Here is a 226,242-nt window from a genome sequence, read left to right on the forward strand (position 1 = left end):
TCCGCAAGGCGCCGCCCCTGGCCTTCCCGCCGGGTTCGGGCCAGACCTACAGCAACTCCGCGTACGTCACGCTCGGCGCGATCGTCGAGGCGGTCTCGGGCCAGCCCTTCCACCGGTACGTCCGCGAGAACGTCTTCGAGGCGGCCGGGATGACCGACTCCGACTACTACACCCGCCCCGAGTGGCAGTCCGACGCGCGGCTGGCCCACCCGCACGCGCTCCAGCCCTCGGGCGAGCGCCGCGACACCGTGGACAACCAGCTCTTCGTCGGCAGCCCCGCAGGTGGCTCCTTCTCCTCGGGGCCCGACATGGTCGCCCTCGCCGAGGCCCTGCTGGGGGGCCGGCTCCTCTCGCTGCCCTTCGCGGAACTGGTCCTCAGCGGGAAGCACCCCCTGGGGAGGGACGAGCCGGGGACGTGCGTCTTCCAGGCGTACGGGCCGCTCACCACCCTCGTCGACGGCCATCGCGTCCTCAGCCACTCCGGTGGCTCCCGCGGCGCCGAGGTCGGCGGGGTCTCGTGCCTGTTCGAGACCTACCCCGACCTCGGCTGGACGCTGGTCCTCCTCGGCAACTACGACGACATGGAGTACGGGCCGCTCTCCACCCTGGTGCGGGAGGCCGTCATCGGCGCCGCCTTCTGACGGGCCGTGTCCTGACCGGCCGCGTCCTGACCGACCGTGGCTCGAAACCGGCCGCGCTCGCCCGGGCGTGGCACAGGGGGGCGCCGGCGCCGCGCGGCGAGCCGCCGTCAGGGACGGCCGGCGACGTGCGCCCGGATCGCCCCGACGGCGGCGCCGCGCGCCCAGTCCCCGAAGTCGTGCGGCTGCACGACGAGCCTGACCGGCTCCGGGTCCCGCCGCCGGTCGGCCATGCCGCGGTCGAGGTCCCCGCGGGCCAGCCCGACGACGCCCACGGCCTCACCCGCGACGATCACCGTCTTCACGGTCGTGCAGGTCGTGAGGTTCGCGATCAGCGCGCCGAGCGCCCACGCCGTCTGCCCGACGACCCGCGAGCACACGGGATCGCCGGCCGCGGCCAGCCGCAGCACCTCCTCGTGGTTGGGGAAGCGACGCAGGCCCTGCGCCGCCGCCATCAGCACCGACCGGGTCGGCAGGTACGCGCCGGCGCAGCCCCGGTGGCCCGACGGGCACAGCGGGCCGCCCGGGTCGAGGATCTGGTGCCCGAACTCCCCGAGGTCCGCCTCCGTCACCCGCACGGCGCGGCCGTGGACGAAGAGGGCGTACCCGATGCCCTCGCCGATCGTGACCACCGCGAAGTCCGAGAGCCCCCGCGCCTCCCCGAACCACTGGTGCGCGTACGCGAGGGCGGTGACGTCGTTCCTCACCACGCAGGGCACGCCGAGCCGCGCGGCCATCAGGCGGCGCACCGGCACCCGTCTCCAGCCCAGCAGGCCCGAGTCGAGGAACTCGCCCTCGTCCACCCGCGTCGGCGCGTGCTCGTCCCCGCCGAGCGTGATCCCGGCCGAGACCGGCCGCTCGCCGTCCCCGACCAGCTCGTCCGCCAGGCGCCCGGCCCGCTCCACCACCTCCTCGGGCGTCAGGTCGGGGAGCGGGGCGCTTCCCCGCGCCAGGACGTCGGCCCGCAGGTTGGTGAGGACGGCGTACACGCGGTCCGAGGTGAGCTTGATCCCGACGAAGCGCAGCCCGTCGACCACGACCCTCAGCGGGCGGGTGGGGCGGCCGTTCACCGGGTCGTAGGCGACGTCCTGCTCCACGACGACGCCGGAGGCCACCAGCGGCTTCGTCAGCCGGCTCAGGCTGCCCACGGACAGGCCGAGTCGCCGGGCGAGGGTGGTCCTGGACAGCGGGCCGTGGATCACGAGCTCGCGCAGGATCGGCCGGGCCGGACGGGGCACCGACCGCCACGCCTCGGCAGCCGACCGGTGACCCGTCCGACGGTCCGCCCCGCTCACGACCGGGGAGGACGGCGCGCAACCACGTCCAACCGCCCGCCCAGCCGGATCACGCGGGCGGTCGCCGCCGGCCCCGACCGCGGACTGGTCACGTGCAGCACGCCGCGGCCCGCGTCCCACTCCAGCGTCCACGCGGCGGCCCCGGTGCCGGGCCCGGGAAAGACGACCTCCGCGGTCGCCTCGACGTTCCGCAGGTGCGGCACGGGCACGGCGAGCGTGGGGTCGGCCCCGGGCAGGCGCCACAGCGTCACCAGGCACCCCCCGCCGGACGCCGGCGACCGAAGCCCCGTCGCCACCCACGGACCCGGGGGCCCGGCCAGGCCCAGGGGCCAGAACGGCTCCGCCGCCGCGATCTCCTCCCGCAGCTCCCGGTGCACCGCCACCGCGTGCCGCACGAGCGCCAGCTGCCGGGGCGTCATGCGGTCGAGGTGGCCGGAGAGGTAGAGCCGGCCCAGGATGCCCGTGGCCAGGGTGAACGCCGCCTCCTCCACCGTCATCTCGGGCTGCGCGTACGCCCAGTGCCCGGCCTGCTCCGGCAGGACGGAGGCGGGGGCCGCGGCGGCGATCGGCGGACAGAGCAGCGGGTTCTGCTGGTCGGAGGTCGACTGGAGGTGGAGCCGCGCGAGCATCGCGTAGTCCATCCGCATCCCGCCCGAGGCGCAGTTCTCGACCAGCAGGCCCGGGTGGCGGTCCAACAGGGCGTCCAGCCAGTCGAGGTGGGCGCGGTTGTGCTCCAGCAGCCCCTCGCCGGGAGAGGTGCCGCCCCGGTCCGTGCCGGGGCCGGGCATGATGTTGTAGTCGAACTTGAAGTAGCCGACGCCGAACTCGGCGACCAGCCGGTCGACGACGCCGTCGAGGTGGGCGCGGGCCGCCGGGTGGCGCAGGTCCAGGTGGTGGCGGCCGTGCTCCACGACGCGCGCGCCGAAGCGCTGGAAGAACGCCGCGTCGGGCAGGCGCCGCGCCACGGGCGAGCGCAGCCCCACCACCTCGGGCTCCAGCCACAGGCCGGGCACCATCCCCCGCGCGCGGACGCGGTCGAGCACCTCGCCGAGACCGCCGGGGAAGCGGCTCGCCGAGGGCAGCCACTCGCCCACGGCGTCCCACCATCCGCCGTCCTCGGCGTACCAGCCGGCGTCGACGCAGAAGTACTCCGCGCCCGCCTCGGCCGCCGCGTCGACCAGCGGCAGCAGCGCCTCGGTCGTGGGGTCGCCCATGAGCGTGTTCATGTAGTCGTTGAAGACCACGGGAAGGGGGCCGGCCCGGTCGGCGCGCAGCGCCCGCCGCTGCCGGGTGAGGGCCGCGAACGCCTCGTCGACGCCGCCGGCGGCGACCGCCAGCGACACGGGCACGGTGGTGAAGCCGCGCTCGGCGGTGACGGCCGTGCTCCACTGGTGCTCGGCGTCGGTCGGCCCGAGCAGCGCCAGGTACGCGCCGTCCCGCCGCTCGCCGACCTCCCAGTGCCAGGCGCCGTTGTGCTCGATCTGCCAGGCCAGCGCCCAGGAGTCGTCGCGGGCCACGAGCGCGCCGGTCGGCAGCCGTTCGCCGGTCGACCACGAGCTGCGCGAGGTGACGGCGAGCCGGCCGCGGGAGGCGTGGGAGTGGGCCGCGGCGTCGATGTCGACGAGCCCGGCCTCGCGCAGCGGCGTCCGCCGCCACCGGGACTCGGCCACCCAGTCGGAGTCCGCGCACACCACGTCGAACGGCCGGCCGGCGTCGGCGAGGAAGGCGCCCGTGGCCACGGAGGTGACGGCCTCAAGCCGCACCGGACCCTGGCCGGCCGCCAGGGCGACCTCGGTCCAGACCCGGACGGCGGGGACGTCGTGGGCGGCCTGGAAGACCGTGGTGACCGTCAGCCCGGTGGCCGCGTCGCGCTGCTCCAGCCGCAGCCGCGCGAGCGCCCCGTCCGTCGTCTCCGTGTGCCGCAGGTACCGCAGCCGCGCGCCGACGGTGGTGTCGGCGTACCGGTGACTGCCGGGGAACCTCCCGTGCCCCAGCGCCTGCACCTCGACCAGCGGGGCGCCGGCCCTGTCCGTCCCGTCCGCCCCGTCCGTCGGGGGCGGCGCGGTGAGAGGCCGCAGGGACAGCAGCGAGGCCGGGCGGTCCCCGCCGACGCCGAGCAGGAGGAGGACCCCGCCCGCCCGCCACGCGAGCCGGGTCCGCCCGGCCGGTGGGACGTCGGCGGGCGCGTCCGCGGGGGCCTTGGGAACGGCGGGTTCCCCGGCGGGGGGAGGCCCGGTGGGTGTCGGTTCGGCGGTCACGTGAGGAGTTCCCTTCGTCGACGACGGTGGCGGGGGCGGGCTCACCCGGCGGGGACGGCCACGCTGGTGCGCCAGCCGTCGCCGCTGAGCTCGGCACGCACCCGCCGCGTGCCGGTCGTCCCGGCCGCGCCGGGCGTCACCTCGAAGGCGACCGTGGCGCGTTCGCCGTCGTGGACCGGCCGCGTACGGTGGCTGTCCGGGGTCGCGCTCCACCCCTTGGGCAGGTCGAGCCTGAGCGTGCCGGCCGGGACCGTCCGGCCGGCGGCGGTGACGGTGATCTCGACGGTGAACGCCCGGCCCGCCTCGGTCTCCGACTCCGGGGGCCGGGTGAGCGCCATCCGCACCTGCGAGGTGACCTCGTAGCGCTGCCCGGCCCGCGCCCGCAGGGTCACGAGGTCCCCCTCGCGCTGGACGTCGACCGGGCGACCCGTCGTCACCTCCCGCACCGCGAACAGGCCCCGGAAGATCTCGCCGCGCACCCGCAGCGGCCCCGAGCGCCCCGCGCGCAGCACGGCGCTGACCGTCGCGCCGTCCCGCCACGCGAGGTCCACCGTGACGTCGCCGCGGGCGCGCAGGCCGCTGACCGAGCCGGTGGACCACCGTCCGGGCAGGGCGGGCAGCAGCCACACCGCGTCGCCGTGGCTCTGGAGCAGCATCTCGGCGACGCCGGCCGTGGCGCCGAAGTTCCCGTCGATCTGGAACGGCGGGTGGGTGTCCCACAGGTTGGGCAGGGTGCTGTGGCGCAGCTGCTCCGCCAGCATGGTGTGCGCGTGGTCGCCGTCCAGCAGCCGGGCCCAGAAGTTGATCTTCCACGCCTTGCTCCAGCCGGTGCCGCCGTCGCCGCGCGCGGTCAGGGAGACCCGGGCCGCCTCGGTGTGCTCCGCGTCCCGCCCGGGAACGATCTGCCGGCCCGGGTGGAGTGCGAACAGGTGCGAGACGTGCCGGTGGTCGTTCTCCGGGTCGTCCCAGTCCTCCTTCCACTCCTGGAGCTGTCCGAAGGAGCCGACGCGCAGGCCCGGGTCCAGCCGGGCCAGGGTCTCGCGCAGCTCGTCGACGAAGGGACCCTCGTCGCCGAGCGTGGTGGCGGCGGCAGCGGTGTTGGTCAGCAGGTCCCACACGATCTGCTGGGAGATCGACGCGCCCGCGGAGAAGTCGCCGTGCTCGGGGGAGTAGCTCGGCGAGACGACCAGCAGCCCGTCCCTCGGGTCGGTGACCAGCTCGTCGATCCAGAACCGCGACAGCGCGCGCATCATCGGGTACGCGCGCTCCCGCAGGAAGCGCTCGTCCCCGTTGAACAGGTAGTGCTCGTAGAAGTGCTGGGCCAGCCAGGCGCCCGCCTCCGGCATCCAGAACGCGGTGGGCCAGTCGTGCACGCCGGTGAAGCCGAACGGGGTGGTCTCGTTGTGCACCGCCCAGCCCCGGTTGCCGAACATCTCCCGCGCGGTGACCTCGCCGGGTGGCGCGAGGGACTCCACGTAGTCCAGCAGCGGCTCGACGGTCTCGGCGAGGTTGGTGGTCTCGGCCGGCCAGTAGTTCATCTGGAGGTTGATGTTGACGTGGTAGTCGGCGCTCCACGGCGGGGCGGTGGAGTCGTTCCACACGCCCTGGAGGTTGGCCGGCAGCGAGCCGGGGCGGGAGGAGGCGATCAGCAGGTACCGGCCGTACTGGAAGGACAGGACCTCCAACGCGCGGCACGCCGCCGCGTCGGCGTGTCCGTCCTGGTAGGCGGCGAGCAGCTCGTCGGTGGGCAGGCCCGGGTCCCGCTGCCCGAGGTCGATTCCGACCCGGTCGAACAGCGCCCGGTGGTCGGCCGTGTGGGCCGCCAGCAGCCGGTCGAAGCCCCGCCCGGCCGCCCGGGTCACCCGCGCGGTGACCGCGCCGTGCGGGTCCACGCCCGTGCGGTAGGTGGGGTACAGCGGGGCGTAGTCGGTGCCGGCGGCCAGGACGAGCGTCACCGCGTCGGCGTCGGTCACGGTGACCGACCCGTCCGCGTGGTCGGTGCGGCTGCCGCCCTCGTGGATCACCTGGAGTTGCGCCTCGTAGCGCATGCCGTTGTCGTCGAGCGCGCCGGCCAGGGTGATCCGCCCGCCGCGCGCGGTCACGCGCCGGCTGCGGTTGTCCTCGGTGGTGAGGGAGACGGTGCAGCCGATCCGGCCGGGACGGTCGGCGGCCAGACGGGTGACGGCGACGCCGTCCGGGGCGGAGACGAAGTGCGCGCGCTCGTGGGTCACCCCGTCCGCGGTGTAGCACACACCCGCCACGGCCTGGCCGATGTCGAGCCAGCGGCGGTAGTCGCCCACGCCCGTGGGCGGCCGCGTCAGCTCGACCCAGACGTCGCCGAAGGGCTGGTAGGCGCCGTAGTGCGTCTTGGGCTGGCCGAGCTTCCCGGCGACCCACTCGGGGTCGGCCCGCAGCTCGTCCTCGATCCGCCGCTGGACCTCCTCGACGGCGCCGGGCCTGGGAGAGGCCCAGTTCCCGAAGTCGTAGCCCTCGGCGCCGGGGCCGCCGGTCCACAGGGTCTTCTCGTTGAACCGCAGCCGTTCCCTGGCGACGCCGCCGAAGACGCCGACCCCGAGCGCGCCGTTGCCGATGGGCAGGGACCGCGACTCCCAGTCGTCCGCCGGCTCGTCGTACCACAGGGTCGGCCCCGGCTCCGGCCCAGGCTCCGGCGCGCCGCCCGACGACGCCTCGCCGCTCGCCGTCCCGGCCGTCACGGACGCCAGGCCGAACGCGGCGGCGCCCGTCGCCCCCGCCACGAACACGCGCCGAGGGACGCCCTCCCCGGTCGCCTTCCCGGTCCCCTGTCCGGTCGTCGTCTCGGTCTTCTCAGTCGCCACGGGGCTCTCCTCTCGGCACGCGCGCGGGCCCGCCCGCGACGCCACGGCACGGCCGGTGCCGTTCGACGGTCATCCGCGCAGTCCTCCGCTGATCATGTCCAGTCGCCAGTAGCGCTGGAGGAAGAGGAGGAGCGCGATGAGGGGAAGGATGGAGACGGCGGTGCCGGTGATGGCGACGCCGTAGAGCGAGGGCTCGCCCGAGCCCTTGGACAGGACCGTGTAGAGGCCGAGGTTGATCGGGTAGCGGCTCTCGTCGGACAGCATGATGAAGGGCAGGAGGAGGTTGTTCCAGGCTCCGACGAACTGGAGCATGAAGATGGTGACCATGCCGGGGAACATCATCGGCAGCCCGATGGTGGTGAAGATCCGCAGCTCGCCGGCTCCGTCGATGCGGGCCGACTCGATGATGGCGGCGGGCACCGAGGCGTCGGCGTAGATGCGGGCGAGGTAGATCGCGAACGGCGAGATGAGTCCGGGCAGGAGCACCGACCAGTGGCTGCCGACCATGCCGATCTCGGACATGAGGAGGTACTGCGGGATCGCCAGCGTCATGCCGGGCAGCAGCACGCCGGCCAGGATCACGTAGAACAGCGCGTCGCGTCCGGGGAAGGCGTAGCGGGAGAACGCGTAGCCGGCCGCGGTGGAGACGAGGGTGCACAGGAGTGATCCGACGCCGGCGTAGAGCAGGCTGTTGAGTGCCCACTGCCCGTACAGGCCGTCGTTGTGCGCGAACAGCTCCCGCAGGTTGTCCAGCAGGCTGGTGCCGGGCTGGAAGGTGAAGGTGGAGAACAGCTCCGCGCGCGACTTGGTGGCGGCGACGACGATCCAGGCGACGGGCACCAGGCAGTAGAAGGCGCCCAGGAGAAGGAGCGCGGTGGGGAGGATCTTCGCGCGCTGGTGGGCCTGCCGCGCGGTGCGCCGGTCCTCGGGCCGCGCGTGGCGCGTCGGCGTCGCCGGGCGCGCGGCGCCGTGCCCGGCCCCCGGCGCGGTCGTGGGTGTCGTCACTGGAAGCCTCCGAACGCGCGGCGCTGGGCGACCCTGAGGACCAGGAGGGAGACCAGGAACGTCCCGACGGCCAGGACCACGGAGCCGGCCGCGGCCAGGGGCAGGTCGTCCTGGATGAAGCCGCTGCGGTAGATGTGCATCAGCGGCACCCAGGTCTGGGAGATCTCGTTGGTCATCGGCTTGAGCGTGGTGGGTTCGCCGTAGACCTGGAGCGTGCCGACGAGGGAGAACAGGCCGGTGAGGATGAGGGCGGGGACGACGAGGGGGACCTTGATCCGCCAGGCCAGCTGCCACTCGGTGCAGCCGTCGATGCGTGCGGCGTCGTAGACCTCCGCGGGGATGGAGCGCAGGGAGGTGTAGATGATGAGCATGTTGAACCCGACGCCGCCCCAGATCGCGATGTTGGCCAGGGAGGGGTAGATGTTCGCCCCCTCCAGGAAGGGGATCGCGTCCAGGCCGACCCGTTCGGTGAGGTAGCTGATGGGGCTGGTGGAGGGCAGATACATGAAGCCCCACAGCAGGGAGGCGATGACGCCGGGGACCGCGTAGGGCAGGAAGATCGCCGCCCTCGACAGGCGCCGCGCCCTCGCGCCCGCGTGGTCGAGCAGGAGCGCGAAGACCAGGGCGAGGCCGAGGGTGAGCGGGACGGCGAGCGCGCCGTAGGCGGCCAGCCGCTGGAAGCCGGCCCAGAACTCACCGTCCGTCAGGGTCTCGCGGTAGTTCGCGAGGCCGACGAACACCTCCTCCCGGCTGCCGAAGAGGCTGCCCTCGGAGACCCGCATGCCCCGCACGCTCAGGTAGAGCGCGTAGGCCACCGGGATCGCGAGGAAGGCGGCGAAGAGGACGAGCGCCGGGGCGACGAGGACGTAGGGGGCCAGGGAGCGGGGTGTGCGCCGGGCCGCGCGGCTCCCCGGCGGGCTGCTGGCCCGCTGGGTGACATCTCCTGCCATGACTACCTTCGTGCTGGAGGGCTGGAGCGGTGGAGGACGGGAGTGGGGGACGGGAGGGGTACGGAGCGGGGATGCGGCAGCGGTGGCGGGGCGGGGGTGCCCGGGGAGCCGCCCGTCAGTTGGTGACCTCGAACCCGTCGTCCCGCATGTCGTCGACCACGGAGCTCTGGGTCTCCCGCAGCGCGTCCGGAAGGGTCCCCTCGCCACGCAGGGCCTTGGAGGAGGCGTCCCGGAACTCCGACTGCGCGAGGTTGACGTTCGGACCCCACTGGACGTTGGGCAGGGTGCTGCTCGCGGCGCCGCCCGCGACCTCCCAGTAGTCCTCCTGCCCGCCCGCGAGCGGGGGCGGCGGCTGCTCGCTGGTCATCTCCTGGCCCGCGAGCGTCGCCGGGTACTCGCCGGCGGCGATCTGGAGTTCGAGGGCGGGCTCGGAGGTGTTCATCCAGGTGATGAACTCCACCGCCGCCTCGACCTCCCGGTCGTTGGTGACGGACAGGGCCGAGCCGCCCTGGAACGGCACCCGGCCCGGACCGTCGGCCTCCCAGTGCGGCAGCGGCGCGATGGCCCAGTCCCCGGCCTGCTCCTCCGCGATGCCGTGGATGACGCCCGGGCCCCACACGCCGGTGGGCCAGGAGAGGATCTCGCCGCGGTTGACCTGGGCGTTCCACTCGGGGGTGAGGAGCGGAGCGCCCTGGACCAGGTCGTCGTCGAGCAGGCCCTGCCAGTACTCGGCGACCTCCAGCGAGGACTCGTCGGCGATGCCGACGGTCCACTCGCCGTTCTCGACCTCCCACCACTGACCGCCCGCCTGCTGGGACATGCCGGCGAAGCCGCCGAACTCCTCGGAGGAGAGGGTCATCAGGTACGTGTCGGGGTCCTTGTCCCGCACCTCGGCGGCGACCTCGGCGAACTCCTCCCACGTGGTGGGGACCTCGATCCCCAGCTCCTCGAACCGGGCGCGGTTGTAGAGGAAGACCATGGGGCCGATGTCGATCGGGACGCCGTAGACGTGGCCGTCGAAGCTCGACAGGTTCCAGGTGGCCGGGCTGAACTGCTCCTGGAGCCCCTCGGCGTGGTCGTCGATCTCGACGAGGGTGTCCGACACGATCAGCGACGGGATCGTCTGGTACTCCACGCAGGCGACGTCCGGCGCGTTGCCGGCGCGGCTGGCCGTGAGCAGCCTGGTGGCCGTGTCGGTGCCGCCACCCACGTCGGTGTGGTTGACCTGGATGTCGTCGTGGGTGGCGTTGAACTCCTCCAGCTTCGTCGTCTCGCCCCAACACCAGTAGTCGAGGGTGACGACGCCGCCGTCGTCACCGCCGTCGTCGCCGCCACCGCCACAGGAGGCGAGGAGAGCCATCGCGCCCGTCAGCGCGCCCAGGCGTCCAAGGATGCGTCTGCGCATACGTGTGCTCCGTCCCACGAACTCCGTACCGAGAGGGAACCTGACCCTGGCTCACCGCGACCCCGGTTGATTGTGGCGCACAACCTACTCCCGTGGAATGACGAGTGTCTATGGTTGGTAACGAGCGAATTTGTGGGAGAAATTAGGGCAAATGGCGGCGCCAGTGAGGGGTGAGACCTTCGCATCGAACCTAAGTGAACACATGTTCGAACCTGAGGCTGCCGATGTTCGCGCTCGTCCGCGCGTCACGGACCGTCGCCGTCAACGGCCGCCGGGTGCGGCGGCGTTCGACCCCTCGGGCGCCCGTGTCCCGCCGCTCGCGAGCGAGCGTCGTGGTCGGAGCCGTCGGGCGCCGGCGGTCGAGGCGTGACGGCCGGTGCCGCGTCGGCTGCGCGAACTCCCGTACCCTTTCACTGAATTCCTGCCAGTGCCGTCGCATTCGCCACCGAAAGCCCTTAGCATGAGCGGCATGGTCGCAGTTCTCTATGATTTCGACGGCTTACTCGTCGACAGCGAAACGGCAGGTCTCGTCTCCTGGCGCGACATATACGAGGAGTTCGGCCACGAACTCGACATCGCCTGGTGGCTCGCCGAGTTGTCCGCGGGGCGCGGGCCGTGCATGCCCCGGGAGCAGCTCGCGGAGGCGGTGGGTGCGGCGATCGACTGGGAGGAGGTCGAGGCACGCCGCCTGCGGCGCCGCGACGAGCTGCTCGTTCTCCGGCCGGGCGCCGCGGATCACCTGGACGCCTGCGAACGGCTGGGCGTGCGCAAGGCGATCGTCTCCAACGCGCCCGACTGGTGGATCACCGAACGGTTGTCGGCCTGCGGTATCGACATCGCGCGATTCGACGCCGTCATGACGAAATCCGCCGGACTGGCGAAGAAACCGGCCCCCGACTCCTATCTCGCCGTGCTTGAGGAATTGGGTGTTCCGGCGGATTCCGCGGTGGCGTTCGAGGACAGTCCCATCGGTGTCAGGGCCGCCCAGGCGGCGGGAGTGGCGTGCGTCGCCATTCCGAATTTCGTCACCGCCAATTTCGACCTGGGGGAGGCGGACCTGGTGCTGCCCGCGTTGCACTCCCGCCCGCTGGAGGAGGTGCTCGACGCGCTCCGGCCCGCATGGCGGTCGGAGCCGTCACGGCAGCAGCACCAGACGGCCCGTCACGCCGGCCCGCAGCGCCGCCAGGGCCTCGTTGACCTGGGCCAGCGGGAACTCGGAGGCGATCACCGCTCGTAGGGTCCCGGCAGCGGCCATCTCCACCGCCTCGTGCGCCTCCGCGAGCGTCGCCCCCACCGAGCCGAGCACCCTCGCCTCCCGGGTGACCAGCGCGGCGACGTCGACGCTCGCGGGGGCCTCGGTGTAGCCGACGAGCACGACGCGCCCCCGCGGACGGAGCATCGCCACCGCCTGTCCCGGCGACGCCGCGTTGCCGACCGTGTCGACGACGGCGTCGCAGCCGTGGCCCCCGGTGGCCGCGAGCACCGCGTCGGTGGGGTCCACCTCGCCGGGGTCCACCGCCGCCACCGCGCCCAGCCGCAACGCCGCCTCCCGGCTGTCCTTCCGCGGGTCCACGACCGTCACCTCCGAGCCCGCGGCCACGGCGACCTGGACGCACGCCAGCCCCACCCCCCCGACGCCGACGACCGTCACGCGCTCCCCCGCGCGCAGGTCGGCCACCGCGCGCACGACGTGCACGGCGGTCGTCCCCGAGCAGCCCAGGACGGCGGCCTCCGCGAACCCCAGGGACGCCGGCAACGGCACGGCGCAGCGCGCGGGGACGGCGACGTACTCGGCGAAGCCGCCGTCGGCGTCGAAGCCCCACTTCGCCCGCTGCGTCCGGCAGAGGTTCTCCAGCCCCGTCCGACACCAGCGGCACCCGCCGCAGCCGTCGTAGTAGTAGACGAGCACCCGCTCGCCCGTGCCGACCACCTCGCCCGCGATCTCGTGGCCGAGGACGAGCGGCAGCGGCGGGTCGGCCGGCACGCCCTCGATCAGGTGCAGGTCGGTGTGGCACACGCCGGCCGCGCGCACCCGCACCAGCAGTTCTCCCGGACCGGGCCGCGGGACCGGCCGGGTCTCGATCCGCAGCGGCTTCCGTGGCGCGGGCAGCACCGCGGCCCGCATCACGGACGGTCCCTCACGCGTCGCCACGTCATCTGCCGCCACGTCGTGCGTCGCCACGTCGTGCGTCGTCGCGTCAGGCATCGGCGTCCCCCGGCCAGCGGGTGTCGAGGTTCCACGCGGCGTCGAAGACGTCCACCTGGTGCTGGACGCTGCGCAGGTAGAGCAGCTTCATGCGGGCCCGCCCGGCGTCGTCGGTGCGCGCCGCCTCGGACTCCATCATCTGGGAGTGCATGCTCGCCATCTTGTGCACGGCGCGGTGCACGTAGATGTCGGCCCACTTCTGGTAGGCGAGCGGGCCGTTGATGCGCACGTTCCTGAAGCGCTCGCCGATCACCTCGGTGAACATCGCGCAGGGCAGCAGTGCGGACGCGATGTCCCCGATGGTGCCCTCCAGGGCGGTCCGCACCAGGTGGTTGGCGTAGGCCTCACGCGCGGGGATGTACGCGCCGGCGTCGATCCGCAACGGCGTGTCGACGCCGAGCTCCGCGAGCAGCTTCTGCTTCTCCTCGATCTCGTTGAGCACCCACACGTCGTCGAGCACGGTGGTGGCGGCCTTGGTCCAGGCCGAGCCGGCTGGCGCCTTGGAGACGCCGATGGCCAGCGAGCGGTGCAGGTCCACGATGTAGGGGGCGTCGTTGACCTGGAAGGAGACGAACTTCTCGACGGGCAGCTCACCCGCCGCCATGGCCTCGATCCACGGGTGGTGGCGGTAGGCGTCCCAGACGGCGGCGGCGTTGCGACGACACTCCTCTACGAACGAGCCCATCAGTGATCCCTTCTCTCGGGTCGTTCTCGTCTTCTCTGTCGGTCGTTCTCGTGCTCTGTCGGCCCCGGTTGTCAGGGTCGGGTCGGTGCGTCGGGGGTGGGGGTGGCGCGGGCGGCCGCAGCGAGCAGAGCGCGACGGGAGAGCACGCGCACCAGGTGGCGGCGGTAGTTCGCGGTCGCGAGGACGTCGTCGGCCGTGGTGACCTGGTCGGCCGTCGCCTCGGCCGCCTCGGCCGCGCTCCGCTCGTCGACGGGCCGCCCGACGAGCACGTCGGCCACGCTCGTGAGTTCGGAGCCGTCGTGCCCGCGGACGAACGGCGCCAGCCGTACGCCACGGCACCGGCGGTCGGGGCCGAGGGTCAGACGCACGGCGACGCCGCCGAGGTGCGCGCCCACCTCGCGGCGACCGGCGCGCAGGAAGGCCCAGCCCTCTCCCGGGGCGCACCCGGGGAACCGCGCCTCGGTGACGAGTTCGCGGTGCAGCCGTGCGCGGCCACCGAACAGGTCTCGGGCGGCCAGGACGCGCCGCCGCTCGCGAGGCCCGCAGACGGTGAGAGTGACGTCGAGGAGGGAGCAGACGGGCGCGAGTTGGAGAGCGGGGTCTGCCTGGGTGAGCAGGCCGACGAGCGTGCCGCGGGCGCGTGTGGACGGAGTTCCGACCGTGGCGAGGGCGGCGGCGAGCATCCGGTGCGCGGGGTCCTCGCCGGCGGTGGTCAGCGCGTCGGCCTGCCGGACCATCGCGCCGGCGGTGAGAAGGGGGGTGCCGCCCTCCTCCCGCCGGAGTTCGGACATGCCGGGCAGGGCCGATATGTCGATGACGAGGTCGGACCGCCGTGTGCGCGCGGTCAGCGCCGGCACCAGGCTCAGGCCCCCCGCGAGAATGGCTGGATCGGAGCCGTCTTCGAGCGCGGTGAGCGCGTCGGGGATGTCGCGTGCGCGATGGTAGGAGAATGTCGCAGCGTGCACTGGGCAACTCCCGGAATGGTGGGTTGCGACGGGATTCCCTGAACCTGGTCACGACGGTCTGGGCAGGTTCCAGGGAGCCTCGGAGCCGAGGGCATACGTGAACTGGGTCCTGCGGGTTTCCGGTCTGCCGCTACGTCTTCGCGTTCACCGACGGCTCCTCCCGGGGTCTGACGGCATCCTGGGGAAGACGGCGTTCCAGGGTGTGGATTCCGAGAGTCGCCACCGCTGTGAGGAGGCCGAGGACCAGCCAGGGAAGGGTCCGGTCGACGCCGTGCAACGTCGTGAAGAATACGGGTGCGACAATACTTGCAAAGGTGAATCCGTACTGAAAGACAGCCAGATATCGGCCGCGGGTGTCCTCGGGAGCCGCGTCCGCCGCGAGGGCGTTGGAGATGGGAGCGTGAACGACCTCGGCCACCGCGTAGAAGAGGATGACCACGAACAGGTAGGGCACGAGCAGGCCCGCCGGCAGCTGCGTCGCGAGCGCGAAGCCCAGGCACCACACCACCCACGCGGCTCCCGCCAGGACCATGGCACGCACCCGGGAGAGGGGCTTCACCAGGCGGACCGCGAGGCCCTGTCCCGTCGCCAGCAGCACGGTGTTGGCGGCGAGGAGGGGGCCGACGAGCCAGTCGGGCGCCGGCAGGCCGTCCACCAGGTAGACGGGCAGGGCCACGCCGAGCCACACGCTGCACAGGCACAGCACGAAGTTGGAGACGATCAGCGCCTGGTAGGGGCGGTCCCGCAGCAGCGAGCCGTAGCCACCACGGCTCCCCTTCTCCTTCCTCGCCGTCCCCTTCTCGGCGTCCGTCCGCCCTCGGCTCGCCGGCACCCGCAGGAGCACCAGGGACGACAGCAGGAACGTGGCCGCGTTGGCCAGTGCGACCGCCTGGTACGCGGTCGAGGACTCGGCGATCAGCAGCGATCCCGTCAGCAGTGCCCCGAGGCCCGTGGCGGCGGCCTGGACCATCCCGAACAGCGCGAACCTCTCGTCCTTCCCGCCGTCTGGCCGGTCCCGCTCGGTGGGGAGCGCCGCCACCACGGTGAAGATCGAGGCCCAGAAGGTGCGCTGGCCGGCCGCGACGAGCATGACGACCAGGAGGATCGACAGGCGGTCGTCCGCCCAGAGGTAGAGGGAGTATCCGACCGCCTGCATGACCTGCGCGGCGATCACCACGTTGCGTGGGGAGAAGCGGTCGACGAGGGCTCCGACCAGGAGGGGCAACGGGAGCGTGACGAGCGCCGCGGTGCTGGCGAGGACGCCCACCGTACCCAGGGATAAGTCGGTTACACGTGTGAAGTAAAGCAAAGCGATGGGCGTGAAAAGTCCACTGCCCAGCATGTCGATGGCGAGCGCGAACAGCAGTGGCAGCATTCCTCGCGTGCGGGTTAAAGCATGCTTCAGAGTCATCGTACCCGCCGTGGTGAGATGTGCTTCCTCAAGAGGTCAGTTGATAACGGTAGCATGCCATCATCTCGCCTACAAGACCGCGTTGAGAGACTGTCGTCATTGCGCAAACGCGGTTCGCCGCGTCTTTATCCTTGACAGTCAAAGACTACGCGCTTAGCGTGAATCGGCGGTTGTGAGTGGGGGCGGTCTGTCGTCCCGAAACCGAGAATCATCGCCCGACAAGTTCGAATACACGGCCTCATCATCTCCCTGATGAACAGGGGTTGCGCATGGCTTCTCGTGAAGGCTTGTTACCCGTCGCGTGCACCGTGGACGGATTCAACTATTCCGGTTCAGTGCCCGCCAGGATGACGCTCGCCGAGTTTCTGACACTGCGTGGCCGCCCGGTGAACACCGGCTGTGGCACCGGCCAGTGTGGCAACTGCCTGGTGCGCCTGGACGGCGACGTGGTCAGGTCCTGCCTGGTGCTGGCCGTCCAGTGCGCCGGCGCCTCCGTCACCACCGCCGCCGGACCAGAGGAGGCCACGGCGGCGGCACGCGAGTGGATGCGTGCCTGCTCCGCCCTCCAGTGCGGCTTCTGCTCCCCCTCGTTCGTCACCACCCTCGCCGGGCTGTGGCCCGGGCGGCGCGCCGCCACCCCCCACACCGGGGAGAGCGCGCCGGAGGAGCCCGGGGACGTGCGGCGGCGCATCAGCGAGTCGCTGTGCCGCTGCACCGGCTACACCGGACTGGCCCGGGCCGCCGCGGGGGTGAGCACGGGCACGTTGGCACCCGCCCCGCCCGAGGGGGCCGTGGGCCGCGCCGAGGACGTGCGACTCCTGGCGGGGCGCGGCGCCTTCCTGTCCGGACTGAACCCGCCCGGCCTGCTGTGGGCGCGGGTGGTGCGCAGCACGCACCCGCACGCCGCGCTGCTGTCCGTCGAGACCAAGCAGGCCCTCGCCGTCCCCGGCGTGGTCGCCGTGTTCACCGCCACCGACCTCCCCGACGGCCTGCGCCGGCTCCACCCCGACCTCGGCCTGCCCGGCCCGTCCGAACCGCTGCTGGCCGCCGGCGTGGTCAGGTACGTGGGGCAGCCGGTCGCCCTCGTCCTCGCGAGCGGCGCGGCCGAGGCCGAGGACGGCGCCGAGGCGGTGACCGTCACCTACGATCCGCTGCCCGTGCTCGACGAACCCGGGTCGGACGCCGGGCCGTCACCGCGGGACGCGGAGCGCTGGCTGCCTCCGGAGTACCAGGACGTCAGCCCGGAGCCAGGCACCCCCGCCCCGGAGCCGGCCGTCACGCTGACGCGCGAGTTCCGCATCGCCCGGCAGACCGGCATGCCCATGGAACCCCGCGGCCTGCTGGCGCGGTGGGACGACACCTCCGGCGAGCTGACCGTGCACGGTTTCACCAAGCACCCCCGGGCCAACGCCGCGGCGGTGGCCCGGGCGTTGGGCCTTCGGCCGTCCCGGGTCCGCACCCCGCACCTGGACGTGGGCGGGTCGTTCGGCGTCAAGGGCGAGCTGTACCCGGAGGACCTGCTGGTGCCCTGGGCGGCCGTCCACCTCGGCCAGCCGGTGAAGTGGCTGGAGGATCGGCCCGAGCACCTGGTGGCCGCCAACCACTCCCGGGGCCAGACCTGGCGGGTGACGATGAGCGCTGACCGCACCGGCGCGCTGCTGGGCGCCGAGGTGAGCGTCGTGCAGGACGCCGGCGCGTACGTCCGCCCGCTGACCACCCTGGTGCCCCGGCTGGCCACCGCCATGTTCCCCGGCCCCTACCGGCTGCCGCGGTACCACGCCGAGGCGCGCACGGTGCTGACCAGCCGGACCCCCGTGGGCACGGTCCGCGCGCCCGGCCGCCTGGAGGCCAACTTCGTGCGGGAGCGGATGCTGGACATGCTCGCCGGGGCGCTGGACATCCCCCCGGCCGAGCTGCGCCGCCGCAACCTGCTCACCGGGGCGGACATGCCCCACGACGCGGGCACGATCAACGAGGGCCCCGTGCACTACGACACCGGCGACTTCCGACGCGCCTTCGACGACGCGCTCGCCCGCGCCGCCCAGACCGTCCCCACGGGCGGGGACGGCGGCGACGAGGGGGACGGCGACGGGCTGCGGCGTGGCTGGGCCGTGGTTCCGTTCGTGGAGAAGGCCGGGCTCGGCGGCCCGGAGACCGCCGTCGCGACGCTGTTACCCGACGGCCGGATCCGCGTCGACACCGCCGCCGCCCCCTCGGGCCAGGGCCACGAGACCACGCTCGCGGCGGTCGCCGCCGAGGTGCTCGCGGTGCCGCGGGACCGCGTGACGGTCCGCTTCGCCGAGGGGGAGGAGCCGGCCGCGGGCATCGGCACGTTCGCCAGTCGCTCCCTCACCCACACCGGCAACGCGGTGCACCGGGCGGCCCGGGCGCTGCGCGAGGCCGTGGTGGCGCGCGCCGCCGGGACCGAGACGGCCCCAACGGGCTGGCAGCTGGCGTACGGGCAGGTCAGGGACGCGGTGGGCCGGACCGTGACGACCCTGGCCCGGCTGGCGGCCACCGCGGGCCGGCCCCTGCGGGGGCGGGGTGACTACGACTCCGACGCGCACACCTACCCGTACGGGGCCGTGACGTGCGCGGTCGCCGTCGACCCCGAACTGTTCACGGTGCGTGTGGAACGGCTCGCGATCTCCTGCGACGCCGGGCGCGTCATCGACGAGGACGTCGTGCGCGGTCAGCTGATCGGCGGTCTCGTCCAGGGGGTGGGCGGGGCGCTGTGGGAGGAACTTCCCCACGCCGCCGACGGCACTCCGCTGGCACGCGACCTGGACGGCTACCTGGTGCCGACGGCGGCGGACGTGCCGGACGTGACGGTGAGGCTCCTGCCTCCCGCGCCACCCCGCCCCGGCCGCAGCCCCGACAACCCCCTGGGAGCCCGGGGCATCGGCGAGGCCGGCACGGCCGCCGCGGCCGCCGCCGTCGCCTCGGCGATCGGCGCCGCGCTGCCGGACCTCACGCACCACCTGACCGAGCTGCCCATGACCCCTGCCCGCCTCCTGGCCGCACAGTCCGCCGCGACCGCGGATTCCACCACGACCGCGGATTCCACCACGACCGCGGAGTCCGCAGCGGCCGCCGGGGCCGCCGGGGCCGCCGTGTCCGCCACCCGCACCCGTCCGTGAACGAGGGAGAGACCGTGACCACCAGCGTGTCCACCACCGACTCCGGTGTCGAACCCGTCCCCGAGCCGGCCCCCGTCGTCGTCCCCACGATGTCGCCCCCCGCCTTCGCCACCTTCGAGGACGCCTACCTGGCGCAGCTGCGCGAGACCTTCGACCGGCCCGAGTACCGCAACGCCCCGCGCGGGGCGAAGAGCTCCGAGCGGCTGGGGATCGCGTTCCGTGTGCGGGACCCGGTGCAGCGCCACGTGTCGCTGCGGTCGCGCCGCACGAACCTGGTGTTCAACTTCGCCGAGGCGCTGTGGTACCTCTCCGGATCCGACCGGCTGGACCAGATCGGCTACTACGCCCCCAGCATCGCCCGCTACTCCGCCGACGGTCAGCGCCTGGCCGGCACGGCGTACGGGCCGCGGATCTTCAACCACCTCGGCAGCGGCCTCGACCAGTGGTCCAGCGTCCTCGAGACCCTGGCCGGGGACACCGACAGCAAGCGGGCGGTCATCCAGATCTTCGACCCCCACGAGCTGCGCGTACCCGGCAACATCGACGTGGCCTGCACCCTGGCCCTGCAGTTCATGATCCGCGACGACGGGCTGTGCGGCGTCGGCTTCATGCGCGCGAACGACGCGTTCCGCGGCATCGTCAGCGACGTCTTCTCCTTCACCCTCCTGCTGGAGCTGATGGCACGCCAACTCGACGTGCCCGTGGCCGCCTACCACCACCACGTCGGCTCCCTCCACGTCTACGACACCGACCGCGCCTGGGCCGGCGAGGTGATCGCCGAGGCGGGCGCGCGCACCGAGCCGCCGTCGCGCTTCCCCGCCATGCCGGCGGGCGACAACTGGCCGCACGTCCACGAGGTGCTCGCCTGGGAGCGCCGGCTGCGGGAGAACTCCGCCCGGCTCTCCGCCGCCGACCTCGCCGCCCTGGACCTGCCGCCCTACTGGCGGCACGTCGTCGGCCTGTTCGAGGTCTACCGCCAGATCAAGCACCGCACGGACCGCGACGCCAGGGTCGTCGACGCGCTGCCGGACACCTTCCGCACCGCCCTCGTCTCCCGCTGGCCCGCTCTGGCCGGCTGACCCCCCTACGGACCCGTTTCCCCAGCCGCTCCGTCCCGGGGCTGTTGGACGACCACCCCACGAGTGAGGACCACATCGCCATGACCACCACGTCCACGACCACCCCCGCCAGTGTCTTCGTCGGAGGCCCCTTCTTCCGCCTGGTGGACCCGGCCACCGGCCTGATGCCCCAGGAGGAACAGGACAAGATCACCCGCATCATCGAACACTTCGAGAAGGGCGGCTCGACCGTCTACAACGCGCACCGGCGCGAGGCCTGGGGCGCCGAGTTCCTGAGCGCACCCGAGTGCACCCATCTGGACTACACCGAGATATCCCAGTCCGACCTCTTCGTCGCCTTCCCCGGCGTGCCGGTCTCGCCCGGCACGCACGTCGAGATCGGCTGGGCGAGCGCCCTGGGCAAGCCGATGGTGCTGTTCCTGGAGAAGGACGAGAAGCACACCTTCCTCGTCACGGGGCTGGAGACGGTCGCCAACGTCGAGTACGTCTGGTTCTCCAGCGTCGACGACATCTTCCGTCAGCTGCCGGACGCCGTGCAGCGCGTGATGAGCCGGAAGGGCCCCGCCGTCAGGCCGGACGCGCCGTGACCACAGGGACGGACGGGGACGCCGCCGCCGTGCCGGTCTGCCTGACCATCGGCTCCAGCGACTCCGGCGGCGGCGCCGGTATCCAGGGCGACGTCAAGGCGTACGCCGCGGTGGGCTGTTACGCCGCGACCGTCGTCGTCGGCGTCACGGCCCAGAACACGACGGGCATCAGCGACCGGTGGGCGGTGCCGGTTCCCATGGTCCTGGAGCAACTACGCGCGGTCCTGGAGGACTTCCCGGTCGCCGCCGCGAAGATCGGCACCACCTGGAGCGTCGAACTGCTCGAAGCGCTCGCACCTCCCCTGCGGGAGATGACGGCCGGCGGCACGCCGCTGGTCGTCGACCCGGTGATGGTGACGGCGGCCGGCTCGTGGCTCTCGGACAGCGGTCGGATCAGGGACTCGGTCATCGAGACGCTGTTCCCCCTCGCCACCGCCCTCACGCCCAACAGGCGCGAGGCGGAGCTGCTGGTCGGCGCCGCCCCCGGCACCACCTCGCGCGAGGAGCTGGCCGAGGCCCTGGTGGGCCTCGGCGCTCGGGCCGTGGTGATCACTGCGGGGACCGACGAGTCGGGTGACTGGTTCCACGACGGCCGGCGGCACACCCACATCCCCGGCCCGCGTCACGCGACCGGCGCCGAGCACGGCGCGGGCTGCGCCCACTCCTCGCTCCTCGCCGGCCTGCTGGCGCAGGGTTGGCCGCTGCTGGACGCCGCCGTCGAGGCTCACCGGCGGGCCGCGCGCAGTGTGCGCGGCGGCCACCTCGGCATCGGTCGCGCCGTCCACCCCGTCGACGCGCTGGGCCTGGCCGCCCACGCGGCGGCCCCGGCGGTACCCGACCACGGATGGACGACCGAAGGAGACGGCGGACGGGTGAGCGAACGGACGACGGAGGCGAGCCATGGCTGACCTGATCAGTGTCATCGTGCCGACGAGGGACCGGCCCACGGAGCTGGGGGCGGCGCTGGACAGCGTCGCCGCCCAGGACTGGCCCGACCTGGAGGTCATCGTCGTCAACGACGGCGGGGCCCCGCTGGAGCCGGTGGTGGCCGAGCACCGACGGTCGATGGACCTGCGGCTGCTGACCCTCACCGAGCCGCGCGGCGTGGCCGCCGCACGCAACGCCGCGTTCCCACGGGCACGCGGCGCGTACCTCGCGTTCCTCGACGACGACGACGTCTACCTCCCCGGGCACCTGAGCGCCGCGATGGAGGTGCTCGCCGGCGGCGCCGACGCCGTGTACGCCACGGCGGTCGTCAGCGACCGGCGCGTGGAGCGGGGGAGCGCCCGGGACGGCGACGGGCCGGAGTCGACCGCGCCCCACGCCTTCGACTTCCCCTTCGATCCCGACTTCCTCCGGGTGCTCAACGTCGTCCCGCCGACCAGCCTGGTGCTGAGAGCCTCCCCGGCCGTCCGGTTCGACCCCGACCTGCGCACCCACGAGGACTGGGACCTGTGGCTGCGCCTGGCCCGGGACCACGGCTACCGCTTCGAGCACCTCGACCGCCCCGGGGTCGTCTACCACCGGCTGCCCGCCCACGCGACCGCCCCCGACCCGGTGGCGGCCGGGACCCGGGCACTCACGATGTTCCACCAGGGATACCAGCGGATGCTCGCGCGGTGGGCGGTGCCGCCGGGGTCCCCGGCGGAGCTGTACCGGCGACACGTGCTGCGGACGTACGAGCTGGCGTTCGCCCGGTACGCCACGGGCCGGACGCTGGACAGCTACTGGTACGAGCGGCTCGTGCGGACGCTGTACGAGCGGTACACGAGGGGGGAGCGGCCGGAGGACCTGACACCGGAGCTCTCCGGGCTGCTGGAGGGGGCGCCCCGTGCGTGAGGACGAGGCACGGAAGGTCTACTCCCGGATGGCGCTGCTGCCGTTCTTCGCCGTCTTCATGCGCCCCACCGCGCTGTTCGACTGGAGCACGGACGAGGGTGAGCTGCTGATGCGCGAGCACCTGCGCTGGCAGCTGGCCCTGGAGGACGAGGGCAGGCTGCTGGCCGCCGGCCCGCTGAACTACGGAGAACCGCCCACCGAGGACGATCCGATCGTCAACGCGGGCAGCATGTTCATCCTCGCCGCCCGCTCGCGCGAGGAGGCCGAGGACATCGTCGCGCAGGACCCGTTCGTCCTCCGCGGCTGGCGTACCCACGCGATCCGCACCTGGCTGCTCAACGAGGGCGTGGCGCGCGAGGCGGCCCGGCCGGTGTCCGAGCGCTTCGGCAACCCCTTCCAGCCGCAGCCCCGCCCCCCCACGGGCGCGGCCGGGACGGGCGGGGCGGGCGCCAGATGAGAAGCCTCTACCTCACCGAGTACTGGCCCTGGCCGACCACCACCGGTGGCCGGCTGCGGGCCGCCGCGACCGTGCGGGCGCTCGCCGCCCTCGGCTCCGTGGACGTCGTCCACACCGACCGGGGCTGGCGCCACCCGGTGCCCGACGAGCCCAGTCCGCTGATGACGGAGTCCGTCTCCCTGCTGGCCGACGGGCACGCGGCCGACCGGGGCCACGACTACCCGGTCGAGCTGACCGAGATCGTCGGCGCCTACGACGCGGGGCTGCGCGGCTGGCTGCGCGACCGCGCGTACGACGTGGTGTGGTGCAACCGCATCAGCACCTGGATCCACCTGCGCGGACAGGCGCCGTTCCCCTGCGTCGTCGACATCGACGACCTCCAGGACCGGCTCGCCCACGGAGAGGACGCGTCGCGGCGCTGGAGACGGCTCCACCGGGCCGCGGCCGCCGAGGCGGACTGGCTCGTGGTCTGCAGCGACCTGGACCACGGCCGTCTGGGCGCGGCCAACAGCAGCGTCGTGCCCAACGTCTACCTCGGCGACGACCGGTCACCGGGAGGGCCGCCCGACGCGAAGGGGAGCGGCGAGCCGCCCCCCGACGAGCCGGGACCGGTCATCCTGCTCCAGGGGCTGTTCATCTACCCACCCAACGTGGACGCGGCCGAGCGTCTGGTCGGCGAGATCCTGCCCCGCGTGCAGCGGGAGTTCCCCACGGCCCGGGTGTGGCTGGTGGGGCTGGACTTCGGCACCCTCGACCGCCTCGCGCGTGAGGACGTGCGCGTCTTCGGCCTCGTCCCCGACGTCCGCCCGTACGTGCGCGCGGCGGACGTGGTGGCGGTCCCGCTGCGGCGGGGAAGCGGCACCCGGCTGAAGCTGCTGGAGTCCTTCGCCCTGGGAACGCCGGTGGTGAGCAGCACCCTGGGCGCCGAGGGCCTGGCCGCCCGTCACGACGAGCACCTGCTGATCGCCGACGAACCCGACGCGTTCGCCGAGGCCGTCGCCACCGTCCTGCGCAGCCCCGCGTCGCGTGACCGGCTGACGGCGAACGCCCGCGCCCTGGTGCGCGGGGACTACGGCTGGACGACGCTCGTGTCGAGCGTGGAGCACGCGGTCGGGCGGGCGCGTGAGGCCTTCGGGCGGCGGGGCGCGTAGGGGACAAGGAAGGACCGCCGTGGCCGAACGTCTCCTGGAACGTCCCACCTTCATCCTGTCCTCGGTGCGGTCAGGCTCCACCCTGCTGAGGGCCCTGGTCAACGCGCACTCCCAGCTGTGCTCGCCGCCCGAGCTGCACCTCGCCGCGATCAGGCTCGCCGAGCTGCGGTACGGGGCTCGGCGATCCATGGAAGCGGTCGGCCTGAGCGCGTCGGACCTCGAGAACCTGCTGTGGGACAGAGTCCTCCACCTCCACCTGGAACGCTCCGGAAAGAGGTACGTCGTCGACAAGACCCCCCAGAACGTCCTCGTGTGGCGCAGGATCAGAGCGTGCTGGCCGGACGCGCGGTTCGTCGTCCTGCTCCGCGACCCACGGGACATCGCCGTCTCCTGGTACCGGGCCGAACAGCGCTCCGGATTCCGGGACCCGGACACCTGGACCCTCGACGAGGCGGTCAAGGACGTGGTGCGGTACCTGGAGCCCCTGGAGGAGGCGCGGCACAGCCTCGACGCCCTCACCGTCCGGTACGAGGAGCTCACCGGGGAGCCCGAGTCGACCATGAGGTCGGTCTGCGCGTTCCTCGACGTCGCGTGGGAACCGCGGATGCTGCACTACGGGGACGGCGGGCCCGGCTCGTTCCTCCCCGGGCTGGGCGACTGGGGCGCCCGGATCGAGTCGGGGAGGATCCTGCCGCGCCGGACGCACAGCTGGGGGGAGTCGGCACCGCCGGAGTCCCTGCGCCACTACGCGGCCCTCTGGGGGTACGCGTGAGCCCTCCCTCACGGCCACCCGCCCTCGCGTGGTCACCGCGTCGGCGCGGCGTCCCCCTCCCCACCGGCGACGGTGCGGCGGCCGGCCGCGTCGCGGCGGGTCGCCCCCGCCCGGTCCAGCGCCTCCAGCAGCGGGATCGCCACCCGGCGTGAGGTGCCCAGCGCGCGGCAGGCCTCCCCGACCGTGAACGGCCGCGGGATCGCCCGCAGTCGGGCGAGGGCCCGCTCGGCCGCCCCGGCCGGCAGATGGACCTCGCCGTACCGTTCCAGCTCGCCGCGCCGCACCAGCAGGGCGAGGGTCTGGCCGGTCAGCCCCCACGCGGCGAGCTGGGGCCGGCTCGGCGCGCGGAACGGCGTGGCGCGCAGCGCGGACCGCAGCCGCGCGAGCGCCTCGGCCACGGCGGGCGGCAGCCGGTCCGCCTCCGCGCGGCGGTAGAGCAGGCCGCCCTCCACCGCCAGCTCCTCCACCGTCAGCGCCTCCCCGGCCGGGGCGGAGCCCGGACCGGCGACCAGGCCGGCGACCAGGCCGGCGTCCGGCAGGTCCAGCCGCTGCCGCGCGACGCCGAGCGGCAGCCCGGGGTCGGTGGGGTGGTCACGGGCGTACGCGGCCACCTCGGCGGCCAGTTCGCGCCGCAGCCGCCGCGCGTGGTCGGGGTCGAGCAGCCAGTCGCCGACGACCACCGCGCCGGGCGGTCCGCCCTCGGGCACCTCGACGCCCCTGGCCCGCAGCGTGTCCACGCGGGCGAGGCCGACGTCGCGCAGCACCGCGAGTGCGTCGGGCCCGGCCGGCATGGCCGCGAGGCGGCGCCCCCGTTCGGCGCCCGCGCCCCGCCGGGTCAGCTCCGGCGGCTCCACGTCCAGCACCACGGCGCCGGCCAGCAGCCGCGAGCCGGGGTCGCGCAGCAGCAGCCGGTCGCCGAGGTGCAGGTCCAGCGGCGTCCGCAGCCGCAGCCTGGCGGCCTCGGGACCCAGCCGGCGCAGCCGGGCGCTGGTCACGGCGGTCCCGCAGTGCACCAGCGGCTCGGCGGGCAGCCGTTGCCCGTCGGGGAGCGGCCGGGTCAGCCGGACGTCGACCAACCCGGTGCGCCACCAGCCGCCCGGCGTCACGAGGGCGTCGCCACGGCGGACGTCGGTGTGGGCGACGCGGCGCAGGTTGACCGCGACCCTGGCCGGCGCGGTCACGGCGTCGACCCGGCGGCCCAGGCACTGCAGGCCGCGCACCGCCGCCGGCCGGCCGTGGGGGGCGAGGTCGAGGGTGTCGCCGACGGTCAGGCGTCCGGCGGTCAGCGTGCCGGTGACGACGGTGCCGGCGCCCGCCACGCTGAAGGACCGGTCCAGCCACAGCCTGACCGGGGCGTCGGGGTCGGCCGCCGGGTGCGCGGCGGCCAGCGCGGCGAGCCGGCCGCGCAGGGCGTCGAGCCCGGCGCCGGTGCGGGCGCTGACGGCGAGCGCTCCGACCCCCTCCAGGCTGGTGCCCGCCAGCCGCTCCCGGGCGGCGGCGAGCGCGGGCGCGGGGTCGGCGAGGTCGGCGCGCGTGACGACCAGCAGCCCGGAGCGGACGCCGAACGCGTCGATGGCCTGAAGGTGCTCCTGCGACTGGGGCATCCAGCCCTCGTCGGCCGCCACCACCAGCAGCACCGTGGGCGCGGTGGCGACGCCGGCCAGCGCGGTGGCGAGGTACCGCTGGTGGCCCGGCACGTCCACGAAGGCCAGCGGTTCGCCGTCGGCCGGCGTCGTCCACACGAAGCCGAGGTCGATGGTCAGCCCGCGGCGCCGCTCCTCGGCGAGCCGGTCCGGATCGGTGCCGGTGAGCGCGCGCACCAGGGTGGACTTGCCGTGGTCGACGTGACCGGCCGTCGCGACGACGTGCACGTCAGGACCCCTGACGGTGGGCCGCCGCGACGGCCTTCGCCAACTCCTCGTCGGCCTCGGGCGGCACGGTGCGCAGATCCAGCAGCAGCCGCCCGCCGCGCACCCGGCCGACGACGGCGGGGCGGCCGGTGCGCAGCGCCGCCGCCAGGCGGGCGGCGACGCTGACGGCGGCGCTCGGCAGCACCGTCCCGGGCGCGCCGCCACCGCCGACGCGTGCCTCGCTGGGCGCGACGCGGGCGTCGACCCCCCGCGCGAGAAGCGCGCCGACGAGGGCCTCGGCCCGGTCGGTGAGCTCGGGCAGCGCGGCGCGAAGAGCCTGCTGAACGGGCGGCAGCGGCCCGCGGAGCGTCGCCTCCAACGCCGCCAGGGTGAGCTTGTCGACGCGCAGCGCGCGGGCGAGCGGGTGCCGCCGCAGCCGCTCGACCAGCTCGGCACGGCCCATCAGCAGGCCCGCCTGGGGGCCGCCGAGCAGCTTGTCCGCGCTCGCGGTGACGAGCGCGGCGCCGTCGGCGAGGGCGGTGGCGGCGTCCGGCTCGTCGGGAAGGAGCGGATGCGGGGAGAGCAGCCCGGAGCCGATGTCGTGGACCACCGGCACGCCGAGGGTGGCGAGCTCGCGGACGGGGACCGAGGAGACGAAGCCGGTGGTGGTGAAGTTCGAGGGGTGCACCTTCAGCAGGAACGCCGTGCGGTCGTCGCAGGCCGCGGCGTAGTCCGCGAGGTGGGTGCGGTTGGTGGTGCCGACCTCGCGGAGCCGGGCGCCGGTGGCCTCAAGCAGCTCCGGCAGCCGGAAGCCGTCGCCGATCTCGACCATCTCGCCGCGGCTGATGACGATCTCGCGGCCCTGGGCCAGCGCCGTCGCGGCCAGCACGAGCGCCGCCGCGTTGTTGTTGGTGACGTGCACGGCCTGCGCCGCGGGCACGGCCTCGGCCAGCGCCGCGAGGACGGCCTCGCCCCGCCGGCCACGGAGCCCGGTCGCCAGGTCGAACTCGACGTCCGTGGCGCCGGCGGCGGCGTGAAGCGCCTCCCGGGCGGCCGACGACAGGGGCGCCCGGCCCAGGTTGGTGTGGACGACGACGCCCGTCGCGTTGAGGACGGGCAGCAGCGAGGCGGCCGTGTGGGGGAGCGAGGCCACGGCCACGTCGGCCGCCTCCTCCGGCGCGATCGCACCCTGCCTGACCTGCCGGAGCGCCGCCGACACGGCGTCGCGCACCAGCCGCCGGCCGAGCCGGTCCGTGGCCGCGCGCAGGCGCGGATCGGCGAGCACGGAGTCGGTGCGCGGCACGCGCCGCCTGCCGTCTTCCAAGGAGAACTCCAGCGGAGGCGTACGGGAGTCGGCCTGGCTCCCGCCCGCCCCTGGCCTGGGGCGTCGGCGACAACCGGGGAGGCGCCGTCCCGGAGCACGAGGGCGCCGTGGCCGGCGGAGGCGTACGGGAATCGAACCCGCCCGGCCGGGGTCCCCGGCCACACCGGTGTTGAAGACCGGGAGGGCCACCAGGCACCTGTCCGCCTCCTTCGCGGAAGCGAGTGTAGAGGACGGCCGATCGACCTCGTGAGACCACGGCCGCGCCGCGCCAAGTCCCCTCGGGACCACTAGATTCGCCCCATGGACCAGCTCCGACTGACCCAGCTCGCCCACGGCGGCGGCTGCGCCTGCAAGATCCCGCCCGGCGAACTGGACGCCCTGGTGTCCCCCCTGTCCGCCCCGCACGGCCACGCTGCGGGTTTCGCGGGGGAGTTGCTGGTCGGTCTCGACGGCGGCGGTGACGACGCCGCCGTCGTCCGACTCGACGGCGAGCGCGCGGTCGTCACCACGGCCGACTTCTTCACGCCGGTGGTGGACGACCCCTACGACTGGGGGCGGATCGCGGCGGCCAACGCCCTCTCCGACGTCTACGCGATGGGCGGGGAGCCGCTGGCCGCCGTCAACCTGCTCGGCTGGCCGCGCGAGACGCTGCCGTACGAGCTGGCGGCCCGGGTGCTCAGCGGCGGTCGGGACGTGGCGCACGCGGCGGGCTGCCACGTCGGCGGCGGGCACAGCGTCACCGATCCGGAGCCCAAGTACGGGATGTCCGTCGTCGGCGTCGTGCACCCGGACCGGATGCTGCGGATGGACGCGGCGCGCCCGGGGCGGGCGCTGACCCTGACGAAGCCGCTGGGGACCGGCGTGCTCAACGCGCGCCACAAGGCGACCGGCACCGTCTTCCCCGAGGCCGTCGCGTCGATGGCGGCGCTCAACCGCGACGCCTCGCGCGCCGCGGTCGCGGCCGGGATCCGCGCGGCGACGGACGTGACCGGGTTCGGGCTGCTGGGCCACCTGTACAAGATGGCCCGCGCGGCGAAGGTCACCGTCGTGGTGGAGGCCGCCGCCGTGCCGTACCTGGCCGACGCCAGGGCGGCGCTCAGGGACGGCTTCGTCAGCGGCGGCACCCGGCGGAACCTGGAGTGGGTCACGCCGTTCGTCGACTTCGGCGCCGCGCCCGAGGAGGAGCGGCTGCTGCTGGCCGACGCGCAGACCTCGGGAGGGCTGCTGCTGGCCGGCGAGCTGCCGGGCTTTCCCGTGATCGGGGAGATCGTCGAGGCCGGTGCGTCGCCGGTCGTGGTGCGCTGACGGCGCACGCCCGCGGGACGCGCCGGCCGCCGCGGTCTAGGCGCGTCCAGCAGCACGGATGGCGTGTCACCCACGGCGCGCAACGCCCTTGCCACGCGGCCGCATTGACCGTACATTGACAAAATCGTTCGGCTCGACCACCCTCCGCACCCCGTCGCGACCGGAAGGAACCTCATGGCGTCGGCCGCCACCGTCGACCACCGCGCGCTCGACGGCGTCGCATACCGCCTCACGAGCGACCTCGACCTGGGACTGCCCTCCACCTCCGTCGCCGACGTCACCGTCGACGGCCACCTCGTCGAGTTCACCGCCGGCCCGGCCGCGTTGGGCGACGACATCGCCCAGACCCACGGCATCAGCGCGTTCGACACCGAACTCTCCTTCCGGGGCGGCACGGTCCGCACCGCGACGCAGCGCGTCTACGACCCGCAGACCAAACAGGTCGAACGCCCCACGCTGGTGGTCTGGCGCGGCGCCCACCACTCCCTGGTGACGAGGCTGTACCGGGTGACCACCCGGGACGTGCTCGGCATGCTGCGGACCCTGCGCCTGACCGAACGCGCCGACGGCCTGACCCTCGACCCCGACCGCGCAGCCGGCAGCGGGTTCGCCCGCCCCGCCAGCGTGATCAAGGAGGTCCCGGGCCTGGGCCTGCTGGAGATGACCGAGCCCACCAGGGAGACCACCGCCCAACTGCCGCCGTGGAAGGGCCTCGCCGTCCGCGGCGGCGAACTCTACCGCGACACCCTCTCCGACGGCCGTCCCTTCTTCGTGCTGTCGGCCCGCACCGTCTGGGCCACCGTCGTGCCGCTCGCCCACACCACGGTCGAGGAGGTCCCCGGCCTGGTGCGACGGCTCGACCTGAGCCGGGCGGAGTAGGACGGCCGTGGCGACCTTCTGCGCCTCCGCGGCCACCGGCGTCGTGCTCCTCACCCTCCTCGCCGGCTGCGCCTCCCACCTCACGCGGCCGGCCGCGCTGCCCGACGCGCTGCGCCGGCACGGCGTGCTGCCCCGGCGCGCCCTGACCGCCGTCGCCGCCGCCGTCACGGCGGCCGAGGGGCTGGCGGCCCTCGCCGGGACCGCGGCCCTGGTCACCGGCGGGCGCCCGGCGTTGGCCCTCGTCCTGGCCGGCGCGGCCGTCCTGTTCACCGCCTACGCGGGATACGCCCGGCACGTCGTGGCCACCGGCCGCGGCGGGCCCTGCGGCTGCTCCCGCGCCGAGGTGCCGATGAGCGACCTCGTGGCCGGCCGCGCCCTCGCGCTCGCGCTGCTGGCCCTGGCCGGCTCCGCGCTCGTGGCCGGCGGCGCCGCGCCGGCGGCCGGACCCGCCGAACGGGCCACCGTGCTGCTCGCCGCCCTCACCTTCAGCGCGTTGCTGTGGGTGCTCCCCCTCGCGATGAACGACCCGGCCGAAGGAGGCACCTCACCGTGGACTTCGTCACCAGCGCGCTGATCGCGAGCTGGGTCGCCATCTGCCTGCTGGCCCTGGTGGTCTCCGGACTGATCCGCCAGGTCCACCAGCTCTCCAAGGGCGCCGTCCGGCCGCCGCGGCGGGTCGGCATCCAGCCCGGCGCCCCCGCTCCCGGCGTCGCCGAGCTCGTGGGCGACCAGCGCGGCGCCGTCCTGCTCTTCCTCAGCGACGGGTGCCGCACCTGCCGCGACGTGCTGGCCGCAGCCAGCGACTGGGCGAGCGGGCGCTCCTTCGAGGGCCCCGTGCTGCTCGCGCTCTACGCGGGTCAGGTGCCCGAGGCGGCGCCCGGCGCCACGCTGCCGGCCGTCGGCCACCGCCCCGACCTCTTCGACAGCTACGACGCGATCGCCACGCCCTTCGTGGTGGCGGTCGGGGACGGCGGGCTGGTGCTGCGCTCCGAGCCGGTCGGCTCGCGCGGCGAGCTGCTGGAACTGCTCGACACCCTCTACCGCGGCCAGGTAAGGAGCGCGTCATGACCCCCCTCGACCAGGTTCCGACGCTGCGGCGCGCGGGCTCGGCCGCCGCCTTCGGGCCCGACCGGACGCGGCGCGGGAGCGCCTTCCCGACGCCGTCCCCCGGCGGTCGTTTCGTCCCGCCGCGTCGCCGCGTGCTCCAGGCCGCCACCGCCGTGGGCTTCGCCGCCCTCGGCGTCTTCTCCGCCGCCCGCGAGGCCTACGCCGACGGCTACGACATCTGGACCGGCACCTGCCCCACCTACGCCTCCGGCCACGACTGCTCCCCGGGCTGCGGCCCCAGCACCGTCTACGCCGAGTCCTGCGAGACGTCCGGCGCCAACCTCGGCTTCCACAAGAACGACGGGGTCACCTGGACGCTCCGCCCCAACCAGTGCTACTCCGGCACCTACGACGGCTGGCTGTGGCGCTACAGCGAGCCGTGCGGCGCCTGCGGCTGCGGCACCGAGCGGCGCTGCCACGACGGCTACCGCAGCACCAGCTCCGGCTGGGTGCGCTCCATCTGCCGCTACACCACCGAGTGCGGCTGCCCCGGCGCCGTCACCTGGCCGACCGTCGCCAACGGCGACCGGGGGCCGGACGTCGCCACGGTGCAACACCTCGTGACGCACTGGGGGTTCGCGACCGAGGCCGACGGCATCTTCGGGCCCGACACCGAGGCCCAGGTGACGGCGTTCCAGACCGACCGCGGCCTTCCCGGCGGCGGCGTCGTCGACGCCACCAGCTGGCCCGAGCTGGTCGTCACCGTCCGCCTCAACGACCGGAGCCACGCGGTGCGCGGCGCCCAGACACAGCTCAACAAGCACGGCTACGCGCTCACCGTGGACGGCGTCTTCGGCAACCTCACCCGGCAGGCCGTCACCCACTTCCAGGAGCTGCGCGAGATCACGGTCGACGGCATCGTCGGCCCCGTCTCCTGGCGCACCCTCACCGGAACCGCGTAGTGCCGGTGACCTCCCCGTCCGAGCCGGGCGCCGCGCCGACCTGGCGGCGCCGGCTGACGGACCCGCTGGTGCCGGTGCTGGCGCTGTCCGGGGTCGCGCTGCTGGCGGTCGTGTACGCGCCCCTGTTGACGTGGGCGATCACCGGCGGCCTGGCCGGGTACTCGCTCTCCGGCTCCGTTTGAACGCGCAACAGCGCGTTCGCGCTGGCCTCGCCAGGTTGGCGGGCGGTTCATCGACAGGCCCTGGTGCTGGGCGTCCTCACCGCGGGCCTGGTGCTCGGCGGTGCCCTCACGGCGACCGCGCTGTGGCTGTTGTCGGGCCTCGCCTCGGCCGTTCCCGAGACGGGGCGGCTCGGCCTGGTCGCGGCTCTCGCGCTGCTCGGCGCGCTGCGGGACGCCGACCTGGTGCGGGTCCCCCTGCCGCAGAACGCCCGGCAGATCCCGCAGGACGTGCTCCAGCGGAACCTGGTCCGCGGCACGCTCCAGTTCGGCTTCGAACTGGGCACCGGCGTCCGCACCTACGTCTCCGCCAGCGCGCCCTACGCGATGGCCGTCGCGGTGCTGCTGTGCGGCGGCTCGCCGGCCGCCGCGCTGCTGGCCGGCCTCGGGTTCGGCCTGGGGCGGGCGCTGACCCCGGTCATGCGGCTGACGGCCGGCGACTCGACCGCCTGGGACCGGCGGCTCGGGCGGCGCGAGCGGCTGATGGCGGTGTGCGCCTGCCTGGCCGTGGCGACGGCCTTCGCGCTGCTCGCGCTGCTCTCGGCGGACGCGCTGGGCTGACGCGCGGGCTGGTGCGTGCCCCGGGTCGCCCAGCGGGGCAGCGCGCACACGGCGAGGCGGGAAGGGGCTCCCGCGCCGCCGCCGCCGATGACGGCCGCCGGCGGAAGGTGTCCGTTCTGACGTCCCGTGAGGGCACGCGTCGTGCCCCGGTTCCGGCGTCACCGCCGACCCCGGGGCACGACCTGCCGCGCTAAGCGGTGCTCACTGGATGTTGACGTCGATGCAGGCGTAGAAGGCGTTCGGCGTGTCGGCGATGTTCCACACCGCGAGCACCGTCTGCCGGCCGGAGGCCTGGAGGTCGACGGTGTGCGACAGCGACGTCGGCGGCATGGCACCACCGTCGTCGAACTCCGCGACCTTCCGGCCGTTGACGTAGTACTGCCAGGTGCTGGTGGCGTGGTTGGCCTGCAGGATCCAGTGGAACTGCGTGGTGCGGCTGACCGGGGTCGCCACCCACGGCTTGCTGTTGTCGTTGAGGTCGGGGAACCGCGAGTTCCCGCCGTTGCACTGCATGCTGCCCTTGGGCGCCTCGACGCTCCACGGCTCGTACTTGATCTGACCGCAGTCGACGGTTCCCTCGTAGCACTGGGCCTGCCGACTCGGCGGAGAGTTGATGTAGCCGTGCGCGCTGGCGGTGTTCGCCGGCAGGGTGACCGCGATCAGCGGGGCCACCGCGGCGCCGATGACCAGGGCCAGCTTTCTCTTGGCGTGCATGGAGCACTCCTTCACGGAAGGGAAGCCGCCCGAACGTGGGGGTGGAAGGCGTCGGTGTGCTGCGTGCCGGCCGCCCTCGGGGCGACTTCGCTGGGTGGGGGGACTTTCAACAGGACGTCGCCATACGGTGGGTGCCGCAGCCGCCCCGTGAAGTTGCGACGGCTGTCGCCCGTACCGTCCTGTTCCGCATGCGTGACTCGGACCCTAGGGACGTGACGGGACACGGTCAAGACGAAACCCGGCCAGCCACGACCCGAACGAGGCCGCCGTCGGCGTTCGCGCGACCGTCGTGCGCGCGGATAGGGACGCGCGCGGCGGGGCAGATGACTCCTGTCCCGGCTCCATGTCATGAGCATGATTCGGCCGGCGACCGTCGCACCCGTCCCCCCACAGGAGGATCACCGTGACACTCAAGAACGCCGCACGGGCGTTGGTCACCACGCTGGTCGTGGCGCTGTCCTGGACCCTCACCCAGACCCCGGCGACGGCCACCGCCGCACCCGCCGAGACCGCCGCCGCCGTCGTCCTGACCTACGACGCCTCCGGCGCCGAGGAGTTCGTCGACGCCGTGGACAGCGGTGCCGCCGTCTGGAACGAGACCGTCGCCAACGTCCGCCTGGAGCCCGCCGCGCCGGGCGCCGGTGCCAACATCGAGATCGTCGCGGACGACGGCTGGCCGCGCGCCCTGACCACCAGCCTCGGCAACGGCATCGTCTGGATGGGCCGCCAGGCGGTGAACGAGGGCTACGACACCGTCCGCATCGCCGCCCACGAACTCGGCCACATCCTGGGCCTGCCCGACATCAAGCCCGGCCCGTGCAGCAGCCTGATGTCCGGCTCCACAGCCGGAACCGCCTGCACCAACCCCTACCCGAACGCCGCGGAACGGGCCGCCGTCGAGGACAACTTCGCGAGCGGCGCCGCCGCGTGGACCCACGGCCCCCGCCTGTACCGCGACTGACCTCACCCGCCCTCCCGCACGGAGCGCCTCACCCGCGCCCCGCGCGGGAGGGCGCCGCGTTCCTCGCACGGCACGGCACGGCACGGCACGGCACGGCATGGCACGGCACGGACAAGGACACGGACGAGGGGCAAGGACGAGGACCCGGGCCGTTTCGTGGTGTGCCACACGGGTGCCGACCGGCCGTCACCGGCCCACGGGGTCGCCCTCGGCCTCGTCGGTCCGCGTGCGGAGCGTCGCGTGGCCGCCGTGGTGGAGGGGCGTGTCCAGCGTCACGCGGCCCGCCTCGCCGCCCGTTCGGGCGTCGACGAGGTGAACCTCGCCGTGGCCGCCGCGGGTGACGGCGATCCAGTCCGCTCCTGGCGAGGCCGCCACCGCACGGCGTTGGACGCCCTCCCAGGGGGTGCCGCCGCGTCGGGGGGCGCCGTCCATGGCGGGGAGGGGGAGGCGGTGGGCGGTCGTGCCGTCGGCGTGCAGCAGGATCAGCTCGTCGCCGTCGGGGTGGATGCGGGTGAAGGCGGCGTGGTCCCGGGCGAGGGCCAGCCGGAAGACCAGCCCCGTACCGAGTTCGGTGAGGGTCGTGCGGCCCGTTTCCAGGTCGTGGCGCCACGCCTGGTTCGTCCACTCCGGCCACCGCTGCGGGTCCGTGGGGCCGCCCCGCAGCGTCGACCACAGCGTGCGCCGCCGCGGGTCGAGCCGCAGATACCACCCCCGGGCGGGCGAACCCCACGGGATCACCGGTTCCGGGACGAGCGCGTCGCCGTCCCGGCGCGCCGGACGCACCCCCTCGCCCGTGGCGGCGAACACCTGGCCCGAGTGCGGGGCGTGGGCGTCTCCGTGTCCGTCGTCCGGTAGCGGGAGGGAGGCGTGCGGCACGAGCGGCGGGCAGCCGGGCGGCGCGCCGAGCGCGTCGGCGAAACGGTGGACGGCCAGCGCGCCGGGTTCCCGGTGCCGCAGGACGACGAGAGGGTCCCCGCCGCCCAGTACGGTCACGCCCGGCTCGCCCACGCGGGTGCGCGTCCGGGCCGCGTCTCCCGTGGCGAGGTCGACGACCGTCAGCAGGTCCGACCACGGCCCGTCGTTCCTCCCCAGGCCCGTCGTGACGGCCACCCACCGGCCGGACGGGTCGACGGCGAGATGTTCGGCCGGCACGGCGACGGGAATCGTGGCCTCCACCAGGGCGTGGCCGAACGGGGCGAGCACCAGCAGTTCGCCCCTGCGGTCGTCGACGCAGGCGGTCCGCCCGCCCGGCAGCGCCAGGAACCCGGCGTGCTCGGAGAGGTGACGGCGGGTGAGGCGGCCCGTCTCGATGCCGTCCGGCACGGTCAGCACGTGGACGTGTCCCGCCACGTGGTCGGAGACGAGGAGCAGTGGGCCGGCAGTCGTCACGGGACCTCCACGGTCAACGGTGGTGACGGCGCCGCGCGCTCGGGCGCGGCCGGGATCGGCCGCGGTCGGCCGGGATCCCGGGGGGCGGCCGGCCGATGTCACCCGGATCACCACCCGCCAAGGGTATGAAAAGAAAACCATATTCATTATCATCAGCGCTGCGGTGCTCATCCGAACCCCGCGCCCCGCTGCGACAGGGAGAGAGTTCATGGAGAACGAGCAGGTCTTCCAGCCGATCGCCGACCCGGGCCAGCTGGCCCACGACTCGGCCTCCCACTCCAACGCGCTCGTCGAGAACCCCTTCGACGACACCGAGGAGTGACACGGGGTAACGCACGCCGTGGGCCCGCCCGTTGCCTTCCGGGCGGGCCCACGGCCCACGCCCTCGCCCACGGCCCTCACCGACAGGAGAACCGACGTGTCCCGTAGACAGCTCGCACCCGGAGTCGCGGTCGTCGCCGTGCCCGGGCGGGGCCTGGCCGTGCGTACGGCCGACGGGGAGTTCCTCGGCGTGCGGACGGGCGAGGCGGACCGGGACGCACTGCTCACCCGGCTCTCCGGCACGTCGGGCGAGCCCGACGCGGAGCTCGACCGCCTCTGCCGCGCCTTCGAGGACGCCGGCTACCTCACGGGGGAGCCACGGCCGACGGAGTGGCCCGCCGGGCGCCGTGACGTTTGGCTGGTGGGTGACGCCGCGCTGACCGAGCCGCTGGCCGCGTACCTGCGGGCCGAGGGCGCCACGCCGCGGCCGGCGGAACCCGACGCCGTGACGGACGGGCGGCGGCCCGCCGCCGTCGTGTGGTGTCTCGACGGGCCCGTGCCCGAAGGGCTGTGGGAGGCGGCCGACCGGCTGCCCGACCGCGGCGTCGCCTGGCTGCGCTGTCACCGCGAGGGCTGGCAGGCGTACGTGGAGCCCCTCGCGGCCGCCGCGGGTGACGTCACCTCGGCCCACGTCCGCGCGCGCCGGCTGGCCGCCACGCCCGCGCACCGGGAGCTGTCCGCGTACTGGAACGGCCCTCGTACGTCCGGCGCCCGCGTCCGTCTCACCGCCGCGGCGGCCGGATTGCTCGCCGCGCTGCTGGCGCACGACCTCACCCGGTGGGCCACCGACGCGCCCGACACCGGCGGGCTGCCCGCCCGGCGCCGTCTGCGCCGCGTCGACCTGCGCACGCTGACCGTCACCGAGCATCCCGTGCTGCCGGTCCCCGACGTCGCCCCGATGCCCGAGAGGGCCGGATGAGGCTGCTCACCGCGGCCGTCGAGGGCCTGGTCACCGACGTCCAGCTCCCGGACGGCGACGGCCCGTTCCCCGCCGTCCTCGTCCGTACGCCCTACGACAGGCGGCGGCACCGCGCCGAGCTGCGCGGCTGGGCCCGGCGCGGGTTCGCGTGCCTGGCCCAGGACGTGCGGGGGCGGCACGCCTCGGCGGGAGCGTGGCAGCCGTACGAGAACGAGGCCGCCGACGGGGCGGAGACCGCCCGCTGGATCCGGCGGCAGCCCTGGAGCGACGGGCGACTGGTGGCGGCGGGCGCCTCCTACGCCGGGCACTGCGCCCTCGCCCTCGCGCTGCGGGCGCCCGAGGGCGCCCGCCCCGACGCCGTCATCGCCGCCGTGCCCGCGCTGGGCGCCGCCGAGGTGGCTCGCGAGCCCTCGGGCGTGGAACGGTTGGCGGCCCGCGCCGGGTGGTGGGCGGCCCACGGCGACCGGCGGGACTCCGACGAGGAGGCGTTGGCGAAGGCCCTCGCCGCCGACCCGGAGCTGCTCGCCCACCTGCCGGTCAGCGACCTCCCCACACGGCTCGGGCGGGGGCTGCCCTCCTGGCCGGGGGTGTGGCGGCACCGCGAGCGCGGCCGGCTCACCTCGCGGGCGGGGCGCGCCGACACACCCCTGCTCGCCGTGGGCGGCCACCATGACCACTTCGCCGAGGACACGGTCGCGCTGTGGCGCGGCTGGGGCGGGCCCTCGGCGCGGCTGCTGATGGGCACCTGGGGTCACGGGCTCGTCGCCGAGCCCGGCCTCGACGCCGACCCGGCGCACCGGGTGAGCCTCGGCGACCTCTACGCGCGCTGGGCCCGCCTCGCCCTCGCCGGAGAGCTTCGGCACGGGCGCCACGGCGTGATCGCGCTGGGCGGCAGCCCCCTGTGGCTGCCTGCCGGCGCGGAGGGCGAGCCGCGCACGCTGGACGTCCTGCCGCTGCACGGCGCCTCGTTCACGGCGGATCCCGAACGCCCCGTGACCTCCGGGGAGTTGACCGTCCCCACCGACGGCACGCCCGACCGCTGCCTGCTCGTCACCGCGCCGCTGCCCCACCCGCTGGAGGTCGTCGGGCCCGCCGAGGTTCGGCTGGAGGCCAGGGCCGACACGCCGTGCGCCGACTGGTTCGCCCGGCTCGCCGCGATCACCCCGGAGGGCGCGGCCGAGCGGCTGGCCGTGGGCGTCGCCCGCCGCGCCGATCCGCCGGGGCGGGCCGCGGAGTTCACCGTGGCGCTCGGCCGCCTCGGGCGGCGGCTGCGCGCGGGCACCCGGCTCCGCCTGGAGATCGCCGGACACCACTTCCCGGCCCACGCCCGCAACCCCCACACCGGCGACGACCCGGTCACGGCCGCCCGCCTCCTCGCCTCCCGACGCGAGGTCGGCCCCGGGCGCGTGGCCCTGCGGCTCCCCGTGCTCCGGTCCCGCCCCACACCCACCGATCCGGTACAGGAGATCCTTCGATGACGGCGCTGCCGCCGGAAGCACTCGTCGACCCCGTCTGCGGCATCGTCCGTAGGGTCAGGCCCGTCGAGCACCCCACGGGCACCCCGCCCCGCTGCACCGCGCTCACCGCCGAGATATCCGACGCCCGCAGGCTCGGCCTGTGGCCCGCCGACCGGGTGTCGCTCGGCACCACGTTCGGCGACCCCGAGGCCGCCCGCACGGCCGCCGTAGCCGAGGGCGTCGAGCGGTACTGCGGCAACCGTGTGCCGCCTCCCGGACATCCCGCCGCGCCGCTGCGCGCCACGGCCGCCGAACTGGCCGGGAGGGGGCTGCGGCTGTACGGCCCCGACGAGGTGCCGGCCTACGCCCCCTGGCAGTACGCCCGCGAACGCTTCCCCTACCGTCCCCTCACCCCCGACACCCCGGCCCTGTGGACGCGCGGCCGGGAACGGCTTCCCGGCGGGGAGACGGCCGAGGTCTGGGCGCCTGTCGCGCTCACCCACCTCAACTGGCGCCAGGGCGAGCTGCGTGCCCTGCCCCGCACCCACCACCTCAACTACGCGGGCATCGCCACCGGGCAGGGCTTCGACGACGCGGTCGAGCGCGGCCTGCTGGAGACCGTCGAACGTGACGCGCTCGAACTGTGGTGGCACCTCGACGGCCCGACCCGCGGCATCGACCCGGCCAGCGTGCCCGGCCTCGCCGACGACCTCGCCGGGTCCCGGCTGGCGGTCTGGCTCGCCGAGACGCCCTCGGAGTTCGCCCCCTGCGTGGCCGCGCTCGTCCACGATCCCGAGCTCGGCATCCACGCCGCCGGCTTCGCCTGTCGGTACGACCCGGCCGAGGCCGCCCGCAAGGCCGTGCTGGAGGCCGTCCACACCTGGGTCTTCACCCAGGGCCTCACCGACCCCGACGGCTGGGTGTTCCAGGCCGTCGAGGCGGGACTGCTCGCCCGCGGCCTGTACCTGGACCACCGTGCCGACCGCCGCTACCTCGACGCGTGCGGTGAGCACTTCGCCCACGTGCGGGATCTGGGCGCGCACGTCCAGGTCTGGCTGGACGAGCGGATGGCGGCGCAGGCCCGGCGGTTCACCGAGCCCGCGCACGGGACCGTCCCCGTCGAGGCGGTCGAGCCCGGCAGCCGTCAGGCGCTGGAACGCGCGCTCCGCGACGGCGGCCACCGTGTCATGACGTTCGACCTCACCACCGAGGACGTGGCCGAGACGTCGCTGCGCGTCGCCCGGGTCCTCGTCTCCGGGCTCCTCCCCAACGCCCCGGCCGCCTTCGGCTACTTCGGCTGCCCGCGCCTGGCCGACGCCGCCGTGGCCCGTGGCTGGCGCACGAGGGCGCCGAGCGCGCCGGAGGACTTCACGCTGGCTCCTCCACCCCACATGTGAGGGCTGCCCCCGTGGACCTCCCCCCCGTGGACCTCGTCGCCGCCCTCGCCCGCGCCCGTTCCCGCGAGCAGCCCGGACCGGACACACCCGCCGGGCCCGCCGTCCGCGCGTGGCCGGGGCCGCCGCGCCACCTGCCGGAGGCGGGCCCGGGGGAGCTGGATCTGGGGCGGCTGCTGCGCCTCTCGCTGGCGGCCGCGGACCGTGCCGGACGGCTGCGGCCCACCCCGTCCGCCGGCGCGCTCCACCCGGTCGACGCCCAGCTCGTCGTGGGCGGCCGCTGCCCGCTGCCGCCCGGGCGCTACGGCTACGACCCGCTGCGCCACCGCGTGCACCGTCTCGGTCCCGAACCCGGTGCCGCGCTCCCCGGGGCGAGGATCGAGCTCTCCGTCACCCCGCGGCGCACGATCTCTCACTACGGTCACCGTGCCTGGCCGCTGATGCTGCTGGACACCGGGCACGCCGCCGCCGCGCTGTGGCTCGCGGCCCGCGCGCTGTCCGCGGGCCCACCGACGCTCCTGCTCGACGGAACCGACGACGAGCCCCTCGCGGCGCTGCACATCGCCCCGTCCGAGGGGACGCGCCGAGACGCGCAGGCCCCCACGCCCCGGGAGCTGCTGGCCCGCCGCAGCGCCCCGCCACCGCTGCGCGGCACCCCGCCCCGGGAGGAGCTGCGTGCGGTGCTCACCACCGCCACCGAGGCGGGCGCCGGCGAGCTCGCCTGGTGTGTCGCCGTCGGCGCCCCACGTCCCGAACTCGTCGAGCTGGCGCCCGACGGCACGCTGCGCCGCCTCGCCTCGGGCGAGGCCCGGCCCACGCTCGCCGCCTGGGCCGCGGGTCAGGCGTGGCTCGCCGACGCGGGAGCCGTCCTGCTCGGCTACGGCTGCCCGCGGGACGCGGAGGCACCGCGGATCCGCCGCGCCCACCTGCGCGCCGGCTTCGCCGTCGGACTGGCCCACGTCGCCGCCAGCCGACGCGGGGTGGCCGGCCGCCCCGTCGGATCCTGGCAGCAGGCCGACCTGGGCGCCGCGCTCGGCGGCGCGCCGGGCAGGGGCTGGATCGTTCACGGCCTGGCGCTCGGCACCATCCACTCCGCCCACTCCACCCACTCCGACCACTCCGCCCGGTCCGTCCAGTCCGAGGAGGAGACCTCGTGATCGTCCATCCGGAGCTGCGCCGCGCCGCCCGCCACGCGCGGCGGCCCCTGCTCGCGGCCACCCTCCTGCTCGCGGCCGTCACCCTCACCCACCTCGCGCAGGCCGTGCTGCTGGCCCTCGCCCTCGCCGACGTGGCCCGGGGCGACACGAGTCGCCTGCCTCCGCTCCTCGCCGCCGTGCTCGGCGTCGTCGCCGCCCGCGCCGGGCTCGGCTGCTGGCAGCGGCGCACGGCCGCCCGCGCCGGGGCGCGCGTCAGGGTGAGCCTGCGGGACGAACTCCTCGCCCACCTCGGGCGGCTCGGACCCGCGCACCTGACGGCCGCGCGCGCCGGGGCCGTGCGCACCACCCTCGTCGACGGGGTCGAGGGCGTCGACGCGTACGTCTCCCGCTACCTGCCGCAGCTCCTCGTCACCCTCGCCGCGCCGCCCCTCCTGCTCGCCGCCATGGCCGCCATCGAACCCGGCGCCCTCCTCGGTCTCGTCCCCGCCCTGCTGCTCGCCCTGCTCGGGCCACGCGCCTGGGACCGTCTCCTCGCCCGGCGCGGCACGGAGCACTGGGACACCTACGAAGGGCTCGGCGCCGACTACCTGGAGGCCCTCCAGGGGATGCCCGCCCTGCGCGCCGCGGGCGCCGTGGGACGCACCCGGGCGCGGCTGGAGAAGCGTTCGGCGGCGTTGCACCGGGCGACCGTCGCCAAGCTGCGCGTCTCCCTCGTCGACACCGGGCTGACCGACCTGGCCATCCAGGGCGGCACCGCGGCCGCCGCGCTGCTCGCCAGCTGGTCGGCCGCCACCGGATCCACCGCGGCGACCAGCACCTATCTGGTGCTGCTCCTGGCCTCCGAGTGCTTCCGCCCCGTGCGCGACCTGTCCCGCGAGTGGCACGCCGGACACCTGGGCGTGTCGGCCGCCGACGGCCTCGCCGCCCTCCGCACCCGCGAACCCACCGTCGCCGACGCGGGAACGGCACCGGCGCACTGGCCGAGGCCGCCCCGCATCCGCTTCGAGGACGTGGAGTTCGGCTACGGCGGTGCGGCGAAACCCGCGCTGAGCGGCGTCACCTTCACCGCCGAGGCGGGGCGCACCACCGCGATCGTCGGCCCGTCGGGCGCCGGGAAGTCCACGCTCATCGCCCTGCTCCTGCGCCACCACGAGCCACGGCGGGGCCGCGTCACGATCGACGGCCGCGACGTGGCCGCGTACACGCTCGACTCGCTGCGACGAGGCATCGCCGTCGTCTCCCAGGAGACCCACCTCTTCCACGCCACCATCGCCGACAACCTGCGCCTGGCCCGCCCGGACGCGGGCGACGACGACCTGGTCCGCGCGGCACGCGCCGCCGGCGTCCACGACGAGATCGCCGCCCTCCCCGACGGCTACGCCACCGTCCTCGGCGAGCGCGGCGCCACCCTCTCCGGCGGCCAGCGGCAGCGGCTCGCCCTCGCACGAGCCCTGCTGGCCGATGCTCCGGTGCTCGTCCTCGACGAGGCCACGAGCTCGGTCGACGTACGGCGCGAGGCGGACATCGTCGGCGCGCTGCTGGACGCCGCGGGAGGCCGGACCGTGCTGATGGTCGCCCACCGGCTCGCGGCCGTCCGGCACGCCGACCGGATCGTGGTGCTGGACGGCGGACGGGTGGACGCCCTGGGCGAGCACGACGCCCTCGTCGATGCCGGCGGCCTCTACGCCGAACTCGCCACGGCCGGGCGCGTCACGGCCGGCCACGCCGACGGCGCCCACGCCGCCGGCGCCCACGAGAAGGGACACCTCGCATGAGCACCACCGTCGACCACGGAGCCCGCACCGCCGCTTCCGTGCCGGCGCGAGGGTCGCTGCGCGCCCTCCTGCCGGCGCTCGCCGGACACCGGGCCATGGTGGCCCGCACCTGCGCCACCGCCCTCGTCGAGCAGGGTTCGCTGGTCGCGTTGGTCACGCTGGCCGCGCACACCGTCGGAACCGCCCTCATCGAGCACCGCGCCCCCGCCACCGGTACGGTCCTCGCCCTCGTCGTGCTCGCCCTGGTGCGCTCCCTGCTGACTTGGCGGGAGATGGACCTCTCGCACGATCTCGCCTACCGCGTGCTGGCCGAGCTGCGCGTGCGGACCTTCGACGGACTCGCCCGCGCCGCGCCCGCCCGGGTGGCCGGCAGACGAAGCGGCGACCTGGCCGCCACCGCGATGGCCGACGTGGAGGCCCTGGAGTTCTTCTACGCCCACACCACGGCCCAGCTCCTCGCGTCCGGCGCGGTCCTCACCGGCGGAGCCGCGGCACTGGCCACCGTGGAGCCGTGGCTGCTGGCGGCGGTGCTGCCGGTCGCCGCGCTGCTCGTCGCGGCCCCCTTCGCCGACGCGCGGGGTCGGGCGGCGCGCGGGGCCCGCACCCGGCAGGCCGCCGCGAGGCTGTCAGCCGACACCGTGGAGACCGTCGACGGGCTGCGCGACCTGCTCGCCTTCGGCGGGCTGACCACGCGCCGCCGCCGCCTCGCCGACCAGGGCCGGGAGGTGGGCGAGGCCCAGCGGACCGAGGCCACCTGGGAGGCGGTGGCCGCCGCCGTCCGCGACCTTCTGATCGTGCTCGCGCTCCTCGGCGTGGTCCTCGCCGCGGCCCAGTCGGTGACCTCCGGGCGCCTGCACGGCGCGTGGGCCCCGGCGGCGATGGCGCTGGCCCTGTCCGTGCTGGGCCCGGTCGCCGAGTCGGGCCGGGCGCTGAGCCAGGCCGTGGGTCTGCGCGCCGCCGCCGCCCGGGTCGACGCGGCCGTCAAGGCCCCCGCGCTCGCCCCGCCGCCCGCCGCGCCACGCCCGCTTCCACCGGGCCCGCTGGGCGTCCGGCTGCACCGGGTGAGCTTCGACTACGGGGGCCAGCCCGTGCTGGACGGCGTCGAGTTGACGGTTCCCGCGGGGCGCACCGTCGCCCTGGTCGGCGCCTCGGGCGCGGGGAAGTCGACCTGCGCCCACCTGCTGGCCCGTTTCTGGGATCCGGCCAAGGGCGCCGTCCAGCTGTTGCCCGACGACGGCGAGCCCGTCGACCTGCGCGATCTCTCCGACGCCGACCTCCGCGGCGCGGTCGCCGTGGTGGGCCAGGAGACCCCCCTCTTCTTCGGGACCCTCGCCGACAACCTGCGCCTCGCCGCTCCGGACGCGGACGACCGCCTCCTGGCCGAGACGGCGCACCTGTGCGGGGTCTCGGCCATCGCCCCGCTGGACACCCTCGTCGGCGAGCGCGGCGCCACCCTCTCCGGCGGCCAGCGCGCCCGGATCGCGCTCGCCCGCGCCCTGCTCGCCGAGCCGCGGGTCCTCGTCCTGGACGAGACCACCGCCCACCTGGACACCACCGGCGACGCCGAGCTCGCCGCCGTGCTCGGCACGAAGAACCTCACCACGATCGTCATCGCCCACCGCCCCGCCACCATCCGCCGCGCCGACCGCGTCGCCGTCCTCGAAGCGGGCCGCATCACGGAAGAGGGCACCTGGGAGGAGCTCACCGCCCGCTCCGACAGCGCGCTGGGCCGGGTGCTCGCCGTCACGGCGTCCTGAGCGCCGCCGGCCGTGTGGCCGCTGGCGTCGCGTCAGAACGCTTCGGGGTACAGGCCCGCGGCGATGTCCGCCACCGCGTCGACGTTGCCGAGCGTGCCGGGGTAGACGTCCGAGGCGGAGATCACGATGAGGCGGTCCTCGCGCACCGCGTCGAGCTCGGGGAAGGTACGCGTCAGGTAGTCGCGGGTGGCCTGCTCGTGTTCGGGGCTGTTGACGGCGAAGACGAGCGCGTCCGGATCGCGTTCGGCGAGCACCTCGGGGTTGATCTGGGCGGCGAAGAACTCGGCGAACGCGGCGTCGTCGGGACCGAAGACGTTCTCCCCACCCGCCCGCTGGATGATGTCGTACTCGATGCCGGCGCCGATCGCGGAGAGCGTGCTGCCCTCGACGTAGACCTGCGCGACCGTCACGGGCCGCTGGCCCGCGACGCGTTCGGCGACGTCGTCCAGCGTGGCCTGGGCGTCCTCGCCGAGGGTGGCGGCGGCGTCCGGCACGTCGAGGGCACGGCCGAGGGCGTCGAGGTCGGTGAACAGGTCCTCGACCGTGCCCGTCATGCGGCGGTCCTCGCAGCCTCCGGTGGCGATGTAGGCGGCCACGCCCGCGTCGTCGAGCTGCTCGACGCTGGCGAAGCCCTGCTCGGCGGTGAACTCGTAGGCGGTCGGCGCGACCACGAGGTCCGGTCCGGCCTCCAGCAGCACCTCCCGCGTCGGCGGTTCCTCCTCGCTGAGCACGGGGATGTCCTCGGCTTCCCGCCGCAGGTCCTCCGGCAGCGGCGCGGTGGCGGTCTGCGCCTGGCCGACCATCCGGTCTCCCACGCCCAGGCGCAGCAGCAGCTCCGTCTGGGAGGGACTCATGCCGACGATCGCCTGGGGGGTGTCGGAGAGTGCGACCTCCCGGCCGCAGTTGGTGAGAACGGTCCGCTGCCCGCCGCCGGTGCCCTCGCCGTCCGCCTCGGGCTCGGTGACGCCCGAGCCGCACGCGGTCAGGGCGAGCAGGCCCAGTCCGGCCAGGGCCGTGCCGGAGACGGCGAAGCGAGAGGGCAGGGGACGGTTCATGGCGCGTGCTCCTTTGCTGGGTGCCCGGGCGCCGCGTCGCGTGGCGAGGCAGCCGCCGAGGCGGATGAAGAGGCCGACGGGTCGGACGGGGCGGGCGGGAGCGGGGAGAAGGCGATCAGGGGCCGACCGGTCTCCGGGTGGCTGAGCCGGTGCGCCCGAACGCCGAAGACCTCGCCGATCAGCTCGGGCGTCAGCACCTCCTCGGGCGGACCGTGGGCGATGATCCGCCCCTCGCTCATCACGGCGACGACGTCGCAGTGGGCCGCCGCCAGGTTCAGGTCGTGCAGCGCCGCGAGCGTGGTCAGCCCCAGCTCGCCGACGATGCGCATGAGTTCGAGCTGGAAGGCGACGTCCAGGTGGTTGGTCGGCTCGTCCAGCACCAGCACCTGGCTTTCCTGCACCAGGGCGCGCGCCAGCAGCACCCGCTGCTTCTCGCCGCCGGACAGCCCGCCGAACGGCCGTCCCGCCAGCTCGGTGGCGCCGACGCGGGCCAGCGCACGGTCGGCGAGGTCCAGGTCGCGCGGGGAGTCTCCGCCGAAGCCGCGGTGGTGGGGCAGCCGGCCGAGGAGTACGACGTCGAGCACGTCGAGGTCGAAGTCGGCGGTGGTCTCCTGCGTCATCACCGCCACCTGCCGCGCCACGGTCCGCGGCGGCAGCCGCCACACGTCCTCACCCCCGACCGCGACCGTGCCCGCCTCGGGCCGGGTGACCCGGTAGAGGCTGCGCAGCAGCGTGGACTTGCCGCTGCCGTTGGGGCCGACCAGCCCCGCCACCTGGCCGGGCGCCACGCCGAACGTCGCGCCGTGCACGATGCGGGCCCCACCCAGCGCCACGGCGACGTCCCGGAAGTCCACCCTCATCGCAGCATCCCCGCCCTGGCGGCACGCCCCTGCCGTATCAGCCACAGGAAGCACGGGGCCCCCACGACGGCGGTGACGATGCCGATGGGTATCTCGGTGGGCTCGGCGACGGTTCGTGCCAGCACGTCGGCGACCATCAGGAACAGCGCGCCGCCCAGGACGGCGACGGGCAGCATCCGGCGGTGGTCGGCGCCGACCAGGATGCGGGCGGTGTGCGGGATGACCAGCCCGACGAAGCCGATGCCACCGCTGACGGCCACGACCGACCCGGTCAGCAGGGAGGCCGCGATCACCAGGTGACCACGCAGCCGGTTGACGTTGACGCCCAGGGCCGTGGCGCTCTCGTCACCGACCAGCAGGGCGTTCAGGGTTCGGGCCTTCGCCAGGGCGAACAGCGTCACGGTGGCGAGCGCGAGGGCCGGGACCGCGAGCTGGTCCATGGTGGCCGCGGACACGCTGCCCAGCAGAAAGAACAGGACGCTGAAGACGTTCTGCGCCTCGGTGGTGAGCGTCAGGTAGCTCGTCACCGCGCTGAGCAGCGAACCGAGCGCGACCCCCGCGAGGATCATGCGCGTCGGCGCCAGCACGCCGTGCTGCCGGGCCAGCAGGTAGACGGCGGCGGTGGCGCCGAGCGCGCCGAGGAACGCGGCGCCGCTGAGCGGCAGCCCGCCCACGGCGGACGAGCCCAGCGTGATCACGGCGACCGCGCCGACGCCGGCACCCGCCGAGACCCCCAACACGTACGGCTCGGCCAGCGGGTTGCGCACCGCCGCCTGCATCAGCGTCCCGGCCAGCGCCAGGCCGGCCCCGGCCAGACCGGCCAGCAGCGTGCGCGGCAGGCGGAACTGCCACACGGCCTGGTCCTGGAGCTGGGTGATCGAACCGTCGCTCATCCACGGCGCGCCAGGGACGAGGTGACCGATGACGACGCGCGCGGTGTCGGCCACCCCGACCTCGGCCGGGCCGGTGGCGCCGGAGACGACCACGGTGGCCAGGATGGCGAGCACGAGCGCGAGGTGGGTGCTCACCAGCACCCCCGTGGACCGGCGTCGCACCCGCTGCCGCGCGGCCTGTTCTGTGGCGGACAACGACGCTCCTCCGTGCGCTCTATGAAAACGGTTTTCGTAACCATAGTCATGAGACGGTGGGCAGGCAACGGATGGTGGACCGGTGTGAAGACGATCACTCGCGGCGGAAGGTCCGGGGAAAACCCGCGTGGCACCGCGTGGCACCGCGCGGCGTCGCCCGCGTCCGCCTCCCCGCCGAGCACGCCCCCCGCACGCCGGGCCAACTCTCCGGCGGCGAACGCCCATGGCGGCCGGGCGCCGGGCGGCCAGCCGGTGCCGGAACGCTCCTCTCGCTCACGCCGCTCGACTCAGTCCTCCGGCTTCAGCAGGCCGCGCTGGTAGGCGCGGACCAGGGGCCGGGGAACGCGGACGGTTCGGCCGTCGACGGTGACCGGCACGAGGTCGGGCGCCTGCGCCTTCCACCGGGCTCGCCGGTGGCGCGTGTTGCTGCGGGACATCCTGCGCTTGGGTACGGCCATCGTGGTCTCCGGTTCGGTGCGGGGGGTGGGGGTCAGCGCGGGTAGGGCGGCCGGGCCGTCTCGCGGGCGTTCTCGATGGCGGCGGCGGGCGGTCGCTGCTGCTGGACGGTGACACGGGTGACCCGGCGGCACGGGGATCCTCCGACGTGCGGAGGGCTTGCCCCGGTCGGAGACGAACGTCCGGTGGACCAGGTGAGGAACGCGAAACCGGCCGCCCGGTCCCGGAAGACGACCGGACCGTAGGCCGGAGGGATACCGGGCTTCGTCGTCAGCGCTCCTCGCGGAAGTCGACGTGGCGCCGGACGACGGGGTCGTACTTGCGCAGCACCATGCGGTCGGGGTCGTTGCGGCGGCTCTTGCGGGTGACGTACGTGTAGCCGGTGCCCGCGGTGGAGCGGAGTCTGATCACCGGGCGGAGGTCGTTGCGTGCCATGTCCGCTAGCATACGACAACGATTTTCATTAGCGTTAGTGGCTCGTCCTTCCGGAGGTGTTCCCCGTCGTGTCCGCCCGCTGTCAACTCACCGGAGCCGAACCACGCTTCGGCAAACGCGTCTCGCGCTCCCACCGCCGGACCTCGCGCCGGTTCAACCCCAACCTCCAGCACAGGCGCTACTGGCTGCCCGGCGAGGGCCGCCACATCCGCCTCGCCCTCAGCGTGCGCGCCATCAGGACCATCGACGCCATCGGCGTCGAGGCCGCCGTGGCCCGCATGCGCGCCCGAGGAGAGAAGATCTGATGGCCAAGAAGAGCAAGATCGCCAAGAACGACAGGCGGCGCGCCACCGTCGAGCGTTACGCCGCACGGCGCGCGGAGCTCAAGGAGATCATCCGCCGCCCGTCCTCCACCGACACCGAACGCCAGGCCGCCTACGCCGAACTGCGTCGTCAGCCCCGGGACGCCAGCGCAACCCGGCTGCGCAACCGCGACAGCGTGGACGGCCGCCCCCGCGGCCACCTGCGCAGGTTCGGCCTCTCCCGCGTCCGCTTCCGCGAGCAGGCCCACGCCGGCTACCTCCCGGGCGTCACCAAGTCCTCCTGGTGAACCGGACACGCCTGGCGCGCCGCCGGGGCGCCCGACCCAACGAAGCGGTCACGGACACCGGTGAAACCGTCACGGAACTCACCGCGGCCAGGGAGACCGGGGCGCCGCCGGCCGAACGCCGCAGCGGCCCGGGACCGAACCGGCGCGCCAGGTCGTCACGGGGCCGGAGCGCCTTCGGCCCGCTCAGCCAGCGCCAGTTCGGCGAGCATCGCGGACCTGCGTTCGTCCGAGGTGAACGCCGCCCGGATCGCGTCGCGGGTGAAGCCGGCGAGTTGCTCACCGCTGATGCCGAGATTGGCCGCCACGGCGTACTCCCGCTCGATCGTCGTGCTGAGCTGGACGGGGTTGTCCGTGGCCAGGGTGACGGCGACGCCCGCCTCGACCAGCCGCAGCAGCGGATGCTCCTCGGTCTCCGGCAGCACGCCGAAGTAGTCGTTGCACGTCAACGCGCACTCCAGCGTCACGCCCCGGTCAACCAGCAGCCGCAGCAACTCCGGGTCCGTCGCGGCGTGGATGCCGTGCCCGATCCTGGTCAGGCCGGGCATCCGGGCCGCGGCGGCGATGTTGGCCGTCGACACCTCCCCGGCGTGTGCCGTGATCCCGAGACCGGCCTCGGCGAAGCGCTCTGCCAGCCGGTACATGGGGGCCCAGTCCGCCTCGGTGTCGTAGGGCGCGTAGAGGAAGTCGATCCCCGCCAGCCCCTCGCCCTGGAGACGACCGAACGGGACCCGCAGCCGCGTCGCTCTGGTCCGGCCGAGGACAACCCGAGCGGCGCACAGTCGCCGTCACGACGCGCCGAGCTGGCGCTGGCCGGAAAGGAACGGGTGCTGCTGCGCGGCGTGGCCGGCTCGGGCAGGACGACGCCGGCGCAGTGGCTGACCGTCCTCCTCAGACGACCAGACGGGACCCGATCACACGGCCGATCAAGAGGAGCCGAACCGACTGCCGACCTGGTCCCCAGCAAACCTGTCACGAACAGTCCCGACTGCGATGGCTGTGGTCGTGCCGAGATGCGGCGGGGTCCGTGGCCAGGACTCGGGCGAGCCAGTCGGTGCGGGTTCGGCGGGCCGTGGCCGAGATGTGCGCCTGAGGGTACAGAGCGTCGAATCCGTGGAAGCCGCCTGCCCAGACGTGGAGTTCGGCCTGGCCGCCGGCCGCCCAGATGCGGGTGGCGTAGTCGGTGTCCTCGTCGCGGAAGACCTCGGCGGAGCCGGTGTCGATGTAGGTGGTCGGCAGGCCCGCGAGGTCGTCGGCCAAGGCGGGTGAGACGTGTGCGGGTACCTCGTCGTCGGCGAGGTCGCCGAGGAGGCAGCGCCATCCGAATCCGTTCATCTCGCGGGTCCAGACGCCGGGCCCGTTCGCGTACTGGAGGCTGGAGGTGGTGGCGTTGCGGTGGTCGAGCATGGGGCCGATCAGGACCTGGGCGGCGATCGTCGGGGTGCCGAGGTCGCGGGCCAGCAGGGTGACGCCGGCGGCGAGGCCGCCGCCCGCGCTGGCGCCCGCGACGATGATCCGGGAGAGGTCGATGCCCAGTTCGGCGGCGTGGTCGGCGATCCAGAGGAGTCCCTGGTAGCAGTCGTCGACCGGGATGGTGCCGGTGGCCTCGGGCGCGAGCCGGTAGTCGACGGAGACCACGACGGCGCCGAACTCGTCGAGCCACTCCAGCGGGATGTCGATCTGTGAGAAGCGGTCGCCCATGACCATCCCGCCGCCGTGTATCCAGTAGACGCAGGGCGCGGCGGTGGTGCGATCGGTGTTCGCGGGGCTGAGGACGGACAAGGGGATCGTGGTGCCGTCCGGGCTCGCGGCGGTGACCTCGCGCCGGTCGATCGCGCGACCTTCGAGGAGGGGGTCGACGGGCATCGAGGAGAAGGGGCGTACCTGCGCGAGCACGTCCGGGCTGAGCTGGGACATCAGCGGCATGTCGGCCAGGAGTTCCTGCAGTTCGGGGTCGAGGGCGGGTCGCGCTGTGGCCATGGTCGTTGCCTTTCGTGGGTGGTGGCGGGACGGTCGGGCGAGGAGGGGGTCGCCCCGGCGGGCGCCGGGGCGGAGGGGCTGGGGCGTGGGGCGTTCGGCGGGGGTTCAGAAGGCGGCTTTGCCGCGGACCGGGACGTAGTCGGTGTACTCGGATTCCTTGGCCAGCAGTCCGTCGATCTGCGCCACGATGGCCTGGGCGGCCTCGCCGGCGAAGATCCGGTGGTGGTCCTCCTCGCTGGTCCAGCCCTCGGTGACGTGGACGACGTCAGGGGCGGACGCGGAACGGGAGACGAGGTAGACGACGCAGTGTTCGCTCGCACCGGGACTGCCCTCGTCCAGGCCGGTCAGCAGCAGGTCGACCAGCCGATCGCCCATTCCGGGCCTGGCGGTCAGGGTGGCGTTGAAGCCGTACTTGGCAGTCATGGAGGCCTTCTTCTGCACTGGTGGAATGAGGTGATTCCATTCAACTGCGCTGACCTGAGGAAACGTTAGAACGATGCTCGCTGCTACTTGCACGATCCTCTCAGCCACGGGAGCCCGGATGACGAATGGTGCTGCAATGGACACATGTACCTCGAAGAGCTCCGCACCCTGCTGGCCCGGCATGCCCGCCCCGACTGGACCACGCCCATCGACGGTGTCCTGATCTCGAAGGTCGACCGGCCCGATCCGCCGGCGCCCTCCATGTCCGGCACGGTGCTCGCAGTCATCGCCCAGGGCGCCAAACGCCTCGCGCTGGGCGACCGGATCTACGAGTACGGCGCCGGGCAGTACCTGGTCGCATCCGTCGACCTGCCCGTCACCGGGCAGTTCACCCAGGCCGACCCCGGGCGGCCGGCCCTGGGATTCGGTCTCACGCTGGAACCGTCCGACGTCGCCGAACTGCTGCTGCAGGCCGGTCCCGGCGACGCCCCCCACGCCGGCACGGGCACGCCGCCGGGAATCGCCGTCAGCGACGCCCCGCCCGCGCTGCTCGACGCGGTGGTCCGGCTGCTGCGCATGCTCGACGAACCCCGCGACCGGGCCGTACTGGCCCCGCTGGTCAAACGCGAGATCCTGTGGCGCCTGATCACCGGCGAGCAGGGCGCGACGGTGCGCCAGTTCGGCCTCGCCGACAGCGGCCTCAGCCATGTCTCCCGGGCCGTGCGCTGGATCCGCGAGCACTACGCCGAGCCCTTCCGGGTCAAGGACGTGGCACGCCTGTCCGGCATGAGCGTCTCCGCGTTCTACCGCAACTTCCAGGCGGTGACCGCGATGAGTCCCATCCAGTTCCAGAAACAGATCCGGCTCCAGGAGGCCCGGCTGCTGCTCGCCACCCACCCGGGCGACGTCACCGGAGTCGGCCACCGCGTCGGCTACGACAACCCGTCGCAGTTCAGCCGCGAGTACCGCCGCCAGTTCGGCACACCCCCGAGCCGGGACGCGGCCCGCCTGCGGAACACCGCGGGCACTCCCGCAGGCGTTCTGCCCTGAGCTGGGTTGCACGTCGGAGCAGGATGGTGCAAGGAAAAGCGAGGATAGTTCTACTGTTCCCGCAGGTCAGAGCGATTCCATGGGATCACGAGTTCTTCCGCGGGGCAGGCAGACGCCTGTCCGTCCGCGGCTCCCACGACATCGCGAGGACCACCCCATGAAGACAGTCCTGATCACTGGCGCCTCATCCGGGTACGGGCGGGAGACCGCCCTGTACTTCCACTCGCAGGGGTGGAACGTCATCGCCACGATGCGCACGCCGCGTGCGGGCGTCCTGCCCGAGTCGGACCGGCTCCGCGTCGTCGAGCTCGACGTGACCAAGCCCGAGACCATCACCACTGCGTTCGAGGCGGCAGGGCCCGTCGATGTCCTGGTCAACAACGCGGGCGTCCCCTCGATCAGCGTGTTCGAGGGCACACCCATGGCCCGAGTGCGGGAAGTCTTCGAAACCAACACGTTCGGTGTGATGGCGACGACGCAGGCGGTGCTGCCACCGTTCCGCGAGCGCGGCTCCGGGGTGGTGGTCAACGTGACCTCCAGCGTGGTGCTGGGCCACATGCCGCTCTCGGCCGTCTACAAGGCGAGCAAGATGGCCATCGAGGGGTTCACCGCGTCCCTCGCGCTGGAGCTCGCACCCTTCGGTGTGCAGGCGAAGACGGTCGAACCGGGAGCCTGCCTGACGACGAACTTCGCGGCCAACGCGACGAAGGGCGCCTCGCTGGACGAGCTGGTCCCGGCGCCCTACGCGCCATGGGCGAAGAAGGCCATGGACGACTTCACGGGCCAGGACCTGTTCACCAAGGAGAGCGACGTCGCCGAGACGGTGTGGCGCGCCGTGCACGACACGACCGGCCAGCTGCGCTTCCCGGCCGGTCCCGACGCGGTCCGGCTCGCTCAGGCGAGGTGACCCTCAGCAGGCAGGTGACGCCGCGCTGATGCCACGAGTCGGCCACGCGCAGAGGCATCCGTACGGAACCTCTCCGGCTGACCGGTTCCCAGCGGCAGGGCCCAGCCCACGGGCCAGGTGACCAGCGATCCGGCGGGACGGCTTCAACGACCGCCAGACCGCCGCCCTCGTCAGAGCGGTCTGGCAGCCGTGCGGGACCCCGGCGCTGCGACGACGGACTCACCCACCACCGCCCACGACGCACCGCTGCGGACGTTCGTCGCGGCGACGGGCGTCCGCAGCGGCGAGGCTCTCGGCCAGAGGTGGTCCAACGTTCACTTCGACGAGGGCTACGTCGAGTTGGAACGGGTCGTCGCCGAGGAAGGCAACTCCTCCACCCTGCGCCGCCGCCTCACGCTCCCCGAGGGCTTCCGGATCCACGCCTGGCGGCCTCGCTCGTCACCAACGAGCTCGACCACGGCGACAACCCCGCCCAGGTCTCCGCCAAGGGCCCGCCACCACTCGCCCGGCTACACCATGGCCCGCCACGGCAAGCCGCGCGAGGAAGGTGCCCGGAAGCTCGCCGCCTCCAGCGCCGGCCGCGTCGGGTTGGACACGGCCACCCAAGAACAGGATCCCCTACGGGCTGGTCACGCCGCTGGTCACGGCGGACCCCTGACAACAGAAAAACCCCAGCTCAGCCGGGGTCTCTGTGAGTGTCCGAGGGGGGACTTGAACCCCCACGCCCTTAGTCGGGCACTAGCACCTCAAGCTAGCGCGTCTGCCATTCCGCCACCCGGACGAGGTGAGCGCGCGACCCGATGCGGCCGCTGCGGTGTGGGCAACGATAGCAAAGTCCCGGGCCTGGTGATCTCCCTTGGGGAGGGGCGGGGGGAGGGGGGAGGATGAGCGGGTGAGTACCAGCGCAGGAGGAGGCAGCGTGAGCCGGTCGGACACCAGCGGGGTGCGTGGCGAGGACGAGGTCGTCGGGATCTGCCGGGACCTGATCCGCATCGACACCAGCAACTACGGCGACGACTCGGGACCGGGCGAGCGCGCCGCCGCCGAGTACGTCGCGCAGCAGCTCGCGGAGGTCGGACTCGAACCGCGGATCTTCGAGTCCCGGCCGGGGCGGGCCTCCACCGTCGCGAGGATCGAGGGGGAGGACCCCTCGCGCCCCGCCCTGTTGATCCACGGACACCTCGACGTCGTCCCGGCCAACGCCGACGACTGGCGGCACCACCCGTTCTCCGGCGAGATCGCCGACGGCTGCGTCTGGGGCCGCGGCGCGGTGGACATGAAGGACATGGACGCGATGACGCTGGCCGTCGTCCGGGACCGGATGCGGTCGGGCCGCAGGCCGCCGCGCGACGTCGTCGTGGCCTTCCTCGCGGACGAGGAGGCCGGCGGCCTGCACGGCGCCCGGTACCTCGTGGACCACCATCCGGAGCTGTTCGAGGGCGTCACCGAGGCCATCAGCGAGGTCGGCGGCTTCTCGTTCACCGTCAACGAGAACCTGCGGCTCTACCTCGTCGAGACGGCCCAGAAGGGCATGCACTGGATGCGGCTCACCGTGGACGGCACCGCGGGACACGGCTCGATGACCAACGACGACAACGCCATCACCGAACTGTGCGAGGCGGTCGCCCGGCTGGGCCGGCACCGCTTCCCGGTCCGGGTCACCAAGACCGTCCGGGCCTTCCTCGACGAGCTCTCCGACGCCCTCGGCGTCGAGCTCGACCCGGAGAACATGGACGAGACGTTGGCGCGGCTCGGCGGCATCGCCAAGATCATCGGCGCCACGCTCCAGAACACCGCCGCCCCCACCCAGCTCGGCGCCGGATACAAGGTGAACGTCATCCCCGGCCAGGCGACGGCGCACGTCGACGGGCGCTTCCTGCCCGGCTACGAGGAGGAGTTCCTCGCCGACCTCGACCGGATCCTCGGCCCGCGCGTCCGGCGCGAGAACGTGCACCACGACAAGGCGTTGGAGACCACCTTCGACGGCGCGCTCGTGGCGGCCATGCAGACCGCGCTGCAGGCGGAGGACCCGGTGGCGCGTGCCGTCCCCTACATGCTCTCCGGCGGCACCGACGCCAAGTCCTTCGACGACCTGGGCATCCGTGGCTTCGGGTTCGCGCCGCTGAAGCTGCCCCCGGAGCTGGACTTCGCCGGCATGTTCCACGGGGTGGACGAGCGGGTGCCGGTGGACGGTCTGACCTTCGGCGTGCGGGTGCTCGACCGCTTCCTGGACGCGTGCTGACCGCCGCCGCGCGTCCCCCTGCGATCGTGTGTTCGTTCAGGTGGGGGTGTCGGATTCCCCAGAGTGGGTGAATGCCCTCGGCGATTCGTGCCCTTGGTACGGCCTCCTCGTTACAAGCAGTGCAGTTCCCAGCTGGGACCGCATTGTCACCAAGGAGGAAGAATGATCAAGAAGGTCGTCGCCGCAGCGACTGCCACCAGCGGTCTGGTGCTGGCGGGCGCCGGCGTCGCCGTCGCGGACTCCGGCGCCCAGGGAGCGGCCGCCAAGTCCCCCGGCGTCATCTCCGGCAACGTCATCCAGGTGCCCATCCACGTGCCCATCAACGTCTGCGGCAACACGATCAACATCATCGCCCTGCTGAACCCGGCCTTCGGTAACACCTGCATCAACGACTGATGCCGCGCCCGACTCCATGAGGGCGTGACGTCGGCGGCCCCGGGACGCGTGACGCGCGCCCGGGGCCCTCGGCTGTAGACGGGCGCGGGATGCCCTCATTCCCCCACCCCGCGACCCACGACGAACAAGGGTGAAAGACAACCATGCGTCAGCTCACGCGAAAGCGCCTGCTCTCCGTGGCCACCGCAGCCGGTGGCGTGTTGGCCGTGTCCGCCGGCGTGGCACACGCCGACTCCGACGCGGCGGGCCGTAGCGCGCAGTCGCCCGGTGTGCTCTCCGGCAACACCGTCCAGGTGCCGGTCCACGTGCCGGTCAACGCCTGCGGCAACACCGTCAACGTGGTCGGGGTCCTCAACCCCGCCTTCGGCAACACCTGCGTCAACGGGGGCGGCGGTCACGGCGACGGTCACGGTGGCGGCGGCCAGGACGGCGGCGGCCATGACGGCGGTGGCCAGGGTGGCGGTGGCCAGGGTGGCGGCCAGGGCGGCGGGAACCAGCACAGCGGTGGGGCGGAGGCCTCGGGCACCGCGCAGAACTCGCCGGGCGTCGGCTCGGGGAACCAGATCCAGGTTCCCGTCGACGTCCCCGTGAACGCGTGCGGGAACAACGTCTCCGTCGTCGGCGTCGGCAACGCCGCGTTCGGCAACGAGTGCGCCAACGGGCACGGTCGGCCCGACGGGCCGCCGGAGCACCCGGGCCCCGAGGAGCCCGGTCCCGAGGAGCCCGAGGAGCCGGGTCCGGAAGAGCCCGAGGAGCCGGGTCCCGAGGAGCCCGAGGAGCCCGGCCCCGAGGAGCCGGGCGAGCCGGGTGAGCCCGAGGAGCCCGGTTCGCCGGGTGACGAGGGCCCGTCGGACGAGCCGGAGGGCTCCGGCGACGGGCCGGGCGCCGAGGCCCCCGCCCCCGGCCACGAGCCCGCGGACACCGAGCCGTCCGAGGGCGCCCTGGCCGAGACCGGTGCGGGTACGGCGCTCGGCGCCGCGCTTCCGCTCGGCGCGGGCCTGTTGCTCGGCGGCGTTGTGCTCTACCGCCGCGCGCGGCTGGCACGCCTGGGCTGATCCGCCCCGGCGTTCCCCGACGAGTGGGTCCCGCGACGCGGGGCCCACTCGTTCACGTTCCGCCTCCCAGCGGTCTTCACGGCAGGCGTCATCCGTAGCCTTCTCGGCCGTCTTCTCAGCAGGCTTCGCGGGCGGTCCGTCACCGGGCGTTCACCAGGTGGCGCGCACCTGCCGGATGATCCGTCGTCTCAGCCGCACCCGACGGCTGCCGTCCGGGTACAGCCGTAGCTGGGCCAACTCCCAGTGTCCGTACTCGGCATGGTCGGTCAGGAGGCGGGTGGTCGCCGCACGAGAGACCCCCCGCGGCACGTACACATCGCGAAACTCGTATTCCGGCATCGAATCTATTGTGCGGCCAAGCCCAGGATGCCGATACCGTCTGCACCATGTCTGATGCTGTGCAGCCAGGCGCTGCCGAAGTCCGCGCCGCAGCCGAGGCGCTCAAGGGAGCGATCGACCGGCACCTCGCGGCCATCGAGCGACGGGCGTCGAAACCCGACGACGTCGCCGAGGCGGACGCCGAGGTGTTCTCCGCGTTCAACGAGATGGCCGCCGCGGGCGAGGCGTACGACGAGCTGCTGTACGACGTCTACGACGAGGTCACGCCCTTCGAGGTGCCCGAGACCGACGGTGCCGCCTACACGGGCCCGGAGGAGCCGGAGGCGCTGAGCGTCTTCATCCGCCGGGACTACGCGGTCGTCGATCCCCGGCGTCTCCTCGCCCAGGCCCGTCGCGTGGCCGAACTCGACCCGGAGGCCGTCGGCGGCGACGAGGACGACGTCCAGGACGCCGCCGGCCGCAGCATGCCGGCGGCCCTCGGGGTGCTCTTCGGCGAGTTCGAGCCCGACGAGATCGCCAGCCGCCACAAGGAGTTCGGCCTGGAGGAGGGCGACGCCACGCTGTGGATCGTGGCGGCCGAGGAGCCGGCGGAGCCGGGGGAGTGGCTGTCCTCTCCCTTCGAGGCCGTCGATCCCGAGCGCGTCGTCTGCCGCTTCGACATCAGCGAGGCGTTCGACGGCGAGGAAGCCGAGAACGTGCCCTGACGCCGCGCACGGGAGGGCCCACGTGCCCTCCCGGCGCCACGGGCGCGCCTCAGCCGCGCAGCAGCGTCCGCAGCCGGGTGGTCCTGGGCGAGGCGGCGGGTCCGGCCACCACGTCGGGGAGCACGGATCCCACTCCCTGCACCACCGAGAGGTGCCGCTGGCCCCGGCCGAAGGCCGTGTACACCCAGGAGCGGGTCAGCGCCGCCGCCGCGTCGCCCGGCAGCACCACCACGGCGGCGGGCCAGCGGCTTCCCGCCGCCTGGTGCGCCGTGACGGCCCAGCCGTGCCGCACGGTCTCCGCGACGCGCTCGCGCGCCACGACGAACGGCCCCTCCTCGCCGTCGAGCCACAGTCCCTCGGCGTCGGCCCGCGCCACCGTGGCCGCGTCGGCGCGGCCCGGCACGGGGGAGTGGACCACCCGGTCCCCGGGGTCGAAGCCGCCGAAGCGGCCCGGCCCGGGGTTCAGACGCTCCTTCAGCGCGGCGTTCAACGCCCGCGTGCCCGCCGCGCCGCCGTGTCCGACCGTGATCACCTGGATGCCCGCCCCCGTCTCACCGAAGGCGCGGGGGATCGACTCCGCCACGAGCTGCACGGTGCGGTGCACCGCCTCCGCGGCGTCCCGGACGGGGACGATCACGACCTCGCGGCCTGGCGCCTCCACCGGCCGCAGCCTGCCGACGCCCACATCGGCGACGAGGCGACCGACGACGCCCGGCTCCGTGGCGTCCGAGGCGAGATGCGGGCAGACGCCCGAGGCCAGCACGTCGGCCACGACCTGACCGGGGCCGGCGGCGCCCAGCAGCAGCGGATCGCCGCTGAGGACGAGCCGGGCTCCGTCGGGCAGCGCCTCGACGAGGGACGCGGCGTGCTCGGTGCCGAGCTGCGGAGCGTCCACCACGGCCAGGAGGTCGACGGCCAGCAGCCCGTCGGCGTCCCGTCCCGGTCCCTCCCGTCCCGTGAGCAGCCCCTCGACGGTGACCACCACGCCCCCGGCGGCCTCCTCGCGTGTGTCCTCGCTCCCGCCGCCGCCGCTCGCGGCGCCGGTCCGGGCCTCGGCCGCGTCGGGCAGCAGGGCGGCCAGCCGCCGCCGCCCGTCCGTCGTGTGCGCCGCGCCGTACGCCCGCAGGCCGAGGGCGCGCGCCGCGCCGACGAGGGCGGCGACCTCCGCGCGGGCGGCCTCGCCGCCCGTGTGGACGAGCAGGCCCGATCCGGCGGCGCCACGGATCAGCGCGGCGGCGGCCGGCGTGGGGGCCGCCCGCGCGGCGGCCTCCCACCGCGCGCCGGGGCCGCCCCCGGACCCGGCGGCCTCCTCTGCCTCACCCCGCTCGTCGAGGGACGCCTCGTCGAGGGACGAACCGAAGGTGCCCAGCAGCCGCGTCAGGCCGTCGGCGAGGCTCTCCTCGGCCAGCGCGTACCGGTCGAGCCCGAGCAGCGTGCCCTCCGCCGCCGTCTCCGCCGTCGCCGGATCCCCGGCCGCCTCGGCCTCGGCCCCGGCGTCGTCTTCGGCCTCGGGCCCGGTGTCCTCGAAGGCGAGCACCGCGCCGCGCTCCACGGCCGCGCGCACCGCCGCCTCCGGCTCGGGCACGCCGTGCGCCGCCAGCTCCGCGGCGACCGTCCCCGCCGCGACGGCCGTGTGCCCGGCGAGGGCCGCCCGCTCCAGCAGCCACACCACCAGCGCCCGGGACCTGCGCTCGTCGCCGGGGGAGCCCTCGGCGCCCAGCAGGGCCCGCGCGAAGTCGTCCGCCCGCGCCGGTCCGACCCCGGCCACCGCCAGCAGCTGCCAGGGGTCCGCGCGCAGCGCCTCCTCGGCCGCCTCGCCCAGCGTGGCGACGGCCGCCGACGCCAGCGCCTCGGGCACGCCGCCCTCGGCGAGCAGCTTGGCGACGGCCGCCACCGTCACGGGGTCCACGCTCGCCGCCGACACCGCGGCCGGTGAACCCCGCGAGACGACGGCGCGGGAGCGGGCCGGCTTCGCGGCCTCGGGGAAGAAGGACGCCGCCGCGCGCTCGCCACTCTCCACGGCGCGCACCGCGGCCCGCAGCTCCTCCGCGACGCTCCGCGGCCGGTCCGCGCCGCTCGTGGTGGACTGGGGGCGTGGGGAGGACGACGGGGACGACGGGGGGGTGGAGGCGGAGGGCTGGGGGGAGGGCAGGGAGGAGGAGGTCACAGCGCGCTCCAGTCGTGGTCGGGATAGCGGTGGACCGGGGCCGAGACGTCGTCCAGGGCCCGGCGAATCTCACCCGGAAGGCTAAGGTCCTCCACTGACAACGCCTCCCGCAGCTGCCGCCCGTCGCGCGAGCCGAGGATCGGCGCGACGACGCCCGGCCGGTCCCGCACCCACGCCAGCGCCACCTGCAACGGCGTCACGGCCAGGCCGTCCGCGGCTATCGCCACCGCCTCCACGATCCGCGCCGCGGGATCGTCGAGGTACGGCGCGACGAACGGCGCCAGCCGCTCGGAGTCCCCCCGCGAGCCGGCCGGCACGGCCCCGTCGCGGTACTTCCCGGTCAGCACCCCCCGCCCCAGCGGCGAGGACGGCAGCAGGCCGATCCCGAGGTCCGCCGCGGCCGGCAGCACCTCGCGCTCCACCCCCCGCTGCAACAGCGAGTACTCCATCTGGGTGCTGGCCAGCCGGGTGCGCGTGGCGGGTGCCGCCAGCTGCCAGGTGGCGGCCTTCGCCAGCTGCCAGCCGCAGAAGTTCGACACCCCCGCGTAGCGGGCGCGTCCGCTGGCCACCGCGATGTCCAGCGCCTGGAGCGTCTCCTCCAGCGGCGTCTCCGGGTCGAAGGCGTGAACCTGCCACAGGTCGACGTGGTCGGTGCCGAGGCGTTCGAGGGAGGCGTCGAGCGCGGCCAACAGGTGGCCGCGGGAGGTGTCGAAGCGCCGGTCGGGATCGGGCACGCTGCCGGCCTTGGTCGCGATCACCAGGTCGGCGCGGGGCACGAGGCCGCCCAGCAGCCGCCCCAGCAGGTACTCGGCGCCGCCGTCCGCGTAGACGTCCGCGGTGTCCACGAGGGTGCCGCCCGCTCCCCAGAAGGTCTTCAGCAGCTCGGCTGCCTCCTGCTCGCCCGTGTCCCTCGCCCAGGTGAGGGTGCCGAGGCCAAGCCGGGAAACGCGCAGGCCGGTCCGGCCCAGGTGCCTGAGATCCATGGGCGTTGAGCGTACTTGCGCCACGCGTTAGAGTCCTGGGGACATAGGAGTTACCCGTAGGTAGCTAATCGGATGGGAGCTGCGCGTGCGGCTGGGAGTCAACCTCGGCTACTGGGGAGCCGGAATGGACGCGGACAACCTGGAGGTGGCCCGCGAGGCGGAGCGCCTGGGGTACGAGGTCTGCTGGGCCGCGGAGGCGTACGGCTCCGACGTCCCCACGGTGCTGGCGTGGGTGGGGGCCCAGACGAGCCGCATCGACGTCGGCTCGGCCATCCTCCAGATCCCGGCCAGGGCCCCCGCCATGACCGCGATGACGGCCGCCACCCTCGACTCGCTGACCGGCGGACGCTTCCGCCTGGGCCTTGGCGTGTCCGGACCGCAGGTCTCCGAGGGCTGGTACGGCGTCAGGTTCGACCGCCCGCTCGCCCGCACCCGCGAGTACGTCGAGATCGTCCGCAAGGCGATGGCGCGCGAGCGCCTCACCCACGAGGGCGAGCACTGGACCCTGCCCCTGCCGGGCGGTCCCGGCAAGCCGATCAAGCTCACCGTGCACCCGGTCCGCGAACGCGTTCCCCTGTACATCGCCGCCATCGGCCCGAAGAACCTCACCCAGACCGGCGAGATCGCCGACGGCGCGCTGGTGGTCTTCTTCTCGCCCGAGCACGCCGAGGAGACGACCCTGAAGCCGCTGCGCGCCGGCCGCGCCCGCGTCGGGAAGGACCTGGCCGGCTTCGACCTCGTCCCCACCGTGCCGCTGGCCGTCGGCGACGACCTCGACGCCCTGGCCGACCACTTCCGGCCGTACACCGCGCTGTACGTCGGCGGCATGGGCAGCAGGGACCAGAACTTCTACAACCGGCTCGCCCAGCGCATGGGGTACGAGAAGGAGGCCGCCGAGATCCAGGAGCGGTACCTCGCGGGCGACCGGGAGGGCGCCGCCGCCGCGGTGCCGCACCGCCTGATCGACGCCACGACGCTCATCGGTTCGCCGGAGCGCATCGCCGACCGGATGCGCGCCTACGCCGACGCGGGCGCCACCACCCTCTCCCTCGCGCCCGCCGGCTGGGACCTCGACCAGCGGATCGCGGGCCTGCGCGTGGCGGCCGAGGCCCTGGACCGCGCCGGCCTCGCGTAGCGCGCCGCCCCACCCGGCCCGCCGCGGGCTCACGCCGCCGTGCGATGCCCCGTGTCCGGGATCCCGACCCGGGCGGCCCCGGCGGGACGTCGTGGGCGCGCCCTGGAGGCGCGCCCGTCACTCCCGGGGAGTCACGGAGCGGCGGCCGGGGGGCGCCGTCCGGACCCGGAGCGGTCTGGGGGAGTACGCCCTGCGACTCCCCCTGCCGCGTTGTCGTCGGTCGCCAGCCCGCAAGGCTGACTCGCTCCTCCGCCTTGCAATCGAAACCAACAGGACGCCGCTCCCTGACCCACCAGGGAGTGCGGGACAGCCTTTAGGCTGGGCCCATGCCCACCCTGCTGCTCCTGCGCCACGGCCGCACCACCGCGAACTCCTCCGGCCTGCTGGCGGGTCGCGCGCCCGGCGTCGGCCTGGACGAGTACGGCGCCGCGCAGGCCGCCGCCCTGCCGGCGCGGCTGGCCGGGATCCCGCTGGTGGCCGCCGTGCACAGCCCGCTCCAGCGCTGTGTGGAGACCCTCCAGCCGCTGCGGGCCGCCCGGCCCGAGCTGCCGGTCCACGCCGAGGAGCGGATCGTCGAGTGCGACTACGGCGCGTGGACCGGCCGCACGCTCGGCGAGCTCGCCGAGGAGCCGCTGATGGCGACGGTGCGGCAGCACCCCTCGGGCGTCGTCTTCCCCGGCGGCGAGTCGCTGCGCGCGGTGCAGGCCCGCGTGGTGGAGGCGGCACGGGAGTGGGACGCCAGGATCGCCAGGGACCACGGCGAGCGGGCCGTCTGGCTGATGTGCACCCACGGTGACAACATCAAGGCACTCGTGGCCGACGCCCTCGGCCTCCACCTCGACCTCTTCCAGCGCATCCTCCCGCACCCGGCGTCGATCACCGCCGTCCGCTACGGCGCGATCCCGATGCTGCTGCGCTTCGGCGACACGGGGGACCTCAGCGAGTTCGTGCCGCACAGCGAGGAGGCCACCGCGCGGCAGGAGACCACGGACAGCGAACAGGCGCCCGTGGGCGGCGGAGCCTGAGAGCGCCCGAGCACGCCGCCGCAGCGCGCACGGCGCCCGCGCAGTAGGGTGCCAGTGTTCCGGCCGCACGACCCACCGAGCCTCACACCCAGCAACTCCGACACGTTTCCACCGAATTCGACCGCTCGACCCTCGACCACCCATCCACTCACGAGTCCTACGGAGCAGTGCGTGTCCCGTCAGGTGTTCCTCTACGACCCTCCCGAACGCTTCGTCGCCGGGACCGTCGGACTGCCTGGCCGTCGTACTTTCTTCCTGCAGGCGTCGGCGGCGGGTCGCACCACCAGCGTCGCGCTGGAGAAGGCACAGGTGGCGGCGTTGGCCGAGCGCATCGAGGAGCTGCTGGACGAGGTGGTCCGCCGCTCCGGCGGGAACACCTCGGTCCCCGCCGTCGCCCCCTCGGAGCTCACCGACTCCGGCCCCCTCCAGACGCCCGTCGAGGAGGAGTTCCGGGTCGGCACCATGGCCCTGGCCTGGGACAGCGAGGGCGAGCGGATGATCGTCGAGGCCCAGGCCCTCGTGGAGCTGGAGGCCGAGTCCGAGGAGGAGTTCGCCGAGGCCGAGGAGCGCCTGCTGCGCGACGACGAGAACGGCCCGCCGATGCTGCGGGTGCGGCTGACCGGCACCATGGCCCGCGCCTTCGCCAAGCGCGCGATGGACGTCGTCAACGCCGGGCGGCCGCCGTGCCCGCTGTGCAGCCTGCCGCTCGACCCGGAGGGACACGTATGCCCGCGCCAGAACGGATACCGCCGCAGCAGGGCATGACCCCGGTGGACCGGGCGCCCGACGCCGCCGACCGTGTCACCGAGGTGCTGGCCCGCGGTGAGCTGGTCGTCCACGGCCGGCTCGCCGACGCCTCCAACGCCGTGCTCTACGCCACCGCCACCCTCGGCGACCGCCGCGTGCGCTGCGTCTACAAGCCCGTCGCGGGCGAGCGCCCGCTGTGGGACTTCCCCGACGGCACCCTCGCCCGCCGTGAGGTCGCCGCCTACGAGGTCTGCCGGGCGCTGGGCTGGCAGCTGGTGCCGCCCACGGTGCTGCGCGACGGGCCCTACGGCGAGGGCATGTGCCAGCTGTGGATCGGCCCGGGTCCCCACGTCCCGGACACGGACCCGGACACGGACGCCTCGGACACGGACGCCTCGAACGCGGACACGTCGGCCGCGGACGGCCGGGAAACCCGGGACGTGCGGGACACGGACGAGGAGCCGGGCGGTCCGGAGACGGAGGGGCCGGAGACGGACGAGGACGGCCACGGCGTCGGGGAACTCCTCGCCCTCGTCGACGCCGAGAGCCCCGAGCCCGGCTGGCGGGCCGTGGTGCGTGCCCAGGTCGACGACGGGCGGACCGCGCTGCTGGTCCACGCGGACGACGAGCGGCTGCGGCGCCTCGCCGCGCTGGACGCCGTCATCAACAACGCCGACCGCAAGGGCGGTCACCTGCTGCCGCTGCCGGATGGCCGGCTCTACGGCATCGACCACGGCGTGACGTTCCACACCGAGGACAAACTGCGCACCCTGCTGTGGGGCTGGGCGGGGGAGCCGATGCCCGAGCCCGTCCTCGCCGCGTTGCGCGGGCTGCTGGCGGAGCTGGCCGACGGCCGCCCGCTGCTGGTCCGGCTGCGCGAGCTGCTCAGCGAGGGGGAGTGCCAGGCGCTGCGCGCCCGGACGGCCACGCTGCTGCGCACCGGCAGGTACCCGCGGCCGGGCGGGGAGTGGCCGGCGATCCCCTGGCCGATCCTCTGAGGCCCCACGAGGGCGCCGCCAGGCACCGGGAGAACACCGAGGACCGCGAGGACCGCGAGGACCGTGAGACGCCGTGAGGCCGCCGCGGCGACGACGCCGGGGCTGGCGCACGGCACCGCGTGCCGGGACCCGTCTCGTGTGGGCGCCGCGGACCGACGCCCCGAGGCCCGTTCCCCCGTCAACCCGTTCGTGCCTTCCGTGGGCGGCCGGTTAGGCTGAACGCCATGCATGCCTGGCCCGCCACCACGGTTCCCACGCTGCCCGGTCGGGGTCGTGACCTCTCGGTTCACGACACCTCCACCGGCGGACGGGTGACCCTCACCCCGGGCCGGGTGGCCCGGTTGTACGTCTGCGGCATCACCCCGTACGACGCGACCCACCTGGGGCACGCCGCCACCTATACCGCCTTCGACCTCGTCCACCGGGTCTGGCTCGACGCCGGGCACGACGTGCACTACGTGCAGAACGTCACGGACGTCGACGACCCGCTGCTGGAGCGCGCCGCCGCCACCGGTATGGACTGGCGGGAGCTGGCCGAGCGCGAGACGGCCCTCTTCCGCGAGGACATGACCGCGTTGCGCGTCCTCCCACCCCGTCACTACCGGGGCGCCGTGGAGGCGATCCCCCTGGTCATCCCGCTCGTCGAGCGGCTGCGTTCGCTGGGCGCCGCCTACGAGCTCGACGGCGACGTCTACTTCTCCGTCGCCTCCGACGCCCACTTCGGCGGCGTCTCGCACCTCGACGCCGCCGCCATGCGGCTGCTGTCCGCCGAGCGCGGCGGCGACCCGGAGCGCGAGGGCAAGAAGAACCCGCTCGACCCCCTGATGTGGCGCGCCGAGCGGCCCGGAGAGCCCTCCTGGGACGGCGGCTCGCTCGGGCGGGGCCGCCCCGGTTGGCACATCGAGTGCGTCGCGATCGCGCTGGAGCACCTCGGCATGGGCTTCGACGTGCAGGGCGGCGGGTCCGACCTCGCCTTCCCGCACCACGAGATGGGTGCCTCGCACGCCCAGGCGCTGACGGGGGAGTTCCCGTTCGCCACGGCGTACGTGCACGCCGGTCTCGTCGCCTACGAGGGCGAGAAGATGTCGAAGTCCAAGGGGAACCTGGTCTTCGTCTCCCGGCTGCGCGAGGAGGGCGTGGACCCCGTCGCGATCCGGCTGGCGCTGCTCGCCCACCACTACCGCGCCGACTGGGAGTGGACCGACGAGGTGCTCCGGGAGGCCCTGCGCCGCCTCGACCGCTGGCGGGCGGCCGTCGTCCGCCCCGAGGGGCCGCCGGCCGACGGTGTGGTGGACGCGATCCGCGCGGCGCTCGCCGACGACCTCGACGCGCCGACGGCGCTCGCCGCCGTGGACCGCTGGGCCGAGACGCAGACGGCCACGGGCGGCGACGACGCGGGCGCCCCCGGCGTGGTCTCCCGGGCGGTGGACGCGCTGCTGGGCGTGGCCCTGTAGCACCAGCGGGCGCGGCGCCGCCACCGTCACCCGCCGGCGGCGCGGTGACCAGGACGACCACACGGCCGGGGAGCGCGGGATCCGCCCGCCGCTCCCCGGCCGTCGTCGAAAGCCCTTCTCAGCCGTCGTCCGCGTCGTCCGAGCCGCCCGGGTCCGGCGGGCCCTGCTCGCCCTCCGAGGCCGGAGGACGGCGGCGCGGCCGGGTGCGTCCGCTCCCGGGGTCCCGCAGGTACGAGCCGGGCCCGCTCCCGGAGGATCCCGGCTCTCCCGGGGGCGTGGAGCCGTCCCGGCGGCGCAGGTAGCGCTCGAACTCCTTCGCGATCGCCTCGCCGGACGCCTCCGGCAGCTCGGCGGTGTCCCTGACCTGCTCCAGCGACTGCACGTACTCGGCGACCTCGCTGTCCTCCGCGGCCAGCTGGTCGACCCCGAGCTGCCAGGCCCGTGCGTCCTCGGGCAGGTCGCCCAGCGGGATGCCGACACCCAGCAGGTCCTCCAGGGAGTTCAGCAGCGCGAGGGAGGCCTTGGGGTTGGGCGGCTGCGACACGTAGTGCGGCACCGCGGCCCACAGGCTGACCGCTGGCACGCCGGCGTGGGCGCAGGCCTCCTGCAGGATCCCGACGATCCCGGTCGGACCCTCGTACCGCGACTCCTCCAGGTCCAGCGTGCGGGCCAGCTCCTCGTCCGAGGTGACGCTCGTGACGGGCACCGGCCGGGTGTGCGGCGTGTCGCCGAGCAGCGCGCCGAGCACCACCACCAGCTCCACGCCCAGCTCGTGGGCGAAGCCGAGGATCTCGTTGCAGAACGAGCGCCACCGCATGCTCGGCTCGATGCCGCGCACCAGGACCAGGTCGCGGCGGCGGCCCGGCCCTCCCTCGGAGCCGACCCGCGCCACCGACAGCCGGGTGGTCGGCCAGGTGACGCGGCGGACGCCGCTGTCCAGCCACATGTGGGGCCGGTTGACCTGGAAGTCGTAGTAGTCCTCCGCGTCCAGTGCCGCGAAGACCTCGCCCTTCCACTCGCGCTCCAGGTGAGCGACCGCGGCGGAGGCGGCGTCACCGGCATCGTTCCAGCCTTCGAACGCGGCCACCATGACCGGGTCAACCAGCTCGGGAATCCCCTCGAGCTCGATCACCCAGTGCCTCCTTCCGGCCGGGTGCGGGCGTGGGGCCCGACCCGGCTGCCGACTGTGTTCCGTGCGGCCCCAGCCTACGGCGTCACCGTGCCCAGGCCGGAGTCCTCGTACGCATGCGGACGGCGAGTGGGCGGGTGGCGCGGCGGGTGGTGCGGCGAGCGGCACGCGGGAGCGCCGCTCCCACGGGGGTGAGGTCGTGTCACCCGCGGGAACGGCGCTCACGGCGGCACGCCGCCGGCCGCGGCGGGAAGCCGCCAGCCCGCCCGGCCGGGCCGCTAGCCCTCCTCGTCCTCCAGCCACCCCATGGTGCTCTGCACCGCCTTCAGCCACAGCTTGTACTCGCGGTCGCGCTCCTCGGCGTCCATCGCCGGGGTCCACTCCGCGTCGCGGCTCCAGTTGGCCCGCAGGTCCTCGATGTTCGACCAGAAACCGACGGCGAGGCCGGCCGCGTAGGCGGCGCCCAGGCAGGTGGTCTCGGCGACCAGGGGGCGGACCACGGGCGCGTCGAGGAAGTCCGAGATGTTCTGCATCAGCAGGTTGTTGGCGGTCATGCCGCCGTCCACCCGCAGCGAGGTGAGGTCGACCCCGGAGTCCTTCTTCATCGCGTCGACGATCTCGCGGGTCTGCCAGGCGGTGGCCTCCAGCACCGCGCGGGCCAGGTGCGCCTTGGTGACGTACCGGGTCAGGCCGGCGATCACGCCGCGGGCGTCGGAGCGCCAGTACGGGGCGAACAGGCCCGAGAAGGCGGGCACGAAGTACGCCCCGCCGTTGTCCTCGACCGAACGGGCCAGGTCCTCGATCTCGGCGGCGGCGCTGATCAGCCCCATCTGGTCGCGCATCCACTGCACGAGGGCGCCGGTGATGGCGATCGAGCCCTCCAGCGCGTAGACCGGGGCCTGGTCGCCGATGCGGTACCCGACGGTGGTGATCAGACCGGCGTAGGAGTTGATGGGCTCCGCGCCGGTGTTCATCAGCAGGAAGGTGCCCGTGCCGTAGGTGGACTTGGCCTCGCCGACCGAGAAGCAGGTCTGGCCGAAGAGCGCCGCCTGCTGGTCGCCGAGCGCGGAGGCGACGGGAACGCCGTCGAGCACGCCGCCCCGGGCGTGGCCGTAGATCTCCGCGGAGGAGCGGATCTCGGGCAGCACGGCGGCCGGCACGCCGATGGAGTTGAGGATACGTTCCTCCCACGCCAGCGTGCGCAGGTTCATCAGCAGCGTGCGGGAGGCGTTGGTGACGTCGGTGACGTGCACGCCGCCGTCGACGCCGCCGGTGAGGTTCCAGATGACCCAGGAGTCCATCGTGCCGAAGAGGATCTCGCCGCGTTCGGCGCGCTCGCGCAGGCCCTCGACGTTGTCCAGCAGCCAGCGGATCTTGGGTCCGGCGAAGTACGAGGCCAGCGGCAGGCCGGTCTCGCGGCGGAAGCGGTCCTGGCCGACGTTGCGGCCGAGTTCGCGGCAGAGGGCGTCGGTGCGGGTGTCCTGCCAGACGATGGCGTTGTGGACCGGCTCGCCGGTGGCCTTGTCCCACAGCAGCGTGGTCTCGCGCTGGTTGGTGATGCCGATCGCCTTGACCTGGTCCTTGGTGATGCCGCCCTTGCTCAGGGCGCCGGCGACGACCTCCTGGACGTTCGTCCAGATCTCCATGGCGTCGTGCTCGACCCAGCCGGGCCGGGGGAGGATCTGTTCGTGCTCCTTCTGGTCGACCGAGACGATGCGGCCGGCGTGGTCGAAGACGATGCAGCGGCTGGAGGTCGTGCCCTGGTCGATGGCCGCGATGTACTCGCGGGGGGCGGGGGACGTGTCGCTCATACGGCGGCTCCTGGTCGGAACGGGTGCGGCTTCGTGGTGGGACGGAGCGTCGGTCGTCAGTTGATGAGGTTGTGGATGCCGGCCGCGAGCGCGGCGCCGATCAGGGGCCCGACGACGGGGATCCAGGAGTAGCTCCAGTCGGAGCCGCCCTTGTTCGGCAGCGGCAGCAGCGCGTGGACGATGCGCGGGCCCAGGTCGCGGGCCGGGTTGATGGCGTAGCCGGTCGGGCCACCGAGCGAGAGGCCGATGCCGACGACGACCAGCGCCACCATCAGGCCACCGGTGCCGGAGACGGCGAGTCCCTCGTTGATGCCGATGGCCAGGACCAGCAGGACGAGGACTGCGGTGCCGATGATCTCGGTGGCGAGGTTCTGCACGGGGTTGCGGATCTCGGGGGCGGTGGAGAAGACGCCGAGGACCGGGCCGGGCGCGTCGGGGTCGGACGAGGGGCGCCCCTCCGGCACGATCGGCTCCTCCACGGCCGCCGGGCCCGGCGTGTCGGAGCCGCCGACGATCTCACGGTCCCGCAGGTGAGCCTCGAAGTGCCCGTAGTAGGCGAGCCACACCAGGGTGGCGCCGATCATGGCGCCGACCATCTGTCCGGCGACGTAGGTGGGGACGTCGTTCCACTCGCCGGTGTCGAGGGCGATGCCGAAGGTCACCGCGGGGTTGATGTGGGCTCCGGAGATGTGCGTGGAGGCGTAGACGCCGCAGAGCACGGCGAACCCCCACCCGAAGGTGATCGCGACCCAGCCGGCGCCGAAGGCCTTGGACTTCTTGAGCACGACGCCGGCGACGACGCCGCCGCCGAGCAGGATCAGGGTGGCGGTGCCGAGGAGCTCGCCGAAGAAGATGTCGGAGCTGGACACCCGATGACTCCTTTGTCCGTCGTCCAGAGATGTGCGGTCAAGCGGCCAGAACACCCGCACGATGTTCGGCAATGTCGACCGCTGACCGGCAGTTTTTCTCTGGGTAGGGCCGCCGTCAAGGGGGTGTGCGGCAGGCGGCGTCCTGGTTCTTTTTCCAGATTCTCCCCGAAATGTGCTAGAAGCGCCCGGCGCCGAGATCGCGTGACACGGAGCGGGCGCACTCCCGCACCGCCGCGATCAGTCGCGGCTGGAGCGCGCGGCCCGACCGCATCCGCTCCACCGCCCCGGTGATGCCCACCGCGCCCACCGCCACCCGCCGGCGGTCGAGGATCGGCGCGGCGATGGAGGCCACGCCGTCCCAGGTCTCGCCCTCGTCGCTCGCCCAGCCGCGGGAGCGGACCACCTCAAGCCCCCGGTCGAACTCGGCCGGATCGGTCACCGTCAGCTCGGTGATCGCCGCCATCCCGCCCTCGACCGCCTCGCGACGCGCCGCCGGGTCGTGGGCGGCCAGCGCCCGGCCCAGGGCGGTGCTGTGCAGCGGCTGCATCGCGCCGACCTCCAGCACCTGCCGGCTGTCGTCCGGGCGGAAGACGTGGTGGACGATCAGCACGCCCCGCCGGTGCAGCACGCCCAGGTACGCGCTCTCGCCGGTGGCCCGCGCCAGGTCGTCGGTCCAGACCAGGGCGCGCGAGCGCAGTTCGTGGACGTCGAGGTAGCTGTGGCCCAGGCGCAGCAGCTCGGCGCCGAGCTGGTACTTGCCCGAGGCCCCGTCCCGCTCCACGAGGCCCTGCTGCTGGAGGGTGCGCAGCAGGCCGTGGGCGGTCGCCTTGGCCAGGCCCGTGGCGGAGGCGATGTCGGACAGGCCCAGACGCCGTTCGCCGCCGGCGAGCAGCCGCAGCACCGCCGCGGCCCGTTCCAGCGACTGGATGGTCCGCGCCATCGCGCTGCCTTTCTGCCGGTGGACCTGTCTGCCCGTGGTGTGCCGCGTGTGCCGGGTGCGCGCCGCCCGCCCCCGTCCGGCACCGTCGTCCGGCACCGTCCCGCGACCGGGTGGGGTGGGGTGGTGGTGGGCCCGCGAGGACGGAGGCGTCGCGGACGCCCTGGTCATCGACAGTGCGTTCGACACTGCCGACTCCCGACGGGCCATGCCGACATCCTCGGGAAAGCCGGATACGAGTCTAAGGCCGGCACGGGGCCCGGCCCGGGCCCCGTTCGGGCCACGACCGGCCCCTTTCGGGCCACGGCCGGGCCGCGCCGATCCGCCGTTCGCCGAAAATCGCCGGGGCGCCACCGCCGGTGGCCGTTACGCTGGCTGGGTGCGCCCGCCCGCGGGGCGGCGCATAGCCGACAGCCGTCGCACCCAGGGAGAGCCCGCCCATGACCACGCCCAGCCCGTCGTCCGCCCTGTCCAGCCAGCAGCAACGCGCCACCGCACTGCGCGAGGCACTCGCCTCCCGGGTCGTGGTGGCGGACGGCGGAATGGGCACCATGCTCCAGGCCAGCGACCCCACGCTGGAGGACTTCCAGCAGCTGGAGGGCTGCAACGAGGTCCTCAGCGTCACCCGCCCCGACATCGTGGGCTCCGTCCACCGGGCCTACTTCGAGGCCGGCGTGGACTGCGTCGAGACGAACTCCTTCGGCGCCAACCTGAGCGCGCTCGCCGAGTACGAGATCGCCGACCGCGTCACCGAGCTCTCCCACGCCGCCGCCCACGTCGCCCGCCAGGTCGCCGACGAGTTCACCACCCGGGACGGCCGGCAGCGCTGGGTCCTCGGCTCCATGGGCCCCGGCACCAAGCTGCCGAGCCTGGGCCACGTCACCTTCGCCGCGCTCCGCGACGCCTACCAGCGCAACGCCGAGGGCCTGATCGAGGGTGGCGCCGACGCGCTGCTCGTCGAGACCAGCCAGGACCTCCTCCAGGCCAAGGCCGCCCTCATCGGCGCCCGCCGCGCCCAGACCGCCGCCGGCACCGAGCTGCCGCTGCTCCTCCAGGTGACCGTCGAGACCACCGGCACCATGCTGCTCGGCTCCGAGATCGGCGCGGCGCTCACGGCGCTGGAGCCGCTCGGCATCGACATGATCGGCCTCAACTGCGCCACGGGCCCCGCGGAGATGAGCGAGCACCTGCGCCACCTCGCCCGCCACGCCCGCGTCCCGCTCTCCTGCATGCCCAACGCGGGCCTGCCGGTGCTCGGCAGGGACGGCGCGCACTACCCGCTCACCCCGGGGGAGCTCGCCGACGCCCACGAGACGTTCGTCAGCGAGTTCGGCCTCTCCCTCGTCGGCGGCTGCTGCGGCACCACCCCCGAGCACCTGCGGCACGTCGTCGAGCGGACCCGCGACCTCGCCCCGGCGCCGCGTGACCCCCGCCCCGAGCCCGGCGCCGCCTCCCTCTACCAGGCCGTGCCGTTCCGCCAGGACACCGCCTACCTCGCGATCGGCGAGCGGACCAACGCCAACGGCTCGAAGAAGTTCCGCACCGCCATGCTGGACGGCCGCTGGGACGACTGCGTGGAGATGGCCCGCGAACAGATCCGGGAGGGCGCCCACCTGCTCGACCTGTGCGTGGACTACGTCGGCCGCGACGGCGTCGCCGACATGCGCGAGCTCGCCGGCCGCCTCGCCACCGCCTCCACGCTCCCGGTCGTGCTGGACTCCACCGAGCCGGCCGTGATCCAGGCCGGGCTGGAGGCCCTGGGCGGCCGCGCGGTGATCAACTCCGTCAACTACGAGGACGGCGACGGGCCCGACTCGCGCTTCGCCCAGGTCACGCGCCTGGCGGTCGAGCACGGCGCCGCGTTGATGGCCCTCACGATCGACGAGAACGGCCAGGCCCGCACCGCCGAGGACAAGGTCGCCATCGCCGAGCGGCTGATCGCCGACCTCACCGGCACCTGGGGCATCGCCGAGTCCGACATCATCATCGACTGCCTGACCTTCACGATCTGCACCGGCCAGGAGGAGTCCCGGCGCGACGGCCTCCACACCATCGAGGCCATCCGCGAGCTGAAGCGGCGCCACCCCCGGGTGCAGACCACGCTCGGCCTGTCCAACATCTCCTTCGGCCTGAGTCCCGCCGCCCGCCTCGTGCTGAACTCCGTCTTCCTCCACGAGTGCGTCCAGGCCGGCCTCGACTCCGCCATCGTCCACGCCGCGAAGATCCTCCCCGTCGCGCGCATCGCCCCCGAGCAGGTCGAGGTCGCCCTCGACCTGATCCACGACCGGCGCCGCCCCGGCTACGACCCGCTCCAGCGCTTCCTGGAGCTCTTCGAGGGCGTGGACGCCAGGTCCCTGAAGGCCGGCAAGACCCAGGAGCTGCTGGCGCTGCCGCTGGAGGAGCGCCTCAAGCGTCGCGTGATCGACGGCGAGCGCAACGGCCTGGAGGCCGACCTCGACGAGGCCCTCACCACCCGGCCCGCCCTCGACATCGTCAACGAGACGCTGCTGGACGGCATGAAGACCGTCGGCGAGCTCTTCGGCTCCGGACAGATGCAGCTGCCCTTCGTGCTCCAGTCGGCCGAGGTGATGAAGAGCGCCGTGGCCCACCTGGAGCCGCACATGGAGAAGTCCGACGACGAGGGCAAGGGCACGATCGTGCTGGCCACCGTCCGCGGCGACGTCCACGACATCGGCAAGAACCTCGTGGACATCATCCTCACCAACAACGGCTACACCGTCGTCAACCTCGGCATCAAGCAGCCCGTCTCCGCCATCCTCGACGCCGCCAGGGAGCACCGCGCCGACGTCATCGGCATGTCGGGCCTGCTGGTGAAGTCCACCGTGGTGATGAAGGAGAACCTGGAGGAGCTCAACCGGCGCGGCATGGCCGCCGACTTCCCCGTCATCCTCGGCGGCGCCGCCCTCACCCGGGCCTACGTCGAGCAGGACCTGCACGAGATCTACGAGGGCGAGGTGCGCTACGCCCGCGACGCCTTCGAGGGCCTGCGGCTGATGGACGCCCTCGTCGCCGTCAAGCGCGGCGTGCCCGGCGCCACCCTCCCCGAGCTGCGCCGCCGCCGCGTCTCCCGCCGCGAGGCGGCCGAGGCCACGCCCGAGCCGGCCGGGTCCGCCGCCGCGCCGGCCCGCTCCGACACCGCCACCGACGTGCCGATCCCCCGGGCGCCGTTCACCGGCACCCGGGTGGTCAGGGGTATCCCGCTCAAGGAGTACGCCGAGTGGTTGGACGAGGACGCCCTCTTCAAGGGCCAGTGGGGGCTGAGGGCCTCCCGTTCCGCCGACGGACCGAGCTACGAGGAGCTGGTCGAGACCGAGGGCCGGCCCCGGCTGCGCGGCTGGCTGGACCGCCTCCACACCGAGGGCCTGCTGGAGGCCGCCGTCGTCTACGGGTACTTCCCCTGCCACGCCGAGGGGGACGACCTCGTGATCCTCGACGAGGACGGCACCGAGCGCACCCGCTTCACCTTCCCCCGGCAGAGCCGGGGGCGGCGCCTGTGCCTGGCGGACTTCTTCCGGCCCGCCGCCAGCGGCGAGCGGGACGTCGTCGCCCTCCAGACCGTCACGGTCGGTCCCCGGGTCAGCGAGGCCACGGCGGAGCTGTTCGCCGCCGACGCCTACCGCGACTACCTGGAGCTCCACGGCCTGTCCGTGCAGCTCGCCGAGGCGCTCGCCGAGTACTGGCACGCCCGGGTCCGCGCCGAGCTCGGCATCGCCGGCGGCGACCCGCACGACCTGGCCGGCATGTTCCGCACCGAGTACCAGGGCTGCCGGTACTCGCTGGGATACCCGGCCTGTCCCGAGCTCGCCGACCGGGCCAGGATCGCGGAGCTGCTCGGGCCCGAGCGGATCGGGGTGTCGCTCTCGGAGGAGTTCCAGCTCCACCCCGAGCAGTCCACCGACGCGATCGTGCTGCACCACCCGGAGGCCTCGTACTTCAACGCTCGCTGACCCGCGTGTCGCACGCCGGGCGGGCGTGCGCCTACGGGCGTAGACTGGTCGGTCCGGTACAGGCCGGCCATCCCTCTCGGCGTGGGGGATGGCCGGCCTTCTGGCCCCTCACGGAGCCCTTTGGAGGTGCACGCGGATGGCGCGTTCCCTGCCTGTTCTCGACGCCGGTGTCCCGTCGGGGCCCGGACCCCAGGCCGTGCTGCTCGACATGGACGGCACGCTCGTGGACACCGAGGGTTTCTGGTGGGACGCGGAGGTGGAGGTCTTCGGACGCCTCGGACACCGCCTCGCGGAGAAGCACCGCCAGGTGGTGGTCGGTGGGCCCATGACGCGCAGCGCCGGGTACCTCATCGAGGTCACCGGCGCCGACCTCACCCTCGACCAGGCGCGCGACCTGCTGAACGCCGCCTTCCTGCGCCGCGTCGAACGGGGCGTGCCGCTGATGCCGGGGGCCCGGCGGCTGCTCACCGAGCTGGCCGCCCACCGGGTGCCCACCGCGCTGGTCTCGGCCTCCCACCGCGCCGTCATCGACCGCATGCTGCCCTCCCTGGGCGCCGACTCCTTCGCCGTCACCGTCGCCGGGGACGAGCTGCGCCGCACCAAGCCCCACCCCGACCCGTACCTGGCGGCAGCGGCCCGCCTCGGCGCGGACCCCCGGCGCTGCGTCGCCGTGGAGGACACCGCCACCGGCGTGGCGTCGGCCGAGGCGGCCGGCTGCCGGGTGGTCGCGGTGCCCTCCGTCGCCCCGATCCCGCCGGCCGCGGGGCGCACCGTGGTGCCGTCGCTGGCGGAGGTGGACGTCGCGTTCCTCCGCTCCCTGGTGGCCCTCCCGCGGACCGCCGTCCACGCGCCGGCCGGCGGCGCGGCGTGACGACTCTCACCTCCCCGGCGACCGCCCCCGGACCGGAGGCGTAACCTCCCGCGGTTAGTGTCGTGCTCGGCGCGCGGAACGGCACGTACGTGCACTGACCGCCGAAAACGTGGACGTGGTGATCACGAAGGGGACACGGGTGAGAAAGCACGTCGGGCGTGCGCGGCTCCCGCTCGTCGCGGGGCTTGGCGCCGCACTGCTGGCGAGCTCCCTCGCGGGATGCGGCTGGATGGGCGAGAGCGCCGGCGAGGGCCAGTCGGTGGTGATGGGCATGACGGACGACGTCCTCGCCGTCGACCCGGCCTCCGGCTACGACCCCGGCTCCTGGCTGGTCTTCAGCAACGTCTTCCAGTCCCTGCTCAGCTTCCCGCCCGGCGGCACCGAGCCGCGGCCCGAGGCGGCCGAGGAGTGCGGCTTCACCGACCGCGTCAGCCAGCGCTTCACCTGCACGCTCCGCACCGACCTGACGTTCAGCGACGGCGGCGAGCTCACCTCACGCGACGTGAAGTTCTCCTTCGAGCGCACCCTGCGCATCAACGACCCGGACGGGCCCGCGGTGCTGCTGTCCACCATCGACCGCATCGACACGCCGGACGACCACACGGTCACCTTCCACCTGAGCGAGCCCGACGCCACCTTCCCGCAGAAGATAGCCTCCGGCGCCGGCTCCATCGTGGACCACCGCAGCTACCCCGCCGACGCCCTGCGCACCGACGGACAGGTCGTCGGCTCCGGCGTCTACACGCTGGAGAGCCACGACGAGGACGAGGCCGTCTTCGCGGTCAACCCCGACTACCTCGGGCCCGCCGAGGTGCGCAACTCCGGCATGACGCTGCGCTTCTTCCACGGCGACCAGCGGGCCCTGAAGGACGCGGTGCTCGGCGGCGACGTCGACGTCGCCTACCGGGGACTCACGGCGCGGGACACGGCCGCGCTGGAGCTCTCCGGCGGCGGCGAGCGGGACCTGGAGGTGGTCGACGGCGCCAGTGCCGAGGTGCAGCACCTGGTCTTCAACATGGACGACCCCGTCGCGGGCAACCCGGCGGTGCGCGAGGCCGTCGCCCACCTCATCGACCGCGCCGCCCTCACCAGCGAGGTCTACCACCGCACCGTCGAGCCCCTCTACTCGATCGTCCCGGCCGGCATCGCAGGCCACACCACGGCGTTCTTCGACCGCTACGGCGACGACCCGCGGCCCGACCTCGCCAGGAGGGCGCTGCGCGAAGCCGGCATCACCGAACCGGTGGAACTCACCCTCTGGGCCACCCCGGTGCGCTTCGGCCCCGACACCGTCGCCGCCTTCGAGCACCTGGCCACCCAGCTCAACGACAGCGGCCTCTTCGACGCCACGGTGCGCAGCGTGGACGCGCAGCGCTTCGCCGAGGGCGTGGAGGCCGGCGAGTTCGGCGTGTACGTGCGCGGTTGGGTGCCGGACTACCCGGACCCGGACAACTTCACCGCGCCCTTCTTCGGCGACGGCAACGTGCTGGCCAACAACTACGACGCCGGCGCCATCACCGAGGAGCTGATCCCCCACACGGCGCGGCAGGCCGACCGGGCCAGGACCGTCGACGAGTTCGCGGAGATCCAGCGGATCGTGGCCGAGGAACTGCCGTTCATACCGCTCTGGCAGGGCCGGCAGTACGCGGTCGCGGCCGACGGCGTCGGCGGGCTGCAGTGGACCCTCGACGCCTCCACCGTCTTCCGCTTCTGGGAGATCAGCAAGAGCTGACGGCGCGCGGTGGAGCCCGCCGGCCCGCCGCTGCACCACCACCGGCCGCCGCCCGCCGCGCTATCCGCCAGGACGGACCAGGCCGCTCTCGTAGGCGAAGACGGCCGCCTGCACCCGGTCGCGCAGCTCCAGCTTGGTCAGCACGTGTCCCACGTGGGTCTTGACCGTGGTCTCGCTGACGAACAGGTCCGCCGCGATCTCGGCGTTCGACAGGCCGCGCGCCACCAGCCTGAGCACCTCCACCTCCCGCTCGGTGAGCGTGCGCAGCGCGTTCGGCACGGACTCCTCGCCCGAGGGCAGGCGGCCCGCGTACATGTCCAGGAGCCGGCGGGTGACACTCGGTGCGAGCATGGCCTCGCCCGCCGCCACCACCCGGATGGCCTGCACCAGCTCCTCCGCCGGCGCGTCCTTCAGCAGGAAGCCGCTGGCTCCCGCCCGGAGCGCCTCCACCACGTACTCGTCGAGGTCGAAGGTGGTCAGCACCAGCACCTTGGCGGGGCCGTCGTTCGCCGGCCCGCCGGTGATCTGCCGGGTGGCCTCCACGCCGTCCATCCGGGGCATCCGGATGTCCATCAGCACCACGTCCGGCTGCAACGCCCTGACCTGGTCCAGCGCCTGCAGGCCGTCACCGGCCTCCCCGACGACGGCCACGTCGTGCTCCGCCTCGAGGATCATGCGGAAGCCGGTGCGGAGCAGCGGCTGGTCGTCAACCAGCAGAACGCGGATCGCCATGGGAACACCCTTCGTCAGACGTTCTCATTGTCACCCGACGCGGCGGCCTCGCCGACCGCGTCCCCCGGCCGCGGCAACGGCAGCGAGAGCTGCGGCGAGAGGGGGTACGGCGGGGGAGTCCCGCCGAACTCGGGGCAGCGCGACTGGTGGTCGCACCAGCCGCACAGCCGGCTGCGGTTCGGCCGCCAGTCACCCGACTCCGTGGCCCGCGCGATGGCGTCCCACAGCGCGAGCAGCTTGCGCTCCACGCCGCGCAGGTCGGACTCGTCCGGGTCGTACGTCACCACCTCGCCACTGCCCAGGTACACCAGCTGCAGACGCCGGGGCACCACGCCGCGCAGGCGCCACAGCACCAGGGCGTAGAACTTCATCTGGAACAGCGCGCCACCGGCGAACGCCGGGCCCGGGGCCTTGCCCGTCTTGTAGTCCACGATCCGGATCTCACCCGTGGGGGCGACGTCCACCCGGTCGATGACGCCGCGCAGCCGCAGACCCGACTCCAGCCGCGTCTCCACGAACAGCTCGCGCTCGGCCGGATCCAGCCGCGTGGGGTCCTCCAGCGAGAACCAGCGCTCCACCAACTCCTCCGCCCCGGCGAGCCACTCCGCCAGCCGCTCCCCGGCGTCCCGCCCGTCCCCACCCGCCGCGCCGTCCCCGCCGTCCGCACGGGCCGCGTCGTCCCCGCCGTCCGTGGCCGAAGCGGCCTCGGCCGTCTCCTCGGGGAAGAGCGAGGCGAGCTCCGGCCGCCGGGCCAGCAGCCGCTGCCACTCCCGCGCCACCAACGCACGGGCCCGTCGCGCGTTACGCTCGGTGGCGGGCATGTCGAAGACCCGCTCCAACACGGCGTGCACCACCGTCCCACGGGTGGCGGCCGCGCTCGGAGCCTCGGGGAGCCTGTCGATCACCCGGAAGCGGTAGAGCAGGGGGCACTGCATGAAGTCGGCGGCCCTGGAGGGCGAGAGCGAGTGGGGACGCGCGGCGGTTGACCGTTCCATGGGCGGAACCCTACGGCGTGTCACTGACAGGTAGCCCCTTACCATCGATGGCGGCCCCGCACAGGGCCGAACAAGGCAGCGAGGGAGCCTGGTGGCAGATTCGGAACGGGACCGGACACCGCGCACCACGGGCAGGAGGGGCCCGGGCGGCGGCATCCTCATGGGGCGGGTGCTCGGGGTTCCTGTCTACGTCGCGCCCAGTTGGTTCCTGGTCGCCGCCCTCATCACCTGGTTCTTCGGCAACCAGCTGGACCGCGTGCTGCCCGAGCTCGGCAACGGTCGGTACCTGGTGTCCCTCTTCTTCGCCGTCGCCTTCTACGCCTCGGTGCTGGTCCACGAGCTCGCCCACACCCTCGCCGCCCTCCGCTTCGACCTTCCCGTGCGCCGCATCCAGCTCCAGTTCTTCGGCGGCGTCTCGGAGATCGAGAAGGAGTCACAGACCCCCGGGCGGGAGTTCGTCCTCGCCGGCGTCGGCCCGTTGCTCTCCCTGGTCCTCGCCGGCGTCTGCTACGGCGGCATGCTGCTGGTGGAGTCCGACACCGTCCCCGGCGTGCTCCTCGCCGGGCTGATGATCTCCAACCTGATCGTCGCCGTCTTCAACCTGCTGCCCGGCCTCCCCCTCGACGGCGGCCGGATGCTGCGCGCCGTGGTCTGGAAGGTCTCCGGTAGGCCCATGACGGGCACCGTCGCCGCGGCCTGGACCGGCAGGGCGCTGGCGATCGCCGTCCTCGTCGGCTTCCCGCTGGCCACCCACTCGGGCTCCCTCACCGACCGGGAGTCGTTCACCGGCGTCGCCTCGCTCACCGACGCCCTGCTCGCCGCCATCCTGGCCGCCATCATCTGGACCGGGGCGGGCAACAGCCTGCGCATGGCGCGGCTGCGGGAGCGGCTCCCGGCGCTCACCGCCCGCGCGCTGACCCGCAGGGCCGTGCCCGTCAGCGGCGAGACCCCGCTGTCGGAGGCGCTGCGCCAGGCCAACGAGGCGGGCGCCCGCGCCCTGGTCGTGGTGGACGACGAGGGCACCCCCACCGCCCTCGTCCGCGAGGCCGGCATCGCCGGCGTCCCCCAGCACCGCAGGCCGTGGATCGCGGTCGGCACCCTCGCCCAGGATCTCACCGAGGAGATGCGCGTCTCCGCCGAGCTGACCGGAGAGGGCCTGCTGGACCACCTGCGGGCCGCCCCCGCCACGGAGTACCTCGTCGTCGAGGAGACCGGCGAGATCTACGGCGTTCTCTCCACCAGCGACGTCGAACGCGCCTTCCTCAACGCCATGGCCCGCCCGGCCCAGGGGGCCACCACCCCCCTGGACTAGGCTTGGACCCATGTCCGAACCGACCGGTGCCGCCCGCCGTCGCGGGCCCTTCAGGGTCGGGGACCAGGTCCAGCTCACGGACCCCAAGGGCCGCCACTACACCTTCACGCTCGAAGAGGGCAAGAGCTTCCACACCCACAAGGGAGCCTTCCCCCACGACGAGCTGATCGGCGCCCCCGAGGGAACCGTCGTCCGCACCACCGGAAACGTCGCCTACCTGGCGCTGCGCCCCCTGCTCCCCGACTACGTCCTGTCCATGCCACGCGGAGCCGCCGTGGTCTACCCTAAGGACGCGGGGCAGATCCTGGCCATGGCCGACATCTTCCCCGGCGCCCGCGTCGTGGAGGCCGGTGTCGGCTCCGGCTCGCTCAGCACGTTCCTGCTGCGCGCCATCGGCGACCACGGCATGCTCCACTCCTACGAGCGGCGCGCCGACTTCGCCGACATCGCCCGCGAGAACGTCACGCGGTACTTCGGCGGCCCCCACCCGGCCTGGCAGCTGACGGTCGGGGACCTCCAGGACAACCTGACCGACGCCGACGTCGACCGCGTCATCCTCGACATGCTCGCCCCCTGGGAGTGCCTCGACGCCGTCGCCAAGTCCCTGGTGCCCGGCGGCCTGCTCTGCACCTACGTCGCCACCACCACCCAACTGGCCCGCACCGTCGAGTCCATCCGCGCCCACGGCAACTTCAACGAGCCCGCGGCCTGGGAGACGATGGTGCGCACCTGGCACGTCGAGGGCCTGGCCGTGCGCCCCGACCACCGCATGATCGGCCACACCGGCTTCCTCCTCACCGCCCGCCGTCTGGCCGACGGCGTGGAGCCGCCGCTGCGTCGCCGCAGGCCGGCGCCGGGCGCCTACGGCGAGGACTACACGGGGCCGGGCGGCGAGGGCGCGGGAGGCCGGGGCTGACACGCCGGTGAGCCGGGCGCGGGGGAGCCGGGGCGGGGGAACGGGGTGGCGTGCAGGAGCGGGGCGCCGCCGGGCCCCCGCCGTTCCCGTCGGGTGTGACGTGTGGCACTATGCCGGCACCGTCAGCGTGCGGACCGCGTCCCGGCTCCCCCACGGTCGTCTGCGGGCGTTCCGCCTCCCAGCCCTCGAGGAGTTCCCCGCGTGCAGACTCCGGCCGGCCCCGGCCTGCCCCACACCCAGACCCGCCCCGTCCACTGGGCCGTCACGGCCGCCGTGCTGGCAGCGGCCTGCGGCGCCGCCGCCCTGATCCAGCCCGCCGACGCCACGGCCACGCCGGAGCCCGCCGCGCCGGCGACCGACGCGCCCTCGGCCGACGCGCCGGTGGTCGAGGCGCCCTCGGCCTCGGCCGCGAGCTTTCCCCTGGACTGCGGCCCCTACGACGTGCTGGTCACCGCGGAGGAGAGCGCCGACATCGACGGGGACGGCCGCCCCGAGACGGTCGCCGCCGTCCGGTGTGACGCGGCGGGCGGCACGCCGCCCAGCGGGCTGTACGTGCTGGCGGCGGCCGAGGAGCGCGGCGGCGCCCCCCGGGTGGCCGAGACCCTGCTCGACCCGGCCGAACAGATGACGGTCGAGCTGCTCGAGGCGAGCTCGGGCACCATCACGGCCCGGCTGCTCGGATACTCCTCACCCGACGTGCCCCGCGCCCAGCCCGACCTGCACGCCGCCGTCACCTGGACCTGGCGCGACGGGCGGCTGCACCGGGACGCGGAGGTCCCCGTCACCGCCCACACCGTCTGACCGACCTCTCGGGAGCCCTCGGCCCGAGTCCTCAGCCCGGCCCGGCCCCCGGCGCGCGGCTACGCGGCGGCGTCGGGGCCGTACACCTCGGCGCCGTCCGCCACCCGGCGGACGTGGATGCACTCGCCGGGACACTCCTTCGCCGAGGCGACGACGTCGTTCAGCAGCGGCAGCGGCACGGGGGCCGCCGCGCCGGGGGCCGTCAGCAGCTCGGCCTCCTCGCCCGCCGGGACGGGGGGCTTCACGTACGCGAGCCCGTCGATGTCCAGCTCGAACACCTCCGGGGCGTACTGGGCGCAGATACCGTCCCCGGTGCAGAGGTCCTGGTCGATCCAGACCTCCATGTCCTCCACGACTTCGTGCTCCCCGGACATATGGCCTACCGTTCCTGGATGAGTGCCTCCCACGGGCGTTGACCGCAACGCACCGTGTTCTGACCGCGTACGACGATACGCCGCCCGCTTTCCCGCGAGGCAGGCTGGGTATTCCCTGGCGTGAGGGAGTGCGCAAGGGTGAAGATCGGACACACCCTGACCGTCTTTTTGATCTAGGGGTTTCGAACGACACCGGGCCAGGTAGGGTCTGGAAGCGTCCAGCTCCCCTTGGAGGAGGTGAGGACCGTGGCATCCCACGATGACGACAGCAACCGCGGCATCCGGCCCGGGAGGGGTTCCGACGAGCCCGCCCGGGAGATCGCCGATCTCGAGCAGGAGATCACCGTCCTGCGGCGAAAGCTGGCTGACTCTCCGCGGCACACTCGGATTCTCGAGGAGCGGATCGTCGAGCTGCAGACCAACCTCGCCGGCGTCTCCGCGCAGAACGAGCGCCTGGCGAACACCCTGCGTGAGGCGCGCGACCAGATCGTCGCCCTGAAGGAGGAGGTCGACCGCCTCGCGCAGCCGCCCTCGGGCTTCGGCGTCTTCCTGCGGGCGAACGACGACGACGGCACCGCCGACATCTTCACCGGCGGCCGCAAGCTGAGGGTCAACGTCAGCCCGAACATCGATCTCGGCGAGTTGCGGCGTGGCCAGGAGGTCATGCTCAACGAGGCGCTGAACGTGGTCGCCGCCATGGCGTTCGAGCGGGCGGGCGACATCGTCACGCTCAAGGAGGTCCTGGAGGACGGTGAGCGGGCGCTCGTCGTCGGTCACACCGACGAGGAGAAGGTCGTCCGCCTCGCCGAGCCGCTGCTGGACACCACGCTGCGTGCCGGTGACTCGCTGCTGATGGAGCCGCGCTCCGGGTACGTCTACGAGGTCGTGCCCAAGAGCGAGGTCGAGGAGCTCATCCTCGAGGACGTCCCCGACATCGACTACACCCAGATCGGCGGCCTCACCGGTCAGATCGAGCTGATCCGCGACGCCGTCGAGCTGCCCTACCTCTACCCCGACCTCTTCCGCGAGCACGAGCTGCGGCCGCCCAAGGGCGTCCTGCTCTACGGCCCGCCGGGATGCGGGAAGACGCTCATCGCCAAGGCCGTGGCGAACTCGCTGGCCAAGAAGGTCGCCGAGGTCACGGGCAAGCCCGCCGGCAAGAGCTTCTTCCTCAACATCAAGGGCCCCGAGCTGCTGAACAAGTACGTCGGCGAGACCGAGCGCCACATTCGCCTGGTCTTCCAGCGGGCCAGGGAGAAGGCGAGCGAGGGCACGCCCGTCATCGTCTTCTTCGACGAGATGGACTCCCTCTTCCGCACCCGTGGCTCCGGCGTCAGCTCCGACGTGGAGAACACGATCGTTCCCCAGCTGCTGTCGGAGATCGACGGCGTCGAGGGCCTGGAGAACGTCATCGTCATCGGTGCCTCGAACCGTGAGGACATGATCGACCCGGCCATCCTGCGCCCCGGCCGGCTCGACGTGAAGATCAAGATCGAGCGTCCGGACGCCGAGGCGGCCAGGGACATCTTCTCGAAGTACCTCACCCCGAGGCTGCCGCTCCACGCCGACGACCTCAACGAGCACAACGGCAGTGGCGAGGCCACCATCGCCGGGATGATCCAGACCGTCGTGGAGCAGATGTACGCCGAGACGGAGGAGAACCGCTTCCTCGAGGTGACCTACGCCAACGGCGACAAGGAAGTCCTGTACTTCAAGGACTTCAACTCCGGCGCGATGATCGAGAACATCGTGGACCGGGCGAAGAAGATGGCCATCAAGGACTTCCTCGACCACAACCAGAAGGGCCTTCGCGTCTCCCACCTGCTCGCCGCCTGCGTGGACGAGTTCAAGGAGAACGAGGACCTTCCGAACACCACCAACCCCGACGACTGGGCCCGCATCTCCGGAAAGAAGGGCGAGCGGATCGTCTTCATCCGCACCCTCGTCACCGGGAAGCAGGGCGCGGACACCGGCCGCTCCATCGACACGGTGGCCAACACCGGTCAGTACCTGTAAAACACCGGTCAGTACCTGTACGTCGTCAGTCCGTCAGACCGTCGCACGTGGCGTCCGGCTGCGGGGCACGCGAGGCGTGCGCCGCAGCCGGACGCTTTCCCGGAAGGAACCGGCAGTGATCTCCCCACCGCAGGCCGTGTCGCTTAGGCTCGTACACAGTGGCGGGGCCACGCGGTGCCACCGCCGGGTGAGGAGGGCCGCATGACAGTACGGCGCGTGATGGGCATCGAGACGGAGTATGGCGTCTCCGTGCCCGGCCACCCCAACGCCAACGCCATGCTCACCTCATCCCAGGTCGTCAACGCCTACGCGGCGGCGATGCACCGTGCCCGCCGGGCACGCTGGGACTTCGAGGAGGAGAACCCGCTACGCGACGCGCGTGGCTTCGACCTGGCCAGGGAGAACGCCGACGCCAGCCAGCTCACCGACGAGGACATCGGCCTGGCCAACGTCATCCTGACCAACGGCGCCCGGCTCTACGTCGACCACGCCCACCCCGAGTACAGCGCCCCCGAGGCCACCAACCCCCTGGACGCCCTGCTGTGGGACAAGGCGGGCGAGCGCATCATGGCCGAGGCCGCGCGCCGCGCGGCCGAGGTCCCCGGCGCCCAGCCGATCCACCTCTACAAGAACAACACGGACAACAAGGGCGCCTCCTACGGCACGCACGAGAACTACCTGATGAAGCGGGAGACGCCGTTCTCCGACATCGTGCGCCACCTGACGCCGTTCTTCGTCTCCCGCCAGGTGGTCTGCGGCGCCGGCCGGGTGGGCCTCGGCCAGGACGGCAGCGAGCACGGCTTCCAGCTCACGCAGCGCGCCGACTACTTCGAGGTCGAGGTCGGTCTGGAGACGACGCTGAAGCGGCCGATCATCAACACCCGGGACGAGCCGCACGCCGACGCCGAGAAGTACCGGCGGCTGCACGTGATCATCGGGGACGCCAACCTCGCGGAGGTCTCCACCTACCTCAAGCTCGGCACCACCGCCCTCGTGCTCTCCATGATCGAGGACGGCTTCATCGCCGTGGACCTGGCGGTGGACCAGCCCGTGCGCACGCTCCACCGGGTCAGCCACGACCCGAGCCTGCGCGAGCTGGTCACGCTCCGCAGCGGCCGGAAGCTGACCGCGGTGCAGCTCCAGATGGAGTACTGCGAGCTGGCGCGGAAGTACGTCGAGGAGCGCTGGGGAGCGGACGCCGACCCGCAGACCAGCGACGTCCTCAGCCGTTGGGAGGACGTGCTCGGCCGGCTGGAGAACGACCCGATGAGCCTGGCGGGCCAGCTGGACTGGGTCGCCAAGCGGGAGCTCATGGAGGGCTACCGCCGCAGGGACGGCCTGGGCTGGGACGCCGCCCGCCTCCACCTCGTGGACCTGCAGTACGCCGACGTGCGCCCCGACAAGGGCCTGTACAACCGTCTCGCGGCCCGGGGCCGGATGACGCGGCTGCTGAGCGAGGAGGACATCCTGCGGGCGCAGACGAGCCCTCCGGAGGACACGCGGGCCTACTTCAGGGGCCGCTGCCTGGACCAGTACGCCGACGACGTCGCCGCGGCCTCGTGGGACTCGGTCATCTTCGACCTGCCCGGACGCGACTCGCTGCAGCGGGTGCCGACGATGGACCCGCTGCGCGGCACCCGGGAGCACGTCAAGGATCTGCTGGATCGCTCCGCCACGGCCGAAGATCTGGTCAGAGCGCTGTCCGGCGGCTGAGCAATCTTTCCGCGGGGAACGGGAATCAATCAGGTGGCTTACGAACGTTGACCAGGGTGCAGGGCGCGCGGCTTCCCCGACGGGGGCGCCGGTGACCACCCCGAGGAAGTTCCCGACGACAAGCCCGACGAGAACCCGACGAAGAGCCGATGTCAGTCCCGGCTAGTAGGGTCTGATCTTGATACGCCGAGCCGAGCATGGGGTGAGGGAGATGGCGACCAAGGACACCAGCGGCGGCCAGCAGAAGGCGTCGCGGACCACGGAAGAGACCGACGAGCAGGCCCAGGACGTGGAGGTCTCCGAAGAGCTCAAGGAGCGGCAGGAGGCCCTCACCGACGACGTGGACTCCGTGCTGGACGAGATCGACGAGGTGCTCGAGTCGAACGCCGAGGACTTCGTGCGCAGCTTCGTGCAGAAGGGCGGCGAGTGAGTCCGGTCCGCCCATGTGGATCATGAGCGCCTGACGGGTAGGGTCCGTTGCGTACTCTGCTTCGGCCACGGCACAGCGGGCCGTTACACCTACCTGGAAGGAAACCTGTGGCACCCAACACCCACGGCACGGGCCGAATCCCGGCCGCCTTCCTGAGGCCGGGATCCTCCTCGTTCCTCGACTTCCTGGCCGACCACGCACCCGAGCAGCTCCCGGGCAACCGGACCCTGCCCCCGGTGGAGGGCGCGATCGAGGCGGTGCACGGCACCACCATCGTCGCGGTCGCCTTCCCCGGGGGCGCCGTGCTGGCCGGTGACCGACGGGCCACGATGGGTAACATGATCGCCCAGCGGGACGTGGAGAAGGTCTTCCCCGCCGACGACTACTCCGCCGTCGGTATCGCCGGCACCGCCGGGATCGCCGTGGAGCTGGTGAAGCTGTTCCAGCTGGAGCTGGAGCACTTCGAGAAGGTCGAGGGCGAGGTGCTCTCCCTGGAGGGCAAGGCCAACCGCCTGTCCACCATGATCCGCGGCAACCTGGGCATGGCCATGCAGGGTCTCGCCGTGGTCCCCCTCTTCGCCGGATACGACCTGGACCGTGGCAAGGGCAGGATCTTCTCCTACGACGTGACCGGCGGGCGCTCCGAGGAGCTGGGCTTCGCCGCGATCGGCTCGGGCTCGATCTTCGCTCGAGGCTCCCTGAAGAAGCTGCACCGGGAGGACCTCACCGAGCAGCAGGCCACCACCGTGGCCGTGCAGGCGCTCTACGACGCCGCCGACGACGACTCCGCCACCAGCGGCCCCGACCTGGTCCGCCGCATCTACCCCGTGGTCTCCGTGATCACGCAGGAGGGCTTCCGCCGGCTGACGGAGGACGAGGTCGGCGAGGTCGCCCAGGCGGTGTACGACGGGCGGCTGCGCCTGCCCAACGGCCCACAGGCCCCCGTTCTGTAGATTTCCGGGCCTGGCAAGAACTTTCGACGGACAGGAAGGGACGAGTAGCCGGTGACCACGCCGTTCTATGTCTCACCCCAGCAGGCCATGGCCGACCGCGCCGAGTACGCCCGCAAGGGCATCGCCCGGGGGCGCAGCCTGGTCGTGCTGCAGTACGCCGACGGCATCGTGTTCGTCGCCGAGAACCCCTCGCGCGCGCTGCACAAGGTCAGCGAGATCTACGACCGGATCGGGTTCGCGGCGACCGGCAAGTACAACGAGTACGAGAGCCTGCGGATCGGCGGCACCCGGTACGCGGACCTGCGCGGATACACCTACGACCGTGAGGACGTCACCGCGCGGGGGCTGGCCAACCTCTACGCCCAGACGCTGGGGAACATCTTCTCCAGCGCGGCGGAGAAGCCCTACGAGGTGGAGCTCCTCGTCGCCGAGGTGGGGGAGACCCCGGCGGAGGACGAGATCTACCGCCTGCCCCACGACGGCTCGATCATCGACGAGCACGGCTCCGTCGCCGTGGGCGGGAACTCCGACCAGATCGGCAGCTTCCTCAGCCAGCGCCACCGCGAGGGCATGAGCCTGGGGGAGGCGTTGCGGCTGGCCGTCGAGTCCCTCGGCCGCGACAGCAACGGCGGGGAGCCCCGCGAGCTCACCGCCGACCAGCTGGAGGTCGCGGTGCTGGACCGCACCCGCCCGCAGCAGCGCAAGTTCAAGCGCGTGCTGGGTCGCCAGCTCTCCCAGCTGATGGAGGAGGGCCGGGAGGGCGACGGCGGCGCGGAGGAGACCGGTTCGGACTCCGGCAGCGCCGCCGAGCCGGACGCGGCCGGGAAGGACGCCGCCGAGGACACGGGCGCGGGCAAGGGCAAGGGCAAGGGCAGGAACAAGGCCGACGGCGCGTCGTCGGACGAGTCCGCCGGGTGAGCTCGGCCCCGGCCGCGCCCGGGGCCGAAGCCTGACCCCGCTGCCCTGGTCGCGCGGAAAATGATCGAAACGCCGCCCTCGATCCCGGTTTCAGACCATGGCATCGGGCGTACTGTTCACTCATGGATCGCCGAATCTTCGGGCTGGAGAACGAGTACGGCGTCACCTGTACGTTCCGGGGACAGCGCCGGCTGTCACCGGACGAGGTGGCGCGGTACCTCTTCCGCCGCGTCGTGTCATGGGGTCGCAGCAGCAACGTGTTCCTGCGAAACGGCGCCCGCCTGTACCTGGACGTCGGCTCGCATCCCGAGTACGCCACTCCCGAGTGCGACAACGTCGTCGAGCTCATCACCCACGACAAGGCGGGTGAGCGCATCCTCGAGGGGCTGCTGGTGGACGCCGAGCGCCGCCTCCACGAGGAGGGCATCGCCGGCGACGTCTACCTCTTCAAGAACAACACCGACTCCGCCGGCAACTCCTACGGCTGCCACGAGAACTACCTGGTGGCACGCCACGGCGAGTTCTCCCGGCTGGCCGACGTCCTCATCCCGTTCCTCGTCACGCGGCAGCTGATCTGCGGCGCCGGCAAGGTGCTCCAGACCCCGCGCGGCGCCGTCTTCTGCGTCAGCCAGCGCGCCGAGCACATCTGGGAGGGCGTCAGCTCCGCGACCACGCGCTCCCGGCCCATCATCAACACCCGCGACGAGCCGCACGCCGACGCCGAGCGGTACCGGCGGCTCCACGTGATCGTTGGCGACTCCAACATGTCCGAGACGACCATGCTGCTGAAGGTCGGCGCCACCGACCTCGTGCTGCGCATGATCGAGGCGGGCACCGTGATGCGCGACCTGACGCTGGAGAACCCGATCCGCGCCATCCGGGAGGTCAGCCACGACATCACCGGCCAGCGCCGGGTGCGGCTGGCCACCGGCCGCGAGGCCTCGGCGCTGGAGATACAGCAGGAGTACTTCGACAAGGCGCTGGACTTCTGTGAGCGCCGCGGCATGCGCACGGGCCTGACCGAGCAGGTCCTGGAGCTGTGGGGGCGGGCGCTCGAGGCGATCCGCGCCCAGGAGCTGGACAAGATCAACACCGAGATCGACTGGGTCATGAAGTACCAGCTCATCGAGCGGTACCGGGCCCGTCACAAGCTGACCATGTCACACCCGCGGGTGGCTCAGATAGACCTCGCGTACCACGACATCCACCGTCGTCGCGGCCTGTACTACCTCCTGGAGCGCAAGGGCCAGGCGCAGCGGATCTGCAACGACCTGAAGATCTTCCAGGGCAAGTCCGTGCCCCCGCAGACCACCCGCGCCAGGCTGCGGGGCGACTTCATCCGGCGCGCCCAGGAGCAGCGGCGGGACTTCACCGTCGACTGGGTGCACCTCAAGCTCAACGACCAGGCGCAGCGCACCGTGCTGTGCAAGGACCCGTTCCGGTCGGTGGACGAGCGGGTGGAGAAACTGATCGCCGGCATGTGACGCCGTTCGGGGGCGATCCTTAACCGGCTCCGACCGGGAAGGCCGTAGGGTGGGGCGGGACCACGGGTCCCGCCGCCCGACCGTGCCTACCCCGAGTTGGACTGATGATCCCCACGAAACGACTGCGCCGCACCGTCGCGGCCCTGGCACTGCCCGCCGCTCTGCTGTTCACCGCCGCCTGCGGCTCCGACGACGGTGAGTCCTCCTCCGGCGGCTCCTCCGACTCAGCGCCGTCGGGCCCCGTGGCCACCGTCACCGGCCAGCCGGGGGAGCTCCCGGAGATCTCCGTCGGCAAGAACGCCACGGTCGGTGAGGAGACCGTCTCCCAGGTCCTCGCCGAGGGGGACGGCGACGAGGTGGTCGAGGGTGCCTTCATCCGGCTGGACGTCCTGGCCACGACCGTCGAGAGCGACACCGAGCTGCTGAACACCTGGCAGTCCACCTCCGCCGACACCGGCGAGGGCGAGGACGGCGGCGAGGACAGCGAGGGCGCGCTGCGTAAGCAGATCGTCACCCAGGCCGGTCAGGACTCCTACCTGCCGAAGGCGGTGACCGAACCGCTGATCGGCGAGCCGGTGGGGACCCGCCTCCAGGTCGAGGGCCGGGCCACCGAGCTCTTCGGCGACTCCGTCGCCCAGCAGTACGGCTTCTCCGACGAGGAGGGCGTGGTCTGGGTGCTCGACGTGGCCGGCACGGCCGACGTCGACCTCCAGGCCGAGGCGGAGGGGGAGCAGGCCGCCCCCGAGGAGGGCATGCCCGAGGTCGAGGCGGGCGGCAAGAAGCCCGCCACCATCACCGTCCCCGAGGGCCAGGAGCCGCCCGGCGAGCTCCAGGAGCAGGTGCTGATCGAGGGCGACGGCCACGAGGTCGAGGCGGGAGACGCCCTGGTCGTCCAGTACACGGGCGTGCTGTGGGACACCGGTGAGAAGTTCGACTCGTCCTGGGACCGCGACAGCGCCTCGGGATTCCAGATCGGCACGGGCTCCGTGGTCGAGGGCTGGGACCAGGGCCTGGTCGGCAAGCACGTCGGTGACCGGGTGCTGCTCGTGATCCCGTCCGACCTGGCCTACGGCGAGGAGGGCACCCAGGGCATCCCGGGCGGCTCCACCCTCGTCTTCGTCGTCGACATCCTCGCCGCCGACTGACCACCACCGCCCGCCCGACATCCCACCCGAAGGAGTCAAGGACGTGAACACCGAGAAGCCCGAGGTCGACTTCCCCGTCGGCCAGCCCCCGGCCGACCTCGAGGTCAAGGACCTCTGGGAGGGCGACGGCCCCGTCGCGCAGGCGGGCGCCGAGGTCGCCGTCCACTACGTCGGCGTCTCGTTCTCCACCGGCGAGGAGTTCGACGCCAGCTGGAACCGCGGCACCCCGCTCCGTTTCCAGCTGGGCGCCGGACAGGTCATCCCCGGCTGGGACCGCGGCGTGCAGGGCATGCGGGTCGGCGGCCGACGCCAGCTGACCATCCCTCCCCACCTCGCCTACGGTGACGCCGGGGCCGGCGGTGGCCGCATCAAGCCCGGAGAGACCCTGATCTTCGTCTGCGATCTGGTCGCCGCGTAATCGGCGCACCCCACATGGCGGTACGGTGGGCCCATCCCGCGCGGGGTGGGCCCACCCGCCGTTCCGCCGTGGCGACACGGGACCGGTGACGGGGAGGTCCACGACGCGTGCTGACAGGTGGTCTGACGCGACAGGAGAGGGGCGGCCCGCCGATGGCGATCGCCAAGGCCGAGCGGCTGATGAACCTGGCCCTGTGCCTGCTGGGCACCGGCCGCCCGCTGACCAAGCGGGAGCTGCGGTCCTCGATCGAGGCGTACCGCGAGGTCGGCGGCGAGGACGCCTTCAACCGCATGTTCGAGCGCGACAAGGACGACCTGCGTGAGCTCGGCATGGTCATAGAGACGGTCGAGAGCATCGACGGCGAGGTCGGGTACCACGCGCACCGCGACCACAACCAGCTGCCGCCCATCACGCTCGACGTCGAGGAGGCCGCCGCCCTCGGCCTGGCCGCCAGGGTGTGGCAGCAGGCCCGGCTCGCGGGCGCCGCGAGCGGCGCGCTCCAGAAGCTGCGGGCCGCGGGCATGCCCCTCGCCCCCCAGGAGCAGGACAGCTACGGCGCACTGGAGCCCCGCATCCCCGCGGGGGAGGCCGCCTTCGAGCCGCTGATGATCGCCTGCCGTGACCGTCGCCCGGTCACGTTCGACTACCGCAAGTCCAACGCCGCCCGCCCCGAGACGCGCCAGGTCGAGCCCTGGGCCCTGGAGTGCTGGCGTGGCCACTGGTACCTGGCGGGCTTCGACCGCGACCGCGGGGCGGAGCGGGTCTTCCGGCTCTCCCGGATCGTCGGCCGGGTCCGCTCGCGCGGGGCGCCGTTCACCGCCCCCGTTCCCGACCAGGTCGCGGTCCGCGAGAGCGTGGCCCGCTGGGCGGGCGAGGCGGCCACATCCCAGGCGCGGATCCGGCTGCGCAGCGGCTCGGGGTACCCGCTGCGGGCGCGCGCGAGTTCGGTGACGCCCCGGGACGCGGAGTGGGACGAGCTGGAGATCCCCTACGGCCACGGTCTGGACGCCTGGCTGGCCGAGTTGGGCCCGGACGTGATCGTGCTGGAGCCGGCCGAGCTCAGGGACGGGGTGCTGGACCGGCTGCGGGCCGTGGCCAAGGGCTGAGCCCGGCGTCGGGCAGCGTCGCCGGGCGCGGGCACGGCGCGGGCGATATCGAGGACAGCGGGAAACGAACGCGCGAGGACGCGGGAAGGAGGGTCCCAGGGACATGGCGACGACCGCCATCGACCGGACGCGGCGGATGCTCTCCCTGGTCACGTACCTGCGGGAGCGGCAGGGCGCCCGGGTGGACGAGGTGGCCAGGGCGTTCGGCGTCAGCGAGGAGGAGCTCATCTCCGACCTCGGCGTGCTGCCGATGTGCGGCACGAGCTTCCGCGGCGGCGACCTGCTCGACATCGACACCGACGGCGAGCACATCTGGTGGCACAACGCGAACGCCGTGGCCGACGGGACCGGCCAGCCGCTGCGGCTGGCCGCCGACGAGGCCACCGCGCTCCTCGTGGCCGCCCGAGCCGTCGCCACCCTGCCGGGGCTGCGCGACGACGACCGGGACGCGCTGCTGCGCGCCACCGCGAAGCTGGAGGCGGCCGCCGGCGAGAACGCCGTGGCCAGCGCCCGACTGAACGTCACCTTCGAGGCGGAGGGTGGCGTCTTCGCCGAGGTGAACCGCGCCATCAACGAGCGGCGCCGGCTGCTCATCCGCTACTACTCGCCCGGCCGTGACCAGCTCACCGACCGCGAGGTCGACCCGATCCGCCTGTTCACCGTCGGCCACACCTACGTCGAGGCGTGGTGCCGCAGGTCCGAGGCCCGACGGACCTTCCGGCTCGACCGGGTGGCGCGGATCGAGCTGCTCGACGTGCCGGCCGACCCGCCGCCCCTGGAGCCGCGCGACCTCAGCGAGGGGCTGGTGCAGCCCGCCCCCACGGACCCCGAGGTGGTGATCGAGGTCGGCCCCGGCGGCCGGTGGGTCGCCGAGTACTACCCGCACGAGGAGGCGCGGGAGCTGCCCGACGGCGGGCTGCGGATCACCTTGCGCACCTCGGACCCGGCCACCCTGCGCCGGTTGGCGTTGCGCCTGGGCGGCGACGGTCGGATCGTCGCCCCACGGGAGCTGGCCGACAGCGCCCGCGACGCCGCGCGGGCGGCGCTCGCCGAGTACGAGCGGGCTCCCGAACCGTGATGGCCTGGTCGATGGTCCACCTCGCGCTCGCCTTCGCCGGCGTCGCCGTCCTCGGCGTGCTCGCCGTCCGCGTCGCGATCGAGGTGCGACGGCTGGCACGGGCCGTCGCGGAGGGCACCGAGCGCGTCGCGCGGGCCGCCGACGACCTCGAACGGGCCGCCGGGCCGCTCGTGGCGCGCGGCGGCCGGCTGATCCGGACCGAAAGGCACCCTGGCGCAGGTCCAGGGTGACGGGGGAGACTACATGTACGCTCGGGCATTGATTTGCGTTCACCCTTGCGCGTTAAGATTGCCGGGCCTGCGGGACTTCGTCACACGTCCCGTCCGGCGCGGCCGGAAGGTCACCACCTCACAGAGATAGCGGACGGACATCATGGGCTCGATCTCTCCCTGGCACCTCCTGCTCGTCGCCATTGTCGTCATCGTGGTCTTCGGGTCGAAGCGTCTTCCTGACACCGCTCGGTCGCTTGGCAAGTCCATGCGCATTCTCAAGAGCGAGACGCAGGCCATGAAGAACGACGGGAAGTCGACCACCGACACCACCACGGCCAACAGCTCGGAGCAGCCTCCCGCCCCAAAGACGATCCAGGCGGCGCCCGGCGACGTCACCACCTCCCGTCCGGTCCAGGAGCCCAGGGACACCACCCAGGGCTGACCGGCCGTCGCGATACCAGGAGTGAAGTCCGGCGGCCGGAGCGGTTCCGGCTGCCCTACGAGATGAGGACGTGGGGTGCCCAGTACCGCGCGTGGCAAGAGGCAGAAGGACCCCGAGGGGAGGATGCCCCTCACCGAGCACCTGCGGGAGCTGCGTAACAGGCTCGCGGTGTCGGTGGGCGCGATCCTCGCCGTCACCATCGTGGGGTTGTTCTTCGCCAAGGACATCATGGACTTCCTCAGCGATCCGCTGCCGATCTGCCCCGAGGACAGCAACACGCTGAACGGCGAGCGCTGCGCGATGTTGACGCAGGACGGCCTCACCTCGCCGTTCGCCACGTACTTCAAGGTCTCGCTGCTGGTCGGCGTCATCGTCTCCTCGCCGATCTGGCTCCACCAGGCGTGGGCGTTCATCGCCCCCGGCCTTCACAAGAACGAGAAGAAGTACAGCCGCGCCGTCGTCGTGGTGGGCGTGCCGCTCTTCCTCACCGGCGCGTACTTCGCGTACTGGCTGCTGCCGCGGGCGATCCCGGTCCTCCTCGGCTTCTCCGCGGACGAGGCCCAGAACCTCGTCTCGATGGACAACATGCTGGACATCTCCGTCCGCCTGGCCCTCGCCTTCGGCCTCTCCTTCGAGCTGCCGCTGGTGCTGGTCCTGCTGAACCTCGGCGGGATCGTCAGCGGCAAGCGCATGATCAGCTGGTGGCGGTGGATGGTGGTCGGCATCGCCATCTTCGCCGCCGCGATCACCCCCACCGACATGATGTCGATGGTGGCGCTCCAGGTCCCCGTCACGGGCCTGTACTTCATCGCCTGCGGCATCGCGATGCTGAACGACCGCCGCAAGCGGCGCCGTGACCCCGACGCGGAGCTGGACGACGACGAGGCGTCCGAGCTGGACCTGACGCCCTCGACGATCGAGCCCACGGAGCGCGTGAGCGCCGGCAGGGGCGACGACGCGGGATACACCCCGCGCAACGGCTACGACGACGCCACCTGACGCCCGGTCGGACCCGGAAGCGGACCCGAGTGAGCAGTGACATAGCCCTGCTGGTCAACCCCACGGCAGGGAAGGGCCGCGGCGCCCGTGCCGCCCAGCCCGCCGCGAGCGTGCTGCGGGAGGCCGGCTGGACGGTGCGCTCGGTCGTCGGTGAGGACGCCCCCGACGCCCTGCGTCGCGCCCGTGTCGCCGTCGCCGAGGGGGTCGCCGCGCTGGTGGCCGTCGGTGGCGACGGGGTGGTCTCCCTGGCCCTGCGGGCGGTGGCCGGCAGTGACACGCCGCTCGGCGTCGTCGCCGTCGGCACCGGGAACGACATCGCCCGCTCCTGCGGCCTGCCGGTGCGCGATCCGCGCGCCGCGGCCGCGGCGGCGGCCGTAGCGCTGAAGGAGGGCGACGCCCGTGCGGTCGACCTCGGCCGGGTCAGCCTCGCGGAGGGCGAGGGGCCCGCGTGGTTCGGCGGCGTCCTGGCCTCCGGCTTCGACTCCCGGGTCAACGACCGGGGCAACCGGATGCGCTGGCCGCGCGGCCGTTTCCGGTACGACGTGGCGATGCTCGCGGAGCTGGCCTCCCTGCGGCCCATCCCCTTCCGCCTGCGGCTGGACGACGGCCCCTGGCAGGAGCTCCCCGCCACCCTCGTGGCCGTCGGGAACGGCCCGGACTACGGCGGTGGGATGCGGATCTGCGCGGGAGCCCGCCTCGACGACGGCCTGTTCGACGTCACCGTCGTCGGCCCCTGCTCGCGCACCGAGCTCGTGCGGGTCTTCCCCCGCGTCTACCGGGGGACCCACCTCACCCACCCCGCGGTGACGGTCCACCGCGTGGCGCGAGTGGAGCTCGACGCCCCCGACGTCACGGGTTACGCGGACGGCGAACGGCTCGGGCCACTGCCGCTCGCCGCCGAGTGCGTCCCCGCCGCGGCCCGCGTTCTCGCGGCCCGTCTGCCGGAGGGCGGCGGAGCGTAGCGGCGCACGCCAGGGGCCCGGCGGGCGGACACCGTCGGGCACGGAAAACCGGGGTGCTGTCAGTGTCGGCCGGTAGGCTCGTAGACACAATGACCGACGAGATGTCACCCGCCGAGCGCTTCGCCGCCGCCCGTCGGCGCGCCGCCGAGCAGGCCACCGCCCTCGCCCCGTTCCGGGCGCTGTACGACTTCGAGCTCGACGGCTTCCAGGTCGAGGCGTGCGAGGCCCTCGAACAGGGCTTCGGCGTCCTGGTCGCCGCCCCCACCGGGTCGGGCAAGACGATCGTGGGGGAGTTCGCCGTCCACCTGGCGCTCGAGCAGGGCCGCAAGTGCTTCTACACCACGCCGATCAAGGCCCTGTCGAACCAGAAGTACACCGACCTGGCCAAGCGGTACGGCCCCGACCGGGTCGGCCTCCTCACCGGTGACAACAGCGTCCACCCCGAGGCGCCGGTGGTCGTCATGACCACCGAGGTGCTGCGGAACATGCTCTACGCGGGTTCCTCCTCGCTGACCGGCCTCGGGTACGTGGTGATGGACGAGGTCCACTACCTCTCCGACCGCTTCCGGGGCGCGGTCTGGGAGGAGGTCATCATCCACCTCCCCGAGTCCGTGACCCTCGTGTCGCTCTCGGCCACCGTCTCCAACGCCGAGGAGTTCGGCGACTGGCTGGACGCCGTCCGCGGCGAGACCCGGGTGATCGTCTCCGAGCACCGGCCCGTGCCGCTGTGGCAGCACGTGATGGCCGGCCGGCGGCTGTACGACCTCTTCGAGGAGACCTCCGCCGCGGGCGATCCCGGCCAGGTCGCCCGCGAGGTCAGCCCCGAGCTGCTGCGGATCGCGCGCCTGGAGAACAGCCGCCCCTCGCCGCGCGAGCGCTTCCGCGCCGGCCGGGACCGGGACCGTCGCTTCACCGCCGAGCGGGAGCGCCAGCGCCGCCAGCGGGCCAGGCTCCACACGCCGAGCCGCCCGGAGGTCATCAGCCGGCTCGACGCCGCCGGCCTGCTGCCGGCGATCACGTTCATCTTCAGCCGCGCCGGGTGCGAGGCCGCCGTCCAGCAGTGTCTCCTCGCCGGCCTGCGGCTGAACGACCCCTCCGCCCGCGTCCAGGTGCGGGAGATCGTCGAGCGCCGGGTCGCCGGCATCCCCGACGCGGACCTGCACGTCCTCGGGTACTTCGAGTGGCTGGAGGGCCTCCAGCGGGGCATCGCCGCGCACCACGCCGGGATGCTGCCGACGTTCAAGGAGATCGTCGAGGAGCTCTTCGTCCGTGGCCTGGTGAAGGCGGTCTTCGCCACCGAGACGCTGGCGCTGGGGATCAACATGCCGGCCCGCTCCGTGGTGCTGGAGAAGCTCGTGAAGTGGAACGGCGAGCAGCACGCCGACATCACGCCCGGCGAGTACACCCAGCTCACCGGGCGCGCCGGCCGCCGCGGCATCGACGTGGAGGGCCACGCCGTGGTGCTGTGGCAGCGGGGCATGGACCCCGCCGCCCTCGCGGGGCTCGCCGGCGCCCGCACGTATCCGCTGCGCTCCTCGTTTCGCCCCTCGTACAACATGGCGGTCAACCTGGTCTCCCAGTTCGGCCGTCACCGCTCGCGAGAGCTGCTGGAGACGTCCTTCGCGCAGTTCCAGGCGGACCGTGCCGTCGTCGGGATCTCCCGCCAAGTCCAGCGCAACGAGACCGGCCTGGCCGGGTACCGCGAGGCGATGACCTGTCACCTCGGGGACTTCGAGGAGTACGCCCGGCTGCGCCGCGCGCTGAAGGACCGGGAGACGGAGCTGGCGCGGCAGGGCACCGCGCAGCGGCGCGCCGCCGCGACCATCGCGCTGGAGCGGCTGCGCCCGGGGGACATCATCCACGTGCCGAGCGGGAAGTTCGCCGGCCTCGCGCTGGTGCTGGACCCGGGCGTGGCCGACGGGCGCAGCGCGGGACCCCGCGGTCACGGCCACCACGACGGTCCCCGCCCGCTGGTCCTCACCGCCGAGCGCCAGGTCAAGCGGCTGGCCTCGATGGACTTCCCGGTGCCGGTCGAGCCGGTGGACCGGATGCGGATCCCGAAGTCGTTCAACCCACGCAGCCCCGCGTCGCGCCGCGACCTCGCCTCCGCGCTGCGCACCAGGGCGGCGGGCGGCGGCCGCTCGGCGCCGCCCGAGCCGCGCCGGCAGCACGGGCGGCGCGGGCAGTACAGCGGCGCCGCGGAGGACCCGGAGATAGCGCGGCTGCGGAGCGAGATCCGCGCCCACCCCTGCCACGGCTGCGACGAGCGGGAGGACCACGCCCGATGGGCCGAGCGGTACTACCGGCTGCGGCGTGACACCCGCCAGCTGGAGCGGCGCATCGAGGGCCGCACCAACACCATCGCCCGCACCTTCGACCAGGTCTGCGCCCTGCTGACCGAGCTGGACTACCTCCGGGGGGACGAGGTCACCCCGCACGGCCGGCGGCTGGCCCGGCTCTACGGCGAGCTCGACCTGCTGGCCAGCGAGTGCCTGCGGGACGGTGTCTGGGAGGGGCTCGGCCCGGCGGAGCTCGCCGCCTGCGCCTCGGCCCTGGTCTACGAGTCCCGGGTCGGGGACGACGCCCCGGCGCCCGAGCTCCCGGGGGGCAGGGCCCGGGAGGCGCTGGCGGACATGGTGCGCATCTGGGGGCGGCTGGACGACCTGGAGGGCCGCCACCGGGTGAGCCAGGCCACGGGCGTGGGCCAGCGCGAGCCGGACCTCGGCTTCGCGTGGGCGGCGTTCCGCTGGGCCCAGGGTGAGGGGCTCGACACGGTGCTGCGCGACGCGGAGATGCCCGCCGGCGACTTCGTCCGCTGGTGCAAGCAGGTCGTCGACGTGCTGGGCCAGATAGCCGCGGCCGCCCCTGAGGGGGGCACCGTCGCGCGGAACGCGCGGCGGGCCGTGGACAAGGTGCTGCGGGGTGTCGTGGCCTACAGCTCGGTCGGCTGATCGGGCGCCGCCGGCTCGGCGAGCACGGCGAGCAGGCGGCTTAGCGAGCCGCCCAGGCCCCAGCGCTCGTCCAGCGCCGCCAGGCCCTCGGGGTCGCGGGCGGTGCGCGGCAGCGTCGCGTCGTGCGGCGGCAGCGGGACGTCACGCGCCACCCGCACCACGCGGGGCGCCACGGCCAGGTACGGGCGTGCCTCGGTCAGCCGGGCGCGCTGGGCGGCGGTGAAGCCGGTGGCGGCGGCCACCGGGTCGTCCAGCGCCGCGAGGATTCCCGCGAGGTCGCCGTGGCGGTCCAGGAGTTTGGTCGCGGTCTTCTCGCCGATGCCGGGGACGCCCGGCAGGCCGTCGCTGGGGTCGCCGCGCAGCACGGCCATGTCGGCGTAGCCGGGGCCGTCCACGCCGTAGCGCGCGCGCAGGGCCGCGCCGTCGAAGGCCGTGAGGCTGCCCATGCCCTTGACCGGGTAGAGCACGCGTACGCCGCGCGCGTCGTCGACGAGCTGGAACAGGTCGCGGTCGCCGGTGACGATGTCGACCGGTCCGGTGGCCCGGGTGCTGAGGGTGCCGATGACGTCGTCGGCCTCGTAGTCGCGCGCGCCGCTCCTGACGATGCCGATCGCGTCGAGCACCCGCTCGATGACCGGCACCTGCGGGGAGAGCGTGTCGGGCACGACCTCGGCGTCGGGCCCCTCGGCGCTCTCCTCGGCGACGCGGTGGGCCTTGTACGACGGGATGAGCTCGACGCGCCAGGCCGGCCGCCAGTCCTCGTCCATGCAGGCGACCAGGGCGGTCGGCCGGTGGTCGGTCACCAGCCGGGCGATGAAGTCCAGCAGCCCGCGCACCGCGTTGACCGGGGTGCCGTCGGGGGCGCGCACCGACTCGGGGACGCCGAAGTAGGCGCGGAAGTACAGCGAGGCGGTGTCGAGCAGCATCAGGCGTGGCGTGGGAGTCGTCGTGGAAGTCACGGGAGCGATCATGCCGCAGCCGGGCCGGTACGAGGGGGTCGGGGAGCCACGCCGGGGTACCCCGGGGGCCTCGGGCACGTCGGTGAAAGATGCTTTGTTAAGCTAAACATTGACGTTTTCTTGATGCCTCTTTGACGCTTGCTTTACGTGATCATTCGCCCGAACACGTGACCGAGCCGTCCGGACGCCACGGAGGAGCCATGCACTCACTGACGCCCGCCCGACCCGGCACGCGAGGGTGATCGTGGGACACGCCGACACCCTGCTCGCCATGGGCGGTGCCTTCGTCGCCGCCGCCGTCCTCGCCCGCGTCGGCAGCCGCATCGGCCTGCCGACGATCCCGCTGTTCATCCTGGCCGGCATGCTGCTCGGCCCTCACACACCCGGGTACGTCCTGCTGGAGGACCCGCACGAGCTGGAGATGCTCTCGGCGCTCGGCCTCGTGCTCCTGCTGTTCTACCTCGGCCTCGAGTTCCACATGGACGACCTGAGGACCGGCGGCCGACGGATGGCCGTGGCCGGCTCCCTCTACCTCGTCCTCAACGTGGGCGCGGGTCTCGTCTTCGGACTCGCCGTGGGCTGGGGCACCTCCGAGGCGCTGGTTCTCGCGGGGGTCCTCGGCATCTCGTCCTCGGCGATCGTCACCAAGATCCTCGTGGACCTCGGCCGCATCGGGAACCCGGAGACCCGGCCGATCCTCGGCATCATCGTCGTCGAGGACATCTTCCTCGCCCTCTACCTCGCGGCCCTCCAGCCGGTGATCTCCGGCTCCGAGGACGTCGGCGGCACGGCCTGGCAGATCGCGAAGGCCTTCGGCTTCCTGCTGGTGCTCGCGCTCGCCGCGCGCTTCGGCATCAAGATCATCGGACGGCTCTTCGCCACCCGCGACGACGAGCTGCTGACCATCTCCTTCCTCGGCGCGGCGGTGCTGGTCGCCGGGATTGCGGAGCGGTTCGGCGTGGCCGACGCGATCGCCGCGTTCATGGTCGGCCTCATCCTGGGCAACACCGGCTCGGGCGACCGCATCCGGGAGCTGGTCCACCCGCTGCGGGACGCGTTCGCGGCGATCTTCTTCTTCGGCTTCGGCCTCTCGATCGACCCCGGCGACCTGCCGAGCGTGGTCTGGCCGGTGGTGATCGCGGTGGCGATCACGGTCGTCATGAACGTGGCGGCCGGCGTGGTCACCTCCCGCGTCTACGGCTTCGGGCCGCGCCCCACGGCGAACGTCGCCACCACGCTGCTGGCGCGCGGCGAGTTCGCGCTGATCCTCGCCACCATGGCGGCGGCGGCCGGTCTCGACGGGCGCCTGTCGCCGTTCATCGCCGGGTACGTGCTGGTCCTCGCCGTGGTGGCGCCGCTGGTCGCCGGCCGCTCGCACTGGCTGGCGCGCGTCCTGCCCGGTGGGCGCGCCGAGGTGGCGGCCGAGCGGGCCCAGCGCGGCGAGCGGCGCAAGCACGAGCCGACCGCCCCGACGGACAGCGGCAGAACGTGACGGGGGCGCGGGGAGCGCGCGCGGGCGGCGTCGTCTGAGCCGGCCCCGACGGGTGCCGGTCGACGGGGGCCGGTCGACGGGCGCCCTCGCCGGGAGGGCCGTCAGGCGGCGTCGCGCCCCGGCCCGCGCCGACGGGGGAGGCCCCCGCCCGCCGCGGCGGTCGTCAGGGCACGCATGACGCGCACGTCGTGCTCGGTGAGGCCGGCCTCCGGGTGCCACTGCACGCCCAGCACGAAGCCCGCCGCCCGCCGTGCCCCGGCCGCGCCGCACGCCTCGGCGAACTCGACGGCCTCGACCACGCCGTCGGCGGCGTGCGCCGAGGCCCGCAGGCCCTCGCCCAGGCGGTCCACCGTCTGGTGGTGGGCGGCACGCACCCGCACCGGCCCGGGCAGCGCCCACGCCAGCAGGGTGCCCGGCACCGGCGTCACCTCGTGGTCGACGAAGCTGCCCGGCGCGCCGGCGTGCCCGTCCACGTGCTGGCTCAACGTGCCGCCGAGCGCCACGTTGAGCAGCTGCATCCCCCGGCAGACGCCCAGCAGCGGCACGCCGCCGGCCAGGGCCGCCTCGAGCAGCGCCAGCTCCCACGCGTCCCGCTCCCGTGCCGGCAGGCCGGTGCGCGGGTCGCGCGGGGCGCCGTACCGGGAGGGCTCGACGTCCGGGCCGCCCGCGACGACCAGGCCGTCCAGGCGCGCCACGACCTCGCGCGCCGCCGCCGCGCCCGCGTCGGGCGGCAGCAGCACGGCCAGGCCGCCGGCGCGCTGCACCAGGCGGTGGTACCCCTCGGGCAGCAGGGCGGCCGGCAGCGCCCACGCTCCCCAGCGGGCGTCCGTCTCCAGGTAGGTGCTGACGCCGATCAACGGCCGTGCGGCTGGCACGCCCCGGCCCTCCCTTCGCTCGCTACGCGCGGCGGAGCTCCGCCTCGGCCTCGGCGAGCGCGGCGAACTCCTCCTCGGGGGCCGCGGCCACGAGACGCCGCCGACTGTAGAGCGCGAAGTACGCGAGCGCCACCGCGTACACACCCAGCGCGATGACGGCCGCCTCCCGGTCCACCAGGAACGTCGCGACGAGCGCCGCCAGCGCCAGCACGAACGCCACCGACGAGGTCACGACGCCGCCCGGCGTCCGGTACGGGCGCGGCAGGCCCGGCTCCCGCACCCGCAGCACGACGTGTGAGAAGCACATCAGGGCGTAAGAGATCGTCGCTCCGAGGACGGCGACGTTGAGCATCCGCGCGCCGTCCCCCGTGGCCGCGGCCAGGCCGAAGCCGAGCGCGCCGGGGACCAGCAGGCCCAGGTACGGGGCGCGGCGGCGGCTGGTGAGCGACAGGAAGCGCGGCAGGTATCCGGCGCGGGAGAGCGCGAACAGCTGCCGGGATCCGGCGTAGACCAGCGAGAAGAACGAGGCCACCAGGCCGGCCAGACCGGCGTAGTTGACGAAGCGGCTGAGGGCGGTGGCCTCGCCGTCCTCCTCCAACGCGGCCACCAGCGGGTTGCCCGCGTCCTGCACGGCCGCCGAGCCCCGGGCGCCCGAGGCGGCCAGCAGCGTCAACGCCGCCAGCACCAGCAGGATGCCGATCGCCCAGGCCATCGCCCTCGGCAGGGTGCGGACCGGGTCACGCGCCTCCTCGGCCGCCAGCGGCACCCCCTCCACCCCGAGGAAGAACCACATGCCGAACGGGAAGGCCGCCCAGATCCCCAACAGGCCGAACGGCAGCCACGAACTCGAACCGAAGGCGTCCTGGTCGACCGGGATGTCGCCGAGCGAGTCCGCGCCGAACTCGCTGGCCGCGCCCGCCACGAAGACCAGCAGCGCGACCACGGCGATCGCGGTCACGACGAGGCTGAAACGCAGCGCCTCGCCGACCCCCCACAGGTGGATGGCCAGGAAGATCACGAAGCAGGCGAGGTAGACCGGCCAGCCGGAGGACAGACCGAACAGGTCGAGCGACTCCACGTAGTCGCCGATGAAGATCGAGATCGCGGCCGGGGCGAGCACGAACTCGACGAGGATGGCCGTCCCCGTCAGGAAGCCGCCCCAGGGGCCGAGGGCGCGCCGGGCGAAGCCGTAGCCGCCGCCCGCCGTGGGGAGGACGGCCGCGAGCTCGGCCAGGGTGAAGACCATGCAGGTGTACATGAGGCCCATCAGCGCGGTGGCGATCGCCAGGCCGCCGAAGCCTCCCTCGGCCAGGCCGAAGTTCCACCCCGCGTAGTCGCCGGAGACGACGTACGCCACCCCGAGACCGGTCAGCAGCACGGGCCCCGCGCTGCCGGTGCGCAGCTGTCGGCGGCGCAGGTAGGCGTCCTCGGGGGAGGCGACGCCGTCCGTGCCGGGCGCCGGCTCAGCGGGCGTGGCGGTCGTCGGCGCCGTGGCGGGGGAGGCCGTGGCGGGGGAGGGGGTCTCGTCGGTCATGGGTGCCGCCTCCTGCCGGTCCGCACCCCCGTCCGCGCCGTGGAAGGACGACGAGCCCGCGAGGGCGGCAAAGGTCTGGACGAACACCATTGCGCTCCGCGCGGGTGGCGCGCAAGACCGCGGGACCTCACGCGCCCGTCGTGGGCCGTGCCCGCAGCAGCGCCGCCGTGGCCGCGCAGTGCTCGCGCATCACCGCGCGCGCCCGGGAGGCGTCGCCCCCGAGCACGGCCTCGACGAGCGCGGCGTGCTGGGCCTGGGCACGCTCCAGGTCCGCCACCAGCAGCGGGACGCCGTCCAGCAGCTCGTTCAGCCGGGCCCGCACCGCCGCGTACTGGGTGGCCAGCGAGGGCGAGCCGCTGAGCTCGGCGAGGGTGAGGTGGAAGAGGGTGTCGGCGCGCCAGTACGCCGTCGCCTCGGCCTGCCGGGTGGCGGCCAGCGCGGCGCGGAGCCGCTCCGCGTCGGCCGGGCGGAGCGCGTCGGCCGCGCACAGGCCGGCCGCCCCGACGTCGAGCACCTCGCGCAGCCGCAGCGTGTCCTCCACCGCCTCCACCGCCTCGACCGCCTCCGCGGCCCCCACCGACGCGACCGCACGGGCGGCCCGCTCCGGCGCCTGCCGCCGCGCGGCCACGGCCCTCGCCGACGGCCGCGTCCCGAGGCCGCCCACCGGACGCCCGGCCGCGCCCGAGGCCGGCCCCCGCACCCCGACTCCACCACGCCCGCCGCCCCGACCCGCCGGCCCCCGCACGAACGTGCCGCCGTACCGGCCGCGTCTGGCCTCCAGCAGCCCCTCGTCCTGGAGCACCCGCAGCACCTCGCGCACCGTCGCGCGGCTCACCCCCAGCCGCTCCGCCAGCCGGCGCTCGGGCGGCAGCCGCTCACCCGGCGGTATCAGCCCGAGCCGCAGCACCTGGAGCACCCGCTCCAGCGCCTCCTCGAAGCCGTTGCCGCCCCTGACCGGCCGCAGCACGACGCCCAGCCGGTCCACGCCGGTCCGCTCCTCCCCGCTCCCGCGTCCGGCCACGGCCCTGGGATCGCTCATCGGTCCACTTCCCCATCAATGGTCTCTCCCGATACCTTAGGCGTCCGGTCGACGTGACAGGAGGCACGGCCCGATGACCCACCGCACGCCCCCGCTGTCCGTGGCCGAGCTGAGGTCCCAGGTCGAGGGCGGTGAGACCGACACCGTCCTCCTGGCCTTCACCGACATGCAGGGCCGCCTCCAGGGCAAGCGGTTCGCCGCCCGCTTCTTCCTCGACGAGGTCCTCGACCACGGCACCGAGGGCTGCGCCTACCTCCTCGCCGTGGACGCCGACATGAACACCGTCGACGGGTACGCCATGTCCTCCTGGGACAACGGCTACGGCGACTTCGCCCTCCACGGCGACCAGACCACGCTGCGCCGCCTCCCCTGGCACCCCGGCACCGTCATGATCACCGCCGACCTCGCCTGGCACGACAGCACGCCCGTCGCCGCCTCGCCCCGCCAGATACTGCGCCGCCAGCTCGACCGGCTCGCCGCCCGGGGCTGGCACGCCCTGGCGGGCACCGAGCTGGAGTTCATGGTCTTCACCGACACCTACGAGCACGCCTGGCGCTCGGGATACCGCGACCTCACGCCCGCCAACCAGTACAACGTGGACTACTCCGTGCTCGGCACCGGGCGGATCGAGCCGCTGCTGCGCCGCATCCGCACCGAGATGGCCGGCGCCGGCATGGTCGTGGAGTCCGCCAAGGGCGAGTGCAACCTCGGCCAGCACGAGATCGCCTTCCGGTACGCCGACGCCCTCACCACCTGCGACCAGCACGCCGTCTACAAGACCGGCGCCAAGGAGATCGCCGCCCAGGAGGGCGTCGCCCTCACCTTCATGGCCAAGTTCGACGAGCGCGAGGGGAACTCCTGCCACATCCACTTCTCGCTGCGCGACGAGGCCGACCGGCCGGTCTTCGCCGACCCCGCCGGGCCGTACTGCATGTCGGGCGTCATGCGCCACTTCCTGGCCGGCCAGCTCGCCGCCCTGCGGGAGCTGAGCCTGCTGTACGCCCCCCACATCAACTCCTACAAGCGCTTCCGCCCCGGCTCCTTCGCCCCCACCGCCGTCGTCTGGGGCCCGGACAACCGCACCTGCGCGCTGCGGATCGTCGGCCACGGCCCCTCCCTGCGGCTGGAGAACCGGCTGCCCGGCGGCGACGTCAACCCCTACCTCGCCGTCGCCGCGATGATCGCCGCGGGCCTCGACGGCGTCGAGCGGGAGCTCGAACTCCCCGACCCCTGCACCACCAACGCCTACGCGGGCGACGCCGAGCGGGTCCCCACCACCCTGCGCGAGGCCGCGGCGCTGTGGCGGGACAGCGCCCTGGCGCACGCCGCCTTCGGCGAGGACGTCGTCGCCCACTACCTCAACATGGCACGCGTGGAGCAGGACGCGCACGACACCGCCGTGACCGACTGGGAGCGGTTTCGTTCCTTCGAGCGCATGTGAACACGCCGGCAGACGTCGGCGGACCCCAGGAGACGACCCAAGGACGTGAGGACGCGCGTGCCCGCCGAGCCCCCGACCGACGCCCCCACCACCCACCCCGTGGCGCACGACGTCGTCAACCCCGCCACCGAGGAGGTCATCGCCACCGTCCGGTCGACCACGCCGGCGGAGGTGGACGCCGCCGTCCGCCGGGCGACGGCCGCGCAGCGACGCTGGGCCGCGCTCGCCCCCGCCGACCGGGCGCGGCTGCTGCGCCGCTTCGCCACCGCCGTCGACGGCGCCGTCGAGGAGCTGGCCGCGATCGAGCTGCGGGAGGCGGGGCACCCGCTGGCCGGCGCCCGCTGGGAGGCGGGCAACGTCCGCGACCTCCTCGACTACGCCGCGGGCGGCGTCGAACGACTCACCGGATACCAGATCCCGGTGGCCGGTGGCCTGGACGTCACCTTCCAGGAGCCGCTCGGCGTCGTCGCCGTCATCGCACCGTGGAACTTCCCCCTGCCGATCGCCGCCTGGGGCAGCGCCCCCGCGCTCGCCGCGGGCAACGCCGTGCTCCTCAAGCCCGCCGAGGCCACGCCGCTGTCCGCGCTGCGCCTGGCCGAGCTCGCGCTGGCCGCCGGCCTGCCCGAGGACCTCTTCCAGGTGCTGCCGGGTGCCGGCCCCGTCACCGGCGAGGCCCTCGTGGACCACCCCGGCGTCGCCAAGGTCGTCTTCACCGGCTCCACCGCCGTCGGCAAGCGGATCATGGCCCGCTGCGCCGCGGGCGTGAAGCGGCTCACCCTCGAACTGGGGGGCAAGAGCCCGAACATCGTCTTCGCCGACGCCGACCTGGAGCGCGCGGCCGCCACCGCGCCCGGCGCGTTCTGCGACAACGCCGGACAGGACTGCTGCGCCCGCAGTCGCGTCCTGGTCGAGCGCACCGTCTACGACCGCTTCCTCGCCCTGCTGGAGCCCGCGGTCCTCGCCGTGACCGTCGGCGACCCAGCCGACCCGGCCACCGCCATGGGCCCGCTGATCTCCGCCGCCCACCGCGACCGCGTCCGCGCCCACGTGCCGGAGACGACCCCGGCCGTCGTCCGTGGCACGGTGCCGACCGGGCCCGGGTACTGGTATCCGCCGACCGTGCTGGAGGCCCACGCGGCGCCCGCCCGCGCCGCGGCCGAGGAGATCTTCGGCCCCGTGGCCGTCGTCGCCCCCTTCGACGACGAGGCCGACGCCGTCCGCCAGGCCAACGCCACCGACTACGGCCTGTCCGGGTCGGTCTGGACACGGGACGCGGCGCGCGCCCTGCGGGTCGTCCGCGCGGTGGCCGCCGGCAACCTCTCGGTCAACTCCCACAGCAGCGTCCGCCACGCCACCCCGTTCGGTGGCTTCAAGCACTCGGGGCTCGGCCGCGAGCTTGGCCCCGACGCCCTGGCGGCCTTCACCGAGACCAAGAACGTCTTCATCGCCACCGAGGAGCGGTGAGGACGCCAGGCACCGTGGCACACCATCGACACGACAGGAGCAGGGATACACCGTGAGCGAGGACACCGTCGTCTGCCGCCGCCTCGTCGGGCGGACCGCCGTGGTCACGGGTGCCGGCAGCGGCATCGGCCTGGCCACCGCCCGCCGGCTGGCCGCCGAGGGCGCCCACGTGGTCGCCGCCGACGTGGACACCGAACGCGGGGAGGCCGCCGCCCGGGAGACCGGGGGCCTGTTCGTGGAGACCGACGTCACCGACCCCGACCAGGTCGACGCCCTCTTCCGCACGGCCCACGAGGCCTACGGGTCCGTCGACGTCGCCTTCAACAACGCCGGCATCTCGCCGCCCGAGGACGACTCGATCCTCACCACCGGGCTGGACGCCTGGCGCCGCGTCCAGGAGGTCAACCTCACCTCGGTGTACCTGTGTTGCCGCGCCGTCCTGCCGTACATGCGGCGGCAGGGCAGGGGATCGATCATCAACACCGCCTCGTTCGTCGCCGTGATGGGCGCGGCGACCTCCCAGATCAGCTACACGGCGTCCAAGGGCGGCGTCCTGGCCATGTCGCGGGAGCTGGGCGTGCAGTTCGCGCGCGAGGGCATCCGCGTCAACGCGCTGTGCCCCGGGCCGGTCAACACCCCGCTGCTGAAGGAGCTGTTCGCCGCCGACCCCGAGCGCGCGGCCCGCCGCCTGGTCCACGTGCCGACGGGACGCTTCGCCGAGCCGGAGGAGATCGCCGCCGCGGTCGCCTTCCTCGCGAGCGACGACGCCTCGTTCGTGAACGCGGCCGAGTTCCTCGTGGACGGCGGGATCGCGGGCGCGTACGTCACACCGCTGTAGGGTGTGGGGCCGGTTCGCGGGGACGACTCCCGCCGGGGAACTCCGTGGCCGGGCCCGGTTTCGGGGCGTGACGGGGCGCCCGTAGAGTGACTCGCGTCATGGCGGCCTTGGGGGTGTGTGGATGACCACCGAGCAGGAGGAGCGGCGCATGCCGCCGGAGCCCGCTGCCCCACCCCGCCCCGCCACGCCGCCACGGCCCGCGGCCTCGCCCGTCGCCGCGACGCCCCCCAAACCCGCCGCCCCTCCCCGGCCGACCGGACCCCCGAGGCCGGCCGCGCCGCCGAGACCCGCGGCCCCGCCACCGCCGGCGGCCGTGCCCCCCACGCCGTCCGCACCGTCCGCGCCCCCCGCCCCTCACGCCGACCCGCCTCCTGCCCCGTCCGCCACCGCCGCCCGTGCCGCGGCCCCTTCCCCCGGTCCCGTGCCCGACACCCCAGAGCCCTCGGCCGCCTCCCGGCCGCCCGCGCCCCCCGCCGCGTCCCCCACGACCCCGTCCCCCACGGCCCCGCCTCCGGCTCCGCCGCCCACCGTTGCGTCCTCGACCCCGCCCCGGCCCTCCCGCGTCCGCAGGACGATGCGGCTGGTGGCCCCGGTGGCCTGCCTGGTGCTGGGCGCCGGGCTGCTCGGCGGGGCGGCGGCCGGCTCCTGGCTGACCGACGACGGAGACGACGCCTCGGCCCTCGCGGCCTACGAGGAGGGCCGCTCACTGTGGCGCGAGGTCCCCGTCGACGAGCTGTTCCCCCCGGAGTTGACGGGCGAGAACGCCGGCCCCGGCGGCGCCGACCGCCGGTGGATACGCCTGGGCGTCGCCCCGGACAGCGGCTGCCGCGACGCCTTCGACCCGCTGCTGGCGGAGGTGCTCGCGACGGTCGGCTGCCACCGACTGGTGCGCGCCACCTACGCCGACGAGACCCAGACCAGCGTCACCACCGTGGGGCTGCTCTTCACCAGCGGTGAGGCGGCCGACATGACCGCCCTGCGGGAGCGGTTCCGCACCGAGGGGCTCGCGGAGCGCTCCGACCTGATGCCCCGCGCCCACGCCGTGCCCGGCACCGCGGCGCGGGACTTCGGCGACGAGCAGCGCGTGACGTGGACGGTGCGGGTGCTCACCGGCGTGCCCGTCGTGGTCTACGCCGTCACCGGCTTCGCCGACGGGCGCACCGACACCGAGCCGCAGCCCGCGCCCCAGGCGGTCCTGGAGGGCCAGGAGACGACGGTCGCGCTGTCGGGCCTCGGCCACGACGCCGACGGCGTCGCCGACCGTGTCCAGTCCGGACTCCTGCGCGCCGCCGACTCCACCGTCGAGGAGTCCACGGACCCGGGCGCCGACGCCGCCGCCGACTCCGACGCGGTCGAGGAGACCCCGTGAACCCGCGCACCACGCGGCGAACCGCCGCACCCCGACGGGCGCTGTCCGCGCTCCTGCCCACGACGCTCGCCCTCGCGCTCGCCGTCGGGCTCAGCCCCGGCGCCGCCCACGCCGACTCCATACGCGACCAGCAGCAGTGGGCCCTCGACGCCGTCAACGCGCCCGCGGCGTGGGAGACCGCCCGGGGAGAGGGCGTCACCGTGGCCGTCCTCGACACCGGAGTGGACGCCGACCACCCGGACCTGGCCGGATCGGTCCTCGAGGGCAGGGACTTCGTCGGCATGGGCGCCGAGCCCGGCGACGCCGAGTGGGCGGCCCACGGCACGGCCATGGCCGGCATCATCGCCGGACACGGCCACGGGGCGGGCCGGGGGGACGGCGTGATGGGCGTCGCGCCGGCCGCCCGGATCCTGCCGGTGCGGGTACTGCTGGAGGACGACGACCCCGAGCGGGAGCAGGCCCAGGACGCCCGCGGCGACGCGTTGGCCGACGGCATCCGCTGGGCGGCCGACCAGGGCGCCGACGTCATCAACCTCTCGCTCGGCGACGACAGCGCGTCGGCGCACGCCGACCCCGAGGAGGACGCCGCCGTCCGGTACGCGCTGCGCAAGGGAGCCGTCGTGGTCGCCTCGGCCGGCAACGGCGGCGAGGAGGGCGACCCGGTGTCCTATCCGGCCGGGTACCCGGGCGTCGTCGCCGTCACCGCCGTGGACCGCTCGGGAAGCCCCACCGACTTCTCCACCCGCCGCTGGTACGCCACGGTCAGCGCGCCGGGTGAGGACGTCATCGTGGTCGACCCCGACGGCGAGTACTACTCCGGCTGGGGCACCTCGGCCGCCGCCGCGTTCGTCTCGGGCGCCGCCGCCCTGCTGCTGTCGGCCCACCCCGACCTCACCCCGGCCGAGGTGAAGCGGCTGCTCGCCGAGACCGCGCAGAACCCGCCCGCCGGCGGGCGGGACGACGCGGTCGGGGCCGGCGTCGTCGACCCGGCGGCCGCGATCGACGCCGCCGCGGCCGTCACCGACCAGCCCGCCCCCGCCTCCCGGGCCCACGAGGGCGAGTACTTCGGCCCGGGGCCGCGACCCGAGGAGGGTGACGCCGGCGGTTCCTGGCTCGCACCCGTCGCGGCGGCGCTCGGCACGCTGCTCGTGGCCGCCGCCGCGGCCCTGTTCGTCCGGGTCCGGCGGCCCGCCGCCCTGGCGGCGCTCGCGGGCGCGCCGGGCGGGGAGACGCCGGCCATCCCCCGTCCTCCCGACCCTCCCGCCTCCCCGGCGGCGGGCTGAACCGGACCGGCGCCAGCCGAACCGGCCGGGGAAGAGCCGGGAGCTACGTGCCGGTCGTGGCGCCGGTGAGGGTGGCCACCGCCGCCCGCGCCGCGGCCTCGACCACCACGATGCCCTCCGCCTGCGTCGTGTGCCCGTCGGAGACGACGGCGAGCAGAACGGACCCGCCGTCGACCGTCACCCGGCCGATGCTGTTGACGTCCCACAGGCCGGTCTGACTGCGGGGCAGCCAGCCGTTCTTCAGCTCGAAGTCACCGTCGGAGGCCGCCGATATCCCCCAGCGCTGCTCCGCCGTGACCGAGCCCATCAGCTGCCGGAGGTAGGCCCGCGACTCCTCCGTGAGCGGGGAGTCGGGCCCGAAGACCGCGCGCAACAGGGCTATCTGGTCCAGGCTCGTGGTCTGCGTCAGCCCCCACGTCCCCCAGCCGCCCGACTGGGTCCGCGTCAGGCCCAGCCGCTCGTTGGCAGCGTTCAGGGCCGTCGGTCCGCCGAGCGTCAACCACAGCGCGTCGGTCGCGTCGTTGTCGCTGCGCTGGATCATCGCCTCGGCCAGCTCACGTTCCTCGGCGGTGAGGTCGCGGCCCTGGTCCTGCGCCTGGAGTAGCAGGGCGGCGAGCAGGTCCACCTTCACGATGCTGGCCGTGTCGAAACGCTCACCGCCGTAGCTGACGAGCTGTCCGCTCTCCATCGACAGCGCGGCGACCGACAGCCGCACCTCGGGGTCGGTCACCAGCGGGGCGAGGGCGGTGGCCAGCACGGAGTCCAACTCCGCCGAGCGCCGTCCCAGATCCGTCGGTTCCGTCGGCTCCGTCTCCGACCCGGACTCCTGATGGGGTGTCGGGGCGTTCTCCAGGGCGCCCGGCGAGGCCGCGTCGTCCGACGCGGCGGGCGGGGTCGCGACGGCCGCGTCCGGACCGGGGGCCGCCTGGTCCTCCCCGGCGGGAGTCGCCCCCTCCAGCCGTGCGACGTCGCCCGGGGCGACCACGGCCAGCAGCGCGGTGGCGAGCGCGGCGTTCACCACCAGGGCAGGCCGGATCCGCAGGGTCATGACTCCGCACGCTAGCTCGCACAGCTGAACGAGTCATCGGCCCGCGAATGACGAACACGTAACAGTCGGTGACGAATGCGCTCCAAAGGGGCGAGACGGGGACGCCCCGGCCGCCGCGAACGGCGCACCCGCCGGCGGATACCCTCGACGCGTGGCGCTGAAGAACATCCCCCAGCCGGCCTTCGCCGACGACGACGGCACGGCCGACCCCGAGGTGGCCAGGGCGCTGGCGGAGTACGCGCGCGACCCGTCCGCCGCCGAGCCGCGGCTGCTGGGGGCGCTCGCGCGCGCCCGGCTGCTCGTCCCCGTCGTGGCCGTGCTGGGAGAGTCGGAGACGGACCAGACCACGGGGCTGCGTCGCGAGAAGAGCAGCGAGATGGCGGTCCTCACGCTGACCGTACCCAGCGGCCGACGGGCCCTGCCCGTCTTCACCGCCATCGAGACCCTCTCCCGCTGGCGCGCCGACGCCCGGCCCGTGCCCGTCACCGCGGCGCAGGCGCTCAGGGCGGCCCTCCAGGAGCGGGCCGACACCGTCGTGGTGGACCTCGCCGGTCCCGTCACCTACGAGATCACCGGCCCCGCCCTCCGGGCCCTGGCCGACGGCGGCACCCCGCCGGCGGCCCGCCCGGCCGTCGCCGCGGCCGTGCGCGAGGTGCTCGGCGCCGAGCCCGCGGTGGTCGCGGCCCACCTGGTGCCGGGCGGGCAGACCGACGGCACGCTCGCGCTGCTCCTCGACGCTCCCTCCACCGCCGTCCGCGACGCCGGCGGTCCCGACGACGGCATGCGCGCCGTCGTCACCCGGCTGGCGCGGGCGCTCGCCGCCCACGAGACCCTCCGCTCCCACCTGGTGCGGGGCCTGGACCTCGCCGTGCTGCCCCCGGAGGGGCGGCTCCCCGACGAGCCCACCTACCGGCGCTGACCCCGGCCCGGCGGCGCCCGGCGGCGCCCGCCCGGGGCACGTCCCCCAGGCCCCGGGCGGCCCATGCGGCTTCGGTGTGTGCGATCGCGAGGCGCCGATCGCGGCTCGTACGTGGCCCCACCCGCGCGCCGCGGTCGACGCCCGGGAACGCCGCCCCCGGCTGGCGCGCCGGGGATGACGCGACGGCCTCCGGACGCCACCCGTCCGGCCCACCCGGCGTGCGCGCACCGCGTGCCCGCGCGGAGACTGCGGTGAGGCACGCCAGGCAAGCCACCACGGGAGGGCGCCATGGCCACCACGGAGCCCGGCGGGACCCCGGAAGGGCCCCGAGCCGGAACGTCACGAACCACCGGCCGCGGGGGCGGGTCCCCGGGCAGGAGGCTGACGGACCTTGAAGCACTCCAGGCCGATCCACAGCCCCTGGCCGCGGAGGGGCTCGGGACGTTCGCCCTGGTCTTCTTCGCTGTGGGCACCGCCGTCCTCGCCGCCGAGTACGTCGGCAGCTTCGGCATCGCCCTCGCGTTCGGCTTCACCCTCCTCGGCCTCGCCCACGCGATCGGCCCCGTCTCCGGCTGCCACCTCAACCCGGCCGTCACCCTGGGCATGCTGCTCACCGGACGCGTCACGACGGCGATCGCCGTCCGCTACTGGCTGGCCCAGCTCGTCGGCGCCGTCGCCGGGGCCGCCCTGCTCTACCTGCTCGCCAAGCAGGTGCCGGGCCTGCGCACCAGCGAGGCGTTCGGCAGCAACGGCTACGACGACCGATCGGCCGTCGACCTCTCCCTCGGGGGAGCCCTCCTGGCGGAGATCGTGCTCAGCACCCTGCTGGTGTTCGTCGTGCTCTGCGTCTCCCTGCCGGGCACCGGCGAGCCACGGTCCGCGCCCACCGTGCTGGTCGGCCTCGGCGGCCTGGCCTACGGCCTCACCCTCGCGGCGGTCCACCTCGTGGGGAACCCGCTCACCGGCACCGGCGTCAACCCGGCGCGGAGCATCGGGCCCGCGCTGTTCGCCGGAGGGGACGCGCTCGCGCAGCTGTGGCTGTTCGTGCTCGCCCCGCTGGTCGGCGCGGCCCTCGCGGTCATCGCCCACCGCCTCGTCCACGCCCATCCCACGCCGGCCCCGGCCGGGGAGGGCGGAATGGGCGGAAAGGGCGTCGTCTAGGGGCCACCCTCGCCGGCCCCCGGCGAGGCGGCCGACACACCCTGGCGGCTGCGGCGGCGCGCCCCGGCGCGGACCGGGCCCGTGAGCCGTTCGCCCGGCCCCTGACCCGGCGCGTCCGGCACGGCCGACGCCTCGCGGAACGCCCGCTGCAACGAGGCCAGGCCGTCCCGCAACGGACCCGCGTGGAGGGAGCCCACCTCGGGCGCGCCGGCCGTCACGAGCCCTGCCAGCGCGGTGATCAGCTTCCGCGCCTCGTCGAGGTCGGGGAGGGAGCCGCCCTCCCGGGCCTCGCCCGCCGCGTCGTCGTCGGCCAGGCCCAGCTGGACCGCCGCCGCGCTCATCAGGTGGACCGCCACCGTGGTGATCACCTCGGCCGCGGGCACCTCCGCGATGTCCCGCGCCAGGGCCGCCACCTCACCGGACTCGCTCATGGCCCCACCCTAGGATCGTTTCCGCCTCTCGCCCGGCGGACACGGCGGTAGCGCGGGTGCGGTACTCTGGAGGGTGACCGGCTGGGCCCACATGTGCCCGGCCCACAAGTGGAGGCTCCGGACTCCCACCTGACCGGCCCGCGAGGCCGGCGGGTCACTGGTCAGGCTGCGCCCCGCGGTGCCCGCGGCGGTGCTCCCGATCCGTTCAGGAGCCCCGCTCGTGTCCCGACCGGGGCGTTTCGCGTTCCGGCCCGGTGGTCGACAGGACACGTCCCGGCACGGCTGCCCGCCAGGCAACCGTGCGGCGCAACCGAGGAGGCCCCATCAGCGCCGAGCCCCGCATCAACGACCGGATTCGCGTCCCCGAAGTGCGACTCGTCGGTCCCAGCGGCGAGCAGGTCGGCATCGTGCCGCTCGCCAAGGCCCTGGAGCTTGCCCAGGAGTACGACCTGGACCTGGTCGAGGTCGCGGCGAACGCCCGACCTCCCGTCTGCAAGCTCATGGACTACGGGAAGTTCAAGTACGAGTCGGCCATGAAGGCCCGTGAGGCGCGCAAGAACCAGGCGCACACGGTCATCAAGGAGATGAAGCTCCGGCCGAAGATCGACCCGCACGACTATGACACCAAGAAGGGTCATGTCGTCCGGTTCCTCAAGCAGGGGGACAAGGTCAAGATCACGATCATGTTCCGCGGTCGTGAACAGTCCCGCCCCGAACTGGGCTACCGGCTGTTGCAGCGGCTCGCGGAGGACGTCCAGGAACTGGGCTTCGTGGAGTCCAACCCGAAGCAGGACGGGCGGAACATGATCATGGTTCTCGGCCCGCACAAGAAGAAGACCGAGGCGATGGCAGAGGCCAGGGAGGCGCAGGCCGCCCGCAAGGCCAGCCGTCAGCAGCAGGGCAGGGCGTCGGCCGAGTCCTGAAGGGCTCACCGGCGCTCATCGCCCCGCCGCGCACGCGGCACAGGGAACGAAAGACACCCGGCGCTCCACCCGCGCCCGACACGCGGGCTGGAGCGCCTCGGACGAGGAGAGTTGCGGCGACATGCCGAAGAACAAGACGCACAGCGGTGCCAGTAAGCGCTTCAAGATCACTGGCACTGGCAAGGTGATGCGCCAGCGCGCAGGTCGCCGTCACTACCTGGAGCACAAGCCGTCCACGCTCACCCGGCGCCTCGCTGGCAAGACGGAGACGGCTCCGGCCGACGCCAAGAGGATCAAGAAGCTTCTCGGCAAGTGATCCGGTAACCGACCGGGACCCCATCCGTTCCGGGCCGCGCGCACACCCCGCGGCCCCGCTACAAGGAGTACACACGTGGCACGCGTCAAGCGGGCGATGAACGCCCACAAGAAGCGCAGGGCGATCCTGGAACAGGCCAGCGGCTACCGCGGCCAGCGTTCCCGGCTGTACCGCAAGGCGAAGGAGCAGGTCACCCACTCGCTCGTCTACAACTACAACGACCGCAAGCGGCGCAAGGGTGACTTCCGGCAGCTGTGGATCCAGCGGATCAACGCCGCCGCCCGTTCGCACGGCATCACCTACAACCGCTTCATCCAGGGCCTGAAGGCCGCGGAGATCGAGGTGGACCGGAAGATGCTCGCCGAGCTCGCCGTCTCCGACCCGAACGCCTTCGCCGTGCTGGTCGAGACCGCGCAGAAGGCCCTGCCCAGCGACGTGAACGCGCCGAAGGCCGCGTGACGGCGCGCCCGCCAGGGGCTTGAGCCGACGGACCCGCGGGCCCACGATCCCGCGGGTCCGCCCCGTTTCCGCCCCCCTTCGGCCCGCACCCGCCCGCACCGCCTAGTCCCGCCCGTTCCCGCGCCGCCGTCGCCTCACGCGACGTCTCCGACGCCCCCCGTTCGACGTGCCGCACCGTGACCCGGAAGCGAGTCGCCCGCCCATGCCCCCCACCGTCGCGCTGACCTCCCCGCGATCGCCGCGCGTCGTCGCGGCGCGGCGTCTGGCCCGGCGCGCGTTCCGCGCCAAGCAGCAGCGGTTCCTCGCCGAGGGGCCGCAGGCCGTGCGCGAGGCGGGGGAGCGCCTCGTGGAGCTGTTCGCCACCCCCGAGGCGGCCGAGCGCCACGACGAGCTGCTCGCCGCCGTCCGCGCCGCGGGGACACCCGTCCACACCGCGACGCCCGAGGTCGTCGAGGGGATCTCCCAGACCGTGACGCCGCAGGGGCTGGTCGGCGTCTGCCGCTTCCTCGACCGCCCCCTCGCCGAGATCCTCGACGCGCGCCCCCGGCTCGTCGCCGTCCTGGCACACGTCCGGGACCCGGGCAACGCCGGCACCGTGCTCCGCTGCGCCGACGCCGCGGGCGCGGACGCCGTCATCCTCACCGACGCCTCCGTCGACCCGTACAACCCCAAGGCGGTCCGCGCCTCCGCCGGCAGCCTCTTCCACCTGCCCCTGGCCGTGGGCGTTCCCGTCGCGCGGGCGATCGAGGGCCTGTCCGCCGCCGGCCTGCGCGTGCTGGCGGCCGACGGACACGGCGAGCGGGAGCTCGACGCCGAACTCGACGCGGGCGCCATGGGCGGCCCCACCGCGTGGGTCTTCGGCAACGAGGCGCACGGGCTGCCGCGGGAGACCCTCGCCCTGGCCGACGCGGCCGTCCGCGTCCCGCTCCACGGGCGCGCCGAGAGCCTCAACCTCGCCACCGCCGCCGCCGTCTGCCTCTACGCCTCGGCCCGCGCCCAGCGCGCCCCCGGCGGCTGCCGGTCGACCGGAGCTCCCGTGGCCGCGCGGGGCCCCCGGTGACGGCGGTCCTAGTACGCTTGCGCCACTGGGAGAAGGGCGAGCAGGGGATGGACATCGCACCCGGTGTGGGGGAGCTGGACCTCCACCCCGACCACCTGCCCGACGGGCTCGTGGTGGCCAACCGGCTGGGCCTGGTCTGTAGCTTCAACGCCGAGGCCGCCCGGCTCACCGGCACGGCGCCCGCCGCCGCCCTCGGGCGGCCCGTGGAGGCCGTGCTGCCGCTGGAGGACCCCGACGGCCGCCGCTGGTGGCGGGTGACCAACCCCTACCGCGGCCTGTCCACCCGCTCGGGCCAGCCGGAGCGCAACCTCCTGCTGCCCGGCGGCCGGGAGGTCCTGGTCGCCGCCCGGTACGTGCGCTCCCGGCCCGCCGGCCCCGTGCGGCGCCTGGTCGTCACGCTGCGCGGCACCGACGCCCGCCAGCGCAGCGAGCGCAGCAACGCGGAGCTGATCGCCACCGTCGCCCACGAGCTGCGGTCGCCCCTGACGTCGGTCAAGGGCTTCACCGCCACCCTGCTGGACAAGTGGGACCGCTTCACCGACGAGCAGAAGCGGCTGATGATGCAGACCGTCGACAGCGACGCCGACCGCATCACCCGGCTGATCACCGAGCTGCTGGACGTCTCCCGCATCGACTCCGGCCGTCTGGAGATCCGCCGCCAGCCGGTCCGCCTCGACGAGGCGGTCCGCCGCCACGTGAAGACCCTCGTCAACGGCGGCTGCCCGGCCGAGCGCTTCGACCTGCGTGTCACGGAACCGCTGCCGGGACTGTGGGCCGACCCGGACAAGATCGACCAGGTGCTGGGCAACCTGCTGGAAAACGCCGTGCGCCACGGCGCGGGAACCGTCACCATCGAGATGCACCGCGTGCCGCCCAGCACCACCCGCCCGGAAGGAACCGCAGTCACCGTGAGCGACCAGGGTCCCGGCATCCCCGAGGAGGCCATGCACCGGGTCTTCACGCGCTTCTGGCGCGGCGGCGACGGCGGCGGCACGGGCCTTGGCCTGTACATCGTCAAGGGCATCGTCGAGGCGCACGGGGGGACCGTGACCGTCGGCCGCTCCGCCGGGGGCGGCGCCCGCTTCCGATTTATCCTGCCCGCGGGCACCCCGGCCTTCCTGGCCTGACGACTCCACGGAGTCGCGGGGGCGAACAGGGCCCCCGCACCGCCGCCCGCGGGCCACCACGCCACGCGAGACCACCCCGCGTGCCCCCGTAGACTCACGTTCCGGGGCGCGCGGCCTCACACAGGCACGCCACACGGAAGCACGGGATAGAGATGTCGGGACCGAACACGTCGTACGACCCGGTCGAGGTCGAGGCACTGAAACCGGAAGAGATCGAGCGGGCGCTCGCCGACGCGCTCGCCGCCGTCGCCGCCGCGACGGACCTCGACGCGCTGCGCGAGGCCAAGGCCGCCCACACCGGCCCCAGCTCGCCGCTGGCGCTGGCCAACCGCGAGATCGGCGCCCTGCCGCCCCAGGCCCGCGCCGAGGCGGGCCGGCGCGTGGGCCAGGCGCGCGGCGAGCTCGGCAGGGCCCTGGCCGTCCGCCAGACCGAGCTGGAGGCCGAGCGCGACGAGCGGGTGCTGGTGGAGGAGGCGGTGGACGTCACGCTGCCGTACGACCGGGTGCCGGCCGGCGCCCGCCACCCCATCACCACCCTCTCCGAGCGCATCGAGGACGTCTTCGTGGCCATGGGCTACGAGGTCGCCGAGGGGCCCGAGGTCGAGGCCGAGTGGTTCAACTTCGACGCCCTCAACATCGGCCCCGACCACCCGGCCCGCGCCGAGAGCGACACCTTCTACGTCGCGGGCGCCGAGGAGGGCACCGCCTCCGGCGCGGTGCTGCGCACCCACACCTCCCCGGTGCAGATCCGGTCGATGCTGGAGCACCGCGAGCCGCCGATCTACGTGATCTGCCCGGGCCGCGTCTACCGCACCGACGAGGTGGACGCCACCCACAGCCCCGTCTTCCACCAGGTGGAGTGCCTGGCCGTGGACGAGGGCCTCACCATGGCCGACCTCAAGGGCACCCTCGACCACATGGTGCGCTCGCTCTTCGGCGGCGAGGGCATGCGCACCCGGCTGCGCCCCGACTACTTCCCCTTCACCGAGCCGTCCGCCGAGATGGACATGGTGTGCTACGTCTGCCGGGGCGAGTCCGTCGGGAACCCCGACCGCCCCTGCCGCACCTGCTCCTCCGAGGGCTGGATCGAGCTCGGCGGCTGCGGCGTGGTCAACCCCCGGGTCCTTCTCGCGTGCGGCATCGACCCCGAGCGGTACAGCGGCTTCGCGTTCGGCTTCGGCATCGAGCGGATGCTGATGTTCCGCAACAACGTCCAGGACATGCGCGACATGATCGAGGCCGACGTTCGCTTCACCCGGCCGTTCGGAACGGAGGTCTGAGCCCGATGCGTGTCCCGCTCTCCTGGCTTCGCGAGTACGTCGACCTGCCGGCCGACGTCACCGGCCGCGACGTCGCCGCGAAGCTCGTCTCCGCAGGGCTTGAGGTCGAGGCCGTCGAGCCGCTCGGCTCGGACGTCTCCGGACCCCTCGTGGTCGGCCAGGTGCTCGCCATCGAGGAGCTGGCCGGCTTCAAGAAGCCGATCCGGTACTGCCAGGTCGACGTCGGCTCCGCCAACGGCACCGGCGCGCCGCAGAACATCGTCTGCGGCGCGGTCAACTTCCGCGAGGGCGACAAGGTCGTCGTCGTGCTGCCGGGCGGCGTGCTGCCCGGGGGCTTCAAGATCTCCGCCCGCAAGACCTACGGCCACGTCTCCGAGGGCATGATCTGCTCCGCCCGCGAGCTCGGCATGGGAGAGGACCACGCCGGCATCGTGGTCCTCCCGCCCGAGTACGAGCCGGGGACCGACGCCGTCGAGCTGCTGGAGCTCGTCGACGAGGTCCTCGACATCGCCGTCAACCCCGACCGCGGCTACTGCCTGTCGATGCGGGGCGTCGCCCGCGAGACGGCGATCGCCTTCGGCCTGCCGCTGCGCGACCCGGCCCTGCTCGACGTCCCCGAGCCCACCGACGACGGCTTCCCCGTCGAGGTGGCCGACCAGGCCGCCTGCGACCGCTTCGTCGCCCGCACCGTCACCGGCGTGCGGCCCGAGGCCCGCTCCCCGATCTGGCTGCAACGCCGCCTGCAGAAGGCCGGCATGCGCCCCGTCTCGCTGGCCGTGGACATCGCCAACTACGTGATGCTGGAGATCGGCCAGCCGCTGCACACCTACGACCGCGCCCGCGTCGCCGGGGCGATCAGCGTGCGCCGCGCCGAGCCGGGCGAGACGCTGGCCACGCTCGACGGCGTGACGCGCACCCTCGACCCCGAGGACCTGGTGATCACCGACGCCACCGGCCCCATCGGCCTGGCCGGCGTGATGGGCGGCGCGGGCACGGAGATCACCGGATCGGTCGTCGAGCACGTCGTCGGCCCGGCCGAGGGCACCACGGAGATCGTGATCGAGGCGGCTCACTTCGACCCGGTGGCCGTCGCCCGCACCGCACGCCGCCACCGGCTGTCGACCGAGGCGTCCCGCCGCTTCGAGCGGGGCGTGGACCCGCTGGCGCCCGCGGCCGCCGCGCAGCGCGCCGTCGACCTGCTGAAGCTGCTGGCCGGCGGGCACGTCGAGCCGGGCGTCACCGACGTCTCGACCGGCACCCTCGCGCGCAGCGTCACCCTCGCCGCCGACCACCCCGACCGCGTCGCGGGCATGAGCTACGGCCGCGAGACGGTCGTGCGCCGCCTCCAGCAGATCGGCTGCGACGTCGTCGGCATGGACGAGCTGACGGTGACCGTGCCCAGCTGGCGCCCGGACCTCGCCGCGCCCAACGACCTGGCCGAGGAGGTCATCCGGCTCGAGGGCTACGAGTCCCTGCCCGCCAACCTGCCCCGGCCGCCCGCCGGCCGGGGCCTGACCGACCGGCAGCGGCTGCACCGCCGCGTCGGCCGCGCGCTGGCCGGCGCCGGGTACGTCGAGGCGCTGAACTACCCCTTCCTCAGCCGCCCGGCGCTGGACGCCCTCGGCCTGCCGAAGGACGACCCGCGCCGCCGCATGGTGCTGCTCGCCAACCCGCTCTCCGAGGAGGAGCCGGGCCTGCGGACGACGCTGCTGCCCGGCCTGCTCCAGGCGCTGCGCCGCAACGACCGGCGCGGCAACCACGACCTGGCCCTGTTCGAGACCGGTCTGGTCTTCCGCCCGACCGGCCAGGAGCCGGCCGCGGGCCGGCCGTCGGTGACGGGCCGTCCCACCGACGCCGAGATCGCCCAGCTGGACGCGGCCCTGCCCGCGCAGCCGCGGCGCGTGGCCGTGGCCCTGGCCGGCGAGCGGGAGCGGGCGGGCTGGTGGGGCGGCGGCCGTGCGGCCGGCTGGGCCGACGCCGTCGAGGCCGCCCGCGTGGTGGCCCGCGAGGCGCGGGTCGAGCTCGTCATCGAGTCCGACCAGCACGCGCCGTGGCACCCGGGCCGGTGCGCCGCGCTCCTCGTGGACCTCGACGGGGAGCGGACCCTCGTTGGCCACGCCGGCGAGCTGCACCCGCGCGTCGTCACCGCGATGGGGCTGCCGCCGCGCAGCTGCGCCATGGAGATGGACCTCGACCTGCTGCTGCGCGCCGGGCAGGGGCCGCTGGCCGCGCCGGCCGTCTCCACGTTCCCCGTCGCCACCCAGGACGTGGCGCTGGTGGTGGACGCCGGGGTGCCCGCCGCCGCGGTGGAGGCGGCGCTGCGTGCCGGGGCCGGGGAGCTGCTGGAGTCGCTGCGCCTGTTCGACGTCTTCACCGGCGAGCAGCTCGGCGAGGGCCGGAAGTCGCTGGCGTACGCGTTGCGCTTCCGCGCCGCCGACCGCACCCTGACGGCCGAGGAGGCCACCGCGGCGCGCGACGCCGCCGTCGCGGAGGCCACCGCCCGCACGGGGGCGGCGCTGCGCGGCGCCTAGCCCGTCACGTGGCCCGTCACGTGGCCCCTGCGCCACGTCCCGACGCCGCCGGCTCCGGCGCCCGCCGCCCCGCTCACCGGTCCCACGGTCCGGCGGGCAGGGCGGCGGCCCTCCCGGGGTCGGTGAGCCCGGCCATCAGGTCGCCGTCGGCTCGCAGCCGTTCAGGCAGGTCTCGCAGGGTGTGGACGAGCTGCTCGGGCTCGGTGCAGTCCTCGACCTCCTCCCAGGCAAGCGGCGCGGAGACGGTCGGCGTGGGCTGGGCGCGCAGCGTGTAGGGGGCGGCCGTCGTCTTCCGGGCGGCGTTCTGGCTGTGGTCGATGAAGACCTTCCCCGGGCGCAGCCGCCGCGCCATCGCCGCGATGGCCAGGCCCGGCAGCGCGTCCGTGGCCTCCTCGGCCACGGCCCTGGCGTAGGCGCTGGCCTTGCGGGAGTCCACCGGGCGCAGGGAGCACAGCAGGTGCAGGCCCTTGGAGCCCGAGGTCTTGGCGTAGGCGGTGAGGCCGTCGGCGGCCAGCCGCTCGCGCAGCCAGGCGGCGACGCGGCAGCACTCGACGACGGTGGCGGGCGGCCCGGGGTCGAGGTCGAGGACCAGCCGGTCGGCGACGCCCTGCTCGGCGGCCGTCCACTGCGGGACGTGGAACTCGGCGACGAGGTTGGCGGCCCAGACCACCGAGGCGACCTCGTCGAGCACCACCTGCCGAAGAGTGCCGCCCTCGGCGCGCCGGAAGGCGCCCACCGTCACCCAGTCGGGCGTGCCCGGCGGCACGTTCTTGGCGAAGAAGCGCTGCCCACCCGGCCCGTCGGGGAAGCGGAGCAGGCTGAGGGGCCGCCCGGTGAGGTGGGGGAGCATCACGGGGGCGGTCGCGGCGTAGTAGTGGACGACCTCGCCCTTGGTCGTGCCGTCGGGATAGATCGACTTGTCGAGATTGGTGAGCCGGAGCCGACGCCCCTCGACGTCCACAACAGGCATACCCTGAGACTGCATGAAAGTGGCGAAAGGGGCGAATGATGCGAACGGTCTGGAAGGGGTCCATCTCGTTCGGCCTGGTGAGCATTCCGGTGAAGGTCGTCGCCGCCACCGAGAGCCACAGCGTCTCCTTCCGCCAGGTCCACACCCGCGACACCGGCCGGATCCGCTACCGCAAGGTGTGCGAGGCCGAGGGTGAGGAGGTGCCCAACGACGAGATCGGTCGCGCCTACGAGACGGCCGACGGCGGTCTGGTGCCCCTCAGCGACGCCGACTTCGACTCGCTGCCGCTGCCCTCCACCCGCACCGTGGACATCCTCGGCTTCGTCGCCCTGGACTCCATCGACCCCTACCAGCTCGACCGCTCCTACTACCTGACGCCCGACCCCGGCGCCACCAAGCCGTACGTGCTGCTGCGGGAGGCGCTGCGCCGCTCGGAGAAGGGCGCGATCGCGAAGGTCGCGATGCGCGGCCGGGAGACCCTGGCGCTGCTGCGGGCCCTGGACGGGCAGGGACGCGAGGTGCTCGGCATGCACACCCTGCTGTGGCCCGACGAGATCAGGTCGGCGGCCGAGCTCGGGCCCACCGAGCAGGTCACGGTGCGCGACGCCGAGCTCGACATGGCCGACACGCTCATGGACACCCTCGGCACGGTCGCGATGGAGGAACTGCACGACGAGTACCGCGAGGCCGTCGACGCGCTGGTCAGCGCCAAGCTCGCCGGCACCGAGCCGGAGCGGCCACGGGAGCCGGCGCCGACCGGAGGGCAGGTCGTCGACCTCATGGCCGCCCTGGAGGACAGCGTCCGCAGCGCCCGCAGGACCCGCGGCTCCGGCGGGGGAGAGGACGCCGAGGACCGCGCGGAGACGGCGCCGCGGAAGAGGACCTCCTCACGCGGGACGACGAAGCAGACGCAGAAGAAGGCGGCGTCGAAGAAGACGTCGAAGACGTCGAAGAAGACCCCCGCCAAGAAGCCGGGCGGTGGCCGCCGCGCCGCCTGAGCCGCCGTCGCCGCGTTCGCCCCTGTCCTGGCCGCCGGGCCCGTGCGCCCGGGTCGCGACCACGTCCGCGTCCGCGACCGGCGGGTGACCACCCTGACGAACGTGATGACCTGAGGCGCACGCCGTACGCCGGCCGCCCCGCCCTCGGGCGCGTGCCGGTCAGGGCCGGGTGGCGGTCAGAACAGCGCCACGGGCGTGTGCGGCCGTCGGGTGCTGGCGGGTCACCCGTACGGGTAGAAACCCGCGCCCGTCTTGCGCCCCAGGTGGCCCGCGGCCACCATCCGGCGCAGCAGCGGGGGAGCGGCGTAGCTCGGGTCGCGGTACTCCTCGTACATCGAGTCCGCTATGGCCGCGACCGTGTCGAGGCCGATCAGGTCGGCGAGCCGCAGCGGCCCCATGGGATGGGCGCAGCCCAGCTCCATGCCCTTGTCGATGTCGTCCCTGCCGGCCGCGCCGGACTCGAACATCCGGACGGCCGCCAGCAGGTACGGCACGAGCAGCGCGTTGACGACGAACCCCGAGCGGTCCTGGGCGCGGATCGGGTGCTTGTCCAGCACCTGCACGACCAGCGTCTCGGCCCGGCGCAACGTCTCCTCGCTCGTCGTCAGCGCCGGGATCAGCTCCACCAGCCGCTGCACCTGCGCCGGGTTGAAGAAGTGGACGCCGAGCACCTGTCCGGGGCGCGAGGTGGCGACCGCGAGCTTGACCACGGGAACGGAGGAGGTGTTCGTGGCCAGGATGGCGTCCGGACGGGTGACGACCTGGTCGAGCACCTGGAAGATCTCCGTCTTCACCTGCTCGTTCTCCACGACGGCCTCGATCACGAGGTCCCGGTCGGCGAACTCGCCGAGATCGGTGGTGAAGCTCAGCCGATCCAGCGTCGCCTCGCGCTCCTCCTCGGTGAGCTTGCCCCGCTCGACGGCCCGCTCCAGCGACCGCACCAGGCGGGTGCGCCCCAGCTCCAGCGCCTCCCCCGTGGTCTCCGCGACCCGGACCGAGAGCCCGGCCCGCGCGGCGACCTCCGCGATACCGGCTCCCATCTGGCCGCAGCCCACCACCCCGACCCGTTCGATGTCCGTCACACCCACACCTTGCCCTTTCCGGATCGCCGCGTGCCGAGCGGTCTCCCGTGCCCCGACCGTACCGGGCGGTCGGGGCGCCGCCCCACCCGGGTGCGGGCGCGCCCGCCGCGCCGTGTGTCGACGTGGCGGGCGCGCCCTTCCGGCCAGGCCGGTCAGGGCCGCACGGGTGAGGGCGGCGGCGCGGATCAGTCCGTCGAGCAGGGCTCGCCGTCGACCGTGAACGCGGTGGGTGGGGCGTTGCCGCCGCTCGTGGAGGCCAGGAAGCCGAGGCTCGCCGACGCTCCGGGCTGGAGCGTGGCGTTCCACGACGCCGGGGTGGCCGTGACCTCGTCACCCTGCTGGGTGAACGACCCGTTCCACATCTGGCTGATCTCCTGGCCGTCGGGGAACGTCCAGCGCAGCTCCCAGTCGGCCAGCGGCTCCGTGGCGGTGTTGGTCACGGTCACCTCGCCCTGGAAGCCGCCCGACCACTCGCCCGTCACCCGGTAGTCCACCGCGCAGTCGGCGTCCCCCGGCGGGTCGGTCGGCGGGTCGGTCGGCTCGCCGGGGCCCTCGCCCGGGTCCCCGGTCGGGTCGCCGTAGATGACGCCGCGCCCGTTGGTGGCGACGTAGACCCGGCCGAAGACGTCCGGGTCGCCGGTGATGGCGGCGCCGGTCCAGGCCCACTGGTGCTCGTCGTCGTTGATCCGCAGCCAGCTCGCCCCGGCGTCGGTGGAGCGGTGGATGCCGAGCACCCCGTCGACCACGCCGTAGCTGTAGAGGGCGGGGTAGTCGGCGCCCGGCGCGGGCGCGCCGAAGCCGATCGTCTCGGCCTCGGCGATGCTCGTCACCCGGGTGAAGGTCTGCCCGGCGTCCGTGGAGTGCCACAGCCCGTCGCCCTTGCCCGCCAGCCAGACGTCGCCGCGGGCCGCGGTGGTGGTGGCGAGGTAGGAGCCGGCCGTCGGCAGGCCCGAGGCCGGGGAGGCGGCAAAGCTCGCGCCCCCGTCGGTGCTGACGTAGAAGGTGCCCTCGAAGACGCCGTAGAAGACCTCCGGGTCGACCCGGTCGGACACCACGTGGGCGCCCTCCGGCAGGCCCTCGGCCCGCGACCACGAGGTGCCGAAGCCCTGCGTGACGTGGGGTGCCGCGTTCGACGGCGCCCACACGAAACGGCTGCCGTCGGCCGAGGCGGCCACGGTGCCGCCCTGCGCGCCGGAGGCGGGCACGGTGCCGTCGAACCAGTTACTCCCGCCGTCGGTGGAGAACTGGACGGTCGGCGCGGAGCTCTCGCTGACGTGGGTGCCGACGCGGACCACCGTGTTCGGCGAGGACTCCGCGAAGTCCAGGCTCTGGGTCGAGCCGAAGCTCGGGAAGTGGCGCTGCATCACCTGGTCGACGTCGGTGTGGCGGAAGCCCGCGATGTCGCCGAGGCCGCTGAGCAGCTCGGTGCCTGCGCCGGGGGGCGCGGCCAGGTCGAGCACGGCGGTCTCCTCCAGGCCCGCGACCATCGGCTCGACCGTGAAGGTCTCGTCACGGTCCCAGGCGGTGAGCTCGGTGGTGCCGTACAGCGTCGCGCCCGTGCCGTACATCATCCGGTCGGGGTTGAACGGGTCGATCTCCAGCGCCTCGGTCATCCAGCCCAGCTTGGGGTTCTCCTCCGGCGGCTGTGGCGTGGCGCCGTTGTCCAGCCACGGGACGGCGGAGACGTCGATCTCGTAACGCTTGTCCCGGTTCGGGTAGCTGGTGAACTCCCAGGCGCGCGTCCAGCTGTCGCCGCCGTCGGTGGAGCGGAAGAACTGCGTGTCGGGCCACCAGGAGCTGTAGCCGCTGACCATCAGCGTGCCCGGGTTCTGACGGTCGACCGTCAGGCCGCTGAAGCCGAAGTAGCGGTCGCCTCCGGCCGGCACGGGGGAGATGTCCGTCCACGTGCCCGCGGCGGTGTCGTAGCGCCAGACCTCGCCGTCGGTGCCGTCGTACGGGCCCGGGTCGTCGCTGGTCGCGACGTACAGGTCACCGGTGGCCTCGTCCAGCTCGCCCTGGTGGGGCAGGAAGCCCGTGGGCGCGCCCGGGACCGGCTCCCAGCTCGCGCCGCCGTCGGTGGAGCGGTAGACGCTCTCCTCCAGGTCCGCGACGCCGGCGTACAGGGTCTGGGTGGGGCTGCCGGGGGAGCCCGTGCTCGGGTCGAAGGTGATCCAGACGACGCCGATGAGGTCGTTGAGGTACCCGTTGGGGTCGTCGGGGTCGATGGCGTAGTCGCCGGGGTTGGGGAAGGCCGTGACCTCCTGCCACGTCACCCCGGAGTCGGTGCTGCGCCACAGCCCGTGGCCGCTCGGGGCGCCGAAGTACAGGACGCTGTTGTCGTTCGGGTCGATCGCCAGGCGCTCGCCCATGCCACGGCCCGGCATGTTGCCGCCGACCTTGAACGGCAGCTCCGTGGTCTGCCAGGTCTCGCCGCGGTCGCCGGAGCGCAGGATGGCGCCGTTGTTGGGGTCCCAGTCGTTGGTGTAGGTGCCGACGGCGGCGTAGACGTTGTCCGGGTCGACGGGATCGGTGGCGATGGAGGCGACGCCGCTGTAGCCCCACCGGTCGTTGCCGACGTGGTCGAGCAGCGGGATCCACGTCTGGTCCTGCTCGTTCCAGCGGTAGGCGCCGCCGATGTCGGTCCTGGCGTAGGCGAGGTTCGGCTCGGTGCGGTTGAACACGATGCCGGGGACGAAGCCGCCACCGTTGATCTGCACGTTCTGCCAGGCGTACTCGGCCGCCTGTCTCGGCTCGGCCGCCGCCCGTCTCGCGCCGGTGTCCTCGTCGCCCGTGGCGACGGACGCGGTGGCGACCAGCAGGCCGCTGGTCACGGCCGCGCCGGCCAGCAGGGCGACGGCGCGTTTCCTTCTGCGCACGCTGGTACTCCTCTTCTTCATCAGCCGACGTGGTGGCACACACCAGGCGGCGGGATGGGGTGGGAAAAGGGAAGGGAAACACCCCATGGGAGCGCTCCCAGAGGCGCGGGTGCCGCTGATGCTAACTATCGAATCTTGTTCGCATAAGGGGTGTGTCACGCGGTTCTCACGACCGGTGCCCGTAAGCTGTGGCGAGCCGGTGAGGCCGGCGTCGAGACGGAGAAGGGGTGGCGAGGAATGGCACGAATCTCCCGCAGGGGCATGGCTGTTGCCACCGCCGGCACGATCGGCGGTTTCCTGACGCTCTCCCAGGCGTCCGCCGCCACCCGCCACCCCGTCCGTCCCGACGACGCGGCCTCGGCGGCCGGTGGGGGCGGCGGCGAGCTGCGGGGGATGTGGATCGCCTCGGTCGTCAACATCGACTGGCCCCCGGAGCCGGGGCTCACCCCCCGGCAGGCCCAGACGGAGCTCGTCGCGCTGCTGGACGCCGCCGTCGCCCGCGGTCTGAACACCGTCTTCCTCCAGGTCCGCCCCACGGCCGACGCCTTCTGGCCCTCGCCGCACGAGCCGTGGTCGGAGTGGCTGACCGGGGTGCCCGGCCAGGACCCCGGCTGGGACCCGCTGGACTTCGCGGTGAACGCGGCCCACGACCGCGGTCTGGAGCTGCACGCCTGGTTCAACCCGTACCGCGTGGCGATGCACGCCGACCCGTCACGGCTGGCCGAGGGGCACCCGGCGCGGCTTCACCCGGAGTGGGTGGTCTCCTACGGCGGCCGGCTGTACTACAACCCCGGCCTTCCCGAGGTGCGCGCCTTCGTCCAGGACGCGATGATCGACGCCGTCGAGCGGTACCCGATCGACGGCGTCCACTTCGACGACTACTTCTACCCCTACCCCGTGGCCGGCCAGACCTTCGACGACGACGAGGCCTTCGCCGCGCACGGCGGCGACTTCGCCGACCGGGGCGACTGGCGTCGGCACAACACCGACCAGCTGATCATCGAGATGCGCGAGCGGGTCCGCAGGGCCAGACCCGGCATCCCGTTCGGCGTCAGCCCCTTCGGGATCTGGCGCAACAGCTCGACCGACCCGCTGGGCTCGGACACCGCCGGCGGCGTGCAGACCTACGACGACCTCTACGCGGACGTGCGGACGTGGGTCCGCGAGGGCTGGCTGGACTACGTCATCCCCCAGGTGTACTGGAACATCGGCTTCGCGGCCGCCGACTACGCCACGCTCGTCCCCTGGTGGTCGAAGGTGGCGCGCGGCACCGGCGTCAGGCTCTACGTCGGCGAGGCCCTGTACAAGGCGGGCGACCCGGCGCAGCCCGCGGCCTGGCAGGACCCAGCGGAGCTCTCCCGGCACCTCACCCTGTGCCGCGAGCACCCCGAGGTGCGGGGCAACGTGTTCTACTCGGCCGTCTACGTCGCCTCCGACCCCGTCGGCGCCATGGCCCGGGTCCAGGCGGACCACTACACGCGCCGGGTGCCGCGGCAGCCCGACGACACGGGGCGTCGGGACCGCGGGCCGGCGCGGGGGCGCTCCGCGGGCACCGGGCGCTGACGAACGGCGCCTAACGGCGGCGCCGCCCCGTGGCGTGCTCCACGACCGAGTCGGGGCCCGGGGACATCACCGTCTCGTGGCCGTCCGGAAAGCGGACGCGGAACGGTGGCTCGCCGCCGCGCCCCATGACCTCGACGATCTCGCCCTGCCGGTCCTGCTGTCCCACGACCCTGCCGTGGGTGAGCAGGTGGTCGCCAACCTTGGCTCGCATCAGGTCTCCCTCCCGCCGTCGGTGGGGTGTTTCGTCGCGTATGGCCCATTTTACGGCTATCTCCGCGCGCAGGTGCCGCACCCCGCCCTCCGGTCGCCCGCCGAATCCGGCCGTTGTCGTGCCGTAACGGGCGAACCCGCCGAGGACGGGCAGGCAATGCCTTGGTCTGGCTTTGTGTTCGATACTGGTGCACCTGTTCGGCTGCTCGTACCATCGCGGCATGCTGGTCACGCTCGTCGCGGCGGCGCGCACCTCGACGCTGCTCGACACCCGTTTCGGTGATGACCGCCCCCTCGATCCAGCGGGCTGGCGGGCGGTGGAGCGGGCCGTTCCCGCCCTGGTGGCGCTCGCCGCCGCCGAGCTCAGGTACTGCTCCCCGTCGCCGAGCAGCCGCCAGACCGGCGACGCGCTCGGCCTGTCCCCGATCGCGCAGCCGGCGCTGCGCGACTGCGACATGGGGCGGTGGCGCGGGATGACGCTCCAGGAGGTCACCGTGCGCGAGCCCGGGGCGGTCGACCGGTGGCTCGCCGACCCGACCTCGGCGCCGCACGGCGGCGAGCCGCTGCTCGCCTTCGTCTCGCGGATCGGCGGGTGGCTCGACACCCGTCCCGCCGACGGCGACTGCCGCATCGTGGCCGTCACCGAGCCGTCGGTGATCCGAGCGGCGATGCTCTACGCGCTGAAGGCACCGCCGCAGTCGTACTGGCGCACCGAGGTCCATCCACTCTCGGTCGTCAGCTTCAGCGGTTCCAGGGGCCGGTGGAGTCTGCGGCTGGGCTGAGCCGGCCCAGCAGCTCGCCCGCCAGTGCGACGGCCCGGTCCAGCCGGCCCTTCTCCGTGGTGTCGAGCGTGGGGTTGGCCGCCCGCACGGCCCTGGCCCACGCCAGGTCCGCGGCGTCGAACGGCGCGCCGGCGTCGGCGGTGGACAGGTGGGTCGGGAGGTGGGTCAGGAGGGCGCGCAGGATTCCGCTCGCGCCCCGCGCGACCGCGTCGGCGGGGCCGACCGCGACCTCGGCGAGGATGAGGGCGGAGACCGCGCGGTCCCGGCCCGGTGGCCCCTGTGTGGCGTTGGCCCAGTCGATCACGACCGGCCCGCGCGGCGTCATCAGCACGTTCTCGGGGTGGAGGTCGAGGTGGAGCACGCGCGCGGCGGGGTCGTCGGCGCGCGGTGGTGGGATCTGGTGCAGCGACGCGAGGAGGCGCGCGAGCGTGGCGCCCGCCGCCTCGGCGGTGAGGTCTCCGGCCAGGACCGCCGCCGCCATGGTCGGTCCCGTCAGCCGCTCCAGCACCAGGTCGGGGCTCGCCGCGGCGGCGCCCGTCGCGGCGGCGGGGTCGGCGGCGGGTCCGGGGGACGGTCCGCTGGCGGGGTCGGGCGTCGCGGGGAAGACCGCGGGCACCGGGTAGCCGTGGCCGGCGACGTGCGCCATCAGCGCGGCCTCGGCCGTGGCGTCCGTGCCCTCCCGGTACCGGCGCAGCACGCGCCGCTCGTCCAGGGCGTACACGTCGGCCGTGCGGCCGGAACCGAGCAACCCGCCGATCTCCACGGCCGCGACGCTACCAGGGCGCACGAGCGCGGCCAGCCGCCGTGGTCGTGCGCCCTGCGTGGTCTCAGGCGGGCTTCTCCCACAGGGAGACGTGCCGCTCGCTCTCGCTCGTGAACGGCTCGCGCCGCCACCCCTCCCACCGCTCGCGCAGCCGCAGGCCGGCGAGTTCGGCCATCAGGTCGAGCTCCGCCGGCCACACGTACCGGAAGGGGATCGACCGGTACGAGCCGCGCCCGTCGACGACCTCGACGTAGTTCGAGCTCATCGCCTGCGTCGCGGTGTCGTACACGTCGAACGACCACCGCGTCGGGCTCACGTGGAAGGGCACGACGTGCTGGCCCGGCGGGAGCCTGCGCAGCTCGGGGACGCCCACCTCGAGGAGGAAGCAGCCGCCGGGCGCGAGGTGCGCGGCGACGTTGCGGAAGCAGGCGACCTGGGCGGCCTGGGTCGTGAGGTTCATGATCGTGTTGAAGACCAGGTACGCCAGGGAGAAGGTGCCGGGCGCCCGTGCCGAGGAGAAGTCGCCGATGGTCACGCCGATCGCGTCGCCGCCGGGCTTGGCGCGCAGCCGGGCGGCCATGGCCTTCGACAACTCGATGCCGTGGACCTCGACGCCGCGCTCCGCGAGCGGCAGCGCGACGCGACCGGTCCCGACTCCCAGTTCCAACGCGCGCCCCCCGCCGGCGAGTTCTTCCAGCAGGTCGGCCATCGGTCCCACGACCTCGGGACGGGACAGGGCGGCCGTGTCGTCGTCGTAGCGCGCCGCGACGCTCTCACCGAAGTACCCGTCGCCGTCGGTGTCGTTGGTCGTCGTCTCCACGTGCCGACCGTAGGGGCTGGGGGCGGGGCGTCGCACGTGCTTTTCCGCCCCCCGTTCAACGCGGGGAGCGGCAGCCGTTATTGACAGGTACTCGGCAGCGTGTCTGACTGTACGCGGTCGTGTTACTCGCGAGTGTTACTGATTGGTCGTCAAGGCGCAGGGGACACGAGGAGGACCGCGTGGGTGAGCGAAGAGGGACGTGGTCGCGCCAGAGAGGCGCGCTGGTGCTGGCGGGGGCGCTCACGGCCGTCGCCGCCCTCGCCGCCGCGGCGCCGAGGGCGGCGGTGAGCGGCGCCGCCCTCGCCCCGCTCGCGTCCTCCTCCGCCTTCCCGCTGGCCGATCCCGACACCGTCAGGGCCAGGGACGGCCGGTACGTCACCTACGGCACCACGGTCCCCGCGGGCCGTGGCCGGCGCTGCGACGGCGCGACGGGACGGCTCTTCGTCCCCGTGCTGGTGCACGGCTCGGGCAACACGGTCGGCATGACGGACTGCGCCTCGGGCGACGCGCTGCCCGGCGGGCCCGGCGCCTGGGCGGAGCCGGGTGCCGCCGTCTGGGCCCCCGGCGTCGCCCGCTTCGGCGACCGCTACGTCATGAACTACACCGCCACGCGCAAGGGCGCGGGGCAGAAGTGCCTCGGCCGGGCGGTCTCGACCTCCGCCCGGGGCCCGTTCCGGAACGCGGGCGGCTGGGCCTGCCCACCGGCCGGCCGGTGGGCGATCGACGCCAACCCCTTCGTCAGCGGAGGCTCGCTGTACGTCACCTACCGGGACGACCCGGTCGCCACCGGCCCGGAGACCGGCGTCTCGACGGTGCGCACCGACGCCGAGGGACGTGCCCTGTGGAACACCCGCAGGACCGTCCTCCTCAGCACGGACGCCACCTGGGACACCAGGAAGAGCGCCAGCGGCACCCAGGTCGTGGAGAACCCCTCGATGTGGCGGATGCCCGACGGCCGCTGGTACCTGAGGTACTCCGGCAACAACTGGGACAGCGCCCGGTACGCCACCGGCGTCGCTGAGTGCGGCACCTCGCCCCTACCCACCTCGCGCTGCCGACCGCTCCGCCGGGGCGTGGAGCGGCCGTACTTCGGGTTCACCGGCACCGCCGGGCTCGGCCCCTACCATGGCCTGCCGGGCAACCACCGTGGCCCCGGCGGCACGGACGTCTCCGCCGCCGCCGACGGCGGCCCGCGCGTGGTGTGGCACGGGTGGGACGGTGGGCCGCGCTTTCCCATGACCGGCGTCCTCGGCCGTGGTGCCGACGGCTTCGTCGTTCGCTGAGCCCACCACCGCGCCGTCCACGCGAACCGCATCGTCCACGCGAACCGCATCGTCCATGTGAAGCGCATCGTCCACATGAAGCGCCGTCCACGCGATCGCGTGGCGCCGGCGCGAACCGCACCCCGTCCAACCAGAAGGGATCCCATGGAAGCGATCAGCAGGAGACGCGCCCTCACCCTCGCGGGCGGCGCCCTCGTCGGTACGGCGGGGGCGCTGGCCGCCCCCCGCGAGGCCCGGGCGGCGACCGCCTGGCAGCGCCTCGTGGTCGTCACGGCCAACATCGGTCGGAAGAACCTGGGGCAACGCGAGCGGGCCATCCGCGACGTCCGTCGCGCCGTGACCATCGACGGCCAGCTCACCAGGCCCCTCGTGGGCTGGCAGGAGATCGGCGAGGGCGACGGCGGTGGGGAGGAGGCGCGGTGGATCAACCAGTACTTCGGCAGCGCCTACCGCAACGCCTTCGTGGGCGACGCCGCGGCCTCCCGCGGGCCGATATCGGTTCCCCGGGCGTACCGGATCGTCGACCGCAGGGTCACCCGCGCCCACGGTGGCCTGGCGGGCGTCTCGCCGCACCGCGTCATCACCCAGGTCCTGCTGGAGCGCGCGAACGATCCCAAGCTGCGGTTCGTGTTCGCCAACACCCACTTCGTCGCGGGAGCCTGGAACGGCGAGCAGGACTCCCACGAGCAGTGGCGGGTCGACATGTGGCGGACCCACTTCCGGAAGCAGCGTGACGACGTCCTCGGCCACTGGCGCTCGCGCGGCTTCCCCGTGATCTGGACGGGCGACGTGAACCGCACCCCGATGCCGCTCTTCCTCCCCCGGCACGAGAAGCGGGCCTTCGCCCGGGGGATCGACCAGATCGGCTGGGTGCCGGGCACCAACGGCACCCAGATACGGCTCCGCTGGACGAAGGTCGTTCCCATGTACGTCGACGGGCACGACGCCCGAGTCGCCGTTCTCCAGGTGCGCCGGGCCTGACCGTTGGTGCGCCCCCCGGTCGCCGCCGACGCTCCCGCCCCGGCGCGAGCGTCGGCGGCGACCGCGCGGGCCACGCCCAGGCGGCCGTTCGAGCGGCACGACCGTCCCTGTTGTCGAAAGGTGCCAAAGCCAGCCCCCGCGCGCCGCGCTCTACTTGTTGGTAACAACGTCTGGTCGGATCGCGGCCCTGCCTCTACGGTCGTCGCATGCCGAACCTGCCCGACGTCGTCCTGTGGTCCATTCCGGCGTTCGTGCTGCTCACCGCCGTGGAGATGGTCAGCTACCGGATCCATCCGGACGACGACAAGGCCGGGTACGAGGTCAGGGACGCCGCCACCAGTCTCAGCATGGGCGCCGGCAGCCTCGTCTTCGACCTCCTGTGGAAGATCCCGACCGTCGCGATCTACACCGCCGTCTACGAGCTGACCCCGCTGCGCGTCCCCGTCGAGTGGTGGACGATCCCGCTGATGCTGCTCGCGCAGGACTTCCTCTACTACTGGCAGCACCGCGGCCACCACGTCGTCCGCATCCTGTGGGCCTGCCACGTGGTCCACCACAGCAGCCGCAGGTTCAACCTCACCACCGCGCTGCGTCAGCCGTGGACCAGCCTGACGTCCTGGCCGTTCTACCTGCCGATGATCCTCCTCGGCGTGCACCCGGCGGCCGTCGCGTTCTGCTACTCGGTCAACCTCGTCTACCAGTTCTGGATCCACACCGAGCGCGTCGACAGGCTGCCCGCCCCGCTGGAGTTCCTCCTCAACACGCCCTCGCACCACCGCGTGCACCACGCCTCGCAGGGCGGATACCTGGACCGGAACTTCGGCGGCATCCTGATCGTCTGGGACCGGATGTTCGGCTCCTGGGCGGGTGAGACCGTCAAGCCCGTCTTCGGTCTCACCAAGAACATCACCACCTACAACCCACTGCGCGTCGCCACCCACGAGTACGTCGCCATCGCGCGCGACGTCCGGGCAGCGACCAACTGGCGCGAGCGTGCGGGGCGGGTGTTCCGTGGTCCCGGCTGGCGGCCGGGCCCCGGCCCCGGCGCCGACGGCCGCGCCGACGAAGCCGTCGAAGGCCGCGTCGACAGCCGCCTCGACGCCCGCGCCGACGGCCGTGCCGAGGCCGGCCCTGTCACGGCGGAGCCCGCCGCGTGAGGCCCCCCGGTCCCTCCCGCACGGCGCTCGCCGCCTTCCTGCTCCTCTCCTTCCTGCTCGCCGCCTGCGTCGACCTGGTGTCACTGCTCGCGGGCGCCGACCTCGGCCACGTCGTCGCCAAGCCGCTCCTCATGCCGCTCCTGGCCGCGTACGCCGCGGCGAGCGGCGCGCCGCGTCCCCTGGTCGCCGCGCTGCTGTTCGGCTGGGGCGGCGACGTCCTGCTGCTCCTCGACAACGACCCGGCCTTCCTGCTCGGCATGGGCTCCTTCGCCGCGGGACACGTCTGCTACCTGCTGCTCTTCGGTCGTCGGAGCACGTCCGTCGGCCTGGGGCTCGGGTACGCGGTCGTGCTCGTGGGCGTCGTCGCGCTGCTCTGGCCCGACCTGCCGGCCGAACTGCGCGTCCCCGTCGCCGGGTACTCGCTGCTGCTCGCCGCCATGGCGTACCGCGCGAGCTCGCTCGGCGTGCTCGCCGGAGTCGGCGGCGCGCTGTTCCTGCTCTCCGACACCCTGATCGCGACGGACCTCGCGGAGTGGCCGCAGCCGCCCGCCGCCGACGCCTGGGTCATGGCCACCTACCTCGCCGCGCAGTACCTGCTCACGGCGGGCGTCCTCGCCGCGACCTCCAGCGGTGGGAGACCGGCGAGGGCCACCGGGGTCAGCGGCTGACCAGCCTGTCGAAGAGCGGCCAGCCGTCCAGCCGCGTCTCTCCCGGCACGTCCGGCAGGACGCCACGCGCCGCCGCCTCGTCGAGCAACCGACGGACGACGCCTGGCTCGTGGAGGTTCAGCAGGTCGCCCTGACCGTCTGCGACCGAGCCCGCGTACCAGTGCCCCTCGGCGACGTAGCGGCCGGGCCCCGCGGGGAAGAGGATCCGCACGGTCGTCCTGACGCCCTGCCGGTGAAGGGACAGCACCTCGTGGCACCGGGGACGATGGCTGTGGTGCACCGACCACAGCCACGTCGTGTCGCCCACGACCAGACGGCGGAGCCGGCCGTCCTTCCTCATCGCGGATCCTCCCGTCCAGCGGCGCGCCGTCCTCGAGCCTAAAGGTGGGGGAGACGGCGCTCCCGATCGGGGGCCTGGCGCGACCGTGCGGCAGCGGATCAGGCGGCGGCGGACCCAGAAGCGCCGACGCGTACGGCGGTGGTCGCCAGCGTGGTGTAGCGCATCGTGAAGCGGCCTCCCAGGGCGTCGATGGCGTGGCCGACCGCGTCCAGTATCCCGGCCAGCTGGTCGGGGCGCAGCCGCGTGAGGCCGCCGGTGGTGGGGAGCAGGTCCAGCCACTGGTCGCGCGTGTAGGACCGTTCCCAGTCGAACCGCCACTGCTCCGGTTCGTCGAACCGCTCGGTCTCGCGGAGCGCGTCGGCGACCCTCGCGTACCCGGCCTGGTACGTCTCCAGCGGACGGCGCGCCGGCTGACGGGCGAACGGGGAGTCGGGCGCCACCCGCCGGTAAGCGGCCGCGAACGGCTCGGCCACCTCGGCGGGTGGCTCGAACACGTGCCCGAAGATCGCCAGGCGCCCGTTCGGGCGCAGCACCTCGGCCGCCTTCACGGCACCGACGGCCGGGTCCACCCAGTGCCACGACTGGGCGGCGACCACCGCGTCGAACACGCGGCCAGCGGGCTCCCAGGCTTCGAAGGTCGCCACCTCGACCCGCAGGCCGCGGGAGCGCGCGAGGTCGGCCATCCGTGGGTCCGGCTCGATGCCGAGCACGGCGCAGCCGGCGGCCTGGAACTGGCGGGCCGCGATGCCGGTGCCGCAGCCGACGTCCAGCACGACGGGCCCCGGGCTCCCGGCGACGACGCGCGCCACCAGGTCGTCGGGGTAGCCGGGGCGGGCCTGGTCGTAGCGTCGCGCGTCCGCGCCGAACGACTCCGCCGTCTGTCGAGCCTGGTGCGGCCGCGCCGGGTCCGGCTGCTTCGGCGATAGAGTGGGCATGGGTTCACTTTAGTGGGCACGCGCCCACCTGCCAACCGACGCACGAAAGGACCCGTCACGTGCCGACCGGGGTACACCTTCGCGACGCGCGGCAGCGCCTGTTCGACGCCGCCGAACGTGTGCTGCTGCGGGATGGCCCGAACGGGCTGACCAGCCGAGCCGTCACCGACGAGGCGGGCTGCGCCAAGGGCGTGCTCCACCGGCACTTCACCGACTTCGACGCGTTCCTCGCCGAGCTCGTGCTCGACCGGGCCGCGCGGCTGGAGGCGCGGGCGCGGGCGCTGCGTGAGGCCGTCGGCACCGGCACCGTGGCCGACAACCTCGCCGACGCGCTGACCGCCCTGTTTGGGCCCGTTCCGGTGGCGATCATCCCGCTCGTCACCTTCCGGGACACGCTGCGTGAGCGGTTGCGGGACGCCAGGCCCGGGGGCGGCATCGCGATCCTCGCCCAGGTGGCGACGGCGGTCTCCGCCTACCTGGCCGACGAGCGCGCCATCGGCCGTGTCGCGGGCGACGCCGACATCGACTCGCTCACCCTCTCCCTGGTCGGAGGTGGGCATCTCCTGTTCGCGGACCGCGAGCCCGATCCGCCGACCAGGGCGGCCGTCGACAGGCTGGTGACCACGGTGCTCGCCGACGTCGTGCGGCGGCGGCCACGCTGAGCTCGGCTCGTGGTCCGGCGTCCTCCCTGCCGCGGCCGTCCCTCGCCGCTCCCCCCGCCGCACCGCACGGTCCGTCTCGCCCTGGCCCGTGATTGCATAAAACTTCCCTCCTATGTATAGTCATGCCATCGTTATGGCGTGGTCACGCGAGGGAGGCGATGGTGGTACGCGTTGCGGTGGCGGGAGCCAGTGGCTACGCCGGGGGAGAGGCCCTGCGCCTGCTGCTCCAGCACCCCGAGGTCGAGATCGGATCGCTGACCGGCGGCGCCAACGCCGGTCAGCGCCTGGGCACGCTCCAGCCGCAGCTGCTGCCCCTGGCCGACCGGGAGCTGGCGCCGACCACCCCCGAGACGCTGGCCGGACACGACGTCGTCGTCCTCGCCCTGCCTCACGGGCAGTCGGCCGAGGTCGCCCGGCAGCTCGGCGAGGAGACGCTGATCATCGACTGCGGCGCCGACTTCCGCCTGCACAGCGCGGCCGACTGGGAGCGCTTCTACGGCTCCCCGCACGCCGGCACCTGGCCCTACGGCCTGCCGGAGCTGCCCGGCGCACGCGAGCGGCTCAAGGGTGCCACCCGTGTCGCGGTCCCCGGCTGCTATCCGACCGCCGTCACCCTGGCCCTCTTCCCGGCCTACGCCGCCGGCCTCGCCGAGTCCGAGGCGGTGGTCGTCGCCGCCTCGGGCACCTCGGGCGCCGGCCGTTCCGCCAAGCAGCACCTGCTCGGCAGCGAGGTGATGGGCTCCATGAGCCCGTACGCGGTGGGCGGCGGCCACCGGCACACGCCCGAGATGGTCCAGAACCTCTCGGCGGTCGCCGGCGAGGCCGTCACGGTCTCCTTCACCCCCACCCTCGCCCCCATGCCGCGCGGCATCCTCGCCACCTGCACCGCCCGCGCCCGCCCCGGCACCACCCCCGCGGCGCTCCGCGGCGCGTACGAGGCGGCGCTCGGCCCCGAGCCCTTCGCGCACCTGCTGCCGGAGGGCCAGTGGCCCACCACCGCCGCCGTGCTCGGCTCCAACGCGGCCCACGTCCAGGTGACCCTCGACGAGGCCGCCGGACGGATCGTCGCCGTCAGCGCCATCGACAACCTCACCAAGGGCACCGCGGGAGGCGCGGTGCAGAGCATGAACATCGCCCTCGGCCTCCCCGAGGAGCTCGGGCTGTCCACGATCGGAGTCGCACCGTGAGCGTCACCGCCCCGAAGGGATTCACCGCGGCGGGCGTCGCCGCCGGCCTCAAGCAGAGCGGGGAGCCCGACGTCGCCCTCGTCGTCAACACGGGCCCCAGCCTCGCCGCCGCCGGCGTCTTCACCAGCAACCGCGTGAAGGCCGCGCCCGTCGTCTGGTCCGAGCAGGTGCTCGCCGGTGGCAGGGTCTCCGCCGTCGTGCTCAACTCCGGCGGCGCCAACGCCTGCACCGGGCCGCTCGGCTTCCAGGACACCCACGCCACCGCCGAGCACGTCGCCACCGCCCTCGGCCACAGCGCCGCCGAGGTGGCGGTCGCCTCCACCGGGCTCATCGGCGTCCGGCTCCCGATGGAGTCGCTGCTGTCCGGCGTCGACACGGCCGTGGGCGAGCTCTCCCCGCACGGCGGCGAGAAGGCCGCCATCGCGATCAAGACCACGGACACCGTCCACAAGACGGCCGTCGCCACGGGCGAGGGCTGGAGCGTGGGCGGCATGGCCAAGGGCGCGGGCATGCTCGCCCCGGGCCTCGCCACCATGCTGGTGGTCCTCACCACCGACGCCGACCTCGACGCCCCGACGCTGGACCGCGCCCTGCGCGAGGCCACCCGCACCACCTTCGACCGCGTCGACTCCGACGGCTGCATGTCCACCAACGACACCGTGCTGCTGCTGGCCTCGGGCGCCGCCGGCCTCACGCCCTCCTACGAGGAGTTCGCCCGGGCCGTGCACGCGGTCTGCGAGGACCTGGCCCGGCAGCTGGTGGGCGACGCCGAGGGCGCCTCCAAGGACATCCGGATCGAGGTCGTCGGGGCGGCCAGCGAGGACGACGCCGTCGAGGTCGGCCGCTCCATCGCCCGCAACAACCTCCTCAAGTGCGCCATCCACGGCGAGGACCCGAACTGGGGCCGGGTGCTGGCCGCCATCGGCACCACCACGGCCACCTTCGAGCCCGACCAGCTGAACGTCGCCATCAACGGCGTCTGGGTCTGCAAGGACGGCTCGGTCGGCGAGGACCGCGACCAGGTCGACATGCGCTACCGGGAGGTCACCATCACCGCCGACCTCGCGGCCGGCGAGCACACGGCGGTGATCTGGACCAACGACCTGACCGCCGACTACGTCCACGAGAACAGCGCCTACTCGACATGACATCCCCCAAGACGCACTCCGACAGCGCCGCCAAGGCGGCCCGGAAGCACACCGCCCTGCCCAAGGCGCAGATCCTCATCGAGGCGCTGCCCTGGCTGACGCGCCACCACGGGAAGACCGTCGTCATCAAGTTCGGCGGCAACGCCATGGTGGACGAGGAGCTCAAGGCCGCCTTCGCCCAGGACGTGGTCTTCCTGCGCCACGCCGGGCTGCGCCCCGTCGTCGTCCACGGCGGCGGGCCGCAGATCACCGCCCACCTCGACCGGCTGGGCCTGACCTCCGAGTTCCGGGCCGGGCTGCGCGTCACCACGCCCGAGACCATGGACGTGGTGCGGATGGTCCTGGCCGGTCAGGTGCAGCGCGAGCTCGTCGGCCTGCTGAACCGGCACGGCCCGCTGGCCGTCGGCATGACCGGCGAGGACGCCCACCTGATGACGGCGACGAAGCGGTATGCCGACATCGACGGCGAGCGGGTGGACATCGGCCGCGTCGGCGACGTCACCGCCGTCGACCCCGGCGCCGTCGAGGCGCTCCTCGACGACGGCCGCATCCCGGTCATCTCCTCCATCGCGCGCAGCACCGACGACCACCACGTCTACAACGTCAACGCGGACACCGCCGCGGCCGCGCTGGCCGCCGCGCTCGGCGCGGAGACGCTGATGGTCCTCACCGACGTCGAGGGTCTGTACGCGGACTGGCCCGCGAGCGACGAGGTCATCAGCCGCCTGACCGTGAGCGAGCTGGAGAAGCTGCTGCCCGACCTCGCCAGCGGCATGGTGCCGAAGATGGAGGGCTGCCTGCACGCCGTGCGCAACGGCGTGCGCACCGCCCGCGTCATCGACGGCCGCGTCCAGCACGCCATCCTGCTGGAGATCTTCACCGACGAGGGCATCGGCACGATGGTGCTGGCCGACGAGCCCGCCACGCCGACAGCCGACGGCTCCACCGACACCTGAGCCCCGCCGGCGCAGGCACCGCGCTCCGGCGCGGCAGGCCGCCGAGGATCCGCAGGACCCGAAGACCCCGCAGGACTCGAAGACCCCCGAAGACCCCACCATCCGTAGACCCGCGGACCACGCGGACGACGCGCAGGACGCAGAGCGAGAGGGAGCACGGCCGCCATGAACAACCAGGAGCTGACCGCCCGCTGGCAGGGCGCCCTGATGGACACCTACGGCACCCCCCGCCTCCCGATCACCCACGGCGAGGGCGCCCGCCTCTACGACGCCGACGGCCGCGCCTACCTCGACTTCGTCGGCGGGGTGGCCGTCAACTCCCTCGGCACCGGACACCCGGCCGTGGTCCGCGCCGTCTCCGAGCAGGTCGCCCGGCTCGGCCACGTCTCCAACCTCTTCGTCGCCGAGCCGCCCGTCGCGCTCGCCGAGCGGCTGCTGGCCCTGGCGGGACGGCCGGGCCGGGTCTTCTTCTGCAACTCCGGCGCCGAGTCCGTCGAGGCCGCCTTCAAGATCGGCCGGCTCACCGGCCGGCGCCACGTGGTCGCCGCCGAGGGCGGCTTCCACGGTCGCACCATGGGCGCGCTCGCGCTCACCGGCCAGCCCGGCAAGCAGGAGGGCTTCCACCCCCTCCCGGGCGACGTCACCCACGTCCCCTACGGCGACGTCGAGGCGCTGCGGTCGGCCGTCACGACCGACACCGCCCTGGTCATCCTGGAACCCGTTCAGGGCGAGAACGGCGTCGTCGTGCCGCCCGAGGGGTATCTGGCGGCCGCCCGCGAGATCACCCGCGCCACCGGCACCCTGCTGGTGCTCGACGAGGTCCAGACGGGGATCGGCCGCACCGGCCACTGGTTCGCCAGCCAGGCCCAGGGCGTCGAGGCCGACGTCATCACGCTGGCCAAGGGGCTGGGCGCGGGCATGCCGATCGGCGCCACCCTCGCGTTCGGCGACGCCGCCCGCCTCATGGCCCCCGGCCACCACGGCTCCACCTTCGGCGGCAACCCGGTGTCCTGCGCCGCCGCCCTCGCCGTGCTCGACACCATCGCCGCCGACAACCTGCTCCAGCGGGTCAAGGACATGGGGGAGCGGCTGCGGGACGGCATCTGGCATCTGGGGCACCCCTTGGTGGACCGCGTCCGGGGTGCTGGCCTGCTCCTCGGTATCGTGCTCACCGAGCCGCTCGCCGCCCGGATGCAGCAGGCGGCTCAGGACGCGGGCCTGCTGGTGAACGCCGTCGCCCCCGACGTGGTCCGGCTGGCCCCTCCGTTGATCATCGGCGACGCCGAGGTCGACGCCTTCCTCGCGGCGCTGCCCAGCGTCCTCGATGCCGTGGACGCCGGGGACTCCGCGAGCCCCGCGTGAGGCATCCGCCGCCGCGGGATTCGACGATGACCCGGAGAGGGAGCATGACGCACGAGCGGCACCAGAACGGGCCGTCCGTACCGCACACGCGCACGGCCCGGCACCGCCGGATCGTCGAGATCCTCAACCGGCAGGCGGTCCGGTCCCAGAGCCAGTTGGCGAAGTTGCTCGCCGACGACGGGCTGAACGTCACCCAGGCCACCCTCAGCCGCGACCTCGACGACCTGGGGGCGGTGAAGATCCGCAACACCGGAGGGGAGCTGATCTACGCCGTCCCCAGCGAGGGTGGTTTCCGCACGCCGCGGGCGCCGCTCGGGGAGTCGGCGAAGGAGGAACGGATGGCCCGGCTCGCCGGGGAACTGCTCATCTCCGCCGAGTCCTCGGCCAACCTCGTCGTCGCCAGGACCCCGCCGGGCGCCGCGCAGTTCCTGGCCTCGGCGATCGACCAGGCGGAGCTCCACCACATCCTCGGCACCATCGCCGGCGACGACACGCTGCTGCTCATCAGCCGCGCGCCCGACGGTGGTCAGGCCCTGGCGGACCACCTGCTGCGCCTGGCCCAGAAGCAGAAGGAGGAGACCGCCGGGCAGTGACGCCACGGCCTAGATGAGTTATGCCTAACTCCGGCGGGGCGGGCCACGTCGGAGTTAGGCATAACTCATCTAGCGGTCGCGGCGGCAGGCGAGGCCGGCCAGTGCCGCGAGGCCGCTGGCCGCCGGCTCCACCGGGTCGGCCGCACGGAGGCTGTCCAACGCCAGGCCCAGCTGTTCCTGGGCCGTCTCCTCGGCCCAGGACCGGCCGCCGGCCTCCGTCACCAGCTCCGCCATCAGCGCGACGCCGGCCTCGTCGAGCTCGCCCTCCGGGCGGGCGACGAGTTCGGCGAGCCGCCGGCCGGCCGCCGTGCCCGAGTCGAGCGCGGCCGCCACGGGCAGCGACTTCTTCCCCCGGGCGAGGTCGGCTCCCGCCGGCTTGCCGGTGACGACGGGATCGCCCCAGATGCCCAGCACGTCGTCGGCGAGCTGGAAGGCGATGCCGAGGTGCTTGCCGAACCGGCGCAGCGCCTCGGTCTGCTCCGGCGAGCCGTCGCCCCACAGCGCCCCCAGCGCGCAGGAGCACGCCAGCAGCGCCGCCGTCTTTCCCTCCGACATGGCCAGGCACTCGGTCAGCGAGACCTGGGCGCGCCCCTCGAAGCTGAGGTCCGTCTGCTCGCCCTCGATCAGCGCGACCGTCGCCTCGCTCAGCCACCGCAGCGCCGTCGCCGCCCTCGGCCAGCCCACCTGCTCCGCCAGCACCCGGCTGGCGTGGACCAGCAGCGCGTCGCCCGCCAGCAGCGCGGCGGGTGAGCCGAACACCGTCCAGGCCGTGGCCCGGTGGCGACGGGTGGTGTCGCGGTCGAGGATGTCGTCGTGGAGCAGCGAGAAGTTGTGCACCAGCTCCACCGCGACGGCGGGCGCCAGCGCCGACGCGGCCGAGCCGCCCACCGCCTCCGCGCAGCCGAGGACCAGCGCGGGCCGCAGCGCCTTGCCGGCCGGGGCCGAGTCCGGCCGTCCCGCCGCGTCGGTCCAGCCGAAGTGGTAGGAGGCGACGCGCTCCACCGGCTCGGGCAGGCGCCCGATCCACTCCCGCAGCGCCGGGTCGACCAGGGTGCGGGCGCGGCGCAGCGCGTCCCGTGCGGTGTTCGCCTCCTGGGAGCGGTTCGCGGCCATCGTCATGCGGGTTTTCCTTCCGTGTCGCGCGCCTCGGCCAGGCGCGACGCCTCCTCGATGAGGGTCTCGACGATGCGGGACTCGGGGACGGTCCTGACGACCTCGCCGCGCACGAAGATCTGGCCCTTGCCGTTGCCGGCGGAGACGCCGAGGTCGGCCTCGCGGGCCTCGCCGGGGCCGTTGACCACACAGCCCATCACCGCCACCCGCAGCGGGTGGGGGAAGCCGTCGAAGGCGGCGAGCACCTCCTCGGTCAGTCGGTGGACGTCGACCTGGGCGCGGCCGCAGGAGGGGCAGGAGACGATCTCCAGCGACCGCTCGCGCAGCCCGAGGGAGGCGAGGATCTGTATGCCGACCTTGATCTCCTCCACGGGTGGGGCGGAGAGGGAGACGCGGATGGTGTCGCCGATGCCGTCCGCCAGGAGCTGGGCGAAGGCGACGGCGGACTTGACGCTGCCCTGCACCAGCGGCCCGGCCTCGGTGACGCCGAGGTGGAGGGGATAGTCACAGCGCTGCGCCAGCAGCCGGTAGGCGTTGACCATGATCACCGGGTCGTTGTGCTTGACGGAGATCTTCAGGTCGGTGAAGCCGTGCTCCTCGAACAGGGAGCACTCCCACAGCGCCGACTCCACCAACGCCTCCGGCGTGGCCCTGCCGTGCTTCGCGAGCAGGCGGGGATCGAGCGAGCCGGCGTTGACGCCGATGCGGATCGGCGTGCCGGCCGCCGCCGCGGCCCGGGCGATCTCCCGCACCTTGTCGTCGAACTTCTTGATGTTCCCCGGGTTCACCCGCACCGCCGCACACCCCGCGTCGATCGCGGCGAACACGTACTTCGGCTGGAAGTGAATGTCGGCGATCACCGGAATCTGCGACTTCCGCGCGATCTGCGGTAGCGCGTCGGCGTCGTCCTGGGAGGGGCAGGCGACCCGGACGATCTCACAGCCGGCCGCGGTCAGCTCCGCGATCTGCTGGAGCGTCGCGTTCACGTCCGCGGTCACGGTCGTCGTCATCGACTGCACCGAGACCGGCGCCCCACCACCGACCGCCACGTCGCCGACCATGACGCGTCGGCTGGCACGCCGCGCCGGGGCGGGCGGGGCGGGCATGCCGAGACTGACGGTCATCGCAGGTCTCCCCTCGCGAGCTGATCGTCTCTTCAGCTTGGCGGCCCGGCCCACCCCCCAGAAACGGCGCGCGCCATGGCCTGCGCGCCCCCGTGCCGCATCACGCGCGTCACCGAGCCATCCTGACCTGCGGTGACGTTCCGGTCACGGACGTGGTGAGTCCGTGACGGAACGCTCGCCAATCACTCGTACGGGTGAGAAAGGTGTCACCCGGGCGCGTGTCCCGCGTGGTCGTGCTGGGACTCCTCCGCCGCGTGGTCCGTGAGGTCTCCCCGGTCCACGAGGGCCCCCGGGCTGGGCGGCAACGGCAGGGGCAGGCCCGGCAGCCCGTCCATGCTGCGGGCGATGTGCTCCTTCTTGTGGAAGTACGCGTCGAGCGAGGCGTCGGTCTCCCGGGAGAAGCGCGAGCCGTGGGTGGGTCGGTCCCCCTCGTAGCTCATGAACGGCACGGCGAAGCCGCAGCTGTCGCGGATCGTCTCGGCGGTCACGACGATGATCGCGCGCAGCCCGTGGTGTGTGGGGTCGATCGTCGGGAAGTGCGTGAGCAGCTCGGGGAAGCGGGGGTCGTCGCGGAAGACCGGCTCGCCGTGGCCGTGGACGCGCACGATCGTCGGCGGCCCGGTGAAGGCGCACCACATCACCGTGATGCGTCCGTTCTCCCGGAGGTGGGCGATGGTCTCGCAGTGGGAGCCGGCGAAGTCGAGGTAGGCGACGGTGCGGTCGTCGAGGACGGTCAGGGAGCCCGTCAGGCCCTTGGGGGAGAGGTTCACGGTGCCGTCGCCGGACAGGGGAGCGGTGGCGGTGAAGAAGACGTGCTGTTGCTCGATGAACGTGCGCAGCCGGCCTTCTATGCGCTCATACGTTTTTCCCATGGAGTGCAGTATGTCCGGTGACTCGCGCTGGTTCACGGGGTTTGACGCGCCCCCCCGGTCCACTGCATACTTATTCCACTACGTGCATGCATCTGAAGGAGTCACCGTGACCGAGCGCGTCGTACTCGCCTACTCCGGCGGCCTGGACACCTCCGTCTGCATCGGTTGGATCGCCGAGGCGACCGGGGCCGAGGTCGTGGCCGTCGCCGTCGACGTCGGCCAGGGAGGCGAGAGCCTGGACGTCATCCGCAAGCGCGCGCTCGCCTGCGGTGCGGTCGAGGCCGAGGTCGTGGACGCCCGCGAGGAGTTCGCCCAGGAGTACTGCCTGCCCGCCATCAAGGCCAACGCCCTGTACATGGACCGGTATCCGCTGGTCTCCGCGCTCTCCCGGCCCCTCATCGTCCGGCACCTGGCCGCCGCCGCCCACAAGCACGGCGCCGACACCGTCGCCCACGGCTGCACCGGCAAGGGCAACGACCAGGTCCGCTTCGAGGCCGGCATCGCCGCCCTCGCGCCCGACCTGACCTGCATCGCGCCCGTCCGGGACTACGCGATGACCCGGGACAAGGCCATCGCCTTCGCCGAGGAGAAGGGCCTGCCGATCGCCACCAGCAAGAAGTCGCCGTACTCGATCGACGCGAACCTCTTCGGCCGCGCCATCGAGACCGGCTTCCTGGAGGACATCTGGAACGCCCCGATCGAGGACATCTACGAGTACACGCAGGACCCCGCCGTCGCCCGCGAGCCCGACGAGGTCGTCATCACCTTCGACAAGGGCGCCCCGGTCGCGATCGACGGCCGGCCCGTCACGCCGCTGCAGGCCATCCTGGAGCTCAACGAGCGCGCCGGCGCCCACGGCGTGGGCCGGATCGACATGGTCGAGGACCGCCTCGTCGGCATCAAGTCGCGCGAGGTGTACGAGTCGCCCGGCGCCATCGCGCTGATCACCGCCCACCAGGAGCTGGAGAACGTCACGGTCGAGCGCGAGCTCGCCCGGTACAAGCGGCAGGTGGAGCAGCGCTGGTCGGAGCTGGTCTACGACGGGATGTGGTTCTCCCCGCTCAAGCGCGCCCTGGACGGCTTCGTCAACGAGGCCAACGAGCACGTCAGCGGCGACATCCGGATGGTCCTGCACGGCGGCCGGGCCGTCGTCACCGGCCGGCGCTCCGAGCAGTCGCTCTACGACTTCAACCTCGCCACCTACGACACCGGCGACACCTTCGACCAGTCCCTGGCGAAGGGCTTCATCGACATCTTCGGCCTCTCCAGCCGGATCGCCAGCAAGCGGGACCTCACGCGGTGACCGGGGACCAGACCAGCGACGCCGCCGCGGGCGGCGGCCAGGGCGACGTCAGGCTCTGGGGCGGACGCTTCGCCGCCGGGCCGGCCGAGGCCCTCGAACGGCTCAGCGCCTCGGTCCACTTCGACTGGCGGCTCGCCCCCTACGACATCGCCGGCTCCCGTGCCCACGCCCGGGTGCTCCACCGCGCCGGGCTGCTGACGCAGGACGAGCTCGCCCGCATGCTCGCCGGCCTCGACCAGCTCCAGGCGGACGTCGCCGACGGCTCCTTCACCGGCACGGTCGCCGACGAGGACGTCCACACCGCCCTCGAACGCGGCCTCCTGGAGCGGCTCGGGCCCGAGCTCGGCGGCAAGCTGCGCGCCGGCCGCTCCCGCAACGACCAGGTCGCCACGCTCTTCCGGATGTACCTGCGCGACCACGCGCGGATCATCGCCGGCCTCGTCGCCGACCTCCAGGACGCGCTGATCGGCCTGGCCAAGGCGCATCCCGGCGCCGCGATGCCGGGGCGCACCCACCTCCAGCACGCCCAGCCCGTCCTCTTCGCCCACCACGTGCTCGCCCACGTCCAGGCCCTGGCCAGGAACGGGCAGCGGCTGCGGCAGTGGGACGAACGCACCGCCGTCTCGCCCTACGGCTCCGGTGCCCTGGCCGGTTCCTCCCTCGGCCTCGACCCGGAGGCCGTCGCCGCCGACCTCGGCTTCGAGCACGGCTCCGCGGCCAACTCGATCGACGGCACGGCCTCCCGGGACTTCGCGGCCGAGTTCGCGTTCGTCACGGCGATGATCGGGGTGGACGTCTCGCGGATCGCCGAGGAGGTCATCATCTGGAGCACGAAGGAGTTCTCCTTCGTCACCCTCCACGACGCGTTCTCCACCGGCAGCTCGATCATGCCGCAGAAGAAGAACCCGGACATCGCCGAGCTGGCGCGGGGCAAGTCCGGGCGTCTGATCGGCAACCTCACGGGCCTGATGGCCACCCTCAAGGCGCTGCCGCTGGCGTACAACCGCGACCTCCAGGAGGACAAGGAGCCGGTCTTCGACTCCTGCGACCAGCTGGAGGTCCTGCTGCCCGCCTTCACGGGCATGCTCGCCACCCTCACCGTGCACGAGGAGCGGATGGCCGAGCTGGCGCCCGCCGGCTTCTCCCTGGCCACGGACGTCGCCGAGTGGCTCGTCCGGCAGGGCGTGCCCTTCCGCGACGCCCACGAGATCGCGGGGGAGTGCGTGCGGGTCTGCGAGGCCGAGGGGATCGAGCTCGACGAGCTCACCGACGAGCAGTTCACGAAGATCTCCCCGCACCTCACGCCGGACGTGCGCTCGGTGCTCAGCGTCGAGGGATCGCTCGCCGCCCGCTCCGCGCGCGGCGGCACCGCGCCCTCGGCCGTCGCCGTCCAACTCGCCGAGGCGGAGGCGGAGCTGACCGCGCAGCGCGCGTGGGCGGCCGGCGGCCCGGCCGCGCCGGTCGGCTGAGCGCCCGGCCGCGGCGCGCTCGAGGACGTCCACCGTCACGTTCCCCGCGCGATCCGCCCGATCCGCGCGGGGAGCATGACCGTGCTCTCAGGCGGGCAGCTCCGCCGCGCTCGCCCGGGGCTCGCCGAGCTCGTCGGGGAACCGCAGCCCGATCCGGTCGCGGACCGCGTCCAGCGTGCGCATCACCGCCAGGCTCCCCTCCAGCGGCACCAGCGGCGACTCCGTCTCGCCCGCCCGCAGCGCCCGCATCACCTCGGCCGCCTCGTGGACGAACGTGGGCCCCCCGCCCTGCGTCGGGCCGGTGAACTCCTCCGGCTCGCCGCCCTGCCGGTGCAGCACGAACCGCTCGGGGAAGAAGAAGCCCCGCGGCAGCTCGATCCGCCCCCGCGTCCCGGTCACCACCGCGCGCAGCGCCGTGTCGGCGACGAGGGAGCAGCTGAGGGCGGCGAGCGCCCCCGAGTCGTAGCCCAGCAGCATGCCGGTGTTCTCGTCGACGCCGTCGCGCAGGTGGGCCCACGCCGCGACCTCGGTGGGCTCGCCGAGCAGCAGATGGGCGAAGGAGACCGGGTAGACGCCGAGGTCCAGCAGGGCGCCGCCGCCCAGGGCCGGGTCCCGCAGCCGGTGGCCTGGCTCGACGCCGCTCAGGCCGAAGTCGGCGTGGACGGCCCGCACCTCACCGATCGCGCCGTCGCGCACCAGCTCCGTCAGCCGCCGGATCACCGGGTTGCAGTAGGTCCACATGGCCTCCATGAGGAAGAGGCCACGCTCCCGGGCGAGCGCCACCAGCGGCTTGGCCTGCGCCTCGTTGACGGTGAACGGCTTCTCGCACAGCACCGCCCTGCCCGCCAGCAGGCACGTGCGGACCGCCGTGTGGTGGGCGCTGTGCGGCGTGGCGACGTACACCACGTCCACCTCGGGGTCGGCCGCCAGCTCGGCCCAGCTGCCGTGGGCGCGCGGTATGCCGAACCGTCGGGCGAAGTCCCCGGCCGCGGCGGCGGAGCGCGAGCCCACGGCCACCACCTCGGCGTCGGGCAGGGTGAGCAGGTCACCGGTGAACCGTGCCGCGATCGAGCCGGTCGCCAGAACGCCCCACCTCACCGGCCGCGTCGCCCGCTCCGCTCCGTCGCTCCCGTGCACCATGCCGCCACGCCGCCTCTCCGTCTGCGTGGGGCCCGGGAGCCCCGCCCTGCGTTGTGTGAGTCCTGTGGACTCCTGTGAACGGTCACGTCATCGTAGACGGGCGGGCCGGGAGGCCGGCAGGTACGGTGAGGATCCTCGCCCGCCGCCGTGTCCCTCAGGAGGTCGCCTCCGTGGCGCTGTCCCGTCTCGACCCGCGTGCCACGCCCGTCGCGCGGGTCGGCCTCGGCCTGGCCGCCGTGGGCCGCCCCGGGTACATCAACCTCGGCCGGCGGCCCGACCTGCCCGCCGACCGCACGGTCGCGGCACTGCGGGAGCGCACCCACGAGCTGCTCGACGCCGCGCACGCCGCCGGCGTCCGGTACGTCGACGCCGCCCGCTCCTACGGCCGGGCGGAGGAGTTCCTGGGCGACTGGCTGCGCGCCCACCCGGAGGCGTCGGACCTCGTCGTCGGCAGCAAGTGGGGGTACACCTACGTGGGCGAGTGGCGGACCGACGCCGCCGTGCACGAGGTGAAGGACCACGCCGCGGCCACCTTCGACCGCCAGTACCCCGAGACGCGGGACCTGCTCGGGGAGCGCCTCGACCTCTACCAGATCCACTCCGTCACGCCCGACAGCCCGGTGCTCCAGGACCCGGCCGTCGTGGAGCGGCTGCGCCGGCTCGCCGACTCGGGCGTGAGCGTCGGGCTGTCCACCTCGGGGCCCGACCAGGCGGCGGCCGTCCGCGCCGCGCTGCGGATCACCCACGAGGGGCGTCCGCTCTTCACGGCCGTGCAGTCCACCTTCAACGCGCTGGAGACCTCGGCCGGTCCCGCGCTCGCCGAGGCCCACGCCGCGGGCCTGACCGTCATCGTCAAGGAGGCGATGGCCAACGGCCGGCTGGCCGTCGAGCCGCCTGACGCGCTGCGCCGCGTCACCGACGCGACCGGCGCCGCGGCCGACACCCTGGCGCTCGCCTTCGCGCTCCACCAGCCCTGGGTGACGCTGGTGCTCTCCGGCGCGGCGACCGTCGCGCAGCTGTCGAGCAACCTCGCCGCGCCCGCGCTGCGCCTGTCCCCCGAGCAGGTGGCCACCCTGGCCGCCCTCGCCGAGCCGCCGGAGACGTACTGGCGCAGGCGCTCGGAACTCGCCTGGGCGTAGCGCACCGGGCCCGGGGCGCCCGGCGACCGGCTGTGGGCCCGTGGTCGGGCCGCGGTGCCGCCGTCCCGACGCAGCCGGAGGGCGCCGCGGAGGGCTACGCGGCCGACTTCACCTTGGTGGCGTACATGTCGACGTACTCCTGCCCCGACAGCCGCATCACCTCGGCCATCACCTCGTCGGTCACCGCCCGCAGCACGTACCGGTCGCGGTCCATGCCCTCGTAGCGGGAGAAGTCCAGCGGCTCGCCGAAGCGGACCGTGATCCGCCGGCCGCGGCCGATCCGCGGCAGGCCCCTGCCGCCCGGCTGGACCCGGTCGGTGCCGATCATCGCGAACGGGACCACGGGCGCGCCCGTCATGAGGGTGAGCCGGGCGATGCCCGTGCGTCCCCGGTACAGCCGCCCGTCGGGGGAGCGTGTCCCCTCGGGATAGATCCCGAAGACCTTCCCCTCCTCCAGCACCCGCCGCCCGGTCATCAGCGCGGCCACCCCGCCGTGCCCGCCGTCGCGTTCCACGGGGATCATGCCGACCGCCGTGAAGAACCACGCCATGATCCGGCCCTTGAGGCTCCGGCCCGTGACGTACTCGTCCTTGCCGATGAAGAAGACCTGCCGTCGACTGATCAGCGGCAGGATGATCGAGTCGATGAAGGTCAGGTGGTTCCCCGCGAGGATCACCGGCCCGGTGTCCGGCACGCGTTCACCCCCCTCGACCCTGGGGCGGAAGAAGAGCCGCAGCAGTGGGCCCAGCAGCACCTTCATCAGCACGAATCGGGACAACTTCCCCTCCGGTCGGTCATGGTCGCGCGCCCGGGGCCATGGTCGGCACCGCACGACCAGCGACGATACTCGTTCCGCCGTGGCGACGCGCACGCGGTTCACGCGGTGTTCACTCCTCCGCGTCGCCCGGTGGTCGTCGGCTGTTCGCCCGCACGTCCCCACGCCGACGTGCCCGTCTCCCACGATGCTCAGGCACGGCGCCCGGCACGGTGCGGCGGCGCGACACGGGGCAGAAACCGTGCGTGCGTGCCGGCGCGCGTCGACACGCCACCCGGGCGCGCGGCGGAACGCGCGCTGGACGTGAGACCGGGTCACCACCGGATGCGAGGAGAAAACCATGGCAGCACGATCGACCCTGGGCCGACGGTCCCTGCTCGGCGCGGCGGTGGCCGGCACCGGCGCCGCCGCGGTGCTCGGCACGGGCACCCCCGGCCACGCGGCCGGCCGTCGCGGCGCGGCGGGCGGCCACGACCGGCTTCCCACCCCCACCGTCATCGCCCACCGCGGCGCCTCGGGCTACCGCCCCGAACACACCCTCGGCGCCTACCAACTCGGCCTCGACCTCGGCGCCGACATCATCGAACAGGACCTCGTGCCCACCCGCGACGGCCACCTGGTGTGCCGCCACGAGAACGACATCTCCGGCACCACGGACGTCGCCGACCACCCCGAGTTCGCCGACCGCCGCACCACCAGAACGGTCGACGGCCAGCAGATCACCGGCTGGTTCACCGAGGACTTCACCCTCGCCGAGCTGAGGACGCTGCGCGCCACCGAGCGCATCCCGGCCCAGCGTCCCAACAACACGCTCTACGACGGCCGCTGGACCGTGCCCAGCTTCGAGGAGGTCCTCCAGTGGGCCGACCGCCAGGGCAGGAAGCGTGGCCGCCCCGTGTGGCTGTACGTGGAGACCAAGCACCCCACCTACTTCCGCGAGATCGGCCTGGGCCTGGAGGAGCCGTTGGCCCGGCTGCTGCGCCGCTACCGCCGGCACGGCTCGAACGCCCCCCTCATCCTCCAGTCCTTCGAGCCCAGCAGCATGCAGCGGATGGCGCGGCTGGTGTCGACGCCGCGCGTGGTCCTGCTGGGGTCGGCCACCTCCCGGCCCTGGGACTTCGTCGCGGGAGGTGACCCCCGCACCGTCGCCGACCTGGTCACCCCCGAGGGGCTGCGCGAGATCGCCGGCTACGCCCAGGGCATCGGACCCACCCTCGACCTCGTCATCCCCCGCCGGCCCGACGGCACCCTCGGCACCCCGACCACCCTCGTGGCCGACGCGCACGAGCAGGACCTCCTCGTCCACCCGTACACCCTGCGCAACGAGAACAGCTTCCTGCCCGCCGAGTTCCGCCGCGGCACGGACGCCAACCGGTACGGCGACGTCTTCGGGGCGCTGGGCGCCTACCTGGCGCAGGGCATCGACGGGATCTTCGCCGACCACCCCGACACCGCGCTGCTCGCCGCGGCGGACGCCAGGGGCTGACACGCCGGCCGGCGCGTCCCGGCCCCCCGACCAGCGCCGTCAGGACACCGCCACGGCGCCGCCCTCACAGGGGCCGGGGCGACAGAGACAGAAATCTCAAAGGTAGTTGGGGTTGTCACATTCCCCTCCGCACCCGGTCCCTTGCACAATGCTGTCGGCGCGTGTTCAACACCGCGTCGTCAGGGCTTCCCCGGCCGGTCGCGCGACCCTCACCCAACGCGCGACCGGCCCAACACCTCAGCTAGAGGAGGCGTGTGTCCATGGGCATGAGTGTCACCATCGACGAGGCTAACGAGTATGACGCCGAGCAGATCCTCAAACTCCAGTACCTGTGTTACCAGTCGGAGGCCGAGCTCTACGGCGACTACACCATCGAGCCGCTGACCCAGCCCCTGGCCGCGCTCCGCGAGGAGGTGCGCGACGGCTGCGTGCTGGTCGCCCGGCTCGGCGCCGAGGTCGTGGGATCGGTGCGCGGCACCGTCGACGAGGACGGCACCGCGCACATCGGCCGCCTCATCGTGCACCCGCGCATGCAGCGCCACGGCCTCGGAGGGCGGCTGCTGGCCGCCATCGAGGAGCGCCTCGCGGCCGAGCGGGCCGCCGCCCGGTACCGCCTCTTCACCGGCCACCGCAGCGCCGGGAACCTCCGCCTCTACCGCCGGCTCGGCTACGCCCCGGTCTCCACCAGGGAGGTGACCCGCCAGCTGAGCCTCGTCACGATGGAGAAGGAGGCACCCCGGCCCATGGCCGCCAGCGCGTAGCCCGCCCACGGGTGCCCCGGGCGCACGCGGGGCGACGGCCGGTCCCGTCACCACGGGCCGTCGCCCCGACCGTCCCACCGTCGCCCGTGCGTCTCGCGCCCGCCTCGCGTCCCGCGTCGACCCTCGCGTCGGGCCGACCCACGCGCGGACGCACGCGTCGGCCTCGCGGGCTCACCCCTCGCGCGACCCGCCCCCGCGAAGCCACAGCAGGCCCGTCACCGGCAGCACCACCGGGAGGAACAGGTACCCCATGCCGTAGTCCGACCACACCGTCGCGTCGGGGAAGGCCGAGGGGTCCACCAACGTCCAGGTGCCCACGGTGAGCACCCCGGTCAGCTCCGCCGCGCAGCACACCAGCGCCACCCGCCGCGCCCGCTCGCCGCCGCGCACCAGCGAGACGGTGATGAACGCGTAGACCAGCGCGGCCAGCGCCGACAGCAGGTACGCCACGGGCGCCTCGTCGAAGCGGGTGGACAGCTGGTACACCGAGCGCGAGGCCGCCCCCACCGTGAAGACCCCGTAGAGCGTGACCAGCAGCCGCCCCGGGCCGCGGCGCAGGTCCGCGCGTGGTCCGGCTGCCGTGTCGGTGCCCTCCGTGTCGGTGCGTCCCGCGTGCTCAGCCACCGGTGCCCCCGGCCCAGACGTCCGCCAGCCGCAGTTCCAACGCCGCCAGCACCAGCGCGCCCGCCGCCACGGTGGCCGATCCCCACCGGCTGCGTTCGCCGAGCGCGACGACCGCCACCAGCGGCAGGCACAGCGCCACGGCCACCAGGTACGACACGAAGACCCCGGTGCTGCCGCCGTCGGGCCGCTCACCCCCCGCCAGTCGCACCGCGGCGACACCGGCCTGCACCAGGGTGAGCAGCAACACCACGGCCATGCCGCCGTAGTGCCAGTCCTTGACCGGCTGGTCGCGCACGGACGCGTACCCGCACCAGACAGTCAGCAGCACGGCGGCCACGATGACCGTGACCGTCAGTGGGGTGAGCATGCCGCCGACTCTACTGCGCCCCCCACGCCGGCCCGCGGGGCGGGGGCCGCGCACCCCCCGCTCGGCGGGGATCTCCATACTGCATGCTGTCCCCTCACCACCGAGCAGGGAGCGGCCGCATGCGATCCACCTTCCCCGACGTCACCATCAGCACCGACCGGCTCGTGCTGCGCCCCTTCGACGAGGCGGACATCCCCGAACTCGCCGAGATGATGAACGACGAGCTCACCGTCGCCTGGACCTCCGTCCCCAGCCCCTACACCCGCGAGGAGGCCCATGACTGGATCACCCGCCGGGCCCCCGCCGAACGCGCCGAGGGGCGGGGCATCGTGCTGGCCGTCACGTAGATGCGCACCCACCGGCTCGTCGGCAGCGTCCACCTGACCAACACCAACTGGCAGGTCCTGTCCACCGAGGCCGGCTACGTCATCGCCCCTTGGGCCAGAGGCGAGGGGTACGCGGCGGAGTCGGTGCTCGCCATAGCCAGATGGCTCTTCCACAGCCAGAAGTTCGAACGCGTCGAGGTGCGCACCGCCGCGGGAAACACCGCCTCCCAGCAGGTGGCCATGAAGGTCGGCTGCGTCAGCGAGGGCGTGCTGCGCAACGCGCTCATCGTGCGCTCCCGCACCGAGGACGGCGGCTGGACCGACATCCGCACCGACCTGCTCGTCTGGGGCCTGCTGCCCGAGGACATGGAGGACTCCCCGGCGCGCTGACGTCGCGCGGTACCCTCTTCGCACCCCGAGCCCGACGTCCGCGTCCCCACACCGCCCAGGAGTGCCCCGGCCATGGCTGACCGCGTCACCGTGATCGGATGGGACGGTTCCCCGTTGGGGCCCACCGCCCGCGCGGCACTGAAGGCCGCCACCCTGGTCGCGGGAGCCCCCCGCCACCTGGACCTGCCCGAGGTGCCGCCGCACGCCGAGCGCGTCCGGCTGGGCAGCCTCGCCCCCGCGGCGGCGCGGATAGCGGCCCACCGCGGCTCCGCGGTGGTCCTCGCCGACGGCGACCCTGGCTTCTTCGGCGTCGTCCGGGCCCTGCGCGACCCCGCCCACGGCCTGGAGGTGGAGGTCGTCCCCGCGGTCTCGGCCGTCTCGGCGGCCTTCGCCCGCGCCGGCATGCCCTGGGACGACGCCCGCGTCGTCGTCGCCACGCAGCGGACGCTGCGCCGCGCGGTCAACGTCTGCCGCGCCCATCCCAAGGTCGCCGTCCTCACCTCGCCGGGGGCGGGCCCCGCCGAGATCGCGCTGCTGCTGGGCGACGTCCACCGCACCTTCGTCATCTGCGAGTCGCTGGGCACGGAGCGCGAGCAGGTCTCCGTCCTCACCTCCGACACGGTCGTCCAGCGCCGGTGGACCGACCCCAACCTGGTGATCGTGGTCGGCGGCACGGGCGTATCGGGGGGCGACGGCTGGCTGGCCGGGCTCGACCCCGCCGCCGCGGGACACCGCGGCTGGGGACTGGAGCCCGCCGCGTACGGGCAGCCGCTGACCGGCGCCACGCCCGGCCCCGTGCCCGGCACCGCGCCCTCCGTCCTCCCCGTCCCACCCTCCCGGGATCCACGGCTGCGCGCCCTCCAACTGGCGGCGCTCGGCCCACGGGTCGGCGACCTGATGTGGGACGTCGGCGTCGGCGACGGACTCGCCGGAGTGGAGGCCGCCCGTCTCGGGGCGGCGGTCATCGCCGTGGACCGTGACCTCACGACGTGCGCGCTGGTGGCGGAGACCGCCAGGCGGCACGGGGTGCAGGTCGAGGTGCGGCACGGCATCGCGCCCGAGGTCCTGCCGGCGCTGCCGGAGCCCGACGTCGTACGGATCGGCGGGGGAGGGCACCGGACCCTCGTCGCCTGCGCGGACCGCAGGCCGCAGCGGCTGGTCACCCACGCGTTGACGCGGGATCAGGCGGAGGCGGCCGGGCGGGTGCTCGGGGGCGCCGGGTACGAGGTGCGGTGCACGCTCGTCCAGACGGTGGAACTGGAGACCCGTGCCTGGACCGAACAGGGTCGGGGCGTTGCCTTTCTGCTCGTCGGCAGTCGGCCGACGGCACTCCCGTGACAAACCCGGACCATCCCGGGCCACTCGCGCTCCCCTGACCGGTGTCGCGTGCTCGCCCGGGTAGGCTGGTGGATCGTTGTGCCGGTGGCCAGACTTGATGGTTCATCCATCAATGTCCGAGATGTCGCGGGCGCGGACGAGCGCGGTGCACCCGCCGTTTGGAAGGAGTCACGACCGATGGGCGAGGGGTACGCATGACGGACAACGGCCAGGTTCCGGAGGGGGGACGGGCCGGGCAGCCGACACCGCGGGGCGGTCCCGGAACGCGGGGGCCCGGCGCCCCCTTCCCCTTTCCCGGCCAGGGCGAGGAGGCGGGCGACGACGAGGAGCTGCTGATGCCCGGCGCCCCGGGCGCCTGGGCCGACGCGGTGGTCGCCCCGCCGCCGAGCTCACTCGCCGGCCCGGTGGGGACGCCCGCGGCGGGCACGCCGACGCCGCAGGCCGCGGCGGTGGCGCCGCCGGTCGTGCAGGTCGTGCCGGTGGCCGCGGCCGCACCCGTCGCCGCGGTGCCCGCTCAGCAGCCGGCCCCCCGGAGCGGGGAGGCGGCGGCTCCCGAGCCCGTCCCCGCGGCGAGCATCCCCGCGAACGACCCGCCCGCGTCCGGCACCCCCGCGTCCGGCACGCCCGTGCCAGGGGCCGTCGCCGCGGAGCCCGCTCCCGTGCCTGTGCCCGTGGGGCACACTCCGGCGCGGGGCACCCCGGCGCACGCCGCCCCCACCCCACCGGCCGCGCCGTCCGAGCCGAGCGCGCCGCACGCGATCCCCGTCGAGCAGGCGCCCGCCGTGCCGGCGCCGCACGCCGCGGAGCCCGTCGCTCCGGTCGCCGTCGCCGTCCCGCCGGCCGGGACGCCGACGCCCGCCGCGGGCACCCCGTCCCAGACGGTCACCGTCGAGCCGCCCCCCGAGGAGGCCGCCGCCCCGGAAGGCGCGCCCCCACAGGCCCGCGACGCGGCGGCGGTCACGCCGATCGCCGTGGGTCCCGCCGTCCCGGCGCCCGTCGAGGCGCCCGTCGCTCCGCCGACGGCCACCCCGCCGGCCGGCGTCCCGAGCCCGGGCCCCGCCGCCCCGACACCACCGGCGGGGACGCCGCTGCCGCCGGCCCCCGAGTCCGCCGAGTCGCCCGCCGCCGACGCCGGCACGCCACAGGCCGCACCGACCGAGGCGACGCCTGCCGAGGGCATCCCCCCGGAGGGGGCCGCGTCCCCCGTCGAGGCCGCGCCCACCGAGGTGACCGCCACCGAGGCGACGACCGTCGAGACGTCCTCCCCTGAGACGTCCTCACCCGAGGCGTCCTCACCCGAGACGGCGCAGACGGAGACGCCCCCCGTCGAGGAGCCCTCCGCTGGGACGCCCTCCACCGACGCCGGGTCCCCCGAGGAGACCGTGGGCACCGAGGCGGCGCCCGCCGCCCCGGTGCCCACCGCCGACCGGGAGGCCGTCCACCGCCTCATGCGCGAGCAGCGCGACGTCCGCCACGGCTTCCGCTCCGACCCCGTCCCGGACGACGTGCTGCTGCGGGTCCTCCAGGCCGCCCACACCGCGCCCAGTGTCGGCCTCGCCCAGCCCTGGGACTTCGTGATCATCCGGTCACCCGAGACCCGGCAGCGGGTCCAGGAGCTCGCCACCCGCCAGCGCGAGGCGTACGCCGCCTCCCTGCCCCGGGCCCGCGCCCGCCACTTCAAGGAGCTCACCGTCGAGGCGATCGGGGCCACCCCGGTCAACATCGTCGTCACCGCCGACCCCACGCGGGGCGGCCGGCAGTCCCTCGGCCCGGTCAGCGAGCCGCAGATCGCGCCGTACTCCGTCGCCCTCGCCGTCGAGAACCTCTGGCTCGCCGCCCACGCCGAGGGCCTCGGGGTCGGCTGGGTCAGCTTCTTCGACGAGCGTGAGCTGACCGCGGCCCTCGACCTGCCCGAGCACCTCCAGCTCGTCGCCTACCTCTGCGTCGGATACGTCGACGAGTTCCCCGCCGCGAGCGAGCCGGCCGCGGAGGGCGGGGCCGCCGCCCAGCACCGGCCGCTGTCCTGGGTCGTCCACGAGGAGTCCTACGGCCGCCGCGCCCTGCCCGGCGCCGCGCCGCACGACCTGCTGGGCGAGACCCTGAGCGAGATCCGCCCGCTGGACGCCCAGGCCCTGGGCGAGGCGTGGGAGCGCCAGAAGCGCATGACCAAGCCCACCGGCTCGCTCGGCGCGCTGGAGGCGATCGCGGCGCAGCTGTGCGGCCTGGCCCGCAGCTGCCCCCCGCCCCTGCCCGAGCCGGCCGCCCTCGCGGTCTTCGCCGGCGACCACGGCGTCCACCGGCAGGGCGTCACGCCCTGGCCACAGGAGGTCACCGGGCAGATGGTGACGAACTTCCTGGGCGGCGGCGCGGTCTGCAACGCCTTCGCCGACCAGGTCGGTGCCGAGATCTGCGTCGTGGACGTCGGTGTCCGCGGCGAGCTGCCGAGCTCCCCGGGCCTGGTGCCGCGCAGGGTCCGACCGGGCACCGCGGACTTCACCGAGGAGCCCGCCATGAGCCGGGAGGAGGCGCTGCGCGCCGTCGAGGTCGGCATCGAGACCGCCCGCGACCTGGTCGCCGCCGGCCACCGCGCGCTGCTGACCGGCGAGATGGGCATCGCGAACACCACGGTCTCCGCCGCGCTCGTCGCCGCCTTCACCGGCGCGGACCCCGCCGACGTCACCGGCCGCGGCACCGGCGTCGACGACGAGACCCACGCCCGGAAGATCGACGTGGTGCGCCGCGCCCTGCAACGTCACCAGCCCTCGCCCGAGGACCCGCTCGCCGTGCTGGCGAGCGTCGGTGGCCTGGAGCACGCCGCGCTCACCGGGCTCATCCTCGGCGGCGCGGCGCTGCGGGTGCCCGTGGTCCTCGACGGCGTCAGCGCGGGCGCCGCCGCCCTGGTGGCGCGCGCGTTCCAGCCCGAGGCGGTGGCCGCCTGCATCGCCGGGCACCGCAGTGCCGAGCCGGGACACCACGTCGCGCTCTCCGCCCTCGGCCTGCGCCCCCTGGTCGACCTCGACCTTCGCCTGGGCGAGGGCACCGGCGCGCTGCTCGCCCTTCCGGTGGTGCAGAGCGCGGCGCGCGCCCTGCGGGAGGTGGCCACGTTCGACTCGGCCGGCGTCACCGACAAGAATTAGCCAGAATCGATGGACGGGGCGACGTCCCCTCGCCCCGTCGTCGACCGACCGATCCGCCGACACACCGCCCCACCGGCCGACCCCGGCGGGGCGGGCCGCCGGCCGTCAGCGCCGAGGAGCACCGAGCGCGATGCCCGACCACCCCGCCTACCCCGTTGGCCTGCGCCTGGCAGGCCGCCGTGTCCTGGTGCTCGGCGGCGGCACCGTCGTCCAGCGCCGGCTCCCCGCCCTGCTGACCGCCGGCGCCGACGTCCACGTGGTCGCCCCCTCGGTGACCCCCTCGGTCCAGGCCATGGCCGAGGCCGGCGAGCTGACCTGGGTGCCCCGCGGGTACCGCCCGGGTGACCTCGAGGACGCCTGGTACGCCCTCATAGCCACCGACGACCCGGCGGTCAACGCCGCCGCCTCGACGGAGGCCGAGCGGCACCGCGTCTGGTGCGTGCGCAGCGACGACGCCGAGGCGGCCACCGCGTGGACGCCGGCCACCGGCCGCAGCGACGGCGTGACCGTCGCCGTCCTCACCGGCACCGACCCCCGCCGCTCCGCCGCCGTCCGCGACGCCGTCGTCGAGGGCCTGCGCGACGGCACCCTCACCGCCCCCCGCCACCGCCACCGCACCCCCGGGGTCGCCCTGGTCGGCGGCGGCCCCGGCGACCCCGACCTGATCACCGTCCGCGGTCGACGGCTGCTGGCGGAGGCCGACGTCGTCATCGCCGACCGGCTGGGCCCCCGCGAGCTGCTGGCCGAGCTGCCCGCCCACGTCGAGGTGATCGACGCCGCGAAGATCCCCTACGGGCGCGCCATGCAGCAGGAGGCCATCAACGAGGCGCTGATCGAGCACGCCAAGGCCGGCCGGTCGGTCGTCCGCCTCAAGGGCGGCGACCCGTACGTGTTCGGACGGGGCATGGAGGAGGTCGACGCGCTGACCGCCGCCGGGATCCCCGTGACGGTCGTGCCCGGCATCACCAGCGCCGTCAGCGTCCCGGCCGCCGCCGGCATCCCCGTCACGCACCGCGGCGTGACCCACGAGTTCACCGTCGTCAGCGGGCACGTGGCGCCGGACGACCCCCGTTCCCTCGTCGACTGGCCCGCGCTGGCCGCGCTGCGCGGCACGTTGGTGCTGCTCATGGCCGTGGAGCGGATGGCCGCCATCGCCGAGACCCTCGTGCGCCACGGTCGTCCGCCCACCACCCCCGTCGCCGTCGTCCAGGAGGGCACCACGGCCGCACAGCGCCGCCTGGACGCCACCCTCGCCACCGTCGCCGAGGTCATCGACCGCGAGGGGGTCAGGCCCCCGGCGGTGATCGTCGTGGGCCAGGTGGTGCGGATCGGCCCGCTCTCCCCGCCCCCGCAGGCGGACGCCGCGTGACGGAGCCCGCCGCGTCCGGCCTGGTCGAGGTCGCCGACCCCGCCGACCCCCGCCTGAGCGACTACACCGACCTCACCGACGTCGCGCTGCGGACCGTCCGCGAGCCCGCGGAGGGCCTGTTCATGGCCGAGGGCGAGAAGGTCATCCGCCGCGCGCTGCGCGCCGGCTACCCGCCCCGGTCCCTGCTGCTGACCGAGAAGTGGGTCGACCAGCTGCGGGACGTCATCGACGCCGTCGACGTCCCCGCGTACCTGGTCACGCCCGAGGTGGCGCGGCGCCTGACGGGCTATCACGTGCACCGCGGCGCGCTGGCCGCGATGCGGCGCAGGCCGCTGCCCGACCCCGCCCGGCTGCTGGCCGCCTCCGCGGCGCGCCGCGTCGTCGTCCTGGAGGACGTCGTGGACCACGCCAACGTCGGAGCCGCCTTCCGCAGCGCCGCCGCACTCGGCGTCGACGCCGTGTTCACGACGCCCCGCTGCGCCGACCCGCTCTACCGGCGCTCGGTGAAGGTCTCCATGGGAGCGGTGCTCCAGGTCCCGTGGACCCGCCTCGACCCCTGGCCGGCGAGCCTGCGGACGCTGCGCGAGGCCGGGTACGTCACCGCGGCGCTCGCGCTCGGGCAGGACACCGTCGACCTCGACGAGCTGGCCGCCCGCCGCCACCCGCGGCTCGCCCTCGTCCTCGGCACGGAGGGGGAGGGCCTGCGCCCCGAGACGCTCGCCGCGGCCGACGTGACCGTCCGCATCCCCATGAGCGCCGGGGTGGACTCCCTGAACGTCGCCGCGGCCTGCGCCGTCGCCTGCTACGCCACGCGGCCCGCCGGGCGGGGCCGGGAGCGGGAGGAGGGGCGGCCGTCTCAGACGGGCCCCTGACAGCCCTGCACCACCGCTATGCCGAGCGCCACCAGCAGCGTCACGGTGACGAAGATCACCAGCCGCTGCCGGAGCAGCCGGGGGTCCAGACCACGGCCCGGTCCCGACCCCGGGCCCCGCGCCGGCCCCCGCCTCGGGCCGCGGCCCGCCCCCGAAACCGGCCGCGCCGTCGCGGGGCCGTGCCGCCGGGAGTCGGACGCCCGCCCGGCGGCCGCCCGGGGCGGCCCCGGCCTCGGCGCGGTCGTCCCCGGGAGCCGGCGCCGGGGCGCCACCTGCGGCGCCCCTCGCGTCTCACGGGCGGCGATCTCCTTCAGCCGCAGCGAGAGCTGGAGCGTGGTCGGCCGCTCCCGTGGCGACTTCGCCAGGCAGGAGCGCAGCAGCGGCGCCAGCGCGGCCGGCACGCCCCGCAGCTGGGCCTCCTCGTGCACCACGCGGTAGAGCATCACCTCGGAACTGCCCTGCCCGAACGGGGAGTCGCCCAGCGCGGCGTAGGCCAGCGTCGCCCCCAGCGAGAACACGTCCGTGGCCGGCGTGACCGCCTGGCCGCGCACCTGCTCGGGCGCGAGGAATCCGGGCGAGCCCACGGCCGTGCCGACGTGCGTCAGCGTGCTCGCCCCCGTGGCCCAGGCGATCCCGAAGTCGATGATGCGCGGGCCCTTGGGGGAGAGCAGGATGTTCGACGGCTTCAGGTCCCGGTGGACGACGCCCGCCTCGTGCACCGCGACCAGGCCCTCGGCCAGCGCCGCGCCGATGGCGGCCGTCTCCGCCGCCGGCAGCGGACCCTCCTGCGCGACCCGGTCGTGCAACGAGGGACCGGGCACGTACTGGGTGGCGAACCACGGTCGGTCCGCCTCCAGGTCCGCCGCCACCAGCCGCGCCGTGCAGCCACCGCGGATCCGCCGCGCGGCGGACACCTCCCGCGCGAACCGCGAGCGGAACTCCTGGTCCTCGGCGAGCTCCGGCCGGATGACCTTCAACGCGACCCGTTGCCCGCGCCGGTCGGACCCCAGGTACACGACGCCCATGCCGCCGGCGCCGAGCCGCCGGTGAAGCCTGAACGCGCCGACGACACGCGGGTCCTCGCGCCGGAGCCGCATCATCGTCATGTCTACCTCGCTGCCCGGTCCTTGTACTGGGCCACAGCTTACGGACTGCGTGCCGCCGACGCCGAAAGGCCGCGCAGCCCACCCCCCTGGTCAGACCCGTGGGGGATGTCCCTGGTGTGTGTGACCGCGTGTCCACCCTGGGGAGTAGCCCGGGTGAGGCGGCGTCATCCTGCGGGAGGCCCCCAGGTCAGTACGCCGGGCGGACGCCCCCGGCGCCACCGCGCGCCTAGGGTTGTCCTCAGGCGGCGGGCGCTAGCACTCGTCCCCCGAGGTCACCCGCCCGCCGCCGTACGCACGCGAGAACCACCACGTCAGGATGACAGGAGGAGAACGGATGGCATCCACGACGGCGCGGCCGCACACCGGCACCGCCAAGGTCGGGCGGCGTCATCCCCTGGTGGCCACAGCCATGGTGCTGCCCCTGGCCATCGCCCTCGCTGTCATCTTCGGCGGCGTCGACGCCGTCGTGACACAGGCGTCGTCCGTGGCCGGAACTCTGGGGCGCTGAGCGGCGCCCCAGGCCCGGGAGAGCGGCCCGGGTCGGGGACACCGGCCGAGAAACCCCGTGGGGACGGGGGTACGGCGGACGGCATGGGCCCGGGCAGCTGGGGAGCTGCCCGGGCATCGCGCGTTCTGCCGGGGTCACGACGGAGGTGACGCGGCACCGTCGTAACGTGGTTGGTCACGCACCACGCGCCGGAGGCCGGTTCCCTTGTGGGGAACCGGCCTCCGGCCTTGGGTGGACGATACTGGGATCGAACCAGTGACCTCTTCCGTGTCAGGGAAGCGCTCTCCCGCTGAGCTAATCGTCCGAGGTGGAGACGGGATTTGAACCCGTGTAGACGGCTTTGCAGGCCGTTGCCTCGCCTCTCGGCCACTCCACCGGAGGGGGCTGGCCCCCTTCGAGCGGACGACGAGACTCGAACTCGCGACCCCCACCTTGGCAAGGTGGTGCTCTACCAACTGAGCTACGTCCGCCTGCCGCCTCTTCGTCACTTCCGTGACCCGGCGACGTCATGAACTGTAGCGGATTCGCCGGCCAGCTCAAACTCCGTATCCGGCTGCCCCTCCCGACGGGCCTCCCCGTCTGCCCCGCGACCGCGCCGTCGCCGCTCCCGCCCGGCCGCATAGACTCGCACACGTGAACGACCTGGCTCCCGTCGCGCGCCTCGGTGGGATGCTCGCCACGGGGCTGCGGGACGTCACCACCGATCCCGCGGCGCTCGACTCCACCGGGTGGTGGGCGGTGACCGCGCGGTACGAGGGCGAGCTGGTGTGCGCGCGGTTCGACCGGGTGCGTCCCGCGCCGCCGCCGCGGGTCCAGCCCGGCGGTTGGCACGGCCCGGCCCTGGCTGACTGGGCCAGCTCACTCACGCGCGAGGAGTACGTCGCGGGGGTGGCGAGGATTCGCGAGCACATCGCCGCCGGTGACGTCTACCAGGCCAACCTCTGCCGCGTCCTCAGCGCCCCGCTGCCCGACGCCGCGTCCCCGCCGGACGTCGACGCGCTCACCGCGCTGCTGGCCCGGGGCAACCCCGCCGCGTTCGCCGGCACCATCCGGCTGCCCGCCCACGGCGTGGAGATCGCCACCGCCTCGCCCGAGCTCTTCCTGCGCCGCCGCGAGCGCCTCGTCGAGTCCGGCCCGATCAAGGGCACCGGCCGCACCGAAGCGGACCTGCTGGCGAAGGACTACGCCGAGAACGTCATGATCGTCGACCTCGTCCGCAACGACCTGGCGCGCGTGTGCCTGCCCGGTTCGGTCACCGTGCCGCGGCTGTGCGTGACCGAGCCGTACCCGGGTCTGGTCCACCTCGTCTCCACCGTCCGCGGCGAGCTCGTGCCCGGCGCCGGCTGGCCCGAGCTGTTGGCCGCCACCTTCCCGCCCGGTTCGGTGACCGGGGCGCCCAAGTCGAGCGCGGTGGGCGTCATCGAGGCGCTGGAGCCCGTGCCGCGCGGCCCGTACTGCGGCGGCGTCGGCTGGGTTGACGCCGACCGCCGCGTCGGCGAGCTCGCCGTCGGCATCCGCACGTTCTGGGTCGAGCGCGAGGACGGCCGGCCGGTGGTGCGCTTCGGCGCGGGCGCCGGCATCACCTGGGGGTCGGACCCGGCGGGCGAGTGGACGGAAACCGAGCTCAAGGCGACCCGTTTGATCGGGGTAGCGTCTAGGGCAGGGACCACCACGGGGAAGATCACAGAAGTGGGAGTGCGTCATGGCGCTGATCTGGCTGAACGGTGAGCTGCGGGATGCCGACAGCGCGCGGATCTCGGTCTTCGACCACGGCCTGATCGTCGGCGACGGCGTCTTCGAGACGATCAAGACCGAGCAGGGCCGGCCGTTCGCGCTGAGCAGACACCTCGACCGACTGTCCACCTCCGCCACGGGGCTCGGCCTCCCCGAGCCCGACCGGGAGGAGGTGCGCCGGGCCTGCGAGGCCGTGATCGAGGCCGACCCCCACCCGCTGGGCCGGCTGCGCGTCACCTTCACCGGCGGCCTCGCGCCGCTGGGCTCCGACCGCGGCGACGGCGCGCCCACCCTGATGGTGGCCCACGCCGCCACGCCGCGCCGCCCCGACACCACGGCCGTCATCACGGTGCCGTGGACGCGCAACGAGCGGGGGGCGCTCGCGGGCCTGAAGACCACCTCGTACGCCGAGAACGTCCTCGCGCTCGCCCGCGCCCGCCAGGAGGCCGCCTCCGAGGCCCTCTTCGGCAACACCACGGGCCAGCTGTGCGAGGGCACCGGCACCAACGTCTTCGTCGTCCTCGACGGCGAGCTGCACACTCCGCCCCTGAGCTCCGGCTGCCTGGCCGGGATCACCCGCGCCCTGGTCGTGGAGTGGGTGGGCGCGAAGGAGACCGAGCTGCCGATGGACTGCCTCGACCGGGCGGAGGAGGTCTTCCTCACCTCCAGCACGCGCGACGTCCAGGCCGTGCGCCGGGTCGACGGCCGGGAGCTGCCGGGGGCGCCGGGGCCGGTGACCGAGCGGGCGATGCGCGTCTTCGCCGAGCGCTCCGCGGCCGACATGGACCCGTAGGAGTGGGGCTCGCGGACGCAGGGAGGCGGCGATGACCACGACGGTGCGGCCGAGCGGGCCGCTCGCGCACACCCCGGACGGCGGGCGGTCCCGCGCCTTCCTCGTCTGCGACAACGGCCGCCCCGTCGGGGAGCTGCGCCTGTCGGCCGAGGGTCCGACGGGCGGCTCGACCGGCTGGATCGCGCACCTGAGCGTCGAGGAGGGCGCGCGTCGGCGCGGGCGGGCCACGGTCGCGGCCCTGGCGGCCGAGGAGATCCTGCGGGGGTGGGGATGCGTACGGCTGGCGGCCCGCGTGCCCGCGTCCGCCACGGCCGGCCTGGCGCTCGCCTCCGCCCTCGGGTACGCGGAGAGCCGCCGCACCATGGTCAAGTCCGTCACCGGGCAGGCGCCACCGCCCCCTGCCGAGGGCAGCTCGCTCCGCCCGATGTCGGCGGCCGAGTTCTCCGTCTGGCTCGCCGAGGACCGCGCCCGGATGATCGCCGACGGCACCGGCCGTGGCCTGACACCCGAGGAGGCCGCGCGGCGCGTGGACGACGGCCATCGCCGGCTGCTGCCGGAGGGCGTGGCCACGACGGGGGCGGCGCTGCGGGTGCTCACCCGCGCCGACGTTCCCGGGCGGGTCGTGGGCAGCCTCTGGGTCGCCCTGGCTGAGCGCCTGCCGCCGGGCATGGACGGCGTCGACGGCGCCGGATACGTCTACGCGGTCGCGGTGGCGGCCGACCAGCGCGGCCGCGGGCACGGCCGCGCGCTGATGGAGGAGGCGGAGCGCCTGTGCCGGGACGCGGGCCTGGGCCGCGTCGGCCTCAGCGTGGCGGCGGACAACGCCGTCGCCCGCCGGCTCTACGACGCGCTCGGGTACCGGACGCGGGAGCTGCACCTGTCCAAGCCGCTGCTCGGCTGACCCCGTGGCCGGCGGCGCCGGGAACGGGAGACGGACAACGGACAAGGGAACGGGCCGGGTTCGGCGCGGGGCCGTGCCGCCCGTCGTCCGGTCCGCGTCAGGCGAGCAGTCGCTCGGCGATCGCGGTGATCCGCTCCCGCAGACCCTCCTGGCTCCTGCCGCCGTCCAGCCGCTCGTCGCCGATCACGTACGTGGGCGTCCCGGTGACGCCGATGGCCTGCCCCTCGGCGTGGTCGGCGTCGACGGCCAGCAGGTGGCGCCCGTCGATCAGCGCCGTGGCCACCTCCTCGGCGTCGAGCCCGAGCTCTCCGGCCACCTCGGCCAGCAGCGGCTCGCCCCGCTTGGTCAGCTCCTCGGTGCGGGCCAGCAACGCCGCGCAGTACTCCTCGCCCCGTCCCTGGGCGTACGCCTCCTCGGCCGCCTGCGCCGCCGCGAGGGCGTGACGGTGGCGGGGGAGGGGGAAGTGGCGCCGACGGATCACCAGGGTCGTGCCGAACCGTTCGCGCAGGGCGCGCAGGTCCGCCTCGGCCCGGTGGCAGTCGGGGCACTCGAGGTCGCACCAGACCTCCAGCACGACGCGGTGCGGGCTCGTCTCGCTCATGGCGCCCCAGTCTTCCACCCCGGCGGGTGATCCCCGAAATATCCCTGATCCCCCGCCGTGGCCATGGCTTCGCCGGGGGGTGAGGAGGCACGATGGATAGATGCTGATTGGCACCGTCTGCACCCTGATATCCGCGGCCGGGCTCGGCGTGGCGCTGCTGGTGGCGCGCCGGCGTCGGTACGCGGCCGCGTTGCGGATCGCCGCCGTGGCCCTGCTGCCCGTGGGGCTGGCCATGACCGGCGTGGTGCGCTTCGTCGTCAACATGACCTTCAACCCCGTCGCCTGGGCGGGTTTCGGGGTGCTGGCCGTCGCCGTGCTGATGTTCCTCTCCGCCCGCCTTGCGGAGGGGCGGGGGCGCGCGGCGCGCGTGGAGCGCGGTGCCGCGGGCGCCGCCGCTCCCGAACCGCCCGCGGGAGGGCGGCGCGGCCTCACCCGCAGGGGTGGCGGCGGTGGTCGGTCGGATGACGCCTCGGACTTCTCCGAGATCGAGGAGATCCTGCGCAAGCACGGCATCTGAGGTCGGGCGGGACGGCGTGACGTCCGCCCGGCGGCACGGGATCGCAGGTCAGGACCGCACGGTGCACAGCACCTGGACGCACGCAGACCGAACTTTAGCGAATTTCCGGGCAAGAAGGGTGTGTTGATCGCGACGAGGGCTTCGCTTGGGTCATGATCGCCGCGACATGGCGCACATCACGAGGGAGTACGCTCCCGAACCCACGAACCGATCCCAGGGATCCCACCCAGCCGAGCCGGCGACGCACGTCGCCCCCGCCGAGGGGCGGGGTTGTCTGTTCGCGCTCTCGCAGCCGCCGTTGATCCTCTTCCTGACGGTCATCGGCGCCCTGCTGCTCATCACGGGGGTGTACGACCAGTTCCTGCTGTGAGGTGGTCGGTCGGTCCGCCCTCGCGTGACCCGGTGTTCTCCTCTCCTCCGCCGTCCTGCTGTCGCCGGTCCCGCGCCGTCGCCCCGAGTCAGACGGCGCGGAGAACCGGCGAGTCTGTCAGCTCTCCGCGAGGATGTGGGAGAGCTCCGTGTCGAGATCGAAGTGGCGGTGCTCCGTGCCGGGTGGCACCGCGGCGTCGGTCCGCTTCAGGAACGACTCCAGCGCGCGCGCCGGAGCCTCCAGCAACGCCTCGCCCTCGGGTGAGCTGAGGGCGATGCAGACGACTCCCTGCCCGTGGCTGCGTGACGGCCACACCCGCACGTCGCCAGTGCCGGTGGGGCGGTGGAGTCCTTCGGCCAGCAGATCGCGGGCGAATACCCACTCGACGGTTTCCTCGGCTCCCGTGTGGAACGTGGCATGGACGGCGTAGGGATCGGCCGTGTCATACCGCAGCCCCGCGGGTACAGGTAGCGATGACTCGCTCGAAACTACGAGGCGCAGGTGCAGCTCGCAGCTGACCGTGGTGTTCATAAGCGCCAGGGCCTTTCGCTCAGTGTGCGCTCGGGGATTCGCACGTCGGCGCAATCGACATGCCACAAACGACCCGGTTGTAAACACCTCTGAGGAAAATGTGGCGATTAACATCATTCCAATGGACGAATGCCTATATCTGATAAGGCAATATGAATCGTTACACGCCGGGTTGGTGAAATCGGAAACATTCGGTCGCGAGCGCCCGAGGTAGCCCGTAAACGGAATCGTCGCCGGTTTCGGGCGGCGAAGGAGGGCCGGTCCGGCTCGTCCGACGGGCGGCGTGGGCCTCCCCGCCTTCCTTCCCCCGACCTCCGGCACCGCACCCCGGTCCGCGGCCGGCGCTCCATGGGCCGCTTCGACGAGCCGCGCGGCCCGGAGCCCTGGGCTCCGCGACGGGCGCCCGCGCCCCGCCCCCGAGTTCGGCGCCCGGGCGCCGGGAGAGCGGTCCGCGGAAGAGGGTTTGGATGAGGGGCGTGGAGCCCTGTATGGTTCTCTCCGTGCCGCAGGGCACGACTCCCGGGCGATTAGCTCAGCGGGAGAGCGCTTCGTTCACACCGAAGAGGTCACTGGTTCGATCCCAGTATCGCCCACCCCGGAAAGGCCGGCCGCGTCCGACGCGGCCGGCCTTTCGTCACGTCGGTGGCCGTGCGGCGGCGGCCCCGCCCCTCCGTGGCGACGGCTCGCGATCGATGCTCCGGCGGCCCGCGTTTCGCGGCGCCGACGCGTGGCCCGGTAGCATGCGCTCTCGGCGTGGCCACCGCCGCGCCCGCTGCTCGCAGCCGCCACCGTCACGAGTCAGGAGAGACCGGTGTCCGAGGTCCGTGTGGTCATTCGACGCGATTCCGAGTGGGAACAGCGCGTGGTGACCACGGGTACGACCGCCGCCGCGCTCTTCGAGGGCGAGCGGTCCGTCATCGCCGCCCGCGTCGGCGGCACCCTGCGAGACCTGGCCCATCCGCTCGCCGAGGGCGACGAGGTCGAGCCTGTCGCGATCGACTCCCCCGACGGCCTCGACATCCTGCGCCACTCCACGGCGCACGTCCTCGCCCAGGCCGTGCAGGACCTCTTCCCCGACGCGCGGCTCGGCATCGGCCCGCCCATCCGGGACGGCTTCTACTACGACTTCGACGTCGAGCAGCCCTTCCAGCCCGAGGACCTGGGGCGGATCGAGAAGCGGATGCAGCAGATCGTCAAGCAGGGCCAGCGTTTCTCCCGACGCGCGGTCAGCGACGAGCAGGCGCGCGCCGAACTCGCCGAAGAGCCGTACAAGCTGGAGCTGATCGGCCTCAAGGGCTCTGCCGCGCAGGAGGCGGAGGGCGCCGCCGCCGAGGTCGGCGAGGGCGAGTTGACGATCTACGACAACCTCGACGCCGCCACCGGCGAGCTGTGCTGGAAGGACCTGTGCCGGGGGCCGCACCTGCCCAGCACCCGTCTCGTCCCGGCGTTCAAGCTGATGCGCAGCGCCGCCGCCTACTGGCGCGGCAGCGAGAAGAACCCGCAGTTGCAGCGCATCTACGGCACCGCGTGGCCGACCAGGGACGAGCTGAAGGCCCACCTCGCCTTCCTCGCGGAGGCCGAGCGCCGCGACCACCGCCGCCTCGGCACCGAGCTCGACCTCTTCTCCATTCCCGAGGAACTCGGCTCGGGTCTCGCGGTCTTCCATCCGAAGGGCGGCGTCGTGCGCCGCGTGATGGAGGACTACTCGCGCCAGCGACACGAGGACGAGGGATACGAGTTCGTCAACACCCCGCACATCTCGAAGGCGCGACTCTTCGAGACCTCCGGGCATCTTCCGAACTACGCCGAGTCGATGTTCCCGCCCATGGAATTCGAGGGGCAGGACTATTACCTCAAGGCGATGAACTGCCCGATGCACAACCTGATCTTCCGGGCGCGTGGGCGGTCGTACCGGGAATTGCCGTTGCGGCTTTTCGAGTTCGGCACGGTCTATCGCTACGAGAAGTCCGGAGTGGTCCACGGCCTGACCCGTGCCCGCGGGTTCACCCAGGACGACTCCCACATCTACTGCACCAGGGAACAGATGGCCGGTGAGCTGGACTCGCTGCTCACCTTCGTCCTCGGCCTGCTGCGCGACTACGGTCTGTCCGACTTCTACCTGGAGCTGTCCACCCGCGACGACTCGGGCAAGTTCATCGGCGAGCACGAGGAGTGGGAGGAGGCCACCGAGGCCCTGCGACAGGCCGCGCAGAAGCAGGGGCTCGAACTGGTCCTCGATCCGGGCGGCGCCGCGTACTACGGTCCGAAGATCTCCGTCCAGGCCAGGGACGCCATCGGCCGCAGCTGGCAGATGTCCACCATCCAGGTCGACTTCCAGCAGCCCAAGCGCTTCGCCCTGGAGTACACCGCCGCCGACGGTTCGCGGCAGCAGCCCGTCATGATCCACCGGGCGCTCTTCGGCTCGATCGAGCGCTTCTTCGCCGTGCTGTTGGAGCACTACGCCGGCGCCTTCCCTCCCTGGCTCGCCCCGGTGCAGGCGGTCGGCATCCCCATCGGCGACGCCCACGTGCCCTACCTGCGCCAGTTCGCGGCCGAGGCGAAGGAGCTCCGGCTGCGGGTGGAGGTGGACGCCTCCAGCGACCGCATGCAGAAGAAGATCCGCAACGCGCAGCGCTCCAAGGTCCCGTTCATGGTCATCGCGGGAGACGAGGACATCGCGAACGACGCGGTCAGCTTCCGCTACCGCGACGGCACCCAGAAGAACGGCATCCCCCGCTCCGAGGCGCTGCGGGAGATCGCCGACGCCGTGGCGCGGCGCGTCCAGGTCTAAGGGAGCGCCGGGCGACCGAGTGACGACGGACGGCCTCCACCGCCCCCGCGACCGGTGTCCGGCGGGGGCGTGAGGCAGTGCTCCGCGCCACACCGCGTGGCCATATGCTGGCCCCCATGAGCAGCGAGCCGGAGCAGCAGATCGGGGTGGGCACGCCGGACGCGTTCCAACGTCTGTGGACCCCTCACCGGATGGCCTACATCCAGGGCGAGGGCAAGCCCAGCGGCCCCGGCGCGGGGGACGGCTGCCCGTTCTGCGCGATCCCGGAGAAGAGCGACGAGGACGGTCTGGTCATCGCCCGCGGCGAGGCGGTGTACGCCGTCCTCAACCTCTACCCCTACAGCCCGGGGCACCTGATGGTGGTGCCCTACCGCCACGTGGCGGACTACACGGAGCTGACCGCCGAGGAGACCGTGGAGCTGGCCGCGCTGACCAAGCGGGCCATGGCGGCGATCCGCACCGCCTCCGGGGCCCACGGCTTCAACATCGGCATGAACCAGGGCGCGGTCGCCGGCGCCGGCATCGCCGCCCACCTGCACCAGCACGTGGTGCCCCGGTGGGCGGGGGACGCCAACTTCATGCCGGTGGTCGGCCACACCAAGGTGCTGCCGCAACTGCTGGGCGACACCCGGCGGATGGTCGCCGCGGCCTGGCCCACCGACTGACGGGGCCGGCCACCGACGGACGACGCCCGGTGAGGGCGCCGCCGGTCACATCGCGTGCCTGTCCACCTTCGCCGGCGACGGGGCCTGCACCTGGCCGCTGAGCGACTGCGAGCGCGACTCGAAGTTCGAGATGTCCACGCCGTTCTCCTCCAGCACGCGGAAGGCCGCGGTGTGGGCGACGCGCAGGATCGGCGTCACGGCGCGCAGCGCGTCGTCCGCCTGGAAGCGCCGGTCCCAGTGGTCGGTCGTGGCCCAGGTGTGGCGCAGCCCGAACGGCTCGGGCAGCGTGAGCGTCCCGCCCCAGGCGTCCAACAGCTTGGGGAACCAGGTCAGCGGCGCGCGCGCCGCGAGCCGCACCACCTCCCGCACCTCGACCAGTGGCAGCGGGCGGTCGACCTTCTTCCAGAACTTCACCGGGTGGCGGACCTTCTTCGACTTCGACCCCGGCTTCTTGTAGAAGAAGCCGTGCAGCGGGCCGAGGGAGTATCCCGTCACCTCGATCCGCAGCGTGTAGTGCAGGACCGTCACCGAGATCATGACGGTGATCACGAGCGATCCGCCGCGCAGCACGAACTGCACGCCCACGTAGTGCCGGTCGTCGCTGTCGAACTGCTGCTCGTTGCAGATCCGTTGGACCTCCACCGAGCTGAAGCTGAAGCCGTCCGACGCGTCCCCGCTCGGGCGGCTCACCTCGCTCGCCCCGCCCACGTCGCGGACTATCCAGTGGACTATCGACGGCGTCGGGAAGCCGCCGGTGTGCAGCGGGCCCCGCTCCAGGAGCCTGAGCTGGTCGTGGATGGCGCGGGCCACGTCCCAGCTGCGGAACGGGTCGATGTCCCGCCCCGGGTCCCTGGGGCGCATCTCCTCGGCGAGCTGCCAGGCGCACCAGCGCACGCCCATGCCGTGTATGCCCTGCTCGGGCCCGCCGTAGTAGATGAGGTTGCTGCTCTGCTCGGCGGCGAGCTTGGCCAACGCCACCCGCAGCCGCTCCGCCTCGGCGTCGTTCGGGTTCTGCGGGACCGCCTCGGGGACGCGGGCGCCGCCGCCCCCGCCACCCACCAGGTTGCCCCAGTTCTCCCGCAGGGCCCTGGCGGTGCGTTCGCACAGCTGCCGGGCCCAGAGCCAGCCCAGGACCGGGGCCACCAGCGAGGCCCAGGCGTAGATCAGCAGCACCCCGTTCAACGGCGCCCGCACCAGCAGCAGCACGAGCAGCGCCACCACGCCGACGAGCGCCGCCATGCCGAAGGCGCCCGCCCGCTTGTCCTGGGCGCCCGCGATGGTGCGCCGCAGCTGGAACAGCCCGAGCCACACGGCGACGCCGGGCAGGAACAGCACCCCGAACACGAGCATGACCGTGGTCAGTCGCCGGTCGCGCTGCCTGCGCAGGCGCTTGGCCGCCAGGCTCTGCTCGACCACCGTCTGCGGCTCGGCGCCGAAGGACTGGATCAGCGGCTTGCGTCCCGCGTCCAGCATCCGGGTCTCGATGGCGCGCGTGAACGCCTCCCCGAGGTCCGGCTCCAGCAGCGTGAACCGGCCCTTCTTCACGGAGGCGCCCTCGTTGGCCTCACGTATGTCCTCGGGTTTGACGCCCTCCCGGTAGGCGACGGAGGCGATCGCCTGGCTGATGCCGGTGTGACCCACCCCCACGCCCGAGAGAGGGACCTGCGCCCCCGGAGCGAAGTCGAACTCCAACGCCATCGCCGACCCCCAGTCGGATCCCTAGTCCCGCATCGCGCCGCCGACAGGCCCGTTCCCAGTCGGAGGGCCCCACACACCTGCCGCGTGCGGCCGGTGACCGTCCGGAGGCGGTCACGCGGTGCCGCGCGGCGAGGACGGCGCGGTGATCAGCGTAGCGGCGGGGCGGGGTCGCTGCCGACGGCCGCTGCGCGGCCTCCCCCACGGCGTGGCTACGATGGGCCCTGTCGGTGGCCGAACATCAATACGGCCCGCTGCGACCCATGGGAAGGTCATGCTCAACAAGTACGCGCGTGCTTTCTTCACGCGTGTCCTCACGCCGTTCGCCGCCCTGCTGCTCAGGCTCGGGGTGAGTCCGGACGCGGTGACGCTCTTCGGCACGGTGGGCGTCATGACGGGGGCGCTGGCCTTCTTTCCCCGAGGCGAGTTCTTCTGGGGCAGCTTCGTCATCACGTTGTTCGTCTTCTCCGACATGGTCGACGGCAACATGGCGCGGCAGGCCGGCTCCTCCAGCCGCTGGGGCGCGTTCCTGGACTCCACCCTCGACCGCCTCGCCGACGCCGCGATCTTCTCGGGCCTCGCGCTGTGGTACGCCGGCGAGGGCGACAACCTCACGCTGTGCTCCGTCGCGCTGTTCTGCCTGGCCAGCGGCCAGGTCGTGTCGTACACCAAGGCCAGGGGCAACAGCATCGGCCTGCCCGTCGCGGTGAACGGCCTCGTCGAGCGCGCCGAGCGGCTGGTGATCACCCTGGTCCTCGCCGGCTTCGCCGGCTTCGAGACCACCTTCGGGGTGCCGCACATCGGCGTGCTGCTGCCGATCGCGCTGTGGGTGGTCGCCGTGGGCAGCCTGGTCACGCTGGTGCAGCGGGTCGTCACCGTTCGCAGGGAGGCCGCCGAGGCGGACGCGGAGGCGGAGGGCGCCGGGGAGAGGACCGAGGCCGGGAGCGCGACGGGATCCGAAGCCGAGACGGAGACCGAGACCGAGGCCGGGGAGACGAAGGCCACGGCGGCGCACGGAGTCCGAAGCCGGCCCGCCCACAGCCCCGGGGAGGGCTCCACGCCGGAGGCGCGCGCCGACGCGGCCGGCGGGCCGGGGACGCGCGGCCACGGGCAGGGCCGGCGGAGCGGCCCGGCATGAGGGATCGGGCGACGTCGGCGCTGTACGGAGCGGCGTGGACCACCATCAAGCGCCTCCCCGAGCCGGCGGCGCGCGCCCTGGGCCGCCGCGTCGCGGACACCGCCTGGCGCCGGCGTGGCCCCGGTGTGCGCCGGCTGGAGTCCAACCTCGCCCGGGTGGTGCCCACCGCCTCGCCCGCCGAGCTGCGTGATCTCAGCCGTGCCGGCATGCGGTCCTACCTGCGGTACTGGATGGAGGCGTTCCGGCTGTCCGTCTGGTCCGCCGACCGCATCCGTGAGAGCTTCGCCCCCGAGGGCGCCGAGCACCTCACCGAGGCGCTCGACAGCGGCCGCGGCGCCGTCGTCGTGCTGCCGCACATGGCGAACTGGGACCTGGCGGGGGCGTGGGTCGTCACCGAGATCGGCGTCCCCTTCGCCACCGTCGCCGAGCGCCTCAAGCCCGAGACGCTCTTCGACCGCTTCGTCGCCTACCGGGAGCAGCTCGGCATGGAGGTGCTGGCCCACACCGGCGGCACCTCGTTCGGCAGGCTCGCCCAGCGGCTGCGCAAGGGCGGCCTCGTCTGCCTCGTCGCCGACCGGGATCTGTCGGCCGCGGGCATCGAGGTCGACTTCTTCGGGCAGGGCGCGCGGATGCCCGCGGGACCGGCCATCCTGGCCCTCCAGACGGGGGCCGCCCTCCTGCCGGTGACCCTCTGGTACGACGAGCCGCCCGTGATGAACGGCCGCATCCACGCTCCCGTCCCCGTGCCCGAGACCGGGACGCGGGCGGAGAAGGCGCGCGTAATGACCCAGGCGGTCGCCGACCACTTCGCCGCGGGCATCGCCGCGCACCCGCACGACTGGCACATGCTCCAGCGGCTGTGGACGGCCGACGTCGGCCGCTCGGCGGAGCCGACAGGGCCGACAGGGCCGGCGGGTCCGGAGGATCCGGCGGGTCCGGTCGAGGACGCGGGGGCGGCGGGGAGCACGGCGGCGCGACGCGGCGACGTCGCCGAGGGCGGCGGAGCGGACAGGACCGGGAGGCGCAGCGGGTGAGGATCGGCATCGTCTGCCCGTACTCCTGGGACGTGCCCGGCGGCGTCCAGTTCCACGTGCGCGACCTGGCCGAGCACCTGATCCGCCTCGGCCACCACGTGTCGGTCCTCGCGCCCGCCGACGACGACACCCCGTTGCCGCCCTACGTCGTCTCCGCCGGCCGTGCCGTCCCCGTGCCCTACAACGGCTCGGTCGCCCGCCTGAACTTCGGGTTCCTCTCCGCCGCCCGCGTCAGGCGCTGGGTCCACGAGGGCGACTTCGAGGTGCTCCACATCCACGAGCCGGCGGCACCCTCCCTGGCGCTGCTGACCTGCTGGGCGGCCCGGGGCCCGATCGTCGCCACCTTCCACACCTCCAACCCGCGCTCGCGGGCCATGATCGCCGCCTACCCCATCCTCCAGCCGGCGCTGGAGAAGATCAGCGCGCGCATAGCGGTCAGCGAGTACGCCCGCCGCACGCTCGTGGAGCACCTGGGCGGCGACGCCGTCGTCATCCCCAACGGCGTGGACGTCGACTTCTTCGCCGACGCCGAGCCCAAGGCCGAGTGGCAGGGCGGCACGATCGGCTTCATCGGCCGCATCGACGAGCCCCGCAAGGGACTGCCGGTGCTGATGCGGGCGCTGCCGCGGATCCTCGCCTCCCACCCCGACACCCGGCTGCTCGTGGCGGGCCGCGGCGCCGAGCGGGAGGCCCTCGCCCTGCTGCCCGAGCAGGCCCGCCAGAGCGTCACGTTCCTCGGCATGGTCAGCGACGAGGACAAGGCGCGCCTGCTGCGCAGCGTCGACGTGTACGTGGCGCCGAACACCGGCGGCGAGAGCTTCGGGATCATCCTCGTGGAGGCCCTGTCCGCGGGCGCCCCCGTGCTCGCCAGCGACCTCGACGCGTTCGCCCAGGTGCTCGACGGCGGCGCGGCCGGCGAGCTGTTCCCGAACGAGAACGCCGAGGCGCTGGCCGACGCCGCGGCGCGGCTGCTGTCCGATCCAGCCCGCCGGGCTGAGCTGCGCGAGCGCGGCAGCCGGCACGTGCGCCGCTTCGACTGGTCGACCGTCGGCTCCGACATCCTCGCCGTCTACGAGACGGTCACCGCCGGCGCCGGCGCGGTGGCGCCCGACGACCGCGCCGGCTGGCTCAGCCGTCTCGGCTTCGCCCGGGACTGAAGCCCCGGGCGCGCCGCCCGTCCCCCGCGGCCGGCGCCCCGGCCGCCACCGGTAGGGTTACCGGGCGTGACAACCGTCGTCTGGATCGCCGGCGCGCTGCTGCTCGTCGCGGTCTACCTCGTCTGGACCGCCGGGCGGCTGGACCGGCTGCACGCCCGCCTCGACGCCGCGCGGGCGGCGCTCGACGCGCAGCTGCTGCGCCGCGCCTCCATCGCCCAGGAACTCGCCACCGCAGGCGTGCTCGACCCGGTCGCCTCCATGGTCCTCTACCAGGCGGCCCACGCGGCACGGCTGGCCGAGGACGAGCAGCGCGAGGTCGCCGAGAGCGAGCTGAGCCAGGCGCTGCGCGCCGTCTTCGCCGAGGACACGCAGGTGCGGGCGGTCCGTGACGCGCCCGGCGGCGAGGCGTCCGCGGAGGAGCTGGTCGCGGCGGTGCGCCGGGTGCCCATGGCCCGGCGCTTCCACAACGACGCGGTGCGCGCCGCCCGCGCGCTGCGCCGTCACCGCACCGTGCGGTGGTTCCGGCTCGCCGGGCACGCGCCGTTCCCCCTCGCCTTCGAGATGGACGACGAGCCGCCCCGGGCACTCGAACCCTCCTGACCCCCTCGCGAGCCGGCGCGACGACGTGGCCACGACGAGTGGCCACGACGAGGGGACGCGTCCGCAGGCCACCCGAGACCGATTGGCCCTTTCCGTTCCCGTGGTGGCGCGGTGTCATCGCTGGAGGGGGCGGCCCGGGTCGTCGCCGACCGCCGTTCGTGGCTTCTGTCCGAACAGACCTACGATGGTGGTGGCCGGCGTCCGTCCCGGCGCGTGCCCCGCGTCCCGTTCACGCCGCACCCGTCCACCGTCTCCGTTGAGTGAGGTCAGCTCCCGTGTCCAGCCCTGCCCCCAGCACGCCGTCCACCCCCCAGGCCCCCGCCACCGGCACCGCCCGGGTCAAGCGCGGCATGGCCGAGCAGCTCAAGGGCGGCGTGATCATGGACGTCGTCACGCCGGACCAGGCGAAGATCGCCGAGGACGCCGGCGCGGTGGCGGTCATGGCCCTCGAACGCGTCCCCGCCGACATCCGCAAGGACGGCGGCGTGGCCCGCATGTCCGACCCCGACATGATCGAGGGCATCATCGAGGCCGTCTCCATACCCGTGATGGCCAAGTCCCGGATCGGGCACCTCGTCGAGGCCCAGGTCCTCCAGGCCCTCGGCGTCGACTACATCGACGAGTCCGAGGTCCTCACGCCCGCCGACGAGGTCAACCACACGGACAAGTGGGCCTTCACCACCCCGTTCGTCTGCGGCGCCACCAACCTCGGCGAGGCGCTGCGGCGGATCTCCGAGGGCGCGGCCATGATCCGTTCCAAGGGCGAGGCCGGCACGGGCAACGTCGTCGAGGCCGTGCGCCACATGCGGCAGATCCGCGGCGACATCGCCCGCCTCAGGGGACTGGACCGCCACGAGCTGTACGCCGCCGCCAAGGAGCTGCGCGCCCCGTACGAGCTGGTCAAGGAGGTCGCCGAGCTCGGCAAGCTGCCCGTGGTGCTCTTCTCCGCCGGCGGCGTGGCGACCCCGGCGGACGCGGCGCTGATGTGCCAGCTCGGCGCCGAGGGCGTCTTCGTCGGCTCCGGGATCTTCAAGTCCGGTGACCCCGCCAGGCGCGCCGCCGCCATCGTCAAGGCCACCACCTTCCACGACGACCCGAAGGTCATCGCGGACGTCTCGCGCGGCCTGGGCGAGGCCATGGTCGGCATCAACATGGACACCCTCTCCGACACCGAGCGCTACGCGGGTCGCGGTTGGTGACGCGGCGACCGAAGGCACCACGGCGAGCGGAGGCAGCACAGCAGTGACCGCACCCCTGATCGGCGTCCTCGCCCTCCAGGGCGACGTCCGCGAGCACCTGGCCGCGCTGGCCGCGGCCGGTGCCCGCGCCGTGCCCGTGCGCCGGCCCGAGGAACTCGCCGAGGTCTCGGGGCTGGTGATCCCCGGCGGCGAGTCCACCACCATCTCCAAGCTGGCGACGGCCTTCGGGCTGTTGGAGCCGCTGCGGGCACGGGTGCACGGCGGGATGCCGGCGTACGGCTCCTGCGCGGGCATGATCATGCTCGCGGACAAGATCCTCGACCCGCGCTCGGGCCAGGAGACCATCGGCGGCATCGACATGATCGTGCGCCGCAACGCCTTCGGCCGGCAGAACGAGTCCTTCGAGGCGGAGGTCGAGGTCGCCGGGGTGACCGGCGGACCGGTCCCCGGCGTCTTCATCCGCGCACCGTGGGTGGAGTCCGTCGGCGCCGCCGCCGAGCCCCTGGCCACCTACGACGGGCATCCCGTCGCCGTGCGGCAGGGACGGCTGCTCGCGACGGCGTTCCATCCGGAGCTGACCGGCGACCACCGCGTGCACCGTCTGTTCACCGAGATGGTGCTGGCGGTCGGCTGACCTTCGGCTGCCGGTAGGATCACGGTGTCGGCAGAAGTTGGTGACAGCGAAGGAGAAGGGCGTGTCCGGCCACTCCAAGTGGGCAACCACCAAGCACAAGAAGGCCGTGATCGATGCCAAGCGGGGCAAGCTCTTCGCCAAGCTGATCAAGAACATCGAGGTCGCGGCCCGCACCGGAGGCGGCGACCCGGACGGTAACCCGACCCTCTACGACGCGATCCAGAAGGCGAAGAAGAGCTCGGTCCCCAACACCAACATCGATCGCGCGGTCAAGCGCGGCGCCGGCCTGGAGGCCGGTGGCGCCGACTACCAGACGATCATGTACGAGGGGTACGGCCCCGGCGGTGTGGCCGTCCTGATCGAGTGCCTCACCGACAACCGCAACCGCGCCGCCTCCGACGTCCGCGTCGCCATGACGCGCAACGGCGGCTCCATGGCCGACCCCGGCTCGGTCTCGTACCTCTTCCAGCGCAAGGGCGTGATCATCGTCCCCAAGGGGACGCTGAGCGAGGACGACGTGCTCGGCGCGGTCCTCGACGCCGGCGCCGAGGAGGTCAACGACCTGGGCGAGTCCTTCGAGGTCGTCAGCGAGGCCGGTGACCTCGTCGGCGTGCGCACCGCGCTGCAGGACGCCGGCATCGACTACGACTCGGCGGACAACAGCTTCCTCCCCACCATGCAGGTGGAGCTCGACGAGGACGGCGCGCGCCGGATCTTCCGGCTCATCGAGGCCCTGGAGGACAGCGACGACGTGCAGAACGTCTTCGCCAACTTCGACGTCCCCGACGAGATCATGGCGAAGGTCGACGCCTGAGCCCCGGGCGTCCCGGAGGGCCCCGCCAGCCGTGGCCACCCGGCGTTGTCGGTGGCGGCCGGTAGCCTGCCCAGCATCACCAGGACGGATCAGGCGAAGGCGAGGTGGGCGATGCGCGTGCTCGGCGTCGACCCCGGGCTCACCCGGTGCGGCATCGGCGTGGTGGACGGCGCCCCCGGCGGACCGTTGCGGATGGTGGACGTCGGCGTCGTGCGCACCTCCGCGGACGACGAGACCGCGCTGCGGCTGCTCGGCATCGAGCGCGGCGTCGAGGAGTGGCTGGACGCCCACCGGCCCGACGCCGTGGCCGTCGAGCGGGTCTTCAGCCAGCACAACGTCCGCACCGTGATGGGCACCGCCCAGGCCAGCGCGGTCGCCATGCTCGCCGCGGCCCGCCGCGGCCTGCCCGTCGCGCTGCACACCCCGAGCGAGGTGAAGGCGGCCGTCACCGGCAGCGGGCGGGCGGACAAGGCCCAGGTCGGCGCCATGGTCACGCGGCTGCTGCGGCTGTCGGAGCCGCCCCGGCCCGCCGACGCCGCCGACGCCCTGGCGCTGGCCATCTGCCACATCTGGCGTGGCGCCGCCCAGGACCGCCTCCGGCGGGCGTACGCCGCCCACGCCGACTCCGTCCCCCCGCCGTGGAAGGGCCGCACCCCGTCATGATCGCCTTCGTCTCCGGGACCGTCGCCGCCCTGGCCCCCGACGCCGCCGTGGTGGAGGTGGGGGGGATCGGGGTGGCCGTGCAGTGCGTGCCCGGCACCCTCGCCCGGCTCCGCGTCGGCGAGCCCGCCAGGCTCGCGACGTCCCTCGTGGTCCGCGAGGACTCGCTCACGCTCTACGGCTTCCTGGAGGATGACGAGCGGCAGGTCTTCGAGCTGCTGCAGACCGCGAGCGGCGTCGGCCCGCGGCTGGCCCAGGCGATGCTCGCGGTGCACAGCCCCGACGCGCTGCGACGGGCCGTCGCCTCCGGCGACGAGAAGGCCCTCACCGCCGTGCCCGGCATCGGAAAGAAGGGCGCGCAGAAGCTGCTGCTGGAGCTGAAGGACCGTCTCGGCGAGCCCCTCGGGACCACCTCCCCGGCCGGCGCGGCCGGCCCGGCGGCGCCGGCCGCCGTGGGCTGGCGCGACCAGCTGCACACGGCCCTCGTCGGCCTCGGGTACACGGCGCGGGACGCGGAGCAGGCGGTGCTCGCCGTCGCCCCCCGGGCGGAGGCGGACGGCCCGGACGGCGCCGCGGTCGACGTGTCGAGCCTGCTGCGCGCCGCCCTCCAGACCCTCAACCGAAGCCGCCGTTGAGTCCAGTGTCGCCCCAGCTCAGCGCCGCCCACCGCGTCCCGTCCGCCGGCCCACCCGCCCGCCGGACCACGGCCGCCGGCCACCCCGCCCCCAGCAGCCCCACGACCAGCCGAGGAGCCTCGACGATGCCGTCGCCCCCGCCGCCCGCCGCGCCGCACCCCCGAGCCCCTCGGCCCGCCGCCGGACGCGGGCCCGCGGGCCGACCGCGCCGTTCGCTCGGGAGGGCACGGTGAGCGCCCGGGAGCCCACCGAGGCGGGCGAGGCCCAGCGGCTCGTCGGGCCCGACGCGGACGGTGAGGACCTGGCGGTGGAGGCGGCGCTGCGGCCGAAGGACCTCGCGGAGTTCATCGGGCAGGGCCGGGTCCGCGAACAGCTCGACCTCGTGCTGCGGGCCGCCCGTGCCCGCGGCGCCACCGCCGACCACGTGCTGCTCTCGGGAGCTCCCGGGCTCGGCAAGACCACCCTGTCCATGATCATCGCGGCCGAGATGGGCGTTCCCATCCGCATCACCTCCGGCCCCGCCATCCAGCACGCGGGAGACCTCGCGGCCATCCTCTCCTCGCTCGCCGAGGGGGAGGTGCTCTTCCTCGACGAGATCCACCGGATGTCCCGGCCCGCCGAGGAGATGCTGTACATGGCGATGGAGGACTTCCGGGTGGACGTCGTGGTCGGCAAGGGGCCGGGTGCCACCGCCATCCCCCTCGAACTGCCCCCGTTCACCCTGGTCGGCGCGACCACCCGGGCCGGGCTGCTGCCGCCGCCCCTGCGGGACCGCTTCGGGTTCACCGGTCACCTCGAGTTCTACGCCCCCGCGGAGCTGGAGCGGGTCGTCCACCGCTCGGCCGGCCTGCTCGCCGTCGAGGTCACCGCGGACGGGGCGGCGGAGATCGCCGGCCGCTCCCGCGGCACGCCCCGGATCGCGAACCGGCTGCTGCGGCGGGTGCGGGACTACGCGCAGGTCCGGGCCGACGGGGTGGTCACCCGGGAGACGGCGCGGGCGGCCCTCGCGGTGTACGAGGTGGACGAGCGTGGCCTCGACCGCCTGGACCGCTCGGTCCTCGACGTGCTGCTGCGGCTCTTCGGCGGCGGCCCGGTCGGGGTGTCCACCCTCGCGGTGGCGGTGGGGGAGGAGCGGGAGACCGTCGAGGAGGTGGCCGAGCCCTTCCTCGTCCGTGAGGGGCTGCTGGCCCGCACGCCCAGGGGCCGTGTCGCCACCCCCGCCGCGTGGCGGCACCTCGGGCTCACCCCGCCGGGACGCGGGGAGGGGGATCAGGCAGATCTGTTCGAGACATGACAGTGCCGAAATCGTTCGTGTGGGAACTCCGCTAGCATCGTGAACGTTGTTCCCAGGCGCAGCGTCGCTTAGACTCCGCCGACGCCGACCCCTCACGGACGGCGTGCCCACCCCCCGAGAGGGGCGCGGCCGCGCCCCCAACATAAGGACCTCCCTCCGCCGTGGATATCGCAGTTTTCTTCCCCTTCCTCCTGCTCATCGGCGTCATGTTCTTCATGACCCGCTCGGCCAAGAACCGGCAGCGTCAGGCCCTGCAGATGCGGGAGTCGATGCAGCCGGGCACCGGCGTCCGCACCATCGGTGGCCTCTACGGCCTCGTCAAGGAGGTGCGTGAGGACACCATCCTCCTTGAGATCGAACCGGGCGTGCACGCGGTCTACGCGAAGAACGCCGTCGGCGCCGTGCTGGAGGACGACGAGTACGAGCGCATCGTCAACGGAGAGACGCTCTCCAAGGGGGACGCCCCCGTGGTGCCGGACGACGCGTCGTCGTTGACCAGCGAGACCTCGGAAGCCGGTGTGGACCTGGAGAAGCAGGCCGACGCGGACGCGAAGGCCGACGGCGAGCGCGGTTCCGGCTCCGCTTCCTGACCGGTCGTGGCTTCCTGCGACCGGTCACGTTGTCTCTGACCGGTCGTGCCGACGCCGGCACCGCCGCGGCGTCGATCCCCCCGTGAGCCGCGCGGCACACGCCGGGCGTGGGCCGTTGGACAGAGAGAAGACGAGAAGGTGGCGACGAGAAAGGACCTCGGGTCCTCACCGAAGCGGGACCTCCGGTCAGCGGGGTCTGGTGGCAGGCCGGGACGGCCGCTGCTGTTGATCCTGGTGATCATGGTGGCGCTCACCGGCGGCATGTTCCTCTCCGGGCACACCACGCCGCGCCTGGGAATCGACCTCGCCGGTGGCACGAGCATCACCCTGGAGGCGGTCGCCGAGAGGGGTAACGAGGGCGCGATCAACCCCACGAACCTGAACACCGCCGTCTCGATCATCGAGCGCCGGGTGAACGGTCTGGGCGTCTCGGAGGCCGAGGTCCAGACCCAGGGCGACCGGAACATCATCGTCAACATCCCGAAGGGGACGGACGAGCAGGAGGCGCGCGACCAGGTCGGCACCACCGCCGAGCTCGGCTTCCGACCGGTGCTCACCGTCACCTCGGCGCAGCAGGTTCCCCAGGAGGAGCAGCCGGAGGACTCCCAGGACGGTTCGGGTGACTCGGGCGACGGATCCGGTGAGGGTTCCGGCGACGAGGGATCCACGGGCGACGGCTCCGGTGAGGAGGGCTCCGGCGACGAGGGCTCCTCCGAGGGCGGCGGCCAGGACTCCGAGGAGGGTTCCACCGAGGACGGGAGTGGCGACGGCGGCGCCGACTCGTCCGGTGACACCTCGGGAGAGGAGTCGACCGACCAGAGCCTGCCGGCTCCCGGCGCCGGCTCCGCCACCACGGTCACCCCCGCGTCCTACCAGCAACAGGACCAGGACGAGGAGCAGCAGGACTCCCAGGAGCAGGACCAGCAGGACGAGAACGGCACGGGCGACGGGAGCGGCGGGGGCGGCGGCTCAGGCGAGGGCTCGGAGGAGGGCTCCGGCGAGGACGCGGGAGCCGGCGGTCAGGCCACGGACGTCCAGACCCAGTTCGCCGAGCTGGACTGCAGCACGGAGAGGTCCCGCCTGCGGGCCAGCCAGGCCGCCGCGCAGGCCGCGGACGACGCCCAGGTGGCCGTCTGCGACTCCGACGGCCTGGAGAAGTTCCTGCTCGGTCCGGTCGCCGTCCCCGGCACGGACGTGAGCGACGCCAGCGCGGTCTTCGACTCCCAGCGTGGCCAGGGCTGGATCGTCCAGATGGAGTTCAGCAACGCGGGCGCCGAGCGGTTCGCCGACATCACCGGCCAGCTGGCCGGCCAGACCGACCCCATGAACCGCTTCGCCATCGTCCTGGACGGCGAGGTCGTCTCCGCGCCCAGCGTGGACCAGCGGCTCGGCGGCGGGCGCGCGGAGATCTACGGCAACTTCAACCAGGAGTCCGCCGAGGAGCTGGCCAACATCCTCAAGTACGGCTCGCTCCCGTTGAACTTCGAGGAGGCGAGCGTCTCGACCGTGTCGCCGACGCTCGGCGGCGAGCAGCTGCGCGCCGGCCTCATCGCCGGTGCCATCGGCCTGGGCCTCGTCGTGCTCTACCTGGTCCTGTACTACCGCGGGCTGTCGCTGATCGCCTTCACCAGCCTCGCGGCCTCCGCGATCCTGACCTACACGATCATGTCGCTGCTGGGCCCCGCCATCGGCTTCGCGCTGAACCTCCCGGCCGTCTGCGGCGCCATCGTCGCGATCGGCATCACGGCGGACTCCTTCATCGTCTACTTCGAACGGATAAGGGACGAGGTCAGGGAGGGGCGCTCGCTGCGCCCCGCCGTCGAGCGGGCCTGGCCCAGGGCCCGGCGCACCATCCTGGTGTCGGACTTCGTCTCCTTCCTCGCCGCGGCCGTGCTCTTCGTGGTCACGGTCGGCAAGGTGCAGGGCTTCGCCTTCACCCTGGGGCTCACCACCCTCCTGGACGTGGTGGTGGTCTTCCTGTTCACGAAGCCGCTGATGACCATCCTGGCGCGTCGGAAGTTCTTCGCCAGCGGTCATCCCTGGTCCGGGCTCGACCCCAGGCGGCTGGGCGCGCGCTCGCCGCGCGGCGGCCGTCGCCCCGTCACCGTTTCCCCCGACCCGAAGGAGGCCTGAGATGTCGCGGCTCGGCAATCTCGGTGCCCGGCTCTACCGCGGCGAGGTCACCATCGACTTCGTCGGCCGGCGGATGGTCTGGTACGGCGTCTCGGTCCTCATCACCATCCTGGCCGTCGCGGGCTTCATGATCCGTGGGCTGCACATGGGCGTCGAGTTCGAGGGCGGCGCCGTCTTCACCACCCCCGCGACCGAGGTCTCGGTCGAGGAGGCGCGGGAGGTCGCCGAGGAGGTCTCCGGCAGCCAGGCGCTGGTGCAGACCCTCGGCGACGACGGCTCGATGCGGATCCAGATCAGTGGCCTGGACACCGACCAGTCCAACGCCACCCGGGCGGCGCTCGCCGAGGAGCTGTCCATCCCGGTCGACGACCTGAACGCGGAGGTGATCGGCCCCAGCTGGGGTGACCAGATCGCCACCAAGGCGTGGCAGGGTCTGGGCATCTTCCTCGTCCTCGTCGTGGTCTACCTCGCCATCGCCTTCGAGTGGCGCATGGCGCTGGCCGCGCTCATCGCGCTCCTGCACGACATCACCATCACCGTCGGTGTCTACGCGATCGTCGGGTTCGAGGTCACCCCCGGCACGGTGATCGGTCTGTTGACCATCCTCGGGTACTCCCTCTACGACACCGTCGTGGTCTTCGACGGTCTGAAGGAGACCACGAAGAACTTCACCAGACAGAACCGCCACACCTACGCCGAACTGGCCAACCGCAGCCTCAACGGCACCCTGGTGCGCTCCATCAACACCTCCGTCGTGGCGCTCCTGCCCGTGGCCGGCCTGCTGTTCATCGGTGGCGGCATGCTCGGTGGCGGCATGCTGAACGACATCGCGCTCTCGCTCTTCGTCGGCCTCACCGCCGGCGCGTACTCCTCGATCGTGATCGCCACCCCGCTCGTCTCGGACTTCAAGTCCCGCGAGCGGGAGATCAGGGCGCACGACAGGAAGGTGCTGGCCAAGCGGGCCAAGCGCGAGGACGACCCCGGGCAGGCGGAGGGCTCCTCCCCCTCCGGCGGTGCCGGTCCGCCGTCGGCGGACGCCGACGCCCCCGCCGACGCCTCCACGGAGGCGACCACCGACGAGGAGGAGCCGGAGGACGCCCGCGAGGCGACACCCGTCGCCGCGGGACGGACCGCGACCGTCCGGGGACCGCGCCGCCAGCCCACCTCACGAGGTCGCGGCCGCGGCCGCCCCTCAGGAAAGCGACGGTGAGCTGACCCGATGACCCAGGCGACCGAGGTCCCCGAGGACCTGCGGCGGCAGCTCCTGGCCCGGATCCGCGACGTCGCGGACTATCCGAAGCCCGGCGTCCTGTTCAAGGACATCACCCCCCTGCTGGCCGACGCGGAGGCGTTCACCGCCCTGACCGAGGCACTGGCGGCCTTCGCCCAGACCCACGGCGCCACCAAGGTCGTGGGTCTGGAGGCGCGCGGCTTCATCCTGGCCGCGCCCGTCGCCGTCCACGCGGGGGTCGGTTTCGTCCCGGTCCGCAAGGCGGGCAAGCTCCCCGGCGCCACCCTCGCCCAGCGGTACGAGCTGGAGTACGGCAGCGCCGAGATGGAGATCCACGCCGAGGACCTGAGCGCGGGCGACCGGGTGCTGGTGATCGACGACGTGCTGGCCACCGGCGGCACCGCCGAGGCGTCACTCGAGCTGATCCGCCGCTCGGGTGCCGAGGTCGCGGGCCTGGCCGTGCTGATGGAGCTCGCCTTCCTGGCCGGCCGTGACCGCGTCCTCGCCGCCCTCGACGGCGCTCCGTACCAGGCGTTGCTCACGATCTGAGGGCACGGGTCGGCCCGGTCGCCGTGAGCGGTTTACCCGGGATCGTTACCATGGCAGTCCGATCGTTTCCCGGCCGGACTCTCCCCAGGGCCCGTCCCCGGCCTCGAGGACCGTCCCCCTCCCCGGCCGCCCACGGGCGGGGAGGGGCTCGAAAAGGAGCGCCCTTGCCCGACGACGCCCAGCCGCTCACCTCCGCCCAGCGGAAGAACGCCAAGCCGGGGGCGACCCTGGGCTGGCGTGACGGCTCCGACCACCGCGCGCCGGCCGCGGCGAGTCCGTCGAACACCGCTGTCTCAGGGGTCTCGGGGCGCTCCGGTTCCTCCAACCGCGTCCGAGCCCGTCTGGCCCGCCTCGGCGTGCAGCGCTCCACCCCGTACAACCCGGTGCTGGAGCCGCTGCTGCGCGTCGTCCGGGCCAACGACCCGAAGGCCGACACCACGGCCCTGCGCCGGATAGAGCACGCCTACCAGGTCGCCGAGCGGTGGCACCGCGGTCAGAAGCGCAAGAGCGGCGACCCGTACATCACCCACCCGCTGGCCGTGACCACCATCCTGGCCGAGCTGGGCATGGACGCCGCCACCCTGATGGCGGGGCTGCTCCACGACACCGTCGAGGACACCGAGTACGGCCTCGACAGCCTGCGCCGGGACTTCGGCGAGCAGGTCGCACAGCTGGTCGACGGCGTGACCAAGCTGGACAAGGTGAAGTTCGGCGAGGCCGCGCAGGCGGAGACCGTGCGCAAGATGGTCGTCGCCATGGCCAGGGACCCCCGGGTCCTGGTGATCAAGCTCGCCGACCGCCTGCACAACATGCGCACCATGCGCTTCCTCAAGCGCGAGAAGCAGGAGCAGAAGGCCCGCGAGACCCTGGAGATCTACGCCCCGCTGGCCCACCGGCTCGGCATGAACACGATCAAGTGGGAGCTGGAGGATCTCGCCTTCGCGATCCTCTACCCCAAGATGTACGACGAGATCGTGCGGCTGGTGGCCGAGCGCGCCCCCAAGCGCGACGAGTACCTGGCCACCGTCATCGACGAGGTCCAGGCCGACCTGCGCGGCGCCCGCATCAACGCCACCGTCACCGGCCGCCCCAAGCACTACTACAGCGTCTACCAGAAGATGATCGTGCGGGGCCGCGACTTCGCCGAGATCTACGACCTGGTGGGCATCCGCGTGCTGGTCGACACCGTCCGTGACTGCTACGCGGCCCTGGGCACCGTGCACGCGCGGTGGAACCCGGTCCCCGGCCGGTTCAAGGACTACATCGCGATGCCCAAGTTCAACATGTACCAGTCGTTGCACACGACGGTCATCGGGCCGGGTGGCAAGCCGGTGGAGCTCCAGATCCGGACCTTCGACATGCACCGCCGCGCCGAGTTCGGCATCGCGGCCCACTGGAAGTACAAGCAGCAGGCGGTGGCGGGCGCATCGAAGACCCGCTCGGACGCCCCGAAGAAGGGCGAGCGCAGGCGCCCCGGCCGCGAGGAGGCGGCCGTCAACGACATGGCCTGGCTGCGGCAGCTGCTGGACTGGCAGAAGGAGACCGAGGACCCGGGCGAGTTCCTGGAGTCCCTGCGGTTCGACCTCTCCCGCAACGAGGTCTTCGTCTTCACCCCGAAGGGCGACGTCATCGCGCTGCCCGCCGGCGCCACCCCCGTCGACTTCGCCTACGCCGTGCACACCGAGGTCGGCCACCGCACCATAGGGGCCAAGGTCAACGGGCGGCTGGTGCCGCTGGAGTCCACCCTCGACAACGGCGACACGGTCGAGATCTTCACCTCCAAGGCGTCCGGTGCCGGACCCTCCCGCGACTGGCTGACCTTCGTGAAGTCCCCCCGGGCGCGGAACAAGATCCGCGGCTGGTTCTCCCGGGAGCGGCGGGACGAGGCGATCGAGCACGGCAAGGACTCCATCGCCCGCGCCATGCGCAAGCAGAACCTGCCCATCCAGCACGTTCTCACCGGCGACTCGCTGGTGACCCTCGCCCACGAGATGCGCTACCCCGACATCTCCTCGCTCTACGCCGCCATCGGCGAGGGGCACGTCTCCGCGCACAGCGTGGTGCAGAAGCTGGTGCAGGCCGTCGGCGGCGAGGAGGCCGCGGGCGAGGACCTCGCCGAGTCCGCTCCGCCCGTCCCCAGCCGCCGCAAGCGGCGGGCCACCTCCGACCCCGGCGTCGTGGTCAAGGGCGTCGACGACGTCTGGGTCAAGCTGGCCCGCTGCTGCACGCCGGTGCCGGGCGACCCGATCATCGGCTTCGTCACCCGCGGCAACGGCGTCTCGGTCCACCGCGTCGACTGCGTGAACGTCGACTCCCTCTCGCGCGAGCCGGAGCGCATCCTCGACGTGGAGTGGGCGCCCACCCAGTCCTCGGTCTTCCTCGTCGCCATCCAGGTGGAGGCCCTCGACCGCTCGCGGCTGCTGTCGGACGTCACCCGGGTGCTGTCCGACCAGCACGTCAACATCCTCTCGGCGGCCGTGCAGACCTCCCGTGACCGGGTCGCCACCTCACGTTTCACCTTCGAGATGGGCGATCCCAAGCACCTGGGCCACGTGCTGAAGGCGGTCCGCGGCGTGGAGGGGGTCTACGACGTGTACCGCGTCACCTCGCCGCGTCGCCCGTAGGAGACGTCCGGGACGAGGAGCGGGCCCGGCCTTCGGGAGGCCGGGCCCGGGGGCTGGGCGGTGGCTAGCCGCCGAACTCCTGCAGCCCCTTCAGCGCCTGGTCCAGCAGAGCCTGGCGGCCGGCGAGCTCGCTCTCCAGCTTGGACGCCTTGGCCTCGTTGCCCTGCGCCCTGGCCCGCTCGACCTGCTCCCGCAGCCGGTCCACCGCGTCCTGGAGCTGGCCCGTCAGCCCGGCGGCCCTGGCCCGCGCCTCCGGGTTCGTGCGGCGCCACTCGGCCTCCTCGGCCTCGGCGACCGCCCGCTCGACCGCGTGGATGCGCCCCTCGATCGCGGCCCGCGAGTCCCGCGGCACGTGACCGATGGTCTCCCACCGCTCGCCGATCGAGCGCAGCGCGGCCCGCGCCGCCCGCACGTCGGTCACCGGCAGCAGCTTCTCGGCCTCCGCGGCCAGCAGCTCCTTCCGCGCGAGGTTGTCCCGGTGCTCGGCGTCGCGCTCGGCGAAGGCGGCGCCGCGGGCGGAGAAGAAGACGTCCTGCGCCGCCCGGAAGCGGGTCCACAGGCCCTCCTCCGCCTCCCGCTGCGCGCGGCCCGCGGCCTTCCAGTCCCGCATCAGCTCGCGGTACCGCGCCGCCGTCGGGCCCCAGTCCGTGGAGTCCGACAGCGCCTCCGCCTCGGCGATCAGCTTCTCCTTGCGCCGCCTGCTCTCCTCGCGCTGGGAGTCCAGCGACGCGAAGTGCGACTTGCGGCGCTTGGAGAACGCCGACCGGGCCTGCGAGAAGCGATGCCACAGCTCGTCGTCGGTCTTCCGGTCCAGGCGTGGCAGCCCTTTCCAGGTGTCGACCAGCGCGCGCAGCCGGTCTCCCGCGACCCGCCACTGCTCACTCGACGCGAGCTCCTCGGCCTCGGCGACCAGCGCCTCCTTGGCGGCTCTGGCCTCCTCGGACTGCCGGGCCCTGGCGGCCCGCCGCTCCTCGCGGAGCGAGGCGACCTCGCCGGCCAGCCTCTCCAGCCGTCCCGCCAGCGCCTCCAGGTCGCCCACGGCGTGGGCCTGCGCGACCTGCTCACGGAGGTGGTCGATGGCGGTCGAGGCGTCCTTGGCCGACAGGTCGGTGGTCCTCAGCCGTCGTTCGAGCAGGTCGATCTCGACGACCAGCCCGTCGTACTTCCGCTCGAAGTAGGCCAGGGCCTCCTCGGGGGAGCCCGCCTGCCACGAGCCGACGACCCGCTCCCCGTCGGCCGTGCGCACGTACACGGTCCCCGCCTCGTCTACCCGACCCCACGGCTCGCTGCTCACAGCGCCTCCTCAGTGATGCCCACGTGGGCGGGTGTGCCCCGGGCATCGTCCACAGTTCTCATACAGCTCGGTGGGCTGTCCTCGTCGTCCGGGCCGTTCGTCCGGATCGTTCGTCCGGATCGCCCGACTGACCGGAGCAGGCACCCTGCACAACGCCAACATAGGCGACCGTGCGCCCGGCTGTCCGCACCTTGTGGGACGGAATTCCCCGCTGACCGGCCCCGCGCCGGGTCTCAGCGCTGCTCGACCGTCGCACGGTTGATCACCACGGTCGCGTTCGGCGGGGTGTTGCCGGTGGCGGGGTCGGTGGTGCTGCCCGCCTCGGCGATCGTGCGCAGCACGTCCATGCCCTCGGTGACGGTGCCGAAGGGCGTGTAGTACGGCGGCAGCTGGCTGTCCTCGTACACCAGGAAGAACTGGCTGCCGCCGCTGTCCTCGCCGCTGCCGTCCTGCGCGTTGTACCGGTTGGCCATCGCGACCGTCCCCGCCGGGTAGGTGCCCTCGGAGACGTCGGCGTCGTCGAGGTTCTCGTCGGGGATGGTGTACCCGGGGCCGCCCTGGCCGGTGCCCTGCGGGTCACCACACTGCAGCACGAAGATGCCCTGGTTGGTCAGCCGGTGGCACCGGGTGTGGTCGAGGTACCCCTCGCCGGCCAGGAAGTTGAAGGAGTTGACCGTGTGCGGCGCCGCCTCGGCGTCCAGGGTGATCTCGATGGGGCCGCAGGTCGTCTGAAGCTCCATGACGTACGTCGCCGAGGTGTCGATCGTCATCTCCGGCTCGGCGTCCCACTGCTTGCCGTTCGGCTCGCCCTCCGCCGGAGCCTCGCAGGGGTCCTCCGCGGGGGTGCTCTCCTCCGGCGTCGGCTCGCTGCTCCGCTCGGCGCCCTCGCCGCTCGAGGCCTGCGTGGTGTCCTCGTCGCCCCCGCTCAGCGCGACGGCGAGGCCGAAGCCGCCGCCGGCCACCAGCACCACGAGCGCGACGGTGATCACCACGTTGCGCTGCCTGTTCCTGCGGGCTCGCTGGGCGCGCCGCTGCTGCTGACGCTCCCACTTGGCTCGCGCCAGCTCCTTGCGCCGCTGATCCTTGTTGACCACCTGAGCTCTCCTCCTGTCGTCGTTCCTCTCCAGGGGCCGCCGGGCCGCGCGGAGCCCGTGGCCGTCACCGTATACGGGGAACGGGTTCGCGCAGTGACCGCCGCCGCCGGTACGCTTACGGAACCGGACAGCGCATCAGCCATCCCTCAGCCACCAGGCCGTGACGACCGAAGGACGACCGTGCTCATTGCTGGGTTCCCCGCCGGGGCTTGGGGGACCAACTGTTACCTGGTCGCCCCCGCCGCCGGTGAGGAGTGCGTGATCATCGACCCGGGCCACGAGGCCGCGCCCGGGGTCGAGGAGGCCATCGCCCGGCACCGGCTCAAGCCCGTCGCCGTCATTCTCACCCACGGCCACCTCGATCACGTCGCCTCCGTCGTGCCGGTCTGCGGCGCGCACGACGTCCCCGCCTGGATCCACCCGCGGGACCGGTACATGCTCAGCGACCCGGAGAAGGCGCTGGGCGCGCGGATCGGCGAGCAGCTGCTGGGCGAGCTGACCATCGGCGAGCCGGACGACCTGCGTGAGCTCTCCGACGGCGCAGAGCTCTCCCTGGCCGGCCTCACCTTCACCGTCGCGCACGCTCCCGGCCATACCAGGGGGTCGGTGACCTTCCGGCTGCCCGAGCAGGCCGACGTTCCCTCGGTGTTCTTCTCGGGCGACCTGCTGTTCGCCGGCTCCATCGGACGAACCGACCTTCCCGGCGGTGACCACGCCGAGATCCTCCGGTCGCTGGCCCGCGTCTGCCTGCCGCTGGAGGACTCCACCGTGGTGCTGGCCGGGCACGGCCAGCAGACCACCATCGGCCGCGAGCGCGCCAGCAACCCGTTCCTGCGGGCGCTGGCCGCCGGGCCGGAGGCCGCGGACCTCGCGGCCCCGCGACGAGGAATGTGACGAGCACCCACCGTGAGCACCTTCTCCGCCCCCAAGGGCACCTACGACCTTCTTCCGCCCGACTCCGCCATCGTCCTGGCGGTGCGTGAGGCCCTCGCCGCACCGGCGCGCCGCGCCGGGTACGGCTACGTCGAGACACCCGGCTTCGAGCACACGGAGCTGTTCTCCCGCGGCGTCGGCGAGTCCACCGACATCGTGACCAAGGAGATGTACACCCTCACCACCCGCGGCGGCACCCACCTCGCGCTGCGCCCGGAGGGCACCGCCTCGGTCCTGCGCGCCGTCCTCCAGGCCAACCTCCACCGGGCGGGGAACCTGCCGGCGAAGCTGTGGTACTCGGGCACCTACTACCGCTACGAGCGGCCACAGGCCGGCAGGTACCGGCACTTCTCCCAGGTCGGTGCGGAGGCCGTCGGCGCCGAGGACCCGGCGCTCGACGCGGAGCTGATCATCCTGGCCGCCGACGCCTTCGCCTCCCTGGGGCTCACCGGCGTGCGGCTGCTGCTGAACACCCTGGGCGACCGCGAGTGCCGCCCGGCGTACCGCGCCGCGCTCCAGGACTTCCTGCGAGGGCTCGACCTCGACGCCGACACCCGTGCCCGGGTGGAGATCAACCCGCTGCGGGTGCTGGACGACAAGCGCGAGAGCGTGCGCCGGCAGCTGGCGGAGGCGCCGAGGCTGCGCGACCACCTGTGCCAGGCCTGCAAGGCGTACCACGAGCAGGTGCGGGAGCTGCTGACCGCCGAGGGCGTCGCCTTCACCGACGACGACCGGCTGGTCCGTGGCCTCGACTACTACACCCGTACCACCTTCGAGTTCGTCCACGACGGCCTCGGCTCCCAGTCGGCGGTCGGCGGCGGCGGCCGGTACGACGGCCTGTCGGAGCTGATCGGCGGCCCGCCGCTGCCGTCGGTGGGCTGGGCGCTGGGCGTGGACCGCACCGTGCTGGCCCTGCGGGCGGAGGGCGTCGAGCCGCCGGTGCCCGCCACCGTGGAGGTCTTCGCCGTCCCGCTGGGCTCCGAGGCGCGCCGGGTGCTGTTCGGCCTGGTCACGGCGCTGCGCCGGGCCGGCGTCGCGACCGACCTGGCCTACGGTGAGCGGGGCGTGAAGTCGGCCATGCGCTCGGCCAACCGCAGCGGTGCCCGCTTCGCGGTGGTGGCCGGAGAGCGGGACCTCGCCGAGGGCGTGGCACAGCTGAAGGACCTGGAGAGCGGCGAGCAGTCGCCGGTGCCCCTGGCCTCGCTCGTCGAGGAAGTGCGCGGCCGGCTGGCGCCACCCGTGTGAGACGCTGGTGCACAATGGGGAGTCGTACGGACACCCTCTGAAGTGGATCAGTGACATGACGGCATCGGTGGTGGACGAGGTCCGCGCGGGCGGCGGGCCGGCGCGGCCCGTGACGGGCGGTGGTGTGGGAGCCGGGCGCGGCTTCGCGTTGGTGCTGGTGGTCACCGGCCTGGCCGGGCTGCTGGCCTCCTGGGTGATCACGCTCGACAAGTTCCACCTGCTGGAGGACGAGAACTTCGTTCCGGCCTGCAGCCTCAACCCGGTCGTCTCCTGCGGCAACATCATGGAGAGCGACCAGGCCGAGGCGTTCGGCTTCCCCAACCCCATGCTCGGGCTGGCGACGTACGCCGTGGTGGTCGCGATCGGCGTGGCCCTGCTGGGCGCCGCCCGCTTCCCGCGCTGGTTCTGGCTGGGGCTGTGGGGCGGCACGCTCTTCGGGGTGGCCTTCTGCACCTGGCTGCAGTACCAGTCGCTGTACGTCATCAGCGCGCTCTGCCTGTGGTGCTGCCTGGCCTGGGTCGCCACGATCGTCATGTTCTGGTACACGACGGCGCACGTGGTGCGTCACGGGCTGCTGCCGGCGCCGGCCGGGGTCCGGCGGGGGCTGGCGGAGTTCCACTGGCTCTTCCCGGCGCTGCACGTGGCGGTGATCGGCATGCTGATCCTCACCAACTGGTGGGAGTTCTGGACCAGCTGACGGGCGGGCCGTCGGGCGGGCTGAGCCGGGCCCGACGCGTTGTCGGTGCGGTGGCTTAGGGTCGGGACCGTGGAAGCCGACCTGTTCACCGCCGCCGCCGACGAGCGTGCCGAGAAGGACCCCGCCGGCCGGCCGCTGGCGGTGCGGATGCGCCCGCGCACCCTGGAGGAGGTGGTGGGCCAGCAGCACCTGCTGCGGCCGGGATCGCCTTTGCGGCGCCTGGTCGGCGAGGGGGAGGGCGGGCCCGCGGGGCCGTCCTCGGTCATCCTGTGGGGCCCTCCGGGCACCGGCAAGACGACGCTGGCGTACGTCGTCAGCCAGGCCACGGACAAGCGCTTCGTGGAGCTGTCGGCCATCACCGCGGGTGTCAAGGAGGTACGGGCCGTCATCGACGGGGCCCGCCGCGCCTCGGGTGCCTTCGGCCGCCAGACCGTCCTGTTCCTCGACGAGATCCACCGCTTCAGCAAGGCCCAGCAGGACTCCCTGCTGCCCGCGGTGGAGAACCGCTGGGTCACGCTGATCGCCGCCACCACGGAGAACCCGTACTTCTCCGTCATCTCGCCGCTGCTCTCCCGCTCCCTGCTGCTGACTCTGGAGCCGCTGACCGAGGAGGACGTGCGTGGCCTGCTGCGCCGCGCCGTCGAGGACGAGCGGGGTCTCGGCGGGGCGGTGACGCTGCCCGAGGAGACCGAGGCGCACCTGCTGCGCATCGCCGGGGGCGACGCCCGCCGTGCCCTGACGGCGCTGGAGGCGGGCGCGGGCGCCGCGCTGGCCACGGGGGAGCGGGAGCTGGCCCTGGCCACCCTGGAGGAGGCCGTGGACCGGGCCGCGGTGACGTACGACCGGGACGGGGACCAGCACTACGACGTGGCCAGCGCCCTGATCAAGTCGATCCGCGGCTCCGACGTCGACGCCGCCCTGCACTACCTGGCCCGCATGATCGAGGCGGGGGAGGACCCGCGGTTCATCGCCCGCCGCCTGATGATCCTGGCCAGCGAGGACATCGGCCTGGCCGACCCGACGGCTCTGCCCACGGCGGTGGCGGCAGCGCAGGCGGTCGCGCTGATCGGCTTCCCCGAGGCCGCCCTCACGCTGGGCCACGCCACGATCGCGCTCGCCCTGGCGCCGAAGTCCAACGCGGTGGTGCGCGCCATCGGCGCGGCCCAGACGGACGTGCGCGCCGGGCTCGCCGGGCCCGTTCCGGCCCACCTGCGCGACAGCCACTACAAGGGCGCCTCCGCCCTCGGACACGGCCAGGGATACCAGTACCCGCACGATCTGCCGGGAGCCGTGGCCGCCCAGCAGTACGCCCCGGACGCCGTCCACGGCCGGCGGTACTACGAGCCCACCCGCCACGGCGCGGAGGCGCGGTACGCGGAGGTCCTCGACCGCGTCCGCGCCCGCCTGGCCGACGGTGACGGGCCACAGCCCGGCTGAGGCGGGTGGGCCCCGGCGCCCTCGACGGCTGCCCCGCCATCCTCGGCGGGTCGTCGCCCCCCGGGGATCGTCGCCCCCGGTGGGTCCCCCGGCCGACGGGGGCGGCTGTCAGGGCGCGTCCGTGGCCGCCTCGAAGAGGCGGCGCAGGGCGTGCCGCAGCCCGGCCACGTCGGTGACGGGCTCGGGGAAGGCGAAGCGCGCGTCGCGCCACACGCGGTCGGAACAGAAGCGCACCCGCAGCCCGAAGCGGTCGAGGCCGAGCGGCACCACGCGCTCCCAGGCGGCGCAGCCCCGCCCCCGTTGCCCGACCAGGGTGCACAGCGAGCGCAGCTGCGTCTCGTGGGCGGCGGCCAGGTGCTGGAGGAGGTCGGCCTCGTGGCGCACCAGTGGATCGGGCTCGGCGGCGGCGAACTCACCCGGCTCGACGTGCCCGGCGCCCCACAGGTCGTCCACGTGCGCCTCGCCGACCTCCAGCCGCAGCGGCGTCCACGGGGTCCCCGGCTCGGGCCCGGTGGGATGCCGCCGCGCGAGGAGCCTGAGCGCCGCCGCCCGCTCCAGTCCCTCGGTCGCGGAGAGCCAGCCGGCGACCCAGGCGGTGCCACGGATCCGGTGGGGCACGGCCACGGGCGCGACGTCGCTGATCTCCATGACGGCCGTCAGTTCGTCGTGCCGGGCGTGGCGAGCGGCGCGGGCGGCCAGCGACTCGGCCGGCAGCAGCAGGTAGACGTCCCCCGTGGGCGCCACGGTCCTGGCCTCCGGCACGCCGTGGGCATGGGGAGGGGCGAGTTGCTGTTCCGGGCCGGCGCCGGGAAGGGTGAGCGTGGCGGAGGCGTTGGACTCCACGAGGGAACGAACCCGCTCCGCCGTGGAAGGGCTCGCCGGACGCGGCGGAGCCGGGGCGTCGTCCGCAAGGTCCGTGGCGTCCGCGCTGTCCGCCGTGTCGTGGGCGGTCGTCTCGTCGGTGTCCTCGCGTCGCGGTGGGCCGTCCCCCCGCACCGGGCTCCCAGGTCGATTCATGCGCCCCTCCTCGGATAAGGTAAGCCTCACCTAACTTACACGGAGGACTGTTTACGGTGAACCAGTCGCGCCCCAAGATCAAGACGTCCCGCGCCCTCGGCGTGGCGCTCACCCCGAAGGCCGTCAGGTACTTCGAGAAGCGCCCCTACCCGCCGGGCGAACACGGGCGCGGCCGGAAGCAGACCAGCGACTACAAGGTCCGTCTGCTGGAGAAGCAGCGGCTGCGCGCCCAGTACGACATCAACGAGCGCCAGATGGTCCGCGCCTACGACCGCGCCCGCAAGGTGGCCGGCAAGACCGGCGAGGCCCTCATCGTCGAGCTCGAACGCCGCCTCGACGCGCTCGTGCTGCGCGCCGGGCTCGCCCGCACGATCTACCAGGCCCGCCAGATGGTGGTCCACGGCCACATCGCCGTCAACGACCGCAAGGTCGACAAGCCGTCCTACCGCCTGCGCCCCGGCGACGTCGTCGCCGTCCGCGAGCGCAGCCGTGACAAGCACCCGTTCCTCGTCGCCCGCGAGGGCGGCTGGGCGCCCGACGGCGAGACCCCGCGGTACCTGGAGGTCAACCTCCCCGCCCTCGCCTTCCGCCTGGAACGCGAGCCGACCCGCGCCGAGATCCCCGTCATCTGCGACGAGCAGCTCGTCGTCGAGTTCTACGCCCGCTGACACCCGCCGCGCCCGCTGACGCCGTCTGGCGCCTCCCGGCGCCCCCTGACGCGCCCCGCCACGGCCCCGCCGGAGCCGGAACCCCGGCGGGGCGCGCGGTAATCGGGTACGGGCACGGGCGCGCGGCGCGATAGGGTCGACACCTGCCGTCGTAACCCATGCTCGTGAGGAAGGCAGCGCGTCGTGTCCGGTGGAGAGGTGGCCGGCCTGCTGGTGGCCGTCTTCTGGGCGATCCTCGTCTCGTTCCTCGCTGTCGTGCTGGTCCGGCTCGCCCAGGCCCTGAAGGCGGCGACCGCCCTCGTGACGCAGGTGACCGAGCGCGCCGTCCCGCTGCTCGGCGAGGCGTCGGCCACCGTCCGCTCCGCGCAGGACCAGCTCGACCGCGTGGAGAACATCACCGCCGACGTGCAGGAGGCCGCGGCCAACGCCTCGGCGCTCTCCTCCACCGTGGCCTCCACCTTCGGCGGGCCGCTCATCAAGGTCGCCGCCTTCGGCTACGGAGTGCGGCAGGCCCTCGCCCGCCGCGGCGCCCCGCCCCCCGACGCCTCCGCCAGGCTGCCCGCGCCCGCCCGGCGCACCGTCGTCGGCCGGACGCTGTCGATCGGCCGGCCCCGCCGGCGGAGAAAGGACTGACCCGACATGTTCCGCCGCGCCTTCTGGTTCACCACCGGCGCCGCCGCCGGCGTCTGGGCCACCACCAGGGTCCAGCGCACGCTGCGCGGCCTGGCGGCCGACAGCCTCGCGGTCAGGGCCGCGGACCGTGCCGCCGCCGCCGGGCAGCGCGTACGGAACCTCACGCTCGACGTCAGGACGGGCATGGCCCGGCGCGAGACGGAGCTCACCGAGGCCCTGGGCCTCACCCCGCCAACCACCCCACCATCCACACCGCCGGACGTCGGAGCCGGAAGAGGAAAAGAGGACCACTGATGGAGTCGGCCGACATCCGCCGCCGCTGGCTGGCCTTCTTCGAGAAGCGGGGGCACACCGTCGTGCCGTCGGCCTCGCTGATCGCGGACGACCCGACGCTGCTGCTGGTCAACGCCGGCATGGTGCCGTTCAAGCCGTACTTCCTCGGCGAGGCCGCCCCGCCCTACCGACGCGCGGTCAGCGTGCAGAAGTGCGTGCGCACGCCGGACATCGAGGAGGTCGGCAAGACCACCCGCCACGGCACCTTCTTCCAGATGTGCGGCAACTTCTCCTTCGGCGACTACTTCAAGGAGGGGGCCATCACCCTCGCCTGGGAGCTGATGACCAGCCCGGTCGCCGACGGCGGGTACGGTCTCGACCCCGAGCGCCTGTGGATCACCGTCTATGAGGAGGACGACGAGGCGGAGCGCATCTGGCGCGACGTCGTCGGCGTGCCCTCCGAGCGGATCCAGCGCCTGGGCAAGAAGGAGAACTACTGGGACATGGGTGTCCCGGGACCCTGCGGCCCCTGCTCGGAGATCAACTACGACCGCGGCCCCGAGTTCGGCGTCGAGGGCGGCCCCGCCGTCAACGACGAGCGGTACGTGGAGATCTGGAACCTGGTCTTCATGCAGTACGAGCGCGGCCCCGGACAGGGCAAGGACTACCCGATCCTCGGGGACCTGCCCGCCCAGAACATCGACACCGGCCTCGGCCTGGAGCGCCTGGCGATGATCCTCCAGGGCGTCCACAACATGTACGAGACCGACACCCTCCGCGTCGTGATCGACAGGGCCAGCGAGCTGACCGGCGTCCGCTACGGCGATCGCGAGGACGCCGACGTGGCGCTGCGCGTGGTCGCCGACCACATGCGCACCTCCGCGATGCTCATCGGCGACGGCGTCACCCCGGGCAACGAGGGCCGCGGGTACGTGCTGCGCCGCATCATGCGCCGCGCGGTCCGCATGATGCGGATCCTCGGCTCCACCCGCCCCGTCGTCGGCGACCTGCTCGACGTGGTGCTCGCGAGCATGGGCCAGCAGTACCCGGAGCTGCTGACCGACCGGGCGCGCATCGAGGCCGTCGCGCTCGCCGAGGAGGCCGCCTTCCTGAAGACCCTCAAGGCCGGCACCGCGATCCTCGACAGCGCCGTCGCGGACACCCGCGCCGCCGGCGGCACCGTGGTCTCGGGCGAGAAGGCGTTCCTTCTCCACGACACGTGGGGATTCCCCATCGACCTCACGCTGGAGATGGCCGCCGAGCAGGGCCTCACGGTCGACGAGGACGGCTTCCGCCGCCTGATGCGGGAGCAGCGGGAGCGCGCCAAGGCCGACGCCCGCGCCAAGAAGCAGGGCCACGCCGACCTGTCGGCCTACCGTGAGGTGGCCGACGCCGCCGGCGCCAGCGAGTTCATCGGGTACGCCCACACCGCCGGCGAGGCCACGGTCGTCGGCCTCCTCGTGGACGGCGTCACCGCGCCCGCCGCGCACGAGGGCGACGAGGTCGAGATCGTGCTCGACCGCACCCCGTTCTACGCCGAGGGCGGCGGCCAGCAGCCCGACACCGGCCGCGTCCGGCTGGACAACGGCGCCCTCGTCGAGGTGCGCGACGTCCAGCAGCCGGTCCCCGGCGTCGTCGTGCACAAGGGCGTGGTCGTCGTCGGCGAGGTGACCGTCGGCGCGGCCGTCCACTGCGAGATCGACGTCCACCGCCGCCGCGCGATCGCCCGCGCCCACAGCGCCACGCACCTCACCCACCAGGCGCTGCGCGACGCCCTCGGCCCCACCGCGGCCCAGGCGGGCTCGGAGAACGCGCCGGGCCGGTTCCGCTTCGACTTCGGCTCACCGACCGCCGTCCCGGGCACGGTGCTCGCCGACGTCGAGCAGAAGATCAACGAGGTTCTCGCCCGCGACCTCGACGTCACCGCCGAGGTGATGTCGATGGAGGACGCCCGCAAGCAGGGGGCCATCGCGGAGTTCGGCGAGAAGTACGGCGACCGGGTGCGGGTGGTCACCATCGGGGACTACTCCAAGGAGCTCTGCGGCGGGACCCACGTGCACAACACCGCCCAGCTCGGCCTTGTCAAGCTGCTGGGGGAGTCCTCCATCGGCTCGGGGGTGCGCCGTGTCGAGGCCCTTGTCGGCACCGACGCCTACCGCTTCCTGGCCAGGGAGCACACGGTCGTCGCGCAGCTGACGGAGATGCTCAAGGGCCGCCCCGAGGAGCTGCCCGAGCGCATCTCGGGCATGCTCAGCCGGCTGAAGGACGCGGAGAAGGAGATCGAGCGCTTCCGCGCCGAGAAGGTCCTGCAGGCCGCGGGCGGGCTCGCCGCCGGTGCCCGGGACGTCGGCGGCGTGGCCCTGGCCAGCGGCCGGGTGCCCGACGGCACCACGGCGGAGGACCTGCGCACGCTCGTGCTGGACGTCCGTGGCCGCATCGCCGGCGACCGGCCCGCCGTGGTGGCGCTGTTCACCGTGGCCAAGGGCCGCCCGCTCACCGTGATCGCCACCAACGACAGCGCCCGCGCCCGTGGACTGAAGGCCGGCGAGCTGGTCCGCGCCGCCGCGAAGGCCCTGGGCGGCGGCGGTGGCGGCAAGCCCGACGTCGCGCAGGGCGGCGGCCAGGACCCCGCCGCCATCGACGAGGCGCTCGCCGCCGTCGAACGTCTCGTGGCCGAGGCCCGATGAGCGCGGGCCCCGGCACACCGCCGCCCCCTCACTGGCGCTCGCCGGGCGGGGGGTGAGGTGATGCGTCGGGGCCGCCGCCTCGGCATCGACGTGGGCGAGGCCCGCATCGGGGTCGCCTCCTGCGATCCCGATGGTCTGCTGGCCACGCCCGTGGAGACCGTGCCCGCGCGGGACGCTCCGGCGGCCCAGCGTCGCCTGGCCGAGCTCGTCGCCGAGTACGAGCCGATCGAGGTCGTCGTGGGCCTGCCGCGTTCCCTCAGCGGCGGCGAGGGCCCCGCCGCCGCGCGGGTGCGCGCCGTCGCGCAGCGCATCGCCCGCCGCGTCGCGCCGGTCCCGGTGCGGCTGGTGGACGAGCGGATGAGCACCGTCACCGCGACCCGCGGCATGCGTGCCTCGGGCGTGACGGAGAAGCGTGGACGCTCCCGCGTCGACCAGGCGGCCGCCGTCGTGATCCTCCAGACCGCCCTGGAGGCGGAGCGGGCCGGGGGGAGCCCGCCCGGGGAGTGCGTCGAGGTGGTTGTCTGATCGCGATACGGTAACGTTCGGCGCGACACGGCCGCCGTCCGGCAGCCGCGCCGTCACGGCGGGGGACGCGGAGCGTGACGCACCGAACAGCCGTCAAAGGGGATCGATGACTGAGTATGGCCGGGGCCCCGGGTCCGAACCGTGGCAGCCCGACGACCCGCTGTACGGAGATCAGGGCTGGTCGGGGGGGAACGGTTGGGACTCGTACGGCGGCGGCCAGGCGGCCTCACCGCACGTCCAGCAGCCTCAGCAGCCGTATCCCGACCCGCAGTACGGGGAACAGCAGTACGCGGAGCAGCAGTACACCGACCAGCAGTACTACGCGCAGCCCCAGCCGAACGGCTGGGGAGAGACCACCGGTGACGTCTACGGCTCCGCGACCCCCTACGGCCACCCCACGCCCGCCCCCCACGACGGCGGCGCGTCCTACGGCGCGGGCGCCGTGTACGACCAGACCGCGGCCTACGACCTCTCAGGGTCCTACGCCCCGCCGACGCGGTACGACCAGTCCCCACAGCCCACCTCCTACGACCAGACCGCGCAGTACGACGCCGCCACCACCTACGAGCAGACCGCGCCGTACGCGCCCCCCGCCGCCCCCGCGCCCCACCCCGGGCACGACGCCCCGCCCGCCGCGGCCCCCCGCCGCGGCCCCGTCAGGCACGAGGCGGGACCCGACCCGGAGACCGGCTGGGACCCCGGACCCGACCAGGGCGAGAAGGACTTCTTCTCCCGCGGGGACGACGAGGACGACGAGGACGACCGCCGACCGGGCGGCCCGCGCGGCCGCCGCGCCTCCGCGGGCGCGGACCGGCCCAAACGCAGCCGCGGCGGCTGCGGCTGCCTGGTGCTCGCGACGATCCTCGTCGGCGGCGTGGTCGGCACCGGCTTCTACGGCTACCAGCTCTACCAGGACCGCTTCGGCCCCGCCCCCGACTACGCGGGCGAGGGCTCCGGCGAGATCCAGGTGGAGATCCCCGAGGGCGCCACCTCCTCCGACATCGGCAACATCCTCAGGGAGGCCGACGTCGTCAAGAGCCACGACGCGTTCGTCGAGGCCGCCACGGCCAACGAGGAGGCCGCCAGGAGCATCCAGCCGGGCGTCTACAGCCTGCGCCTTCAGATGTCGGCCGACTCCGCGCTGGAGATGCTGACCAACCCCGCCGCGCTCAACGTCCTGACCGTGCCCGAGGGCCTGCGCGCCACCCAGGTCTACGCGCTGATCGACGAGCGCCTCGGCCTGGCGGAGGGCACCACCGAGGACGTCGCCGCCGAGGCCGACCTGGGCCTGCCCGACTGGGCCGACGGCAACATCGAGGGCTTCCTCTTCCCCCACCGCTACGACGTGGGCGGGGAGACCACCCCCGAGGACCTGCTCACCGCCATGGTGGACCGCGCCGAGGAGGAGTTCGCGAGCATCGACCTCGCCAACGAGGCCGAGTCGCTCGGCATGACGCCCTACGAGGTGCTCACCGTCGCCTCCCTCATCCAGGCGGAGGCGCAGGAGCCGGAGGACTTCGGCAAGGTCTCCCGCGTGATCTACAACCGCCTCGACACGCCGATGCAGTTGGAGTTCGACTCCACCATCAACTACGCGATGGGCCGCTCCACCCTCGACACCTCGATCGAGGACACCCAGTACGACTCGCCGTACAACACCTACGTCCACGACGGCCTGCCGCCCGGCCCCATCGACAACCCCGGCCACCAGGCACTCGAAGCGGCGCTCGACCCCACCGAGGGTCCCTGGCTCTACTTCGTGACCGTCTCCGAGGGCGACACCCGCTTCACCGACGACTACGACGAGCACCTGCAGAACGTCGCGGACTTCAACGCCCAGCAGGGCGGGGACTGATGTCCCCCCGCCCCGACGAGCCGCCGACCCCGGGATCCCCGGCGCCCCCGGCGTCCTCGGTGCCCCCGCGCCGCCACCGTCCGTGCCGCGCGGCGGTGCTCGGCTCGCCCATCGCCCACTCCCTCTCCCCGGCGCTCCACCGCGCCGCCTACCAGGCGTTGGGCCTCGCGGAGTGGACCTACGGGCGCTTCCAGGTGGAGGAGACCGGCATCGGGGCCTTCCTGGAGGGGCTGGGCGCCGAGTGGGCCGGGCTGTCGCTGACCATGCCCCTGAAGCGCGCCGTCATCCCGCTGCTCGACGAGGTGAGCCCGACCGCGGCCTCGGTCGAGGCGGTCAACACCGTCGTGTTCGCCGAGGGCGGACGGCGGCGGGGCGAGAACACCGACATCCCCGGCATCGTGGCGGCCCTGCGGGAGCGCGGCGTGGACCGGGTGGAGCGCGCCGCCATCCTCGGCGCCGGCGCCACGGCCTCCTCCGCCCTGGCCGCCCTGACGCGGCTGTGCGCCGGCGAGATCACGGTCTACGTGCGCACCGCCGCCCGCGCCGTCGAGATGCGCTCCTGGGGCGAGCGCCTGGGCGCGAGAGTGCGGACCGCGGACTGGGCCGAGGCGCACCGGGGCCTGGCCGCGCCGCTGGTGGTCGCCACGACGCCGGCCGGCGCCACCGACTCGCTGGCGCAGGCGGTGCCGCCCGCGCCCGGCGTCCTCTTCGACGTCCTGTACGACCCCTGGCCCACCCCGCTCGCCGCGGCCTGGGAGAGCCGCGGTGGCCGGCTCGTCAGCGGCCTGGACCTCCTGGTCCACCAGGCCGTGCTCCAGGTCGAGCTGATGACGGGTCTGGCTCCCGGGCCCCTGAAGGAGATGCGGGAGGCCGGCGAGGCCGCCGTCGCCGCCCGTCACGGCGGCCCGGCGGCCTGAGGCGGGCGCCCCGGCCGCCCTGGCGCGGGCACCGGACCTGACCGGACCTGACCGGACCCGACCGGGCCGGACCCGAACCGAGGACCCGACCTGACGCGGGGCGCCTCGCGGTCCATGGGAGGATCGGTGACGTACCGCCGATGGACCTCAAGGAGCACCGTTGAGCAGGTTGCGCTGGTTGACCGCGGGGGAGTCGCACGGGCCCGCGCTGGTCGCGACCCTGGAGGGACTCCCCGCGGGTGTCCCCGTCACCACCGCCATGGTGGCCGACGCCCTGGCCCGCCGCCGCCTGGGCTACGGCCGAGGCGCCCGCATGTCGTTCGAACGTGACGAGGTGACCTTCCTCGGTGGCGTGCGGCACGGCCTGACCCTGGGATCGCCCGTGGCGATCATGGTGGGGAACACCGAGTGGCCGAAGTGGGAGAAGGTCATGGCCGCCGACCCGGTCGACGAGGCCGAGCTCGCGGGCCTCGCGCGCAACGCGCCGCTGACCAGGCCCCGCCCCGGCCACGCCGACCTCGCCGGCATGCAGAAGTACGGCTTCGACGAGGCCCGCCCCGTGCTGGAGCGTGCCTCCGCCCGCGAGACCGCCGCCCGCGTCGCGCTCGGCACCGTCGCCGCCTCCTACCTGCGGGAGACCGCCGGTATCGAGATCGTCTCGCACGTCGTCGAGCTCGGCGCCGCCAGGGCCCCGGGCGGCCTGGTCCCGGTGCCGGAGGACGTCGCCCGGCTCGACGCGGACCCGGTGCGCTGCCTCGACGAGGGCGCGAGCGAGGCGATGGTTGCCGAGATCGACCAGGCCCACAAGGACGGCGACACCCTCGGCGGTGTCGTCGAGGTCGTCGCCCACGGCGTGCCGGTCGGCCTCGGCTCCCACGTCCACTGGGACCGCCGGCTCGACGCCCGGCTCGCGGGCGCCCTGATGGGCATCCAGGCCATCAAGGGCGTGGAACTCGGCGACGGCTTCGAGCTCGCCCGCGTCCCCGGCTCCCGGGCCCACGACGAGATCGTCCCCACCCCCGAGGGCATCCGGCGCGCCACCGGGCGCTCCGGCGGCACGGAGGGCGGGCTCAGCACCGGCGAGCTCCTGCGCGTGCGCGCCGCGATGAAGCCCATCTCGACCGTGCCCCGCGCCCTCGCGACCGTCGACGTCACCACGGGCGAGGTCACCCGCGCCCACCACCAGCGCTCCGACGTGTGCGCCGTGCCCGCCGCCGGCATCGTCGCCGAGGCCATGGTCGCCCTCGTGCTCGCGGACGCCGTCGCCGAGAAGTTCGGCGGCGACAGCGTCGCCGAGACCCGGCGCAACGTCACCGGGTACCTCGAGAACCTGGCGGTGAGGTGAGATGACCAACGGCACCACCCGGCCCGCCGTGGTGCTTGTCGGGCCGCCGGGGTCCGGCAAGTCCACCGTTGGCGCGCTGCTGGCCGAGCGGCTCGGCGTGACGCTGCGGGACACCGACGCCGACGTGGAGCAAACCGCCGGCAAGCCCGTCTCGGAGATCTTCCTCCAGGACGGCGAGCCGCACTTCCGGGAGCTGGAGGCGGCCGCCGTGCGGGCCGCTGTCACCGGCCACGACGGCGTCGTCTCCCTCGGCGGCGGCGCCGTCACCAACGCCGCCACCCGCGCCCTCCTGACCGGGCTGCCCGTGGTCTTCCTCGACGTCCCCCTCGGCGACGCCATGAAGCGCGTCGGCCTCGACGCCCCGCGCCCGCTGCTGGCGCTCAACCCGCGGCAGCGGTGGCGCACCCTGATGGAGGAGCGCCGCCCGCTGTACACGGAGGTCGCACGCGCCGTCGTCGACACCGAGGGGCTCGCCCCCGAGGCGGTCGCGCAGGCGGTCCTCGACGCATTGGAGCTCACGTCCGCATGACCTCTCCCCGTTCCACGGCCGACGCCACGGGCCACGACCCGGGCGCCGTCACCCGCATCACCGTCGGACCCTCGGCCGGCACGGCGGCCTACGACGTGCTGGTCGGGCGTCGCCTGATGGGCGCGCTGCCCTCGCTCGTCGGAGAGCAGGCCACCCGGGTCGCGGTGCTGCACCCCAGGGCGCTCGCCGCGCTGGGCGAGGAGCTCTGCGCGGACCTGGCGGAGGCCGGGTACCGGGCGCTCGCCGTCGAGCTGCCCGACGCCGAGGCGGCCAAGACCGCCGAGGTCGCCGCCGCCTGCTGGGCCGAGCTCGGCCGCGCCGGGTTCACCCGCACCGACGTCGTCGTCGGCGTCGGCGGCGGCGCCACCACCGACGTCGCCGGCTTCGTCGCCGCCACCTGGCTGCGCGGCGTGCGCTGGGTCGCCGTGCCCACGACGGTGCTCGGCATGGTCGACGCCGCCGTCGGCGGCAAGACGGGCATCAACACGGCCGAGGGCAAGAACCTCGTCGGCGCCTTCCACCCCCCGGCGGGGGTCCTGTGCGACCTCGCGGCGCTGGACTCGCTGCCCACGGACGACTACGTCTCCGGGCTCGCCGAGGTCATCAAGGCCGGCTTCATCGCCGACCCCGTCATCCTCGACCTCGTCGAGGCCGACCCCGAGGCCGCCCGTCACCCGTCGGGCCCGCACACCGCGGAGCTCGTCGAGCGCTCCATCCGCGTCAAGGCCGACGTCGTCTCCGACGACCTGAAGGAGTCCGGCCGCCGCGAGATCCTCAACTACGGCCACACCCTCGGCCACGCCATCGAGAAGAACGAGCGCTACACCTGGCGGCACGGCGCGGCCGTCTCGGTGGGCATGGTCTTCGCCGCCGAGTTGGCCCGCGCGGCCGGGCGCCTGGACGACGCGACCGCCGACCGCCACCGCGCCGTCCTCGCCTCCGTCGGTCTCCCCGTCGCCTACGACGGCGCGCCGTGGCCGGACCTGCTGGAGGCCATGCGGGTCGACAAGAAGTCCCGCGGCGACCAGTTGCGGTTCATCGTGCTGGACGGCCTGGCGCGGCCGACGGTCCTTGAGGCACCGGACACGGAGCTGCTGCTGACGGCGCACGCCGGGGTCGCGGCCCGCTGAACCACACCGAGGCCGGACGCGTCCTAGCGTGTGGCGGGCACCCGCCGCGGGTACCGATCGTTCCCCGAACAGGGGGCACGCCGGGTACGGTATGTCACCGACCGAACGAACGCGCGGGCGCCGGTGGCCGCGCACACGAGGACCGTGCTGAGGACGAGGCCGCAGACGGTGCCCGACGACGACGGAGTGGGGAGCGGATGCAACAACCGGGTGGGATGCCAGTGCCACCCCCCGCGCCGCCGCGCGGCGTCGCGGGGCCAGCTCCGGCGCCGGAGCCGCACGGCGGCTCCGGCTCGACGACCGGCTTCTTCCAGCTGCCTCCGGGCGGCGTGGTGCCCGCGCCCCCGCCGGCGCCCGAGGCCGCCCGCCCCGACCCCTCACACGCCGGGGTCGCGGTACTGCTGATCGGCCCCGCCGGCGCGGGCAAGACGACCGTGGCCCGCCACTGGGCGGACCGTCGGCCGGTGCCGACCGCCCACATCAGCCTGGACGACGTGCGCGAGTGGGTCCGCTCCGGCTTCGCCGACCCGCGCGCCGGCTGGGACGACCGCTCCGAGGCCCAGTACCGGCTCGCCCGCCGCACCTGTGGCTTCGCCGCGCGGAACTACCTGGCCAACGGCATCTCCTGCATCCTCGACGACGCCGTCTTCCCCGACCGCCCCGCGGTGGGGCTCGGCGGCTGGAAGCGGCACGTGGGCCCCGGCCTGATCCCCGTGGTGCTCCTTCCCGGCCTGGAGATCGTGCTGGAGCGCAACGCGCAGCGCAGCGGCTCCCGCCGGCTGTCGGACGAGGAGGTCGCCACCATCCACGGCCGGATGGCCGGCTGGTACGGCTCCGGCCTGCCCATCATCGACAACTCCTGGCACGACGTCGCCACCACCGCGCGGATGCTCGACGAGGCCGTGGCCCACTCGCTGGCCAGCCCGCCGTCGTGGTAGTCCCGGCCCGTCGGGAGCGCACAGTCGTCCGGAAGCCCGCTCGTCCGGGCGTCCTTAAGGCGGCGTCCCGCCGCCGCGCTGCGTAGTCTCGACCCATGTCCGAGGTACACGCGGCCCGCCGCTCACGGCTGCGTGCCCGCTGCGCGTCAGCGAGCGGCACAGCCCTTGTCGTCTCACACCCCGCCAACGTCCGCTACCTGGCCGGGCCCGCGTCCCCCGGCGCCGCGCTGCTGCTGGGCCCCGGCGAGGACGACGTCCTGCTTGGTCACGGCGACATCGGCGGCGGGGAGCCCCGCGACGGCCGGTCGGCCGGGGAGGAGGGGCTGACCCGCTCGGTCACGGACGAGGGCACCGACCCGGCCCTGGCCGCCGTCGGCCTGGCGGCCAAGGCGGGCGCCGAGACCGTGGCGGTGGAGGAGCACCACCTGACCGTCGCGCGCCACCGCGCCCTGACCGCCGCCGTGCCCGGCATCCGCCTCACCGACCTGGAGTACGCCGTGGAGCGGCAGCGGCTGGTGAAGGACGAGGACGAGATCGCGGCGCTGCGCGTCGCCGCCGAGATCACCGACCGGGCGCTGGGGGAGCTGCTGGAGTCCATCCTCGTGGGCCGCACCGAGCGTCACCTCGCGCTGGAGCTCGAACGCCGCCTGATCGACCACGGCGCCGACGGGCCCGCCTTTCCCACCTCGGTGGCCACCGGCGTCCACTCCGGCCTCGCCGACCACCGGCCGACCGACCGGCGGGTGGAGGAGGGGGACTTCCTCTCCGTCCGCCTGGGGGCGCGGTTTCGCGGGTACCGCTGCCAGATCGGCCGCACCTTCGTCATCGGCACCAGCCCGGAGGACTGGCAGATCGAGCTCTACGAGCTGGTCTTCACCGCCCAGCGGGCGGCCAGGGAGGCGCTCGCCCCGGGCACGGAGTGCCGGGCCGTGGACGCGGCGGCCCGGGGCGTGCTGGCCGCCGCCGGGCACGGCGAGGCCCTCGGCCCCGTCACCGGGCGGGGTGTGGGACTGGAAATCGGGGAGGACCCTCGGCTCTCACCCGTCGCCATGGGTAAACTTGGCGCCTGTGTGCCGGTCACCGTTGAGCCCGGGGTGCATCTTCCGGGCCGGGGCGGTGTGCGAATCGATGACACACTCGTCGTCCGCTCCCGGGCGGACGGCGGTCCTGAGCTACTCACCATCACGACCAAGGAGCTCCTCGCGCTGTGAGGGGGCGCCCTGGTCGTCGTCCCACGCAGCAGTCTGTAGGAGATCCTGGCCGTGGCCACCACGAACGACCTGAAGAACGGCATGGTGCTCAAGCTCGACGGCGGCCAGTTGTGGTCCGTTGTCGAGTTCCAGCACGTCAAGCCCGGTAAGGGCGGCGCCTTCGTACGCACCAAGCTCAAGAACGTGCTCTCCGGCAAGGTGGTCGACAAGACCTTCAACGCCGGCACCAAGGTCGAGACGGCCACCGTGGACCGGCGGGGGATGCAGTTCTCCTACAAGGACGGTGCCGACTTCGTCTTCATGGACACCGAGACGTACGAGCAGCTCCCGATCACGCCCGAGACGGTGGGCGAGGCCGCCAACTACCTGCTGGAGGGCCAGGACTGCACGGTCGCGATCTACGAGGGCAACCCCCTGTTCATCGACCTGCCCGCCGCCGTCGAGCTGGTCGTGGAGTACACCGAGCCGGGCGTGCAGGGTGACCGTTCGACGGGCGGCACCAAGCCGGCCCGCCTGGAGACGGGCTACGAGATCGGTGTGCCGCTCTTCATCACCACGGGAGAGAAGATCAAGGTCGACACCCGCTCCGGCGAGTACCTCGGCCGGGTGAGCAGCTAACCGTGGCAGCCCGCAGCAAGGCCCGCCAGCGCGCCCTGCAGATCCTCTTCGAAGCCGACCAACGCGGCAGCACCCCGACTGACGTCGTGAGTGACTGGGTCAGGCTCGCCGCCACGGACGACCGCCAGCCCCGCGTCAGCGAGTACACGCGGCTGCTGGTGGAGGGATACCAGGAGCGGGCCGAGCGGATCGACGAGCTGATCGCCCAGTACACGATCGGCTGGCCCCTCGACCGCATGCCCGTCGTGGACCGCAACATCCTGCGGCTGGCCACGTTCGAGCTGATCTGGCACGACGAGACGCCCGACGCCGTGGTCCTCGACGAGGCCGTGCAGCTGGCCAAGGAGTTCTCCACCGACGACTCGCCGGCCTTCGTCAACGGCCTCCTCGGCCGCCTGAAGGACCTCAAGCCCTCCCTGCGGCGCTGAGGCGCCGCCTCAGGGCCCTCGAACAGGTCCTCGAACGGAAGACCCCCGCTCGCGCCCCGTGGCTCCCTCACGGGGCGCGAGCGTCGCCGGCGTGACGGGCCGCGTCAGCCCGTCACCGCCCGGCGTGCGCTCGTGCTGCTCGACGGAGGGCGACGGTGACGGCGCCCCCGGTGATCGTCAGCCCGACCTCAGGCTTCCTCGGTCTGCACCGCCCGGCGCGCGTCCGCGCCCAGCACGCCCCAGCCGATCAGCTGCTCGGTCAGCACGGAGGGCGACTGGTCGTAGATCACGGCGAGGGTGCGCAGGTCGTCCTGGCGGATCGAGAGCACCTTGCCGTTGTAGTCGCCGCGCTGGCTCTGGATCGTCGCCGTGTACCGCTGGAGCGGACCGGCCTTCTCGCTGGGCACGGTGGCCAGCCGCTCCAGGTCGAGCACGAGCTTCGGCGGCGGCTCGGCGGCGCCACCAGGCGTCGAACCCGGCAGCAACTCCTGCACGGGAACGCCGTAGAAGTCGGCCAACTCGGCAAGGCGCTGGACGGTCACGGCGCGGTCGCCGCGCTCGTAGGAGCCGACCACGACCGCCTTCCAACGGCCCTGGGACTTCTCCTCGACCCCATGGAGCGACAGCCCCTGCTGGGTGCGGATGGCACGGAGCTTGGTTCCGAGCTGTTTCGCGTATTCGCTGGACATGTGTCTCCCCGGATGGCTAAGTCGTAACTCAAAGTGAGGTTACGCAGCGTAATTTGGTCTCGTCAAGCGGAACCGGCAGAGATGCCGCTGACCTGCGGCGACGCGAGCGGCGCCAGACGCGCCTGGTAGTGTGGGCTCCGATACGACCCGACGTCCTTTAAGGCCCGTCCCGTGAGGCGGGGAAGGAGGTCAGCACCACCATGGCAACGAACGACCAGACACCACGCCCCGTACTCGAGGCGCCGGACATCGCGCGGGCCCTGACCCGCATCGCCCACGAGATCGTCGAGCGCGCCAAGGGCGTCGACGACGTCGTCCTCCTGGGCATCCCCACCCGCGGCGTACACCTCGCCAGCCGACTCACCGGCCTGCTCGCGAAGATCGCCGGCCACCCCGTGCCCACGGGCTCCCTGGACATCACCATGTACCGGGACGACCTGCGCATGCGCCCCGCCCGCGCCCTGGCACGCACGGAGATCCCCCCCACCGGCGTCGACGGCCGGCTCGTCGTCCTCGTCGACGACGTGCTCTTCTCCGGCCGCACCATCCGCGCGGCGCTCGACGCGCTCAACGACATCGGCCGCCCCCGCGCCGTGCAGCTCGCGGTCCTCGTCGACCGAGGCCACCGGGAGCTGCCGATCCGCGCCGACTACGTCGGCAAGAACATTCCCACCTCACTGCGCGAGACGGTCAGGGTCCTGCTGACCGAGCAGGACGGTCGCGACGGCGTGCTTCTAGGCGTCCGCGACCGAGCCCCGGCCGCAGAGCGGTAGCGTCCCCGCGCGTCCCCCGCGCCACGACGCGACCCTGCACCGCCCCGCGTTACCCAAGGACCCGGCTTCGCCATGCCAGCTCGCCCGACCCACCCGACGGCACCAACGGAGGGCACCAGATGAAGCGCCATCTCATCTCGGCCACCGACCTCACCCGCGATGACGCCGTGCTGATACTCGACACCGCCGAGGAACTCGCCCGCGTCGCGGACCGGCCGATCAAGAAGCTGCCCACCCTGCGGGGGCGTACCGTCGTGAACCTCTTCTTCGAGGACTCCACCCGGACGCGAATCTCCTTCGAGGCGGCCGCCAAGCGGCTGTCGGCCGACGTGATCAACTTCTCCGCCCGGGGGTCGTCCGTCTCCAAGGGCGAGTCGCTGAAGGACACCGCGATGACGCTGGAGGCGATGGGCGCCGACGCCGTCGTCATCCGCCACCACGACTCCGGCGCCCCCCACCGCCTGGCCACCTCCGGATGGATCCGCGGCAGCGTGATCAACGCGGGGGACGGCACCCACGAGCACCCCACCCAGGCGCTGCTCGACGCCTTCACGCTCCGCCGCCGCCTCGCCGCCGAGGCCGGGGGAGAGGCGACCGGCGGCGACCTCTCGGGCCGGCGCGTCACCATCGTCGGTGACATCCTCCACAGCCGCGTCGCCCGCTCCGGCGTCCGGCTGCTGACCACCCTCGGCGCCGAGGTCACCGTCGTCGCCCCGCCCACGCTCCTGCCGATCGGCGTGGAGCGGTGGCCCTGCGAGGTCGAGTACCACCTCGATCCGGTGCTCCCGAAGTCGGACGCTGTCATGATGCTGCGCGTCCAGCGGGAACGGATGAACGCCGCGTACTTCCCGACGGAGCGTGAGTACGCCCGCCGCTACGGGCTGGACGCCCCCCGGATGGCCCGCATGCCCGACCACGCGGTGGTGATGCACCCCGGGCCGATGAACCGCGGCATGGAGATCACCGCCGAGGTCGCCGACTCGCCCCGCTGCACCGCCGTCGAGCAGGTCGCCGGCGGCGTGAGCGTCCGGATGGCCGTCCTCTATCTGCTCCTCGGCGGGGCGTTCCCCGAGGACCTCCCCGCCCCCACCACCGACCACACCGCATGACACCGCACGAAGGAGGGCGCGTGAGCCCGAGCAGCGAGAACCACCCCCGGCGGACCCTGATCCGCGCCGCGAGCGTCCTGGGCGGTCCACCCCGCGACGTGCTCGTCGAGGACGGCCTCGTCGCCGAGGTGGGCGACGGCCTCACGGCGCCCGGCGCAGCCGTGGTCGAGGCCGAGGGCCTGGTCCTGCTGCCCGGCCTGGTCGACCTCCACACCCACCTGCGGGAGCCGGGCCGGGAGGACTCCGAGACGGTGCTCACCGGCACCCGCTCGGCGGCCGCCGGCGGCTTCACGGCCGTCCACGCCATGGCCAACACCTTCCCCGTCGCCGACACCGCCGGCGTCGTCGAGCAGGTCTGGCGCCTGGGCAGGGACTCCGGGTACTGCGAGGTGCGGCCGGTCGGCGCCGTCACCGTGGGTCTCGAGGGCAAGCAGCTGGCCGAGCTCGGCGCCATGCACGAGTCGGCCGCGGGGGTCGTCGTCTTCTCCGACGACGGGCGCTGCGTGGACGACGCCGTCATCATGCGGCGGGCCCTGGAGTACGTGAAGGCGTTCGACGGCGTGATCGCCCAGCACGCCCAGGAGCCGCGCCTGACCGAGGGCGCGCAGATGAACGAGGGCGTGGTCTCCGCCGAGCTCGGTCTCGCCGGCTGGCCGGCCGTCGCCGAGGAGGCGATCATCGCCCGCGACCTGCTGCTGGCCGCGCACGTGGGCTCGCGGCTGCACGTCTGCCACCTGTCGACGGCCGGCTCCGTGGAGCTGGTGCGCTGGGCCAAGTCCAAGGGCTGGCAGGTCACGGCCGAGGTCACCCCGCACCACCTGCTGCTGACCGACGAGCTGGTCCGCTCCTACGACCCGGTGTACAAGGTCAACCCGCCGCTGCGCACCGAGCGGGACGTCCTCGCGCTGCGCGCCGCGCTGGCCGACGGCACCATCGACTGCGTCGCCACCGACCACGCGCCCCACCCGCAGGAGGACAAGGACTGCGAGTGGGCGGCCGCGGCCATGGGCATGACCGGCCTGGAGACCGCGCTGCGCGTCGTCCAGCACACCATGGTGGACACCGGGCTGCTGGACTGGGCGGGAGTCGCCGACCGGATGTCGGCCCGCCCCGCCACCATCGGCCGCGTCGCCGGCCAGGGCCGCCCCGTCGCGCCGGGCGAGCCCGCCCACCTGACGCTGCTGGACCCCACCCACCGGGCCCCGGTGGACCCCGCCCGCCACGTCTCCCGCAGCCGCAACAGCCCCTACGCCGGGCGCGAGCTGCCCGGCCGGGTGACCCACACCTTCCTCCACGGCAGGCCCACTCTCGTGGACGGAGAGCTCACATGACCCGCGGCACACCACCCACACCCACGTCCCCGCCAGACCCCCAGGAGGGTGCCCGATGACCACCGCCTCCCGCACCGCTCCCGCCGCGCGCCGGCCGTCGCGCGGCCGAGCCCCGGCCCTGCTGGTCCTGGAGGACGGCCGGACCTTCCGCGGACAGTCCTACGGCGCGGTCGGTGAGACCTTCGGCGAGGCGGTCTTCGCCACCGGCATGACCGGGTACCAGGAGACCCTCACCGATCCGTCCTACCACCGGCAGGTGGTCGTCATGACCGCCCCCCACGTGGGCAACACCGGCGTCAACGACGAGGACCCCGAGTCCCGCCGCATCTGGGTCGCCGGGTACGTCGTCCGCGACCCCGCCCGCGTCCCCTCCAACTGGCGCTCGGTGCGTACCCTCGACGAGGAGCTCGCCGCCCAGGGCGTCGTCGGCATCAGCGCGGTCGACACCCGAGCCCTCACCCGTCACCTGCGGGAGCGCGGCGCGATGCGGGCCGGGATCTTCTCCGGGGAGGCCCTCGCCGGCGCCGACGAGGACACGCTGCGCCAGCGGGTGCTCGCCTCCCCGCCCATGGCCGGCGCGGACCTCGCGCCGGAGGTGGCCACGACCGAGCCGTACGTCGTCCCCGCCCTCGGCACCAGGCGGCTGACCGTCGCGGCCGTGGACCTCGGCATCAAGGGCATGACCCCCCACCGGATGGCCGAGCGCGGCATCGAGGTCCACGTCCTGCCGGCCACCGCCACGCTGGAGCAGGTCTACGAGGTCGCCCCGGACGGCGTGTTCTTCTCCAACGGCCCCGGCGACCCCGCCTCCGCGGACCAGCCGGTGGAGCTGATGCGGGGGGTGCTGGAGCGGCGCACACCGCTGTTCGGCATCTGCTTCGGCAACCAGATCCTGGGGCGTGCCCTCGGCTTCGGCACCTTCAAGCTGAAGTACGGCCACCGCGGCATCAACCAGCCCGTGAAGGACCTGGCCACCGGCAAGGTCGAGGTCACCGCCCACAACCACGGCTTCGCCGTGGACGCCCCGCTCCACGAGGTCTCCGCCACCCCCTTCGGCCGGGTGACGGTCTCGCACGTCTGCCTCAACGACGACGTCGTCGAGGGGCTGCGGCTGCTGGACCGGCCGGCCTTCAGCGTCCAGTACCACCCCGAAGCCGCCGCGGGTCCGCACGACGCGGCCTACCTCTTCGACCGCTTCGTCTCCCTGATGGAGGGTGAGCGTGCCTAAGCGCACCGATATCACATCAGTCCTGGTCATCGGCTCCGGCCCCATCGTCATCGGCCAGGCGGCCGAGTTCGACTACTCAGGCACCCAGGCCTGTCGGGTGCTGAAGTCCGAGGGCCTGCGGGTCATCCTGGTGAACTCCAACCCGGCGACGATCATGACCGACCCCGAGATCGCCGACGCCACGTACGTCGAGCCGATCACCCCGGAGTTCGTCACCAAGATCATCTCCAAGGAGCGGCCCGACGCGCTGCTGCCGACCCTCGGCGGCCAGACCGCGCTGAACGTCGCCGTCGCGCTCTACGAGAACGGCACCCTGGACGCCCACGGCGTGGAGCTGATCGGCGCCAGCGTCGAGGCGATCGGCAAGGGCGAGGACCGCGAGCGCTTCAAGCAGGTGGTCGAGGCCGTGCGCGCCAGCATCGGCCACGGCGAGTCGGCCCGCTCCGTGATCTGCCACTCCATGGACGACGTCATCGCCGGCGTCGACGGGCTCGGCGGGTACCCCGTGGTGGTCCGCCCCTCCTTCACCATGGGCGGCGCCGGCTCGGGCTTCGCCCACGACGAGGAGCAGCTGCGCCGCATCGCCGGCCAGGGCCTTGCCCTCTCGCCGGTGGGGGAGGTGCTGCTGGAGGAGTCCATCCTCGGCTGGAAGGAGTACGAGCTGGAGCTGATGCGCGATCGCAACGACAACGTGGTCGTCGTCTGCTCCATCGAGAACCTCGACCCCATGGGGGTGCACACCGGCGACTCGATCACGGTCGCGCCCGCCATGACCCTGACCGACCGCGAATACCAGATCCTGCGGGACATCGGCATCGCCGTCATCCGCGAGGTCGGCGTCGACACCGGCGGCTGCAACATCCAGTTCGCCGTCAACCCCGACGACGGCCGCGTCGTCGTCATCGAGATGAACCCCCGCGTCTCCCGCTCCTCCGCCCTGGCCTCGAAGGCCACCGGCTTCCCCATCGCCAAGATCGCGGCCAAGCTCGCCATCGGGTACACCCTCGACGAGATCCCGAACGACATCACCGGAGAGACCCCCGCCTCGTTCGAGCCGACCCTCGACTACGTCGTGGTCAAGGTGCCGCGTTTCGCGTTCGAGAAGTTCCCGGCGGCCGACCCCTCGTTGACCACCACCATGAAGTCGGTCGGCGAGGCCATGGCGATCGGACGGAACTTCACCGAGGCGCTCAACAAGGCGCTGCGCTCGATCGAGCGCCCCGGCGCCCCGTTCGACTTCGCCGACGACCCCGACCCGGCGGAGAAGGACGCGCTGCTGGCCGCCGCGGCCACGCCCACCGACGGCCGGCTGACCACCCTCATGCGGGCCGTCCGCGCCGGCGCGAGCGCCGTCGACCTCGCCCGCGCCACCGGCATCGACCTGTGGTTCACCGACCAGCTCTGCCTGATCAACGAGGTGGCCCAGGACCTGGCCGCCGCCGACCGGCTCAGCCCCGAGCTGCTGGTCGACGCCAAGCGTCACGGCTTCTCCGACGCGCAGATCGCCGCGATCCGCGGCCTGAAGGAGGACGTGGTGCGCGAGCTGCGCCACGCCCTCGGGGTCCGCCCGGTCTACAAGACCGTCGACACCTGCGCCGCGGAGTTCGCCGCCCGCACCCCGTACCTGTACTCCTCCTACGACGAGGAGACCGAGGTCACCCCCCGCGAGCGCCCCGCCGTCATCATCCTGGGCTCGGGACCCAACCGCATCGGTCAGGGCATCGAGTTCGACTACTCCTGCGTGCACGCCTCGTTCGCCCTGGCCGACGCCGGCTACGAGACGGTGATGGTCAACTGCAACCCCGAGACCGTCTCCACCGACTACGACACCTCCGACCGGCTCTACTTCGAGCCGCTGACCCTGGAGGACGTGCTGGAGATCGTGCACGCCGAGACCCAGGCGGGCCCGGTCGCCGGCGTCATCGTCCAACTCGGCGGCCAGACCCCCCTCGGCCTCGCCCAGGCGCTGAAGGACAACGGCGTGCCCATCGTCGGCACCCAGCCCGAGGCGATCCACCTCGCCGAGGAGCGCGGCGCCTTCGGCCGTGTCCTGGCCGAGGCCGGCCTGCCGGCGCCCAAGCACGGCACGGCGTTCTCCTTCGAGGAGGCCAAGGCCATCGCCACCGGCATCGGCTACCCGGTGATGGTCCGCCCCTCCTACGTCCTGGGCGGGCGCGGCATGCGGATCGTCTACGACGAGCCCAGCCTGGCCGAGTACCTCACGCACCACGCGGGTCTGATCAGCACCCACCCCGTGCTCATCGACCGCTTCCTCGACGACGCCATCGAGATCGACGTCGACGCCCTGTTCGACGGCGAGGAACTCTACCTCGGCGGCGTGATGGAGCACATCGAGGAGGCCGGCATCCACTCCGGCGACTCCGCCTGCGCGCTGCCCCCCATCACCCTCGGCGGCCACGACATCAAGCGGCTGCGGACCTCCACCGAGGCCATCGCCCGCGGCGTCGGCGTGCGCGGCCTGATCAACATCCAGTTCGCGCTGGCCGGGGACATCCTCTACGTCCTGGAGGCCAACCCCCGCGCCTCCCGCACCGTCCCCTTCACCTCCAAGGCGACGGCCGTCCCCCTGGCGAAGGCCGCCGCCCGCATCTCGCTGGGCGCCACCGTCGCCCAGCTCCGCGCCGAGGGGCTGCTGCCGGCCCAGGGCGACGGCGGCACCCTCCCGCTGGACGCGCCGATCTCCGTCAAGGAGGCGGTCATGCCGTTCTCCCGCTTCCGCGACGTCCACGGCCGGGGCGTGGACACCATCCTCGGCCCCGAGATGCGCTCCACGGGCGAGGTCATGGGCATCGACGCCGTCTTCGGCACCGCCTACGCCAAGTCCCAGGCCGCGGCGTACGGCGCGCTGCCCGTCAAGGGCCGGGCGTTCGTCTCCGTCGCCAACCGCGACAAGCGCGCGATGATCCTGCCCGCCCGCGCCCTGGCCGACCACGGCTTCGAGCTGCTGGCCACCTCCGGCACGGCCGAGGTGCTCAAGCGCAACGGCATCCAGGTCACCGTGGTCCGCAAGCACGGCGAGGGCGAGGGCCCCGACGGCGAGCCCACCATCGTGCAGCTCATCCACGACGGGCAGGTCGACCTCATCGTCAACACCCCCTACGGCACCACCGGACGCCTGGACGGGTACGACATCCGCACCGCGGCCGTCGCCCGGGGCATCCCCTGCCTGACCACCGTCCAGGCCCTGGCCGCCGCCGTGCAGGGCATCCACGCCCTGACCAGGGGCGACGTGGGTGTCCGCTCCCTGCAGGACCACGCACGCCACCTCACGGGGAAGCGAGACCGGTGAGGCGCGTGACCCCGTACGGCCTGCTGTTCGCCGCGGTGCTGCGCCGGCTCGACGCCGAGCGGGCGCACCACCTCGGCTTCGGGCTGATCCGCGCCGTGGCGCGGGTGCCCGGCCTGCGCGCCGCGGTGCGGCGCGTCCTGGCGCCGCGCCACCCCTCGCTGCGCGTCACGGCGTTCGGCCGTCGGCTGCCCGGCCCGTTCGGCCTGGCAGCCGGCTTCGACAAGAACGCCACCGGCGTCGCGGGCCTGGCGATGCTCGGCTTCGACCACGTGGAGATCGGCACCGTCACGGCCCGGCCCCAGCCGGGCAACCCCACCCCGCGGCTGTTCCGGCTCGCCCGCGACCGGGCGCTGGTCAACCGCATGGGCTTCAACAACGACGGCGCCGACGCCGTCGCCGCCCGCCTCGCCCGCCGCCCGGCGGGCGTCACGGTCGGCGTCAACATCGGCAAGACCAAGGTCGTCCCCGAGTCGGAGGCGGTCGCCGACTACGTCGCCACCACCCGACTGCTGGCCCGCCACGCCGACTACCTCGTGGTCAACGTCTCCTCCCCGAACACCCCGGGCCTGCGGAACCTCCAGGCCACCAGCCTGCTGCGCCCGCTGCTGGCCGCGGTCCGCGCCGAGGCCGGCGAGGACGTGCCGCTGCTGGTGAAGATCGCGCCCGACCTGGCCGACGAGGACGTCGACGCCGTCGCCGACCTCGCCGTCGAGCTGGGCCTGGCCGGCATCATCGCCACCAACACCACCATCTCCCGGGAGGGCCTGAGCACGCCGGCCACGGAGGTCGAAGCGCTCGGCGCCGGCGGCCTGTCCGGCGCCCCGCTGGGCGACCGTTCCCTGGCCGTGCTGCGCCGGCTGTACGCGCGCGTCGGGGACCGCCTCACCCTGGTGGGCGTGGGTGGCGTGCAGACCGCCGACGACGCCTGGCGCCGCATCCTCGCCGGCGCCACCCTCGTCCAGGGGTACACCGGCCTCATCTACGCCGGTCCCACCTGGCCCCGCGCGATCCACCGCGGCCTCGCGCGGCGGCTGGCCGCCAGCCCCTTCGCCACCCTCGCCGAGGCCGTCGGCTCCGACGTGCGAGTGGACGCGCGAGCGGAGGCGGGCGCGCCCGCGCGGCCCGCCCGTGGCGAGGACCCCCGCCCCGCCCACCCCACCACGACACGGCAGGATCCCGCATGACGCCCCCGACGCCCGAGCCCTTCGGCGCCCGCCTGCACCGCGCCACCCGGAGCCGCGGCCCCCTCTGCGTGGGCATCGACCCGCACCCCGGCCTGCTGGCCGCCTGGGGGCTGCCCGACGACGTCGGCGGCCTGGAGCGCTTCACCCGCACCACCGTGGAGGCACTCGCGGGGGTGACGGCCGTGCTCAAGCCCCAGTCCGCGTTCTTCGAGCGCCACGGCTCGCGCGGCGTCGCCGTCCTGGAGCGGGCGATCGCCGAGGCCCGCTCCGAGGGCGCGCTGGTGCTGCTGGACGTGAAGCGCGGCGACATCGGCTCCACCATGACGGCCTACGCCGCCGCGTACCTGGAGGACGGCTCCCCGCTGCGCGTCGACGCCGTCACGCTCAGCCCGTACCTCGGCTTCGCCTCGCTGCGGCCGGCCCTCGACCTGGCCAGGGCGCGCGGCGCCGGCGTCTTCGTGCTGGCCCGCACCTCCAACCCCGAGGGCGCGGAGGTGCAGACCGCCCGCACGGCGGAGGGCCCCGTGGTCGCCCGGCGGGTGCTCGCGCACCTGGCCGCGGAGAACGCGGACGCCGCGCCGCTGGGCTCCTTCGGCGCCGTCGTCGGCGCGACGCTCGACGGGGGCGACCCGGCACTCGGCGACGCGTTGGCGATCAACGGCCCGCTGCTCGCGCCCGGCCTCGGCGCCCAGGGCGCCACCGCCGAGGACCTGCCAAGGGTCTTCGGCGCGGCGCTGCCCGCCGTCCTGCCCAGCGTCAGCCGCGGGATCCTGCGCCACGGACCCTCCGCGGCAGCGTTGCGTGACGCCGTCGAGCGGGAGAGCGAGCGGATCGCACGGGTGCTCGCCGCGGGCGTCAACGGATCGTCCTGACATCGTCACTCCGGGGTCACGTTGGTGGCTCCCGGGGCCTCAGTGGTAGAGAAATGTCCGAAAAGCCGGGATGGATTCTCAGCTGACCAGGACTTTTTCTTGATTCTCGCTGACTTGGGGCGGTGACGGCCGCTAGTCTCCGTCGAGTAGCGGAGCAGCCGGCCGCGTTGCTCGTTGCTCCGCTCGGTGCGGGGACAGTAGGTTCCTCACCGATTCCGTATCCGACAGTTCGACAACCGAGGTGACGTAGGCGTGGCTCTTCCGCCCCTTACCCCTGAACAGCGCGCAGCCGCGCTTGAGAAGGCCGCCGCGGCTCGCCGGGAGCGCGCCGAGGTCAAGAATCGGCTCAAGCACTCCGGCGCCTCCCTGCACGAGGTCATCAAGCAGGGCCAGGAGAACGATGTCATCGGCAAGATGAAGGTCAGCGCTCTGCTGGAGTCGATGCCTGGCGTCGGCAAGGTGCGCGCCCGTCAGATCATGGAGCGGCTCGGTATCTCCGAGAGCCGCCGGGTCCGTGGGCTTGGCACCAACCAGATCGCGGCGCTGGAGCGGGAGTTCGGCAAGACCCCCTCCTGATTTTCCCGCCCGCACGGGAACCGGGATAATCGCCGCATGAACGATCGTCCACGGCTGACCGTGCTCTCCGGCCCCTCCGGAGTCGGCAAGAGCACGGTCGTTGCCCACCTCCGCAAGGCTCACCCGGAGGTCTGGCTGTCCGTCTCGGCCACGACCCGCGCACCGCGACCGGGTGAGCGCCACGGTGTGCAGTACTACTTCGTGGACGACGAGGAGTTCGACAAGCTCATCGCCAACGGTGAGCTGCTCGAGTGGGCCGAGTTCGCCGGCCACCGCTACGGAACCCCCCGCCGGGCCGTTCTCCAACGGCTGCAGGCGGGGGATCCCGTGCTGCTGGAGATCGACCTCCAGGGCGCGCGCCTGGTGCGTGAGGCCATGCCCGAGGCGCGGCTGGTCTTCCTGGCCCCACCGAGCTGGGAGGAGCTGGTGCGCCGCCTCACCGGTCGGGGCACCGAGCCGCCCGAGGTGATCGAGCGGCGGCTGACGGAGGCCCGGCGCGAGCTGGCCGCCGAGTCGGAGTTCGACGTCACCCTGGTGAACACCTCCGTCGAGGACGTGTCCGCCGAGCTGCTAGCCTTGGTGAGCTGAAGCGGGGGGCTTCCCCCTGACCATTCCAGCGGAAGGCAGAGCGTGTCCTCCTCCATCACCACGC

The 226,242-nt window shown here is 73.8% G+C and carries 206 protein-coding genes, 6 tRNA genes and 4 pseudogenes (2 of these 216 running past the window's edge); 149 read left to right on the forward strand and 67 right to left on the reverse strand.

What is annotated here, in order from left to right; all coding sequences use genetic code 11:
- Positions 1-641, forward strand: the 3' portion of a protein-coding gene (locus ACTWP5_RS07620) for a serine hydrolase domain-containing protein (RefSeq protein ID WP_443219998.1). 559 nt of this gene lie to the left of the window's left edge; 641 of the gene's 1,200 nt are visible here — the last part of the coding sequence; its start codon lies beyond the left edge, outside the window; the stop codon is at positions 639-641.
- 107 nt (positions 642-748) lie between these two features.
- Here the strand turns inward: ACTWP5_RS07620 and ACTWP5_RS07625 are convergent, their stop codons facing one another.
- The 6 genes from ACTWP5_RS07625 to ACTWP5_RS07650 all read right to left on the reverse strand — a co-directional run bounded on the left by ACTWP5_RS07625 (position 749) and on the right by ACTWP5_RS07650 (position 10,388).
- Positions 749-1,876 (reverse strand): ROK family transcriptional regulator, encoded by a 1,128-nt coding sequence (locus tag ACTWP5_RS07625; protein ID WP_443219999.1) that lies wholly within the window; start codon positions 1,874-1,876, stop codon positions 749-751.
- 53 nt (positions 1,877-1,929) lie between these two features.
- Positions 1,930-4,191: a glycoside hydrolase family 36 protein gene (locus tag ACTWP5_RS07630; RefSeq protein ID WP_443220000.1), complete on the reverse strand. Its 2,262-nt coding sequence runs from the start codon at positions 4,189-4,191 to the stop codon at positions 1,930-1,932.
- Positions 4,192-4,232: 41 nt separating this feature from the next.
- Positions 4,233-6,953, reverse strand: coding sequence for a glycosyl hydrolase family 95 catalytic domain-containing protein (locus ACTWP5_RS07635; RefSeq protein WP_443220207.1), 2,721 nt, complete (start codon positions 6,951-6,953; stop codon positions 4,233-4,235).
- Positions 6,954-7,097: 144 nt separating this feature from the next.
- Entirely contained in the window at positions 7,098-8,033 is a 936-nt protein-coding gene (locus ACTWP5_RS07640; RefSeq protein WP_443220001.1) for a carbohydrate ABC transporter permease, read from the reverse strand.
- On the reverse strand, positions 8,030-8,983 hold the full coding sequence (locus ACTWP5_RS07645) for a carbohydrate ABC transporter permease (protein ID WP_443220002.1): 954 nt from the start codon (positions 8,981-8,983) through the stop codon (positions 8,030-8,032). Before ACTWP5_RS07645 ends, ACTWP5_RS07640 begins: the two co-directional genes overlap by 4 nt.
- A gap of 115 nt (positions 8,984-9,098) precedes the next feature.
- Positions 9,099-10,388 carry an ABC transporter substrate-binding protein gene (locus tag ACTWP5_RS07650; RefSeq protein WP_443220003.1) on the reverse strand — a complete coding sequence of 430 codons (1,290 nt, stop codon included), beginning with the start codon at positions 10,386-10,388 and terminating at the stop codon, positions 9,099-9,101.
- Positions 10,389-10,857: 469 nt separating this feature from the next.
- On the opposite strand from ACTWP5_RS07650, the gene ACTWP5_RS07655 reads away from it, so the two are divergent.
- Complete coding sequence (locus ACTWP5_RS07655) at positions 10,858-11,625, forward strand: HAD family hydrolase (protein ID WP_443220004.1); 768 nt, start codon at positions 10,858-10,860, stop codon at positions 11,623-11,625.
- Here the strand turns inward: ACTWP5_RS07655 and ACTWP5_RS07660 are convergent.
- The 4 genes from ACTWP5_RS07660 to ACTWP5_RS07675 all read right to left on the reverse strand — a co-directional run bounded on the left by ACTWP5_RS07660 (position 11,524) and on the right by ACTWP5_RS07675 (position 15,655).
- The gene (locus ACTWP5_RS07660) at positions 11,524-12,594 is read right to left on the reverse strand and encodes an alcohol dehydrogenase catalytic domain-containing protein (RefSeq protein WP_443220005.1); all 1,071 of its coding nucleotides are present in this window, start codon (positions 12,592-12,594) and stop codon (positions 11,524-11,526) included. The genes ACTWP5_RS07655 and ACTWP5_RS07660 overlap by 102 nt on opposite strands.
- Positions 12,587-13,279: a TenA family protein gene (locus ACTWP5_RS07665; RefSeq protein WP_443220006.1), complete on the reverse strand. Its 693-nt coding sequence runs from the start codon at positions 13,277-13,279 to the stop codon at positions 12,587-12,589. The genes ACTWP5_RS07660 and ACTWP5_RS07665 overlap by 8 nt, the downstream gene beginning before the upstream one ends.
- 71 nt (positions 13,280-13,350) lie before the next feature.
- Complete coding sequence (locus ACTWP5_RS07670) at positions 13,351-14,244, reverse strand: FAD binding domain-containing protein (protein WP_443220007.1); 894 nt, start codon at positions 14,242-14,244, stop codon at positions 13,351-13,353.
- Positions 14,245-14,374: 130 nt separating this feature from the next.
- Positions 14,375-15,655 (reverse strand): MFS transporter, encoded by a 1,281-nt coding sequence (locus ACTWP5_RS07675; protein ID WP_443220008.1) that lies wholly within the window; start codon positions 15,653-15,655, stop codon positions 14,375-14,377.
- Positions 15,656-15,924: 269 nt separating this feature from the next.
- On the opposite strand from ACTWP5_RS07675, the gene ACTWP5_RS07680 reads away from it, so the two are divergent.
- The 8 genes from ACTWP5_RS07680 (at position 15,925) to ACTWP5_RS07715 (ending at position 24,680) form a co-directional block, all read left to right on the forward strand.
- A complete protein-coding gene (locus ACTWP5_RS07680; protein ID WP_443220009.1) occupies positions 15,925-18,795 on the forward strand; it encodes a molybdopterin-dependent oxidoreductase in 2,871 nt (956 codons plus the stop codon).
- 14 nt (positions 18,796-18,809) lie between these two features.
- The gene (locus ACTWP5_RS07685; protein ID WP_443220010.1) at positions 18,810-19,874 is read left to right on the forward strand and encodes a thymidylate synthase; all 1,065 of its coding nucleotides are present in this window, start codon (positions 18,810-18,812) and stop codon (positions 19,872-19,874) included.
- An 80-nt stretch (positions 19,875-19,954) separates the two neighbouring features.
- Positions 19,955-20,461 carry a nucleoside 2-deoxyribosyltransferase gene (locus ACTWP5_RS07690; protein ID WP_443220011.1) on the forward strand — a complete coding sequence of 169 codons (507 nt, stop codon included), beginning with the start codon at positions 19,955-19,957 and terminating at the stop codon, positions 20,459-20,461.
- Complete coding sequence (gene thiD, locus ACTWP5_RS07695) at positions 20,458-21,369, forward strand: bifunctional hydroxymethylpyrimidine kinase/phosphomethylpyrimidine kinase (RefSeq protein WP_443220012.1); 912 nt, start codon at positions 20,458-20,460, stop codon at positions 21,367-21,369. The genes ACTWP5_RS07690 and thiD overlap by 4 nt, the downstream gene beginning before the upstream one ends.
- Positions 21,362-22,300 carry a glycosyltransferase family 2 protein gene (locus tag ACTWP5_RS07700; protein WP_443220013.1) on the forward strand — a complete coding sequence of 313 codons (939 nt, stop codon included), beginning with the start codon at positions 21,362-21,364 and terminating at the stop codon, positions 22,298-22,300. The genes thiD and ACTWP5_RS07700 overlap by 8 nt, the downstream gene beginning before the upstream one ends.
- On the forward strand, positions 22,293-22,757 hold the full coding sequence (locus ACTWP5_RS07705) for a YciI family protein (RefSeq protein WP_443220014.1): 465 nt from the start codon (positions 22,293-22,295) through the stop codon (positions 22,755-22,757). Before ACTWP5_RS07700 ends, ACTWP5_RS07705 begins: the two co-directional genes overlap by 8 nt.
- Positions 22,754-23,908, forward strand: a complete 1,155-nt coding sequence (locus ACTWP5_RS07710) for a glycosyltransferase family 4 protein (RefSeq protein ID WP_443220015.1) — start codon at positions 22,754-22,756, stop codon at positions 23,906-23,908. The genes ACTWP5_RS07705 and ACTWP5_RS07710 overlap by 4 nt, the downstream gene beginning before the upstream one ends.
- 19 nt (positions 23,909-23,927) lie before the next feature.
- Positions 23,928-24,680: a sulfotransferase family protein gene (locus ACTWP5_RS07715; protein ID WP_443220016.1), complete on the forward strand. Its 753-nt coding sequence runs from the start codon at positions 23,928-23,930 to the stop codon at positions 24,678-24,680.
- A gap of 32 nt (positions 24,681-24,712) precedes the next feature.
- Here ACTWP5_RS07715 and selB read toward each other — a convergent pair whose 3' ends face one another.
- From selB to ACTWP5_RS07730, 3 genes are all read right to left on the reverse strand, one after another.
- Positions 24,713-26,551 carry a selenocysteine-specific translation elongation factor gene (selB, locus tag ACTWP5_RS07720; RefSeq protein ID WP_443220017.1) on the reverse strand — a complete coding sequence of 613 codons (1,839 nt, stop codon included), beginning with the start codon at positions 26,549-26,551 and terminating at the stop codon, positions 24,713-24,715.
- A gap of 1 nt (position 26,552) precedes the next feature.
- A complete protein-coding gene (gene selA / locus ACTWP5_RS07725) occupies positions 26,553-27,854 on the reverse strand; it encodes an L-seryl-tRNA(Sec) selenium transferase (RefSeq protein ID WP_443220018.1) in 1,302 nt (433 codons plus the stop codon).
- Positions 27,855-27,969: 115 nt separating this feature from the next.
- A tRNA-Sec gene (locus ACTWP5_RS07730) sits at positions 27,970-28,062 on the reverse strand.
- Between the two features lie 92 nt (positions 28,063-28,154).
- On the opposite strand from ACTWP5_RS07730, the gene selD reads away from it, so the two are divergent.
- The 7 genes from selD to ACTWP5_RS07765 all read left to right on the forward strand — a co-directional run bounded on the left by selD (position 28,155) and on the right by ACTWP5_RS07765 (position 32,826).
- The gene (gene selD / locus ACTWP5_RS07735) at positions 28,155-29,159 is read left to right on the forward strand and encodes a selenide, water dikinase SelD (RefSeq protein WP_443220019.1); all 1,005 of its coding nucleotides are present in this window, start codon (positions 28,155-28,157) and stop codon (positions 29,157-29,159) included.
- Between the two features lie 174 nt (positions 29,160-29,333).
- Complete coding sequence (locus tag ACTWP5_RS07740; RefSeq protein WP_443220020.1) at positions 29,334-30,038, forward strand: hypothetical protein; 705 nt, start codon at positions 29,334-29,336, stop codon at positions 30,036-30,038.
- 7 nt (positions 30,039-30,045) lie between these two features.
- On the forward strand, positions 30,046-30,612 hold the full coding sequence (locus ACTWP5_RS07745) for a MauE/DoxX family redox-associated membrane protein (protein WP_443220021.1): 567 nt from the start codon (positions 30,046-30,048) through the stop codon (positions 30,610-30,612).
- A complete protein-coding gene (locus ACTWP5_RS07750; RefSeq protein WP_443220022.1) occupies positions 30,588-31,106 on the forward strand; it encodes a hypothetical protein in 519 nt (172 codons plus the stop codon). The genes ACTWP5_RS07745 and ACTWP5_RS07750 overlap by 25 nt, the downstream gene beginning before the upstream one ends.
- Positions 31,103-32,047, forward strand: a complete 945-nt coding sequence (locus tag ACTWP5_RS07755) for a peptidoglycan-binding domain-containing protein (protein ID WP_443220023.1) — start codon at positions 31,103-31,105, stop codon at positions 32,045-32,047. Before ACTWP5_RS07750 ends, ACTWP5_RS07755 begins: the two co-directional genes overlap by 4 nt.
- A 5-nt stretch (positions 32,048-32,052) precedes the next feature.
- Positions 32,053-32,229, forward strand: a complete 177-nt coding sequence (locus ACTWP5_RS07760; protein ID WP_443220024.1) for a hypothetical protein — start codon at positions 32,053-32,055, stop codon at positions 32,227-32,229.
- Between the two features lie 63 nt (positions 32,230-32,292).
- On the forward strand, positions 32,293-32,826 hold the full coding sequence (locus tag ACTWP5_RS07765) for a hypothetical protein (RefSeq protein ID WP_443220025.1): 534 nt from the start codon (positions 32,293-32,295) through the stop codon (positions 32,824-32,826).
- Positions 32,827-33,027: 201 nt separating this feature from the next.
- Here the strand turns inward: ACTWP5_RS07765 and ACTWP5_RS07770 are convergent, their stop codons facing one another.
- Positions 33,028-33,540: a lytic polysaccharide monooxygenase auxiliary activity family 9 protein gene (locus tag ACTWP5_RS07770; RefSeq protein ID WP_443220026.1), complete on the reverse strand. Its 513-nt coding sequence runs from the start codon at positions 33,538-33,540 to the stop codon at positions 33,028-33,030.
- 403 nt (positions 33,541-33,943) lie between these two features.
- On the opposite strand from ACTWP5_RS07770, the gene ACTWP5_RS07775 reads away from it, so the two are divergent.
- Positions 33,944-34,501 carry a snapalysin family zinc-dependent metalloprotease gene (locus ACTWP5_RS07775; RefSeq protein WP_443220027.1) on the forward strand — a complete coding sequence of 186 codons (558 nt, stop codon included), beginning with the start codon at positions 33,944-33,946 and terminating at the stop codon, positions 34,499-34,501.
- 186 nt (positions 34,502-34,687) lie between these two features.
- Here ACTWP5_RS07775 and ACTWP5_RS07780 read toward each other — a convergent pair whose 3' ends face one another.
- Positions 34,688-35,890, reverse strand: a complete 1,203-nt coding sequence (locus ACTWP5_RS07780; protein WP_443220028.1) for a hypothetical protein — start codon at positions 35,888-35,890, stop codon at positions 34,688-34,690.
- 208 nt (positions 35,891-36,098) lie between these two features.
- Between ACTWP5_RS07780 and amiA the strand changes: the two genes are divergently transcribed.
- The 7 genes from amiA (at position 36,099) to ACTWP5_RS07815 (ending at position 44,670) form a co-directional block, all read left to right on the forward strand.
- Entirely contained in the window at positions 36,099-36,212 is a 114-nt protein-coding gene (amiA, locus tag ACTWP5_RS07785) for a streptamidine family RiPP (RefSeq protein ID WP_443220029.1), read from the forward strand.
- A gap of 96 nt (positions 36,213-36,308) precedes the next feature.
- Positions 36,309-37,130, forward strand: coding sequence for a hypothetical protein (locus ACTWP5_RS07790; protein WP_443220030.1), 822 nt, complete (start codon positions 36,309-36,311; stop codon positions 37,128-37,130).
- Positions 37,127-38,608, forward strand: coding sequence for a CocE/NonD family hydrolase (locus ACTWP5_RS07795; protein WP_443220031.1), 1,482 nt, complete (start codon positions 37,127-37,129; stop codon positions 38,606-38,608). The genes ACTWP5_RS07790 and ACTWP5_RS07795 overlap by 4 nt, the downstream gene beginning before the upstream one ends.
- A complete protein-coding gene (locus tag ACTWP5_RS07800) occupies positions 38,605-39,984 on the forward strand; it encodes a YcaO-like family protein (RefSeq protein ID WP_443220032.1) in 1,380 nt (459 codons plus the stop codon). The genes ACTWP5_RS07795 and ACTWP5_RS07800 overlap by 4 nt, the downstream gene beginning before the upstream one ends.
- 11 nt (positions 39,985-39,995) lie before the next feature.
- Positions 39,996-41,138 (forward strand): SagB/ThcOx family dehydrogenase, encoded by a 1,143-nt coding sequence (locus ACTWP5_RS07805; RefSeq protein ID WP_443220033.1) that lies wholly within the window; start codon positions 39,996-39,998, stop codon positions 41,136-41,138.
- A complete protein-coding gene (locus ACTWP5_RS07810; RefSeq protein WP_443220034.1) occupies positions 41,135-42,913 on the forward strand; it encodes an ABC transporter ATP-binding protein/permease in 1,779 nt (592 codons plus the stop codon). Before ACTWP5_RS07805 ends, ACTWP5_RS07810 begins: the two co-directional genes overlap by 4 nt.
- Entirely contained in the window at positions 42,910-44,670 is a 1,761-nt protein-coding gene (locus ACTWP5_RS07815) for an ABC transporter ATP-binding protein (protein WP_443220035.1), read from the forward strand. Before ACTWP5_RS07810 ends, ACTWP5_RS07815 begins: the two co-directional genes overlap by 4 nt.
- A gap of 32 nt (positions 44,671-44,702) precedes the next feature.
- Here ACTWP5_RS07815 and ACTWP5_RS07820 read toward each other — a convergent pair whose 3' ends face one another.
- The 6 genes and pseudogenes from ACTWP5_RS07820 to rpmG form a co-directional block, all read right to left on the reverse strand.
- Positions 44,703-45,725: an ABC transporter substrate-binding protein gene (locus ACTWP5_RS07820; RefSeq protein WP_443220036.1), complete on the reverse strand. Its 1,023-nt coding sequence runs from the start codon at positions 45,723-45,725 to the stop codon at positions 44,703-44,705.
- The gene (locus ACTWP5_RS07825) at positions 45,722-46,585 is read right to left on the reverse strand and encodes an ABC transporter ATP-binding protein (RefSeq protein WP_443220037.1); all 864 of its coding nucleotides are present in this window, start codon (positions 46,583-46,585) and stop codon (positions 45,722-45,724) included. The genes ACTWP5_RS07820 and ACTWP5_RS07825 overlap by 4 nt, the downstream gene beginning before the upstream one ends.
- Entirely contained in the window at positions 46,582-47,673 is a 1,092-nt protein-coding gene (locus ACTWP5_RS07830; protein WP_443220038.1) for a FecCD family ABC transporter permease, read from the reverse strand. The genes ACTWP5_RS07825 and ACTWP5_RS07830 overlap by 4 nt, the downstream gene beginning before the upstream one ends.
- A 287-nt stretch (positions 47,674-47,960) precedes the next feature.
- Complete coding sequence (gene rpmF, locus ACTWP5_RS07835) at positions 47,961-48,131, reverse strand: 50S ribosomal protein L32 (protein WP_443220039.1); 171 nt, start codon at positions 48,129-48,131, stop codon at positions 47,961-47,963.
- Between the two features lie 164 nt (positions 48,132-48,295).
- A pseudogene (locus tag ACTWP5_RS07840) lies at positions 48,296-48,403 on the reverse strand (type B 50S ribosomal protein L31); the annotation flags it as partial.
- A complete protein-coding gene (rpmG, locus tag ACTWP5_RS07845; RefSeq protein ID WP_443220040.1) occupies positions 48,400-48,564 on the reverse strand; it encodes a 50S ribosomal protein L33 in 165 nt (54 codons plus the stop codon). The gene rpmG and the pseudogene ACTWP5_RS07840, both read right to left, overlap by 4 nt.
- Positions 48,565-48,632: 68 nt before the next feature.
- Between rpmG and rpmB the strand changes: the two genes are divergently transcribed.
- Both rpmB and rpsN read left to right on the forward strand, forming a co-directional pair.
- Positions 48,633-48,869, forward strand: a complete 237-nt coding sequence (rpmB, locus tag ACTWP5_RS07850) for a 50S ribosomal protein L28 (protein WP_443220041.1) — start codon at positions 48,633-48,635, stop codon at positions 48,867-48,869.
- A complete protein-coding gene (gene rpsN / locus ACTWP5_RS07855; protein ID WP_443220042.1) occupies positions 48,869-49,174 on the forward strand; it encodes a 30S ribosomal protein S14 in 306 nt (101 codons plus the stop codon). Before rpmB ends, rpsN begins: the two co-directional genes overlap by 1 nt.
- A gap of 155 nt (positions 49,175-49,329) precedes the next feature.
- Here the strand turns inward: rpsN and ACTWP5_RS07860 are convergent, their stop codons facing one another.
- The 3 genes from ACTWP5_RS07860 to ACTWP5_RS07870 all read right to left on the reverse strand — a co-directional run bounded on the left by ACTWP5_RS07860 (position 49,330) and on the right by ACTWP5_RS07870 (position 51,574).
- Complete coding sequence (locus ACTWP5_RS07860; protein WP_443220043.1) at positions 49,330-49,815, reverse strand: hypothetical protein; 486 nt, start codon at positions 49,813-49,815, stop codon at positions 49,330-49,332.
- Positions 49,816-50,143: 328 nt separating this feature from the next.
- On the reverse strand, positions 50,144-51,151 hold the full coding sequence (locus ACTWP5_RS07865; RefSeq protein WP_443220044.1) for an alpha/beta hydrolase: 1,008 nt from the start codon (positions 51,149-51,151) through the stop codon (positions 50,144-50,146).
- A 105-nt stretch (positions 51,152-51,256) separates the two neighbouring features.
- Positions 51,257-51,574 (reverse strand): putative quinol monooxygenase, encoded by a 318-nt coding sequence (locus tag ACTWP5_RS07870; RefSeq protein WP_443220045.1) that lies wholly within the window; start codon positions 51,572-51,574, stop codon positions 51,257-51,259.
- A 144-nt stretch (positions 51,575-51,718) separates the two neighbouring features.
- Between ACTWP5_RS07870 and ACTWP5_RS07875 the strand changes: the two genes are divergently transcribed.
- Positions 51,719-52,624 carry an AraC family transcriptional regulator gene (locus ACTWP5_RS07875; protein WP_443220046.1) on the forward strand — a complete coding sequence of 302 codons (906 nt, stop codon included), beginning with the start codon at positions 51,719-51,721 and terminating at the stop codon, positions 52,622-52,624.
- Positions 52,625-52,781: 157 nt separating this feature from the next.
- Entirely contained in the window at positions 52,782-53,531 is a 750-nt protein-coding gene (locus ACTWP5_RS07880) for an SDR family oxidoreductase (protein WP_443220047.1), read from the forward strand.
- Positions 53,532-54,227: 696 nt separating this feature from the next.
- On the opposite strand, the gene ACTWP5_RS07885 is transcribed toward ACTWP5_RS07880, so the two are convergent.
- A tRNA-Leu gene (locus tag ACTWP5_RS07885) sits at positions 54,228-54,312 on the reverse strand.
- Between the two features lie 138 nt (positions 54,313-54,450).
- Here ACTWP5_RS07885 and ACTWP5_RS07890 point away from each other — a divergent pair.
- The 3 genes from ACTWP5_RS07890 (at position 54,451) to ACTWP5_RS07900 (ending at position 57,224) form a co-directional block, all read left to right on the forward strand.
- Positions 54,451-55,773 (forward strand): M20/M25/M40 family metallo-hydrolase, encoded by a 1,323-nt coding sequence (locus tag ACTWP5_RS07890; protein ID WP_443220048.1) that lies wholly within the window; start codon positions 54,451-54,453, stop codon positions 55,771-55,773.
- Between the two features lie 162 nt (positions 55,774-55,935).
- Positions 55,936-56,169: a chaplin gene (locus ACTWP5_RS07895; protein ID WP_443220049.1), complete on the forward strand. Its 234-nt coding sequence runs from the start codon at positions 55,936-55,938 to the stop codon at positions 56,167-56,169.
- Positions 56,170-56,312: 143 nt separating this feature from the next.
- The gene (locus ACTWP5_RS07900) at positions 56,313-57,224 is read left to right on the forward strand and encodes a chaplin (protein ID WP_443220050.1); all 912 of its coding nucleotides are present in this window, start codon (positions 56,313-56,315) and stop codon (positions 57,222-57,224) included.
- Between the two features lie 150 nt (positions 57,225-57,374).
- On the opposite strand, the gene ACTWP5_RS07905 is transcribed toward ACTWP5_RS07900, so the two are convergent.
- Positions 57,375-57,563, reverse strand: coding sequence for a DUF5703 family protein (locus ACTWP5_RS07905; RefSeq protein ID WP_443220051.1), 189 nt, complete (start codon positions 57,561-57,563; stop codon positions 57,375-57,377).
- A 47-nt stretch (positions 57,564-57,610) separates the two neighbouring features.
- Between ACTWP5_RS07905 and ACTWP5_RS07910 the strand changes: the two genes are divergently transcribed.
- Positions 57,611-58,267 carry a hypothetical protein gene (locus ACTWP5_RS07910; RefSeq protein ID WP_443220052.1) on the forward strand — a complete coding sequence of 219 codons (657 nt, stop codon included), beginning with the start codon at positions 57,611-57,613 and terminating at the stop codon, positions 58,265-58,267.
- 49 nt (positions 58,268-58,316) lie between these two features.
- Here the strand turns inward: ACTWP5_RS07910 and ACTWP5_RS07915 are convergent, their stop codons facing one another.
- Both ACTWP5_RS07915 and ACTWP5_RS07920 read right to left on the reverse strand, forming a co-directional pair.
- Positions 58,317-60,446 (reverse strand): helix-hairpin-helix domain-containing protein, encoded by a 2,130-nt coding sequence (locus ACTWP5_RS07915; protein WP_443220208.1) that lies wholly within the window; start codon positions 60,444-60,446, stop codon positions 58,317-58,319.
- Positions 60,431-61,417, reverse strand: a complete 987-nt coding sequence (locus ACTWP5_RS07920; RefSeq protein ID WP_443220053.1) for an aldo/keto reductase — start codon at positions 61,415-61,417, stop codon at positions 60,431-60,433. The genes ACTWP5_RS07915 and ACTWP5_RS07920 overlap by 16 nt, the downstream gene beginning before the upstream one ends.
- 85 nt (positions 61,418-61,502) lie before the next feature.
- Here ACTWP5_RS07920 and ACTWP5_RS07925 point away from each other — a divergent pair, with 85 nt between their 5' ends.
- The 5 genes from ACTWP5_RS07925 to mshC all read left to right on the forward strand — a co-directional run bounded on the left by ACTWP5_RS07925 (position 61,503) and on the right by mshC (position 66,776).
- Positions 61,503-62,552, forward strand: coding sequence for an LLM class F420-dependent oxidoreductase (locus ACTWP5_RS07925; RefSeq protein ID WP_443220054.1), 1,050 nt, complete (start codon positions 61,503-61,505; stop codon positions 62,550-62,552).
- 326 nt (positions 62,553-62,878) lie between these two features.
- A complete protein-coding gene (locus ACTWP5_RS07930) occupies positions 62,879-63,577 on the forward strand; it encodes an MSMEG_4193 family putative phosphomutase (protein WP_443220055.1) in 699 nt (232 codons plus the stop codon).
- 171 nt (positions 63,578-63,748) lie between these two features.
- On the forward strand, positions 63,749-64,342 hold the full coding sequence (locus tag ACTWP5_RS07935) for a DUF3090 domain-containing protein (protein ID WP_443220056.1): 594 nt from the start codon (positions 63,749-63,751) through the stop codon (positions 64,340-64,342).
- A complete protein-coding gene (locus ACTWP5_RS07940) occupies positions 64,339-65,322 on the forward strand; it encodes an SCO1664 family protein (RefSeq protein WP_443220209.1) in 984 nt (327 codons plus the stop codon). Before ACTWP5_RS07935 ends, ACTWP5_RS07940 begins: the two co-directional genes overlap by 4 nt.
- A gap of 224 nt (positions 65,323-65,546) precedes the next feature.
- On the forward strand, positions 65,547-66,776 hold the full coding sequence (mshC, locus tag ACTWP5_RS07945) for a cysteine--1-D-myo-inosityl 2-amino-2-deoxy-alpha-D-glucopyranoside ligase (protein ID WP_443220057.1): 1,230 nt from the start codon (positions 65,547-65,549) through the stop codon (positions 66,774-66,776).
- A 118-nt stretch (positions 66,777-66,894) separates the two neighbouring features.
- Here the strand turns inward: mshC and ACTWP5_RS07950 are convergent, their stop codons facing one another.
- From ACTWP5_RS07950 to ACTWP5_RS07965, 4 genes are all read right to left on the reverse strand, one after another.
- A complete protein-coding gene (locus tag ACTWP5_RS07950; protein ID WP_443220058.1) occupies positions 66,895-67,908 on the reverse strand; it encodes a PAC2 family protein in 1,014 nt (337 codons plus the stop codon).
- 275 nt (positions 67,909-68,183) lie between these two features.
- Complete coding sequence (gene glpK, locus ACTWP5_RS07955; RefSeq protein ID WP_443220059.1) at positions 68,184-69,716, reverse strand: glycerol kinase GlpK; 1,533 nt, start codon at positions 69,714-69,716, stop codon at positions 68,184-68,186.
- 56 nt (positions 69,717-69,772) lie between these two features.
- A complete protein-coding gene (locus ACTWP5_RS07960; protein WP_443220060.1) occupies positions 69,773-70,585 on the reverse strand; it encodes an MIP/aquaporin family protein in 813 nt (270 codons plus the stop codon).
- 175 nt (positions 70,586-70,760) lie between these two features.
- Positions 70,761-71,525, reverse strand: a complete 765-nt coding sequence (locus ACTWP5_RS07965; RefSeq protein WP_443220061.1) for an IclR family transcriptional regulator — start codon at positions 71,523-71,525, stop codon at positions 70,761-70,763.
- 437 nt (positions 71,526-71,962) lie between these two features.
- Between ACTWP5_RS07965 and metH the strand changes: the two genes are divergently transcribed.
- The 3 genes from metH to ACTWP5_RS07980 all read left to right on the forward strand — a co-directional run bounded on the left by metH (position 71,963) and on the right by ACTWP5_RS07980 (position 78,093).
- Positions 71,963-75,490 carry a methionine synthase gene (gene metH / locus ACTWP5_RS07970; protein ID WP_443220062.1) on the forward strand — a complete coding sequence of 1,176 codons (3,528 nt, stop codon included), beginning with the start codon at positions 71,963-71,965 and terminating at the stop codon, positions 75,488-75,490.
- Between the two features lie 136 nt (positions 75,491-75,626).
- The gene (locus ACTWP5_RS07975; protein WP_443220063.1) at positions 75,627-76,361 is read left to right on the forward strand and encodes an HAD family hydrolase; all 735 of its coding nucleotides are present in this window, start codon (positions 75,627-75,629) and stop codon (positions 76,359-76,361) included.
- A 139-nt stretch (positions 76,362-76,500) separates the two neighbouring features.
- The gene (locus tag ACTWP5_RS07980) at positions 76,501-78,093 is read left to right on the forward strand and encodes an ABC transporter substrate-binding protein (RefSeq protein WP_443220064.1); all 1,593 of its coding nucleotides are present in this window, start codon (positions 76,501-76,503) and stop codon (positions 78,091-78,093) included.
- Positions 78,094-78,153: 60 nt separating this feature from the next.
- Here the strand turns inward: ACTWP5_RS07980 and ACTWP5_RS07985 are convergent, their stop codons facing one another.
- Together ACTWP5_RS07985 and ACTWP5_RS07990 are read right to left on the reverse strand one after the other, a co-directional pair.
- On the reverse strand, positions 78,154-78,825 hold the full coding sequence (locus ACTWP5_RS07985) for a response regulator (RefSeq protein ID WP_443220065.1): 672 nt from the start codon (positions 78,823-78,825) through the stop codon (positions 78,154-78,156).
- A gap of 14 nt (positions 78,826-78,839) precedes the next feature.
- A complete protein-coding gene (locus ACTWP5_RS07990) occupies positions 78,840-79,820 on the reverse strand; it encodes a RecB family exonuclease (protein WP_443220066.1) in 981 nt (326 codons plus the stop codon).
- An 88-nt stretch (positions 79,821-79,908) separates the two neighbouring features.
- Between ACTWP5_RS07990 and ACTWP5_RS07995 the strand changes: the two genes are divergently transcribed.
- The 3 genes from ACTWP5_RS07995 (at position 79,909) to ACTWP5_RS08005 (ending at position 82,849) form a co-directional block, all read left to right on the forward strand.
- Positions 79,909-81,132: a site-2 protease family protein gene (locus tag ACTWP5_RS07995; protein WP_443220210.1), complete on the forward strand. Its 1,224-nt coding sequence runs from the start codon at positions 79,909-79,911 to the stop codon at positions 81,130-81,132.
- Positions 81,133-81,142: 10 nt separating this feature from the next.
- Positions 81,143-82,048, forward strand: a complete 906-nt coding sequence (locus ACTWP5_RS08000) for a tRNA (adenine-N1)-methyltransferase (RefSeq protein ID WP_443220067.1) — start codon at positions 81,143-81,145, stop codon at positions 82,046-82,048.
- Between the two features lie 201 nt (positions 82,049-82,249).
- Complete coding sequence (locus tag ACTWP5_RS08005) at positions 82,250-82,849, forward strand: hypothetical protein (protein ID WP_443220068.1); 600 nt, start codon at positions 82,250-82,252, stop codon at positions 82,847-82,849.
- Positions 82,850-82,908: 59 nt separating this feature from the next.
- Here the strand turns inward: ACTWP5_RS08005 and ACTWP5_RS08010 are convergent, their stop codons facing one another.
- Positions 82,909-83,223, reverse strand: coding sequence for a ferredoxin (locus ACTWP5_RS08010; RefSeq protein WP_443220069.1), 315 nt, complete (start codon positions 83,221-83,223; stop codon positions 82,909-82,911).
- Positions 83,224-83,469: 246 nt separating this feature from the next.
- Here ACTWP5_RS08010 and arc point away from each other — a divergent pair, with 246 nt between their 5' ends.
- From arc to ACTWP5_RS08085, 15 genes are all read left to right on the forward strand, one after another.
- Positions 83,470-85,239: a proteasome ATPase gene (arc, locus tag ACTWP5_RS08015; RefSeq protein WP_443220070.1), complete on the forward strand. Its 1,770-nt coding sequence runs from the start codon at positions 83,470-83,472 to the stop codon at positions 85,237-85,239.
- Between the two features lie 201 nt (positions 85,240-85,440).
- Positions 85,441-86,952, forward strand: coding sequence for a depupylase/deamidase Dop (gene dop / locus ACTWP5_RS08020; protein WP_443220071.1), 1,512 nt, complete (start codon positions 85,441-85,443; stop codon positions 86,950-86,952).
- Positions 86,953-87,163: 211 nt separating this feature from the next.
- The gene (locus tag ACTWP5_RS08025; protein WP_443220072.1) at positions 87,164-87,382 is read left to right on the forward strand and encodes a ubiquitin-like protein Pup; all 219 of its coding nucleotides are present in this window, start codon (positions 87,164-87,166) and stop codon (positions 87,380-87,382) included.
- Between the two features lie 107 nt (positions 87,383-87,489).
- The gene (gene prcB, locus ACTWP5_RS08030) at positions 87,490-88,335 is read left to right on the forward strand and encodes a proteasome subunit beta (RefSeq protein WP_443220073.1); all 846 of its coding nucleotides are present in this window, start codon (positions 87,490-87,492) and stop codon (positions 88,333-88,335) included.
- Positions 88,336-88,386: 51 nt separating this feature from the next.
- Positions 88,387-89,253 (forward strand): proteasome subunit alpha, encoded by an 867-nt coding sequence (gene prcA / locus ACTWP5_RS08035; protein ID WP_443220074.1) that lies wholly within the window; start codon positions 88,387-88,389, stop codon positions 89,251-89,253.
- A 122-nt stretch (positions 89,254-89,375) separates the two neighbouring features.
- On the forward strand, positions 89,376-90,737 hold the full coding sequence (pafA, locus tag ACTWP5_RS08040) for a Pup--protein ligase (RefSeq protein ID WP_443220075.1): 1,362 nt from the start codon (positions 89,376-89,378) through the stop codon (positions 90,735-90,737).
- Positions 90,738-90,841: 104 nt separating this feature from the next.
- Entirely contained in the window at positions 90,842-91,882 is a 1,041-nt protein-coding gene (locus ACTWP5_RS08045) for an FKBP-type peptidyl-prolyl cis-trans isomerase (RefSeq protein WP_443220076.1), read from the forward strand.
- A gap of 43 nt (positions 91,883-91,925) precedes the next feature.
- Positions 91,926-92,300 (forward strand): FKBP-type peptidyl-prolyl cis-trans isomerase, encoded by a 375-nt coding sequence (locus ACTWP5_RS08050; protein WP_443220077.1) that lies wholly within the window; start codon positions 91,926-91,928, stop codon positions 92,298-92,300.
- Between the two features lie 152 nt (positions 92,301-92,452).
- Positions 92,453-93,406 carry a helix-turn-helix transcriptional regulator gene (locus ACTWP5_RS08055; protein ID WP_443220078.1) on the forward strand — a complete coding sequence of 318 codons (954 nt, stop codon included), beginning with the start codon at positions 92,453-92,455 and terminating at the stop codon, positions 93,404-93,406.
- Between the two features lie 103 nt (positions 93,407-93,509).
- Complete coding sequence (locus ACTWP5_RS08060) at positions 93,510-94,484, forward strand: helix-turn-helix transcriptional regulator (RefSeq protein ID WP_443220079.1); 975 nt, start codon at positions 93,510-93,512, stop codon at positions 94,482-94,484.
- Complete coding sequence (locus ACTWP5_RS08065; protein ID WP_443220080.1) at positions 94,484-94,714, forward strand: hypothetical protein; 231 nt, start codon at positions 94,484-94,486, stop codon at positions 94,712-94,714. Before ACTWP5_RS08060 ends, ACTWP5_RS08065 begins: the two co-directional genes overlap by 1 nt.
- 142 nt (positions 94,715-94,856) lie before the next feature.
- Entirely contained in the window at positions 94,857-95,138 is a 282-nt protein-coding gene (gene tatA / locus ACTWP5_RS08070; protein ID WP_443220081.1) for a Sec-independent protein translocase subunit TatA, read from the forward strand.
- 123 nt (positions 95,139-95,261) lie between these two features.
- Positions 95,262-96,137, forward strand: coding sequence for a twin-arginine translocase subunit TatC (gene tatC / locus ACTWP5_RS08075; RefSeq protein ID WP_443220082.1), 876 nt, complete (start codon positions 95,262-95,264; stop codon positions 96,135-96,137).
- A gap of 29 nt (positions 96,138-96,166) precedes the next feature.
- On the forward strand, positions 96,167-97,099 hold the full coding sequence (locus ACTWP5_RS08080) for a diacylglycerol kinase (RefSeq protein ID WP_443220083.1): 933 nt from the start codon (positions 96,167-96,169) through the stop codon (positions 97,097-97,099).
- A gap of 89 nt (positions 97,100-97,188) precedes the next feature.
- The gene (locus tag ACTWP5_RS08085; protein WP_443220084.1) at positions 97,189-100,050 is read left to right on the forward strand and encodes a DEAD/DEAH box helicase; all 2,862 of its coding nucleotides are present in this window, start codon (positions 97,189-97,191) and stop codon (positions 100,048-100,050) included.
- Here ACTWP5_RS08085 and ACTWP5_RS08090 read toward each other — a convergent pair.
- Positions 100,032-101,021 (reverse strand): 5'-3' exonuclease, encoded by a 990-nt coding sequence (locus ACTWP5_RS08090; protein WP_443220085.1) that lies wholly within the window; start codon positions 101,019-101,021, stop codon positions 100,032-100,034. The two genes, ACTWP5_RS08085 and ACTWP5_RS08090, sit on opposite strands and share 19 nt — an antisense overlap.
- A 259-nt stretch (positions 101,022-101,280) precedes the next feature.
- Between ACTWP5_RS08090 and ACTWP5_RS08095 the strand changes: the two genes are divergently transcribed.
- A complete protein-coding gene (locus ACTWP5_RS08095; RefSeq protein ID WP_443220211.1) occupies positions 101,281-102,501 on the forward strand; it encodes a cation:proton antiporter in 1,221 nt (406 codons plus the stop codon).
- A 101-nt stretch (positions 102,502-102,602) separates the two neighbouring features.
- Here the strand turns inward: ACTWP5_RS08095 and ACTWP5_RS08100 are convergent, their stop codons facing one another.
- The 3 genes from ACTWP5_RS08100 to ACTWP5_RS08110 all read right to left on the reverse strand — a co-directional run bounded on the left by ACTWP5_RS08100 (position 102,603) and on the right by ACTWP5_RS08110 (position 105,949).
- The gene (locus ACTWP5_RS08100; protein ID WP_443220086.1) at positions 102,603-103,376 is read right to left on the reverse strand and encodes a gamma-glutamyl-gamma-aminobutyrate hydrolase family protein; all 774 of its coding nucleotides are present in this window, start codon (positions 103,374-103,376) and stop codon (positions 102,603-102,605) included.
- Positions 103,377-103,398: 22 nt separating this feature from the next.
- On the reverse strand, positions 103,399-104,910 hold the full coding sequence (gene eat, locus ACTWP5_RS08105) for an ethanolamine permease (RefSeq protein ID WP_443220087.1): 1,512 nt from the start codon (positions 104,908-104,910) through the stop codon (positions 103,399-103,401).
- A gap of 127 nt (positions 104,911-105,037) precedes the next feature.
- Positions 105,038-105,949: a FadR/GntR family transcriptional regulator gene (locus ACTWP5_RS08110; protein ID WP_443220088.1), complete on the reverse strand. Its 912-nt coding sequence runs from the start codon at positions 105,947-105,949 to the stop codon at positions 105,038-105,040.
- Between the two features lie 73 nt (positions 105,950-106,022).
- On the opposite strand from ACTWP5_RS08110, the gene ACTWP5_RS08115 reads away from it, so the two are divergent.
- The 5 genes from ACTWP5_RS08115 to mycP all read left to right on the forward strand — a co-directional run bounded on the left by ACTWP5_RS08115 (position 106,023) and on the right by mycP (position 112,344).
- Positions 106,023-107,390, forward strand: a complete 1,368-nt coding sequence (locus ACTWP5_RS08115; RefSeq protein ID WP_443220089.1) for a glutamine synthetase family protein — start codon at positions 106,023-106,025, stop codon at positions 107,388-107,390.
- Positions 107,391-107,447: 57 nt separating this feature from the next.
- Positions 107,448-108,854, forward strand: coding sequence for an aldehyde dehydrogenase family protein (locus ACTWP5_RS08120; RefSeq protein ID WP_443220090.1), 1,407 nt, complete (start codon positions 107,448-107,450; stop codon positions 108,852-108,854).
- Positions 108,855-108,906: 52 nt separating this feature from the next.
- Complete coding sequence (locus tag ACTWP5_RS08125) at positions 108,907-109,692, forward strand: 3-oxoacyl-ACP reductase (RefSeq protein WP_443220091.1); 786 nt, start codon at positions 108,907-108,909, stop codon at positions 109,690-109,692.
- A 574-nt stretch (positions 109,693-110,266) separates the two neighbouring features.
- Entirely contained in the window at positions 110,267-111,061 is a 795-nt protein-coding gene (locus tag ACTWP5_RS08130; protein ID WP_443220092.1) for a hypothetical protein, read from the forward strand.
- Positions 111,058-112,344, forward strand: coding sequence for a type VII secretion-associated serine protease mycosin (mycP, locus tag ACTWP5_RS08135; protein WP_443220093.1), 1,287 nt, complete (start codon positions 111,058-111,060; stop codon positions 112,342-112,344). The genes ACTWP5_RS08130 and mycP overlap by 4 nt, the downstream gene beginning before the upstream one ends.
- Before the next feature lie 43 nt (positions 112,345-112,387).
- On the opposite strand, the gene ACTWP5_RS08140 is transcribed toward mycP, so the two are convergent.
- Entirely contained in the window at positions 112,388-113,392 is a 1,005-nt protein-coding gene (locus ACTWP5_RS08140) for a serine hydrolase (RefSeq protein WP_443220094.1), read from the reverse strand.
- Between the two features lie 151 nt (positions 113,393-113,543).
- On the opposite strand from ACTWP5_RS08140, the gene ACTWP5_RS08145 reads away from it, so the two are divergent.
- A complete protein-coding gene (locus ACTWP5_RS08145) occupies positions 113,544-114,311 on the forward strand; it encodes an SseB family protein (protein ID WP_443220095.1) in 768 nt (255 codons plus the stop codon).
- A gap of 288 nt (positions 114,312-114,599) precedes the next feature.
- Positions 114,600-115,472, forward strand: a complete 873-nt coding sequence (locus ACTWP5_RS08150; protein ID WP_443220096.1) for an aquaporin — start codon at positions 114,600-114,602, stop codon at positions 115,470-115,472.
- Here the strand turns inward: ACTWP5_RS08150 and ACTWP5_RS08155 are convergent.
- Positions 115,469-115,903, reverse strand: coding sequence for a DUF1844 domain-containing protein (locus ACTWP5_RS08155; RefSeq protein ID WP_443220097.1), 435 nt, complete (start codon positions 115,901-115,903; stop codon positions 115,469-115,471). The genes ACTWP5_RS08150 and ACTWP5_RS08155 overlap by 4 nt on opposite strands.
- A 299-nt stretch (positions 115,904-116,202) precedes the next feature.
- On the opposite strand from ACTWP5_RS08155, the gene infC reads away from it, so the two are divergent.
- From infC to pheT, 7 genes are all read left to right on the forward strand, one after another.
- On the forward strand, positions 116,203-116,826 hold the full coding sequence (gene infC / locus ACTWP5_RS08160) for a translation initiation factor IF-3 (RefSeq protein WP_443220098.1): 624 nt from the start codon (positions 116,203-116,205) through the stop codon (positions 116,824-116,826).
- Between the two features lie 121 nt (positions 116,827-116,947).
- Positions 116,948-117,142 (forward strand): 50S ribosomal protein L35, encoded by a 195-nt coding sequence (gene rpmI / locus ACTWP5_RS08165; protein ID WP_443220099.1) that lies wholly within the window; start codon positions 116,948-116,950, stop codon positions 117,140-117,142.
- A gap of 75 nt (positions 117,143-117,217) precedes the next feature.
- Positions 117,218-117,601, forward strand: coding sequence for a 50S ribosomal protein L20 (gene rplT, locus ACTWP5_RS08170; RefSeq protein ID WP_443220100.1), 384 nt, complete (start codon positions 117,218-117,220; stop codon positions 117,599-117,601).
- A 202-nt stretch (positions 117,602-117,803) separates the two neighbouring features.
- On the forward strand, positions 117,804-118,661 hold the full coding sequence (locus tag ACTWP5_RS08175; protein ID WP_443220101.1) for a TrmH family RNA methyltransferase: 858 nt from the start codon (positions 117,804-117,806) through the stop codon (positions 118,659-118,661).
- Positions 118,662-118,708: 47 nt separating this feature from the next.
- A complete protein-coding gene (locus tag ACTWP5_RS08180) occupies positions 118,709-119,788 on the forward strand; it encodes an ATP-binding protein (RefSeq protein WP_443220102.1) in 1,080 nt (359 codons plus the stop codon).
- A 152-nt stretch (positions 119,789-119,940) separates the two neighbouring features.
- A complete protein-coding gene (pheS, locus tag ACTWP5_RS08185) occupies positions 119,941-121,068 on the forward strand; it encodes a phenylalanine--tRNA ligase subunit alpha (protein ID WP_443220103.1) in 1,128 nt (375 codons plus the stop codon).
- Between the two features lie 5 nt (positions 121,069-121,073).
- Positions 121,074-123,599: a phenylalanine--tRNA ligase subunit beta gene (pheT, locus tag ACTWP5_RS08190; protein ID WP_443220104.1), complete on the forward strand. Its 2,526-nt coding sequence runs from the start codon at positions 121,074-121,076 to the stop codon at positions 123,597-123,599.
- A 73-nt stretch (positions 123,600-123,672) separates the two neighbouring features.
- Here pheT and ligD read toward each other — a convergent pair whose 3' ends face one another.
- Positions 123,673-124,569, reverse strand: coding sequence for a non-homologous end-joining DNA ligase (gene ligD, locus ACTWP5_RS08195; RefSeq protein WP_443220105.1), 897 nt, complete (start codon positions 124,567-124,569; stop codon positions 123,673-123,675).
- 38 nt (positions 124,570-124,607) lie between these two features.
- Here ligD and ku point away from each other — a divergent pair, with 38 nt between their 5' ends.
- A complete protein-coding gene (gene ku, locus ACTWP5_RS08200) occupies positions 124,608-125,567 on the forward strand; it encodes a non-homologous end joining protein Ku (protein WP_443220212.1) in 960 nt (319 codons plus the stop codon).
- Positions 125,568-125,788: 221 nt separating this feature from the next.
- Here the strand turns inward: ku and ACTWP5_RS08205 are convergent, their stop codons facing one another.
- Together ACTWP5_RS08205 and ACTWP5_RS08210 are read right to left on the reverse strand one after the other, a co-directional pair.
- Complete coding sequence (locus tag ACTWP5_RS08205) at positions 125,789-126,649, reverse strand: 3-hydroxybutyryl-CoA dehydrogenase (RefSeq protein ID WP_443220106.1); 861 nt, start codon at positions 126,647-126,649, stop codon at positions 125,789-125,791.
- A 185-nt stretch (positions 126,650-126,834) separates the two neighbouring features.
- Entirely contained in the window at positions 126,835-129,525 is a 2,691-nt protein-coding gene (locus tag ACTWP5_RS08210; RefSeq protein WP_443220107.1) for a cellulose binding domain-containing protein, read from the reverse strand.
- A 237-nt stretch (positions 129,526-129,762) separates the two neighbouring features.
- Between ACTWP5_RS08210 and ACTWP5_RS08215 the strand changes: the two genes are divergently transcribed.
- Positions 129,763-131,088: a glycoside hydrolase family 10 protein gene (locus ACTWP5_RS08215; RefSeq protein WP_443220108.1), complete on the forward strand. Its 1,326-nt coding sequence runs from the start codon at positions 129,763-129,765 to the stop codon at positions 131,086-131,088.
- Between the two features lie 10 nt (positions 131,089-131,098).
- Here the strand turns inward: ACTWP5_RS08215 and ACTWP5_RS08220 are convergent, their stop codons facing one another.
- Complete coding sequence (locus ACTWP5_RS08220; RefSeq protein ID WP_443220109.1) at positions 131,099-131,299, reverse strand: DUF1918 domain-containing protein; 201 nt, start codon at positions 131,297-131,299, stop codon at positions 131,099-131,101.
- Positions 131,300-131,519: 220 nt separating this feature from the next.
- On the opposite strand from ACTWP5_RS08220, the gene ACTWP5_RS08225 reads away from it, so the two are divergent.
- Positions 131,520-132,080 (forward strand): histidine phosphatase family protein, encoded by a 561-nt coding sequence (locus ACTWP5_RS08225; protein WP_443220110.1) that lies wholly within the window; start codon positions 131,520-131,522, stop codon positions 132,078-132,080.
- On the opposite strand, the gene ACTWP5_RS08230 is transcribed toward ACTWP5_RS08225, so the two are convergent.
- Entirely contained in the window at positions 132,040-132,843 is an 804-nt protein-coding gene (locus tag ACTWP5_RS08230; RefSeq protein WP_443220111.1) for a phosphotransferase, read from the reverse strand. The two genes, ACTWP5_RS08225 and ACTWP5_RS08230, sit on opposite strands and share 41 nt — an antisense overlap.
- A 64-nt stretch (positions 132,844-132,907) precedes the next feature.
- Positions 132,908-133,663 carry a class I SAM-dependent DNA methyltransferase gene (locus ACTWP5_RS08235; RefSeq protein WP_443220112.1) on the reverse strand — a complete coding sequence of 252 codons (756 nt, stop codon included), beginning with the start codon at positions 133,661-133,663 and terminating at the stop codon, positions 132,908-132,910.
- Between the two features lie 179 nt (positions 133,664-133,842).
- Between ACTWP5_RS08235 and ACTWP5_RS08240 the strand changes: the two genes are divergently transcribed.
- The 4 genes from ACTWP5_RS08240 (at position 133,843) to ACTWP5_RS08255 (ending at position 137,752) form a co-directional block, all read left to right on the forward strand.
- Positions 133,843-134,946: a family 43 glycosylhydrolase gene (locus ACTWP5_RS08240; RefSeq protein WP_443220113.1), complete on the forward strand. Its 1,104-nt coding sequence runs from the start codon at positions 133,843-133,845 to the stop codon at positions 134,944-134,946.
- Positions 134,947-135,090: 144 nt separating this feature from the next.
- Positions 135,091-135,927, forward strand: coding sequence for a hypothetical protein (locus ACTWP5_RS08245; protein WP_443220114.1), 837 nt, complete (start codon positions 135,091-135,093; stop codon positions 135,925-135,927).
- Between the two features lie 206 nt (positions 135,928-136,133).
- Complete coding sequence (locus tag ACTWP5_RS08250; protein WP_443220115.1) at positions 136,134-137,084, forward strand: sterol desaturase family protein; 951 nt, start codon at positions 136,134-136,136, stop codon at positions 137,082-137,084.
- Positions 137,081-137,752, forward strand: coding sequence for a lysoplasmalogenase (locus ACTWP5_RS08255; protein ID WP_443220116.1), 672 nt, complete (start codon positions 137,081-137,083; stop codon positions 137,750-137,752). Before ACTWP5_RS08250 ends, ACTWP5_RS08255 begins: the two co-directional genes overlap by 4 nt.
- Here the strand turns inward: ACTWP5_RS08255 and ACTWP5_RS08260 are convergent.
- Both ACTWP5_RS08260 and ACTWP5_RS08265 read right to left on the reverse strand, forming a co-directional pair.
- Entirely contained in the window at positions 137,742-138,092 is a 351-nt protein-coding gene (locus ACTWP5_RS08260) for a hypothetical protein (RefSeq protein WP_443220117.1), read from the reverse strand. The two genes, ACTWP5_RS08255 and ACTWP5_RS08260, sit on opposite strands and share 11 nt — an antisense overlap.
- Positions 138,093-138,190: 98 nt before the next feature.
- Positions 138,191-139,027 carry a class I SAM-dependent methyltransferase gene (locus ACTWP5_RS08265; RefSeq protein WP_443220118.1) on the reverse strand — a complete coding sequence of 279 codons (837 nt, stop codon included), beginning with the start codon at positions 139,025-139,027 and terminating at the stop codon, positions 138,191-138,193.
- A 59-nt stretch (positions 139,028-139,086) separates the two neighbouring features.
- Here ACTWP5_RS08265 and ACTWP5_RS08270 point away from each other — a divergent pair, with 59 nt between their 5' ends.
- The 6 genes from ACTWP5_RS08270 to ACTWP5_RS08295 all read left to right on the forward strand — a co-directional run bounded on the left by ACTWP5_RS08270 (position 139,087) and on the right by ACTWP5_RS08295 (position 144,935).
- The gene (locus ACTWP5_RS08270; RefSeq protein WP_443220119.1) at positions 139,087-139,689 is read left to right on the forward strand and encodes a TetR/AcrR family transcriptional regulator; all 603 of its coding nucleotides are present in this window, start codon (positions 139,087-139,089) and stop codon (positions 139,687-139,689) included.
- A 158-nt stretch (positions 139,690-139,847) separates the two neighbouring features.
- Positions 139,848-140,876: an N-acetyl-gamma-glutamyl-phosphate reductase gene (gene argC, locus ACTWP5_RS08275; protein WP_443220120.1), complete on the forward strand. Its 1,029-nt coding sequence runs from the start codon at positions 139,848-139,850 to the stop codon at positions 140,874-140,876.
- A complete protein-coding gene (gene argJ, locus ACTWP5_RS08280) occupies positions 140,873-142,024 on the forward strand; it encodes a bifunctional glutamate N-acetyltransferase/amino-acid acetyltransferase ArgJ (RefSeq protein WP_443220121.1) in 1,152 nt (383 codons plus the stop codon). The genes argC and argJ overlap by 4 nt, the downstream gene beginning before the upstream one ends.
- Entirely contained in the window at positions 142,021-142,980 is a 960-nt protein-coding gene (gene argB, locus ACTWP5_RS08285; RefSeq protein ID WP_443220122.1) for an acetylglutamate kinase, read from the forward strand. The genes argJ and argB overlap by 4 nt, the downstream gene beginning before the upstream one ends.
- A gap of 165 nt (positions 142,981-143,145) precedes the next feature.
- The gene (locus ACTWP5_RS08290; RefSeq protein ID WP_443220123.1) at positions 143,146-144,342 is read left to right on the forward strand and encodes an acetylornithine transaminase; all 1,197 of its coding nucleotides are present in this window, start codon (positions 143,146-143,148) and stop codon (positions 144,340-144,342) included.
- Between the two features lie 44 nt (positions 144,343-144,386).
- Positions 144,387-144,935: an arginine repressor gene (locus ACTWP5_RS08295; protein ID WP_443220124.1), complete on the forward strand. Its 549-nt coding sequence runs from the start codon at positions 144,387-144,389 to the stop codon at positions 144,933-144,935.
- A gap of 69 nt (positions 144,936-145,004) precedes the next feature.
- Here the strand turns inward: ACTWP5_RS08295 and ACTWP5_RS08300 are convergent, their stop codons facing one another.
- The 3 genes and pseudogenes from ACTWP5_RS08300 to ACTWP5_RS08310 form a co-directional block, all read right to left on the reverse strand.
- Positions 145,005-146,054 carry a polyprenyl synthetase family protein gene (locus ACTWP5_RS08300; RefSeq protein ID WP_443220125.1) on the reverse strand — a complete coding sequence of 350 codons (1,050 nt, stop codon included), beginning with the start codon at positions 146,052-146,054 and terminating at the stop codon, positions 145,005-145,007.
- Positions 146,051-147,172 (reverse strand): flavodoxin-dependent (E)-4-hydroxy-3-methylbut-2-enyl-diphosphate synthase, encoded by a 1,122-nt coding sequence (ispG, locus tag ACTWP5_RS08305; RefSeq protein ID WP_443220126.1) that lies wholly within the window; start codon positions 147,170-147,172, stop codon positions 146,051-146,053. The genes ACTWP5_RS08300 and ispG overlap by 4 nt, the downstream gene beginning before the upstream one ends.
- A gap of 293 nt (positions 147,173-147,465) precedes the next feature.
- Positions 147,466-148,044, reverse strand: a pseudogene (locus tag ACTWP5_RS08310) (pyridoxamine 5'-phosphate oxidase family protein); the annotation flags it as partial.
- Positions 148,045-148,150: 106 nt separating this feature from the next.
- On the opposite strand from ACTWP5_RS08310, the gene ACTWP5_RS08315 reads away from it, so the two are divergent.
- A complete protein-coding gene (locus ACTWP5_RS08315; protein WP_443220127.1) occupies positions 148,151-149,347 on the forward strand; it encodes an argininosuccinate synthase in 1,197 nt (398 codons plus the stop codon).
- Positions 149,344-150,816, forward strand: coding sequence for an argininosuccinate lyase (argH, locus tag ACTWP5_RS08320; RefSeq protein ID WP_443220128.1), 1,473 nt, complete (start codon positions 149,344-149,346; stop codon positions 150,814-150,816). The genes ACTWP5_RS08315 and argH overlap by 4 nt, the downstream gene beginning before the upstream one ends.
- Before the next feature lie 87 nt (positions 150,817-150,903).
- Here the strand turns inward: argH and ACTWP5_RS08325 are convergent, their stop codons facing one another.
- Positions 150,904-151,956: a Gfo/Idh/MocA family protein gene (locus tag ACTWP5_RS08325; RefSeq protein ID WP_443220129.1), complete on the reverse strand. Its 1,053-nt coding sequence runs from the start codon at positions 151,954-151,956 to the stop codon at positions 150,904-150,906.
- Positions 151,957-152,126: 170 nt separating this feature from the next.
- On the opposite strand from ACTWP5_RS08325, the gene ACTWP5_RS08330 reads away from it, so the two are divergent.
- Positions 152,127-153,095 carry an aldo/keto reductase gene (locus tag ACTWP5_RS08330; protein ID WP_443220130.1) on the forward strand — a complete coding sequence of 323 codons (969 nt, stop codon included), beginning with the start codon at positions 152,127-152,129 and terminating at the stop codon, positions 153,093-153,095.
- A 94-nt stretch (positions 153,096-153,189) separates the two neighbouring features.
- Here the strand turns inward: ACTWP5_RS08330 and ACTWP5_RS08335 are convergent, their stop codons facing one another.
- Positions 153,190-153,873, reverse strand: a complete 684-nt coding sequence (locus tag ACTWP5_RS08335) for a lysophospholipid acyltransferase family protein (protein WP_443220131.1) — start codon at positions 153,871-153,873, stop codon at positions 153,190-153,192.
- A 337-nt stretch (positions 153,874-154,210) separates the two neighbouring features.
- Here ACTWP5_RS08335 and ACTWP5_RS08340 point away from each other — a divergent pair, with 337 nt between their 5' ends.
- Together ACTWP5_RS08340 and ACTWP5_RS08345 are read left to right on the forward strand one after the other, a co-directional pair.
- Positions 154,211-155,356: a glycerophosphodiester phosphodiesterase gene (locus ACTWP5_RS08340; RefSeq protein ID WP_443220132.1), complete on the forward strand. Its 1,146-nt coding sequence runs from the start codon at positions 154,211-154,213 to the stop codon at positions 155,354-155,356.
- A gap of 260 nt (positions 155,357-155,616) precedes the next feature.
- A complete protein-coding gene (locus ACTWP5_RS08345) occupies positions 155,617-156,117 on the forward strand; it encodes a GNAT family N-acetyltransferase (protein ID WP_443220133.1) in 501 nt (166 codons plus the stop codon).
- 171 nt (positions 156,118-156,288) lie between these two features.
- Here the strand turns inward: ACTWP5_RS08345 and ACTWP5_RS08350 are convergent, their stop codons facing one another.
- Complete coding sequence (locus ACTWP5_RS08350) at positions 156,289-156,741, reverse strand: hypothetical protein (protein WP_443220134.1); 453 nt, start codon at positions 156,739-156,741, stop codon at positions 156,289-156,291.
- A complete protein-coding gene (locus ACTWP5_RS08355; RefSeq protein WP_443220135.1) occupies positions 156,734-157,108 on the reverse strand; it encodes a hypothetical protein in 375 nt (124 codons plus the stop codon). Before ACTWP5_RS08355 ends, ACTWP5_RS08350 begins: the two co-directional genes overlap by 8 nt.
- Before the next feature lie 119 nt (positions 157,109-157,227).
- Here ACTWP5_RS08355 and ACTWP5_RS08360 point away from each other — a divergent pair.
- The 5 genes and pseudogenes from ACTWP5_RS08360 (at position 157,228) to ACTWP5_RS08380 (ending at position 164,540) form a co-directional block, all read left to right on the forward strand.
- Positions 157,228-157,824, forward strand: a pseudogene (locus tag ACTWP5_RS08360) (GNAT family N-acetyltransferase).
- 72 nt (positions 157,825-157,896) lie between these two features.
- Positions 157,897-159,162 carry a precorrin-6y C5,15-methyltransferase (decarboxylating) subunit CbiE gene (cbiE, locus tag ACTWP5_RS08365; protein ID WP_443220136.1) on the forward strand — a complete coding sequence of 422 codons (1,266 nt, stop codon included), beginning with the start codon at positions 157,897-157,899 and terminating at the stop codon, positions 159,160-159,162.
- 194 nt (positions 159,163-159,356) lie between these two features.
- Positions 159,357-162,299 (forward strand): nicotinate-nucleotide--dimethylbenzimidazole phosphoribosyltransferase, encoded by a 2,943-nt coding sequence (gene cobT, locus ACTWP5_RS08370; RefSeq protein ID WP_443220137.1) that lies wholly within the window; start codon positions 159,357-159,359, stop codon positions 162,297-162,299.
- Between the two features lie 130 nt (positions 162,300-162,429).
- Positions 162,430-163,668 (forward strand): uroporphyrinogen-III C-methyltransferase, encoded by a 1,239-nt coding sequence (gene cobA / locus ACTWP5_RS08375; RefSeq protein ID WP_443220138.1) that lies wholly within the window; start codon positions 162,430-162,432, stop codon positions 163,666-163,668.
- Positions 163,665-164,540: a TrmH family RNA methyltransferase gene (locus ACTWP5_RS08380; protein ID WP_443220139.1), complete on the forward strand. Its 876-nt coding sequence runs from the start codon at positions 163,665-163,667 to the stop codon at positions 164,538-164,540. The genes cobA and ACTWP5_RS08380 overlap by 4 nt, the downstream gene beginning before the upstream one ends.
- Here ACTWP5_RS08380 and ACTWP5_RS08385 read toward each other — a convergent pair.
- Positions 164,525-165,646, reverse strand: a complete 1,122-nt coding sequence (locus ACTWP5_RS08385) for a serine/threonine-protein kinase (RefSeq protein WP_443220140.1) — start codon at positions 165,644-165,646, stop codon at positions 164,525-164,527. The genes ACTWP5_RS08380 and ACTWP5_RS08385 overlap by 16 nt on opposite strands.
- Before the next feature lie 334 nt (positions 165,647-165,980).
- On the opposite strand from ACTWP5_RS08385, the gene ACTWP5_RS08390 reads away from it, so the two are divergent.
- Positions 165,981-166,154 carry a hypothetical protein gene (locus ACTWP5_RS08390; RefSeq protein ID WP_443220141.1) on the forward strand — a complete coding sequence of 58 codons (174 nt, stop codon included), beginning with the start codon at positions 165,981-165,983 and terminating at the stop codon, positions 166,152-166,154.
- 232 nt (positions 166,155-166,386) lie between these two features.
- Here ACTWP5_RS08390 and ACTWP5_RS08395 read toward each other — a convergent pair.
- The 3 genes from ACTWP5_RS08395 to ACTWP5_RS08405 form a co-directional block, all read right to left on the reverse strand.
- A tRNA-Val gene (locus ACTWP5_RS08395) sits at positions 166,387-166,458 on the reverse strand.
- A 1-nt stretch (position 166,459) separates the two neighbouring features.
- A tRNA-Cys gene (locus ACTWP5_RS08400) sits at positions 166,460-166,530 on the reverse strand.
- Positions 166,531-166,551: 21 nt separating this feature from the next.
- Positions 166,552-166,624, reverse strand: a tRNA-Gly gene (locus ACTWP5_RS08405).
- A gap of 163 nt (positions 166,625-166,787) precedes the next feature.
- On the opposite strand from ACTWP5_RS08405, the gene ACTWP5_RS08410 reads away from it, so the two are divergent.
- Genes ACTWP5_RS08410 through ACTWP5_RS08420 form a run of 3 tightly spaced genes read left to right on the forward strand, consistent with a single transcriptional unit; the run spans position 166,788 to position 169,582 of the window.
- Positions 166,788-167,882: a chorismate-binding protein gene (locus tag ACTWP5_RS08410; protein WP_443220142.1), complete on the forward strand. Its 1,095-nt coding sequence runs from the start codon at positions 166,788-166,790 to the stop codon at positions 167,880-167,882.
- The gene (locus tag ACTWP5_RS08415; RefSeq protein WP_443220143.1) at positions 167,857-168,681 is read left to right on the forward strand and encodes an aminotransferase class IV; all 825 of its coding nucleotides are present in this window, start codon (positions 167,857-167,859) and stop codon (positions 168,679-168,681) included. The genes ACTWP5_RS08410 and ACTWP5_RS08415 overlap by 26 nt, the downstream gene beginning before the upstream one ends.
- A 31-nt stretch (positions 168,682-168,712) precedes the next feature.
- On the forward strand, positions 168,713-169,582 hold the full coding sequence (locus ACTWP5_RS08420) for a GNAT family N-acetyltransferase (protein WP_443220144.1): 870 nt from the start codon (positions 168,713-168,715) through the stop codon (positions 169,580-169,582).
- Positions 169,583-169,679: 97 nt separating this feature from the next.
- Here ACTWP5_RS08420 and ACTWP5_RS08425 read toward each other — a convergent pair whose 3' ends face one another.
- Positions 169,680-170,183, reverse strand: coding sequence for a DsbA family protein (locus ACTWP5_RS08425; RefSeq protein ID WP_443220145.1), 504 nt, complete (start codon positions 170,181-170,183; stop codon positions 169,680-169,682).
- Positions 170,184-170,283: 100 nt separating this feature from the next.
- On the opposite strand from ACTWP5_RS08425, the gene ACTWP5_RS08430 reads away from it, so the two are divergent.
- Together ACTWP5_RS08430 and ACTWP5_RS08435 are read left to right on the forward strand one after the other, a co-directional pair.
- Positions 170,284-170,700 carry a hypothetical protein gene (locus tag ACTWP5_RS08430; protein WP_443220146.1) on the forward strand — a complete coding sequence of 139 codons (417 nt, stop codon included), beginning with the start codon at positions 170,284-170,286 and terminating at the stop codon, positions 170,698-170,700.
- Between the two features lie 166 nt (positions 170,701-170,866).
- Positions 170,867-171,070 (forward strand): hypothetical protein, encoded by a 204-nt coding sequence (locus ACTWP5_RS08435; protein WP_443220147.1) that lies wholly within the window; start codon positions 170,867-170,869, stop codon positions 171,068-171,070.
- A 117-nt stretch (positions 171,071-171,187) separates the two neighbouring features.
- Here ACTWP5_RS08435 and ACTWP5_RS08440 read toward each other — a convergent pair whose 3' ends face one another.
- Positions 171,188-171,601: an SsgA family sporulation/cell division regulator gene (locus ACTWP5_RS08440; protein ID WP_003959770.1), complete on the reverse strand. Its 414-nt coding sequence runs from the start codon at positions 171,599-171,601 to the stop codon at positions 171,188-171,190.
- A 521-nt stretch (positions 171,602-172,122) separates the two neighbouring features.
- Here ACTWP5_RS08440 and ACTWP5_RS08445 point away from each other — a divergent pair.
- The 3 genes from ACTWP5_RS08445 to ACTWP5_RS08455 all read left to right on the forward strand — a co-directional run bounded on the left by ACTWP5_RS08445 (position 172,123) and on the right by ACTWP5_RS08455 (position 175,057).
- Positions 172,123-172,194 (forward strand) — tRNA-Val (locus ACTWP5_RS08445).
- A 218-nt stretch (positions 172,195-172,412) separates the two neighbouring features.
- The gene (gene thrS, locus ACTWP5_RS08450; protein WP_443220148.1) at positions 172,413-174,392 is read left to right on the forward strand and encodes a threonine--tRNA ligase; all 1,980 of its coding nucleotides are present in this window, start codon (positions 172,413-172,415) and stop codon (positions 174,390-174,392) included.
- Between the two features lie 104 nt (positions 174,393-174,496).
- The gene (locus ACTWP5_RS08455; protein WP_443220149.1) at positions 174,497-175,057 is read left to right on the forward strand and encodes an HIT family protein; all 561 of its coding nucleotides are present in this window, start codon (positions 174,497-174,499) and stop codon (positions 175,055-175,057) included.
- Between the two features lie 45 nt (positions 175,058-175,102).
- Here the strand turns inward: ACTWP5_RS08455 and ACTWP5_RS08460 are convergent, their stop codons facing one another.
- Positions 175,103-176,755, reverse strand: coding sequence for a hypothetical protein (locus tag ACTWP5_RS08460; protein WP_443220150.1), 1,653 nt, complete (start codon positions 176,753-176,755; stop codon positions 175,103-175,105).
- Between the two features lie 271 nt (positions 176,756-177,026).
- Here ACTWP5_RS08460 and pgsA point away from each other — a divergent pair.
- The 15 genes and pseudogenes from pgsA to ACTWP5_RS08535 all read left to right on the forward strand — a co-directional run.
- A pseudogene (gene pgsA / locus ACTWP5_RS08465) lies at positions 177,027-177,680 on the forward strand (phosphatidylinositol phosphate synthase); the annotation flags it as partial.
- 206 nt (positions 177,681-177,886) lie between these two features.
- Complete coding sequence (locus ACTWP5_RS08470) at positions 177,887-178,924, forward strand: phosphatidylinositol mannoside acyltransferase (protein ID WP_443220151.1); 1,038 nt, start codon at positions 177,887-177,889, stop codon at positions 178,922-178,924.
- Positions 178,921-180,081, forward strand: coding sequence for a glycosyltransferase family 4 protein (locus ACTWP5_RS08475; protein WP_443220152.1), 1,161 nt, complete (start codon positions 178,921-178,923; stop codon positions 180,079-180,081). The genes ACTWP5_RS08470 and ACTWP5_RS08475 overlap by 4 nt, the downstream gene beginning before the upstream one ends.
- Before the next feature lie 66 nt (positions 180,082-180,147).
- Complete coding sequence (locus ACTWP5_RS08480) at positions 180,148-180,681, forward strand: hypothetical protein (RefSeq protein ID WP_443220153.1); 534 nt, start codon at positions 180,148-180,150, stop codon at positions 180,679-180,681.
- Between the two features lie 275 nt (positions 180,682-180,956).
- Positions 180,957-181,880 (forward strand): pyridoxal 5'-phosphate synthase lyase subunit PdxS, encoded by a 924-nt coding sequence (gene pdxS, locus ACTWP5_RS08485; RefSeq protein WP_443220154.1) that lies wholly within the window; start codon positions 180,957-180,959, stop codon positions 181,878-181,880.
- 43 nt (positions 181,881-181,923) lie between these two features.
- The gene (pdxT, locus tag ACTWP5_RS08490; protein WP_443220155.1) at positions 181,924-182,514 is read left to right on the forward strand and encodes a pyridoxal 5'-phosphate synthase glutaminase subunit PdxT; all 591 of its coding nucleotides are present in this window, start codon (positions 181,924-181,926) and stop codon (positions 182,512-182,514) included.
- A gap of 61 nt (positions 182,515-182,575) precedes the next feature.
- The gene (locus ACTWP5_RS08495) at positions 182,576-183,328 is read left to right on the forward strand and encodes a YebC/PmpR family DNA-binding transcriptional regulator (RefSeq protein WP_443220156.1); all 753 of its coding nucleotides are present in this window, start codon (positions 182,576-182,578) and stop codon (positions 183,326-183,328) included.
- A gap of 111 nt (positions 183,329-183,439) precedes the next feature.
- Positions 183,440-183,991: a crossover junction endodeoxyribonuclease RuvC gene (ruvC, locus tag ACTWP5_RS08500; RefSeq protein ID WP_443220157.1), complete on the forward strand. Its 552-nt coding sequence runs from the start codon at positions 183,440-183,442 to the stop codon at positions 183,989-183,991.
- Entirely contained in the window at positions 183,988-184,623 is a 636-nt protein-coding gene (ruvA, locus tag ACTWP5_RS08505) for a Holliday junction branch migration protein RuvA (RefSeq protein ID WP_443220158.1), read from the forward strand. The genes ruvC and ruvA overlap by 4 nt, the downstream gene beginning before the upstream one ends.
- A gap of 229 nt (positions 184,624-184,852) precedes the next feature.
- Positions 184,853-185,917: a Holliday junction branch migration DNA helicase RuvB gene (gene ruvB, locus ACTWP5_RS08510; protein WP_443220159.1), complete on the forward strand. Its 1,065-nt coding sequence runs from the start codon at positions 184,853-184,855 to the stop codon at positions 185,915-185,917.
- 161 nt (positions 185,918-186,078) lie between these two features.
- Positions 186,079-186,507, forward strand: coding sequence for a preprotein translocase subunit YajC (gene yajC, locus ACTWP5_RS08515; protein WP_443220160.1), 429 nt, complete (start codon positions 186,079-186,081; stop codon positions 186,505-186,507).
- A 240-nt stretch (positions 186,508-186,747) separates the two neighbouring features.
- Positions 186,748-188,640, forward strand: coding sequence for a protein translocase subunit SecD (gene secD, locus ACTWP5_RS08520; protein WP_443220161.1), 1,893 nt, complete (start codon positions 186,748-186,750; stop codon positions 188,638-188,640).
- A gap of 1 nt (position 188,641) precedes the next feature.
- Positions 188,642-189,850, forward strand: a complete 1,209-nt coding sequence (gene secF / locus ACTWP5_RS08525; RefSeq protein WP_443220162.1) for a protein translocase subunit SecF — start codon at positions 188,642-188,644, stop codon at positions 189,848-189,850.
- A 9-nt stretch (positions 189,851-189,859) separates the two neighbouring features.
- Entirely contained in the window at positions 189,860-190,420 is a 561-nt protein-coding gene (locus ACTWP5_RS08530) for an adenine phosphoribosyltransferase (RefSeq protein ID WP_443220163.1), read from the forward strand.
- Between the two features lie 164 nt (positions 190,421-190,584).
- Positions 190,585-193,044 (forward strand): RelA/SpoT family protein, encoded by a 2,460-nt coding sequence (locus ACTWP5_RS08535; protein WP_443220164.1) that lies wholly within the window; start codon positions 190,585-190,587, stop codon positions 193,042-193,044.
- A 64-nt stretch (positions 193,045-193,108) separates the two neighbouring features.
- On the opposite strand, the gene ACTWP5_RS08540 is transcribed toward ACTWP5_RS08535, so the two are convergent.
- Positions 193,109-194,338, reverse strand: a complete 1,230-nt coding sequence (locus ACTWP5_RS08540) for a DUF349 domain-containing protein (RefSeq protein ID WP_443220165.1) — start codon at positions 194,336-194,338, stop codon at positions 193,109-193,111.
- Between the two features lie 233 nt (positions 194,339-194,571).
- Positions 194,572-195,432: a peptidylprolyl isomerase gene (locus tag ACTWP5_RS08545; RefSeq protein ID WP_443220166.1), complete on the reverse strand. Its 861-nt coding sequence runs from the start codon at positions 195,430-195,432 to the stop codon at positions 194,572-194,574.
- 180 nt (positions 195,433-195,612) lie between these two features.
- Here ACTWP5_RS08545 and ACTWP5_RS08550 point away from each other — a divergent pair, with 180 nt between their 5' ends.
- The 4 genes from ACTWP5_RS08550 (at position 195,613) to ACTWP5_RS08565 (ending at position 199,744) form a co-directional block, all read left to right on the forward strand.
- Entirely contained in the window at positions 195,613-196,326 is a 714-nt protein-coding gene (locus ACTWP5_RS08550) for an MBL fold metallo-hydrolase (protein ID WP_443220167.1), read from the forward strand.
- Positions 196,327-196,338: 12 nt separating this feature from the next.
- Positions 196,339-197,610: a histidine--tRNA ligase gene (gene hisS / locus ACTWP5_RS08555; protein ID WP_443220168.1), complete on the forward strand. Its 1,272-nt coding sequence runs from the start codon at positions 196,339-196,341 to the stop codon at positions 197,608-197,610.
- A 55-nt stretch (positions 197,611-197,665) separates the two neighbouring features.
- Complete coding sequence (locus tag ACTWP5_RS08560; RefSeq protein WP_443220169.1) at positions 197,666-198,307, forward strand: vitamin K epoxide reductase family protein; 642 nt, start codon at positions 197,666-197,668, stop codon at positions 198,305-198,307.
- A 69-nt stretch (positions 198,308-198,376) separates the two neighbouring features.
- Positions 198,377-199,744: a replication-associated recombination protein A gene (locus ACTWP5_RS08565; protein ID WP_443220170.1), complete on the forward strand. Its 1,368-nt coding sequence runs from the start codon at positions 198,377-198,379 to the stop codon at positions 199,742-199,744.
- Between the two features lie 108 nt (positions 199,745-199,852).
- On the opposite strand, the gene ACTWP5_RS08570 is transcribed toward ACTWP5_RS08565, so the two are convergent.
- On the reverse strand, positions 199,853-200,587 hold the full coding sequence (locus ACTWP5_RS08570; protein ID WP_443220213.1) for a DUF2470 domain-containing protein: 735 nt from the start codon (positions 200,585-200,587) through the stop codon (positions 199,853-199,855).
- Between the two features lie 230 nt (positions 200,588-200,817).
- Between ACTWP5_RS08570 and rpsD the strand changes: the two genes are divergently transcribed.
- From rpsD to nusB, 14 genes are all read left to right on the forward strand, one after another.
- A complete protein-coding gene (gene rpsD, locus ACTWP5_RS08575; RefSeq protein ID WP_443220171.1) occupies positions 200,818-201,429 on the forward strand; it encodes a 30S ribosomal protein S4 in 612 nt (203 codons plus the stop codon).
- Positions 201,430-201,612: 183 nt separating this feature from the next.
- Positions 201,613-202,062: a DUF948 domain-containing protein gene (locus ACTWP5_RS08580; RefSeq protein ID WP_443220172.1), complete on the forward strand. Its 450-nt coding sequence runs from the start codon at positions 201,613-201,615 to the stop codon at positions 202,060-202,062.
- 6 nt (positions 202,063-202,068) lie between these two features.
- Entirely contained in the window at positions 202,069-202,356 is a 288-nt protein-coding gene (locus tag ACTWP5_RS08585; protein WP_443220173.1) for a DUF6167 family protein, read from the forward strand.
- The gene (alaS, locus tag ACTWP5_RS08590) at positions 202,356-205,022 is read left to right on the forward strand and encodes an alanine--tRNA ligase (protein ID WP_443220174.1); all 2,667 of its coding nucleotides are present in this window, start codon (positions 202,356-202,358) and stop codon (positions 205,020-205,022) included. The genes ACTWP5_RS08585 and alaS overlap by 1 nt, the downstream gene beginning before the upstream one ends.
- Positions 205,023-205,082: 60 nt before the next feature.
- A complete protein-coding gene (gene ruvX, locus ACTWP5_RS08595; RefSeq protein ID WP_443220175.1) occupies positions 205,083-205,547 on the forward strand; it encodes a Holliday junction resolvase RuvX in 465 nt (154 codons plus the stop codon).
- Between the two features lie 106 nt (positions 205,548-205,653).
- Positions 205,654-207,402, forward strand: a complete 1,749-nt coding sequence (mltG, locus tag ACTWP5_RS08600) for an endolytic transglycosylase MltG (RefSeq protein ID WP_443220176.1) — start codon at positions 205,654-205,656, stop codon at positions 207,400-207,402.
- Positions 207,402-208,319, forward strand: a complete 918-nt coding sequence (locus tag ACTWP5_RS08605; RefSeq protein ID WP_443220177.1) for a shikimate dehydrogenase — start codon at positions 207,402-207,404, stop codon at positions 208,317-208,319. The genes mltG and ACTWP5_RS08605 overlap by 1 nt, the downstream gene beginning before the upstream one ends.
- Before the next feature lie 160 nt (positions 208,320-208,479).
- Complete coding sequence (gene aroC / locus ACTWP5_RS08610) at positions 208,480-209,664, forward strand: chorismate synthase (protein WP_443220178.1); 1,185 nt, start codon at positions 208,480-208,482, stop codon at positions 209,662-209,664.
- Position 209,665: 1 nt separating this feature from the next.
- Positions 209,666-210,193, forward strand: coding sequence for a shikimate kinase (locus tag ACTWP5_RS08615; protein ID WP_443220179.1), 528 nt, complete (start codon positions 209,666-209,668; stop codon positions 210,191-210,193).
- The gene (gene aroB / locus ACTWP5_RS08620; RefSeq protein WP_443220180.1) at positions 210,190-211,323 is read left to right on the forward strand and encodes a 3-dehydroquinate synthase; all 1,134 of its coding nucleotides are present in this window, start codon (positions 210,190-210,192) and stop codon (positions 211,321-211,323) included. The genes ACTWP5_RS08615 and aroB overlap by 4 nt, the downstream gene beginning before the upstream one ends.
- Entirely contained in the window at positions 211,320-212,261 is a 942-nt protein-coding gene (locus ACTWP5_RS08625) for an AAA family ATPase (protein ID WP_443220214.1), read from the forward strand. Before aroB ends, ACTWP5_RS08625 begins: the two co-directional genes overlap by 4 nt.
- Before the next feature lie 95 nt (positions 212,262-212,356).
- Entirely contained in the window at positions 212,357-213,472 is a 1,116-nt protein-coding gene (locus ACTWP5_RS08630; protein ID WP_443220181.1) for an aminopeptidase P family protein, read from the forward strand.
- A gap of 51 nt (positions 213,473-213,523) precedes the next feature.
- Complete coding sequence (gene efp, locus ACTWP5_RS08635; protein WP_443220182.1) at positions 213,524-214,090, forward strand: elongation factor P; 567 nt, start codon at positions 213,524-213,526, stop codon at positions 214,088-214,090.
- 2 nt (positions 214,091-214,092) lie between these two features.
- Positions 214,093-214,518, forward strand: a complete 426-nt coding sequence (nusB, locus tag ACTWP5_RS08640) for a transcription antitermination factor NusB (protein ID WP_443220183.1) — start codon at positions 214,093-214,095, stop codon at positions 214,516-214,518.
- Between the two features lie 188 nt (positions 214,519-214,706).
- On the opposite strand, the gene bldD is transcribed toward nusB, so the two are convergent.
- Entirely contained in the window at positions 214,707-215,207 is a 501-nt protein-coding gene (bldD, locus tag ACTWP5_RS08645; RefSeq protein WP_443220184.1) for a transcriptional regulator BldD, read from the reverse strand.
- 200 nt (positions 215,208-215,407) lie between these two features.
- On the opposite strand from bldD, the gene pyrR reads away from it, so the two are divergent.
- From pyrR to rpoZ, 10 genes are all read left to right on the forward strand, one after another.
- Positions 215,408-215,980, forward strand: a complete 573-nt coding sequence (gene pyrR / locus ACTWP5_RS08650; RefSeq protein ID WP_443220185.1) for a bifunctional pyr operon transcriptional regulator/uracil phosphoribosyltransferase PyrR — start codon at positions 215,408-215,410, stop codon at positions 215,978-215,980.
- A 119-nt stretch (positions 215,981-216,099) separates the two neighbouring features.
- Positions 216,100-217,089, forward strand: coding sequence for an aspartate carbamoyltransferase catalytic subunit (locus ACTWP5_RS08655; RefSeq protein ID WP_443220186.1), 990 nt, complete (start codon positions 216,100-216,102; stop codon positions 217,087-217,089).
- Positions 217,090-217,109: 20 nt separating this feature from the next.
- Complete coding sequence (locus ACTWP5_RS08660) at positions 217,110-218,420, forward strand: dihydroorotase (protein WP_443220187.1); 1,311 nt, start codon at positions 217,110-217,112, stop codon at positions 218,418-218,420.
- Between the two features lie 55 nt (positions 218,421-218,475).
- Positions 218,476-219,648, forward strand: coding sequence for a glutamine-hydrolyzing carbamoyl-phosphate synthase small subunit (carA, locus tag ACTWP5_RS08665; protein WP_443220188.1), 1,173 nt, complete (start codon positions 218,476-218,478; stop codon positions 219,646-219,648).
- Positions 219,641-222,958 (forward strand): carbamoyl-phosphate synthase large subunit, encoded by a 3,318-nt coding sequence (gene carB, locus ACTWP5_RS08670; protein ID WP_443220189.1) that lies wholly within the window; start codon positions 219,641-219,643, stop codon positions 222,956-222,958. The genes carA and carB overlap by 8 nt, the downstream gene beginning before the upstream one ends.
- Positions 222,955-224,142 carry a quinone-dependent dihydroorotate dehydrogenase gene (locus tag ACTWP5_RS08675; protein ID WP_443220190.1) on the forward strand — a complete coding sequence of 396 codons (1,188 nt, stop codon included), beginning with the start codon at positions 222,955-222,957 and terminating at the stop codon, positions 224,140-224,142. Before carB ends, ACTWP5_RS08675 begins: the two co-directional genes overlap by 4 nt.
- Positions 224,139-225,014 carry an orotidine-5'-phosphate decarboxylase gene (gene pyrF, locus ACTWP5_RS08680; RefSeq protein ID WP_443220191.1) on the forward strand — a complete coding sequence of 292 codons (876 nt, stop codon included), beginning with the start codon at positions 224,139-224,141 and terminating at the stop codon, positions 225,012-225,014. Before ACTWP5_RS08675 ends, pyrF begins: the two co-directional genes overlap by 4 nt.
- A gap of 252 nt (positions 225,015-225,266) precedes the next feature.
- Positions 225,267-225,590 carry an integration host factor gene (locus ACTWP5_RS08685; RefSeq protein WP_443220192.1) on the forward strand — a complete coding sequence of 108 codons (324 nt, stop codon included), beginning with the start codon at positions 225,267-225,269 and terminating at the stop codon, positions 225,588-225,590.
- A 36-nt stretch (positions 225,591-225,626) separates the two neighbouring features.
- The gene (gene gmk / locus ACTWP5_RS08690; RefSeq protein ID WP_443220193.1) at positions 225,627-226,178 is read left to right on the forward strand and encodes a guanylate kinase; all 552 of its coding nucleotides are present in this window, start codon (positions 225,627-225,629) and stop codon (positions 226,176-226,178) included.
- A 42-nt stretch (positions 226,179-226,220) separates the two neighbouring features.
- Positions 226,221-226,242: the beginning of a DNA-directed RNA polymerase subunit omega gene (gene rpoZ / locus ACTWP5_RS08695; RefSeq protein ID WP_059008417.1), read on the forward strand. 251 nt of this gene lie beyond the right edge of the window; 22 of the gene's 273 nt are visible here — the first part of the coding sequence; it begins with the start codon at positions 226,221-226,223; the stop codon falls past the right edge of the window.

The sequence above is a fragment of the Streptomyces sp. 4N509B genome (genome assembly GCF_052245655.1).
Taxonomy (GTDB): Bacteria; Actinomycetota; Actinomycetes; order Streptomycetales; family Streptomycetaceae; genus Streptomyces.

What these genes read in the sequence shown, in the direction of transcription:
- ACTWP5_RS08220 (WP_443220109.1), bottom strand. Translation starts at nt 131,299, where the DNA reads ATGCGAGCCAAGGTTGGCGACCACCTGCTCACCCACGGCAGGGTCGTG.
- ACTWP5_RS07900 (WP_443220050.1), top strand. Translation starts at nt 56,313, where the DNA reads ATGCGTCAGCTCACGCGAAAGCGCCTGCTCTCCGTGGCCACCGCAGCC.
- ACTWP5_RS08065 (WP_443220080.1), top strand. Translation starts at nt 94,484, where the DNA reads ATGGCCTGGTCGATGGTCCACCTCGCGCTCGCCTTCGCCGGCGTCGCC.
- ACTWP5_RS08325 (WP_443220129.1), bottom strand. Translation starts at nt 151,956, where the DNA reads ATGGTGCACGGGAGCGACGGAGCGGAGCGGGCGACGCGGCCGGTGAGG.
- ACTWP5_RS08225 (WP_443220110.1), top strand. Translation starts at nt 131,520, where the DNA reads ATGCTGGTCACGCTCGTCGCGGCGGCGCGCACCTCGACGCTGCTCGAC.
- ACTWP5_RS07700 (WP_443220013.1), top strand. Translation starts at nt 21,362, where the DNA reads ATGGCTGACCTGATCAGTGTCATCGTGCCGACGAGGGACCGGCCCACG.
- ACTWP5_RS08385 (WP_443220140.1), bottom strand. Translation starts at nt 165,646, where the DNA reads ATGACGATGATGCGGCTCCGGCGCGAGGACCCGCGTGTCGTCGGCGCG.
- ACTWP5_RS07920 (WP_443220053.1), bottom strand. Translation starts at nt 61,417, where the DNA reads ATGGATCTCAGGCACCTGGGCCGGACCGGCCTGCGCGTTTCCCGGCTT.
- ACTWP5_RS08250 (WP_443220115.1), top strand. Translation starts at nt 136,134, where the DNA reads ATGCCGAACCTGCCCGACGTCGTCCTGTGGTCCATTCCGGCGTTCGTG.
- rpmF (WP_443220039.1), bottom strand. Translation starts at nt 48,131, where the DNA reads ATGGCCGTACCCAAGCGCAGGATGTCCCGCAGCAACACGCGCCACCGG.
- amiA (WP_443220029.1), top strand. Translation starts at nt 36,099, where the DNA reads ATGGAGAACGAGCAGGTCTTCCAGCCGATCGCCGACCCGGGCCAGCTG.
- ACTWP5_RS08215 (WP_443220108.1), top strand. Translation starts at nt 129,763, where the DNA reads ATGGCACGAATCTCCCGCAGGGGCATGGCTGTTGCCACCGCCGGCACG.
- ACTWP5_RS08585 (WP_443220173.1), top strand. Translation starts at nt 202,069, where the DNA reads ATGTTCCGCCGCGCCTTCTGGTTCACCACCGGCGCCGCCGCCGGCGTC.
- ku (WP_443220212.1), top strand. Translation starts at nt 124,608, where the DNA reads ATGCGAACGGTCTGGAAGGGGTCCATCTCGTTCGGCCTGGTGAGCATT.
- ACTWP5_RS07985 (WP_443220065.1), bottom strand. Translation starts at nt 78,825, where the DNA reads ATGGCGATCCGCGTTCTGCTGGTTGACGACCAGCCGCTGCTCCGCACC.
- ACTWP5_RS08175 (WP_443220101.1), top strand. Translation starts at nt 117,804, where the DNA reads ATGCCCCCCACCGTCGCGCTGACCTCCCCGCGATCGCCGCGCGTCGTC.
- ruvC (WP_443220157.1), top strand. Translation starts at nt 183,440, where the DNA reads ATGCGCGTGCTCGGCGTCGACCCCGGGCTCACCCGGTGCGGCATCGGC.
- mltG (WP_443220176.1), top strand. Translation starts at nt 205,654, where the DNA reads ATGACTGAGTATGGCCGGGGCCCCGGGTCCGAACCGTGGCAGCCCGAC.
- ACTWP5_RS07990 (WP_443220066.1), bottom strand. Translation starts at nt 79,820, where the DNA reads ATGGAACGGTCAACCGCCGCGCGTCCCCACTCGCTCTCGCCCTCCAGG.
- dop (WP_443220071.1), top strand. Translation starts at nt 85,441, where the DNA reads ATGACAGTACGGCGCGTGATGGGCATCGAGACGGAGTATGGCGTCTCC.
- ACTWP5_RS08010 (WP_443220069.1), bottom strand. Translation starts at nt 83,223, where the DNA reads ATGTCCGGGGAGCACGAAGTCGTGGAGGACATGGAGGTCTGGATCGAC.
- ACTWP5_RS07800 (WP_443220032.1), top strand. Translation starts at nt 38,605, where the DNA reads ATGACGGCGCTGCCGCCGGAAGCACTCGTCGACCCCGTCTGCGGCATC.
- ACTWP5_RS08605 (WP_443220177.1), top strand. Translation starts at nt 207,402, where the DNA reads ATGTCCCCCCGCCCCGACGAGCCGCCGACCCCGGGATCCCCGGCGCCC.
- ACTWP5_RS08655 (WP_443220186.1), top strand. Translation starts at nt 216,100, where the DNA reads ATGAAGCGCCATCTCATCTCGGCCACCGACCTCACCCGCGATGACGCC.
- ACTWP5_RS07825 (WP_443220037.1), bottom strand. Translation starts at nt 46,585, where the DNA reads ATGAGGGTGGACTTCCGGGACGTCGCCGTGGCGCTGGGTGGGGCCCGC.
- cbiE (WP_443220136.1), top strand. Translation starts at nt 157,897, where the DNA reads ATGGCTGACCGCGTCACCGTGATCGGATGGGACGGTTCCCCGTTGGGG.
- ACTWP5_RS07675 (WP_443220008.1), bottom strand. Translation starts at nt 15,655, where the DNA reads ATGACTCTGAAGCATGCTTTAACCCGCACGCGAGGAATGCTGCCACTG.
- ACTWP5_RS08085 (WP_443220084.1), top strand. Translation starts at nt 97,189, where the DNA reads ATGACCGACGAGATGTCACCCGCCGAGCGCTTCGCCGCCGCCCGTCGG.
- cobT (WP_443220137.1), top strand. Translation starts at nt 159,357, where the DNA reads ATGACGGACAACGGCCAGGTTCCGGAGGGGGGACGGGCCGGGCAGCCG.
- secD (WP_443220161.1), top strand. Translation starts at nt 186,748, where the DNA reads ATGGTGGCGCTCACCGGCGGCATGTTCCTCTCCGGGCACACCACGCCG.
- ACTWP5_RS07645 (WP_443220002.1), bottom strand. Translation starts at nt 8,983, where the DNA reads ATGGCAGGAGATGTCACCCAGCGGGCCAGCAGCCCGCCGGGGAGCCGC.
- ACTWP5_RS08290 (WP_443220123.1), top strand. Translation starts at nt 143,146, where the DNA reads ATGAACAACCAGGAGCTGACCGCCCGCTGGCAGGGCGCCCTGATGGAC.
- ACTWP5_RS07975 (WP_443220063.1), top strand. Translation starts at nt 75,627, where the DNA reads ATGGCGCGTTCCCTGCCTGTTCTCGACGCCGGTGTCCCGTCGGGGCCC.
- ACTWP5_RS08265 (WP_443220118.1), bottom strand. Translation starts at nt 139,027, where the DNA reads ATGCCCACTCTATCGCCGAAGCAGCCGGACCCGGCGCGGCCGCACCAG.
- selD (WP_443220019.1), top strand. Translation starts at nt 28,155, where the DNA reads ATGGACCAGCTCCGACTGACCCAGCTCGCCCACGGCGGCGGCTGCGCC.
- ACTWP5_RS08425 (WP_443220145.1), bottom strand. Translation starts at nt 170,183, where the DNA reads ATGAGCGAGACGAGCCCGCACCGCGTCGTGCTGGAGGTCTGGTGCGAC.
- ACTWP5_RS08260 (WP_443220117.1), bottom strand. Translation starts at nt 138,092, where the DNA reads ATGAGGAAGGACGGCCGGCTCCGCCGTCTGGTCGTGGGCGACACGACG.
- ACTWP5_RS07965 (WP_443220061.1), bottom strand. Translation starts at nt 71,525, where the DNA reads ATGGCGCGGACCATCCAGTCGCTGGAACGGGCCGCGGCGGTGCTGCGG.
- metH (WP_443220062.1), top strand. Translation starts at nt 71,963, where the DNA reads ATGACCACGCCCAGCCCGTCGTCCGCCCTGTCCAGCCAGCAGCAACGC.
- ruvX (WP_443220175.1), top strand. Translation starts at nt 205,083, where the DNA reads ATGCGTCGGGGCCGCCGCCTCGGCATCGACGTGGGCGAGGCCCGCATC.
- ruvA (WP_443220158.1), top strand. Translation starts at nt 183,988, where the DNA reads ATGATCGCCTTCGTCTCCGGGACCGTCGCCGCCCTGGCCCCCGACGCC.
- ACTWP5_RS08055 (WP_443220078.1), top strand. Translation starts at nt 92,453, where the DNA reads ATGGCGATCGCCAAGGCCGAGCGGCTGATGAACCTGGCCCTGTGCCTG.
- ACTWP5_RS08045 (WP_443220076.1), top strand. Translation starts at nt 90,842, where the DNA reads ATGATCCCCACGAAACGACTGCGCCGCACCGTCGCGGCCCTGGCACTG.
- ACTWP5_RS07910 (WP_443220052.1), top strand. Translation starts at nt 57,611, where the DNA reads ATGTCTGATGCTGTGCAGCCAGGCGCTGCCGAAGTCCGCGCCGCAGCC.
- argC (WP_443220120.1), top strand. Translation starts at nt 139,848, where the DNA reads ATGGTGGTACGCGTTGCGGTGGCGGGAGCCAGTGGCTACGCCGGGGGA.
- ACTWP5_RS08615 (WP_443220179.1), top strand. Translation starts at nt 209,666, where the DNA reads ATGACCAACGGCACCACCCGGCCCGCCGTGGTGCTTGTCGGGCCGCCG.
- ACTWP5_RS07650 (WP_443220003.1), bottom strand. Translation starts at nt 10,388, where the DNA reads ATGCGCAGACGCATCCTTGGACGCCTGGGCGCGCTGACGGGCGCGATG.
- pheT (WP_443220104.1), top strand. Translation starts at nt 121,074, where the DNA reads ATGCGTGTCCCGCTCTCCTGGCTTCGCGAGTACGTCGACCTGCCGGCC.
- ACTWP5_RS07815 (WP_443220035.1), top strand. Translation starts at nt 42,910, where the DNA reads ATGAGCACCACCGTCGACCACGGAGCCCGCACCGCCGCTTCCGTGCCG.
- ACTWP5_RS07660 (WP_443220005.1), bottom strand. Translation starts at nt 12,594, where the DNA reads ATGCCTGACGCGACGACGCACGACGTGGCGACGCACGACGTGGCGGCA.
- ACTWP5_RS08115 (WP_443220089.1), top strand. Translation starts at nt 106,023, where the DNA reads ATGACCCACCGCACGCCCCCGCTGTCCGTGGCCGAGCTGAGGTCCCAG.
- ACTWP5_RS08355 (WP_443220135.1), bottom strand. Translation starts at nt 157,108, where the DNA reads ATGCTCACCCCACTGACGGTCACGGTCATCGTGGCCGCCGTGCTGCTG.
- ACTWP5_RS08150 (WP_443220096.1), top strand. Translation starts at nt 114,600, where the DNA reads ATGGCCACCACGGAGCCCGGCGGGACCCCGGAAGGGCCCCGAGCCGGA.
- ligD (WP_443220105.1), bottom strand. Translation starts at nt 124,569, where the DNA reads ATGCCTGTTGTGGACGTCGAGGGGCGTCGGCTCCGGCTCACCAATCTC.
- ACTWP5_RS08630 (WP_443220181.1), top strand. Translation starts at nt 212,357, where the DNA reads ATGTCCGAGGTACACGCGGCCCGCCGCTCACGGCTGCGTGCCCGCTGC.
- ACTWP5_RS08155 (WP_443220097.1), bottom strand. Translation starts at nt 115,903, where the DNA reads ATGAGCGAGTCCGGTGAGGTGGCGGCCCTGGCGCGGGACATCGCGGAG.
- ACTWP5_RS08420 (WP_443220144.1), top strand. Translation starts at nt 168,713, where the DNA reads ATGACCACGACGGTGCGGCCGAGCGGGCCGCTCGCGCACACCCCGGAC.
- ACTWP5_RS07865 (WP_443220044.1), bottom strand. Translation starts at nt 51,151, where the DNA reads ATGGCCACAGCGCGACCCGCCCTCGACCCCGAACTGCAGGAACTCCTG.
- ACTWP5_RS08415 (WP_443220143.1), top strand. Translation starts at nt 167,857, where the DNA reads ATGGCGCTGATCTGGCTGAACGGTGAGCTGCGGGATGCCGACAGCGCG.
- ACTWP5_RS08245 (WP_443220114.1), top strand. Translation starts at nt 135,091, where the DNA reads ATGGAAGCGATCAGCAGGAGACGCGCCCTCACCCTCGCGGGCGGCGCC.
- ACTWP5_RS08560 (WP_443220169.1), top strand. Translation starts at nt 197,666, where the DNA reads ATGACGGCATCGGTGGTGGACGAGGTCCGCGCGGGCGGCGGGCCGGCG.
- ACTWP5_RS08340 (WP_443220132.1), top strand. Translation starts at nt 154,211, where the DNA reads ATGGCAGCACGATCGACCCTGGGCCGACGGTCCCTGCTCGGCGCGGCG.
- ACTWP5_RS08110 (WP_443220088.1), bottom strand. Translation starts at nt 105,949, where the DNA reads ATGAGCGATCCCAGGGCCGTGGCCGGACGCGGGAGCGGGGAGGAGCGG.
- ACTWP5_RS08000 (WP_443220067.1), top strand. Translation starts at nt 81,143, where the DNA reads ATGTCCGAACCGACCGGTGCCGCCCGCCGTCGCGGGCCCTTCAGGGTC.
- pyrF (WP_443220191.1), top strand. Translation starts at nt 224,139, where the DNA reads ATGACGCCCCCGACGCCCGAGCCCTTCGGCGCCCGCCTGCACCGCGCC.
- ACTWP5_RS08140 (WP_443220094.1), bottom strand. Translation starts at nt 113,392, where the DNA reads ATGACCCTGCGGATCCGGCCTGCCCTGGTGGTGAACGCCGCGCTCGCC.
- ACTWP5_RS07820 (WP_443220036.1), bottom strand. Translation starts at nt 45,725, where the DNA reads ATGAACCGTCCCCTGCCCTCTCGCTTCGCCGTCTCCGGCACGGCCCTG.
- ACTWP5_RS07770 (WP_443220026.1), bottom strand. Translation starts at nt 33,540, where the DNA reads ATGCACGCCAAGAGAAAGCTGGCCCTGGTCATCGGCGCCGCGGTGGCC.
- pafA (WP_443220075.1), top strand. Translation starts at nt 89,376, where the DNA reads ATGGATCGCCGAATCTTCGGGCTGGAGAACGAGTACGGCGTCACCTGT.
- ACTWP5_RS07680 (WP_443220009.1), top strand. Translation starts at nt 15,925, where the DNA reads ATGGCTTCTCGTGAAGGCTTGTTACCCGTCGCGTGCACCGTGGACGGA.
- rpsN (WP_443220042.1), top strand. Translation starts at nt 48,869, where the DNA reads ATGGCCAAGAAGAGCAAGATCGCCAAGAACGACAGGCGGCGCGCCACC.
- ACTWP5_RS07895 (WP_443220049.1), top strand. Translation starts at nt 55,936, where the DNA reads ATGATCAAGAAGGTCGTCGCCGCAGCGACTGCCACCAGCGGTCTGGTG.
- ACTWP5_RS08470 (WP_443220151.1), top strand. Translation starts at nt 177,887, where the DNA reads ATGAGGGATCGGGCGACGTCGGCGCTGTACGGAGCGGCGTGGACCACC.
- pheS (WP_443220103.1), top strand. Translation starts at nt 119,941, where the DNA reads ATGTCGGGACCGAACACGTCGTACGACCCGGTCGAGGTCGAGGCACTG.
- ACTWP5_RS08390 (WP_443220141.1), top strand. Translation starts at nt 165,981, where the DNA reads ATGGCATCCACGACGGCGCGGCCGCACACCGGCACCGCCAAGGTCGGG.
- ACTWP5_RS07755 (WP_443220023.1), top strand. Translation starts at nt 31,103, where the DNA reads ATGACCCCCCTCGACCAGGTTCCGACGCTGCGGCGCGCGGGCTCGGCC.
- ACTWP5_RS07690 (WP_443220011.1), top strand. Translation starts at nt 19,955, where the DNA reads ATGACCACCACGTCCACGACCACCCCCGCCAGTGTCTTCGTCGGAGGC.
- eat (WP_443220087.1), bottom strand. Translation starts at nt 104,910, where the DNA reads ATGACCGACGAGACCCCCTCCCCCGCCACGGCCTCCCCCGCCACGGCG.
- tatA (WP_443220081.1), top strand. Translation starts at nt 94,857, where the DNA reads ATGGGCTCGATCTCTCCCTGGCACCTCCTGCTCGTCGCCATTGTCGTC.
- ACTWP5_RS08530 (WP_443220163.1), top strand. Translation starts at nt 189,860, where the DNA reads ATGACCCAGGCGACCGAGGTCCCCGAGGACCTGCGGCGGCAGCTCCTG.
- ACTWP5_RS08455 (WP_443220149.1), top strand. Translation starts at nt 174,497, where the DNA reads ATGCTGGCCCCCATGAGCAGCGAGCCGGAGCAGCAGATCGGGGTGGGC.
- carA (WP_443220188.1), top strand. Translation starts at nt 218,476, where the DNA reads ATGACCACCGCCTCCCGCACCGCTCCCGCCGCGCGCCGGCCGTCGCGC.
- ACTWP5_RS08435 (WP_443220147.1), top strand. Translation starts at nt 170,867, where the DNA reads ATGGCGCACATCACGAGGGAGTACGCTCCCGAACCCACGAACCGATCC.
- ACTWP5_RS08025 (WP_443220072.1), top strand. Translation starts at nt 87,164, where the DNA reads ATGGCGACCAAGGACACCAGCGGCGGCCAGCAGAAGGCGTCGCGGACC.
- ACTWP5_RS07875 (WP_443220046.1), top strand. Translation starts at nt 51,719, where the DNA reads ATGTACCTCGAAGAGCTCCGCACCCTGCTGGCCCGGCATGCCCGCCCC.
- ispG (WP_443220126.1), bottom strand. Translation starts at nt 147,172, where the DNA reads ATGACCGTCAGTCTCGGCATGCCCGCCCCGCCCGCCCCGGCGCGGCGT.
- ACTWP5_RS07740 (WP_443220020.1), top strand. Translation starts at nt 29,334, where the DNA reads ATGGCGTCGGCCGCCACCGTCGACCACCGCGCGCTCGACGGCGTCGCA.
- ACTWP5_RS07710 (WP_443220015.1), top strand. Translation starts at nt 22,754, where the DNA reads ATGAGAAGCCTCTACCTCACCGAGTACTGGCCCTGGCCGACCACCACC.
- ACTWP5_RS08300 (WP_443220125.1), bottom strand. Translation starts at nt 146,054, where the DNA reads ATGACGATGGCCGCGAACCGCTCCCAGGAGGCGAACACCGCACGGGAC.
- bldD (WP_443220184.1), bottom strand. Translation starts at nt 215,207, where the DNA reads ATGTCCAGCGAATACGCGAAACAGCTCGGAACCAAGCTCCGTGCCATC.
- ACTWP5_RS07905 (WP_443220051.1), bottom strand. Translation starts at nt 57,563, where the DNA reads ATGCCGGAATACGAGTTTCGCGATGTGTACGTGCCGCGGGGGGTCTCT.
- ACTWP5_RS08440 (WP_003959770.1), bottom strand. Translation starts at nt 171,601, where the DNA reads ATGAACACCACGGTCAGCTGCGAGCTGCACCTGCGCCTCGTAGTTTCG.
- pyrR (WP_443220185.1), top strand. Translation starts at nt 215,408, where the DNA reads ATGGCAACGAACGACCAGACACCACGCCCCGTACTCGAGGCGCCGGAC.
- alaS (WP_443220174.1), top strand. Translation starts at nt 202,356, where the DNA reads ATGGAGTCGGCCGACATCCGCCGCCGCTGGCTGGCCTTCTTCGAGAAG.
- ACTWP5_RS08180 (WP_443220102.1), top strand. Translation starts at nt 118,709, where the DNA reads ATGGACATCGCACCCGGTGTGGGGGAGCTGGACCTCCACCCCGACCAC.
- ACTWP5_RS07940 (WP_443220209.1), top strand. Translation starts at nt 64,339, where the DNA reads ATGACCCCGGTGGACCGGGCGCCCGACGCCGCCGACCGTGTCACCGAG.
- ACTWP5_RS08430 (WP_443220146.1), top strand. Translation starts at nt 170,284, where the DNA reads ATGCTGATTGGCACCGTCTGCACCCTGATATCCGCGGCCGGGCTCGGC.
- ACTWP5_RS07665 (WP_443220006.1), bottom strand. Translation starts at nt 13,279, where the DNA reads ATGGGCTCGTTCGTAGAGGAGTGTCGTCGCAACGCCGCCGCCGTCTGG.
- ACTWP5_RS08130 (WP_443220092.1), top strand. Translation starts at nt 110,267, where the DNA reads ATGCGGCTGGTGGCCCCGGTGGCCTGCCTGGTGCTGGGCGCCGGGCTG.
- gmk (WP_443220193.1), top strand. Translation starts at nt 225,627, where the DNA reads ATGAACGATCGTCCACGGCTGACCGTGCTCTCCGGCCCCTCCGGAGTC.
- ACTWP5_RS07880 (WP_443220047.1), top strand. Translation starts at nt 52,782, where the DNA reads ATGAAGACAGTCCTGATCACTGGCGCCTCATCCGGGTACGGGCGGGAG.
- ACTWP5_RS08095 (WP_443220211.1), top strand. Translation starts at nt 101,281, where the DNA reads ATGGGCGGTGCCTTCGTCGCCGCCGCCGTCCTCGCCCGCGTCGGCAGC.
- ACTWP5_RS07870 (WP_443220045.1), bottom strand. Translation starts at nt 51,574, where the DNA reads ATGACTGCCAAGTACGGCTTCAACGCCACCCTGACCGCCAGGCCCGGA.
- ACTWP5_RS07860 (WP_443220043.1), bottom strand. Translation starts at nt 49,815, where the DNA reads ATGTACCGGCTGGCAGAGCGCTTCGCCGAGGCCGGTCTCGGGATCACG.
- tatC (WP_443220082.1), top strand. Translation starts at nt 95,262, where the DNA reads ATGCCCCTCACCGAGCACCTGCGGGAGCTGCGTAACAGGCTCGCGGTG.
- ACTWP5_RS08060 (WP_443220079.1), top strand. Translation starts at nt 93,510, where the DNA reads ATGGCGACGACCGCCATCGACCGGACGCGGCGGATGCTCTCCCTGGTC.
- ACTWP5_RS08345 (WP_443220133.1), top strand. Translation starts at nt 155,617, where the DNA reads ATGGGCATGAGTGTCACCATCGACGAGGCTAACGAGTATGACGCCGAG.
- ACTWP5_RS07795 (WP_443220031.1), top strand. Translation starts at nt 37,127, where the DNA reads ATGAGGCTGCTCACCGCGGCCGTCGAGGGCCTGGTCACCGACGTCCAG.
- glpK (WP_443220059.1), bottom strand. Translation starts at nt 69,716, where the DNA reads ATGAGCGACACGTCCCCCGCCCCCCGCGAGTACATCGCGGCCATCGAC.
- ACTWP5_RS07930 (WP_443220055.1), top strand. Translation starts at nt 62,879, where the DNA reads ATGCCCACCCTGCTGCTCCTGCGCCACGGCCGCACCACCGCGAACTCC.
- ACTWP5_RS08295 (WP_443220124.1), top strand. Translation starts at nt 144,387, where the DNA reads ATGACGCACGAGCGGCACCAGAACGGGCCGTCCGTACCGCACACGCGC.
- ACTWP5_RS08460 (WP_443220150.1), bottom strand. Translation starts at nt 176,755, where the DNA reads ATGGCGTTGGAGTTCGACTTCGCTCCGGGGGCGCAGGTCCCTCTCTCG.
- cobA (WP_443220138.1), top strand. Translation starts at nt 162,430, where the DNA reads ATGCCCGACCACCCCGCCTACCCCGTTGGCCTGCGCCTGGCAGGCCGC.
- aroB (WP_443220180.1), top strand. Translation starts at nt 210,190, where the DNA reads ATGACCTCTCCCCGTTCCACGGCCGACGCCACGGGCCACGACCCGGGC.
- ACTWP5_RS07655 (WP_443220004.1), top strand. Translation starts at nt 10,858, where the DNA reads ATGGTCGCAGTTCTCTATGATTTCGACGGCTTACTCGTCGACAGCGAA.
- ACTWP5_RS08090 (WP_443220085.1), bottom strand. Translation starts at nt 101,021, where the DNA reads ATGATCGCTCCCGTGACTTCCACGACGACTCCCACGCCACGCCTGATG.
- argB (WP_443220122.1), top strand. Translation starts at nt 142,021, where the DNA reads ATGACATCCCCCAAGACGCACTCCGACAGCGCCGCCAAGGCGGCCCGG.
- rpmI (WP_443220099.1), top strand. Translation starts at nt 116,948, where the DNA reads ATGCCGAAGAACAAGACGCACAGCGGTGCCAGTAAGCGCTTCAAGATC.
- rpmG (WP_443220040.1), bottom strand. Translation starts at nt 48,564, where the DNA reads ATGGCACGCAACGACCTCCGCCCGGTGATCAGACTCCGCTCCACCGCG.
- secF (WP_443220162.1), top strand. Translation starts at nt 188,642, where the DNA reads ATGTCGCGGCTCGGCAATCTCGGTGCCCGGCTCTACCGCGGCGAGGTC.
- mshC (WP_443220057.1), top strand. Translation starts at nt 65,547, where the DNA reads ATGCATGCCTGGCCCGCCACCACGGTTCCCACGCTGCCCGGTCGGGGT.